This is a genomic window from Pseudoalteromonas rubra (genome assembly GCF_001482385.1).
Classification (GTDB): Bacteria; Pseudomonadota; Gammaproteobacteria; order Enterobacterales; family Alteromonadaceae; genus Pseudoalteromonas; species Pseudoalteromonas ardens.
In genome coordinates, this window is sequence record NZ_CP013611.1 from 1,325,304 (window position 1) to 1,555,989 (window position 230,686).

Annotated in this window: 202 protein-coding genes and 1 pseudogene (2 of these 203 only partly in view); 107 read left to right on the forward strand and 96 right to left on the reverse strand. The window is 48.1% G+C overall.

Going from position 1 to position 230,686, the window contains the following annotated elements:
• From AT705_RS05895 to AT705_RS05905, 3 genes are all read left to right on the forward strand, one after another.
• Positions 1-1,520 carry the 3' portion of a methyl-accepting chemotaxis protein gene (locus tag AT705_RS05895; RefSeq protein ID WP_058795878.1) on the forward strand. 388 nt of this gene lie to the left of the window's left edge, so only the last 1,520 of its 1,908 coding nucleotides appear in the window; its start codon lies off the left edge, out of view; it ends in the stop codon at positions 1,518-1,520.
• 204 nt (positions 1,521-1,724) lie between these two features.
• Entirely contained in the window at positions 1,725-2,930 is a 1,206-nt protein-coding gene (locus AT705_RS05900) for a tetratricopeptide repeat protein (RefSeq protein WP_058795879.1), read from the forward strand.
• The gene (locus AT705_RS05905) at positions 2,911-3,801 is read left to right on the forward strand and encodes a M20/M25/M40 family metallo-hydrolase (RefSeq protein WP_058795880.1); all 891 of its coding nucleotides are present in this window, start codon (positions 2,911-2,913) and stop codon (positions 3,799-3,801) included. Before AT705_RS05900 ends, AT705_RS05905 begins: the two co-directional genes overlap by 20 nt.
• On the opposite strand, the gene AT705_RS05910 is transcribed toward AT705_RS05905, so the two are convergent.
• The gene (locus AT705_RS05910) at positions 3,741-4,049 is read right to left on the reverse strand and encodes a GIY-YIG nuclease family protein (RefSeq protein ID WP_049864269.1); all 309 of its coding nucleotides are present in this window, start codon (positions 4,047-4,049) and stop codon (positions 3,741-3,743) included. The genes AT705_RS05905 and AT705_RS05910 overlap by 61 nt on opposite strands.
• 130 nt (positions 4,050-4,179) lie before the next feature.
• Here AT705_RS05910 and AT705_RS05915 point away from each other — a divergent pair, with 130 nt between their 5' ends.
• The gene (locus tag AT705_RS05915; protein WP_010382285.1) at positions 4,180-4,539 is read left to right on the forward strand and encodes an outer membrane protein assembly factor BamE; all 360 of its coding nucleotides are present in this window, start codon (positions 4,180-4,182) and stop codon (positions 4,537-4,539) included.
• A 53-nt stretch (positions 4,540-4,592) separates the two neighbouring features.
• On the opposite strand, the gene AT705_RS05920 is transcribed toward AT705_RS05915, so the two are convergent.
• Complete coding sequence (locus tag AT705_RS05920) at positions 4,593-5,954, reverse strand: ankyrin repeat domain-containing protein (protein WP_058795881.1); 1,362 nt, start codon at positions 5,952-5,954, stop codon at positions 4,593-4,595.
• Positions 5,955-6,338: 384 nt separating this feature from the next.
• Here AT705_RS05920 and AT705_RS24830 point away from each other — a divergent pair, with 384 nt between their 5' ends.
• On the forward strand, positions 6,339-6,515 hold the full coding sequence (locus AT705_RS24830; RefSeq protein WP_010382290.1) for a DUF2897 family protein: 177 nt from the start codon (positions 6,339-6,341) through the stop codon (positions 6,513-6,515).
• A 31-nt stretch (positions 6,516-6,546) separates the two neighbouring features.
• On the opposite strand, the gene AT705_RS05925 is transcribed toward AT705_RS24830, so the two are convergent.
• Positions 6,547-7,917 (reverse strand): YjiH family protein, encoded by a 1,371-nt coding sequence (locus AT705_RS05925; RefSeq protein WP_058797911.1) that lies wholly within the window; start codon positions 7,915-7,917, stop codon positions 6,547-6,549.
• Between the two features lie 98 nt (positions 7,918-8,015).
• Positions 8,016-9,083, reverse strand: coding sequence for an outer membrane protein assembly factor BamC (bamC, locus tag AT705_RS05930; RefSeq protein ID WP_058795882.1), 1,068 nt, complete (start codon positions 9,081-9,083; stop codon positions 8,016-8,018).
• Positions 9,084-9,417: 334 nt separating this feature from the next.
• On the opposite strand from bamC, the gene AT705_RS05935 reads away from it, so the two are divergent.
• A complete protein-coding gene (locus AT705_RS05935) occupies positions 9,418-9,951 on the forward strand; it encodes a glycine cleavage system protein R (RefSeq protein WP_010382295.1) in 534 nt (177 codons plus the stop codon).
• Between the two features lie 10 nt (positions 9,952-9,961).
• Positions 9,962-10,432, forward strand: a complete 471-nt coding sequence (bcp, locus tag AT705_RS05940; protein ID WP_058795883.1) for a thioredoxin-dependent thiol peroxidase — start codon at positions 9,962-9,964, stop codon at positions 10,430-10,432.
• Between the two features lie 212 nt (positions 10,433-10,644).
• Here bcp and pdxJ read toward each other — a convergent pair whose 3' ends face one another.
• The 10 genes from pdxJ to rpoE are packed head-to-tail and all read right to left on the reverse strand — an operon-like array spanning position 10,645 to position 19,043.
• The gene (gene pdxJ, locus AT705_RS05945) at positions 10,645-11,376 is read right to left on the reverse strand and encodes a pyridoxine 5'-phosphate synthase (RefSeq protein ID WP_058795884.1); all 732 of its coding nucleotides are present in this window, start codon (positions 11,374-11,376) and stop codon (positions 10,645-10,647) included.
• A 5-nt stretch (positions 11,377-11,381) separates the two neighbouring features.
• Entirely contained in the window at positions 11,382-12,089 is a 708-nt protein-coding gene (gene recO / locus AT705_RS05950) for a DNA repair protein RecO (protein WP_058795885.1), read from the reverse strand.
• Positions 12,090-12,992: a GTPase Era gene (gene era / locus AT705_RS05955; protein ID WP_049864276.1), complete on the reverse strand. Its 903-nt coding sequence runs from the start codon at positions 12,990-12,992 to the stop codon at positions 12,090-12,092.
• On the reverse strand, positions 12,982-13,659 hold the full coding sequence (rnc, locus tag AT705_RS05960; protein WP_049864277.1) for a ribonuclease III: 678 nt from the start codon (positions 13,657-13,659) through the stop codon (positions 12,982-12,984). The genes era and rnc overlap by 11 nt, the downstream gene beginning before the upstream one ends.
• 1 nt (position 13,660) lies before the next feature.
• Positions 13,661-14,596 carry a signal peptidase I gene (gene lepB, locus AT705_RS05965; RefSeq protein WP_058795886.1) on the reverse strand — a complete coding sequence of 312 codons (936 nt, stop codon included), beginning with the start codon at positions 14,594-14,596 and terminating at the stop codon, positions 13,661-13,663.
• Positions 14,597-14,607: 11 nt separating this feature from the next.
• Positions 14,608-16,395, reverse strand: coding sequence for a translation elongation factor 4 (lepA, locus tag AT705_RS05970; RefSeq protein ID WP_058795887.1), 1,788 nt, complete (start codon positions 16,393-16,395; stop codon positions 14,608-14,610).
• 58 nt (positions 16,396-16,453) lie between these two features.
• Complete coding sequence (locus tag AT705_RS05975; RefSeq protein ID WP_058795888.1) at positions 16,454-16,912, reverse strand: SoxR reducing system RseC family protein; 459 nt, start codon at positions 16,910-16,912, stop codon at positions 16,454-16,456.
• On the reverse strand, positions 16,909-17,862 hold the full coding sequence (locus AT705_RS05980; RefSeq protein WP_049864279.1) for a MucB/RseB C-terminal domain-containing protein: 954 nt from the start codon (positions 17,860-17,862) through the stop codon (positions 16,909-16,911). The genes AT705_RS05975 and AT705_RS05980 overlap by 4 nt, the downstream gene beginning before the upstream one ends.
• The gene (locus AT705_RS05985) at positions 17,863-18,462 is read right to left on the reverse strand and encodes a sigma-E factor negative regulatory protein (protein ID WP_058795889.1); all 600 of its coding nucleotides are present in this window, start codon (positions 18,460-18,462) and stop codon (positions 17,863-17,865) included.
• The gene (gene rpoE, locus AT705_RS05990; protein ID WP_046006775.1) at positions 18,459-19,043 is read right to left on the reverse strand and encodes an RNA polymerase sigma factor RpoE; all 585 of its coding nucleotides are present in this window, start codon (positions 19,041-19,043) and stop codon (positions 18,459-18,461) included. Before rpoE ends, AT705_RS05985 begins: the two co-directional genes overlap by 4 nt.
• A 258-nt stretch (positions 19,044-19,301) precedes the next feature.
• On the opposite strand from rpoE, the gene nadB reads away from it, so the two are divergent.
• Positions 19,302-20,930 carry an L-aspartate oxidase gene (nadB, locus tag AT705_RS05995; protein WP_058795890.1) on the forward strand — a complete coding sequence of 543 codons (1,629 nt, stop codon included), beginning with the start codon at positions 19,302-19,304 and terminating at the stop codon, positions 20,928-20,930.
• Between the two features lie 22 nt (positions 20,931-20,952).
• On the opposite strand, the gene AT705_RS25190 is transcribed toward nadB, so the two are convergent.
• Positions 20,953-21,282, reverse strand: a complete 330-nt coding sequence (locus tag AT705_RS25190; RefSeq protein ID WP_335339064.1) for a protein YgfX — start codon at positions 21,280-21,282, stop codon at positions 20,953-20,955.
• A gap of 61 nt (positions 21,283-21,343) precedes the next feature.
• The gene (locus tag AT705_RS06000) at positions 21,344-21,595 is read right to left on the reverse strand and encodes an FAD assembly factor SdhE (protein ID WP_010382320.1); all 252 of its coding nucleotides are present in this window, start codon (positions 21,593-21,595) and stop codon (positions 21,344-21,346) included.
• Between the two features lie 161 nt (positions 21,596-21,756).
• Here AT705_RS06000 and ygfZ point away from each other — a divergent pair, with 161 nt between their 5' ends.
• Entirely contained in the window at positions 21,757-22,674 is a 918-nt protein-coding gene (gene ygfZ, locus AT705_RS06005; RefSeq protein WP_058795891.1) for a CAF17-like 4Fe-4S cluster assembly/insertion protein YgfZ, read from the forward strand.
• A gap of 11 nt (positions 22,675-22,685) precedes the next feature.
• Positions 22,686-23,165 (forward strand): FKBP-type peptidyl-prolyl cis-trans isomerase, encoded by a 480-nt coding sequence (locus tag AT705_RS06010; protein WP_058795892.1) that lies wholly within the window; start codon positions 22,686-22,688, stop codon positions 23,163-23,165.
• Between the two features lie 31 nt (positions 23,166-23,196).
• Here AT705_RS06010 and AT705_RS06015 read toward each other — a convergent pair whose 3' ends face one another.
• Genes AT705_RS06015 through AT705_RS06025 form a run of 3 tightly spaced genes read right to left on the reverse strand, consistent with a single transcriptional unit; the run spans position 23,197 to position 24,809 of the window.
• Positions 23,197-23,637 (reverse strand): hypothetical protein, encoded by a 441-nt coding sequence (locus AT705_RS06015; RefSeq protein ID WP_058795893.1) that lies wholly within the window; start codon positions 23,635-23,637, stop codon positions 23,197-23,199.
• 12 nt (positions 23,638-23,649) lie between these two features.
• Positions 23,650-24,477, reverse strand: coding sequence for a DUF481 domain-containing protein (locus tag AT705_RS06020; RefSeq protein ID WP_058795894.1), 828 nt, complete (start codon positions 24,475-24,477; stop codon positions 23,650-23,652).
• Positions 24,478-24,491: 14 nt separating this feature from the next.
• Positions 24,492-24,809 (reverse strand): DUF440 family protein, encoded by a 318-nt coding sequence (locus tag AT705_RS06025; protein WP_058795895.1) that lies wholly within the window; start codon positions 24,807-24,809, stop codon positions 24,492-24,494.
• A 217-nt stretch (positions 24,810-25,026) separates the two neighbouring features.
• Here AT705_RS06025 and AT705_RS06030 point away from each other — a divergent pair, with 217 nt between their 5' ends.
• From AT705_RS06030 to AT705_RS06070, 9 genes are all read left to right on the forward strand, one after another.
• Positions 25,027-25,821 carry a crotonase/enoyl-CoA hydratase family protein gene (locus tag AT705_RS06030; protein WP_058795896.1) on the forward strand — a complete coding sequence of 265 codons (795 nt, stop codon included), beginning with the start codon at positions 25,027-25,029 and terminating at the stop codon, positions 25,819-25,821.
• Between the two features lie 70 nt (positions 25,822-25,891).
• Entirely contained in the window at positions 25,892-26,248 is a 357-nt protein-coding gene (locus AT705_RS06035) for a CidA/LrgA family protein (RefSeq protein ID WP_167551977.1), read from the forward strand.
• Positions 26,241-26,933, forward strand: a complete 693-nt coding sequence (locus AT705_RS06040; protein WP_058795898.1) for an LrgB family protein — start codon at positions 26,241-26,243, stop codon at positions 26,931-26,933. Before AT705_RS06035 ends, AT705_RS06040 begins: the two co-directional genes overlap by 8 nt.
• A 72-nt stretch (positions 26,934-27,005) precedes the next feature.
• Entirely contained in the window at positions 27,006-27,845 is an 840-nt protein-coding gene (locus tag AT705_RS06045) for a mechanosensitive ion channel family protein (RefSeq protein WP_058795899.1), read from the forward strand.
• 73 nt (positions 27,846-27,918) lie between these two features.
• Positions 27,919-30,483: an Ig-like domain-containing protein gene (locus AT705_RS06050; RefSeq protein WP_058795900.1), complete on the forward strand. Its 2,565-nt coding sequence runs from the start codon at positions 27,919-27,921 to the stop codon at positions 30,481-30,483.
• Positions 30,484-30,733: 250 nt separating this feature from the next.
• Positions 30,734-31,690: a hypothetical protein gene (locus AT705_RS06055; protein ID WP_058795901.1), complete on the forward strand. Its 957-nt coding sequence runs from the start codon at positions 30,734-30,736 to the stop codon at positions 31,688-31,690.
• Between the two features lie 153 nt (positions 31,691-31,843).
• Positions 31,844-32,704 carry a glutathione-dependent disulfide-bond oxidoreductase gene (yghU, locus tag AT705_RS06060; protein ID WP_058795902.1) on the forward strand — a complete coding sequence of 287 codons (861 nt, stop codon included), beginning with the start codon at positions 31,844-31,846 and terminating at the stop codon, positions 32,702-32,704.
• 214 nt (positions 32,705-32,918) lie between these two features.
• A complete protein-coding gene (locus AT705_RS06065; protein WP_058795903.1) occupies positions 32,919-33,422 on the forward strand; it encodes a hypothetical protein in 504 nt (167 codons plus the stop codon).
• Positions 33,423-33,438: 16 nt separating this feature from the next.
• A complete protein-coding gene (locus tag AT705_RS06070) occupies positions 33,439-34,050 on the forward strand; it encodes a superoxide dismutase (RefSeq protein WP_058795904.1) in 612 nt (203 codons plus the stop codon).
• 228 nt (positions 34,051-34,278) lie between these two features.
• Here AT705_RS06070 and aroC read toward each other — a convergent pair whose 3' ends face one another.
• Positions 34,279-35,379, reverse strand: a complete 1,101-nt coding sequence (gene aroC / locus AT705_RS06075) for a chorismate synthase (RefSeq protein WP_058795905.1) — start codon at positions 35,377-35,379, stop codon at positions 34,279-34,281.
• 56 nt (positions 35,380-35,435) lie between these two features.
• Positions 35,436-36,371, reverse strand: a complete 936-nt coding sequence (prmB, locus tag AT705_RS06080) for a 50S ribosomal protein L3 N(5)-glutamine methyltransferase (protein ID WP_010382353.1) — start codon at positions 36,369-36,371, stop codon at positions 35,436-35,438.
• 85 nt (positions 36,372-36,456) lie between these two features.
• Here prmB and smrB point away from each other — a divergent pair, with 85 nt between their 5' ends.
• From smrB to AT705_RS25945, 4 genes are all read left to right on the forward strand, one after another.
• Complete coding sequence (gene smrB, locus AT705_RS06085) at positions 36,457-37,011, forward strand: endonuclease SmrB (RefSeq protein ID WP_010382355.1); 555 nt, start codon at positions 36,457-36,459, stop codon at positions 37,009-37,011.
• Positions 37,012-37,226: 215 nt separating this feature from the next.
• A complete protein-coding gene (locus AT705_RS06090; protein WP_058795906.1) occupies positions 37,227-38,027 on the forward strand; it encodes a response regulator in 801 nt (266 codons plus the stop codon).
• A 193-nt stretch (positions 38,028-38,220) separates the two neighbouring features.
• Positions 38,221-38,532, forward strand: a complete 312-nt coding sequence (locus tag AT705_RS06095; RefSeq protein WP_010382360.1) for a hypothetical protein — start codon at positions 38,221-38,223, stop codon at positions 38,530-38,532.
• A 1-nt stretch (position 38,533) separates the two neighbouring features.
• Positions 38,534-38,659, forward strand: a complete 126-nt coding sequence (locus AT705_RS25945) for a hypothetical protein (RefSeq protein WP_257721229.1) — start codon at positions 38,534-38,536, stop codon at positions 38,657-38,659.
• 67 nt (positions 38,660-38,726) lie between these two features.
• Here the strand turns inward: AT705_RS25945 and AT705_RS06100 are convergent, their stop codons facing one another.
• The 3 genes from AT705_RS06100 to AT705_RS06110 form a co-directional block, all read right to left on the reverse strand.
• On the reverse strand, positions 38,727-39,332 hold the full coding sequence (locus tag AT705_RS06100; protein WP_010382361.1) for a peroxiredoxin C: 606 nt from the start codon (positions 39,330-39,332) through the stop codon (positions 38,727-38,729).
• A 313-nt stretch (positions 39,333-39,645) separates the two neighbouring features.
• Positions 39,646-40,359, reverse strand: a complete 714-nt coding sequence (gene fadR, locus AT705_RS06105) for a fatty acid metabolism transcriptional regulator FadR (RefSeq protein ID WP_058795907.1) — start codon at positions 40,357-40,359, stop codon at positions 39,646-39,648.
• A 222-nt stretch (positions 40,360-40,581) separates the two neighbouring features.
• The gene (locus tag AT705_RS06110) at positions 40,582-41,187 is read right to left on the reverse strand and encodes a class I SAM-dependent methyltransferase (protein ID WP_237113792.1); all 606 of its coding nucleotides are present in this window, start codon (positions 41,185-41,187) and stop codon (positions 40,582-40,584) included.
• Positions 41,188-41,294: 107 nt separating this feature from the next.
• Here AT705_RS06110 and AT705_RS06115 point away from each other — a divergent pair, with 107 nt between their 5' ends.
• Together AT705_RS06115 and AT705_RS06120 are read left to right on the forward strand one after the other, a co-directional pair.
• Positions 41,295-41,699, forward strand: a complete 405-nt coding sequence (locus tag AT705_RS06115; RefSeq protein WP_010382369.1) for a helix-turn-helix domain-containing protein — start codon at positions 41,295-41,297, stop codon at positions 41,697-41,699.
• 174 nt (positions 41,700-41,873) lie between these two features.
• Positions 41,874-43,046 carry a DUF418 domain-containing protein gene (locus AT705_RS06120; RefSeq protein WP_058795908.1) on the forward strand — a complete coding sequence of 391 codons (1,173 nt, stop codon included), beginning with the start codon at positions 41,874-41,876 and terminating at the stop codon, positions 43,044-43,046.
• Here AT705_RS06120 and AT705_RS06125 read toward each other — a convergent pair.
• Positions 42,995-44,101: a helix-turn-helix domain-containing protein gene (locus tag AT705_RS06125; RefSeq protein ID WP_058795909.1), complete on the reverse strand. Its 1,107-nt coding sequence runs from the start codon at positions 44,099-44,101 to the stop codon at positions 42,995-42,997. The genes AT705_RS06120 and AT705_RS06125 overlap by 52 nt on opposite strands.
• 15 nt (positions 44,102-44,116) lie before the next feature.
• The gene (locus AT705_RS06130; RefSeq protein WP_058795910.1) at positions 44,117-44,524 is read right to left on the reverse strand and encodes a nucleotide triphosphate diphosphatase NUDT15; all 408 of its coding nucleotides are present in this window, start codon (positions 44,522-44,524) and stop codon (positions 44,117-44,119) included.
• Positions 44,525-44,698: 174 nt separating this feature from the next.
• Here AT705_RS06130 and dsbB point away from each other — a divergent pair, with 174 nt between their 5' ends.
• Positions 44,699-45,211, forward strand: coding sequence for a disulfide bond formation protein DsbB (gene dsbB, locus AT705_RS06135; RefSeq protein ID WP_058795911.1), 513 nt, complete (start codon positions 44,699-44,701; stop codon positions 45,209-45,211).
• Positions 45,212-45,218: 7 nt separating this feature from the next.
• A complete protein-coding gene (locus tag AT705_RS06140) occupies positions 45,219-45,521 on the forward strand; it encodes a hypothetical protein (protein WP_058795912.1) in 303 nt (100 codons plus the stop codon).
• 45 nt (positions 45,522-45,566) lie between these two features.
• Here AT705_RS06140 and AT705_RS06145 read toward each other — a convergent pair whose 3' ends face one another.
• Positions 45,567-45,800, reverse strand: a complete 234-nt coding sequence (locus AT705_RS06145; protein WP_058795913.1) for a hypothetical protein — start codon at positions 45,798-45,800, stop codon at positions 45,567-45,569.
• Between the two features lie 194 nt (positions 45,801-45,994).
• On the opposite strand from AT705_RS06145, the gene AT705_RS06155 reads away from it, so the two are divergent.
• Together AT705_RS06155 and AT705_RS06160 are read left to right on the forward strand one after the other, a co-directional pair.
• A complete protein-coding gene (locus AT705_RS06155) occupies positions 45,995-48,346 on the forward strand; it encodes a TonB-dependent receptor (RefSeq protein ID WP_082668928.1) in 2,352 nt (783 codons plus the stop codon).
• An 11-nt stretch (positions 48,347-48,357) separates the two neighbouring features.
• Positions 48,358-49,257: a hypothetical protein gene (locus AT705_RS06160; protein ID WP_157576684.1), complete on the forward strand. Its 900-nt coding sequence runs from the start codon at positions 48,358-48,360 to the stop codon at positions 49,255-49,257.
• 55 nt (positions 49,258-49,312) lie between these two features.
• Here the strand turns inward: AT705_RS06160 and AT705_RS06165 are convergent, their stop codons facing one another.
• The gene (locus AT705_RS06165) at positions 49,313-49,606 is read right to left on the reverse strand and encodes a ComEA family DNA-binding protein (RefSeq protein WP_049865026.1); all 294 of its coding nucleotides are present in this window, start codon (positions 49,604-49,606) and stop codon (positions 49,313-49,315) included.
• Between the two features lie 372 nt (positions 49,607-49,978).
• Here AT705_RS06165 and AT705_RS06170 point away from each other — a divergent pair, with 372 nt between their 5' ends.
• On the forward strand, positions 49,979-50,290 hold the full coding sequence (locus AT705_RS06170) for a YebG family protein (RefSeq protein WP_049865025.1): 312 nt from the start codon (positions 49,979-49,981) through the stop codon (positions 50,288-50,290).
• A 150-nt stretch (positions 50,291-50,440) separates the two neighbouring features.
• On the opposite strand, the gene AT705_RS06175 is transcribed toward AT705_RS06170, so the two are convergent.
• The 4 genes from AT705_RS06175 to AT705_RS06190 form a co-directional block, all read right to left on the reverse strand.
• On the reverse strand, positions 50,441-51,634 hold the full coding sequence (locus AT705_RS06175) for an amino acid aminotransferase (RefSeq protein ID WP_058795917.1): 1,194 nt from the start codon (positions 51,632-51,634) through the stop codon (positions 50,441-50,443).
• A 105-nt stretch (positions 51,635-51,739) separates the two neighbouring features.
• Positions 51,740-52,399 carry a GAF domain-containing protein gene (locus AT705_RS06180; protein WP_058795918.1) on the reverse strand — a complete coding sequence of 220 codons (660 nt, stop codon included), beginning with the start codon at positions 52,397-52,399 and terminating at the stop codon, positions 51,740-51,742.
• A gap of 115 nt (positions 52,400-52,514) precedes the next feature.
• Positions 52,515-54,161, reverse strand: coding sequence for a fused response regulator/phosphatase (locus AT705_RS06185; protein WP_058795919.1), 1,647 nt, complete (start codon positions 54,159-54,161; stop codon positions 52,515-52,517).
• An 18-nt stretch (positions 54,162-54,179) separates the two neighbouring features.
• Complete coding sequence (locus AT705_RS06190; protein ID WP_010382395.1) at positions 54,180-54,485, reverse strand: STAS domain-containing protein; 306 nt, start codon at positions 54,483-54,485, stop codon at positions 54,180-54,182.
• A gap of 145 nt (positions 54,486-54,630) precedes the next feature.
• Here AT705_RS06190 and AT705_RS06195 point away from each other — a divergent pair, with 145 nt between their 5' ends.
• Entirely contained in the window at positions 54,631-54,960 is a 330-nt protein-coding gene (locus AT705_RS06195) for a translation initiation factor (RefSeq protein WP_010382397.1), read from the forward strand.
• Between the two features lie 47 nt (positions 54,961-55,007).
• On the opposite strand, the gene AT705_RS06200 is transcribed toward AT705_RS06195, so the two are convergent.
• Positions 55,008-58,001 carry a bifunctional diguanylate cyclase/phosphodiesterase gene (locus AT705_RS06200; protein ID WP_058795920.1) on the reverse strand — a complete coding sequence of 998 codons (2,994 nt, stop codon included), beginning with the start codon at positions 57,999-58,001 and terminating at the stop codon, positions 55,008-55,010.
• Between the two features lie 313 nt (positions 58,002-58,314).
• Between AT705_RS06200 and AT705_RS06205 the strand changes: the two genes are divergently transcribed.
• The gene (locus AT705_RS06205) at positions 58,315-59,469 is read left to right on the forward strand and encodes a chorismate mutase (protein WP_010382400.1); all 1,155 of its coding nucleotides are present in this window, start codon (positions 58,315-58,317) and stop codon (positions 59,467-59,469) included.
• Between the two features lie 205 nt (positions 59,470-59,674).
• Here the strand turns inward: AT705_RS06205 and tyrA are convergent, their stop codons facing one another.
• From tyrA to AT705_RS06235, 6 genes are all read right to left on the reverse strand, one after another.
• Entirely contained in the window at positions 59,675-60,808 is a 1,134-nt protein-coding gene (gene tyrA, locus AT705_RS06210) for a bifunctional chorismate mutase/prephenate dehydrogenase (protein WP_058795921.1), read from the reverse strand.
• A 161-nt stretch (positions 60,809-60,969) separates the two neighbouring features.
• Positions 60,970-61,329, reverse strand: coding sequence for a 50S ribosomal protein L19 (rplS, locus tag AT705_RS06215; RefSeq protein WP_058795922.1), 360 nt, complete (start codon positions 61,327-61,329; stop codon positions 60,970-60,972).
• 33 nt (positions 61,330-61,362) lie between these two features.
• Positions 61,363-62,127, reverse strand: coding sequence for a tRNA (guanosine(37)-N1)-methyltransferase TrmD (gene trmD / locus AT705_RS06220; protein WP_010382409.1), 765 nt, complete (start codon positions 62,125-62,127; stop codon positions 61,363-61,365).
• Complete coding sequence (rimM, locus tag AT705_RS06225) at positions 62,127-62,660, reverse strand: ribosome maturation factor RimM (RefSeq protein WP_058795923.1); 534 nt, start codon at positions 62,658-62,660, stop codon at positions 62,127-62,129. The genes trmD and rimM overlap by 1 nt, the downstream gene beginning before the upstream one ends.
• Positions 62,661-62,677: 17 nt before the next feature.
• Complete coding sequence (gene rpsP, locus AT705_RS06230; RefSeq protein WP_010382415.1) at positions 62,678-62,926, reverse strand: 30S ribosomal protein S16; 249 nt, start codon at positions 62,924-62,926, stop codon at positions 62,678-62,680.
• Between the two features lie 286 nt (positions 62,927-63,212).
• A complete protein-coding gene (locus AT705_RS06235; protein ID WP_058795924.1) occupies positions 63,213-65,315 on the reverse strand; it encodes a TonB-dependent hemoglobin/transferrin/lactoferrin family receptor in 2,103 nt (700 codons plus the stop codon).
• 240 nt (positions 65,316-65,555) lie between these two features.
• Here AT705_RS06235 and AT705_RS06240 point away from each other — a divergent pair, with 240 nt between their 5' ends.
• From AT705_RS06240 to AT705_RS06255, 4 genes are read left to right on the forward strand one after another with little or no spacing between them, the layout of a single operon-like run.
• A complete protein-coding gene (locus AT705_RS06240) occupies positions 65,556-66,374 on the forward strand; it encodes a heme/hemin ABC transporter substrate-binding protein (RefSeq protein WP_058795925.1) in 819 nt (272 codons plus the stop codon).
• Positions 66,371-67,417, forward strand: coding sequence for a FecCD family ABC transporter permease (locus AT705_RS06245; protein ID WP_058795926.1), 1,047 nt, complete (start codon positions 66,371-66,373; stop codon positions 67,415-67,417). Before AT705_RS06240 ends, AT705_RS06245 begins: the two co-directional genes overlap by 4 nt.
• Positions 67,410-68,207, forward strand: coding sequence for a heme ABC transporter ATP-binding protein (locus AT705_RS06250; protein WP_058795927.1), 798 nt, complete (start codon positions 67,410-67,412; stop codon positions 68,205-68,207). Before AT705_RS06245 ends, AT705_RS06250 begins: the two co-directional genes overlap by 8 nt.
• On the forward strand, positions 68,200-68,940 hold the full coding sequence (locus AT705_RS06255) for a HugZ family pyridoxamine 5'-phosphate oxidase (RefSeq protein WP_058795928.1): 741 nt from the start codon (positions 68,200-68,202) through the stop codon (positions 68,938-68,940). Before AT705_RS06250 ends, AT705_RS06255 begins: the two co-directional genes overlap by 8 nt.
• A gap of 59 nt (positions 68,941-68,999) precedes the next feature.
• Here the strand turns inward: AT705_RS06255 and ffh are convergent, their stop codons facing one another.
• Positions 69,000-70,379 (reverse strand): signal recognition particle protein, encoded by a 1,380-nt coding sequence (gene ffh, locus AT705_RS06260; RefSeq protein ID WP_058795929.1) that lies wholly within the window; start codon positions 70,377-70,379, stop codon positions 69,000-69,002.
• Between the two features lie 162 nt (positions 70,380-70,541).
• On the opposite strand from ffh, the gene AT705_RS06265 reads away from it, so the two are divergent.
• Together AT705_RS06265 and AT705_RS06270 are read left to right on the forward strand one after the other, a co-directional pair.
• A complete protein-coding gene (locus tag AT705_RS06265; protein ID WP_058795930.1) occupies positions 70,542-71,348 on the forward strand; it encodes a cytochrome C assembly family protein in 807 nt (268 codons plus the stop codon).
• 93 nt (positions 71,349-71,441) lie between these two features.
• Positions 71,442-72,725 carry an HlyC/CorC family transporter gene (locus tag AT705_RS06270; RefSeq protein ID WP_058795931.1) on the forward strand — a complete coding sequence of 428 codons (1,284 nt, stop codon included), beginning with the start codon at positions 71,442-71,444 and terminating at the stop codon, positions 72,723-72,725.
• 45 nt (positions 72,726-72,770) lie between these two features.
• Here AT705_RS06270 and AT705_RS06275 read toward each other — a convergent pair whose 3' ends face one another.
• The 6 genes from AT705_RS06275 to rluD all read right to left on the reverse strand — a co-directional run bounded on the left by AT705_RS06275 (position 72,771) and on the right by rluD (position 80,569).
• Positions 72,771-73,379 (reverse strand): transglycosylase SLT domain-containing protein, encoded by a 609-nt coding sequence (locus tag AT705_RS06275; RefSeq protein ID WP_058795932.1) that lies wholly within the window; start codon positions 73,377-73,379, stop codon positions 72,771-72,773.
• A 116-nt stretch (positions 73,380-73,495) separates the two neighbouring features.
• Positions 73,496-75,073: a glutamate--cysteine ligase gene (gene gshA, locus AT705_RS06280; protein WP_058795933.1), complete on the reverse strand. Its 1,578-nt coding sequence runs from the start codon at positions 75,071-75,073 to the stop codon at positions 73,496-73,498.
• Between the two features lie 72 nt (positions 75,074-75,145).
• Positions 75,146-76,081, reverse strand: coding sequence for an NADP-dependent oxidoreductase (locus AT705_RS06285; protein ID WP_058795934.1), 936 nt, complete (start codon positions 76,079-76,081; stop codon positions 75,146-75,148).
• Positions 76,082-76,200: 119 nt separating this feature from the next.
• Positions 76,201-78,774 (reverse strand): ATP-dependent chaperone ClpB, encoded by a 2,574-nt coding sequence (clpB, locus tag AT705_RS06290; RefSeq protein ID WP_058795935.1) that lies wholly within the window; start codon positions 78,772-78,774, stop codon positions 76,201-76,203.
• Positions 78,775-78,864: 90 nt separating this feature from the next.
• Complete coding sequence (pgeF, locus tag AT705_RS06295; RefSeq protein ID WP_058795936.1) at positions 78,865-79,590, reverse strand: peptidoglycan editing factor PgeF; 726 nt, start codon at positions 79,588-79,590, stop codon at positions 78,865-78,867.
• A gap of 1 nt (position 79,591) precedes the next feature.
• The gene (rluD, locus tag AT705_RS06300) at positions 79,592-80,569 is read right to left on the reverse strand and encodes a 23S rRNA pseudouridine(1911/1915/1917) synthase RluD (protein ID WP_058795937.1); all 978 of its coding nucleotides are present in this window, start codon (positions 80,567-80,569) and stop codon (positions 79,592-79,594) included.
• Between the two features lie 121 nt (positions 80,570-80,690).
• Here rluD and AT705_RS06305 point away from each other — a divergent pair, with 121 nt between their 5' ends.
• Positions 80,691-81,452 carry an outer membrane protein assembly factor BamD gene (locus AT705_RS06305; RefSeq protein WP_058795938.1) on the forward strand — a complete coding sequence of 254 codons (762 nt, stop codon included), beginning with the start codon at positions 80,691-80,693 and terminating at the stop codon, positions 81,450-81,452.
• Between the two features lie 85 nt (positions 81,453-81,537).
• On the opposite strand, the gene glnB is transcribed toward AT705_RS06305, so the two are convergent.
• Entirely contained in the window at positions 81,538-81,876 is a 339-nt protein-coding gene (glnB, locus tag AT705_RS06310) for a nitrogen regulatory protein P-II (RefSeq protein WP_010382451.1), read from the reverse strand.
• A gap of 135 nt (positions 81,877-82,011) precedes the next feature.
• On the opposite strand from glnB, the gene AT705_RS06315 reads away from it, so the two are divergent.
• The gene (locus tag AT705_RS06315; protein WP_058795939.1) at positions 82,012-82,551 is read left to right on the forward strand and encodes a GspH/FimT family pseudopilin; all 540 of its coding nucleotides are present in this window, start codon (positions 82,012-82,014) and stop codon (positions 82,549-82,551) included.
• Between the two features lie 198 nt (positions 82,552-82,749).
• Positions 82,750-83,265, forward strand: coding sequence for a GspH/FimT family protein (locus AT705_RS06320; protein WP_167551978.1), 516 nt, complete (start codon positions 82,750-82,752; stop codon positions 83,263-83,265).
• A 50-nt stretch (positions 83,266-83,315) separates the two neighbouring features.
• Here AT705_RS06320 and AT705_RS06325 read toward each other — a convergent pair whose 3' ends face one another.
• The 13 genes from AT705_RS06325 to murJ form a co-directional block, all read right to left on the reverse strand.
• Entirely contained in the window at positions 83,316-83,738 is a 423-nt protein-coding gene (locus tag AT705_RS06325; protein WP_058795941.1) for a type IV pilin protein, read from the reverse strand.
• Entirely contained in the window at positions 83,725-86,850 is a 3,126-nt protein-coding gene (locus tag AT705_RS06330) for a pilus assembly protein (RefSeq protein WP_058795942.1), read from the reverse strand. Before AT705_RS06330 ends, AT705_RS06325 begins: the two co-directional genes overlap by 14 nt.
• Positions 86,850-87,344 (reverse strand): pilus assembly PilX family protein, encoded by a 495-nt coding sequence (locus AT705_RS06335; protein ID WP_058795943.1) that lies wholly within the window; start codon positions 87,342-87,344, stop codon positions 86,850-86,852. Before AT705_RS06335 ends, AT705_RS06330 begins: the two co-directional genes overlap by 1 nt.
• Positions 87,338-88,315: a PilW family protein gene (locus AT705_RS06340; protein WP_058795944.1), complete on the reverse strand. Its 978-nt coding sequence runs from the start codon at positions 88,313-88,315 to the stop codon at positions 87,338-87,340. The genes AT705_RS06335 and AT705_RS06340 overlap by 7 nt, the downstream gene beginning before the upstream one ends.
• Before the next feature lies 1 nt (position 88,316).
• Positions 88,317-88,883 carry a type IV pilus modification protein PilV gene (pilV, locus tag AT705_RS06345; protein WP_058795945.1) on the reverse strand — a complete coding sequence of 189 codons (567 nt, stop codon included), beginning with the start codon at positions 88,881-88,883 and terminating at the stop codon, positions 88,317-88,319.
• A 95-nt stretch (positions 88,884-88,978) separates the two neighbouring features.
• On the reverse strand, positions 88,979-89,653 hold the full coding sequence (locus tag AT705_RS06350; RefSeq protein ID WP_058795946.1) for a LytR/AlgR family response regulator transcription factor: 675 nt from the start codon (positions 89,651-89,653) through the stop codon (positions 88,979-88,981).
• Positions 89,631-90,674 (reverse strand): sensor histidine kinase, encoded by a 1,044-nt coding sequence (locus tag AT705_RS06355; RefSeq protein ID WP_058795947.1) that lies wholly within the window; start codon positions 90,672-90,674, stop codon positions 89,631-89,633. The genes AT705_RS06350 and AT705_RS06355 overlap by 23 nt, the downstream gene beginning before the upstream one ends.
• Before the next feature lie 12 nt (positions 90,675-90,686).
• Positions 90,687-91,616: a 4-hydroxy-3-methylbut-2-enyl diphosphate reductase gene (ispH, locus tag AT705_RS06360; protein ID WP_058795948.1), complete on the reverse strand. Its 930-nt coding sequence runs from the start codon at positions 91,614-91,616 to the stop codon at positions 90,687-90,689.
• A complete protein-coding gene (fkpB, locus tag AT705_RS06365) occupies positions 91,616-92,056 on the reverse strand; it encodes an FKBP-type peptidyl-prolyl cis-trans isomerase (RefSeq protein WP_010382474.1) in 441 nt (146 codons plus the stop codon). The genes ispH and fkpB overlap by 1 nt, the downstream gene beginning before the upstream one ends.
• Complete coding sequence (lspA, locus tag AT705_RS06370; RefSeq protein WP_058795949.1) at positions 92,053-92,559, reverse strand: signal peptidase II; 507 nt, start codon at positions 92,557-92,559, stop codon at positions 92,053-92,055. Before lspA ends, fkpB begins: the two co-directional genes overlap by 4 nt.
• A gap of 14 nt (positions 92,560-92,573) precedes the next feature.
• The gene (ileS, locus tag AT705_RS06375; protein ID WP_058795950.1) at positions 92,574-95,402 is read right to left on the reverse strand and encodes an isoleucine--tRNA ligase; all 2,829 of its coding nucleotides are present in this window, start codon (positions 95,400-95,402) and stop codon (positions 92,574-92,576) included.
• A gap of 31 nt (positions 95,403-95,433) precedes the next feature.
• On the reverse strand, positions 95,434-96,354 hold the full coding sequence (gene ribF / locus AT705_RS06380; protein ID WP_058795951.1) for a bifunctional riboflavin kinase/FAD synthetase: 921 nt from the start codon (positions 96,352-96,354) through the stop codon (positions 95,434-95,436).
• Between the two features lie 76 nt (positions 96,355-96,430).
• On the reverse strand, positions 96,431-98,017 hold the full coding sequence (gene murJ, locus AT705_RS06385; protein WP_257721230.1) for a murein biosynthesis integral membrane protein MurJ: 1,587 nt from the start codon (positions 98,015-98,017) through the stop codon (positions 96,431-96,433).
• A 456-nt stretch (positions 98,018-98,473) separates the two neighbouring features.
• Here murJ and rpsT point away from each other — a divergent pair, with 456 nt between their 5' ends.
• Positions 98,474-98,734, forward strand: coding sequence for a 30S ribosomal protein S20 (rpsT, locus tag AT705_RS06390; RefSeq protein ID WP_010382487.1), 261 nt, complete (start codon positions 98,474-98,476; stop codon positions 98,732-98,734).
• A 154-nt stretch (positions 98,735-98,888) separates the two neighbouring features.
• On the opposite strand, the gene AT705_RS06395 is transcribed toward rpsT, so the two are convergent.
• Positions 98,889-99,272 carry a response regulator gene (locus AT705_RS06395; protein ID WP_049864014.1) on the reverse strand — a complete coding sequence of 128 codons (384 nt, stop codon included), beginning with the start codon at positions 99,270-99,272 and terminating at the stop codon, positions 98,889-98,891.
• 89 nt (positions 99,273-99,361) lie between these two features.
• Here AT705_RS06395 and AT705_RS06400 point away from each other — a divergent pair, with 89 nt between their 5' ends.
• From AT705_RS06400 to smrA, 3 genes are all read left to right on the forward strand, one after another.
• A complete protein-coding gene (locus AT705_RS06400; protein WP_058795952.1) occupies positions 99,362-99,829 on the forward strand; it encodes a hypothetical protein in 468 nt (155 codons plus the stop codon).
• Between the two features lie 102 nt (positions 99,830-99,931).
• Positions 99,932-100,171 carry a hypothetical protein gene (locus AT705_RS06405; RefSeq protein WP_010382493.1) on the forward strand — a complete coding sequence of 80 codons (240 nt, stop codon included), beginning with the start codon at positions 99,932-99,934 and terminating at the stop codon, positions 100,169-100,171.
• 126 nt (positions 100,172-100,297) lie between these two features.
• Positions 100,298-100,879 carry a DNA endonuclease SmrA gene (gene smrA, locus AT705_RS06410; protein WP_058795953.1) on the forward strand — a complete coding sequence of 194 codons (582 nt, stop codon included), beginning with the start codon at positions 100,298-100,300 and terminating at the stop codon, positions 100,877-100,879.
• Positions 100,880-100,904: 25 nt separating this feature from the next.
• Here the strand turns inward: smrA and AT705_RS06415 are convergent, their stop codons facing one another.
• Together AT705_RS06415 and AT705_RS06420 are read right to left on the reverse strand one after the other, a co-directional pair.
• On the reverse strand, positions 100,905-101,090 hold the full coding sequence (locus tag AT705_RS06415) for a hypothetical protein (protein ID WP_058795954.1): 186 nt from the start codon (positions 101,088-101,090) through the stop codon (positions 100,905-100,907).
• A 184-nt stretch (positions 101,091-101,274) separates the two neighbouring features.
• A complete protein-coding gene (locus AT705_RS06420; RefSeq protein ID WP_058795955.1) occupies positions 101,275-102,195 on the reverse strand; it encodes a 2-hydroxyacid dehydrogenase in 921 nt (306 codons plus the stop codon).
• 163 nt (positions 102,196-102,358) lie between these two features.
• On the opposite strand from AT705_RS06420, the gene AT705_RS06425 reads away from it, so the two are divergent.
• From AT705_RS06425 to AT705_RS06450, 6 genes are all read left to right on the forward strand, one after another.
• Positions 102,359-104,080 carry a GNAT family N-acyltransferase gene (locus tag AT705_RS06425; protein ID WP_058795956.1) on the forward strand — a complete coding sequence of 574 codons (1,722 nt, stop codon included), beginning with the start codon at positions 102,359-102,361 and terminating at the stop codon, positions 104,078-104,080.
• A gap of 61 nt (positions 104,081-104,141) precedes the next feature.
• Entirely contained in the window at positions 104,142-104,627 is a 486-nt protein-coding gene (locus tag AT705_RS06430; RefSeq protein ID WP_058795957.1) for a TlpA family protein disulfide reductase, read from the forward strand.
• 140 nt (positions 104,628-104,767) lie between these two features.
• Complete coding sequence (locus AT705_RS06435) at positions 104,768-106,837, forward strand: TonB-dependent receptor plug domain-containing protein (RefSeq protein ID WP_058795958.1); 2,070 nt, start codon at positions 104,768-104,770, stop codon at positions 106,835-106,837.
• Positions 106,838-106,936: 99 nt separating this feature from the next.
• Positions 106,937-107,215 (forward strand): peptidylprolyl isomerase, encoded by a 279-nt coding sequence (locus AT705_RS06440; RefSeq protein WP_010382504.1) that lies wholly within the window; start codon positions 106,937-106,939, stop codon positions 107,213-107,215.
• A gap of 102 nt (positions 107,216-107,317) precedes the next feature.
• On the forward strand, positions 107,318-107,581 hold the full coding sequence (locus AT705_RS06445) for a GrxA family glutaredoxin (RefSeq protein WP_049866370.1): 264 nt from the start codon (positions 107,318-107,320) through the stop codon (positions 107,579-107,581).
• Positions 107,582-107,803: 222 nt separating this feature from the next.
• Positions 107,804-109,639: a DEAD/DEAH box helicase gene (locus tag AT705_RS06450; RefSeq protein ID WP_058795959.1), complete on the forward strand. Its 1,836-nt coding sequence runs from the start codon at positions 107,804-107,806 to the stop codon at positions 109,637-109,639.
• A gap of 85 nt (positions 109,640-109,724) precedes the next feature.
• Here the strand turns inward: AT705_RS06450 and AT705_RS06455 are convergent, their stop codons facing one another.
• Positions 109,725-110,552, reverse strand: a complete 828-nt coding sequence (locus AT705_RS06455) for a M90 family metallopeptidase (protein WP_049866368.1) — start codon at positions 110,550-110,552, stop codon at positions 109,725-109,727.
• 114 nt (positions 110,553-110,666) lie between these two features.
• Between AT705_RS06455 and AT705_RS06460 the strand changes: the two genes are divergently transcribed.
• Positions 110,667-112,997: a DEAD/DEAH box helicase gene (locus AT705_RS06460; protein WP_058795960.1), complete on the forward strand. Its 2,331-nt coding sequence runs from the start codon at positions 110,667-110,669 to the stop codon at positions 112,995-112,997.
• A 121-nt stretch (positions 112,998-113,118) separates the two neighbouring features.
• On the opposite strand, the gene AT705_RS25195 is transcribed toward AT705_RS06460, so the two are convergent.
• The 5 genes from AT705_RS25195 to AT705_RS06480 all read right to left on the reverse strand — a co-directional run bounded on the left by AT705_RS25195 (position 113,119) and on the right by AT705_RS06480 (position 126,009).
• The gene (locus AT705_RS25195) at positions 113,119-113,367 is read right to left on the reverse strand and encodes a hypothetical protein (RefSeq protein ID WP_156202311.1); all 249 of its coding nucleotides are present in this window, start codon (positions 113,365-113,367) and stop codon (positions 113,119-113,121) included.
• Positions 113,368-113,870: 503 nt separating this feature from the next.
• Positions 113,871-116,741: a TonB-dependent receptor gene (locus AT705_RS06465; protein WP_058795961.1), complete on the reverse strand. Its 2,871-nt coding sequence runs from the start codon at positions 116,739-116,741 to the stop codon at positions 113,871-113,873.
• A gap of 482 nt (positions 116,742-117,223) precedes the next feature.
• On the reverse strand, positions 117,224-120,037 hold the full coding sequence (locus AT705_RS06470; protein WP_058795962.1) for a TonB-dependent receptor: 2,814 nt from the start codon (positions 120,035-120,037) through the stop codon (positions 117,224-117,226).
• A gap of 479 nt (positions 120,038-120,516) precedes the next feature.
• A complete protein-coding gene (locus AT705_RS06475) occupies positions 120,517-123,150 on the reverse strand; it encodes a TonB-dependent receptor plug domain-containing protein (protein ID WP_058795963.1) in 2,634 nt (877 codons plus the stop codon).
• A 516-nt stretch (positions 123,151-123,666) separates the two neighbouring features.
• Positions 123,667-126,009, reverse strand: coding sequence for a DNA polymerase II (locus AT705_RS06480; protein WP_058795964.1), 2,343 nt, complete (start codon positions 126,007-126,009; stop codon positions 123,667-123,669).
• Positions 126,010-126,076: 67 nt separating this feature from the next.
• On the opposite strand from AT705_RS06480, the gene dinG reads away from it, so the two are divergent.
• From dinG to AT705_RS06510, 7 genes are all read left to right on the forward strand, one after another.
• Positions 126,077-128,146, forward strand: a complete 2,070-nt coding sequence (dinG, locus tag AT705_RS06485; RefSeq protein ID WP_058795965.1) for an ATP-dependent DNA helicase DinG — start codon at positions 126,077-126,079, stop codon at positions 128,144-128,146.
• 3 nt (positions 128,147-128,149) lie between these two features.
• Positions 128,150-128,929 carry a TSUP family transporter gene (locus tag AT705_RS06490; protein WP_058795966.1) on the forward strand — a complete coding sequence of 260 codons (780 nt, stop codon included), beginning with the start codon at positions 128,150-128,152 and terminating at the stop codon, positions 128,927-128,929.
• Positions 128,926-129,525: a primosomal replication protein gene (locus AT705_RS06495; RefSeq protein WP_058795967.1), complete on the forward strand. Its 600-nt coding sequence runs from the start codon at positions 128,926-128,928 to the stop codon at positions 129,523-129,525. Before AT705_RS06490 ends, AT705_RS06495 begins: the two co-directional genes overlap by 4 nt.
• Before the next feature lie 19 nt (positions 129,526-129,544).
• Positions 129,545-130,471, forward strand: coding sequence for a histone deacetylase family protein (locus tag AT705_RS06500; RefSeq protein ID WP_058795968.1), 927 nt, complete (start codon positions 129,545-129,547; stop codon positions 130,469-130,471).
• A gap of 104 nt (positions 130,472-130,575) precedes the next feature.
• Positions 130,576-130,848: a late competence development ComFB family protein gene (locus tag AT705_RS06505; RefSeq protein WP_010382527.1), complete on the forward strand. Its 273-nt coding sequence runs from the start codon at positions 130,576-130,578 to the stop codon at positions 130,846-130,848.
• The gene (locus AT705_RS24835; RefSeq protein WP_082668929.1) at positions 130,845-131,009 is read left to right on the forward strand and encodes a YbaM family protein; all 165 of its coding nucleotides are present in this window, start codon (positions 130,845-130,847) and stop codon (positions 131,007-131,009) included. Before AT705_RS06505 ends, AT705_RS24835 begins: the two co-directional genes overlap by 4 nt.
• An 85-nt stretch (positions 131,010-131,094) precedes the next feature.
• Positions 131,095-131,889, forward strand: coding sequence for an NPP1 family protein (locus AT705_RS06510; protein WP_058795969.1), 795 nt, complete (start codon positions 131,095-131,097; stop codon positions 131,887-131,889).
• A 38-nt stretch (positions 131,890-131,927) separates the two neighbouring features.
• On the opposite strand, the gene AT705_RS06515 is transcribed toward AT705_RS06510, so the two are convergent.
• The gene (locus tag AT705_RS06515; protein WP_058795970.1) at positions 131,928-132,386 is read right to left on the reverse strand and encodes a hypothetical protein; all 459 of its coding nucleotides are present in this window, start codon (positions 132,384-132,386) and stop codon (positions 131,928-131,930) included.
• A gap of 432 nt (positions 132,387-132,818) precedes the next feature.
• Here AT705_RS06515 and AT705_RS06520 point away from each other — a divergent pair, with 432 nt between their 5' ends.
• The 3 genes from AT705_RS06520 (at position 132,819) to AT705_RS06530 (ending at position 138,144) form a co-directional block, all read left to right on the forward strand.
• On the forward strand, positions 132,819-135,941 hold the full coding sequence (locus tag AT705_RS06520) for an efflux RND transporter permease subunit (RefSeq protein ID WP_058797914.1): 3,123 nt from the start codon (positions 132,819-132,821) through the stop codon (positions 135,939-135,941).
• 9 nt (positions 135,942-135,950) lie between these two features.
• A complete protein-coding gene (locus tag AT705_RS06525; protein ID WP_058795971.1) occupies positions 135,951-137,039 on the forward strand; it encodes an efflux RND transporter periplasmic adaptor subunit in 1,089 nt (362 codons plus the stop codon).
• Between the two features lie 187 nt (positions 137,040-137,226).
• Positions 137,227-138,144: a glycoside hydrolase family 16 protein gene (locus AT705_RS06530; RefSeq protein ID WP_058795972.1), complete on the forward strand. Its 918-nt coding sequence runs from the start codon at positions 137,227-137,229 to the stop codon at positions 138,142-138,144.
• 18 nt (positions 138,145-138,162) lie between these two features.
• On the opposite strand, the gene AT705_RS06535 is transcribed toward AT705_RS06530, so the two are convergent.
• Entirely contained in the window at positions 138,163-139,794 is a 1,632-nt protein-coding gene (locus AT705_RS06535) for a helix-turn-helix domain-containing protein (protein WP_058795973.1), read from the reverse strand.
• Positions 139,795-140,200: 406 nt separating this feature from the next.
• Between AT705_RS06535 and AT705_RS06540 the strand changes: the two genes are divergently transcribed.
• The 3 genes from AT705_RS06540 (at position 140,201) to AT705_RS06550 (ending at position 146,395) form a co-directional block, all read left to right on the forward strand.
• Complete coding sequence (locus AT705_RS06540) at positions 140,201-142,162, forward strand: FAD-dependent L-amino acid oxidase (RefSeq protein WP_058795974.1); 1,962 nt, start codon at positions 140,201-140,203, stop codon at positions 142,160-142,162.
• Between the two features lie 81 nt (positions 142,163-142,243).
• A complete protein-coding gene (locus tag AT705_RS06545) occupies positions 142,244-144,034 on the forward strand; it encodes an alpha-keto acid decarboxylase family protein (protein ID WP_058795975.1) in 1,791 nt (596 codons plus the stop codon).
• Positions 144,035-144,235: 201 nt separating this feature from the next.
• Positions 144,236-146,395 carry a sensor histidine kinase gene (locus tag AT705_RS06550; RefSeq protein ID WP_058795976.1) on the forward strand — a complete coding sequence of 720 codons (2,160 nt, stop codon included), beginning with the start codon at positions 144,236-144,238 and terminating at the stop codon, positions 146,393-146,395.
• Positions 146,396-146,421: 26 nt separating this feature from the next.
• Here the strand turns inward: AT705_RS06550 and AT705_RS06555 are convergent, their stop codons facing one another.
• Positions 146,422-147,795: an MATE family efflux transporter gene (locus tag AT705_RS06555; RefSeq protein ID WP_082668931.1), complete on the reverse strand. Its 1,374-nt coding sequence runs from the start codon at positions 147,793-147,795 to the stop codon at positions 146,422-146,424.
• Positions 147,796-147,975: 180 nt separating this feature from the next.
• Here AT705_RS06555 and AT705_RS06560 point away from each other — a divergent pair, with 180 nt between their 5' ends.
• Positions 147,976-148,698, forward strand: coding sequence for a hypothetical protein (locus tag AT705_RS06560; RefSeq protein WP_058795977.1), 723 nt, complete (start codon positions 147,976-147,978; stop codon positions 148,696-148,698).
• Here the strand turns inward: AT705_RS06560 and AT705_RS06565 are convergent.
• The 3 genes from AT705_RS06565 to AT705_RS06575 form a co-directional block, all read right to left on the reverse strand.
• Positions 148,673-149,152 (reverse strand): hypothetical protein, encoded by a 480-nt coding sequence (locus tag AT705_RS06565; protein WP_058795978.1) that lies wholly within the window; start codon positions 149,150-149,152, stop codon positions 148,673-148,675. The two genes, AT705_RS06560 and AT705_RS06565, sit on opposite strands and share 26 nt — an antisense overlap.
• A gap of 325 nt (positions 149,153-149,477) precedes the next feature.
• Positions 149,478-149,945, reverse strand: a complete 468-nt coding sequence (locus AT705_RS06570) for a winged helix-turn-helix domain-containing protein (RefSeq protein WP_058795979.1) — start codon at positions 149,943-149,945, stop codon at positions 149,478-149,480.
• Positions 149,946-150,082: 137 nt separating this feature from the next.
• Positions 150,083-150,988: a DMT family transporter gene (locus AT705_RS06575; protein WP_058795980.1), complete on the reverse strand. Its 906-nt coding sequence runs from the start codon at positions 150,986-150,988 to the stop codon at positions 150,083-150,085.
• 653 nt (positions 150,989-151,641) lie between these two features.
• On the opposite strand from AT705_RS06575, the gene AT705_RS06580 reads away from it, so the two are divergent.
• The 18 genes and pseudogenes from AT705_RS06580 (at position 151,642) to AT705_RS06665 (ending at position 176,912) form a co-directional block, all read left to right on the forward strand.
• The gene (locus AT705_RS06580) at positions 151,642-152,796 is read left to right on the forward strand and encodes an acyl-CoA dehydrogenase family protein (protein ID WP_058795981.1); all 1,155 of its coding nucleotides are present in this window, start codon (positions 151,642-151,644) and stop codon (positions 152,794-152,796) included.
• Positions 152,797-152,798: 2 nt separating this feature from the next.
• Positions 152,799-154,826: a DUF6041 domain-containing protein gene (locus AT705_RS06585; protein WP_058795982.1), complete on the forward strand. Its 2,028-nt coding sequence runs from the start codon at positions 152,799-152,801 to the stop codon at positions 154,824-154,826.
• Complete coding sequence (locus tag AT705_RS06590) at positions 154,823-157,471, forward strand: PEP/pyruvate-binding domain-containing protein (RefSeq protein WP_058795983.1); 2,649 nt, start codon at positions 154,823-154,825, stop codon at positions 157,469-157,471. The genes AT705_RS06585 and AT705_RS06590 overlap by 4 nt, the downstream gene beginning before the upstream one ends.
• Positions 157,472-157,614: 143 nt before the next feature.
• Positions 157,615-160,167 (forward strand): hypothetical protein, encoded by a 2,553-nt coding sequence (locus AT705_RS06595; RefSeq protein WP_058795984.1) that lies wholly within the window; start codon positions 157,615-157,617, stop codon positions 160,165-160,167.
• Positions 160,164-162,716 (forward strand): aminotransferase class III-fold pyridoxal phosphate-dependent enzyme, encoded by a 2,553-nt coding sequence (locus tag AT705_RS06600; protein ID WP_058795985.1) that lies wholly within the window; start codon positions 160,164-160,166, stop codon positions 162,714-162,716. Before AT705_RS06595 ends, AT705_RS06600 begins: the two co-directional genes overlap by 4 nt.
• A 67-nt stretch (positions 162,717-162,783) precedes the next feature.
• On the forward strand, positions 162,784-163,803 hold the full coding sequence (locus AT705_RS06605; protein WP_058795986.1) for a methyltransferase: 1,020 nt from the start codon (positions 162,784-162,786) through the stop codon (positions 163,801-163,803).
• Positions 163,804-163,830: 27 nt separating this feature from the next.
• Positions 163,831-164,079, forward strand: a complete 249-nt coding sequence (locus AT705_RS06610; protein WP_058795987.1) for a hypothetical protein — start codon at positions 163,831-163,833, stop codon at positions 164,077-164,079.
• A gap of 11 nt (positions 164,080-164,090) precedes the next feature.
• Complete coding sequence (locus AT705_RS06615; RefSeq protein ID WP_058795988.1) at positions 164,091-166,037, forward strand: aminotransferase class I/II-fold pyridoxal phosphate-dependent enzyme; 1,947 nt, start codon at positions 164,091-164,093, stop codon at positions 166,035-166,037.
• Between the two features lie 2 nt (positions 166,038-166,039).
• On the forward strand, positions 166,040-167,536 hold the full coding sequence (locus AT705_RS06620; RefSeq protein WP_058795989.1) for a D-alanine--poly(phosphoribitol) ligase: 1,497 nt from the start codon (positions 166,040-166,042) through the stop codon (positions 167,534-167,536).
• Between the two features lie 16 nt (positions 167,537-167,552).
• Complete coding sequence (locus AT705_RS06625; RefSeq protein ID WP_058795990.1) at positions 167,553-169,844, forward strand: polyketide synthase; 2,292 nt, start codon at positions 167,553-167,555, stop codon at positions 169,842-169,844.
• Entirely contained in the window at positions 169,841-170,155 is a 315-nt protein-coding gene (locus tag AT705_RS06630; RefSeq protein ID WP_010382568.1) for a RedY, read from the forward strand. The genes AT705_RS06625 and AT705_RS06630 overlap by 4 nt, the downstream gene beginning before the upstream one ends.
• Positions 170,152-170,811 (forward strand): 4'-phosphopantetheinyl transferase family protein, encoded by a 660-nt coding sequence (locus tag AT705_RS06635; protein ID WP_058795991.1) that lies wholly within the window; start codon positions 170,152-170,154, stop codon positions 170,809-170,811. Before AT705_RS06630 ends, AT705_RS06635 begins: the two co-directional genes overlap by 4 nt.
• A complete protein-coding gene (locus AT705_RS06640) occupies positions 170,808-171,893 on the forward strand; it encodes a hypothetical protein (RefSeq protein ID WP_058795992.1) in 1,086 nt (361 codons plus the stop codon). The genes AT705_RS06635 and AT705_RS06640 overlap by 4 nt, the downstream gene beginning before the upstream one ends.
• 99 nt (positions 171,894-171,992) lie before the next feature.
• Positions 171,993-172,193 carry a hypothetical protein gene (locus AT705_RS06645; protein ID WP_010382574.1) on the forward strand — a complete coding sequence of 67 codons (201 nt, stop codon included), beginning with the start codon at positions 171,993-171,995 and terminating at the stop codon, positions 172,191-172,193.
• Positions 172,194-172,340: 147 nt separating this feature from the next.
• Positions 172,341-173,519: a multidrug effflux MFS transporter gene (locus tag AT705_RS06650; RefSeq protein ID WP_058795993.1), complete on the forward strand. Its 1,179-nt coding sequence runs from the start codon at positions 172,341-172,343 to the stop codon at positions 173,517-173,519.
• A gap of 277 nt (positions 173,520-173,796) precedes the next feature.
• Positions 173,797-175,615, forward strand: a pseudogene (locus AT705_RS06655) (S8 family serine peptidase).
• A 192-nt stretch (positions 175,616-175,807) separates the two neighbouring features.
• Positions 175,808-176,443 carry a LysE family translocator gene (locus AT705_RS06660; RefSeq protein WP_058795994.1) on the forward strand — a complete coding sequence of 212 codons (636 nt, stop codon included), beginning with the start codon at positions 175,808-175,810 and terminating at the stop codon, positions 176,441-176,443.
• A gap of 7 nt (positions 176,444-176,450) precedes the next feature.
• A complete protein-coding gene (locus AT705_RS06665) occupies positions 176,451-176,912 on the forward strand; it encodes a methylglyoxal synthase (protein ID WP_058795995.1) in 462 nt (153 codons plus the stop codon).
• Positions 176,913-176,923: 11 nt separating this feature from the next.
• Here AT705_RS06665 and yegD read toward each other — a convergent pair whose 3' ends face one another.
• The 6 genes from yegD to sixA form a co-directional block, all read right to left on the reverse strand.
• Positions 176,924-178,288, reverse strand: a complete 1,365-nt coding sequence (gene yegD, locus AT705_RS06670) for a molecular chaperone (RefSeq protein ID WP_058795996.1) — start codon at positions 178,286-178,288, stop codon at positions 176,924-176,926.
• Positions 178,289-178,376: 88 nt separating this feature from the next.
• Positions 178,377-179,216 (reverse strand): DNA ligase, encoded by an 840-nt coding sequence (locus AT705_RS06675; protein ID WP_058795997.1) that lies wholly within the window; start codon positions 179,214-179,216, stop codon positions 178,377-178,379.
• Between the two features lie 84 nt (positions 179,217-179,300).
• On the reverse strand, positions 179,301-179,966 hold the full coding sequence (locus AT705_RS06680; protein ID WP_237113793.1) for an HAD family hydrolase: 666 nt from the start codon (positions 179,964-179,966) through the stop codon (positions 179,301-179,303).
• 27 nt (positions 179,967-179,993) lie between these two features.
• Positions 179,994-180,287, reverse strand: a complete 294-nt coding sequence (locus tag AT705_RS06685; protein WP_010382584.1) for a hypothetical protein — start codon at positions 180,285-180,287, stop codon at positions 179,994-179,996.
• A 132-nt stretch (positions 180,288-180,419) separates the two neighbouring features.
• On the reverse strand, positions 180,420-182,723 hold the full coding sequence (locus tag AT705_RS06690) for a TonB-dependent receptor (protein WP_058795999.1): 2,304 nt from the start codon (positions 182,721-182,723) through the stop codon (positions 180,420-180,422).
• Positions 182,724-183,358: 635 nt separating this feature from the next.
• Entirely contained in the window at positions 183,359-183,826 is a 468-nt protein-coding gene (sixA, locus tag AT705_RS06695) for a phosphohistidine phosphatase SixA (protein WP_058796000.1), read from the reverse strand.
• Positions 183,827-184,037: 211 nt separating this feature from the next.
• Between sixA and AT705_RS06700 the strand changes: the two genes are divergently transcribed.
• The gene (locus tag AT705_RS06700) at positions 184,038-186,725 is read left to right on the forward strand and encodes an insulinase family protein (RefSeq protein WP_058796001.1); all 2,688 of its coding nucleotides are present in this window, start codon (positions 184,038-184,040) and stop codon (positions 186,723-186,725) included.
• A gap of 238 nt (positions 186,726-186,963) precedes the next feature.
• Positions 186,964-189,204: a sensor domain-containing protein gene (locus AT705_RS06705; RefSeq protein WP_058796002.1), complete on the forward strand. Its 2,241-nt coding sequence runs from the start codon at positions 186,964-186,966 to the stop codon at positions 189,202-189,204.
• A 181-nt stretch (positions 189,205-189,385) separates the two neighbouring features.
• Here AT705_RS06705 and AT705_RS25200 read toward each other — a convergent pair whose 3' ends face one another.
• Positions 189,386-189,586, reverse strand: coding sequence for a hypothetical protein (locus AT705_RS25200; protein WP_157576686.1), 201 nt, complete (start codon positions 189,584-189,586; stop codon positions 189,386-189,388).
• 789 nt (positions 189,587-190,375) lie between these two features.
• On the opposite strand from AT705_RS25200, the gene AT705_RS06710 reads away from it, so the two are divergent.
• The 3 genes from AT705_RS06710 (at position 190,376) to AT705_RS06720 (ending at position 193,837) form a co-directional block, all read left to right on the forward strand.
• Entirely contained in the window at positions 190,376-190,768 is a 393-nt protein-coding gene (locus AT705_RS06710) for an MmcQ/YjbR family DNA-binding protein (RefSeq protein WP_049865405.1), read from the forward strand.
• 142 nt (positions 190,769-190,910) lie between these two features.
• Positions 190,911-192,746, forward strand: coding sequence for a choice-of-anchor I family protein (locus AT705_RS06715; RefSeq protein WP_058796003.1), 1,836 nt, complete (start codon positions 190,911-190,913; stop codon positions 192,744-192,746).
• A gap of 80 nt (positions 192,747-192,826) precedes the next feature.
• Entirely contained in the window at positions 192,827-193,837 is a 1,011-nt protein-coding gene (locus AT705_RS06720) for an ATP-dependent 6-phosphofructokinase (protein WP_058796004.1), read from the forward strand.
• On the opposite strand, the gene nhaD is transcribed toward AT705_RS06720, so the two are convergent.
• Positions 193,817-195,274, reverse strand: coding sequence for a sodium:proton antiporter NhaD (gene nhaD / locus AT705_RS06725; RefSeq protein ID WP_208856764.1), 1,458 nt, complete (start codon positions 195,272-195,274; stop codon positions 193,817-193,819). The two genes, AT705_RS06720 and nhaD, sit on opposite strands and share 21 nt — an antisense overlap.
• Positions 195,275-195,496: 222 nt before the next feature.
• Positions 195,497-196,450 carry a DUF368 domain-containing protein gene (locus AT705_RS06730; protein ID WP_058796006.1) on the reverse strand — a complete coding sequence of 318 codons (954 nt, stop codon included), beginning with the start codon at positions 196,448-196,450 and terminating at the stop codon, positions 195,497-195,499.
• Positions 196,451-196,572: 122 nt separating this feature from the next.
• Between AT705_RS06730 and AT705_RS06735 the strand changes: the two genes are divergently transcribed.
• Complete coding sequence (locus tag AT705_RS06735) at positions 196,573-197,433, forward strand: DUF3530 family protein (protein WP_058796007.1); 861 nt, start codon at positions 196,573-196,575, stop codon at positions 197,431-197,433.
• Between the two features lie 18 nt (positions 197,434-197,451).
• Here AT705_RS06735 and djlA read toward each other — a convergent pair whose 3' ends face one another.
• The 3 genes from djlA to AT705_RS06750 are packed head-to-tail and all read right to left on the reverse strand — an operon-like array spanning position 197,452 to position 200,016.
• Positions 197,452-198,321 (reverse strand): co-chaperone DjlA, encoded by an 870-nt coding sequence (djlA, locus tag AT705_RS06740; protein ID WP_058796008.1) that lies wholly within the window; start codon positions 198,319-198,321, stop codon positions 197,452-197,454.
• On the reverse strand, positions 198,311-198,988 hold the full coding sequence (murU, locus tag AT705_RS06745) for an N-acetylmuramate alpha-1-phosphate uridylyltransferase MurU (RefSeq protein WP_058796009.1): 678 nt from the start codon (positions 198,986-198,988) through the stop codon (positions 198,311-198,313). Before murU ends, djlA begins: the two co-directional genes overlap by 11 nt.
• On the reverse strand, positions 198,985-200,016 hold the full coding sequence (locus tag AT705_RS06750; RefSeq protein ID WP_058796010.1) for an aminoglycoside phosphotransferase family protein: 1,032 nt from the start codon (positions 200,014-200,016) through the stop codon (positions 198,985-198,987). The genes murU and AT705_RS06750 overlap by 4 nt, the downstream gene beginning before the upstream one ends.
• A 97-nt stretch (positions 200,017-200,113) precedes the next feature.
• On the opposite strand from AT705_RS06750, the gene lptD reads away from it, so the two are divergent.
• The 8 genes from lptD (at position 200,114) to AT705_RS06790 (ending at position 209,550) form a co-directional block, all read left to right on the forward strand.
• Positions 200,114-202,396 carry an LPS assembly protein LptD gene (lptD, locus tag AT705_RS06755; RefSeq protein WP_058796011.1) on the forward strand — a complete coding sequence of 761 codons (2,283 nt, stop codon included), beginning with the start codon at positions 200,114-200,116 and terminating at the stop codon, positions 202,394-202,396.
• A 14-nt stretch (positions 202,397-202,410) separates the two neighbouring features.
• Positions 202,411-203,697 carry a peptidylprolyl isomerase SurA gene (surA, locus tag AT705_RS06760; RefSeq protein ID WP_058796012.1) on the forward strand — a complete coding sequence of 429 codons (1,287 nt, stop codon included), beginning with the start codon at positions 202,411-202,413 and terminating at the stop codon, positions 203,695-203,697.
• 13 nt (positions 203,698-203,710) lie between these two features.
• On the forward strand, positions 203,711-204,703 hold the full coding sequence (gene pdxA, locus AT705_RS06765) for a 4-hydroxythreonine-4-phosphate dehydrogenase PdxA (protein WP_058796013.1): 993 nt from the start codon (positions 203,711-203,713) through the stop codon (positions 204,701-204,703).
• Complete coding sequence (rsmA, locus tag AT705_RS06770; protein ID WP_058796014.1) at positions 204,700-205,506, forward strand: 16S rRNA (adenine(1518)-N(6)/adenine(1519)-N(6))-dimethyltransferase RsmA; 807 nt, start codon at positions 204,700-204,702, stop codon at positions 205,504-205,506. Before pdxA ends, rsmA begins: the two co-directional genes overlap by 4 nt.
• Entirely contained in the window at positions 205,490-205,879 is a 390-nt protein-coding gene (gene apaG / locus AT705_RS06775) for a Co2+/Mg2+ efflux protein ApaG (RefSeq protein ID WP_010382612.1), read from the forward strand. Before rsmA ends, apaG begins: the two co-directional genes overlap by 17 nt.
• Positions 205,879-206,676, forward strand: a complete 798-nt coding sequence (locus tag AT705_RS06780; protein ID WP_058796015.1) for a symmetrical bis(5'-nucleosyl)-tetraphosphatase — start codon at positions 205,879-205,881, stop codon at positions 206,674-206,676. The genes apaG and AT705_RS06780 overlap by 1 nt, the downstream gene beginning before the upstream one ends.
• 113 nt (positions 206,677-206,789) lie before the next feature.
• Positions 206,790-208,805, forward strand: coding sequence for a methyl-accepting chemotaxis protein (locus AT705_RS06785; RefSeq protein ID WP_058796016.1), 2,016 nt, complete (start codon positions 206,790-206,792; stop codon positions 208,803-208,805).
• 205 nt (positions 208,806-209,010) lie between these two features.
• Positions 209,011-209,550 carry a hypothetical protein gene (locus AT705_RS06790; RefSeq protein ID WP_058796017.1) on the forward strand — a complete coding sequence of 180 codons (540 nt, stop codon included), beginning with the start codon at positions 209,011-209,013 and terminating at the stop codon, positions 209,548-209,550.
• Between the two features lie 525 nt (positions 209,551-210,075).
• Here AT705_RS06790 and AT705_RS06800 read toward each other — a convergent pair.
• Complete coding sequence (locus AT705_RS06800; RefSeq protein WP_058796019.1) at positions 210,076-212,322, reverse strand: zinc dependent phospholipase C family protein; 2,247 nt, start codon at positions 212,320-212,322, stop codon at positions 210,076-210,078.
• 947 nt (positions 212,323-213,269) lie between these two features.
• Entirely contained in the window at positions 213,270-215,264 is a 1,995-nt protein-coding gene (tkt, locus tag AT705_RS06805; RefSeq protein ID WP_058796020.1) for a transketolase, read from the reverse strand.
• 361 nt (positions 215,265-215,625) lie between these two features.
• Here tkt and metK point away from each other — a divergent pair, with 361 nt between their 5' ends.
• Positions 215,626-216,777 carry a methionine adenosyltransferase gene (metK, locus tag AT705_RS06810; RefSeq protein WP_010382626.1) on the forward strand — a complete coding sequence of 384 codons (1,152 nt, stop codon included), beginning with the start codon at positions 215,626-215,628 and terminating at the stop codon, positions 216,775-216,777.
• Between the two features lie 63 nt (positions 216,778-216,840).
• On the opposite strand, the gene AT705_RS06815 is transcribed toward metK, so the two are convergent.
• The 3 genes from AT705_RS06815 to AT705_RS06825 are packed head-to-tail and all read right to left on the reverse strand — an operon-like array spanning position 216,841 to position 219,936.
• Positions 216,841-217,692, reverse strand: coding sequence for an HDOD domain-containing protein (locus tag AT705_RS06815; protein WP_058796021.1), 852 nt, complete (start codon positions 217,690-217,692; stop codon positions 216,841-216,843).
• 56 nt (positions 217,693-217,748) lie between these two features.
• Positions 217,749-218,435: an START domain-containing protein gene (locus tag AT705_RS06820; RefSeq protein WP_157576688.1), complete on the reverse strand. Its 687-nt coding sequence runs from the start codon at positions 218,433-218,435 to the stop codon at positions 217,749-217,751.
• Entirely contained in the window at positions 218,419-219,936 is a 1,518-nt protein-coding gene (locus AT705_RS06825) for a CYTH and CHAD domain-containing protein (protein ID WP_058796023.1), read from the reverse strand. The genes AT705_RS06820 and AT705_RS06825 overlap by 17 nt, the downstream gene beginning before the upstream one ends.
• A gap of 287 nt (positions 219,937-220,223) precedes the next feature.
• On the opposite strand from AT705_RS06825, the gene AT705_RS06830 reads away from it, so the two are divergent.
• The gene (locus AT705_RS06830; protein WP_049864979.1) at positions 220,224-220,847 is read left to right on the forward strand and encodes a TIGR04211 family SH3 domain-containing protein; all 624 of its coding nucleotides are present in this window, start codon (positions 220,224-220,226) and stop codon (positions 220,845-220,847) included.
• 42 nt (positions 220,848-220,889) lie between these two features.
• On the opposite strand, the gene AT705_RS06835 is transcribed toward AT705_RS06830, so the two are convergent.
• From AT705_RS06835 to AT705_RS06850, 4 genes are read right to left on the reverse strand one after another with little or no spacing between them, the layout of a single operon-like run.
• A complete protein-coding gene (locus AT705_RS06835) occupies positions 220,890-221,249 on the reverse strand; it encodes a hypothetical protein (RefSeq protein ID WP_058796024.1) in 360 nt (119 codons plus the stop codon).
• 46 nt (positions 221,250-221,295) lie between these two features.
• On the reverse strand, positions 221,296-221,775 hold the full coding sequence (locus tag AT705_RS06840) for an FKBP-type peptidyl-prolyl cis-trans isomerase (protein ID WP_058796025.1): 480 nt from the start codon (positions 221,773-221,775) through the stop codon (positions 221,296-221,298).
• Between the two features lie 14 nt (positions 221,776-221,789).
• Positions 221,790-224,222, reverse strand: coding sequence for a Lon protease family protein (locus AT705_RS06845; RefSeq protein ID WP_058796026.1), 2,433 nt, complete (start codon positions 224,220-224,222; stop codon positions 221,790-221,792).
• A 53-nt stretch (positions 224,223-224,275) separates the two neighbouring features.
• Positions 224,276-224,734, reverse strand: coding sequence for a zinc ribbon-containing protein (locus AT705_RS06850; RefSeq protein WP_010382634.1), 459 nt, complete (start codon positions 224,732-224,734; stop codon positions 224,276-224,278).
• 209 nt (positions 224,735-224,943) lie between these two features.
• Here AT705_RS06850 and leuS point away from each other — a divergent pair, with 209 nt between their 5' ends.
• The 7 genes from leuS to mrdA form a co-directional block, all read left to right on the forward strand.
• Positions 224,944-227,532, forward strand: a complete 2,589-nt coding sequence (gene leuS / locus AT705_RS06855) for a leucine--tRNA ligase (protein ID WP_058796027.1) — start codon at positions 224,944-224,946, stop codon at positions 227,530-227,532.
• 32 nt (positions 227,533-227,564) lie between these two features.
• A complete protein-coding gene (locus tag AT705_RS06860; protein WP_058797916.1) occupies positions 227,565-228,065 on the forward strand; it encodes an LPS-assembly lipoprotein LptE in 501 nt (166 codons plus the stop codon).
• On the forward strand, positions 228,065-229,102 hold the full coding sequence (holA, locus tag AT705_RS06865; RefSeq protein ID WP_058796028.1) for a DNA polymerase III subunit delta: 1,038 nt from the start codon (positions 228,065-228,067) through the stop codon (positions 229,100-229,102). Before AT705_RS06860 ends, holA begins: the two co-directional genes overlap by 1 nt.
• Positions 229,099-229,743, forward strand: coding sequence for a nicotinate-nucleotide adenylyltransferase (gene nadD, locus AT705_RS06870; RefSeq protein ID WP_058796029.1), 645 nt, complete (start codon positions 229,099-229,101; stop codon positions 229,741-229,743). Before holA ends, nadD begins: the two co-directional genes overlap by 4 nt.
• Before the next feature lie 99 nt (positions 229,744-229,842).
• Positions 229,843-230,160, forward strand: coding sequence for a ribosome silencing factor (rsfS, locus tag AT705_RS06875; protein ID WP_010382639.1), 318 nt, complete (start codon positions 229,843-229,845; stop codon positions 230,158-230,160).
• Position 230,161: 1 nt separating this feature from the next.
• Positions 230,162-230,632 (forward strand): 23S rRNA (pseudouridine(1915)-N(3))-methyltransferase RlmH, encoded by a 471-nt coding sequence (gene rlmH, locus AT705_RS06880; protein WP_049864985.1) that lies wholly within the window; start codon positions 230,162-230,164, stop codon positions 230,630-230,632.
• Positions 230,633-230,640: 8 nt separating this feature from the next.
• Positions 230,641-230,686, forward strand: partial view of a penicillin-binding protein 2 gene (gene mrdA, locus AT705_RS06885; protein WP_058796030.1) — the 5' end (the start) only. Its footprint extends 1,826 nt past the window's final position; only the first 46 of its 1,872 coding nucleotides appear in the window; the start codon lies at positions 230,641-230,643; its stop codon lies off the right edge, out of view.

Genomic DNA, 230,686 nt, shown 5'->3' on the forward strand with positions numbered 1-230,686 from the left:
ACCAGCAACAAGACGGTTGGTTTTTCCATTTCACGCAAAGTGCTGAGGAGTACTCCATCAGCATTTACCAGGAAGCACCTGGTGATGTGAAAATGTTCGTTAACCATCAGCAAACCAATGGTATTGGTCTGGCTGGCCTTGCCAAAAGTATCGATGCCATGCAAACCATGCTGGCTAATATGACCATTGAGCAAAGTGGGTTTGTCTTTGTCGTAGAAAAATCACAGGGCGTTGTGCAGCTTCACCCTGATGCGAGTAAAGTAGCCAAAACCAAGTTAGCCGACTTGTATGGTGCACAAGCTGCAGGCCAATTGCGCAATAGTCGCGACTTTGTTGTACTTGACCTGGAAGCCAATGGCACGCCGTCTTTGGTTGCTGCCAGCCCAATAGCAGGTACCGATCTACTTGTAATTGCACAAGTGCCTAAATCAGAAGTATTTGCACAAGTCTCTTCTTTACAGTGGCAAATTGTGATCTGGTCACTGGTCGTCGTGGTTGTGGTCTGTATTGCGAGTATGCTGATGGCACGCAACCTCAGTGCACCGTTACTAAAAATGGCTGACGTGTTCCGTCAGCTTGGTAGCGGTGATGCCAAGCTGAATTACCGGGTGCCTAACGCGGAGCAGCCTGAACTACAGGCTCTTGGTCAGGGGTTTAACCAGTTCATTGAAAAAATTGAAGCCGCGATCTGTAACGTTGCAAAAGAAAGCAGCGATATACGCATTGCCAGTGAGCATGTTTTTACCCAGGCAAAGAAAAACTCATCGTCATTGGATGAGCAAAAATCTCAAACACTCTCTGTTGCAGCGGCGATAAACCAGATGGCCGCAACGGTGCAGGAAATAGCAGGCAGTGCCAACAATACTGCCAAGCTCACCGATGAGAGCCGTGAGCACACCAAACACAGCCACAGCTGTGTGCAACAAAGTCAGTCTACCTTGCATCAGTTAGCGCTGGATATACAACAAATGGCAGATCAGGTCGCAACGTTGGCGAGTAAAACGCAATCCATCGCCAGTATTTTAGATGTTATCAGAGGGATTTCGGAGCAAACCAACCTGCTCGCACTCAACGCAGCGATAGAGTCTGCCAGAGCTGGTGAACACGGTCGTGGGTTTGCTGTTGTTGCAGACGAAGTCAGGGCACTGGCAAGCAGAACTTCTCAGTCAACAGACGAAATTCAGGCGACAATCCAGGAGCTGACCGCAGCATCGGACTCTATTGTGACACAAATCGCACAATCCTCTGATCAGGCGCAGCAAAGCGTCAACAACATGCAAACGTCTGTAGAGTTGATGAACACCATTAGTGAAACAGCCGATCAGATCAACGATATGACCACTTTAATCGCGACAGCCACCGAGCAACAGAGTAACGTGGTCGCAGATGTAGGACGCAGCATTGAGCAGATCAGTGTGATCAGCGACGCTGTAATGAGTGAGCAACTCGACACTGAGCAGGCAATCCAGCAGCTGGCTAATTCGGCCAAAGCACTCGATAAACTGGTTGCCAGCTTCTAGCATTAGCTATCAAGCGGTCACCGGTATGTGGCCGCTTACTTTTGCCAAAAAATCCTGCTTTTTCGTTTCTTTCGAAACCTTTCCCAAAAGCGCATTTCTCCGATAAAACGTGCATTTACTGCAACGGATTGTAACAATTTTTGCTTCCTTAAACGGCCAAAATAGCTACACTGAAAGTAAGCTGTAGAATTTAGGAACGTCTTTATGTTGTCGTATACTCGGTTTGCCCGTCGCTATCTCTGCCCTTTGTTGGCCGCCTCAACTTTGTTACTCAGTGGATGTGAAACAACTAAGGTCGAGCCAGAAATCAACATGCTACTGCTCGATAATGCCCCCTTCCGACAATATGAAGTAGAAACACAAAGCAGTATCTTTGCATTAGACACCAATATTCGGGCCACGTTAGACCGATACCTGGATCGCAACAATGGCTCTAATATCAAAGTGGCAGAGCAGTTACTGCAGTTTTTAGTCGAAAATGGCGATTCAAGCCTCGCATATATGCGCGGTGCCAACCTCAGTGCCTCAGATGCCTTTTACAATCTCAACGCCAACTGCCTGTCACTGTCGATCCTGGCTTATAGCTTGTCTGATTACCTGGGGTTTAAGGGCCAGTTTCAGCGCGTGCATATTCCTGAGTACTGGGCACAAACCAAAGGCTACAGCCTGTTGACCGGGCACGTCAATTTGGTGGTGACCCAGACCAATTCCGGCGCCCGAAAAAACAGCGATAATCGCGAGGTGTTATATACGCGCCCGGCGCGTGTTGTGATTGACTTTGACCCCAACAGCCGACAACAAAAATTCACTACATCTAAAATCAGTAAAGAGCGCATCACCGCTATGTTCTATAGCAACAGAGGCGCTATGCACATGATCAATAAAGAGATGGATCAGGCATACAGCTACTTCCGTGCTGCCATAGACATAGATCCACTCTACTCCGCAGCCTGGGGGAATTTGGCCGTGCTCTATCGCATTAATGACCACAACGCACAAGCCGAGTCTCTGTATCAACAAGCACTGCTCATCAATGACGAAAACAAAACTGCGCTGGGTAATTTAGCACTGCTATACGAACTGACTGACAGACCACACAAAGCGCAAGAGATCAGAACACAGCTACATGCCCTGCGTAAAGATAACCCCTATTATCTAATCGCACTCGGTGATGAAGCCTTTGCCGCTGAAAACTACGATCAGGCACTAAAGCATTATCGCGCCGCAAACAAATTGTCGGCGTCTATCCACGAGGGCTATTTTGGCCTGGCAAAAGTCTACTATGTACAGGGTGAGCTTGAGCTGAGCAGAACATTTCTAAATCGGGCTTTGAACCACGCCAGTTTCAACCATGACAAGAAACGGTATCAGAACAAGCTGGAGTGGCTCAGTGCAACAGCTAAAAATTAGTGCCCTATGGCTTTGTTGTATTACCGCTACAGCGCATGCAAATACGCAGCTGGAAACAGACCTAAAGGTACTGACCAGCCCGGAACACGCGGGTCGGGATTCGGGCAGCATCGCCATCAGTGAAAGTGCCCGCTATATTCACACACGCTTCGCGGAGGCGGGGTTAGATACCTATTATCAGTCTTTTCGCTTTCGTCAGGGGCTCGGTAAACTAGGACACGGTCACAATGTGGTTGCCACCCTGCCCTGCAACGCGCTTGTGTGTCACAAAGCATTAGTGATCAGTGCCCATTACGATCATTTAGGCAGCAGGGGCTCTCGTTATTATCCCGGCGCCAATGACAATGCCTCTGGCGTGGTGGTAATGCTGGACATTGCGCAGCGCCTGGCCTCACAGCTTAGGCACCGGGAAATCACATTTGTAGCCACCGATGCCGAAGAAAAAGGCCTCTACGGAGCACATTTTTTCGCAGCCACGCTGACTCCCAGCCAGGTTGCCCTGAATATCAATCTGGATATGCTCGCTGTGAGCGGAAAAAATCGTTTGTATGTCCTTGCCTCAAAACAGGCAAGTGAGTTTATCGATGCCATTGGGCCTGCATTTGACAGCCAGATCCGTGCTTTGGTCTATACATCTGCGACCAGTATGGCACGTCGTTTAGATACCCCCCGGGTAGACTGGCTCCGAGCCAGCGACCACTATGCCTTTCATAAAGTCGGAATACCTTTCGCGTATTTTGGTGTGGGCATTGACCCCAATCACCACACCCCAAAAGACCAGTTTGATAAAGTAAATTTACCTAAACTCAATCAGGTGTCGGAACATATCAGTGCTTTTATATCAGCGTTATCGGTGTCAGCCGCGCCCTGAACGAGCGCAACCTTGCGTGACTTAGACAGCCGCTTAAACCGCCACTCAAGCCGGGCGGCAGTGCGCTTGTCTTCAACCGCCAGACTGTAGACAAGCTTAAGCGGACCTTTGCCACGCAAATTCTTAGCACCTTTGCCTGCATCATGCTCGGCAAAACGCCGAGAGACATCGTTGGTGATCCCGGTATACCAGTGGCCAAACCGATTTTCAATTATGTACAGATACCAGGGCTGCTGGGGTTTACTCATGGCTTTGACAACTCAATAAAGTTAATGGAACTATTTTAACGGTGAACAGTCGAAACTTACCAATAATTCTACTTTACCTTCTTTATCCATTCTGTATCATTCATACAACCAAAAATAAGGATACACATACATGCAGTTAAAAAAGCGCCTTTTTGTTTGGCTTAGTATTATTCTTGCGACGACATTGCTGTCTGCCTGTTCCAGCTGGGTATACCGGATAAACGTGCCTCAGGGTAACTTCCTGGAGCAATCCGATGTCGATAAGCTCAGAATTGCTATGACAAAAGAGCAAGTTTTATATGTATTGGGCACGCCAGTGGCTAAAGACGCGTTTAACAGCGAAATCTGGCATTACTCTTATGTCTTCAACCTGGGTCGAGACTCAGAGCAACGCAAAGAGCTGGTGGTTTATTTCAACGGTGATGCATTGAATGATATTTCAGGGGATTTTGATAAACCGGCGGATTTCAATACGCCGCTTACAGAGTGATTTGATTCACTCGCCACTCTCTCCCCATTAAAAGCAGAGCTTGTGCTCTGCTTTTAGCTGCCCATCACCGCAATCAACACCACAACACTAAATAAAAATTGCAGTGACATACTCAGCCAGGCCAACACATTCACACCGATCAGACTCCAGGGTGATGCATCCTGAGGGTAAAGTGGGCTGCGCTTTTGCCAACGAGCTAGCGCGAAAAACAGCAGTGTCAGACTCGATATCATGATGGTCGCTGACAGCTTGTCACCGTGTGACTCATTAAAAAAGAAATTCAACTGCACCGGCATCAGAATTGCCACCAACGCATACAAGCTGTAAACCCGTGCTACTTTCTCGTATTTAGCTGCAAAAGATAGCTCTATGATGTCCCGAGCTTCGAGAAACTTCTTTGCGGCGACCGCTTGCGCCTGATTTGCCAGACGATATGGTGTCATACCCGTGACATCTGCCAGTCTCGGGTCGACCCCCATAGACTCAACCAATTCAAGCATGGCGGTTGAATTAGAGAGCACCGCATAGTGCATCAGATTGCGACCTAGATCATCCAGGGATTGAGGACAATACTGCTCTTTGAGCGCCTCGGCAGCGCTCACGAAGCCCTGCTCTACGAGCCACATCATGGCCGATTTACCGGACTGATCTTTGCTTTGTCCGCTGGCCCCTTTTTCTATGAGTTTGAGGGCTATAGATTGCTTTGCCTGTTTAGACACCACATGAGCCAGCAGTGCCTGATCCAGCAAGCGTTCGACTTCGTCACCATCACACAGATGTTGCAACAGTTCAACATAGGCTTCATCGTTTTGCAGGCACTCAACAGCTAACTGTAAGGTCGCTACGGTGTCTTGCAACACCGAGTTAAGCATATCACTGAGCTGCTGTCGCATTGCTTCATCAGCAATACGCCATAGCTCGCAGGCTTCTTGTGCTGTTAGCGTTAAACCATGGTGCAGAAGTAGCAACAAAGCACGGGTGTAAGTTTTATTTAGCAGCAGTGTCGCAGGCGATACTTCAGTATGATAAGCAAGCTGCGCCTTAATGTCCGCATACTGAGCAAACACGCCCAGCAATTTGGCAATCAACTCATCCTGGCTAACGCCTGCATCGGCAATATGTGCCAATAAGTCATCACAATAAGTCTGGTGCGCTTCGTCGTAGTCATCAATATGCTGATAATGACAAGACTCGAATGGCTCTAATGGTTTAAGCCACAAGATATACATCAACGGAGGTAAAACCGATGAGCGTACGCCTTGTTGGTCTGTCAGTGTTTCACACTCAGGCCAGGCCTCGAGTGCATCCAGAATAAACGCCCCATTATTTTCAACCAGGCCTTTGAGTAGCAAAGGAAACTGAGCCGGCCAAATTAAAACATGCTCCATTAAAGAATTAACCACCTTATTAGTCATATCACACGCTTATTGCCATCAATATTGTCGCAGTGCTGTTAGCGGAATGATACCAATTGCATCTTAAAAAAGCTGCTGCTGATCTCAAGAATTTCGCCAACTTCCCTAATATAAGGACATCCAAACATTCAATATGTACCTTATATGATTACATGCTGCCCTATGCACTCCTGTACTAAATGCCGTACGAACTTTCTAGCGCATCGAAATAGCTCACTACCACATTGTTATAATGGAAAATACCTGATTATTTGATGCACCGACGCGATGAGTAGTGGCGGTGTTTTGTAAGTAACTTAGGTCTGTGCTTGAGGTATTGTGCGCTTAAGATATACAATGGAGGTGAACATCCAATGAAGGCCCTGTGATAGGGAGCAAGTCAAGATGGAAAATACCTTACCAACCTGGCACGTGATACTGATCATTGTCATGGTCCTTGGGTTCATCATCAGTAATATTATGTTATTGAAATATATGACCCGCTTTGATGTGAAAGGCAAGCTCGATAAGCAAACCAAACCAGAGCCAGAGACCAAGCCCGAGGAAAAGGAAGATAAGTAGGGCCGCTCTGCGCCAGCCCTACTTCCATTGCTTAACCTACCAGCCAGTGCGCCATCAGCGCAATCACCGGTAATGTCACCAACGTACGCAAAATAAAGATGCAGAATAGCTCAAACAGATTAACCGGGATCTTACTGCCCAGCAGCAACGCGCCGACTTCAGACATATAGATCAACTGAGTAACACTCAGTGCCGCAACAATAAAGCGTGTCACGTCACTTTCTATGTTTGATGCAGCCAAAATAGACGGAATGAACATGTCGGCAAAGCCAACGACTATGGTTTCAGCAGCTTTGGCAGCTTCTGGTACCTGAAGCAACTCAAGGTAAGGGATAAACGGTTTACCCAGGATCTGAAAAACAGGTGTGTGCTCAGCGATGATCAATGCGAACGTACCAACCGCCATCACCACAGGCAAAACAGCAAACACCATATCCAGTGCATTATGCACGCCTTCTTTTAGCGTCCCTTTTACCCCAGGGGCTTTTTCTGCTTTTGTCAGTGCCACGTCCAGCGCATGACCAAACAAAGTTTTACCCTCAGGTACCAGCTCTGCACCCGGGTTTGCATCACTGCCATCAACATAACAGTCTTTTTTCCATCGCAATGGTGGTAAGCGGGGAACAATAATCGCGGCGGTAATACCAGCGGCACATACAGTCAGATAAAAGGGGGCAAATAAATGCTCCAGTTTAACCTGACCAATGACCACCAGGCAGAAGGTAATAGACACTGCAGAGAAAGTCGTGCCAATGATGGCAGCCTCTCTTTGCGTATAGTGCTTGTCTTCATACTGACGAGAGGTCATCAAAATACCCACGCTGCCGTCACCAAGCCAGGAGGCCACACAATTCACCGCACTGCGTCCGGGTACCCCAAACAAAGGCCGCATCACTTTCGTCAGTAAAGTACCAACCAGTTCCAGTAAACCAAAGTTCAGTAACAAAGGCAGCAAAAGACCCGCTAACACAAACACAGAGAACAACACAGGCAAAAGCTCATGCAGAACCAGTGTACCGGTACCTGACGAGTAAATGGCTTCAGGGCCCACTTTGAAATAGGTCATTAGAATGAACAGCATACCCGCCAGTCGGGTTACTAACCAAATTGGACTGACAGCAAATAAGTGCCGGAACAAGTGATTCTTTAGCAATTGCCTGGGTTTGACGAGAGCAACAAAAGCACTCATTACCCCGGTGATGCATACTATGGTCACTATCATGGCCTGTGCAAAGGGGGCTATCCAGCCTTGCAGAGTCTTCGCCATCACAGCAATAGGAATGGTCATGGCTTCGCCTATTGCAACAGGTGTCATAAATAAAAACACCCCAATCAGGGAAGGCACGATAAACGCAAATAGCGTGCGCCAGTTTGGCGACGCTGAACCCGTAGATTCTGACATCATATGATTACCCACTAAAAAGAAAAAGAGCATAAGGCTCTTTTTCGTATTACTTCAACTCATTGTTTTTATTTTAATATTTTGATTTATATAAAATATTATAGTTGCAGACCTCGACTGCGTAACACCTCTAACAGAGATTGTAACAACAGCTCCATAGTCGGTGCATCCAGCACTTGCTCCTCGCTATCCAACCAGGTCAACGCCGTTTGACCATCATCCGTTGTAGATACTTTCACGACATAATCGCCGTCCGCCAGTGGTAAGACCATCGCTTCCTCGCCCCAGATAGAATCCCAGACGCTCTGCTCAGGTGCTTCATAACGCACTTTCACCAGATCATTGTCTCTGTCGAGGCGAATAACCGTAAAGTTAACACGCTCTAGGAAGTTCGACAGGCGATCCATCACCGCACTTTTGTCGACCAGCGTCAGCATGGCTGCATTGCCATCCTGATCAAACCCGCCTTCCAGAGATAACAAACCCTGTTGTTTGCGTAGTTCAACTGCCAATAGTCGATAGCGGTAGTCAAATTCTGCTATCACTTCATTTAGTGCACGCACTTCTAACTGCTGTTTAAGCATATCAGTGAGTGGCTGCTCTTCACTTTGATAATCAAGCAGCTTAGCACTCAAAGAAGCGGTGCGCTGGTGTTCTTTTTGTTCAACCGTAAAAGCGAAACGCTGACGCGATACTTCAACAATGTCTTCCCACAACCAACCTTCGTCTTTTTTAATCAATGCATACCAGTCAGTCTCGACTGTGCCTGTCTGGCGGGCATCCTTCGCAATCTGGGTATTGTGGTTCGCTAAAACGCCATCCAGCGACTGCCAGATAAAACCTGCCAAATCGTCAATGCCATCGTTTTTATCAAAATACACTCTGGCGACTTTATCTTTGCTCTCTGCCCAGCTGCCCTGCGCCAGCGTCAGCACTTGCTGAGGGGGTCGATACAGCTTATTTTCGCCATCCGCGTCGTTGTCATAAACAGCAACGGCCATCTTATACTGCGGATCCTGATATGGCTGTTCCAGCCCTTCAGGGACGCTAATGGCTTCACTAACGCGGTAGTTTTTGCTGTCATGTGCATCATTTGGAAATACACTACATCCCGTTAAACCAAGTAAAACACCTAAAGTCAGTGCTTTTGGAACCCAATACTGCACGAATAAAACTCCTTAGCAAACCCTGTTATATTTATTTACGGTAAACGAATATCGTCTTTATATGAGTGGGGATTGCCGATTTGGTTCACTGCCGGAACAATTTTTTATATCCGTCCGGCGAGCCTAAACAACTTGCAAAATTTGCCCTATGTTACTTGCCTCGCCCTGTAAACACAAGATGTGAGCCAGCCCGACCCATTATCTGGCACAGCTAAACCGTAAAGCCTGTCGCTGCCGGTATCCCAAGTAACCAAATTATGTTAGTATTTACGGCTATACATCTAAAAACTGCCGTTAGGCATTACCATATTCTCAGCGTATAGGGTGCTCTTAAATGACCACATTTACCAACCAACAACTGGTTTTGACCGCAATCGGCGAAGATCGCTCGGGGATTGTCAGTGAACTGACTATGCTGGTCAGTGAATGTAATTGCAACATCATCGATAGCCGTATCGCGATACTGGGTAACGAATTTACGTTCATTATGCTGTTATCGGGCGACATGGCGGCAATCAGCCGGGTTGAGCATACCCTGCCGACAAAAGGGATGGAGCTTGGCTTACTGACCATGATGAAGCGCACCGCCAGCCATCAGCAAAACGAGTTCAGTGCCGGTTACACCCTGGAATATAAAGGGCTCGACGCCCCCGGCACGCTAAGCAAGGTGACGCGCTTTTTTGCAGAGCAAAACATCAGTATTTGCTCTTTGAAGTCTGATACATACGAAGAAAGTGACGCATTGCATATGCGCTGTGAAATCGAAGTCAACATTCCCATTGAGGTCGATGCCGACGCATTTAAAATACAGTTCGAGCATCTCTCAAACTCACTAGATCTGGATTATATTTTTCGACGCATTCGTTAAGGAGCATCCTATGAATACGCTACAAGCAGGCGCTCAGGCCCCACAATTTACGTTACAAAATCAAGATGGTGACAGTATCGTACTCAGCACACTTCTGGAGTCAAACCAGGTGCTGGTGTACTTCTATCCAAAGGCACTGACACCAGGCTGCACCGTTCAGGCTGAACAACTCAGAGATCACAAAGCTCAGCTAGCGCAGTATAATACGATTGCAGTTGGGATCAGCCCAGATCCGGTTAAGAAATTAAAAAATTTCGAAACCAAAAAAGAGCTGAATTTTGACTTATTGTCAGACGAAGATCATGCCATCGCTGATGCATTCGGCGTTTGGGGACTGAAAAAGTTCATGGGCAAAGAATACGACGGTATCCATCGCATCAGCTTCCTGATCGGGCAAGATGGCACCGTTAAACACGTGTTCAACAAATTTAAGACCAAAGAGCATCACCAGGTCGTCATTGACTATCTGGCAGCACAGTAAAGAAAAAGGGGCTGAATTCAGCCCCTTTTTAGATCCTTTCGCATCATATTATACCAATTTGCTTAATTCAGTGCTCCATTTTGAGGCGAGAAAATAGGGTCGATAACAAGGCAAAAATTTTGCTATTTAGTTATTCTAAATAAGAAATTTTTAACGCCGTTAGCGTCCTATTTGCTCCTTCATATTGAATAAGGTATTAAGTGAAATTGGTATTAGCTGCGTGCATCCAGCATCAAGCGCTTCATATCTCTGACGGCTTTTTCTAATCCATCAATGGCTGCTCTGGCAATAATCGCATGACCAATGTTGAGCTCATAGATTTCCGGCATTTCGGCAATGGGCTTCACATTGTGATAGTGCAGACCATGACCCGCGTTAACAACAATGCCCAGGCCATGCGCATATTTTACGCCGGTGCGGATCCGTTCCAGCTCAGCCTGCATTTCAGCGTCTGACTCAGCGTCAGCATAAGCGCCAGTGTGAATTTCAATATAAGGCGCCCCCGTCTCTTTGGCTGCATCAATTTGCTGAGGATCAGCATCAATAAACAAAGACACCTTGATACCCGCATCAGCAAGGCGCTCAACGGCCTGAGCCACTTTTTCTTTATTGGCTATCACATCTAGACCACCCTCAGTGGTCAACTCTTCACGCTTTTCCGGCACCAGACAAACATAAGCAGGCTTGACCTCACAGGCGATATCCAGCATTTCATCTGTCACTGCAATTTCCAGATTCATACGTGTCTGAATGGTCTTCGCCATCACGTACACATCTCTATCCTGAATATGACGACGATCCTCACGTAAATGGATGGTGATCCCATCTGCACCGGCATGTTCAGCCACTGCCGCAGCGTGAGCCGGATCTGGATAGCTCGTGCCTCTCGCCTGGCGCAATGTGGCAATATGGTCGACGTTTACACCCAATAATATCTCTTTCATTGTTATTACCTTGGTTGAAATAACTCTCTGCTTTTCAGCGGTTTATGGCCAAGTAATGGCCTGAGTAAATATCTGCTTAAGCCCTTAGCCTGACGCCTGACCTGATCATCAGTAAAGTCATGCTGAGCAATCTGTTGCAACACCCGACCCAAAAAGCCGATGTGCCTGTCATCTGTTCTGATAAACCCCAGCTCTCGGGTATATTGATAGTAGGCAGTCTCAACAATAGCCTCGCCATCAGCATCACAGTCAAATTCAACACCGAACCCCAGTTGCTCGAGTAACTGAAACTCAAAGCTACGCAATGTCAGTTCAAACTGGTGCTTACTTGCACTTTCAACGAGACTATGAAGCTGTAATAAATGCTGATGGTAGAGTGAGAATATCGACTCCAGTGGTTCATTAACCGGAATTACCCGTGCACTGAGTTCGTTGAGGTAGAAACCACAATACAGTACCTGCCCTTTTAAAGCCAAAGGCTGAGTATGTAGCTCAATGTCGTTAAGGTATTTTAAATCGTGACGGCCACTGTAGCGAACCAGCAGCAGGCTGAAGGGTTGTAGATGTGCATTCTGTCTGAGCGCCTGACGCCCTTTAATACGGGCCAGCATCATCAGCTGGCCCACCCCTTCGACCAGCATATTGAGCATCACCTGAGAGTCGCTATGCGGTCGGCGATGCAGCAAATAAGCCTGTCGAAAGTCATTGTTCAATTAGTCTTCCCCGTAGCCAAGACTACGCAGTGCCCTCTCATCATCTGCCCAGCCAGACTTCACTTTTACCCAGCACTCGAGGAATACTTTGTTATCCAGCATTTCTTCCAGGTCACGGCGCGCTTCACGGCCAATGACTTTGAGCTTCTCACCCTTGTTGCCAATCACCATGCGCTTTTGCGACTCACGCTCCACCAAAATAAGCGCGTTGATCTGCCATACGCCATTATCAAGCCATTTAAACTGCTCAATCTCAACCGTGACCGAATACGGCAGTTCATCACCCATAAAGCGCATTAGTTTCTCACGCACAATTTCAGCGGCCAAAAATCGCATTGAGCGATCCGTAACATAATCATCCGGGAAGAAAAACTCGCATGCAGGCAGGTGCTTATGTACTTCCGCTTTAACCATATCGACATTGCGATTTTGCTTAGCCGAAATTGGAATAATGCCCACGAAGTCACCTTGTTCAGATAACCACTGCAGGTGTGGCATCAAAGCTTCACTTTTATCTTTAACCTGATCGCTTTTATTGATCACCACCAAAACCGGTCGGCCGCTGGCTTTAACTTTGCTCAGCACCATTTCATCGTCTTTGGTCCACAAAGTGCCTTCAACAACGAAAATTACGAGTTCAACGTCGCCAATCGAGCTCGACGCCGCTCGGTTCATCAAGCGGTTAATGGCACGCTTTTCTTCGCTATGCAAGCCAGGAGTATCAACATACACCGCCTGATAGTTATCCTCGGTATGGATCCCCATGATGCGATGTCGGGTGGTTTGCGGTTTACGCGAAGTGATACTGACTTTTTGTTCAACCAGCTTGTTTAATAACGTTGATTTACCAACGTTGGGTCGCCCGACAATCGCGACCATGCCACAATGGGTATTAGGAGTCATTCTTTAAAATCTTTAGTGCTTTTTCAGCGGCTTTTTGTTCAGCCTTACGACGAGAGCTGCCTACTGAGATAATACTTTCCATCCCTTCCACAATACATTCAACCGTAAAGGTTTGATTGTGCGCTTGTCCCTTAGTGTCAATTACAGTATAACCGGGTAGCGGTAACTTGCGTGCTTGCAGGTATTCCTGCAACAAAGTTTTCGGATCTTTCTGGTTATGTCCTGGAGAGATTGCCGCCAAACGCGAGTCATACCACTTTAATACCAACGTCTTACAGGTCTCGATGTCTGAATCTAAAAACACCGCGCCAATAATCGCTTCAACTGCATCTGCCAGGGTTGATTCTCGACGATAACCGCCGCTTTTCAACTCACCCGGACCCAATCTGAGGTAATCGCCCAACCCAAACTCAACACCAAACTCTGCCAGCGTCTGACCTCGTACAAGCGTTGAACGCATCCGGCTAAGATCGCCCTCTCGCGCTTTAGGAAACTGCTTATACAGCGCATCTGCAATAACAAAGCTTAAAATCGAATCGCCCAAAAATTCCAGACGTTCGTTATGTTGACCCTTATGGCTACGATGTGTCATAGCCTGCTCAAGCAGGCTTTGATCTGTGAATTCGTAACCGATTTTCTTGTATAATTCTGTGACGTTTTTTTTCATGCTACTGAATATTACCTAGGCGTTCAAACCGAACTCCTGTTGGAACCCAGGAAGGCAAAACACTGTCCTGGCCATTTTCAAAATCAAAACTCATCCAAATAAATACCGCTTTACCAACCAGGTTTTCCTTTGGTACAAATCCCCACATACGGCTGTCCTGACTGTTATTACGGTTATCACCCATCGCAAAATAGCTCCCCTCAGGAACTACCCACTCGTCGCGGCGCGTGCCAGGCTGCTGATAATAGCGCTCGGTTAGCTCTGGCAATTGCGGCGTTACCAATACATCGTGCATCACGTTAGGCAAACTTTCGGTCAAGCGAACCATTTGCATCGCGCCTTGTTTAAACTCGTCGCGATTAACAATGTCCAGATTGATCTTGTTAAACTCACCACACGCTAAGCCATCCCTCTGCTGTTCACCATCATTACACTGAGGCTTAATATATAACTGACGATCACGGTACACGATGCGATCTCCCGGCAAGCCAATGATGCGCTTAATGAAGTCGATGCGCTCATCCAGTGGGAACTTAAATACCGCAATGTCACCTCGCTGAGGATCATCCACATCAACCAATTGACTACGCCAGACCGGATCTTTAATGCCATATGCGTACTTTTGCACCAGGATAAAATCACCATCCAGCAACGTAGGCATCATAGAACCAGACGGGATCTGGAAGGGTTCAAAAATGAACGAGCGAAACACTGTTATCGCCGCAATCATAGGGAAAATAGATTTTGCGCTTTCAGTGATGGCAGGCACTGGTGCTATCTGCTCAATTATTTCTTCATCGAGCGGCTGCTCAGACGCGCCTTGTGCTAATGCGATACGCTCTTTACGCTTTGGCGCATACAACAAGTGATCGATTAGCCAAATCAAGCCCGAACCGAGCGTCAATAACACCAAAAATACTGAAAAATAACCTGCCATAATAATTCCTGTTACTTACCTACTTTAAGAATCGCCAGGAAAGCATCCTGTGGCACTTCAACGTTGCCCAGCTGCTTCATGCGTTTCTTACCTTCTTTTTGCTTTTGCAGTAGTTTCTTCTTACGACTGACATCACCACCGTAACACTTCGCGATGACGTTTTTACGTAACTGTTTCACAGTGGTTCGTGCAATCACATGGTTACCGATTGCAGCCTGAATAGCAATATCAAACATCTGACGCGGGATCAGCTCACGCAGTGCGTCTGCCAACTGGCGTCCACGACCTTGAGAATTCTCGCGGTGTGCAATAATCGCCAGGGCATCAACCCGATCACCGTTGATCAGAATGTCCACACGGACCATGTCCGACGCCTGGAAACGCTTAAAGTTGTAGTCCAGAGAAGCAAACCCTCGGCTAGTCGACTTAAGCTTATCAAAGAAGTCCATGACGACTTCGGCCATTGGCAATTCATAGGTCACTGCAACTTGCTTACCGTGGTAGCTCATTTTTGTCTGTACGCCACGCTTTTCAACACACAGAGTAATAACATTGCCCAGGTATTCCTGCGGTACCAGAATATTCGCTTCTACAATCGGCTCGCGGATTTCGATGATGTCGTTCACCGGCGGTAAGTCTGATGGGTTATCAATCTGGATCACCCCATCTTTTGTTTCTACTTCATATACAACCGTGGGTGCCGTCGTGATGAGGTCCATGTCATATTCACGTTCAAGACGCTCCTGAATGATTTCCATGTGAAGCATGCCAAGGAAGCCACAACGGAAACCAAAGCCCAGTGCTGTTGAGTTTTCAGGCTCGAAGAACAAAGACGCATCATTCAGACTCAGCTTATTCAAAGCATCACGGAAATTTTCATAGTCATCAGACGAAATAGGGAACATACCCGCATAGACCTGAGGTTTAACCCGCTTAAAACCAGGTAAACGTTCCTCCGCTGGTTCCTTAGTCAGGGTAATTGTATCCCCCACCGGAGCACCATGAATGTCTTTAATACCGGCAATCACGAAGCCTACTTCACCCGTTTTCAGGACACCCGTTTCTGTTTGTTTGGGTGTGAAAATACCGACTTTATCAGCAATGTGCGTCTGATCTGTCGACATAATCTTAATCTTGTCACCACGGCGTAACTCACCGTGCTTAATACGTACCAATGACACAACACCCTGGTAAGAGTCAAACCAGGAGTCGATGATCAATGCCTGTAAAGGTTGCTCTGGTTCACCCTCAGGTGGCGGCACGTCGCGCACGATCATTTCCAGTACCTCATCGATACCTATACCGGTTTTCGCACTACACTGCACCGCTTCTAGCGCTTCAATACCGACGATTTCTTCAATCTCTTCAGCAACACGCAATGGATCAGCCTGCGGCAAGTCGATTTTATTCAACACTGGCAGTACTTCTAGGTCCATTTCAATCGCGGTATAACAGTTAGCCAGAGTCTGAGCTTCAACACCCTGACCGGCATCAACAACCAACAAGGCGCCTTCACAGGCAGCCAGCGAACGAGATACTTCGTAACTGAAGTCTACGTGTCCCGGTGTATCGATAAAGTTGAGCTGATACGTCTCGCCGTCATTGGCCTTATAATTTAGCGTTACGCTCTGCGCTTTAATGGTGATCCCACGCTCTCGCTCAAGGTCCATCGAATCCAGCACCTGCTGCTGCATCTCGCGATCTGTTAAGCCGCCGCATACCTGGATTAAGCGGTCCGAAAGGGTCGATTTCCCGTGATCGATGTGGGCAATAATTGAAAAGTTACGGATGTGCTTCATATACTGGATTCTAAACTTCTGTTTTTCACAAATAGAGATTAAACGCCGATTTTACAATTTATTTGGCGCAATCACCATCTATTTGCGTTAGGGGAAGGCTAATTGGATAAATTTTTATCACTTTGATGTCGTGACGCAGTGCTTTTGTGCGCTGTTTTGCGATTTGGAAGCCAACCAGACCGCCCAATACGGCGGCCAGTATTTGCCAGGGCTCAGCCGCCTGCAAAAAAAGATGTGTAATAAACATCGCAGCAAACGCCATTGCCAACGGTAGCAGGTAAACCCATAAAGCATTTTCGACCACTTTGCTGTCATCCAGCCTCAGGGTCATCTTTTGCCCAACCTGAACTGGCTCCTCACAGGCAATGGGTAAAGCTTTCTTGTGACTGCCAAACAGCTTACTAAAAATCTGCGAGCCACATTTACCGTTGCAACCCGCACACGCCGGCTTTTCTTCAGCAACAAGCCAAACGGTACGAGGCTCGACGCGTGACACTGTGAGTGTTTGTTCAATCATAATGGTCGCGTTACCGACTCTGCAATTGCTTTGGCCGTCATAGTAGGGATCTTACCAACCACAGACACATCAAATGCACCTGAGTTGTGAACATAAACCGTGGTTGCGCCAGAACTGAGCGCACCGCTGGCTCTTTGCCCCGATAAAGGTCTTTGTACAAACACAGAAAACTCAACAAGCCCGTCAGAAAACAAAAAGTAATCCGCCAGTTCATTATTTAAATCCAGCTTATGCCGGTCTGATTTGAGCAGTTTAAAACCCTCTGGTAACCAGCCAATACGCCAGTTATTTTGTAGCTTTTGGGTGTTTTCTGTCTCTGCCAGAGAAGCCAGAGGCATTGGGAAATCTTTGCTGCTTAACTCTATCAAAGGCTGTGCAGGTTGCTCCGTCACACTGATGTGAGTAAGTTGTAATTGCTCCAGCACTTCACCTTGCTGTGTAACATACGCAGCTTTAAGCAATAACGCAGACTGAATGTCGATCCACAACCAATAATTGTATTTGTGTTCATCTTTAGAAACCAGACGAACGAGCTGCGCAGCCCGATCGGCGATACGCTCTTTACCACCGAGCACAAAATCGTAGCTATTGGACAGGTTGCCTATCTCGCCAAACAAAATCTCGGGAATAGGACCCGCAATGGCGTCCGTTTCTATAGAATAAGGTTGAGTTTGTGGTTCAAAGTAAGTGACTTTGTTGTCGACCCGCACTACTTCCAGACCAGCACCATTTTGTCGGCTGAGAATTTCCAGTTCGCTGTCATCCACTTTACCATGGAGCCAGCGATAGGGTTCCATACCTTTACCTTTTACCACCACAAATGATGCATCAAAGTTACGCTCCTGAATGGCAGAAGACATATCTGTGAGCAGCTGTTTTGCATTAATGATATCGCTGGCAACAACCTGGGCACTCAGGCCCACTCCCAGTAGTAACGCAAGCCACTTCATCTACTTTTTTTGTTCCTCTTGTTCTTCCTGTGCTTGTTGAGTCAACGCATGTGCCATTCTGGACTGGCGTTGATGCTCCAATACCAGTGCACCAATACGTTGCTGTTGCAACTCTCTTAAACCTTTTTCTGCACTTTCTAGTGCAGGTTCCGACGAGAGGCTCACTGGCGACACAGACCCGGTAACTGGGGTCGATTGTAACACAGGAAAATCACCATTGGCTTGTTCCTGTGGTGCATAATTACTAACACCCAACACAGCGACCAAAGAGACACTTGCAGCGATCGCTACTTGTGCCAGAGGCTTACGCCAATTTGACAACGCAACGACATTGTCTTCCTGACGTACTTTTTGCGGCTCTTGTTGTGGAGCCTGTTCGCCATAAGTAACTTCATCTGCTAGCGCATCAGCCATTCTGGCTGTGATATCTATACAAGGTGCCTGATTTTGCTGGCTACGCATTGCATCACCTATCAGCGCGTAACGGGCAAACTTATCTGCATCGAACTGTGCCTGACTGGCATTATCCAGTGCCTGTTCGGCATCAAAAATACTGGATGTTACTTGCCCGTCTTTGACATTAAAGTTTGATTGCGTCATCTACTATTACCTATGAGTGGGTTAATATTATTGTCAATGGCCTCACGTGCCCGAAAAATCCTCGACCTGACAGTGCCTACCGGACAATCCATCACAACAGCGATTTCTTCATAGCTCATGCCCTCGATCTCGCGTAACGTGATCGCGGTTTTAAGATCATCGGGTAAGGATTCAATGGTTCTGAAAATTACCGCTTTGATCTCATCGCTTAGCAATAAGCTCTCCGGCGATGCATTTGACCGCAATTGCTCTGCACCGTCATAAAACTCTGCTTCCTCAGCATCAACATCATTGGCAGGTGGCTTACGCCCCTGTGCCACCAGATAGTTCTTCGAGCAGTTAACCGCTATTCGGTACAGCCAGGTGTAAAATGCACTGTCGCCCCGAAAATTGGGTAAAGCCCGATATGCCTTAATGAAGGCCTCTTGTGCTACATCGGCCACGTCGCCCGAATTGGATACGTAGCGCGAGATCAATGCTGCAACTTTGTTCTGATATTTGGCAACCAACAAATTGAACGCATTTTTATCTCCTTGCTGAACACGCCGAACTATCTCTAAATCTAAATCCTGCTCGCTCATTCGAGCCGGTACTCCTCTTTGTTATTACTTGTTTTTCACACACATTGTCGCGCATTGTTGCCATCTTTTACAGCTACTCTGACTAAGTGCTGAATAAAAAGTTCTGTTTTTTTGATATTTTTTTTAAAATACCCCGTATTGTCACGTCATAAACGTATTCGGTGTTGGATATGTCAGCTAGCCGCCTTACTGGACTAAGCATAGCAGAATTATCAAAACACGCAGAATAACAGGTTTAATTAGCTAAGACCCACTAACATGAAAGAACAAGTTCAACACCAAACAGATGTCATTATCGTCGGCAGCGGCGCAGCTGGATTAAGTCTGGCCTTATCGCTTGCAAACACATGCCGCGTCACTGTGCTCAGTAAAGGCGAGCTGCGCGAAGGCTCAACTCTATACGCACAAGGTGGCATAGCTGCGGTGTTTGATAAAAAGAATGACAGCATAGAATCACACGTTGATGACACCCTGGCCGCCGGTGCCGGCCTCTGTGACAGAGAAGCGGTGCACTACACAGCCACCAATGCCAAGCAATGCCTCAAGTGGTTGATTGAGCAAGGCGTACCATTTGATATGGAGTTTGACAGTAAAGGGCGGGAACGTTTTCACCTTACCCGAGAAGGGGGGCACAGTCATCGCCGTATACTGCACGCCGCCGATGCCACTGGCAAAGCAGTGCAATCAACTTTGATTGAGCGTGTCCAGGAGCATCCTAATATTCTGCTACTGGAACAATACAACGCCATCGACTTAATCACCCAGGGCACCTCAGGCCACAAGGTCGTTCATGGCTTGTACGTCTATAACCGTCGTGCTAACCGGGTCGAAACGGTCACTGCCAAATTTGTTGCCCTGGCAACAGGTGGCGCGAGTAAAGTGTATCTTTATACCTCTAACCCGGATGTGTCCAGTGGGGATGGTATCGCTATGGCGTGGCGTGCCGGCTGTCGTGTAGCAAACATGGAATTCAATCAGTTTCACCCAACCAGCTTGTACCATCCTGAGCTTCAGAATTTTCTGATCACCGAAGCCATGCGTGGCGAAGGCGCTTTGCTGAGACGCCCGGATGGGACCCGCTTTATGCCCGATTTTGATGATCGGGAAGAGTTAGCACCCCGCGATGTTGTCGCCCGTGCTATCGACTACGAGATGAAACGTCTGGGCGCCAATTGTGTCTATCTGGATATTTCTCATAAAGACAAAGACTTCATCATCGAACATTTCCCGACTATCTATGCCAAATGTCTGAGTGTCGGCCTGGATATCACCAAAGAGCCGATCCCGGTCGTCCCGGCGGCACATTATACCTGTGGTGGCGTCATGACAGACTTTAACGGTCTGACCGACATCAGTAATTTATACGCCATAGGCGAAGTGGCCTATACCGGACTTCACGGTGCCAACCGCATGGCAAGTAATTCGCTGCTTGAGTGTATTGTATTTGCCCATGCCGCGGCTAAGGACATCCTCGCTAAGATAGACACTCAGCCGCTCCCGCCGGAGTTACCTGAATGGGACGAAAGCCAGGTCAATGATTCCGACGAAGAAGTCGTGATCACCCACAACTGGCATGAGCTCAGATTATTTATGTGGGACTATGTCGGCATTGTACGCTCAACCAAGCGACTGGAGCGGGCACTTCGTCGGGTTGAATTATTGCAACAGGAAATTCAGGAATACTACTCTCACTTCAGGGTAAGTAATAACCTGCTCGAGCTGCGCAACCTGGTACAGGTGGCTGAGCTGATCATTCGCAGTGCGCTGGCCAGAAAAGAGAGCCGAGGATTGCACTATACGCTGGACTTTCCGAACAGTGCTGAAACTACAGAGCCGACAGTGCTCAGCTCAGACGCGCCAAAATGCCAGTCTGACGGCACTTTATAACGGTAGATAGCCTGGAAAACCCTTATACCATCAAAAATACCTGGCGGCATAATTGTCGCCAGTATTCTTCTTGCATAGCGTGACGCATGATCCCGATATGTCGGGTTCCTTTGTCTGTCTGAACAGTCAGCAACAGCGAACAATGGAAGTATAGACGTACAGACTTGAGTTGCCCCTGCCAACGATGCTGCCCGGCAGACACAATGAGTGTGCCTTGCTCTGGTAACACCCCCAATTGCCCCGACAGTATGAAATAGTGTTTCATCTTATGTCTGGCAAAGTAGTATCCCAAAAAACACGTTGCCAGGTGCCACCACCAAAGTGTTGGCGTCACGATGAACAACGCTGACATCAGGCAACAAAAAAAGACCACAATAATTTTGTGGTCAGGTGTATTTTGCTGGAAATAAAAACTAAGCGCGGACCCGGTCAAGAACAAACTTTACCATAGTATCCAGCTCAGGATATGGACAAGCTTCATGGCCCATAAACCAGGCAAATAAATCGGGGTCTTCTACTTCCAGTAAACGTTGAAACACCAACTTATCTTGCTCAGATAACTGGTCGTACGCTTCATCAACGAAAGGCTCCAGCAAAATATCCAACTCCAGCATGCCACGGCGACATGCCCATTTTGTACGAGCCTTTGAATACAACTCAGCCATAATTTCCACATACCCTTAAATTTTATTGTGTCACCATGATTATAACGTATCCTGCGGTGCGCGTTAACTGTGTGAAGAAACAATAATCGCGCCCTTCGCGCCTATCTCAGGCGCAAGATTTGCGGTAATATTAGGTAAATTCTTTAACAAGGATCAATAAGATGGCACAAGCAAATGCATATCCTCTTAGTTTACAATTGATCTCTGTAAGCGGCGCCGATAAGTTAAGTTACCTGCATGGCCAGGTCACCCAGGATCTTAATCTGCTAACGGATGATAACTTCCTTTGGGCCGGGCATTGCAGCCCGAAAGGTAAATTGTGGGCGACCCTCAGGCTCAGTAAATTAAACGATGCCTATCTGCTGCTCGGGTCTCAGGCCGAGACCGACGCTTCCTGTCGGGAGCTCAAAAAATATGGTGTATTCGCCAAGGTTGAGATTGAAATAACGCATCATCAGGTGCTTGGCATACTGACAGATGATCTGGCCCAAACGTGCGACCTGTTAGGGCTTAGCTTTTCTCGAGATGCCAACGCCTGTACATTTGGTGATAATAACAAAGCACTGAAATTAGATGCCCAGCGCCTTTTACTCATTGTCGAGCATGGCTACACACTACCGCAAAATGTTGCGCTTCACACTGACCCAACATCGTTTGACAGGGCCACAATCCTGGCTGGAGAGCCACAACTTGGTGAAGCCAGTGTCGATGAATACGTGCCTCAAATGGTAAACCTACAGGCGCTGGGTGCGATCAGCTTCAAGAAAGGCTGCTATACTGGTCAGGAGACGGTGGCCCGGATGCGTTATTTGGGTAAAAATAAACGTGCGCTGTATATCTTAAAAGGCCAGGCCAGCACGCATCCTCAGGAGTCTGAGCTTGAAGTCCAACTGGAAGGCGACAACTGGCGCCGGGCAGGTAAAGTGATCCACCAGGCCTACGACAGCGCCAATCAGAACTATTATGCACTGGCCGTGATGGCCAACGATTTGACTGACTCAGCAGTTTTGCGTTGCAAAACGCACCCGGAAGTTGAGCTGACAATTCAGCCACTCCCCTACTCTTTAGAAGACAATTAAGCGGAAAGATTATGAAGATTGCCCCGAATACCGTTGTAAAAATGCACTACGCTGTGTTGGACAATGATGACAACAGCATAGACAACACCTTTGATGATGAACCGCTTGAGTTTATCGTGGGTACGGGTTATTTAATTTCAGGCCTGGAAGAGGCGCTGATGAGCAAGCAGGCCGGAGACAAGCTCAGTGTGTCTGTTGAGCCACAAAATGGCTATGGCGAGCGCCACGATAACTTAATGCAGGCTGTGCCTAAAAGCATGTTTGAGGACATGGAAGTAGAGGTTGGTATGCAGTTTCGTGCTACCACAGACGAAGGTGAACAAACGGTGATAGTAATTGGCATAGAAGGCGACGAAGTCATTGTTGATGGCAACCATCCACTTGCCGGTATCACATTAAACTTTGATGTGGAGATACTGGATGTGCGCGAAGCAACAGCGGAAGAACTAGCGCATGGTCACGTCCACAGCGAAGGCGGGTGTGCTCACTAGCTCTCACCTACCCATATACTTAAAAAAGCGCCTATTTGGCGCTTTTTTTGATCTCCTCAAGCGCTGCAAGCACGCCTTCCTGGTCGTTAGTACCAATGCGGTACTGTGAGCCATCCTCAAGCACAAACTCAATGGCTTTAAAGCCATGTGCCGCATATACCCAGCCATCATGAGTGATCTTGACACCAATGCCATGGCGAAACGAGTTTGTCACGGCTGAGAACGACTGTAACTCTGTTATCTTAACCGATTTCTTCAGTATGCCTGGGCCAAACCACCAGCTCACTGTTTGCTGGGCTTTATCTACCTGCACAGTGAGTCCGTAGAACAAGTAACCTATCAGCACCAAAATACCAATGAAACCATACAGTAGTGCATTATGACCTAATAAATAAATTGCCATGGCAACAAAAGTGGCAAACCAGCCTAAAAACGCCCAAATTATCCAAGACCACTGCGTCTTTTTATACATGCACTTACTACCTTAATTAAAACTATAAACGAGCGTCACACCTATTTCGCTATCTACTTTTTCTTTGCCTTCTTCAGGCTGGGAGTGATAACGATAGGTATAGGCCACTTTCATAGAAACACCGCCCATGACCTGACTGATCAAAGCTGTTTCTGAAAAAATACGTGCCCCCAGACCCGACACGGATCTTTCATAACTGATATCCTGATTAAAACGCGTGCGCTTAGAAACGGTGCGCTCCCACTGTAATGCAGCACGCAACAGGTGACCACGCTCAACCCTTTCCTGCTCAGGCTCTAACTCGGTCTCATCGTCTCGCCTGTACATAGACAAACCCGGACCAATATCTAAATCAACGGTATTTTTGCGCCCTTCAAAGACACGCTTACCATAACCAATAACAAAAGTGGTGGTGTATTCACGCCCATTAAACTTATCCAGCTCATAGTCGCCATACAGAAACAAGGACGTATTCTTCTGCCCTATTTTATAGTTACCTTGGGCTGAAATGAAGTAACGGGACGCGGTTTCGTCTTCAATGTTTGTGTCCGGGTCAACCTCGCGACGATACGCCCCATCAAACTTAAACTGGTTACGCCAGTATTTAAAATCCTGATAGAGATTACTCTTGAGCTTAAACGCGGTATTACTGGTATTACCCCGATTGAGCAAAGCACCAAATTCAACGTCGCCGTATAAAAACTCTCCTTCATGAAGCGCATGGATCTCTTCTTCCGATAACTCTCCATACTCATGGAAATCTTCAAACGGATCAACGGCCAAAGCCTGCGTACTGACTAGCACCCCTGCGCAGGCAAGGAAAAAAGTGGCGTATTTCACAGCGCTGATTTCTCTTACTGCTTCCAAACAATGTGGCAAAAAGGCGCATCCAGGTCGCGACTGATCAGAATTTTGGCATAAATGACATCGCCTTGGGCTACCTCCAGGCCAACACTCACCTGAATGAAGTGCTCAGCTTCAGCTTCCTGATCATAGGCAACCAACGTATGCCAGCTGTCGTCAGGGACACTGTCTTCAATAAAGCCAAACTCTTCACTCTGGCTGTCGAACAACTCAACGTCTTCAGCTGTCAGGTTATCACCAGCCAGCTCAAGGAAAATATCATAGGCTTGTTGCGTTGCTTCTTCGATAGAACTTAAACGTGCAGACATTACATCACCTCGTCTGTCAAAATTGAGGGGTATAGTAGCAAATTGCAAATTTACAAGGCTACGGCTTTTAGTTAGTTTTAACAAAAATGTCGCTCAAATGCATGAAAACAGTAAATTGACCTACTCACGGTACCACCCTCAACGGTGGCATATTTAAAGTAAATACTCTATGCTGGCTCGACAAGAATAATGAAGATGAACAGCAAAAGGGCAAGATATGGTCCAGTTAGAGACAATTGATGACATCGCCTGGGTGACCCTCTCCCGGCCTGAAAAGCAAAATGCGTTATCCTTTGAGATGTTCAGGCAGCTGGATAACATTATTCACACGCTCAAACGTAACCATCAGTTACGCGCTGTTGTGATCCAGGGTCAGGGCGCGCATTTTTGCGCTGGTCTGGATGTCGGTGCGGTCATGAAAAAACCCCGCAATATCTTCTCACTGCTGGGGAAGTGGCTGCCAGGTAATGCAAACCTGGTACAGCGCGTTGCGCTGGGCTGGCGTGCTCTGCCCGTGCCTGTTTTCGCATTAGTCCGTGGTAATTGCCTGGGTGGGGGTTTACACATCGCACTGGGGGCAGACTATCGCATTGTATCACCCGATGCTCAATTCGCCATTATGGAAGCGCGCTGGGGACTGTGTCCGGATATGAGTACCAGCATCATGTTGCCAGGTATTGTGCGTCATGATCAAGCGCTCTGGCTGGCCTCCAATCCACAACGTATCGATGCCCATAAAGCCTGTGAGCTGGGACTCATTACGCAAATCAGCGACGATCCGCTGGACACGATAAAACAACGGCTCGCTCAACTCGCACACATCTCGCCCGATGCGCTGGCTGCTATTAAACATCTTTACAATCGCGCTTATCATCCGCCTCGACGTAAGCTATTGTGGCAGGAAACCTGGTACCAGATTAAGTTATTACTGTCGAAGAATACCCGCATTGCGATGCACAATGGCCGTCAAACGGAACAAGCCAAGCCCTATCGCCCAAGAGGCAAATGGTAATAAGGTCGCATTGTGCGCCACGCAGATTGTATCCAGAATAACCCAAGGCTTAATCACGAACGTGTCTATTATGATGACTGCTCTTAGATTTATTGCATCCCTGGCTATTCTGATTGGGTGCCTCTGGGCTGCCAAACTCATCACAGCAACCTTTGCTCTGAACTTGCCTGCACCTTTGCTGGGGCTGTTAATCCTATTTGGGCTGTTGCAATCAGGCTTATTAAAGAGTAAATACTTACTCCCCGCCTGCAACCCTATTTTAAAATATATGGCACTGTTTTTTATACCAGCAGGCGTTGGCTTGATAAACTACATGGCAATATTTAGCCAATATGCCTGGCTGCTGGCAAGCGTGCTCATCCTGGTACCCGCACTAGGCCTATTTCTAACGGGTAAACTGGCAAGTCAGGGCAGGTTCCATGATTAATATACTAGTGGGCTGCGCATTCACGCTGGTCTTATTTGCCATCATGCGACGCATCAATCATCGCTGGCGCTCCCCTATACTCAACCCCGTGTTGCTCTGCATTGTGCTGGTCAGTGCCATTCTGCTGTTCGGTGACATTGATTATATTGACTACCGCAATGCGACTACACCAATCAGTTTCTTTCTTGAAATAGCCGTGGTTGCCCTCGCTTTGCCGTTATATCAACAACTCCATGCGATACGACCTTATTTGATGCTTATTGGCCTCAGCAGCTTCTTGGGGATCTCCTGTGCAACAATCACGGCCTTTATGCTCTGTCATTGGTTTAGTGCACCTGAGCCCCTCATGGCGTCGTTAATGGCTTTGTCAGTCACCACACCTATTACCTTGATCGTGACAGACACACTAAGCGGTCTGCCTGGTATTGCCGCCATTATGGTGATCCTGATTGGTGTGCTGGGCGGCGTGTTTGGCTTATCACTGCTCACTTTAGCTGGCGTGACACAACCTCAGGCCAAAGGCATCGCACTGGGTGTGGCCTGCCACGCAATCGGCACAGCCGCAGCGATGGAACATCACCCTGCCGCCGGTGCGTTTGCCTCCGCAGCAATGATAGTCAGCGCCGTGCTCACAGCGAGCTGGGTGCCAGTGCTTTTTACACTGTTACAGGGCATAATCAGCTAAACTAAAAGAAACCCCAATGTGATCAACCGATAAGCATTCACAAATATCATAACGGCAAGGCAGGAGCACAGCATGATAGAACAAGAAATTGCACAAATTGAACACTACTACGTGCTGATCCGGGACTACCTGGTTACCTACAGTATGAAATTAATTGGTGCCCTGGTGATCCTACTGCTCGGGCTATGGCTGGCTAAGAAGCTGGCTAAAGCCACCGAGCGCCTGATGCTCAGACACAACATTGATGTGACACTGACAAACTTCATCAGCAATGTAGTCAAAGTGCTGCTCATTATTATGTTCACTATCATTGCGCTGGGCAAAATAGGGATCAGTGTGACTCCGTTTGTAGCCGCCATAGGTGCGGCCTCACTGGGGGCTGGCCTGGCAGTTCAGGGCATGTTATCTAATTACGGCTCTGGATTAGCCATCATTGCGACCCGACCGTTTGTGGTGGGCGATACAATCGCTGTTAAAGGCGTGTGTGGTCAGGTAAAAAGCATTGAGCTGGGTCATACCATTTTGGTCAATGAGGAAAAAGTCGAAATCACGATCCCCAATAAGCATATCATTGGTGAAATTATGCAAAACTCCTTCGCTCACTCGCTGGTGAAAGGAGAAATTGGCATCGCTTACAGCGCCAACGCCGAGCAAGCAATTGCGATTATAGATGGTATTTTGGCGGACCATGAAGCGGTCGCAGACACCCCGCAAGCTCAGGTTGGCATTGAAGCATTTGGCGACAGTGCCGTACTAATAAGCTACCGTTTCTGGGTGCCGACTACTCAAATCATCGAACATAAACTGGCTATCAACGGAGCCATATATTCCGCAATCCAGACCGCCAACATAGAAATCCCATTTCCACAGCGAGTTGTCACAATCAAAGAGAAGCCTACGTCCGCAGATTGATCCTGGTTGTTTTTCACTCTATGCTGTCAATGTTTTGTCTACAAAACATACAACATGTAAAACGGAGTGATCTATGAACACAAGAAAGTTAATGAAGATATGCTGTGCCGCAGGCCTGCAAATGATTGCAGTACACAGCTGGGCCCAGGGCGATACAACCAACTATGACTGTAGTGCCCTCGCCGAATGGTCCAGTTCAACGGTGTACCGCAAAGGGGATCAAGTGCGTGCTCAGGCTCAAGCTTATGAAGCAAAATGGTTCAATCAAAATGAACTGCCTGCGAATAATTCAGATACCTTTGACGTATGGCGACAACTTGGCCAGTGCATAAGCGGCAACGCCCCGGTGGTTACCTTGGTAAGTCCTTCAGATGGTGCTGTGCTGAACAAAAATGACAGCGCTGTTTTTGCTGCAAATGCCAGTGATCAGGATGGCGATCTCGCCCAGGTTGAGTTTTTTGTCAACGACATCAGCATTGGTATACTCAGCCAGCCTCCTTATCAGCTTACCTGGTCTGCACAGCTGGGCATGCACACAGTGAGCGCAGTGGCAGTAGACGCCAAAGGAAATCTCAGTACACCTGCAACAGCTGGTATTACGGTGCGAGATGACAACGGCAATGTCCCACCTGCTCTCACCATTGACACACCGACAAACAACCAAGCATTTAAAGTTGGCGATACCGTTAGCCTTGCTGTGCAGGCCACTGACACCGATGGCCAGGTTGTGCAGGTCGAAATGTGGCGAGATGCTCAGCGTCTTACAACGCTCAGTACCCCGCCTTTTCGCCATGATTTTGTGACCGTGAGCCCCGGCAACAAACAGCTCAGAGTCATTGCACAAGACGATAAAGGCGCCACCGCTGAAGCCAGTGTGACCATTCAGGTGAGTGCAGCAAGCTCAGGTGGCTGCGCAGGTCTAAGCACTTATCGAGCTGGTCAAAGCTATCAAAGTGGTGAGCTGGTGGCACACAATAATCGCAAATACCGCTGCGACATCGCTGGCTGGTGTAGTTCCAGTGCTGCGTGGGCCTATGAGCCCGGCACAGGTCAACACTGGCAGGACGCCTGGAGCGATTTGGGGATCTGTGCAATCGCGCCCGAAATTAGCTTTACTCAGCCTAATGATAATGCCAGTTTACTACGCAACCAGCCGACCCAGATAGCCGTCAGTGCCTCAGATACAGACGGGACCATCTCGCAGTTAGAGTTATTTGCTGATCAAACCTTACTTGGCAGTACCGCACAAAATACACTGACTGTTGAGTGGACTCCAACCAACACCGGGCCGGTTATACTCAGTGCCGTTGCAACCGATAACGAGAGCAACCAGAGCCAACAAACTATCCAGGTTACGGTTACAGCTCAGTCACTGGTCGTTGATTTAACCTCCCCGACTTCGGGTACTAAATATGTATTGGGTAATACGATTTCTATCAAAGCCAATGCTCAGGCGCTCGGCGGTCAAATCTCGATGGTCGATTTTTATGCCAATGGGGTAAAAGTTGGCAGCGATACTCAGGCTCCCTATGAGTTTAGCTATGCGCCAGCGACAGTTGGCCAACACAGTATCTATGCAACCGCGACCAGCACGTCGGGAGATACGGCGAGCAGCCCGGCCGCTACAGTCACAGTCATTGCGCCGCCGGTTGGCAAAACCCATAAACTCATAGGCTACTGGCATAACTTTGTTAATCCGGCTGGCTGCCCTATTCCATTGGATCAGATCTCCGATGCCTGGGACATCATTGACATTGCCTTTGCAGAAAACGACCGTTCCTCTAATGGTACGGTTCATTTCAAGCCTTTTGAAAAGGACATCCGCTCTAACTGCCCACCCATTGACCCCGCTAAATTCAAAACCGATATGCAGGCATTACAGGCCCAGGGCAAAATTTTTGTGCTCAGCCTGGGTGGCGCTGAAGGCACCATTACGCTAAACACAGATGCTGACGAAGCGAATTTTGTCAGTAGCCTCACTGCCATTATTCAGGAGTGGGGATTTGATGGCCTGGATATTGACCTTGAAAGTGGCTCAAACCTGTTACACGGATCCCAGATACAAGCTCGTTTACCCAGGGCAATTAAACAGATAGAGCAGAATATGGGCGGAAACATGGTCTTAACTATGGCACCTGAGCACCCTTATGTACATGGAGGTATGATTGCCTACTCAGGCATCTGGGGCGCATACATTCCATTGATCAACGAACTCAGAGACACGCTGGATTTACTGCATGTGCAGCTCTACAACAATGGTGGACTGCCCAATCCATACGAGCCAGGCAGTGCCCCTGAGGGTTCAGTTAACATGATGGTCGCCCACGCAAAAATGCTAATTGAGGGCTTTGATCTTGCCGATGGCAGTCGCTTTATGCCACTGAGAGATGATCAGGTTGCCATTGGGCTACCCTCAGGTCCGCAATCGGCCAACTCAGGCCAGGCACCTATTGCCAATATCATTGCGGCACTGGACTGTCTAACCAAAGGGACGCAATGCGGCACGATTACGCCCAGCCAGCCTTATCCCGCTTTTGGCGGTGTTATGACGTGGTCAATTAACTGGGACAAGTTTGATGGTTACAACTTCTCTGTGCCTGTAGGCAATAAGCTCACAGAAATGAATCAGGGACTTTAACGCTTCCTCAACAAGATAAAGGGGAAAAATCACCCCTTTATCTTGTCACGCAAAAGCACCAGAAACTTAATGATAATGACAATTGATATCACTTGCATGTTAGTGTTAGATTATTGTTTACTAATTAGATACGTATTAGTAAAACTCTCGACGTTATTTAAACCTCAGAAGGACTATAAAGTCGAAGTCAGTCTAATAGCATTTCCTAATTAGTTATTTAACAGCCGTAAACTTTTTACAAGGAATATCAATGAAAACTAAAATTTCAGCTTTGGTCTTATCTGGCGCACTGTTGTTATCGCTGGCTCCGCTTTCACAAGCTAAAGTGGTTGATGTCGCTGATTGCGACTTTTATGCAGACACTTGGTCATGGCTTGGCTCGGGCCTCTATGACTACGCTGAACGCGATACAGTCAGAGTTAAATACAAAAACGACTTAGAAATCTGTAAAGCAGTACCATTAGGAAATACACGCTCGGTACTCAACAAAGTTTATGAAAGAAAGGATGCTCTTATTAATGACGCAAAACAAGCGGCTTTTGATTCAATCAGAGCAGGAATCAAAAGTAGTTACAAAGTAGGTAAGCTAGACGCAGACATCACCGGAGATCTGCGTGTTAAAATATCTCCCTCAAGCAATGGCAGAGTAACTGCATATGCAGGGGGCTTCGGACTAAACAGCTCAGGGGAAGTCAGAGTGAAAGGCATCCCAGGCTGGATAGTCAAAGGTAAGCTCAGACTAACCATAGGCCGAATTGATGCAACCGCTGACTATAACCTAGCCACTGGCAGAGCAGATAACTTAAATGTCTCCCCTCAAAATATTCACATTGATGCCAAACTGAGCTTTCTTGGGCTTAGTATTCCGGTTCTTAGTAATTACGTAGAAAACAAGGTTGAGAGCAAACTGCGCGCCTCTATCGACAACCTGATTGAAACCAAAGCAGACACCTTTGATAAACAATTTTTCTCATTAGATGAGGCTATTCCCAATGGAGAATTTGTTTATCAAGGAAGAGATTTGGGTCAGGAAGCAAAAGATCAACTCTTCGACTTATTATCTGGCCAGTCTATTGAAGTTGTGATCGGCGGAGGGCCCCAGCAGCAACCGGGAATTCACAGAATTAAAGCTGTACAAGCGAAGTTTGCCGACCGATTGTCTTTCGAAATAGTACATGAAAGCGTTGATTTTCCGTTCCTGCGTTAACCCCGCTCTATCTAAAACTTTTTTGGCAGGTCTTTACGACTTGCCTCTCACATTCTCTGCGTGCAACCACCCCAAACACACACTGGCAATAACACTTGATTAACGTTAAGGTGGTATCCGTATATGTATTTAACCCTATTCAAAGGAGATGCTATGAGTAACAACACGTATACCCCACCCAAAGTGTGGACACACCAGCCCAACAGCGACAACAAATGGGCCAATATCAATAGCCCGGAATCCGGTGCCCGCCATGAACAAGCACTGCCCGTGGGCGCACACCCACTGCAACTCTATTCAATGGGCACACCCAATGGACAAAAGGTCACCATTATGCTGGAAGAGCTGCTGGCGCTTGGGATCAGTGAGGCAGAATATGATGCACACATGATCCACATTGGTGAGGGTATGCAGTTTTCTTCAGGCTTTGTAGGCGTCAACCCAAACTCGAAAATTCCTGCTTTGGTTGATAAAAGCTGCGAAAATGATATCAATGTATTTGAATCTGCTTCCATCCTCGTTTACCTGGCTGAGAAATTTGAACAGCTATTGCCCGCATCAGGCACAGACAGAATAAACACCTTTAACTGGCTGTTCTGGGCACAAGGCTCAGCGCCCTTTGTTGGTGGCGGGTTTGGCCACTTCTATGCCTATGCAGATGAAAAGCAAGAATATCCCATCAACCGCTTTGCCATGGAAGCAAAACGTCAGCTTGATGTACTGGATAAACACCTGGCAAATAATACCTATGTTGCCGGTGAGCAATACACCATTGCCGACATTGCCATCTGGCCCTGGTATGGCAGCCTTGCACTGGGCAGAATGTACGACGCCGGTGAGTTTTTACAAGTTCACCAATATGAGCATGTTGTACGCTGGGCAAAACAACTGGATGCACGTCCTGCCGTTCAACGAGGCAGAATCGTCAACCGTACCTTCGGTGAGCCATGGGAGCAATTGAGAGAGCGCCACAATGCTGCCGATATTGATGCTGTACTGGCATTAAAAGCTTAATGAGTAAGCGCGTGTCTTCCACGCGCTAATTTTCCGTTCTGTCACCGCCATAGCCCCTCATTTCTTACCTCGCACGCTTTCTGATACCCAATAATATGCAGTACACATTCATTTAATACCAAATATAAATGACAATCATTTCTATTTATGTTTTCATATTGAAACTGTAACAATTGAGTGGTTCAAATCCGGTAACCCTTGACGAGGAGTCCTTATGCTGCAAACTAATTCAACGTCGAATAGCGCGGCAGAGCCGTTAGAGCATGCGCTAGCCCCCTGGCAAAAAGCCATCACCGCTGGGAACGGTGCTTTTGAAAATCAATCATTCTATAGCGCAAGAGACCACTACCAGAGCGCACTGTATCTGGTGAGCAATTTAATTGCCCACTTTACTCATCAGTATGATCCGCAGCTCCAGGAAGATGCACTGATGCATTGTTGCCCGGCGCTAATTGTCGCCTCACATAACCTGGCTGATTGCTACCAGGCGCTGGGTTTACCGCACAAAGCGTGTGAGCAGCTCATTGACGTCCATCAAAGTATGATCCGGCTATGCGACCATGCCAACCCACAAGTTAGCTTGATTGCCATGCGCCATTGTATGCGAACACGAACTGAGTTAATGCACTTTATTACCGCCCATAAAGCCCATGAAAATCTAGTCAGTTGGGCCACTCAGGCACTCAATACTCCCCAATCAGCACACCATTATCATTAATTTAAAGGAGAGAAGTATGGCATTTACACTGCCCGCGTTACCTTATGCTTATGATGCGTTAGAGCCGCATATTGACAGCAAAACCATGGAGATCCATCACACCCTGCATCACCAGACTTATGTCAACAAAGCCAATGCTGCGCTTGAAGGCAGCGAGTTTGAAGGTCAATCCACCATAGAGTTGCTAAACAATATCCATGATCTCCCTGAGGCATTGCGTGGTGCTGTGCGCGATCACGTCGGTGGCCACAACAATCACTCTTTATTCTGGGAAGTCATGTCGCCACAAGGCGGGCAACTGCATCAGGGAGAACTTTCCGCAGCCATTGATAAGCACTTTGGCGATTACGACACATTTAAAACGCAATTTACCCAGGCTGCGGTAAGTCGTTTTGGAAGCGGCTGGGCCTGGCTGGTCGTGGATGATCAAAAGCGTCTGCAGGTCACCAGCTCACTCAATCAGGACAGTCCATTTATGGACGGCCTGACCCCTGTGTTAGGGCTCGATGTGTGGGAGCACGCATACTACCTCAAGTATCAAAACCGCAGACCTGAGTATATAGAGGCATTTTACAAAGTGGTTAACTGGCAAGAAGTAGAACGCCGTTTTCTTGAAGCGGTAAGCTAGAACCAATTTCACTTAATACCTGTTCAATTTGAAGGAGCAAATATGACGCTAACGACGTTAAAAGTTTCTCATTTAGAACCTTATACCTTAGACATAGGTTCACAATTTTTTGCCTAGTCTTCGAGCATGTTTTCTCGCCTCAAAATAGAACACTTAATTAAGCAAATCGGTATAACTCACAAAAAAGCCAGCGACACAGCGCTGGCTTTTTTTTTCTCCTAGCCGCCGTTAAGTGCGTTGCGCAGGAATAGGACCGTGGGATAACTCAACATGTGGATTCTGACCACGTTGTCTGAGCAAATGGTCCATCAAGGTGATTGCCATCATCGCTTCTGCAATCGGTATAGCCCGGATCCCGACACACGGATCATGACGCCCTTTGGTGATCATCTCTACCGACTCATTTTGCGTATTGATACTCTGACCCGGGATAGTAATACTGGAAGTCGGTTTAAGTGCGATGGAAGCAATGATATCCTGGCCTGTCGAAATACCTGCCAGTACGCCACCAGCATGATTACTGGTAAACCCGTCTGGTGTTAGCTCGTCGCGGTGCTCTGAACCTTTTTGCTCAACCACCTCAAAACCGTCACCAATCTCAACGCCTTTTACGGCATTGATACTCATCAGAGAGTGCGCCAGTTCAGCATCCAATCTGTCGAATACCGGCTCGCCTAAGCCAACCGGAACCCCTTTTGCCACCACTTTGACTTTGGCGCCAACCGAATCACCTTGCTTTTTCAGATCCCGCATATATTCGTCCAGTGCGTCCAGTTTGGCTACATCGGGAAAGAAAAAGGGGTTCTGCTCAACCTGTTGCCAGTCAAACTGCTCAGCTTTAATAGGCCCAAGTTGAGACAGACAGGCATGGATCTCAACACCATGCACCTGCTTAAGGTATTTTTTAGCAATGCCACCAGCCGCAACACGAATGGCCGTTTCTCTGGCTGACGAGCGTCCGCCACCGCGATAGTCGCGGTGTCCGTATTTGTGCCAATAACTGTAATCACCGTGACCTGGGCGGAAAACATCTTTGATTTTGCTGTAGTCTTTGGAACGCTGATCGGTATTCTCGATTAACAAACCAATACTGGTGCCAGTCGTTTTCCCCTCGAACACCCCAGAGAGGATTTTAATTTCATCCCCCTCGCGGCGCTGAGTCGTATAGCGGCTTTGTCCGGGTTTGCGCCTGTCCAGATCAACCTGAAGATCCGCTTCGTCCAATTCAAGCCCCGCCGGGACGCCATCTACCACACCGCCCAGTGCGAGACCATGGCTTTCACCAAAAGTCGTTACCTTAAATAGTTGGCCTATGCTGTTGCCTGCCATTGATTTTCCTCATTCCAAAAAAACACCATCGCGCTTCCCTGCCTGCAGGAAAACGCTTAGTCGTTAAAGTAATCCAGTAACTGTTTTTTACTGATCACAAACACGCCCAGTCCGCCGCGTTCAAATTCCAGCCAGGTAAATGGCGCGCCTGGATAAAGCGCTTCCATATGTACCATAGAATTACCCACCTCGACAAATAACAAGCCCTCATCTGTAAGGTGTCCGGCAGCCTCTTGCAATAAAGTCCGGGTAACATCCAGACCATCTTCACCTGAGGCCAGGCCGAGTTCTGGTTCATGGTGGAACTCCTCCGGGAGATCCGCCATATCTTCCGCATCAACATAAGGTGGGTTTGCGACGATCAAATCATATTGCTGCCCAGGTACACCGCTGAACACATCGGACTGAATCGCAAACACCTGCTCCTGTGCCTGATGGTCATGAATGTTCATTTCGGCCACCGCCAGGGCATCGAAAGAAATATCAACCGCATCCACCTGAGCCTGTTCAAAAGCTTTGGCCAGTGCGATTGCAATACACCCCGAGCCCGTACACATGTCTAATATACGCGTTACTTTTTCCGGTGACTTTAACCAGGGCGTGAACTGCGTTTCGATCAGCTCAGCAAAAGGCGAACGGGGCACTAACACACGCTCATCCACATAAAACGGCAGCCCCGCAAACCAGGCCTGATTAGTCAGGTAAGCAACCGGAATACGCTCATCGATGCGCAATCTAAGGTACTCTACCAGCCGGACTTTCTCGCTGTGTGTCAGACGCGCACTGATTAACTCTTTCGGCGCATCAACGGGCAAGTTAAGCAATGGCAGAACCAGGCTGACCGCCTCATCCCATGGGTTATCGGTGCCATGACCAAAAAATACACCATTGCCCGCAAACTGACTCGCAGTCCAGCGTAACCAATCCTGTATGGTGACTAAATCCTGATAGGCTTCTTCAGCCATCGCCTGAGAAATAACAGAGTCGCTCATGAGTTGCTCTCACTACTAAATGCATGGCGGCATTGTAACGGTTTTTACGCTAGGTTTTTACGCTTTTTTTCTTTAAAATGGCGCTATGAACACAGATAAACCAAACTCACAACTGCCAGCTGATGATTTCGCCTTGTTCCGCGAGGCAATATCGGGCACCAGTCAGTTCAAACAAGATACCGTGCAACAAGCCAGACGTCAGACGCGCTTTAAGGGTGAAGTGATCGCCGAACAAAAAAAGCAGCATCAGGCAGAGTTCTATTTTTCAGACGAATATGTTCCGGATATAGACACTCATGGCACCGTCAATTATGTTCGCCCGGGTGCGGACAAGTATCTCGCCAAGCAACTGCGCCGCGGTGATTACGCGCCTGAGCTGATCCTCGATATGCATGGTATGAACAAAGAAACGGCCAAAGATGAGCTGGCTGCGTTGATCCACGCCTGCAAAAAACAGCATGTCGCTTGTGCCTGCGTTGTACATGGCATTGGTGAGCGCGTGTTAAAGCACAAAGTGCCGCAATATTTAGTGCAACACCCAGATATATTAGCAATCCACCAGGCCCCATTAGAATATGGTGGCAAAGGAGCCGTCCTGATCCTGGTCGATTTGCCACAAAATATGGAATTTCGCCGCTAATGATAAGCCGGGCGTGTGCAGTCAAAGTCGCATCGCCCTGTCGCGCCATCCTGATTTACCCAATAGACAAACACCCGACTTTGCCTATCGCCTCTCCCATCCTATTTTCGTGTAAGACCTTTTAACACTCTGCTCACCAAGCTAGCGACACGGTTGCAAATACGTTATATTGCTAGGTAATCTGACTATTTATTTTCAACATTTTCTGTCATACCATGAATGAACTTTTAAGCTCAGATCTGAGCATCCTACTTCTGGAGCCGTCCCAGACACAAAGACGGATCATCAGCAACGAACTTCAGGAAGAAGGGATCCGCAATATCGAGAGCGTGGACACACTTGCTGCTGCCATCGAGAGCCTGAATAACAGCAAGCCTGATCTGGTGATCAGTGCACTGTATCTGCCTGACGGTGAAGCACTCACCTTATTGCAGCACATCCATACCGAGCTGGCTGATCACCAGCTGCCTTTTATGCTGGTATCCAGTGAGACACGCAGAGTACAGCTGGAAGCGTTCAAGCAATCTGGTGTGGTTGCCATTCTGCCGAAACCTTTCAACAAAACGCACCTGGGCAAAGCCATCAACGCGACACTGGATATACTCTCTCCGGAAGAGCTTGAGCTGGACTTGTATGATATCCAGGAGCTGCGGATCCTGGTCGTAGACGATTCACGCCTGGCACGCAATCACATCCGCCGGGTGCTGAACAACCTGGGCGCAACTCGGATCAGTGAAGCGGAGCATGGGGCTGAAGCGCTCACAATCTTAGAAGAGCACATGTTTGATTTGATCATTACCGACTTCAATATGCCTGAAGTAAACGGCCAGGAGCTGGCTGAAGCCATTCGAAACTCCAATGAGCATAATCACGTGCCAATCCTCATGGTGTCCTCTGAGGCCAATGAAACGCATCTGGCTAATATTGCGCAATCTGGCGTGAACGCTTTATGTGATAAGCCATTCGAACCTCAGGTAGTGAAACAATTGATCTATCAGCTACTTGAGCAAAGTTAACCATTTATTGGTTAAAACCACCATCCAGACTGGTCAAAAGACTCAACCTAGATTTTGACCAGCGATATCACAAACTTAAAAATCAATACAATTCATATACTTATAAATTTTCTTTAAACTGGCACAACCTTTGTAATAGTTAGAACGACTAACACAATAAAGTCATCGAAACTAACGCAAAAGGAACCAGACAATGAAAACTGCAACCCAACTTAGCATCCTTATCCTGACATTTGGTCTGAGCACCAGCGCTATCGCAGCGGGCAATACCAGCGTGACAGCCAGCGTCAATGCCACAACCGTTGCCAGCGTCAGCGCAATGTCAGCTATCAATAGCGGGACTACTTCTGCAACTCAGGAAATACTCACTGAAATGAAGTCTCACATCAGCCAGACCATCAAAGCAAATCTGGTAGAACTGAAAGAAAGCACCAAAGCTGCATTGATTAAGTCATTCACGCCAGAGCAAGAAGAAGCACAACAAACATCAGGCAAGGAACAGTAAGATGCTGAATGAAATGACACTTTTTAGCCTGCTGGTCACGCCAGTTATCAGTTTAATGCTGGCGTATGGTTCGGTAGAGTTAATCAAACGTCTCAATCATAAGTGGTCGATAGGGCGTGCATCATGACAAGGCAAAATCGGGGTATAAAAAAACCCGCACAAAGCGGGTTTTTCTCAGAACAACAAAGTCGAGCTTACAGGTCGCCTTCGTTTTCAGATAGGAACTTAGCAACACCTTCAGGGCTTGCATCCATACCTTTTTTGCCTTCAGTCCAGCCAGCTGGACATACTTCACCGTGCTCTTCGTGGAACGCCAGCGCGTCAACCATGCGCAGCATTTCGTCGATGTTACGGCCCAGAGGCAGATCGTTTACTACCTGGTGACGTACATTACCTTCTGAGTCGATCAGGAATGAACCACGGAAAGCAACGCCAGCTTCTGGGTGCTCAACGTCATATGCCTGACAGATTTCGTGCTTCACGTCAGCAACCAGGTCATACTTAACCGGACCAATACCGCCTTCGTTTACTGGGGTGTTACGCCATGCGTTGTGAGAGAACTGAGAATCGATAGATACACCGATCACTTCAACACCACGCTTTTGGAATTCTTCGTAACGCTTGTCAAATGCGATTAGCTCTGAAGGACAAACGAAAGTGAAGTCTAGTGGGTAAAAGAAAATAACCGCTTTTTTACCTTTAATACGCTCATGTAGATTGTAACCATCTACGATTTCACCGTTACCTAAAACTGCTGCTGCTGTAAAGTCAGGTGCCTTGCGGCCTACTAATACACCCATTGTTATCTCCAAATAGTTAGTTTGAGTTCCAAAGTTCCACACTCACACAGAGTGACACGGCCAATAAGGCAATGTGTTTCTGTATCACTGTGAATTGTCACTTATTATTGAGGCGTTTTATAAAAAAACAACCCTTATACCAATTGGTATTATTTGGCGCTCAGTTTATGCTGTTCCTTCTAAAGGATACAATCGAATTATCCGATAGCAGTCATCTAATAAATTGATGGCACAGTGATTAACCACCCTCACAACAATTTTCGGGTACAAAAAAAGCACCCTGAGGTGCTTTTTCATGCGGGTCGGTTAACCCTTAATCCATGATGTCGTCAGGCATATCACCACGTAGCTGCTGCCAAATCTCACCGGAGCGGTGACCGTATTTACGCATCAGTGCAATGGCACCGTCGTGCTCACCTTTTTCTGCCAGCGCTGTCAAATCAGCATAAAACTCGCGAGCAAGTTCGCGGGTACGCGGATCTGAGAAGTAATGACAGCCAATTTTTGAATAGAGCCCTTTGAATCCGTTAAGGATTAGCACATAAATTTTATTGTTGCCGGCACTGGCCAGCTGATGATGAACTCGGTAGTCGTACTCAGCAAACGCTTCTGCCGTATCTGCAACTTCCGCATGCTTAGACAAAATGTCGACCACAGATTGAGGATTGAACTTAATCGCTGCACGCGTATAGATAGCGCTAATATTGGTGCGAGCAGACAGCAGCTGATCAGTCAGTTCAGGGACTTTGTCCTCGTCCAGCCGTGCCAGCGTCTCGAGAATATTCAGACCTGACGTTTCCCAGAAATTGTTTACCCGCGTTGGCTTACCATGTTGAATAGTCAGCCAGCCATCACGCGCCAAGCGCTGTAATACTTCACGCAAGGTGGTGCGAGTAACACCAATAAGCTCCGACAGCTCACGCTCGGCTGGTAAAATGGAGCCGGGAGGAAATTCGCCATTCCAAATTGACTCGACAATATACTCCTCAGCAAAACCTGCTGGGCTCTTGGCTTTAAAGATTCTCATTTAACACCACTTTTGACAACATAAAGTACGTCGACAAGCCTGTGCTTCTGTACGTAGCACACCGACAGGCTTCTGCAACTCAATAATCCACTGATTGTACCAGATGATTTAGAACTAACAAGGCATATCTGTGCCACTGTGCGAGCTCAGATAACATCATGAAGGAAAAGCACGAATAAAGGAACACACCAGGCCAAGTCGCCATACTTTTTTACCGGAACATTAAGGTTTAACGCCGATCCCCTGAACCACAGCAGCCAGCCCTGTATGGTATTGACCCTCTACAACCGGGCGTTCCAATTGTTCAAGGTGTGTCCAGTCCAGCCCCGGTAATTCTTCAGCCAACTGGGTTGCACTCAACATGGTTTCCACATCACTTCCACCTCCCGTCCCTAACAGGATCTGTTCAGGTGAATAGGCCTCTGTTAAAAACACCCCATTGGGTTTAAGCGCCTTTACCACTCGCTGGTGTAATTGCGCACGCACAGGCTTTGCAAACGGTGCAAATATCGACACAATACTATCCCATTGCTCTATGCCCAGTTCAAACTCAGCCAAATCAGCTTGAATAAACCTGACCCGCACATTCATCGCCTCGGCCAACAGCCGTGCTTTCTCTATCCCTTTAATGGAGGCATCGACAGCCGTTACCTCAAAACCCTGCTTAGCCAGATACACCGCGTTACGTCCTTCTCCTTCCGCCAGACTCAATACACGTTTGCCTTTAAGCTGCTTTACTTTTGCCTTTAAAAAATCATTCGGCTCTGTGCCATAAGCATAATCGGATGCAGCAAAACGAACATCCCACATAGGATCAAAATTCATCATAGTCTCCTCTCGTCAAGTGATATAAACCATGCTACAACTTAAAGTCGACTTTAGGTCAAGCACTGATAGGCACACTTTGCCTGCGATTTCATATCAAAGAGGAACACATGGATATTGCTGATGTCGCCAAAGCCTCCGGGCTGAAACCTTCCACACTCAGGTATTACGAACAAAAAGGCCTGATCCACAGCGCTGGTCGACACGGGCTACGTCGCTATTACGACGCCACCGTGCTGGAGAAGCTCGCACTCATAAACCTGGGCCGTTTTGTCGGTTTATCTCTGGATGAAATCGGCCAGATGCTGCTGCCCAAGGGGGTAGACATAGACCGCGCCCTGCTGCGCCAAAAAACCGCGGAACTGGATAAGCAAATAGCCTCTATGCAAGCCATTCGAGACGGCCTCCATCATGCGGCACATTGCCCGGCGCCTAATCATCTGGCCTGTCCGACTTTTCAGCGACTCATGAAACTGGCCGGAAAGCGCCTAAAGCCACAAAAAAGTAAACTTTAACCACTTTTTTAAATACTGTGTCCAATCAGGTTTTATAAATAACAATATCAGACAGTTAAATGTTTCACTCGCATATTTTCAGTGTGCATTGATGTCAATTCCGGCCAGATTTAGCAAGCCGACGATCTGAACATGTTAGCGTTCGGCATGATTTAAATTTAGCTGAGCATTACAATGAACCAACCCAGACAAACTTTACTCGACGTTATCAGAGGCACCGCCGTCCTCGGTATTCTGTTAATGAATATTCGTCTTTTCTCTGAGCCCTATGCCGCCTATTTCTCTCCCCTGGCACACACAGACCAATCTATCAGTGGGCATCTGTGGTGGCAGATACAGTATCTTTTCGCTGATCAAAAATTTATGGCTATCTTTTCCATGCTGTTTGGGGCCAGTACAGCCCTTATTTGCGATAAACAACTGACTATGGGCAAGTCGCCCTATGGCTATTACCTGAGACGGTTAGCCATTCTGCTGCTCATTGGTCTGATCCATGCCTACCTGATCTGGCATGGTGACATTCTGGTCTATTATGCTCTGTGTGGTCTGCTTCCCTTATTATTTATCCGTGTGCCTGCTTTGTTCACGCTGCTCTTTGGATTGCTGATACTGGCTGCTGGCAGCACCAACAGCCTGATGACTTTCAATGCACTCAAACACCTGCCAGACCCGGTTTTGTCCGAAGTCGTTGCACAACACTTTGCCCATTCCGTACTCGTCAATCAGGCCGAACTGGACGCTTTCACTTCCGGTTGGTTAGAGCAAGTCAGCATGCGTACGCACCTGGCCGCCGAGTTTCATCTCTCAACTTTTCCTGCGTGGGGAGTCTTTCGGGTATCGGGTTTGATGCTAATTGGCCTTGCGCTCTATCGATTCAGGTTTATATCGGGTCACTTGTCTTGTCGCAGCTATCGCAATGTGGCGCTGCTTGCGACCCCTGCTGGCATGATTTTATCTTTCACCGGGCTGTGGCTTAACCAGCACCAACACTGGCAATTCCCGGAGTACTTTTTCAAAAATACACTCTGGAACTACTGGGGTTCTGTACTTACTGCATGCGGCTATATGGCTCTACTGGCCTATATCAGTAAGCGAGCATGGCTGAAGCACTGCCGGGATTATTTGGGTCTGGTTGGCCGCATGGCACTGAGCAATTATTTACTACAAAGCCTGCTCTGTACGTTCTGGTTTTATCGACTCGGTTTCTATGCCAATACCCAGGTATCGGGTGCTATCATCACTATCATGGTCGTCTGGGCTATCCAGTTATATGGCTCAAAACGATGGCTAGAACGCTATTCTTCTGGACCCGTTGAATTACTCTGGCGTAACCTGTCAGGTCGTTGAGACTGAGTACGCCACTGTGCAGGAGTAAGCTGACGGTGCTTTTTGAATGCTGCATAAAATGAAGCGCGGGTACCAAACCCCGCGCGAAAAGCAATCTCTTCCACCGAATAATCTGTGGTTGTGAGCAGTTCAGCCGCCTGTCGGACACGGAAGCCATTGACATAGTCATGGTAGCCAGTACCAACATGTTCATTTAATAGCTGCGATAAATTATGTGGATTAAGCCCGACTCGCTCTGCCAATGTGCCTAAGGTAAGTTCACTGTCCAGAAACAGTTGCTCATCATTCATCAGGGTATCCAGTTTGCGCCCATAATAGGCTGACAGCGCAGGCGTCAAACCCGACTTTTGGTACTTTTTGCGCACTGCCAGACATTGCTGCTCGGTATAGATCACCTCAGGTGAACGGATCACCTGCCAGGCTATCAGCAGTAAAAACAACTGCAACGCTATATTGATGAACATTCTGCTATGCGCCACTGATAACGCTCCGGCTGAATGTGAAATATGATAAATAATTTCAAACACCAAGATCAGCATATTGAGATAACACAACGAGTGAAGCCAGCGCAGTTTGACTGGCTCAGAGGCGCCTGATGTCTCGCTGAGCAAATGAGATGTTTGTTTTAACCTGAGACAGGCGGCAATGACATAGACTAGCTCAGCTGGTGCCAGTAACATAAGGGCTGTTTTATGCGCCATTAACGGCACTGTGAGCACTGACGTCTTGACCAGCACAATGTGCAACAAAAACAAGCCTGTTGGCAAGAATAGTAAACACCGCTGTCGCTGACTGACAGTCTGATGAAGGGTCTGAGATCCCACGTATAAATAAAAAAACGGACCCAGCATCAGTGCCATTGGCACGATAAAAAGGTGTAAGGTGTCACTGGTATCGCTGGCAATATCCAGCAGCTGAACCAGCCCAATTAACGCAAAATAGCTCAGCAGATAACGGCTTTTTTTACGTAGTTTGTGATCCAAAGACAGCAATAAAAACGCAAATAACAAGCAGGTTGTCGCGCTACTTGCCAAAATGAGATCTTGAAATGACACCTACACCTCAGCGTGTTAACTCAGCCCAGTGGGGTTTTGAGCCAATAAATTTTGCAAAGATAAAAACAAAGGTTGTGGCAAAGCATCGGATGAGAACCAGCGCCACTGCAGACATTTATCAGGCTCCAGCAACTGGGCTTCACCCTCTAAGCACTCTCCCAGCACAAATAAGGTGATGTAGTGCTTACCTTCGGATTCAAAAACATCATTGGTATAATCCAATTGTGTGATCCGGGTCAGTTCAAGGCCGGTCTCTTCCAGGACTTCACGTCGCGCACACTGCTCTATCGTCTCTCCAACTTCAAGGTGACCGCCTGGCGTCGCCCAGGTATGGGCACCATGCGCACCAATGCGTTCACCCAGTAAGATTTGTCCTCGGCGTTTAATCACCACGGCCACACCAACTCGTACAACAGACTGCATTGCTCATTTTTCCTTTACTATTTAATGGCACAGAAGATACCACATTTAGCCTTTGAAACACCTCTGTCCCTGAAACTATTATTACATTCAGCAGTCAAACTGCACGACTAGTCTGAAACCAGTTGCCCGGATGCAGTGACAAAGCCATAATAATGGGCAAAAAAAGGAACACTTATGTTAAACAAACTTGCTGAATTTTCTCGCACCCGACTTGCCTGGGGCCTATTGTTTTTTTCTGCTTTTGTACTAGAAGCAATCGCCCTGTATTTCCAGTATGGTATGGGTCTTGAGCCCTGCATCATGTGTATTTATCAGCGCACAGCCACATTGGGTATTGTCGCTGCAGGCTTGATAGGACTGGCTTCACCAGCGAACCTGCCTGTAAGACTTATTGCCATGAGCTGTTGGGGCGTATCGGCCATTTGGGGCTGGTTACTGGCAAAAGAGCACATTAGTATGCAAACCACCACAGATCCTTTTGCTTTTACCTGTGACTTTGTGCCTAATTTTCCAAGCTTTATGCCGCTGCATGAATGGCTCCCGGCCTTCTTCGCGGCAACTGGCGATTGTGGTAATATAGATTGGTTTTTCGCAGGCCTGTCGATGCCTGGCTGGATGGAAGTCATATTCGCACTTTACAGCCTCTGTTTTATCGCCTTCGCCGCTGTATTTATTGCTAAAAGATGAGAAGTAAATGATTTTCAGACTCAGTAAACTTGCCGAATTAGATGACTTTGCACTGCGCGATAAACAACGTATCAAAGCACTGGCTCTGGCCCAGCTGTCGGCATCGCACAAGATTTTGCTTAATATAGCCAAACTTTTGCTACTGACGCCACTGTTTATGGCGCTGGCGTTTATAGAGGGCTGGCTTTTGCTACCTGTGCTACTTGTGTGTGGATTGGCATACCCTTTGCTAACCGTACCACTAGAAATACAGTTCGCCCGGCCTCATATGCACCACGCGATCTCAGAATTTCGTAAAAAACACTCCTAAAGAAGTGGTGCACCGCACCACTTAACTACTCGTCAGTTTTCAGCGCTAAGCACGGCAATCAGGTCCTTTGCTCAACTCTTCACACCAGACCGTCCAGGGCTTAGTCGTGTATCCACCTCCCACCTGAGGTGTATTAGCCTGGTCCAATTGTTTATGTTGTTCATTCAGACGCTTAGCTTGCTGGTTTTTGACTGTAGTTTCATAGTTTAGCTTCCTTCTGAGTTGTTGTTTCGTGACCATCAAAGCACAAAAAACATACAGATGTGCAAAATAATGCATTCGACACACCCCATCACATTATTGAGATTTGCTGAGCACCCTGCTGGTGTTCTTCTGCGTAGTTGGGTTTGTGCAGCAGTCCTGCGAGGCGCAATTTAGCTGCTATACTCAATGGCAACGATCCGATAAATGGGGTCATTGGAGCCGCATTATTCTCCAGGGAGTAGGAATAATTGTCATCAATAAGGTACTGAATGAACAATAGACTCCCCTGCATCACGCGCTTATGCGCAGGTTGCGTGCTATTTAGCTCAATTTCCTGGGCCGACACACAGCCCGACAATGACAATGATGTATTTGCTTTGTCGATTGATGAGCTGATGGAAGTCACCGTTGAAGCACGTAAAATCAAAGAGGATGCATTGGCTATCCCCGTCTCTATTTCTGTTATGCGTGAACAATTTCTGCGCGAACGCAACGTCAATACCTTGCTGGAAGCCGCGTACTTTATTCCCAATATAGATATCACCACAGTTGGCGAAAATTCTGGCTGTACACACTGCGCCAACATCACCATTCGCGGCATTGGTCAGGTGGACCCGCTGCCCACAGTCGACCCCAGTGTGGGGCTCTACCTTGATGGGGTCTACTATGCCCGTTCCCCTGGAGGAATTTTTGACCTGTATGATGTGCGTCAGATAGAAGTGCTGAGAGGCCCACAGGGCGCTATTTTCGGTAAAAACACCATCGGCGGCGCTGTCACAATCTACACGCACGACCCCGTCGCAGATACATTTGCAGATGGCGAAATCACGCTGGGCGCTTTTGAACGCCGAGATGTTCGTATGCGCACTAACCTTGGGCTTAGCGACTCACTCAGTAGCCGCCTGACATTCACTCACCTCAACCGGGATGGTTTTGTCAGGCGTGATAATGGTGAGTTTGAGGGCGGGCAAGATGAATGGGCGATCACCGCCAAATTTCGTTATCAGATGACATCAAATTTAACGGCACAGTTGTCTCTGGATCAACGCAGGATCAATTCAGGATCCGCGCCTTCTATCCTTGCGGCTAAGAACGATCAGGCCGACTTGCTGGTGCTGTACAACAACTTAGTCACACAAAGTGGCGTTGCTGACCCTTATCCGCCATTGCAGATCTTCGGCTCATCACACCAGAGTGCTTCGCTCGGCACGAACTTTAACACACTGGATCAATCCGGGGCTTTACTCTCTGTCGCATGGCAAACCCCACAACAGTGGCAAGTAAAGTCATTGACGGCTTATCGGGAGTTTTACGCAACCTATGGCCGTGATTTTGATAATAACCCCGCGATCATTGGTGATACGCAGGATTTTCAGCGGCAGTTTCAGTTCAGTCAGGAGCTTAATATCAGCGGCAGTGCGCTGGACGAGCAACTCAGTTGGTTAGTCGGCTTATTCCACTTTGATGAACACATCAATCACCTCACCGATCTGGTCTTTATTGGTGGGCTATATCAGGCATTGGAAAATGTACCAGGCCCGTTAGATGGCTCACCACTGAATAACCCCACCAGCATAGGTGGCCCTGGTAACCCGCTCAATATTGGTCTGGATATAGACAGTGGTTTTGATAATGAAGTGGATATTAAAAGTACCGCAATATATACCCATGCCAAATACGCACTAACACGTCACTGGGCTTTTCACCTTGGTGGACGGCTCACATTTGAAGATAAGATGCAACAGGTTCAGAGTGACACTGACAATGCCGGGGTCATTTTAATTGACAGGACGCTGCAAACTCAGGGGCAAAAAAACGGCGGTCCCATTGAACGAAGCTGGCGAGTGTTTTCTCCGCAAGGCGGGTTGGAGTATCACTTCAGCGACAAACACTTCGTCTATCTGAGCGCATCACGGGGCTTTAAATCAGGTGGTTTCAACGGCATTCCGAATTCACCTACCTCAGCCCTGCCATTTGACCCCGAATACCTGACAGCTTATGAGCTGGGCTATAAAACTAAATTGCTGTCAGATACCCTTCAGCTCAGCGTTGCGGCTTTTGATATGCAACACAAAGCCATGCAGCTGCGGGGCGGTCAATCGACAGAAGCCGGCCTTGAGATCTTTATCGACAATGTCGGGGAAACCAGTATTCGGGGTATTGAAGCCAGTTTTGAGGCCATACCTGCACACGACTGGCACCTTTCCGGTAACCTGTCGTATACAGATGCACAGTTTGATTCAGTCGGTACAGCCACGCAGGTAACAACAGACAGTACAGTAATGCGTTCCCCGCGCTGGACCGCAGCATTTGGATTACGTTACCACTGGCCGATTGCACAGCGGCCCCCGCTAAAAGTGTCACTCAACTGGGGCTTTCGCAGCAAAACGTATAACGATGTTTATAATACAGAACTTGGGGCGCAAGGCAGTTTTGCTCTGTTAAATGCACGTATCATTCACGCCATCACAGCCCAAATGGAAGTTGCACTCTTTGTTCGCAACCTCACAGATAAACGAGTGTTAATTGGCGGCAATGACTTTACCGAAGTATTTGGGGTTGCGGAGCATTACCTGGCCCCACCCAGAGAGTGGGGTGTCTCCCTGTCTTACCAATTTTAAAGATGTACGCTATGATGACAATCACGCAGTCTGTTTTACTCATAAGCATTGTGGTTTTACATACTTGGATTGCATTTTCAGCAAGTGCTCAGGTCCAGCTACTTAGCGATGACCCACTAGACATCGAGATGGTGTTTTCACAACAGCCTCTGGATATTTCAACAGACTCAAATAACCTGGTGCTGAATTACATCTTAAAAACAGCCCCTTCTTTTTCCCCCCCGCCTTTGCTGCTTGCTCCGGGCACACGCATCGATCAGCTGCTCCAAAGCAACCTGCCCTTTTGCGCCCTAAACCGGATAAAAACACGCCAGCGAGCAAAGCAGTATTTATTCAGCTTGCCTGTGCACCTTTACCCCAGCCACAGGCTGTACTTTTTGCCATTGAACATTAAACTTGCCCCTTTTCTTAATGAACAGGGACAATTGACCGATCTCATTGCCCTACTCCAGGCACACCCCAGAACCACCTTACTCACGGAGGCACAACGCTCATACGGCGATTACCTGGACGCACAACTGGCCAGGGTTGATAAAATTCAGTTAATCAGACGCCCTGGTGGTGACAGCTATAAAGCAACCATCACCATGTTCGAGCGAGGCCGGGTGAGCTTTATTTTGACTTACCCGACAACGATTCAACGCTATGCAAGCAAGCTGACACTTTCGCAGGTACATAGCATCGAAATAGCAAACAATCCGCCTTTTATTCTTGGCCACATTGCCTGCTCTGATACCCCCGAAACCCGGCAATTTCTTAAAGTTGTCAACGCCGCACTGCTGCACTTGTACCAAACAGCGCGCTTTTATGAGCTGCATCTGCGCTACCTCCCTGAGTCAGAGCGAGATTATTTCAAATTACAACTCGAACAACAAATCACCAAGGCGCAATTAAATAATCAGGAAAGATAAGAAAAAGAGCAGCCTAAGCTGCTCCTGGAGATGACCAGACTCAACTGGAACAACGCTAAAATGTTACTTTGCCTTTAAGTTTGGCAAGGATGTTCACACCTATTCCGTTTACCCTCAGTAAAGCATCCATATCCTGAAAGTCTCCCGCTTCTTCGCGAGAGCGAACAATCGCTTGCGCTTTTTTCATGCCAATACCAGGTAAACGGGTTAACTCTTCTGCGCTGGCATGGTTTACATTCACCACAGCATCAGCAACTTGCTGGGTTGTAGCAGGCGCTTGCTCTGGTTGAGCCATAATTGGCAGCGCGGCGGACAGCGCCAATGTCGCTAAAAGTGTTTTGATATTCATCGTGAGATCCCTCAATTAAAGTGTCCATGTTTTAAAGTATGCATTGCAATGTGCATGCACAGTTAAAATAAAGTAAACACGGAGAAATATGTCAAAATTATGTCTATATTTCCTGTTGCTAATTTTTCATCTCACTCTGTTATGCTAATTTTTATAAACTATGCTATTGGCAACCTGACACTATCTACGGAGAGCATACAGACTATCAATATCAATTTGTTTTTATTGATAAAGTTAACATTGGATAGGTGCTCAATGTGTTTATTAATTGCACCAGGATCCTCTGTATCGGTACATTACAGCACTTTATCAGTTGTAATTCTTGACAAGACAAGTTACTGTACAAAAAAACAGTGTTCGTGGAGAGTGATCATGGCGGTTATCGTTAAGTATGTGGTAGAAAGAAATGGAGTAGAGCGTATGACATTTACCAGCAAAAAAGAGGCTGATGCTTATGATAAAATGCTGGATGTTGCAGAAGCGCTTGAAGGCATGTTAGAAAAAGTGGATGTTCCACTCAGTGAGCAACAAGTTGAGTCGCTCGCACTGGAAATTGCCAAACAAAAAGACGATTTTATGGCCATCCTGAAAGGCGGAAAAGTGTCAACAAAGAAAGACACTGAGGAAAAACCCGCTAACAAGAAAGGGGATGACGATAAAGTAACGGCCATTAAACAGGCCTAATGTCTCTGACCATACCTACAAAAAAGCCAGCTCTTTCGAAAGAGCTGGCTTTTTTAGTATAAGCGAGCTTATACCAACCTGCATTAATACATAACCAACTGGAGAGGTTTACTCACCTCTAGATTGGCTACTTAATTATGCGAACTGGTATTATTTCAGAACAGTCGCAACTGCATCGGCAAAGTAGTCGATGTTGTCTTTGCTCACACCTGCCACGTTTACACGGCTGGAACCCACAATATAGATTGAGTATTCCTCACGTAATCTGTCGATTTGGGCCTTATTTATACCCAGGAATGAGAACATCCCATTCTGACTTTCAATGAAAGAGAAGTCCTGTCCCGCACCTCTGGCGTTCAGATTGTCTTTAAGTAAGCTACGCAGGCCATTAATGCGGTCACGCATTTCAGCCAGCTCTTGGTGCCACTCCTGAGTCAGCTCCTCGCTACCCAGAATCGTGTTCACAATGTCCGCACCGTGTGCAGGTGGCATTGAGTAGATGCCACGTACAACGCTGAGTAACACTGAGTTAGCAACATCAGCCACTGCAGCATCCTTAGCAATGAATGTGCACGCGCCGATGCGTTCACGGTAAAGTCCAAAGTTTTTAGAGCATGAAGAACAGATCAGCATTTCGTCGACTGTTGAAGCCAGCAAGCGCATGCCTTGAGCGTCTTCTTCCAGGCCGCTGCCAAAACCCTGATAAGCGATGTCAACAAGTGGTGTAAAGCCCACATCTTTCGCTAACTCAGCAACGATTTGCCATTGCTCTGCGTTTAAATCCATACCGCTTGGATTATGACAACATGCGTGAAGTAGCACGATGTCGCCTTTTGGTACTTGCTTCAGCGTTTCGATCATTTCATCGAACAGCAGGCCTTTATTCTCATAATCATAATACGGGTATTCTTTGACTTTCAGACCAGCTGCTTCAAATAAGCTGATGTGGTTCGCCCAAGTTGGTGTAGTAACCCATACAGTAGCATCTGTGTTACAAAGCTTAATAAATTCCGCTGCAACACGTAAAGCACCTGTACCACCTGGCGCCTGAGCTGTTCTGGTGCGGTTAGCCAGTAAGGCCGGGTGTTCATTGCCCAGCAGCAGCTTTTCCATCTTGTCGCAGTAATCCAGGTTACCCGCTAAACCGATGTAAGATTTAGTTGTTTCATTTTCCAGACGAAACGCTTCAGCCTTTTTTACCGCCTTCAGAACCGGGGTATGACCCTGCTCGTCTTTATACACCCCAACCCCTAGGTCAATCTTATTTGGGTTAGTATCTTTTTTATAGGCGGCCATTAGGCCCAGGATTGGATCCATCGGAAGTGGTTTTAGTTCTGAAAACATGGTTCTCTCTTTTCCTAATTAACGTAAACGAGGTTTTCTAACTCGTTTGTCATGGGGTTAACTCTGAGCTCATATTAACATAAGTTGCCGCGAAGACGAGCCCGCTTAACTTGGAAGATACTCAATCGCACGAATACAAGCGGCAACTAAAACTGCCAGCTTGTATTCATCAAAGCACTCCTGCTCAAAAGCTTCTGCATCAATAATCCCCAGGCATTCACCCTGTTGATTTAACAATGGCAAACACACCTCAGCTTGTACTTTAGGATCACAGGTATAATATTCGCCCCCCTGAGCCACATAATCAGGGATGTTATTGATCACACGTGCCTGCTCAGACAAATACGTTTGAATATTGTTTGATGTAGCGGCAAACGCCTCGGTAATCGGAAATAGAGGACGACTAGGCGCACCATAATAAGCCAGCTTCAGCAACTGCTGTATACCTTCGGCCGGACGCGCCTGGTAAATACCAAACCAGTCAATCTTCGTGGCAGTTTTGACATATTCAGCAATTGTTTGTAAACGCGACAACTGCTGCTCACTCTCACTGTTACAAGTAACAAAGTCCGTCAGTAAGAAAGGCGCTTCCTGTAGATTGCCGAACAGACTGCAACTGCCCCCCTCACCCAGCTCTGGAATTTGGTATGACCATGTGGCACTGAGGCTATGGGTATCAAGATACGCATCCAACTCAGCGAGCTGACCCGCCACTACGGCTTCGCTAATAGATAAATTACAATGAGAAAGATAGGTAGAAATCATTTGGCCATCCAAACATCTAAATATCCATCAAATTTAACATGGACGAATTAGGTATGCCAGCGTGATATTATAATTTTTTATTTTCAGCAAGAGTGGCAACAGAAACAAAGTCGTGTTATCGAAGCGAATATACCAGCTCAACCTCGTTACCCACCTGATTGTACGTCACGCTTTTTGCAATTTCAGAGAGTAACTCAACGCCCCTGCCATGTTCCTGCTGTGATTGATGTAGTGCGGTTGAACTGTGATCAAAGCCATTTCCCGAATCACAGATATTAAAAACAAGACAGAACTCATCCGGGCAAAAACGCACATTGATGATGATCAGCGCATCCTTGAGGCTTTCCAACGCACGTGCCCTTTGCTGATAATATTCAATAAAACCATCGTCCTGACTTTTTAAATCCGACTGCAACCCCAACACACCATGGTCCAGCGAATTATTGTATGCCTCAGAAAGTAATAAGAAAACATTTGACCTGTGCGCGTGTAAACCTTCGACCTGCGACAAGATATCAACCAGCTCCAGCACCGGATCGGTATATCGCATCTGTTGCGCATTCAGTGAAATGCTAATGTTAAATGGCAAAGTTGAATACTCGGGAGGCAAGGTTTCAGTGGAAGTATCAGGCAGACAGTTGATAATTGCGATGCTCAAATCATCCTGCTGCTCTTTGTGTCCGCTGTATTCGCGCACTTGCTGGATAATATCCTTCGTCGAGACATCTACTGTGCAACTCAATACATCGATCAGGCGCTGCTCACCAAACAATTCACCGTCAGGGGCTTCACTTTCAATAATACCATCCGTTGCCATCACAATACGGGTGCCCACATCCACTTCAAAGTGCAGCGTGTTGCGCTCGAATTCATCCTCATCGAGGATCCCAAGGGACATGTGCTGAGACTCAATGGTTTTAAGTATTTGCCCCTGCCCATCTATCAAATAGATATCGGGGAATCCACCTAACCAGGCAGACAGGTTTCTCCCGGAACTGCTAATCTCTATAATGGCTGCAGCGCAAAACATATGTCCGGGCAGCAGTGTATTCAGTGAGCTATTGAGCTCTGCTGCAATGTCATTCACCGCCATCCCTTTTTGCACCATAGTGTAAAAAATTTTAGATGCAGGCAACGCCCCCACTGCGGCAGCCAAACCGTGCCCGGTAAAATCACCTAACAAGCAGTAAAAGCCACCAATCGGGCTTTTTGCCATCAGGAACATATCTCCGTTAAACATTGAGGCAGGTGACAGGTGATAGTCACATAAATCCGCAAAATCTTGCTGCCCAGATAAAGCATTACGGAAAATATGCTCGACAATTTCGTGTTCTCGTTCGATTTGGTTATAGTGGTACTCTAGCTGCTTTTTTTGCTCGTTGGCTTCTTTGCTGAGCTTTCTCGTTCTGGCATGTGCGCGGATTTTTGCTGACAGCACAATCCTGTCGAAAGGTTTATGTATGAAGTCATCTCCTCCAACGTGGAGGCACTTCTCAAAGCTGGCGTGATCTTCCAGCGCGGTGATGAAAATCACAGGCAAGTATACGTCACCCGCATGTTCCTTAATCCTGGGCGCAGTTTCGAAGCCGTCCATTACTGGCATCATTACGTCCAACAAAACGATATCCACATCATGCTCATAGAGCAAGTCCAACGCTTCCTGACCATTATTTGCCACCAGCACATCGTAATGTTGGTGCTCAAGCATGGTTTGCAGCAATCGACAATTGAGTGGCTGGTCATCCACAACCAAAATTAACATACACGAATCCCTCGTGAATCAGTCAATATCGAATTTTTTATCGAAGCGTGAAATTTGTAAGATCTTCTTCAGCTGAGGTCTGCAATTACTGATCTGTATACTAGATACCGAATCACCCAGGGTCTTCTTCATGTTGAGCAACATACCTAATGCGGAGCTATCCATGTAGTCAGTGTCGCGAAGATCAACAACCACTTTCTCCGTTTGGTTACCTACGTCGGCATAGGCCTGACGAAAAGACTGGACCAAGTTGAAATCAAATTTCCCTTTGATCTGAATCGTTAGAGTTTTTCCGTCCGCTGAAGCATTTTTGCTCAGGCTCATCGCAAGCTCCTACTTTGGTTAAATTTTAGTATCCATGATGTTGTTTTAAATATAAACCGATAAGTGAAATTAGCCAAAAAATTATCTCGCTTCAAACCGCTTTTTGTTACCATAAGGGTATTAAGATTTATACAGGAGAGGCAAAATGTCAGAAAGTCGTTTGGTGTACTCCACCGAGTCTGGCCGGATCAAACATACCGAAAGCCAGCCAGAACCAGAAGTGAAATTATTTAAAGATGGCGCTGTACGAATAGAGCGACAGACAAAAGGCCGCAAAGGAAAAGGCGTCATGCTGGTCGTGGGTATCGACCCGACAGAACATGATCTGAAGAAACTGGCAAAAACCCTGAAAAGTAAAATGGGCCAGGGCGGCGCACTCAAAGACAACATCATTGAGATCCAGGGCGATGATCGCAACAAGCTGAAAGCCTTGCTGGAAGCACAGGGCTTTAAGGTTAAAATAGCTGGCGGCTAGCCTGTATATCGTGCGAAGTCTGACACGGGCTGGCTTCGCACGCCAGACTAATGCGCCTGTTTTCCCTGGCCAATATCCGGGTGCTGACTTTGCATCAAAATTTCATGCTCAGTCAAAGGCGCGCTGTAATAGTAGCCTTGTACAATAAAACAGTTATTTCTTTGTAAGAAGGCCACTTGTTCCTGAGTCTCTACTCCTTCTGCAATCACCTTCATACTGAGTTTTTGTGCCATCGCGATGATAGCCGCGGTGATTTCCATATCATTAGAATCCTCAGGGATGTCCTTAACGAAAGACCGATCTACTTTGAGTACATCGACCGGAAAGCGTTTCAAATAACTCAGTGACGAATAGCCCGTGCCAAAATCATCAATGGACAAAGACACACCGAGCTTTTTCATTTCCAACAATTGCTCAATGGCGGCTTCAACATCTCCCATTAACATACTCTCTGTCAGCTCCAAATGTAGCATTTGAGGTGATAGCCCTGTCTCTTTTAATGTCATTGCAATATTGTCAATCAGCTCAGCATCTTTAAACTGACGAGCTGACAGGTTGATTGAAATATCTGCGGTACGCCCACTGCGGCGTAGTCTGGCTGAAAACTGGCAAGCTTCACGCAATACCCAGGCACCAAGCTCTACAATCATGCCGGTTGCTTCAGCAATAGGTATGAACTTTGTCGGTGCAATAAACCCTTTTTCAGGATGATACCAGCGCACCAGGGCTTCGTAGCCGACCACTTGCTCCGTAATGCTGTCAATCTGAGGTTGGTAGCGCAGACTGAACTGTCCTTCCTTGATGGCCTGGCGCAGCTCGTTTTCAATGTACAAACGCTCGTTGGCCGCTGCATCCAGTTCCTGTGAGTAAAAATGAAAGGTATTGCGCCCTTTCGCTTTGGCCTCATACATTGCCAAATCTGCGTGTTTCAGCAGCTGTTCTTCTTCTTTACTATCAAAAGGAGCCAGTGTAATGCCGATACTGGCGCTGACAATCACTTCATTGTTACCAAGCCGGATTGGTTTGGCCAATGTTCGCTGAATGGTATGTGCGACATCCATCGCATTTTCGCGGCTCTCAATCCCGCTGAGCAAAACAGCGAATTCATCACCGCCCAGGCGTGCAATCGTGTCTTCTGCGCGCAGCCTTTGTTTTAACCTGTCCGCCACTTCGACCAGCAAACGGTCTCCGGCATCGTGGCCCAGTGTGTCATTGATGCGTTTAAATTCGTCAAGATCAAAATAAAACAGTGCAAAGGCATAATGCCCGCGCTCTGCCAGTGCCATCGACTTACGCAGCTGCATGCGGAAAAAAGTGCGATTTGCCAGCCCGGTCAGAGTATCAAAATAAGCCAACTCTTCCATTTTTCGCTGGCTCTCTTTTACAAAGGAAATATCCTGAGCCGACGCCACATAGCTGGAAATTCTCCCATTCTCCTCTCTGATTGGGGAAATACTCAAACTCACCCAGATCGGCTCATCAGAGATGCCTTGCAGCAGTGTATCACCACGCCAGTAATTACGACTGCGCAGATCAAAGTCTATGTCATCGATAATGATCGCCATCTCTTTCGAGACAATACCGAGCAAGGGCGCACCGGTGAAATGCGCTTCGTTAAAACCGGTCATTTCCAACATTTTGGGATTGACATATTCAATCTTGAATCTGTCATTGGTGATCAGCACGCCGGTGCCAGAGAATTCCACAGCCTTACCTAACCGATTTGCTTGTTTTTGCGCAGACTCCCTTTCTGACACCCGGGTATTTAGCCCATGGATCAATTTACGGGTTTCATCGCTCATATCATTGATCGAAGCGTTCAACATTCCCAGCTCATCATTAGCATCTGGCAGTTCAGGATAGTCCAGCTGACCCTTACCAAACGACACCAACGCATCCACAGATTGATTAATGCGCCTGAGGATCAAGTGATAGATCACCTGATGCAGTAACAGAGAAACAAACAGCCCATAAATGATAAACAAGCCTGAGAACTTCCACTTCAAGTCATGCAATGCAAACAAAGCCGAATCTCGTTTCTTGTAATAGCCGATATACCAATCCAGCTCGGTAAGGTGCACAACGTTCGCCAGATAAGACTCCTGCTGATATCCGAATTCACTTTGCAAACTAGGTAAGTTAACGCGCAACGTATTGTCTATCATTTCCTGAAAGGCAGCGGGCAAGGAACCTTTATCTGCCAGTTGATTATTATGCGCAATAATCCCCATATTGGGTGCAGATAACACACGTCCCTGCTTATCAAAAACAATGTATGCTGATTCTTCGGTGGATTTCGGTAGCCGTCTAAGCAACACATCGAGCTCCAGATCACTGCCCGTAAACCCCTGATAAACATCGTCAACATACAATGGCACGAGTACACTAACGACCCATTTGCTCCAGACTGCATCATAATGAATCCCAGACCACAATGCCTGGCGAGTGGGGTTAAGCTCTTCGCGCAACAATGGCAACCCATGAATACTGAAATGACTACTCCCTTTGCCGTCCACCAGCAACGAGTTTGGCGGTGAAATACGCACAAAGTCATCTGTGGTATGGAGATAAAAATTAAAAAAGTCCTGCAATAACAAAGGGGACAAAGAATTCCAGACGAATTCTGATTCGGTAAGTAATGCCTGAGTCTGTTCGTTCAGGTTTTTTACTGGCAAGTAGGCCGCTGAAATACCATTTGCGGCGATACTATTAATACGCTCATCGTTTCGATTAATTTGTACCTGCTGTTCAGATGAGGTTTGTCCGGGTTGCTCCGAAAACAAAGACCTGCTCACCACCATGTTGGCTTGCTGCGCCAACTTTTTCTTTAGTGTGAGAAACTCAGAGAAGTGCATCTGGGTTTGTTCGCTTTGCACCCTCAACTCATGAAATTCTTCGTAGACAAGCTGCTTTTCTTCGGTTTTCAACATTAAAGCAGCAGCAATTGCCCCGGCAATCAAACAAACAGCGGCAGTTAACACCGGAAGTTTGACACTAAGCGAGTTAAAACCAAAGCGAGACACAGGTCGTCGATAGCCCACGATAAACCTTTTAGCTATTTATAGTTTTTTCAGGATAAGTGCGCAGAATATACCAGATCATGGGGAGCCTCGCCAAACACTTTGCCAAATATGTCTCAATTCGGACTTGTATAGTTAAAATGATCTGTGCTAATAATAGCGTTAATTAAATTAAGCACCAAAATTTAGACAGATTTATGACTATAACACGCGACTATTTTTTCTTTTTTAGCTTCTTTAGGTGAAGAGGCTTAACTGTTTGCGTGTAAAAGTTCAGATAGCTAAGCCTCCCACACTGGGAGGCTTTTTTTTGGCACAATGGGAGTGAGGACCTATGACACAAGATACTTTGGATGCTCTGCGTAAAGACATCAACGAAATTGACTCTGAGCTGCTTATCCTGCTGGCAAAACGCCGCAGACTAAGCCACAGCGTATTGGAATATAAGATCACCAATAACAAACCAATCCGAGACGAAGCTCGCGAGCTCGCGCTACTGGAAAAGCTCATCAACTATGGTAAATCACTGGGCCTGGACCCTTTTTATATCAATAATGTTTTTCAGGTTATCCTGGAAGATTCAGTATTGAATCAACAAGCGATGTTACAAAAAAGCCTGAACCCGGAGTCGTTAAGCGATACGCATAAAGTGGCTTATCTTGGCGGACAGGGATCATACAGCCAGCTTGCCTGCCACAAATATTTTAGCCGCCGCCCGGGTACCCTGGTTGAACTGGGATGCCAGACATTTTTAGATATCACCCAGTCTGTCGAAAAAGGTCAGGCTGATTACGGTATTTTACCCATTGAAAACACCAGCTCTGGCAGTATCAATGAAGTCTTTGATTTACTCCAGCACGCTCAGGTCTCGATTATTGGCGAGGTGACGCACAGCGTAGAACATTGTTTGTTGGCGCAAGAAGGCACAACCCTCAAAGACATCAACAAAATTTTTGCACATCACCAACCTTTCGCACAATGCAGTCGCTTCCTGGAAGGCCTCGGCGACCTGACGCAAGAAGCCTGTGACTCCACCTCCAGTGCGCTTAAACTGGCAGCCGATACCCCGAATAGTGCAGCTATTGGTTCAGCACAAGCCGGGAAAGGATTCGGCCTTGAAGTGCTGAAAACGGGTCTCGCGAACCAGGCTGAGAATCACAGCCGCTTTATTGTCGTTGCACGTCAGCCACTGCAAGTATCGACACAGATCCCGACCAAAACCAGCCTGATCATGGCAACCAAACAAAAAGTCGGCTCCCTAGCCGATGCCCTGATGGTTTTCAAAGAGCACAACATTAACATGACTAAGCTGGAATCACGTCCGGTACCAGGTAACCCTTGGGAAGAAGTCTTTTATGTTGACCTGCAGGCCAATGTCGCCGACAAACTGGTGCAAAGCGCCCTTGAATCGCTAAAAGAGCATACTCAGTTTGTGCGCATTCTGGGCTGCTATCAAAGCGAATCTTTGCAGGCAGTCGAAGTTGTATAATGCCAATTTGCTTAATTAAGTGCTCTATTTTGAGGCGAGAAAATAGGGTCGATAACAAGGCGAAAATTTTGCGATTTAGTTATTCTAAATAAGAAATTTTTAACGCCGTTAGCGTCATATTTGCTCCTTCAAATTGAGCAAGGTATTAAGTGAAATTGGTATTAATTATTCTGAGCGAGGCCTGCCTCGCTCTGATATGAAGCAATTATGAAATGACCTTAGCGTCGTTAGCCTTGTTCAGCAAACCACGGCTTTGGCGCAAAAAGGTTTGGGCACTGTCCGAAAAATATCCCTTCGCTTCTTCAAACGCGGCCATTAAGGCAGCTTTATCCCCGGCCTGTAATCTGCTCAGGGTCTGCTCAAACGTATCCTGATAGCTCGCGAGTAACCCTTCTACTTCGTCAAATTGAGCTAACATAATGTCGGTATAGAGCTCTCCCGATTGCGCGAACAAACGACCGACCATCATAAGTTCTAACTGATAAATTGGCGATGAGCAGCTTCTTAGCTCTTCCAGTGTATGACATTGCCGGGCCAAAAACTGGCCATATACAAAGGTTGTCAGGTGGCGCATAACCTGAATGATCTGCATTGCCTGATCGTGCTTTTTAGCCGCCATGTTCGCCAAGTGACAGCCCCAGATCTGTAATTGGTCAAGCAGTCCCTGATAAACTTCACCACCACGCCCGTCGCACACTACGACTGTTTGTTTAACCCAGTGTGAAATATCCGGTCCAAACATAGGGTGTAGCCCGACCACAGGTCCCGGATGCTTTTTCATCATCGCCTGTAACGGGGCTTGTTTAACCGATGTAATGTCAGCGAGTATGCACTCATCGGGCAATGGTGGCAGGTCCTGGATAACCTGCTCTAAAGCATTGATAGGGACACTCAACAATACCAGCCTGGCGTCTGCAAGAATGCTAGCCTGATCGGCCTGCTGTGCCTTGTCGAGCACCCGTACTTCATATCCAGAGCGTTGCAACTGGCGAGCAAAAAGCTGGCCCATAGCCCCCGCGCCACCGACAATCACCACAGGGGATAATTGCGGCGCTGCACATGCCAATTCACTTTGCTGATTTTCATAAGCCTCGCGCATCATACGGCGCAAAATGTCTTCAACCAGATCCGGGTTTACCCCTTTGCGCTCGGCCTGTGCTCGCCGGGCCTCAATCAGGCTGGCTTCCCGTTGCGGCACATGCAGTGGTGCCCCGGAGGCTTGTTTTATTTTCCCCACCTGCTCAGTGAGCTCACGCCGCTGCGCGAGCAGGTCAACTAACGCACTGTCACACGCGTCAATTTTGTCCCTGAGCAAGGATAGTTCAGATGTTTGACTCATTCCCATACCGTAAACTATTATTTACTTCAGTAAACTAAAAGATACAACCAGTCTAACAGGAAGAAATAGGATTAGGAAGCGGATTGATATTATAGGATACAGAAACCAAAACGGGCCACTCAAAGAGTGGCCCGTTTTTAAGCATTGGTAAATGCGACGTATTAATTAAGTTTTTCTTTAATACGTGCAGACTTACCAGAACGCTCACGCAGATAGTAAAGTTTCGCGCGGCGAACTGCACCACGACGCTTCACTGCAATGCTGCTGATAAGAGGGCTGTGCGTTTGGAATACACGCTCTACACCTTCACCGTTCGAGATTTTACGAACTGTGAATGCAGAGTGAAGACCACGATTACGCTTAGCGATTACAACACCTTCAAAGGCCTGTAGACGCTCTTTGTCACCTTCTTTAACGCGAACCTGAACAACAACTGTGTCACCAGCGCCGAACGCAGGTACGTCTTTTTTAAGCTGCTCTTCTTCAAGCGCTTTAATAATATTTTGGTTTACTTTTGCCATTTTATTTCTCACATTCCTAGGAGTAACTGTCTTCTAGCCACAAGCTTCATGTTCTTGCTGAAATTCAGCAAGCAAACGTACTTGCTCCTCAGTCAGAGCTAGGTTACGCAACAAGTCTGGACGGCGTAACCAAGTTCTACCCAGTGACTGCTTTAAGCGCCACTCGGCTATCGCTTGGTGGTTTCCACTGAGTAATACAGCAGGCACCTGTTTTCCATCCAACGTTTCTGGCCGAGTATAGTGTGGACAATCTAATAAGCCGTCTGAAAACGAATCTTGTTCAGCAGACTGGTTGTGTCCCAGCACACCAGGCACCAATCGAGCGACTGCGTCGATCAATGTCATGGCAGGCAGTTCACCCCCACTTAAAATAAAATCCCCGATGGACCATTCTTCGTCGACATACGACTCGATGATCCGCTCGTCTATACCTTCGTAGCGACCAGCGACTAAAATCAACTTTTCGGATTGAGCCAGTTCGGCCGCACCTTGTTGATCTAACTTCCGCCCTTGTGGAGACATATAAATTACTTTAGCGCCCTCACCTGCCGCCTGTTTGGCGTCAAGGATAGCTTGCTTGAGAGGCTCGACCATCATCAACATCCCCGGACCACCACCATAAGGCCGATCATCAACGGTTCTGTGTTTATCTAGCGCATAGTCTCTCGGGTTCCAGCAGTGAAAGTCGATCAGCCCGTTTTTTACGGCCCGACCGGTTACACCTTGCTGAGTTACCGCGTCAAACATTTCAGGAAAGAGCGAAATCACCCCAACCCATAGTTTTTGCTGTTCACTCATTAAAATGCCGGATCCCAGTCTACAGTAATTTCTCTATCTTCGTGTTTAACCTCAATCACGACAGAATCTGTCAGGAATGGAATTAAACGCTCAGACTGACCAAATGCATCTTTTTTGTTTGCTTTCACAACCAAAACGTCATTTGACCCAGTCTCCATCAAGTCATCAACATGACCCAGGTTATACCCTTTTGTCGTAACGACTGTCATACCGATGAGATCTCGCCAATAAAACTCCCCTTCTGGTAATTCGGGAAGCTGCTCTACATCTACTGAGATTTCTGCATTGGTCAGTGCCATTGCTTCGTCTCTGTCGTTGATGTTCGCAAACTTAGCGATAAAGCCCTTGCTGTGTCGACGCCAGTCGCTCACCTCAAGGGTTTGCCATTTACCTTGTTGACCTATCAACCATGGGCTGAAATCGAAGATCCCTTGGGGATCATCAGTAAATGAATGCACCTTAAGCCAACCTTTGATGCCATAAGGAGCACCAAGTTTACCAACAACGATTGTCGAGGCTTTTTCTTGACTCATGGTTACACTTACGCCTATTAAGCCGCTTTACGAGCGTCTTTAACCAGTTTAGCTACGCGATCAGAAAGACCAGCGCCTTGACCTACCCAGTGATCAACACGGGCAAGGTCCAGACGAAGCTTTTCTTCTTGACCAGCAGCGATTGGGTTAAAGAAACCTACTTTCTCGATGAAACGACCGTCACGCGAGAAACGGCTATCCGCAACCACGATTTGATAGAATGGACGCTTTTTAGCGCCGCCACGTTGCAAACGAATAGTTACCATACCGTCCTCTACATAGATTGACTGTTTTCATTAATAAGATTTGCTTCCCACTTTGGGAAGCTGGGGAATTGTACGTCTTTTTTCACGCATTGCAAGTGTGAAATCCATTTTATTACCAAATGATGAAGACGCAGTACCATTGGCAGGGAGTAACGCGTTGGTGGGTATGTCTTTGCAGCACTGTCTCCATGAACTTAGACCAACATAGTACGACGAGTCTGAGATTAGAAGGGCCTTAAACGCAAAGACCCTTCTATATATAGGTAAGGTGCCAGAGGTGGGCTAATTAGAAAGTCACTTTTACCTTAGCTGCCAGATATCGCCCAGGCATGGTGTACTGAGACAAGTCCGTGTCTGAGGCACTGCCCGCGACACGCTCGTACTGCACATATTCTTTGTCCAGCAAGTTAAACACGCCCATATTCACTTTCCAGTTGTGCCATTGATAGTCAGCAAACACATCTACAGTCGCCCAACCTGATGTTTTAATGTTTGCATCGGAAGGCACTTTGTCCATGTTGCTGGCAGCACGCAACGCAGTGGTTATCGACCAGTTATCAGAGTCGTACCGCGCTTTAACAAACCCGTTGAGCGGGCTCAAAGACTCTATATATTCATCGGTTTGTGCGTTTTTCCCATGCAGATAAGTCAGACCACTGTCTAAGGCAATCTGATCATCCAGCCACAGAGTCATGCTGGCTTCAATCCCTTTGATTTTAACTTCCTCGATATTTTGATACTGGAATACCTGCTTACTGACGTTTGGAATAAAGGTGGGCTCAGTGCGGATCAGCTGATTGGCAATAAAATCATCGAAAGTCGAGTGAAATACCGCCACTGAAAACTGGCTGTTATCAAAGTGCCCCTTTAAGCCAAGTTCAAGGCTGTCACTGGATTCCGGATCCAGGTCTGAATTAGGCATGATCTGGTAAAATGGCTCAACGCCATGGTTCTGGTAAGCCTGGTCATGTGGCGGGATCTTAAAGCCCCTTGCATATTGGCCAATCAGATTCAGATGCTTCGTGATGCTGTACACAGCCCCCAGCTTAGGCGACAACGCGGTTTCATTGATTTTTTCAAATGCGCCTTCTGTGTAAAGTGCATTGTCTTTTGGTGTCATCCGGTAGCTGTCGAGACGCAGCCCGGCATTCACCGTCAGTGTATCAGGGATCAATGCCATATTATCCTGCACAAATACCCCCAGCAGCGTTGTATCAGCACCTGGAAAAGCCTTTTGTGCTTCGCGGTCCTTCACCAGAGTGCCTTGCAGCGTACGCCGTGATTTATAGCGAGGCCGTTGTGTTTCATAACGATCAACATCGAATCCGTACACTAGCTGATGCTGAACATTGCTCAGGTTAAGCTGCTTGTCGAGTACCAGGCGGGTGCCAATAATCGTTTGCTCAAAACGGTAGTCATTGTTATCCACATACGGCCCGGTGCGATCTGCGCCAGTACGGACTTGATCACTTGTTTGTTCATAATCACTGAAGTAACCCTTCGCTTCAAGGTTGTCAAACAGCTTCGTTGCTGCACTGCTTTTATACTGCGCCGACACCGCCAGACTATCATTAACCTCGGCCGTTTCATTGCGTTGTACTGTCAGCACCTGATCAGTTTCCTGTTGATAGTAGTCCAGCGTGACCAATAAACTAGATTGTGTATCCAGTGCGAGCTCACCTTTAAGCACCGCAGCAGTCGCACTGTAGTCATAGTTTGGAAGAGATTCGTCATAGTTTTGTGTCTGCTCGCCCTCACGGCGGGTTAATTGGGCTGAAATTGCATGTTCACCCAGACGCGTTGCGAATACACCGCTGAAACTCTGCTCGTCACTGGCACCATGATAGCCAGCGCTCAAGTGCGCATAACGGGTGCTGCCAGCCAGGTAGTCAGTGGGCGACTTAGTGGATACGACAACAATGCCACCCAGTGCGTCGGAGCCATATAATGAAGAGGCAGCCCCTTTAGCGATTTCAATTTGTCTGACACCTTCTACATCCAGATAACCACGCCCAATCAACAGCCCCTGCCCCCCTTGGTATGCATCATTGAGACGACGACCATCTTTAATATATACGATCCGATTACCGCCAACCCCGCGCACAGTGATTGCCTGAGCACTACCTGCACTGCCTTGCGTGGTCATGCCGGTCTGATAACGAAGCGCCGTTGCTAGGTCAATACTGACTTCCTGATCCAGAGTCTGCTCTGTCACCACGCTAACGCTGCCAGTCACATCCGATAGCTTTTGCGCGATTCGCGAACCACTAACGACAATAACCTCAGCGGACTTTTCAAATTCATCGGCCTTTACATCGGCCTTTACATCGGTTGTACCAAGAAGCGCCGACACTATACCAAGCGCAATACTGCTGTGCTTTAGAGTCATAGAAACCTCATTCAGTGAATTGAACAGAACTATTTTGCTGTGCACTATAATGTCCCGACAAACCAATTGCAAATGATAATGGTTTGCATTTTTATATTTATGTAGATTTAACCATCCCCATCCAGTAGAATCAAACCCTCGCGGGGGAGGTACCTCTTTAGCAGCGGTTGCCCTTGCATTAATAAAGTGTGACTCAGGCGACACTTTCGCTTAAAACTATTGATCTTAACGGGATAAACAATGCGTAAATGTGTATTTTTAATCTTGGTACTGACAATCAGTCAGCCACTGCTTGCCGCGCAACGGATCGTTGTCGCTGGCGGCTCATTAACGGACATCGTATTTGCTCTGGGGGCCGGAGAGAAGGTCGTGGCTGTTGACACCTCCAGCACATCACCAGTTGATGCAACTAAACTACCTAAAGTTGGTTATTACCGGGATCTTGCCGCTGAAGGCGTACTGTCACAGCATCCGGAACTGATCCTGGCATTGGCAGGCAGTGGCCGACCCGAAGTATTAAAGCAGTTACGTAGCACTGGGGTACCACTAAACCTGTATGACAAACCAAAAAATATCGGTGAACTGTTCAACCTGATAGGTCATCTTGGCCGAGATCTGAACCGTCAAAGTCAGGCACAACAGCTGATCACCAGACTCAAGCAAACCATACCAGCCAAAGCCCCCCCGTCATCACACAGCGCCCTGTTTATTCTGTCTGCCGGCGATCGCGGTGTGACCGTAGCAGGCCCTGAAACAGTACCCGATCTCTTATTTGGCTATACGGGTATACGTAACCTGGCAACAGCGCCCGGATATAAACCCTTTAATCGCGAAGCGATGCTGGTCAGCGCCCCTGATTTTCTGGTTGCACCCAGTCATGTTGTCTACAGCCTTGGTGGACCCGAGCAGTTTTGCCAGCAAAGTGCGCTGGCCTTATTACCAGCCGCACAGCAATGCAAACTGCTGGTAATGGACTCTCTGATGTCGATGGGAATGACCACTCGCCTGCCTGAAGCGATTGCACAGCTTGCGGCATACCGTGAAAACTCAGTGCTATGAGTCAAAGTTATGCGATTTTAACCGCGCGTCATCACACTGTCTGGCTGTGGTTTTGCGGTGCTGCGCTCACTGCACTGGCCTGGCTGTCTCTAAGTAGTGGGCCAGTTGGCTGGGACTGGCGCATCCCGCTGGCGGTCCTCCTCCCGGACTCGGCTATACAAGGGATCAGTGAATTACATATGACCGTCGTTACCCAAATCCGCCTGCCCAGGCTACTGCTGGCGCTACTGGTAGGGTGCGTCCTGGCCTGTAGTGGTGCCGCCAGTCAGGCTCTGTGCCGTAACCCCCTGGCAGATCCGAGCCTGATGGGAGTTACCGGTGGTGCAGCCGTCGCTGCCATAGCAGTCATTGCACTGTCGCCCAAGGTGCCTTTTATCAACGAAGCCATGGTCGCACCGGCTGCCTTTCTGGGCGCTCTGACTATCACTTCTTTGTTGTATCGTATTGCCAGTCATAATGGTCAGATCCAGATCACGGTATTATTGCTTGCCGGGGTAGCAATCAATGCCGTGGCCATGGCACTGATAGGGTTGTTCAGCTTTTTTGCTGATGACACCTCTTTGCGTCTGATGACATACTGGCAGATGGGTGCTCTGGCGGGTGCCAGCTGGCCTGCCATGCAATACGGTGCGCCTCTCATTCTCATTTGTGTCGTGATGCTATTCATGCGACGCAAGCAGATCAATGCCCTGATGCTGGGAGAGCGCGATGCAAGACACCTTGGCGTTAATGTCCGTCAGTTAAAAAACGAAGTGATTTTTCTGGTTGCACTGGGCGTTGGTGGCGCCGTTGCCATGTCCGGCATGATTGGCTTCATTGGTTTGCTGGTACCTCACCTGGCACGCCTGCTGGTCGGTCCGGATCTGCGGCGTATGCTGCCTTTGAGCATGTTACTGGGCTGCGTAGTATTACTCATCGCAGACTGGCTGGCACGCCTGGTTGTTGCACCTTCAGAGCTGCCAATTGGTGTGATCACCGCCCTGTTCGGCAGTCCATTTTTTGTGTATTTATTGATACAACAAAAGCGAGGAGCCCATGCTTGAATGTCGTAACCTGACTGTTACCCGTGGCGGCAAGCCGGTATTAACTGACTTGTCACTGACGCTTGAAACAGGCCAGCTCATTGTGCTGCTGGGAGAAAATGGCGCCGGAAAATCGACTTTGCTCAGTGCAATTTGTGATGATATTTCTTACCAGGGCACGATCTTATGGCACGGCGAGCCGCTCAACAGGCGTGATGCACTCACACTGGCCACTGAGCGCGCAGTATTGTTGCAGCATAACCGGGTCAATTTTGCTTTTAACACCGCCGAGCTTATCGCCATGGGCCGCTACCCTTATCAGGAAAGCGCTGCTGAACAGGCTCGCGTCGTTGATGAACTCATCACACAACTGGCACTGGAAAAGCTCGCCAAGCGTGAAGTTACGCAACTGTCCGGTGGCGAATTTCAGCGCGCTCAGTTTGCCCGCTGCCTGGCCCAGTTGAATGCGCACAACCCGGCCACCCGAAATAAGCTGATGCTACTGGATGAACCCACATCAGCACTCGATTTGCATCATCAACATCGGGTGCTGAGTACCGCACAACGCTTTGCCCACCAGGGTAACACCGTGATCGCGGTATTGCATGATTTAAATCTGGCTTCGTTGTATGCTGACCGGATACTCTTGTTAGATCAAGGCCAGATCCGCAGTGATGGCACACCACAAGACGTACTCAGGCTGGATGTATTGCAACCCATTTACCAAACAGGCATGCAGATTAACCTGCATCCTGGATATAATATACCTATGATATTCTCAGAACCGCTAACAGGAGCTCCCAATGCGTGAACAAGCCGTTTTTGAAGCGCGCCAGCTACTCAGACAATCTGCCGTCTGTGTCATGTCAACACTATCTAAAAACCTGGCGGGCTACCCTTTTGGCTCGGTCACGCCATTTATGAGTGACGATCTGGGTAGGCTGATTTTTTACATCGCAGGCATTGCACAGCACTCGCGCAATCTGACAGAAGACAGCAGAGTGTGCGCGACAATTTTTGATGCAGCACAAAGTGGCGATCAAAATGAACATGCCCGTGTCACTATCGTCGGCGACGCAGCTCCGGTACCGGATGAGGAAGCAGCCGAGCTACTGCTACGCTATGAACGTCACTTTCCGGAAGCCATTAGCTACCGGCAAGCCCATGACTTTAAATTGTGGCGCATGGAAATTAAACGCGTGCGTTATATCGCTGGCTTTGGGCAGATTTTCTGGTTAGAGGCGGAAGAATGGGCACAGCCTGCTGCGAATTGGGATCTGGCCACTGAAGCACACATGGTCAAGCACATGAATGACGACCATCAGGATGCCAATCAGTTGATCCTCAAGCTGGTGCATAATGTTGCTGCCGCAGAGGTGACTATGACGACAATCCTCAATGAAGGATGCTATTTCAGAGCAAATGACAAGTCTTATTACGTCCCCTTCGAAGCGCGCTGTGAAGACGCTATGGCTGTGCGTAAAGCGCTGGTAAGCCTTACCAAAGCCGCCCGCGCACAATTTGATGAAGCCGTAGAAAGCTGAACATTAAAAAGGACAGAGTGATGTGAATCAGTCTGTCCTTTTCTCAGTTTGGGTCTGAATTAAAACTTCGGACCACCACCACCGAACATGCCTGGTGGCATCATACCTTTCATGTTCTTCATCATTTTCATCATGCCGCCTTTACCCTTCATTTTTTTCATCATTTTCTGCATCTGGGTAAACTGCTTAAGCAATTTGTTGATATCCTGAACCTGAGTACCGGAACCGGCCGCAATCCGCTTCTTACGCGAGCCTTTAATCACTTCAGGGCGCGCGCGCTCATGTGGTGTCATAGAGTTAATGATGGCTTCCATCTGATTAAAGGTCTTGTCATTCACCTGACCTTTCACGGCATCCGGTAAGTTAGACATGCCAGGGAGCTTATCCAGCATCGACATCATGCCGCCCATGTTTTTCATCTGGCGCAGCTGCTCAGCAAAGTCTTCGAGCGTGAAGCCATCGCCTTTAAAGACTTTCTCAGCGACTTTAGCCGCTTTGTCTTTATCAACCTTAGACTCAACTTCTTCAATCAATGACAGCACGTCGCCCATGCCAAGAATACGTGACGCAACACGATCCGGGTGGAAGGGTTCCAGTGCATCCGTACGCTCACCAACACCGATGAACTTAATAGGTTTGCCCGTGATATGACGAATAGATAAAGCCGCACCACCACGCGCATCACCATCGGTCTTGGTCAGGATCACACCTGTCAGTGGCAAAGCTTCGTCAAAGGCCTTTGCAGTATTTGCGGCATCCTGACCGGTCATGGAGTCCACAACGAACAGGGTTTCAATCGGAGAGATAGCTGCGTGCAGATCTTTGATCTCGCCCATCATCTCATTATCGACGTGCAAACGACCGGCAGTATCCACCAGCACCACGTCAATGAATTTTTTCTTCGCATGCGCAATTGCATTCGTCGCGATGTCCACCGGCTTTTGCGAAATATCACTGGGGAAAAATTCAACGTCCACTTCCTGGGCCAGCGTTTCAAGCTGTTTGATTGCCGCAGGACGGTATACGTCAGCACTGACTACCAGCACAGATTTTTTCTTACGCTCTTTTAAAAACTTAGCCAGTTTACCCACACTGGTGGTTTTACCCGCACCTTGCAGGCCGGCCATCATAACGACCGCAGGTGGCTGCGCTGCCAGGTTCAGCTCCTCGTTGGCCTCCCCCATAGCTTTTTCGAGCTCTTCACGAACGATCTTGATGAAAACCTGGCCCGGGCTAAGGCTCTTAGTCACTTCAACACCAACCGCACGCTCTTTGACCTGCTTCACAAAGTCTCTGACCACAGGCAAAGCTACGTCTGCTTCAAGCAGCGCCATACGCACTTCACGGAGCGTTTCTTTAATATTGTCTTCGGTTAGTCGGCCACGGCCGCTGATGTTTTTAAGCGTTTTTCCTAAGCGTTCTTGGAGGTTCTCAAACATTTATCGCTTCCAGTATGTCGTAATTGCCCGGTATTATACTGATATGCGCGTCACTAATACAGTATTCAAGTCAGTTAAGAAACTTTTTCCCTGCCTCTATGCAAGAACCCGAGCTTAAAATACAATAGCCTACAAAAGGAGCATGTAAGTAGAAAGCCATTCATGTTGATCATCAGTTTATCGTTGTTTGCCAGTCTGTTTTATGTACTTGCCACAGGGCATGTATTGTCGCGCCTATTCCATAAGGAAGGCCCTAGCCAAAAGCTGACCATTATCTTCAGCACAGTGGCGATCCTCAGCCACATGCTGGTGCTGGTAAACTCCGTGTTTACGCAAGATGGACAAGACCTCAGTACCATCAACGTTGCCCTGCTCACCTGCTGGGTCATTGTGGTATCGGTAACGACTGTCTCCTTGAAGTTCCCAGCTACCTTATTGCTACCCGTTGTCTATGGGTTCGCCGCGATACTCCTCGTTGCCAGCTTGTTTGTACCCCACCACATAGTGATGAAGTCACTGGAAGTCGACATTGGCCTGGTGGTTCATATTTCTCTGTCGTTACTGGCATATTGTGTACTCATCATCGCCACGCTATACGCCGTACAGTTTTATTTCATTGACCGTCGCCTGAAAGAAAAAGATCTAGCTATTATGCATAGCCACTTGCCACCCTTAATGCAGGTTGAATCGCAGCTTTATCAGCTGCTTACTGTAGGCACAGCACTGTTGACCCTGGCACTGTTGTCTGGCTTTGTGTTCCTTGAAGGCATGTTTGCCAAAGAGTTTTTGCACAAAACCGTACTGTCACTCATTGCCTGGTGTATGTTCAGTGCAGTCACCGTTGGCCACCATCAGTTTGGCTGGCGGGGTAAATCCGTCGTATTCGCTGTATTAGGGGCCTCAGGCATCGTTACGTTAGCCTATTTCGGCAGTCGATTTGTTCAAGAAGTGATCTTAGGTAAGTTTTAATCTAAGTTTTAACTTAAGTTCATGCTTTTTGACTTGACTCTGAATTCTGGCTAACGCTTAATACTCCTTCGTAAGCAAAAAAGGGATCCTCTGTTGGACGACATATCAACCAGCGCCTTGTTTATTATTCTTGGCGTGCTTGTTCTGCTCTCGGGTTATTTTTCCAGTTCGGAAACCGGGATCATGTCTATTAACCGCTACCGACTACGCCATTTGGTAAAAGAAAAACACAAATCGGCACGGCGCGTAGACGAACTTCTGAAGCGACCAGACCGCTTGATCGGTCTGATCCTTATCGGTAATAACCTGGTTAACATCGCCGCTTCTGCGGTTGCCACTGTGTTAGGTATGCGCCTGCTGGGTGATGCAGGTATTGTCGTCGCCACCTTTGTACTGACCCTAGTTATCCTGATCTTCGCCGAAGTCACGCCTAAAACGCTGGCAGCGCTGTATCCAGAGAAAATCGCATTCCCAAGCTCTGTGATCCTGAAAATACTTCTAAAAATACTCTTTCCTGTGGTTGTGACGGTCAACTGGATCACCAATGGCATGTTAAAACTCATTGGCGTATCACCGGAGCAGATAGAAGAACACAGTCTGAGTAAAGAGGAGCTCAAAACGGTATTAAATGAGTCTGGTGCCATGTTGCCCACCAATCACCAGGACATGATGACCTCTATTCTGGACTTAGATCACGTTACGGTTGAAGACATTATGATCCCACGCAGTGAGATCAATGCCATCGACATCAATGACGACTGGAAAGACATTTCTAAACAGCTGACCAATGCGCAACACACTCGGGTTCTGCTATATCGGGATCAAATTGATGATGCCGTTGGTTTTATTCACTCACGCGATGCATTGCGTCTGTTGACCAAAGAGCAGTTTGATAAACCATCACTGTTGCGTGCTGTGCGAGAGATCTACTACATCCCGGAAAGTACCTCACTGAACACTCAACTTTTGAAGTTCCAGCAAAATAAAGAGCGTATCGGTCTGGTGGTTGACGAGTACGGAGATATCCAGGGTCTGGTGACACTGGAAGACATCCTCGAAGAGGTTGTGGGTGACTTTACCACGACTAAAACACCTGCCCCCAGCGATGAGGTCGATGTGCAGAACGATGGCTCGGTTGTGGTCGACGGTGGTGCCAACGTACGTGACCTTAATAAAGAAATGCACTGGCATCTGCCAACAGAAGGGCCTAAAACACTCAGCGGCCTGATTGTTGAGCACCTGGAGGATATTCCTCAAACTCAGCTTGGTCTGAAAATCGCGGGCTACCCCATGGAAGTGGTCGAGGTGAAGGAAAACATGATTAAGGTGGTTAAGGTTTACCCACACAAGAAAAGTAAATCTGCCAACGCTGAATAAAAAAAAGCCGCAATCGCGGCTTTTTTATGTCCTACTGTTTAGTTACTAAGAAAACAAACGCTCAAACCAGTTCTTGTCTAAGTCTGCCTCGCAGCGCTTGAGCTGAGCACCATAACGCGCAGCCCGATGTTTTACTTTATTCGCTACTTGCATCAGCCACTTTTTCTTTTTATACGTACCACGGCGGTAACCGCCCCACCCTTCATGGTAGTTGAGATACTGTGCATAAGCATCCCACTTCGAAACGCCATTAATTTTATGCGTTTTATAAACAAACCAGCCCATGAAGTCGATAGCGTCTTCGAAGTCATCACGATCTGCGCCTGAGTTGCCGGTTTCACGAATATAGTCACTCCAGGTGAGTGTTTTTGCCTGAGAGTAGCCATAAGCACTGCTGGCTCGACCAATAGGGATGACCCATAAAAAATACTCCATCGGCGGAGCAGCATCATGTCTGAAAGAACTTTCCTGATACATCATACTCATCAACACATGTTTGGGCGAACCCCACTTTTCTTGTGCGTCTTTTGCATCAAAATACCAGTCGTCTTTTTCCTCAAAAATCTTACAAATATCATTCGGCTGCTTCGGAGGTGCCGTCGCACAGCCGGTTAGTGCAGCCAACAAAGGTAATAAAATTATTTTTTTTCTCATTTTTTTATAAACTCGTTGAACTTTTCTAAATTGTGCCGGTCTTACTCTCTGAATGCAGCAGTTTAGCATTGTTTCATCCCTGAAATTTATTTGCGCAGCCTCTCGGCTGCGTTTTTTTATGCCCGGGAAAAATAATCCCGCAGAAACGCATTAAACGACACGCTATCGGCAGCGACTACGTCTTTTTCATCCAAAAACGACTGCGCACTCATAGCATCCAGCTTTTCAGAATCAAAGGTCTGGTAATCATCCGCTGCCTGATTGTGCTTGTAACGCTCTGCCAGCAACAACGCGAGTTCTCCACTGTCCTGATCTTGCTCTACCAGACTCGCGATGATACGCCCTGACAAGGTCAACTCTGGCTGGGTAACCCAGCTATGTAACTTAGCAATAACCGGGGCGTAGCGTTGTGAACCATGCGCTTCATCCATCAAAGCAGCCACTGCACTTAATTGCGCAAAAATGTCCTCGCCCCATTGTTGTAGTGAGCGTGCCTCACCATTTTGCTGTAACTTAACCTGCGGATTTCGCCCTTCATTAATTACTTGTTGTAAGTTTGCGTCACAGGCTTGCTGTTCATCCCAACTCAACTCAGGTGAATCTTTGAGTAAGCAGTAGCTGAGGAAGACATCCAGGAATAAAATTTGGTCAAGGTCTATGCCTGTTTCACTGAATGGGTTCACATCCAGCGCTCGGATCTCAACGTATTCAATACCCCCGCGGCTTAATGCCTGAGTTGGCGTTTCACCGGAGCGCCCATTACGCTTTGGTCTGATAGGAGAATAGAACTCGTTCTCAATCTGCAGAATATTCTTGTTGAGCTGCTTAGGAGCCTCATGCTGATAATCCGGAATATGGTCATATAAATCTGAGCGACAACGGATTGCTTTTTGTAGGCCAATAATATATTCATCCAGGCTATTATAAGTAACACGCAGCGAGGACTGAGCACTATTGGTATAATCCAAATCGCCGAGTCTCAACGCAGTGCCATGCTCCAGATACAGTGTACCTTGCCCCAACTCCTTGAAGGGTAACTGACTGTTTTTACCTTGTAAAAACGAACTGCATAAGGCTGGAGACGCGCCAAACAAATAGCTGATAAGCCATAGTTCACGCTTGAAGTTGCGGATCAGGCCAAGGTATTGGGCCGAAACGAAGTCCTGCAAAGGACGTGTATCATGCTCCAACTGCTGCAAACTCTGCCATAAGCTATCCGGGAAAGAAATATTGAAATGCACACCGGCAATGGCTTGCATCATACTTCCGTAACGGTTTTTAAGGCCTTCACGGTATAAGGTTTTCATTCGGCCAATATTAGACTGACCAAACTGAGCCAATACGATGTCGTCTTCTTGTTTGATGTAGCATGGCATGCTCATTGGCCATAATAACTCATCGCCCATATGACTCAGAGTATACTTTTGCAGATCTTTTAACTGAGCGAGTGTTTCTTCAGGAGATTCACTCACCGGGGTAATAAATTCTAATAAAGACTCAGAAAAATCAGTTGTGATCGCACCATGAGTCAAAGCGTGACCCGCTCCCTTTGGATGGGGCGTTTTTGCAATCTCTCCGGATGGCTTAATTCTCAGCGCTTCCCGTTCAATCCCGCGCTTAATACCACGCAAAGAGTTCAGATGTGCCGGTGTCGCAAGCGCTTTTAACTTGCCTTGTAAATTTAATTTGTTCAAAAACTAATACCTCGAAGCCCAGGTGCCCAGTAATACACAATGCTACTGTCAATTGGGGCAAATTACGAATACTCAAGCGGTGATGATCACTTTGCCACAATGAATACCCTGTTCAACGTACTCATGTGCATGCTGAATGTCATGTAATTCAAAGCTCTGATCAACCATAACCTTTATGTGGCCAGCTTGCTCTGCATTATACAACTGGGTCAGGTGCGCCTGATTTGCCTCAACCAGTAATCCGCGCCCTGAAACCTCTTGTACCCGAGCAACCTCTAATACCTGATCTTTGGTAACCGTTGGCACTGTGACTAATTCAGAGCCTACCTTCAGGTTTTTAGTCATACTTTGGCCGAACTCCCCCCCTACCAAATCTATCAGGATCCCTTCACGGGGCTGTGCCAAATAATCTGTGGGTGTGATGGCATGTATATCCAACTCAGCAAACAGTGCATGATCAATACGTCGGCTCACCGCAATAACTTCAAAGCCGCGTAATCGTGCCACTTGCAGCACAAGGTGACCAACACCACCCGTTGCAGCATTGACATACACAGGCCGATTGTCGGGTTCGAAATCAGCCAGCGCCTGCCATGCAGTCAGCCCTGCCAAACATAGACCGGCTAAACTCGCATCCGCTTTCTCGTTGACCTTAATTAACTCATCAGCTTTGGCATAGGTATACGTTGCATAGCAACCTGGGTGTGCAGCGAAACCAACCATACCTATTACCCTATCACCTGGGTGTAATCCGGTCACATTATCGCCAACTTGCACAACTTCACCCAGCACATCGTAGCCTAAGGGTAAAAATGCGTCAGCAGGCTTTCCGTCTGCAACATAGCCCAGACCACTTCGGGTTTTGATATCGATAGGATTAACAGACGTTGAAATAACTTTGAGTAGTACCTGCTGATAATCAGGTGATGTCAGCGGCAACTCCTGAGCACATAGTTCAGTGCTGCCACCAAATTGAAAGATGCCATACTGGCGAAAGTACTTTTCCATGGAAAATGCAGGTTTAGGTGATGGTAAGACACTCTAACATATCACAGGAAAACCCCCAACCTCAGCAAGTTGAAATTAGGAAGCGGACGTTCAGCCGACCGCAGCCCGTAGCATCTTCCTTAACGCGCAAACACGATGTCCTCTGCGTTTACGTCCACTTTAATCACATCGCCTGCCTCAAAGTCCCCTTGTAATAACTGCTGTGCAAGCGGATTCTCAATATAGTGCTGCACTGCCCGCTTAAGAGGGCGCGCACCATATACTGGATCAAAACCACTAGCTGCTATTTTATCCAGCGCGGCGTCGGTCAGTTCAAACCCAAACCCTTTTTCATGCAAACGTTGGCGTAATTTCGCCAGCTGAATATCAGCAATTTGCTTGATATGCTCATTGATCAATGGATGGAACACCACCGTTTCATCAATCCGGTTTATAAACTCAGGCCTGAACTGAGTAACCAGCACATCCATCACGCGTTGTTTCAGCGTTGCATAATCATTGCTGCCAGCCTGCTCCTGGATCACATCTGAGCCCAGATTAGAGGTCATAATGATCACCGCATTTTTAAAATCAACGGTGCGACCCTGGCCATCCGTCAAACGCCCATCGTCCAGCACCTGAAGCAAAATGTTAAAGACATCCGGGTGCGCCTTTTCCACTTCATCCAGCAAAATCACGGAGTAAGGGCGACGGCGAACCGCTTCGGTCAGATAGCCCCCCTCTTCATACCCGACATATCCCGGGGGTGCCCCCACCAGCCTTGCTACAGAATGTTTTTCCATAAACTCAGACATATCAATGCGCACCATGGCATCTTCTGTATCGAACATAAAGCCTGCCAGCGCTTTGGTCAGCTCGGTCTTACCTACCCCGGTTGGGCCTAGGAATAAGAATGACCCTATCGGTCGATTCGGATCGGCCAGCCCCGCACGAGAACGGCGAATGGCATTAGCCACTGCGCTCACGGCTTCATCCTGGCCAATAACCTTTTTATGCAGCTCATCTTCCATCTGTAGCAGTTTATCACGCTCTCCCTGAAGCATTTTAGCAACAGGAATGCCTGTCCAGCGCGATAAAATTTCGGCAATTTCATCTTCTCCGACTTGATTTTTCAGCAGGCTCATTTCCTGCATTTCGGCCTGAGATGCCAGATCAAGTTTACGTTCTAATTCAGGAATACGACCATATTGGAGCTCTGACATACGTTGTAAATCACTGGCACGACGTGCGACCTCCAGGTCAAGCCGTGCCTGCTCGAGCTCGGCTTTAATCACTTGTGTGCCCTGCAATGATGCTTTTTCCGCGTTCCAGACTTCATCCAGCTCACGGTACTCCGTTTCGAGCTGCTGGATCAGCGCCTGCATCTCACTGCGGCGTTTCTGACTGGCTTCGTCTTTTTCTTTTGCCAGCGCATTATCCTCAAGCTTGAGCTGGATAATACGACGTTCCAGTTTATCCAATTGCTCTGGTTTTGAATCAATCTGCAAGCGAATTGACGAGCCGGCTTCATCAATCAAGTCAATAGCTTTATCTGGCAATTGTCTGTCACTGATGTAACGGTGCGACAACTGCGCAGCGGCCACAATCGCCGGATCGGTAATATCCACAGAGTGATGCAGTTCATAGCGCTCTTTTAAGCCACGCAAAATGGCAATGGTGTCTTCCACGCTGGGCTCTGCGACAAACACTTTCTGGAAACGTCGCTCTAACGCCGCGTCTTTTTCAATATACTGTCGATACTCGTCCAGCGTTGTGGCACCGACACAATGCAACTCACCCCGAGCCAGTGCAGGTTTAAGCATATTCCCCGCATCCATGGCGCCATCCGTTTTACCAGCTCCCACCATAGTGTGGATTTCATCGATAAACAGGATCACCCGGCCTTCTTCTTTGCCCAGCTCATTAAGGACCGACTTAAGGCGCTCTTCAAATTCGCCACGGTACTTAGCGCCGGCAACCAGTGCACCCAGATCCAGAGATAAGACACGCTTATCTTTGAGCCCCTCTGGCACCTCGCCATTGATAATGCGTTGGGCCAAGCCTTCAACGATTGCGGTTTTGCCAACACCAGGCTCCCCGATCAACACAGGGTTATTTTTTGTGCGGCGCTGTAATACCTGTACCGTGCGACGGATCTCATCATCACGACCAATCACAGGATCAAGCTTCCCCTGCTCCGCACGTTCAGTCAAATCTATGGTGTACTTTTCCAAAGCCTGACGGGTATCTTCTGCATTGGGATCATCGACTTTCTGCCCGCCACGAATGGCCTTGATGGCCTTTTCGATTTTTTCCTGGGTGATGTTCAGTGAACGAAAGATCTCACCCAATGGCCCTTTGTCTTCGCATGCAGCAAACACAAACAACTCACTGGAGATGTACTTGTCCTTGCGCTTTTGGGCATATTTATCACATAGATTGATTAATGAGATAAGGTTATTCGACAGCTGTACATCACCACCGACCCCCTCTACCTTGAACAATTTCTCAATAGCCTGAGAGAGTTTAGTATTGAGTTCATCAGCGCTCACGCCGGCCTGCGCAAACAGGGCCCGGACACTGGAGCCAGTTTGTTGCAATAAAGCGTACATTAAGTGTACGGGTTCAATAAACTGATGATCACGACCTAATGCGAGAGACTGCGCATCAGACAGCGCCGCTTGAAATTTACTGGTAAATCTATCAATTCGCATACACGAAATAACCTTATAAATAACTTAGTTATCTATAAAATGGGTATCAGAGGGGGTTTGATCAAGGTGCAGATGACAAAAGAGCGTGATTTATTTGCGCCAAATCAAACTGGCCATACGACCACACTGGCCATCGCGCCGATAAGAGAAGAAGTGCGTAGGGTTGGACACTGTACATTGCGTATGTACAGATACAGATTGCACGCCAAGCTGCGTCAACTGCTGTGTTGCCAGGGTATAAATATTAGCCAGGTAGCGACTGTTTACTTGTGCTTTAAAGGCATTCAGATGCGCCTGATGTCGGGCGACAAACTGCTCACGTACTTCTTCGCCCACTTCAAAAGCCTGAGGGCCAATTGCCGGACCCAGCCAGGCATGTATTCTGGGCCTAGGAGCGCTGAAAAGTGCTATTGTCTTGGCAAGAATACCTGCCGCCAAAGGGCGCCAGCCGCAATGAACCGCGGCGACCTCCTGACCATCGTCGCTGGCCAGCAGCACAGGCAGACAGTCGGCTGTCATAATTGCTAAAGCAATTTGACCAGAGCGGGTAAAGATTGCATCTGCCTGCGGCGTATGAGTGATATCGTACTGCTCTCCTGCCTGGATCACGGTATTTCCGTGTACCTGTTCAAGCCATACGATAGGCACCGGGACCTGAGCCTGCAACTGTGCTCTGTTGTGTGCAACAGCTTGCGGATCGTCTCCAACATGACAAGCCAGATTGAAACCATCAAAAGGGGCCGCTGAAACGCCCCCCTCACGAGTTGTCGACAAGGCACCGACAACCTCTTTTAATGGCCAATCCGGGCGCAGCATATTAGTAATCTATCTGTGGATTAAGCTTAAAGTCTTCACGCAATGCGGCTGTCAGTTGCTGCATATCTTCAGGGATAGGTGCTTCCCAGGTCATGATTTCGCCGCTTACCGGGTGCGCTATGCGCAGCTTGACGGCGTGAAGTGCCTGACGTTTAAAGCCACGCAAGGTGTCGAGGAACTCTGGCGAAGCATTGCGCGGTGGGCAAGGACGTCCGCCATAGAGCTGATCACCAATCAGCGGGTGCTTCAGGTACGCCATGTGAACACGGATCTGGTGCGTACGACCCGTTTCAAGGCGTAAACGCAATCGGGTGTGCGCGCGGAACTTTTCGGCCACGCGATAATGTGTTATTGCAGGCTTGCCCATTTCATGGATAGCCATGTGCGTACGCTTTGTCGCATGACGACCAATGGGCTTCTCAATCATACCACCGGCAGTCATGGTACCGTTACAAATGGCTTCATATTCACGGGTAAAGTTTTCACGTGCCTGCAGGTTTTTCACCAAATGGGTTTGTGCCACAATCGTTTTGGCCACCACCATTAACCCAGTGGTGTCTTTATCAAGACGGTGGACGATACCCGCGCGCGGGACATTAATGATCTCCGGGTGGTGATGTAACAACGCATTCAGCACAGTACCATTTGGATTACCCGCTCCGGGGTGCACCACCAGACCCATAGGCTTATTAATCACCAGGATGTCATCATCCTCATAAACGATATCCAACGCGATGTCCTGCGCTTCGTATTCCCGCTCCGCCTCAATTTGTGTTTCCACCGCAACGACTTCACCGCCCAGCAATTTTTCCTTCGGGATCGACAGTACGTCGCCATTGACGGTGACTTTTTCATCCAGGATCCAGGTTTTTATTCGAGAACGTGAAAAATCGGGGAACAATTGCGCCAAAATCTGGTCTAGACGTTTACCGCCCAGTTCCACTGGCACATCGGCTTGTAGAGAAATTTGCTCAGACATGTGTAACTTTACCTAAAATACCAGTGCAAGCCATGCTCGACTGGGTTAGAATCGCATAAATGCATAGTTTACTCGGTTTTGCCGACTTGGCCTAGCCTGATAACGAAGGTAGTAAAATAAAATGATAAAGACGTTGGGAAAACGCGCTTTTGCAATCGTATTGAGCGCATCTGTATTAGGATTAACCGCTTGCTCATCCGCCCCAGAACAAGAAGAAATAGAACGCGTACCAAATAAATCTGTGCAAGCATTGTACGAAGACGCCAAGCAAACACTCGATTCAGGCCTGTACGCACGTGCCATCGAGCTCTTAAGCGCTATTAACTCCCGTTACCCATTTGGCCCATACTCTCACCAGGTACAAATGGACCTGGTCTATGCTTTTTATCAAACTAGCAACACCGAGCAGGCACTCGCGACAGTTGACCGCTTTTTACGCCTGAACCCCAATCATAAGAACCTCGATTACATGTATTACATGCGGGGCTTAATTAATATTAAAGCGGATGAGAACGGCTTTCAGGAATATTTCGGCATCGATCGCGCAGACCGCGATCCAAACCGTACACGTGTTGCTTTTCAGGACTTATCAACCCTGGTTAAAAACTACCCGAAAAGCGCCTATGTGCCGGAAGCTAAGAAGCGTCTGGCCTGGTTGCTCAACAAAATGGCTCGTTACGAGCTGAAAGTGGCCAACTATTACTTTGAACGTGAAGCCTACCTGGCCGCAGCCAACCGGGGTAAATATGTGGTTGAACATTTCTCACAAAGCAGCTACCTGGTGCCAGCACTTGAAATGATGGAAAAAAGCTACGCTATGTTGGGGCTTGATGAACTGAGCAACAACGCGCGCAAAGCAAAAGAGTTAAATCAACAGCGCTAACTGCGAAACATCAGCACTGAATACAATAACGCCGGATTGCAACAAGCATCCGGCGTTTTTTGTTCTGCGACTAAGCGTGGGAAGATTAAATTGCTTCTTCGTCTTCTTCTCCGGTGCGAATACGGACAACCCGCTCCACTTCAGTGACAAAGATTTTACCGTCACCAATCTTACCGGTTTGCGCCGTTTTTAAAATAACGTCGATAGCCCGATCTACGTCTTCTTCAGCAAGCACAATATCCAGCTTCACTTTTGGCAAAAAGTCGACCATATACTCTGCGCCACGATACAGCTCAGTGTGCCCTTTTTGTCGGCCAAACCCCTTAACTTCGCACACGGTCATGCCGGTAATACCTATGTCGGACAACGCCTCGCGAACGTCATCCAGTTTAAATGGTTTAATGATGGCTTCTATCTTTTTCATGGTTGATTGTTATCCCTTTGGTAATGCGTCGATTTTAGACAATCACACAAAACAAGGCAAACAAAGCGATTGAATAAATAAACAAAAAGACGCACTATATTAGGTAGTAGTTATTCCTGTCTTTGGCTGTATACCATGAAAAAAAATACAGGCTTTACACTGTTTGAGTTAGTCATCACTATTGCTATTTTAGGTGTACTGGCCACGCTGGCCTTTTCGTTCAGCGGCAGCCTGACTACCTCAACCCGCGCTGAGTCCTACCTGAGAGAATTAAAACGCACTGTAACCTTTGCCCGAGCGCAAGCAACGGCGACGGATGAGATCATCATTCTGTGCCCTGCCACCGCAACCCTGGTTGAAACTAACAGTAGCTTTGTCTGTCAGGACAATTGGCAGGCTAACCGCGTTACCGTTTTCCTCGATAGAAACAATAACGGCACCTACAATACAGGTGTCGATGACTTGCTGCGTGTCATGGAGCAAGTTCCCAGCAATGATGGCCTGACCTTCCCTGCAGCCAGCTTACGCTTTGACTCCAGTGGCCGTACAGCCATGCTCCAGGCCAGCAGCTTTATTTATTGCCCTGCCGCAACGGACTTCCCTAATCAACAACTCGAGGTGAGCGTTGTTGGTTCTGCACTATATCGGGGTGATACAACCCTGACTTGCAACTAAAGCGTGTTTTACACCCGAAAGTCGCTCTGGCCTGCCCACTATTGCATCAATTGCGCCCGATAATTAAATCTATAGAACCAAAAATGAGTGAGCCTGTGTAAACAGACAGGCTAATTGAGGTGATATTTATTCATATACCTTGCTCTCCATACTACGGCAGCTAGGCTAACACTATGACTCATGCACGGATGCATACTCATGACAATAAGGAAGCTACAAGGGTTTAACCTGTTTGAATTACTCGTTTGCATGGCGCTTCTTAGCGTGCTTTTACTACTGGCCGCTCCGGCAGTACACTCTATTACCGAAATGGACAGAGCCAAACAAGCACTGGTTGCGCTCGACAGGCATCTGACCTTAACACGGCTGCACGCAGTAACTCATCAGACGCCAGTCACCATTTGCCCCCTGGTCAGTAACCGATGTACGCACCTTTGGCATCAAGAGTTAACCGTTTTCACAGACCGTGATGAGCGCGCGGCCTTGGATAAAAAAGATGTGAAACTTATGGTGCTCTCAGGGATCCGTAACAGCGATACCCTGGACTATCCCAGATCGGCTATCACCTTTAAGCACACTGGTACCTTGAAAGGGTTTGGTAACGGGACTTTTGTGTATTGTACACAACGACTCTCTGGTGCGCCTATCGGGCTGGCATTGTCAGTCAGTGTGGTCGGCAGAAGCCGGCTCAGAGAGACCAAAAAATGTGTCTGAACGACTTAGCTCACAAAGGACGCAGTGATACGCCCTAAACGCGCTGGGATCTAACGGCCCCAGCAACGATCGACAGCAAAGCTCCCTGTACTACCCCGGATATTGAGGTTATTAATGGTCAATGTAGTGCACTCAGTGTCATCCTCTAACGGTCCACCAGAAGCTGACGCTCTGATAACAAAGGTATTTAAATCATTGCCTAGCTCAATTTCCAGCGAAAAGTAGTCATTTTCCGTAGTTGTTGGTAATCCGAGCGCAGCCAGAGAACTGGCATACTCCCGGTTATCGACAAAATATTGCTCTTGCTTATTGGCAGCATCCAGCAAGGTTGCCGCGGCCTCCGCTCTGGCCGCTCGCCTCACATATTCCGAGTAACTGGGATAAGCGATGCTTGCCAGGATCCCCAGGATCGCTATGGTGATCATCATCTCAACCAAGGTGAACCCCATCACAGTGTTACTAGTTCTTTTCATCATGCTCTTCTTTTTTGTATATGTACAACAACCGCGTTTGCATTTTGATTTCTACTTCGTTCTCAGCTTTTACGCCCCCGGTAGAGCCATCTGCCTTCTCGTAAGGCGCTGCAGCAGGTGGTTCTTTTAATATCACTTGACCATCAACCACGTCTCCACCAGAACCTCCATCAATAACAATAGGGCTGATCAGCTGCGCTTTAATCGTGGTGCTACCATCTTCATTGGTGTGTTCACTGTAATGAACTCTTGGTGTATCCGGCACTTCAGCGGTGGTTTGATAGCTGCGCTGATCTAACATCTGCATACCATAATTTAAGTGCAAGACGTACAGCCTACCCTTACCGGCAGTGATTGAACACTCGTTCACCTCCACACTCGCCGGTGTAAAGGTCGTGTAATAGGCTACACCCGCAACAACTGTCGCAGCAGCCATCGACTTCTCTCCACTACCCAGCTTTAACTTCCAGCCTTTCGCCGCGCCAAGCTCGACCTCTTTTTCGACAAAGCGATCAAAGTCATTTAGGCGAGAATAAAATGGATCGTTTGTGACATTCAGTAGAGCTGACGAGCGAATAACTGCCGGTGCCGTCTCACTATCAAAAGAACGGGTTTTGGTGTTCTCATCCCGAACCATATACAGAAAATCCTGCACAGACGTTGATGTAGGCTTAGCCCGGTTGCCACTGCCAATTAACAGGCCCTCGTAGGGAATATCCCGACGTATAGTGATGGTCTGCCCATTCACCGTTTTGGTTGATACCTTAGAAAAATAGGTACGCGCTACCACGGGCGGATAGAAAAACCGCCTTTTGTTGTTATCCGTGCCGCCACTCAGGTTAGCCAGCTGGAAATGCGTCCAGGGATTCTCTCTGTCATTCGGGTTGGTACCTGGCAGGTCAAACCGCCACACACCGCCTCCAGTATCGGTGGCATAAATACGATCCACATACCCATCATAGTCAGAATCAACCGTGCTCAGATCGGAGGCGATACTGTGTTTACCCTTAAAGCCATTCTCTGCTGTTAAACTCCAAAACGGCTTTCCGGTTTCAATGTCAACGATGTATATGCCACGACCTATATTGTCGTTTGAAAATAACGCATTATCTTTATTGGTGTCATAACCGGCACCGAATACCAAAACTGGCATATCAGGCTTGGCCTTAATAAAGGTGACCTGAGGCTTAGACCAGCTCTGTGCTAATTGCTCATAAGGTGCCACACCACCGCGAATAGGGCCGCCCCATAGCAGCTGGGGGCTATCCGGCGAGGTAATATCGAAACCGTAATACTCGTTGCCGCCACGGCGCAAACCCACAATCAGCCAAACGCGCTCTCCACTGCCAACCTTACCGTCATCATCTTTATCCCAAAAATAAACGGTAATGGGGCCATCGACGCCGTAGAGCTTAGTGTCATCCAGTCGATCCATTTGCGGTTTAAGGATATCCAATAAGGACCCGGGCACAAATGCCCAGCTTTCACTCACTGTGTCGCCATGGTCTTTAAACATGTGTAAAAAGCCAGCGTTGGTCCCCACAATCACACGAAGGTCGCCATTGCCATAATCTAGGGTTACTGGTCTGGAGTGCAACGGATCGCCGAAAATGGTTTCACGTCTATCCAACGTTGAATTGTTGTTATTTTCATCATTAACATCAATCCCCCTGGCCCAGCTAATTACATTGGGTAATACATCCGCATTATCCACAGAAAACAAGGTGCTGAGTTTCGACAAATCCCCGCCCGCAGCGATTAGTGCAGTGGAATAGTCAAACGACATTAGGGTGCCTTTGCCATAATCTGAGTAGATTTTGCGGCTTGTCTGTCTGGAGAGCTGATAATTAACACCGCCAACACCAACCTTAGAGCCGTCTTTTGAGCCAGGCTGAGACCAGTATGTCGTCACATTGTCAGCGATGGTGCCTTCTTCATTGATAGCATGACCACTACTGCCCATGCCATGGATCACGGACCCCTTAACTTTGAGCTTTTTCAGATTGCCGCGCCAACGGGTATGGGTTTCCGGGTAAAACATCGTGTAATAGATAGAATCACCACTGCGGCTTAGATCTGAGCTACTGGTCGACACGGACGGCGACGAAAAGCTATCGCTTTTCTCGCGGATATTGGTGATCGTGGCTTTCAGCGCCTCTGACAATTCAGAAGCGGTATTTGCATGCTTGTATTCCCCCCCACCATCCAGTGCGGTTTGCTCCAGTAAGGCTTTACCCGCATTCGACATCCCGGTGCCAAACCCGATGGTATAGGTACGGGCAAAATCTTGTTCCTGGGGCGTGTCGGGATACAGGTCAACCTGAGTTTCAGGCGTGCCTCTCATCACCTTAGCCAGTGAGTTCAGGTAATTATTAGATACCCGGCTGGGTGCAGAGCCGAATGTAGACACATATTTATTATAGATATCTGTGTTACGTGCAGAGTCACTCGTGGGGTCCCCATCCGTCATTAAGATAATATTAGTGGAGGTATCACAGCGTTTAGGGGCTAGTGGGTCTGGCTTAAACGGCGAAATATACACCCCACCGCTTTCAATGCTAGTATCGCGGTCCCACTTATCCCGCCCATAATAGACATTCTTTCCGGTCAAATAAAGATATGCCTCCCAAAGGGTTTCGGACAGAGGCGTATTACCGCTTGCTGGCAGGTTAGCAATTTTGTTTTTTAAGGTTGTTTGATCAGCCCCCAACCCATTCAGCACATATCCACCAGAGCTTGAATAGAGCCGCATCAGGCCGATATCAAAGTCAGGATTATCATCCACCAATGTGGTAATCGCATCCTGTGCAACCTTTAAACGGCTGTCACCACAATTGCTCTCTCTATACCAACCATTTATCACCTTATAACACCGCTTACTCGTCTGCGAAGAGTCAAAGCAATTAATACTACGAAACCGGCCACTACGATACTCGTAGCATCGCTGGCCATCTTTAACATCCCACGCCATGCTGCCAGAGGTATCAAAAACCACCAGAACCCGGGATTTTTCTGAATTCGAAATATCGTGCTTTACAAATAGCTCTATGTCTTCGGCCTGTGTGCTGAATACCAGTAAACTACTCAGGGCCAGTATGATTCTGTACCACATTATTGATTCCCCAGGTTACCAATGACTTCCTGCGCAACACCAATCACCACAGTCACCTGATGCCGAGACTGGTCGCCATACTGGATACTGCTTTCCACTTCGGTGATGACACAGCTGAGCCCCTCGGTAAAATTAAAAACACGGGGACATTCAAGTAATAACTGACCACTGTTAAGATTTGCCTGCATACTCTCAAGCTCAAGCTCTTCATCAATATGGATGGTCCTTCGCACCAACTCACCCTCATCGTTTGTGAACTCACCATTGCGTGACTGAAATACACTTTCATTTACGCGCGCTTTCTCCTGAGAGATGATCCGCTGCACCTCCCCCATGAGTAATGCCTCCGCCGCTTCTCGCTCCTGCGCCGCGTTAGTCACTTTTATATCTATGGTGCTGCTGCTCATTAGTGTCACGGCAACGCTCATTACTGCCACGATCAGTACCATAGAGACGATCAACACCATGCCGCGCTGTTTGTGTGCCATTACCATGTCGAGATCCCCATGTTGTAAAGCTGAATGGTGGTCGAAAACACCGTGCGCCGATAGTTATCATTAAAGGTCAGAGTACGCCTGTCCGGGTCGTTACCAAGGGTATAAGTTTGATTCTTTAACTCCAGACCCGCATCGGCTTCCAGTACCCGAACCAGTGCAATGATTTGCACCGTCAATATCCCTCCTGAGCGTTCCCAATCACCTGCTGTCATATCCTGCGTACTTCGATAAGTATCCACGCGACTGTCACCATTTGTATCTAACCCAAACAGATAGCGAATATCTTCAACCCCTTCTATTACTGCCTCGGTCGTCATGCCACCACCCACAGTCAACCGCCTGCGCATTAAAATTGGGGTAGTAATGGTTTGGCTATTAATTCTGATTGGTTGCTCTTCGATGTAATAAGCATGGTGACTATAAGGCCACAGAGTCGAGTTATTAGTCGGCTGCCCGCCATAACTGCTTCCCGCCACAAAAGTCCCCTGCTCCTGCTGAGCGATAAAGTAGTAACGATTATTTTCTACGTCGTTATCGTCCGTGATCTGCCGCCCTTCAAGAAACTTAAGCTGTAATACTTCTGTGTTGTTTTTAGCACCTGAGATGCAACTCAAAGCGGCGCCACTGGTCTTTTCGGCGTAAATAGAACGGAAATTGGTTTGCACCGCATTCGGGAAGCTACCATTATTCAGACCACCAAAGCAGTCATTGCTTGGGTTTGCTGGGCTAACTGAGTTCCTGGCCGTCAGACCTTTGTCGTAAAATGTGCCCCAAAACCCCACCTGCTCAAGATCGCGCCGCAGTAAAGTTAGTGTTAACCGCCCAACTTCCTGAAGCTCGCCGATGGCCATAGTATCTCGGGTGGTGACTTTCATGCTAACGTACGCCGTAACAACACCGCCGAGCAACAGCGCGCCAATAAACATGGAGATCAGTAACTCGACTAAGGTGAAACCAGAGCGCATCATTTCAATCCCTCACCAGAATATAGCTATTGATACTAACAACACGCCGATAATCGTTATTCTCACCACAATTGATGGCCTGATTCGTTGCATTCATTTCAAAAGCCTGGCGACCAGCCCATGCCACACTCACAGTCACATTAAATCCTCGGCCCTGAGTACCTGCAACCGAAGCCGTGGTAATGCACACTGTTGTGTCATCGAGCGAGCCGGTATTTTCTTTGGCCTGGATGGCCATGACCCATTGCTCCAGATCCATAGCCGCAATGTCTGCATTGCTACATATATTACTAAAACAGCTGTTATTACCGTTCACTGTAGCTGTGCTGCTAAACACTTGTTGGTACTGATCATCAAGATTCAGGGTATCATTACTGCGGATCCGCTGCATGATATCGCCAGCCAGGGCGACTGCTGCTGCGCGTTGCATAGAATCGAAACTGGCTTGCTTGGCTTTTGCCTGAAGTGCCACTGCACCGAGCAGGCCAAAGCTCAGCACCATAAACGCGATGAGCGATTCTAAAAGGGTAAATCCACGATTGGTGTTAATACACACAGTGTTTGCCATCATTTTTCAAAGTCAGTTTGCTCCACTACATAATATAATGAATCACTTCGTCATGAACCCGGTCGTGGGCTCAACGGTCAATCAGTCGGGTTTAATGGTCAGAACAGTGATTTGAAGTTAGCTGCAGCGCGGCGGCTCACAGTAATGGGCTCAGCAAAGCCATCCAGCCTGACCCTGTGGGCTCCTTCGACAGACTCCAGGCTACGTACAGCCTGTTTCTTTACCAGAGTGTTTCTGTGCACCTGCACAAAATGCCGCGGATAAGTGGCCATGAGCTTCTTCAATGGAATATCGATCAGCGCTTCACCATCCTTAAAATAAATGTGTGTGTAGCGGTCGTCACTCCTGGCAACCAAAATATCAGATACGGCTACCCAACGAGTGTCATGACCAACCTGATATTGCAAACGCTGCATCTGTTCGCCGTATATATGCTCCAGTAAGGCGACCAAACGTTCTTTGTCTATGGGTTTAACCAGGTAACCTTCGGCCAGCAAATCAAATGCCTGCAAAGCGTGTTCTGCAAAGGCAGTCACAAACACAATCTTGCATTCAGGCATTTGCTGCCTCAGCACACCAGCAACCTCAAGCCCATCGATACCAGGCATCGCAATATCTAAAAACACCAATTCTGGTGCAGTGCGTTCGCATAGCTCAATTGCCTGTGTACCGTCAGCGGCTTCCGCCACGCAATTGAAATGATCAAACTCCGACATCAAGCGCCGTAATCGCCGTCTGGCGATCGGCTCATCATCCAAAATCAGATAATTCATAAGCTCCGGTGTCAGGTAAAAGGATGGTTGCTACGAATTTATCATTATCTCGCGCAATCCTCAAACTAGCCCGGCGCTGATAATACAGAGAGAGTCGTTTATCTATGTTTTTAGTTGCAATCCCATTGCCGTTAGATTGATGTGTAGACAGAGACAAAGGATTGGTGACACATAATGAAATGGTATCGCCGGTCTGTTCAATTTGGATAGTAATAGTCCCACCCTGGACGCGTTTTTCTATACCATGCAATACCGCATTTTCGACCAGTGGCTGAAGCGTTAATGTTGGGATCGGCACGGTCAGTAAAGCATCGTCAATTATCCATTGTGCCTGTAATCTTTGTTCAAAACGAAAGTGCTCCAGGTTCAGATAATCTTTTGTCAAAGCCACTTCATCCGCAATGGTGTGCCACTTTTTCTCGGCCAGCGACACGCGCATCAGACGTGCCAACAACAATGCTGCCTGCTCCGCGTCTTGTGGATTCTCGTGTGTCAACTCGGCGAGGGTGTTGAGTGTGTTGTGCAAAAAGTGTGGCCGGATCCTGGCGTGTAATGCGTCGATTTCTGCTCGCGCGGCCAGTTCAAGTGCATTCACATTATCAATATAGATAGACATAAAATACAGCAGAATAACCACAACAAAGCAACAAATTGCGCTATGACTAAACACCGGCCCCCAGTCTACCGGGACGTGAGAAGTGAGAGGAGTAAACTGGATCCCAATACTCAAGCCTATACATACGCTAAGGAATACCACAAAGACAATGCTCAACTCAAGCACCCCATTGTGCTGCGGTTTAGACACGTTTAACACACTGATAAGGGAGATGATAGCCAAAGACAATAACGCATTGCTGTGGGTAAATAAACTCACCAGACCCAGGGTAAGCCAGAAGTCATCATAATCAGCGAGTGTATAAATAAAAGAAAGGGACTGCGAGGCGATCAGCATGGCCAATACACCTCGCTCAGACACCATGGCTTTTAACAGTCCCAGGCCTATTGCCTCTGACTTATCCATGGTGAGGAAGTACTACCTAAGCTCAACAGGAACAGCGAATACCACGTTTTCTTCCTGACCTGGGTTTTCTACAACGGTTTCCCCACCCAATGCTTTAAGACGATCGATCACTTGCTGCACCAGCACTTCAGGCGCTGATGCGCCAGCAGTCACACCTACTTTACCAACCTCTTCAAACCAACTTGCTTCCAGACACTGGTCATCGTCAATCAAAAAGGCGCGAGTACCCATTTTGTCTGCAAGCTCTCGCAAGCGATTTGAATTGGAGCTGTTCTTTGCCCCGACAACAAGCAGCAAATCGACCTTGTTAGCCAAATCTCTGACTGCATCCTGACGATTTTGCGTAGCATAGCAAATATCATCTTTACGGGGGCCGTGGATCTGAGGGAATTTCTCACGCAATGCTTCAATCACGTCAGAGGTATCATCCACTGACAGTGTCGTCTGACTGCAGTAAAACAGGTTACTGGGATCTTTTACTTCAAGCGTTTCGACGTCTTCCGGTGTTTCAACCAGATAAATTCCGCCCGCCGAATTATTGTACTGACCCATAGTGCCTTCAACTTCCGGGTGGCCATGATGTCCGATAAGGATACACTCAGTGCCTTTGCGGCTCGCACGTGTCACTTCCATATGTACCTTGGTCACCAAAGGACACGTGGCATCAAACACTTTCAACTCACGACGCTTGGCTTCCTGACGCACTTGTTGTGACACGCCATGCGCACTAAAGATCACGATACTATCATCAGGCACCTGATCCAGCTCTTCGACAAATACCGCCCCACGAGCGCGCAATCCGTCAACCACATATTTGTTGTGTACAACTTCATGACGAACATAAATCGGTTTTTCAAAGATATCGAGTGCGCGCTCAACGATACTAATAGCGCGATCAACCCCGGCGCAAAAGCCACGTGGATTGGCGAGTAAGATCTCCATTAGTTTTTCACCTCTAAAATATCGACTTCAAAGGTTACTTTTTGCCCGGCCAATGGGTGGTTGAAGTCAACGGTCACTGAATCACCGGCGACTTCACGTACCAGGCCTGGAAGCTCAGTGCCATCAGGCTGAGTAAACGCGATAATACTGCCCACTTCAGCTGGTGTATCGGCGCCAAACTTACTGCGATCAACATAATAAATATTGTCCGGGTTTGGCATCCCAAAGGCATCTTGTGGCTCAAGTTCGAATGATTTGCTGTCACCCGCTTGCAGCCCTAATAAACACTTTTCAAAGTTCTCAGTCAGGCTACCGTCGCCCATAAAGAGCTTTGCGGGCTTGTCGTGCACTTTCGTTGAGTCCGCTGCGGATCCGTCAGCCAGTTTTATCGAAAAATGAAATAAAACTTCAGATTGTGGGCCTATTAGCTGCTCACTCATGCCTTTTTCTCCTGCGTATCCACGTTGTCACCAAAAATGGCGTCAAATAACAATAAACCAGCACCACCTACAATGGCCATGTCTGCGACATTAAATGCCGGGTAATGCCAGTCCTGATAGTAAAAGTGTAAGAAATCCACCACATAGCCTAGTGTAACCCGATCATACAGGTTCCCTAAGGCACCAGACAGGACAAGCGCATACGCACTACACAACAACCAATTTTTAGCAGGTAACTTCTTCAACCAGTAAACTAGTAAGCCACTGATAGCAACGGCAATGGTACTCAAAAACCAACGTTGCCAACCGCCCGCTTCACTTAAAAAGCTAAACGCCGCGCCATAGTTGTGCATATAGGTAAAATTAAAAAATGGCAGTAACTCAATAGACTCATAGAGCCGCATGTTTTCGACTACCAGTGCTTTCGTGCCGAAGTCTACTGCAAAAAGCAGTAGACTCAGCCACAACCACACCAGACCACTTCGCTCGGTCGATTTGGTCATGTAATACTCCTAGATTAAGCGAACTGACGCTGTTCACCAGCGCCATCGACATTGGTCACACAACGGCCGCACAACTCAGGATGCGCATCATGCTGACCTACATCTTCACAATGGTGCCAACAGCGCTCACACTTAGGTGCCTGTGTTGCTTTCACTGAGATAAATAAGCCGTCAATCTCCGTAGAAACAGCGCCTTCTGGCTTAGCGTTCACCACTTCCACCTGAGCTTTAGATGTCAATAATACAAACCGCAGCTCATCTTTCAGGGTTTGAAGTTTCTCTGCCAGGTCGCCGCCTGTGTACAGCGTCACTTCCGCCTGTAAAGTTGCACCAATGATCTCTTCTTTACGCGCACTTTCCAGCACTTTGTTCACTTCGTCGCGCACGGCTAACAGCTCTTGCCAGAAATCATTACTCAACTGGCCTTCGCTCACCTGTGTCAGTCCATCGTACCAGACATCTGTAAAGACAAACTCACCACGCTCACCTGGTAATACTTCCCAAATTTCTTGCGCAGTAAAGCTCATGATAGGTGCCATCCAGCGTGTCATCGCTTCTGCAATATGATACAGCGCACTTTGACATGAACGACGCGCATGGCTGTCACTCTTAGCGGTGTACTGACGGTCTTTAATAACGTCAAGATAAAACGAGCCGAGTTCACCGGTGCAGAAATTCATGAGTTTCTGTGTCACAACCAGCATTTGGTAGTTATCGTACGCTTCTACAATCTCTTGTTGTAATTGCGCTGCACGGCTGACAATCCAGCGGTCCAGTTCAATCATGTCTTCAACAGCAACCAGATCCGTCGCCGGGTTAAAGCCACTGAGGTTCGACAACAGGTAACGGCTGGTATTACGGATACGACGATAACGATCTGCGGCACGTTTGAAAATCTGATCTGAGACGGTCATCTCAGCCGTATAATCAGTTGAAGCGACCCACAGACGAAGAATATCGGCACCCAGCTTATTCATGATGTCCTGAGGTGAGATCACGTTACCCAGCGACTTTGACATTTTGTGGCCTTTTTCATCCACCGTGAAGCCATGTGTCAGAACCTGACGGTAAGGTGCATGGCCGTTGATGGCTACTGATGTCATCATCGATGACATAAACCAACCACGGTGCTGATCCGAGCCTTCCAGATAAAGGTCAGCAGGACCGCTCAGCTCTTCGCGCGCGTCAACAACACAGGCGTGTGTTACGCCTGAGTCGAACCATACGTCCAGCGTATCTTGTACTTTGACATACTGTTGCGCATCAGCCTCATTCAGCAAAGTCGCAGGATCGAGATCATACCAGGCTTGAATGCCTTTTTGCTCAACCAGCTTAGCGACTTCTTCAATCAAAGTCTCAGTTTGCGGATGCAATGCACCTGTATCTTTGTCAACGAACAATGCGATTGGAACACCCCAGGTACGCTGACGCGAGATACACCAGTCCGGGCGCCCTTCAACCATGTTTGCAATACGGTTTTCACCCCACTCAGGGATCCACTGAGTTTTACCAATTTCTGCCATAGAATCCTGACGCAGATTCGCCTGATCCATACTCACGAACCATTGTGGTGTCGCGCGGAAGATAATCGGTGTTTTGTGACGCCAGCAGTGTGGGTAGCTGTGAGTCATCGCATGATGATGAACCAATGCGCCCTTTTCTTTTAAGTGTTCAATGATCGCATCATTTGCCTTAAATACATGCTGACCTGCGAACACAGGCGTATCTGGCAGGAATACACCATTTGCACCGACCGGATTTGCCACTTCCAGATCATAAGCTTGACCTGCAGCGAAATCCTCCGGGCCGTGGCCAGGTGCTGTGTGAACAATACCTGTACCTGAATCAGTTGTGACATGCTCACCCAGGATCACTGGTACATCAAAGTCATAGAAAGGATGCGCAACACGCAAGTTTTCCAGTACCGCGCCTTTGGCATAACCCAGCACGTGATAACGATTAAAACCAAACCGATCCATCGCATCTTTGACCAGCTCAGAGCCCAATACCATACGTTGCTCATGGCCTTCATCTTCGATTTGTACCAGCGCGTACTCCAGCCCACCATGGACAGCAACCGCGCGGTTGGCAGGCAGGGTCCAAGGCGTCGTTGTCCAGATCACAGTGCTGACAGCGCCGCTACCCTGATGTTCATCAGCCAATGCAAACGCGCTTACCAACGCCTGTTCATCAACAAAGTCGAACTTAACATCAATCGCAGGAGATTGTTTGTCCTGATACTCTACTTCCGCTTCCGCCAAAGCCGAGCCACAGTCTGTACACCAATGGACTGGCTTAGCCCCTTTATGGAGGTGACCATTTTTAATGATGCGACCCAATACACGTAGTGCATTGGCTTCAAAGTCGAAGTTCATTGTCAGATAAGGGCGATCCCAGTCACCCAAAACGCCCAGACGTTTAAAGTCTGTTTTCTGACCGTCAACCTGTTTGCGCGCGTAGTCACGACACTTTTCACGAAATTCAGCAACAGATACTTTTTTACCTGGCTTGCCAACTTTCTTCTCAACCTGAAGCTCAATCGGCAATCCATGACAATCCCAGCCTGGCACGTACGGTGCATCGAAGTCGGAAAGTGTCTTTGACTTAATAATAATATCTTTAAGAATTTTATTTACGGAGTGACCTAAGTGAATATTACCGTTGGCATAGGGAGGACCATCGTGCAAAATAAATGGCTTTTTACCTTTTTTGGCATTGCGGATCTGACCATACAGATCTTGTTCGTACCATTTTTTAAGCATTTTGGGCTCGCGTTGTGCCAAATTGCCACGCATTGGAAACTCAGTTTCCGGTAGATTTAACGTATGCTTGTAGTCGCTCATTTACTTTACTTTCCGTATCGGCTACTTAAAATTATTGAAAAAAGTGTTTTGCAGCAATGACGTCCTGAGCAATTTGCTCAGTTAACTGCTGCAATGACTCAAATTTTTGTTCATCACGGAGCTTATGAAGCAGCTCCACTTTTATAAATTGACCATAGATTTCCTGGTCAAAATCGAAAATATGTACCTCTAGTAAGGCTCGCTTACCATTCAAGGTGGGCTTTGTACCAACGTTTGCAACACCGCAATAGTCAGTGTCCTGTACCCTGGCACGCACTGCAAATACGCCCTGAACGGGGCTGACCTGACGTTTAAGCGCAACATTGGCAGTTTTAAACCCCAACTCACGACCTTTTTTCCAACCATGGATCACCCGTCCTGAAATCGCATAGGTGTGGCCAAGCATTTCATGAGCCAGCCCAACATCGCCTTCGGCCAGTGCAGCACGGATCAATGTACTACTGACCCGGCTATTCCGTTGTCTGAAGCTTTGCGTATCCGTCACTTTCATGTTCAACTCGCGCCCCAGTCGTTGCAACATCGAAAAGTCCCCGACCCGGCCTTTACCAAAGCGAAAATCATCACCAACGGTCAGGGCTCTGGTACCCAGTTTTGCACTCAGTACTTCACGAACAAAGTCTTCGGCCTGAAAGTTGGCAAATCGCGCGTTAAAACTGACACAGATCACACGCTCAATACCAATATCAGCCAATAGCGCGAGTTTATCTCGAAGTCGGGTCAATCGAGCTGGCGCTTGTTGTTTGGCAAAAAACTCTTGTGGTTGTGGCTCAAACAACATAACCGTACTTGGCAAGTTATGCACCCGAGCATCTTCCACTAAGCCCTTCAGTACTTCGGTGTGCCCCAGATGTACGCCATCAAAGTTCCCTATCGTCAACACACAGCCATAGTGGTGGGGTCGAATATTATGGATCCCTCTGATCAATTGCATACAACTAACACCTGTGATTACTAAAGCAGTATAAAAGCCCGATTATACCCAAGTTCCCGGCAAATGCGAATAATGCCTATGCAGTGCTTGCAGGAACCGCTGAACTGTCCCTAATCGTACTCAGTCTAACCCCTGTAAGGTACATCACAACGAAGTACGTCAGTATTGCAGCCACCAATTGCAGACCCAATATGCCGACTTGCTCCAGAAACGCTAGCCCCTGCCAAGGCAACATCCGATCAAGCCACATCAGCACGCCCGACATCACCAGACTAGCAAGCAAACATTTGGCAGCAAATGTCAGGGTAAAGCCCGACACGCGATATACACCTGCCTGATTGAGGTACCGGTATAATAAGGCAGCATTGCAGGTGGCTGATAATGCCGTTGCCAGTGCTAGCCCAAGATAGCCAATAAACGGTGCAAGCATCAGGTTAAACAGCATGTTAAGCGACATCGCAATAATACCGATTTTAACCGGGGTTTTGGTGTCCTGGCGGGCAAAAAAGCCGGGGGCCAATACTTTTATTAGCATGAAGCTGACCAGACCGACTGAATAGGCCGTAACGGCGCCACTTACAGCACCAACGTTGTCCTGCTCGCTCTCAACAAAGGCACCATGACCAAACAAGACAGAAATAATAATCGGGCTGATGAGTATCAATCCGGCCATTGCGGGGATCCCCAAAAAGAGCACAAACCGGACCCCCCAATCTAGCGTTTGCTGAAACTCCTGAATACTATCTTTTGCGTGGAGCTTAGACAATGCGGGTAAAATCACTGTGGCAATGCCAATGCCAAACAACCCGAGTGGAAACTCAATTAGTCTGTCTGCATAATACAACCAGGCAATAGAGCCGGTTGCCAATGCCGCAGCAATAATAGTGTCAAGCAATAAATTGATCTGACTGACCGATACCCCAAACATTGCCGGGAGCATCAGTTTACGAACTTTCACTACCTCGGGTGCATGCCAGGCAAATGTAGGCCTCGACAACATACCGAGCCGAGCCAGGAAAGGCAGTTGAAATAAAAACTGTATCAGTCCACCCAGAAATACCCCGATGGCCAAAGCATATGCGCCCTGTTCAAACTGGTCGTGGAGCAACAGTGCACTGGCAATGATAGAGATATTCAATAACACAGGTGTAAATGCTGCCACAGAAAAGCGATTATACACATTCAGTACAGCGCCACTCAGTGCAACCAAAGAAATAAAGAACAAATATGGAAAGGTCAGCTTTAACAGTGCGCTGGCTAATACAAACTTCTCTGCATTCTCGCCACCCTGCCACCAGTCAATAAACCAGCTCGTGCCAAACAGCCCTGCTATTACAGGAGAGCCAATGACGCCAATTAAGGTCACCAGCATAAGAATGGTACCCAAAGTACCTGCGGCTTGCGCAACAAACAACCGTACCTTGTCATCTCCATGCTGCTCTTTTATCTCGGCGAGCACAGGCACAAATGCCTGAGCAAAAGCGCCTTCGGCAAAAAGGCGACGCATAAAATTCGGAATACGATTAGCAAATAAAAACACATCGGCAGCAAGCCCAGCCCCCAACAAATTTGCTACTACAGCGTCTCTGACCAGTCCCATCACCCGGGATATCATGGTCATGGCACTCACGATCATGCCCGATTTAAACAACCCCTTCGCCACTCAATTTCCTCACAGTATTATTTGCGCGGAATTATGCCATAAGCCAGTCCAGATAAATACTCATACACCTGTTAGACATAGCTCACGTTAATGCTTGATGATGAGCACAGATATAGGTCTAAAGAGATACCATCAAAGTAAGCCTGTCTGAAGGAACAACACAAACACTCTAGTAGAGCGGTAGGGGATTTGCTACAATAACTGCAGTGTGCCAAGTGGTGTGCTCTAACAGAGCGCTAACTTGGTATAAGATCTGAGATTGCGGTTGCCCCAATCATTTCAGACTCGCTGTCGTGCAACCCAACTAGCCGCTTATGGCTGCGAGGGGCTAGGGACAAGCACGATATGCAAACAAATTGACCAGCCGAGGGGAATTTTTATTGACTTTAAAGAATAAAAAGGGCATATTCCTCGGCCTTTAAACTAAGCTTATTTTAAGATTGTTAGGAGCATACCTTGGCTAACATCAAGTCTGCAAAAAAACGCGCTATCACTAGCGAAAAACGTCGTCAGCACAACGCAAGCCGTCGTTCAATGATGCGTACTTACTTCAAAAAAGTAATCGCTGCAATTGAAGCTGGTGACAAAGAAGCTGCACAGCAAGCTTTCGCTGTTGCTACACCTATCCTGGACCGTTACGCAACTAAAGGTCTTATCCACAAAAACAAAGCTGCTCGTCATAAGAGCCGCCTAGCTGCTAAAATCAAAGCACTATAATTGTGGTATTGGATATGAAAAAGCCGACGTAAGTCGGTTTTTTTATGCCTGCGTATTAACGCTAAAGTGTAAAATGCACAAACCCCCCTGTAGAAATTGCCTATCGGCAGCGTCACAGGGTGAATGATATACACCACCCTGTTATCAACATAGATTAAGCTAATTCAAGTTTGGGATAGAACTTTTTCAACATTGCGGCAATTTTCTTGGGTGAAAATGGTTTAACCACAAATCCTTTAGCTCCGCGCTCTATCGCATCTTTCACGTTATCGACCGTTGAGTGTGCCGACACCATAACCACATTAATATCCGGGTTAATTTCAGCCAGTTCTGCGATCAGCTCTTTACCATCTCCATCAGGAAGTTCGATATCCAAAAACACGATATCGAAGTGCTGCTCTTCACATGCAGCAATACATTGTTTTGCCGTTGACGCTTCTTTTACGTTATCGATGCCCAAGTGCATCAGAGTCTGATGCAAGAAACTGCGAACAGTGCCTACGTCATCAACAATTAATATAGAGATTTGTTGTTCCATATCCTTTCCCGTGGGCTAGTCAATTGAAATGCGCTATTATTAGCATAGAACTATTATAGAGTCCTGCAAACAAAAGGCTATAGCAAAGCATGGCACAAAGACCAAAAAAACAGGCATTGCTCAATCAGGTAGATGCCAGGTCCAAGAACAAGCGACCGAAACAAAAAAAACGCTTATCACCTCAACAACAAAGAGCATTACAACAACAGCAACTTCAACAACAAGCACAACTCGCCGCAGCACAACAAGAAGAGGCCAAACCAAATAAAACCCGCTGGATTATCACCGCTGTGGTTTTACTCCTAATGATTGTTTTCCCCAAGCCTAAACTTATTACCTATGAAAAGCTCGGACTGGTCGCGCAAAGTGTCTATTGGCCCGGCTTACCGGGGGTAGACCCTGTTTTGTTTGACTCAAACCTACATATCCGACCGGCCCTGGAACAAAACACACTTTATCTGTGTCAGGATGAGCGCGACCCGGATTCTTGTCAGAAATACCAAATCATCGAACAACAAGGTTTTATCTCTGCCTTCATGAAGATGCTTTTCGATTAGAAAAACTAATCCGAAAAATATAAAAATACTCGTTTGAAGAGACTGAGGTTGGGGCGCATAATGGCGCCCCTTTATTGAACAACCTGGAGTACTTTGACGATCATGCCGAACGAATTTGACTGGCTACTTAATTTATTACTGCTAGTGCTAGGATTTGGTGCCTTTTTTATTAACCATAAAACCTTGCTGCGTGGTGCAGCATTGGCGACCTGCAGCATCCTGTTTATTTTGTTCAGCCTCGATCTGATGAACACGTCAGTGATCTCCAACTTGGGCTTGATTCTAATTAACTCATTTTATCTGTTTAAGCTCTTTACTCACGAGCAGTATAATACGCCCTAGTATGGGCAGTCCTGTCACACCACTTTAGTGACAGGACGTAAACTGCGCAACGAGACTTAAAGATATTTTCTAATTTCTGAGCCTGCGCTACAATCTGGCCACACCCATTGGTTTTGGAGACGCAGTATGGCCATGACAGATGAAGAACTTTTTCTCGCCTCAATGGGGGACGTGGTCCCCTTAGCACAAGACAAAAAAGCTGAGCTCAGGCGTCAACAAAACGAGCCTACACTGGCACAGCTTGCACGTCGGGAAGCCGCTGAGCAGGAACAAGACTTCGATCCAAATTTTCTCTCCACCGAATATGTAGACTTGCTCGACCCACACGACCTGCTTAGTTACAAGAAAGATGGCGTGCAACAAGGGGTATTTAAAAACCTCAGGCTCGGCAAGTATCAAATTGACGCAACCCTGGATTTGCATGGTAAGCCTTTCCGTGAAGCCAGAAAGTCTCTCTTTGATTTCATCATCGACTGTCACCAACGCAGTATTCGAGTCTTATTGATACGTCATGGCATTGGTCTGAAGAGCAAACCCTTTCCAGCTATACTGAAAAGCTACTGCAATAAATGGCTACAGGAAATGCCGCAAACACTCGCCTTTCATTCGGCGCTGAGTTGTCATGGTGGAAACGGTGCGACCTATGTGCTGCTGAAAAAAAGTGATGAGAAGAAAGTGGAAAACCGAGAACGCCATGCAAAACGATGATAGCAGCCAGCGCTGCTATCCTATGTTAGCTTTCTGAGGACGTGATTACTGCTTCTTCATTATTTTGGTGAGTCGCCTCAGGAGACTCTGCATTGGCCTGATTAAACCACGCCATTACACCTAATATAATAACCGTAAACAGAACAACGGAAAGCTTAACGCCACCTTGATTACCATTCATGAAAAGCGACTCTTTATTATTTTTTTTCATAACTTACTGAATGTAATCAGATGTCACAAGATGTTTTTTTATACAGTATTTTGTATCACGCCAATCCAGCACTCAATGACCCGGAAAATGAAGCGCATCATGCTCCGGGTGACATAAAATTGATGCCACACGATGGGCCTCAAAGTTGCACTCACTTGCATTTGTGAGTATTAACAAGTGTAAATCAATAACCCAGGCTAATATCCACACAATGCGACAAAGGCTCACCCTTTTGCATCGCTTGCATGTTCGACACTATTTGGGCCATAGCCGTTCTCAGGCTTGTCAGCGCAGCCACATGGGGTGTCATCGTAATTTTTGGATGCAGCCAAAACGCATGCTCGGGTTCGACCGGCTCTGATGTAAAAACATCTAGCGTAGCCGCTGCAATTTGCTCAGTATCCAGCGCATGGAGCAGATCGGTTTCATTAAGATGCGCGCCTCTGGCCACATTTATCAGCACCCCATGCGTTGGCATCGCCTCAAACAACGAACCATCTAAAATGCCACGAGTTTGAGCCGTCAGGGGTAACAAACAGATGAGGTAGTCACATTGCGAGGCAAATCGAGTCAGCTGCGCCTGCCCCCAAAACGTGTTGATACCCGGTATCTTTTTTTCACTCCTTGACCAACCCAGTACCTCAAAGCCATTTTGCCTCAGCTTTGTGGCAGCCACTTGTCCAAGCTGCCCAAGCCCCAATATACCCACACGACGACCACTGCAGGCCCGCTTAGGACGCCAGACCTGATGCTGCTGTTGCTGATAATACAAACTCAAACGTAGCTTATGCGCGAGCACATGCCCCAATACATACTCAGCCATATCATCCGCAAGCGCAGGGTCCACAATTCGGCATACCTGGACGCCTGATGGCAACGCAGCTAAAGGTATGCCATCTACACCCGCACCAAACGATTGAACCACTTTCAGATTGGGCAGTTGTTGCCATAAAGACTCAGGCGCATTCCAAGCCAACACAAACTCAATCTCAGCCAGGTCACCCGTATGTGGCCACTCTCTGATATCTGTATCAGGCAGGCTCTCTCGTAATCCAGCAATCAGTTTACTGTTGTCTCTGCCCGTTACACAGACTAATAATGCCATGCGATCCCCTTTGTTCTGTTTTTATCTGACGCCACTGTATCAAAATTCTCGCCTATAGGTGTACTTACGCGATGGCCATCAAACTGACATACAGTTGCAACTTGCTTGTCATAGAGAGTTTTTAATCTTGACGGAAGCGGTTATAGAACTTGAGAATGAATATATGATCAGTGTTGATAAGGTCATTGAAGCAAACCTGCCTCAATTAGAGAACTCACCTAAAGTAAAAGGCCTGGTAAAGAAAGGCCTGGGCTACCTGCTCCATGAACAAGAATTTGTGGCATTTGCTGATACATACCCACACCTGCAAGGGATTGAATTTGTCGAGCAGGTGCTGGAAGAGCTGGATTTCGATGCCCGTTTTAAGCCCAAACAAATAGAGCATATCCCCAGCGAAGGCAGTGTGGTGATAGTCGCCAATCACCCCATCGGCTCATTGGATGCACTTGCACTGATTAAGGTACTGGCTCAGGTACGCCCTGATCTCAAAGTCGTCGCCAACAGAATGTTGATGTCCCTCACGCCCATGCACTCCTTGCTGTTGCCGGTAGACAACCTGTCTGGCGCGAGTCGTAAACAGGAGCTGGCCAATATTCATCATCACCTCAAACAAGAGGGTGCGTTGCTGATCTTTCCTGCCGGAGAGGTGTCCAGACTTGGCCCAACCGGTATCAAAGATTGTAAGTGGAATTCAGGCTTTTTGCGCATGGCCAAAAAAGCGAATTGCCCTATTCTGCCTATTTTCATTAAAGCGAAAAACAGTCCGCTATTTTACGGTACGTCAATGATCTACAAACCCTTAGCCAGTCTGTTGCTGGTCAAGGAGATGTTTAAACAACGTCAAAAATCGCTGGAATTTGAGATTGGCGCCAGTATTCCACCGGCCTCCTATTTGCTGGAAAACCTCAAAGATAAAGAAATCGTCGCGCTGATCCGAAAACAGCTTTATCGGCTGGCTTCGAAAAAGTCTTTACCACTGAAAACCCAGTCTCCCATTGCCGTGCCTGAATGTAAAAAAGAGCTGAAACAAGCGATTGAAACGTGCGAGCGACTCGGCGAAACTCAGGATGGTATGCAAATTTACCTCTATCAATATCAGGGCAGTTCACCTATTTTTCGCGAGCTAGGTCGGCTTAGAGAGATTGCCTTTCGCGCTGTAGGGGAAGGCAGCGGCAAGCGCCGTGATATCGACAAGTACGACATGTACTACCAACATCTGGTGCTGTGGGATGCAAAACACCTTGAGCTGGTCGGTGCTTACCGACTGGCCAGTGCGCAATCAGTTATTAACGAACAGGGTAAAGACGGTTTATACACCACCAGTTTGTTCAATTATGCTGAGCACATGCAACCCTACTTCGAGCATGGCCTTGAGCTGGGCCGAAGCTTTGTACAGCCAAAATACTGGGGACGCAAGAGCCTGGATTACCTCTGGTATGGGATTGGTGCTTTTGTGAAACGCTACCCACAGCATCGCTACCTTTTTGGTGCTGTCAGTTTATCTAATGCGTTGCCAGATAAAGCCAAAGCCATGCTGATTTACCACTATCAGCATTACTTCTCAAACCTGGCATCTCTGGCAACTCCAAAAAACGAATTTAAATTTACGCCATCGCAGCAACAGGACTTTGCCCAGCTATTTTGTGGCAATGATATTAAAGAAGACTTTGCGGAGCTCAAGCATATCATGGCCAATATGGGTGCCCAGGTCCCAACTTTGTTTAAACAATATACTGAATTATGCGAACCTGATGGGGTTAACTTCCTGAGTTTCAGCATCGATCCGGACTTCAACAACTGTATCGATGGTTTGGTACTGGTTGATCTGACCCGGATCAAGCCACAAAAAGCCAAACGATATCTGGGAGAGAATATCTACGACTGATTGTGTTGTTGCCATTTTTTTATTTATACTCGCGCTCGGAGATCAAAATTTGCGAGCGCGCATGATAAAAACAATTCTACAACTCATTATTTTTGCCATCGTTTTTTTGGCTATCACTGCCTACCAGGAACTGGGCATGCTGGCTGACGATGGCAAAGCCCCTGCTCCCTACTTCTCTTTACCTCTACTGGAGCAACCCACACAGCGAGTGACCATCAAGTCTCTGCAAGGGCAGCAATCTGTGGTGTATTTTTTCGCCCCCTGGTGCAGTATTTGCCGCTACAGTATGCCTAACCTCAACAAATTACATGAGCAAGGCAAAGTCAACGCCGTCGCCATTGCGCTGGATTTTGACAGTACAGATGCGGTCAGCACCTTTGTTGGCGATTTGTCACTGAGCATGCCTGTTCTGCTCGGCAACAGCCATACCGCTTCCGATTATAAGGTTAAGGCTTACCCCACCTATTATGTGTTATCCGATGACCTGAAAGTAGTCGAGCGCTCTGTCGGTTACTCCAGTGAGCTGGGAATACGCGCCAGACTTTGACATCTTCAAACTACGAAGCTAAGTGTAAGAAAATGTAGGGGTAATCGACAATTTCTTACCCTTAGATAAAACAAAGGTACGATTTATTCTCATACACTAGTCCCCATTCTTATTCAGCTTAGATTCAATAAGGGACTACCATGACGCGCTCGTCATTCAACAAATCGTTTGCACTGTCGCCTATCATGCTTTGCATCGCACTGCAGGCACAAGCAAACACCAGCACAGACATGGAACACATCGAAGTGCATTATAAACGCAGCTCAATCACCTCTGAGATCACAGAAGACACAGAAAAGCTCATCGAAATGCCAGGTGCTATGGGCGACCCGCTGCGGGCTGTGTATGCACTACCGGGGGTGGTTGCGGCTGGTGGCTCAATGAGTGAGCCGGCCGTACGTGGCTCAAGCCCCAGTGATAATATGTTCGAAGTGGACTTCATGCCTGCGGGCTATATTTTCCATGATTTTGGCAGCTCGATATTTAACCGCTATATCATTCAGGATTTCCAGCTTTACTCTGCGGGCTACGGCAGCAGCTACAGTAATGCAACGGGCGCAGTCTTTGACGTAACGCTGCGTAACCCCAAATATCAGCCAATCACCACTACGCTGGACCTGACCATGTTCAACGCAGGCGTGTTTGTGGAAGGCCAGCTCAGCGACAGTACGGCTTTCTATATATCGGGCAGAAAAAGTACCCTGCCCTTGTTCTTTGAAGAGGGAGAAGAGCTCGAAGATGATGATGGCGAACCAACCGGCGTCACCATCAATGATGCCCCGGATGACCATGATTATCAGGGTAAATTTCTTTGGGACATCAATGCCAACAATACATTAACCTTTAACTTTACTGGTGCCGAAGACTCGGCTGCCGCAGGCTTCAATGAGCGTTCTGAATTAGCGCAAAAAACACCAGAGTTCCAGGGCGATGCACGCTTTATCAGGGAGTTCAATAGCCAGAACGTATTGTGGGACCATTACAATGACAAGTTTCATCTACGTGTTGGTGTTGGCGCGCTCGATCATTCAGGTCGGCTAGAGTATGGTCGCCGTGCAACCATTTCCAACGGGTATTTTGAAGAAGAATCTGAAAAACAGTACACCTACAAGGCTCGCCTGAGCTATCGTATTAACCCGGCCCACCAACTGGTTGTGGATGCGGCCTATTTTGACAACGAAACGCAATACAGTTACGACACCTTCCAATATTTATGTACTGAGCTGGACCCCGATTGCGATCTCAAAAAAGGTGAACGGATCAGCGGCAAACGGACGATTGATATCGACAGCGGCTTTGTCGGCCTGGCACATATCTGGCAACTGGGCAGTGACTGGCAAACAGAGCTGGGCGTGCAGAGCCAACACAACAAATACACGGATGAAACCTTCACCTCGCCTCGTCTGGCGGTGAGCTACTTTGTGACTGAAAACAGTATCATTTCAGCCAAGGCAGGACGCTACAATCGCATGCAAAACGTAGAATATATCCTGCCAGAAATAGGTAATCCTAAACTAAAATCTCAGGTTGCGGATCACTTTACACTTGGTTTTAGTCAGGAGCTGGACAACGAATGGAGCTGGTCAGTCGAAGGCTATTACAAAACCATGGACGACCTTCCTCTGGCCATAGATGACGGACCTAATGCGGAAGATTTGTATAACAATGACGTTGAAGGGCGAGCCTACGGCGTGGATCTGCTGATCAACAAGAATAAGACCGATAACTGGTATGGCTGGGTAGCATTAAGTTATGCCAAAAGTGAGCGTACCGATCTCAGTCGAAATATCACCCGGGATTATTACGCTGATACGCCTTTGGTGTTTAATGCCGTATTCCACTACGAAATCAATGAAAAATGGCAAGGTGGCTTTAACTTTACAGCGCGCAGTGGTCAGGCCTACACCCCGATTGTCGGGGTCAGAGAAAACCCCGACCACGATGGTCGTTTCTTACCTGTGTATGGCGAACCTTTCTCAGAGCGGTTCAAGGTCTACCACCGCCTGGATATTCGTTTCGAGCGAAAAACCAAGATATTTGGCAACGATGGCCAGCTAATTTTTGAATTGATGAATGCCTATGGCCAGGAGAACATTGCCTATATCGACCTGGATTACGACAGAGTCAAATCCGTTAACGACCTATATATAGAAGAAGAGGAAGACGATTTCTCTATCCGCCCTTCTATTGGTTTTAGCGTGACTTTCTAAACGATTCCTCTGAAAAGGCCGGGCGCAGACAAATGAGGCTTGCGTTTTCGGCCTTCTCCTTGCATGATCTGCGCCTTTGATTGTCCGGAGATACTGTCCATGCCAAAAGCCTGCGCTTACCACATTTTAGTTAAAACCGAAAAAGAGTGTCTGGCTATTAAAGCCAAACTTGCCAAAGGCGGCGATTTTAACAAGCTGGCCAAACAACACTCATTATGTCCATCGAAAAAACGTGGCGGAGATTTAGGCGAGTTCAATAAAGGCGACATGGTGAAAGCATTCGATGACGTGGTCTTTAAAAAACCACTGTATGAGGTGCATGGTCCGGTCAAAACCAAGTTTGGTTATCACCTAATTAAAACCGTGTATCGCTCCTGAGGCATCATCGGTTTTCTCAATCACAACCATCGGTTTTTGGCGGTTTCATTTTGTACACAGGCCGATATACTGATTATCAAACAAAATGATTTGGAGAAACCGATGTTTACTGTAATTTTTGGCCGTGAAGGCTGCCCATACTGTGTCCGTGCTAAAGACTTGGCCGAACGTCTGACGAATGAGCGTGACGATTTTAAGTTTCGCTATATTGACATCATTAAAGAAGGCGTAAGCAAGGCCGATCTGGAAAAGTCCGCAGGCAAGCCTTGCCCGACGGTACCACAAATCTTTGTTGACCAAAGCCATATTGGTGGATTTACCGAGTTTGAAGCATATGCCAAAGAAAACCTGGGTCTGTACCAGTAACACAGCCCCCTTTTCCTGTGCCTGAATCACCTTTAAGTCGCCATTCAGGCATGATTCCCTCCTAAAAATAGCCACTTATCAGCCAATTTAACGAGCAAAAAAATAAATAAGTTTATTTTTTGACCAATATCAAACACCTACAAAATTAGTGCCAATTTATGCAAGCAATTGTTTTTTCTTTGCTGTACAATGCCGCCTCTTTTAACTTGTTGAGGCGCATTAATGTCAGAACCAGTCACGTTTGAATCTTTAGATCTTTCTCCTGCAATTTTGAAGGCAGTCGAAGAGCTGGGATATCAATCACCTTCTGAGATCCAGGCTCAATGTATACCGTTATTGCTAGAAAGAAAGGACGTGCTGGGACTAGCGCAGACGGGTACGGGCAAAACGGCGGCGTTCGCGTTGCCGCTATTAAACAATGTTGACGCATCCGTTAAGCAACCACAGATATTAGTATTGACTCCAACACGCGAACTGGCTTTACAGGTCGCGGAAGCCTTCAACCAATACGCTAAATACACCAAAGGTGTTGAAGTATTGGCTCTGTATGGCGGACAAAGCTATGGCGTGCAGCTAAGCGCACTGCGTCGTGGCGCACAAATCATTGTGGCAACACCTGGTCGTTTGATTGACCATATTAACCGTAAGACCATTGATTTGTCGGATCTGAAAGCCTTAGTGCTGGACGAAGCCGATGAGATGCTACGCATGGGCTTTATCGATGATGTTGAAAGCATCATGGAAAAAACACCAGTAGAGAAACAAACCTGTTTGTTCTCAGCAACCATGCCAAAGCAGATCCAATCTATTTGTTCTAAGTATTTAGATAACGCAGAGCAAGTAAAAATCACACCACGTAACTCAACGGTAGACACCATTGAGCAAGTTTACTGGCGTGCAACGACACATAAAAACAAAGCCATCGTACGTTTCTTAGAAGCGGAAGATTACGATGCGTCTATCGTGTTTGTTCGTACTCGTAACGATACTGTTCAGCTGGCTGAGCTACTCGAGCGCGAAGGTTTCTCTGCAGCACCACTTAATGGTGACATGAACCAGCAAGCCCGTGAGCGCACGGTAGAGCGTCTGAAAAGCGGTCTGTTAGACATCGTTATCGCAACTGACGTTGCGGCACGTGGTCTGGACGTAGATCGTCTGAGCTTGGTTATCAACTATGATATCCCACAAGACAGCGAAGCCTATGTTCACCGCATCGGTCGTACAGGTCGTGCTGGTCGTAAAGGTAAAGCTATCCTGTTTGTTAAAGGTAATGAGCGTTACCTGCTACGTAACATCATGCGTCATACTCGCTCTGATATCGAGCAGGTTGAACTGCCTAACGCGAAAGTTGTTGAGCAAAAGCGCATTGAAGCACTACAAGGCAAGCTAAGCCTGGCGCTGGATCACAAAGACATTGAGTTCTTCAGTGAAGTGGCACAAGGCATGGCTGAAAAGCTAGAGCTGACTCAAACAGAACTGTCCGCTGCACTACTGTGCCTGGCACAGCAGCAGTCTCCGCTGAAAGTGCAAGAGATCCAGGTACAACGCGAGCGTCGCGAGCGCGATGGTAATCGTGACGGTAACCGCGAACGTCGCGGTGAGCGTGGCGAACGTAAAGGCAATGCACGTCGCAACACCGGTCCTATGGATACCTATCGTATCGAAGTAGGTCGTGAGCACGGCGTACAGGTCAAGAACATCGTTGGTGCGATTGCGAACGAAGCGGATATCTCAAGCAAGTTTATCGGTGAAATCCGTTTGTTTGATGAGCACAGCACAGTGCAGCTGCCTCAGGATATGCCTGCAGATACTCTGTCACACTTCCAGAGCGTTTACATTTGTCAGCGCCCAATGAAGATGACCAAGAGCACACACCCAGCCGATCAAGGCAATGGTGGTGAGCGTCGCGGTGGCGAACGTCGTTCGGGCGGTCGTGATGAGCGTCGCTTTGAAGGCCGCAACGAAGGCCGTGGCGATCGCAAGCGCAGCTTCAAAGACCCGCGTGGTGACAAGCGTGATAACAGACGCAAAGAGCGTGGTGAGATTAGCTTTTCCTAATCTGATTTAGATGAAAAACCGCTTCATTTGAAGCGGTTTTTTTATGCCTGAGCTTTGGCGCATTTCAGCCAGATGACACACACCACTATTTGATCCAATCACGCGGGTCAAAGCGGTAGTAATCGCTTAGCAAATAGAATAACTCCGGATTTTCCTGCTTAAGTTGCAATGGCTTCTCAATAAACGTCTCAGTTATCACCGCAAAGAACTCAGCTTCATTAGTTGCTCCATATTCGTGTACGACATGTGGCATGTGATAAGCCAATTGCGTTTTTAACTGCTGATACGCCCGCGATAATACCTCTCCCCACTTTTTGTAACTCATTCCTTTTGGTAACCGGGGTGTGCCATTTGTTTGGCCTGTCTGTTGATCGAGTTGATGCGCAAATTCATGAAATACCAGATTATGACCATCTTCAGGTAATCGGTTACCCTCAAGGACATCATGCCAGCTCAAGACCAGTGTGCCACCAGGCCAGGACTCGCCCTGACGCACCACAGTATGAAAACTCACCAGCCCCGCACTATCACGATTATTCTGTCCGGCATAATAACTGCTGGGGTACAACAAGATCTCTTTGACATTGGGATACAGCGGCCAGCGTTGATTAAGCACCAGCAGGCACGCATCTGCCGCGATGATCAGCGCCATAGCCCGGTTGGTTTTCAATCCATCACGACCGAGCAGTCGCTTTTCACCTAAAAACCACACGATGTGCCGCTCCAGACGAGCCCGATCATCATCGGTCATATTGCGATAAATCGGCATATATCGCAGCAGCACCTGCCTGTCCAGCTCATTCAAAGTTTGCGTGCTATATTTACGCTGCCAGTAAGCGCGCCTGATATCGTCGAGTCGCCAGTAAATGATACAAAATACCACCAAAGCGACGAGTAAACTGATTTCTGTCATTGATTATTACGCGTTGATATTTTATTCAGAGATGCGCACCACAGGCAGTCTTTTCAAGCAAGATTTGTTAAAATCCTCAACACTTTAAAAAATATCTAACAGTATCAAGCCCGTATGTCCTTGCCCATCGAACAGATTAAAACCCAATTTTGTGATCATTTAGCCGCTGGCAACGTGATTGTTGCTGCTGCCACCGGCTCGGGAAAATCAACCCAGCTTCCCGTCTGGGCCGCTCAGCAAGGTCGGGTCCTGGTGATCCAACCGCGACGTATTGCCTGCACGTCACTGGCCGAATACGTCGCCCGGCAACAAGGCTGTAAACTCGGTGAGCAAGTTGGATATGCCATTCGTTTCGAAGGCGTGTTTAGTGATAACTCGCAAATCGTATTTGCCACACCCGGTGTGGCGTTACGCTGGTACTTCGAAAATAAGTTAACCGACTTTGACACGGTCATGCTGGATGAATTCCATGAGCGACGCTGGGATATGGACCTGCTACTTGCCATGTTGAAACAACAAGAGACGCATCGCCTGATTGTGACCTCTGCCACTTTGTCAACGCAGCGGCTGGTTCGCTACCTGGATGCCCCCTTGCTGACTTCCAAAGGCAAGATGTTCGACGTGCAAGAGCAGTTTCTTGCCAAAGATATGCGCACTATGCCAAGTAAAGACAATCTCAGTGAAAGAGTTACGGCTGCATGCGATTATGCCCTGCAACATACCAGTGGCGACATCCTGGTGTTCTTGCCCGGCAAAGGTGAGATAATACAGTGTGCTGCGCAGTGTAAGTCGCTTGATGCGCTGATAGTCCCGTTATTTAGTGGCTGTGCGCCGGACGATCAGCAACGCGCTTTGCAACAACAACCCCGGCAAAGGATCATTCTGGCAACCAATGTGGCAGAAACTTCACTGACCATACCTAATATTACCTGCGTGATTGACTCGGGCCTGGAACGACGCACCCACTTAAGAAATGGCAAAACAGTACTCGGCCTGGATGCTATCGGTAAAGATTCGGCTAAACAACGCCTGGGTCGGGCCGGACGCACTCAGGAAGGCCTCTGCCTGCGCCTGTATGGGCAATATGCGCCACTAATAGACAGTACCCCACCAGAAATACACAGAGAAGCCCTCACAGAGCTGGTATTGGCAGCAGGCTGTGCCACCAAGGGGATAGACACACTCAGTTTTATCGACCCCCTGCCTGCCACCTCCGGGCAACGTGCGCTCGACCTGCTCAGAAAAATAGGTGCTCTTGACGCACACAGCCGTGCAACCGACCTGGGCAGACAACTTTACCCCCTACCCATCGATGTCGAGCTGGGCCACCTCATAACCTGTATGCCGGATAACCGTCTGCGCCAGGCGATGATCGATGCTGTGGCCGTTATGTCGGTGCCGGCGCGCGTATATCGGTTGCCGGGGTCAACGGAGCAACTTGAGGCACTCAGTAAAGCACTGCCCCACAACTGCGACCTGGAGCTGGTCATTGCATTACTGCGCGGAAAAGCCCCTGGCGTGCCGACTGAAGACGAAGCCATTCGTGAAGCCAGACAATTCAGTCAGCAACTCAGAGAAGCCTTTGCGTTACCACCACTGGATAAAGCCGCCAGTTATGACCGGGATGCGTTACTTAGCGCCATTGCATCTGTGCGCCCGGACTGGTTGTTCATTAAAAAGGACAACCGTCGCGGTGGCTTTGGTAATGGTCACAGTGAAGTGGTACCTGCAAAAGAATCCCGCATTTGTGACACAAGTGACGCCATCCTGGTGCTAGATACCTATGCACTGGCCGGCAAAGGCGTTAAACAGGCAACCACCTTGGCCACGTTAGCCGCCCCCGTCACGCGCTCGTTGCTGATACAGCATGCGCAAACAGACACCACGCTGGAGCGGGCTTACCTGGAAGAAAACACCATCTGGGTTGAGCTTATCCGTCACTATGCTGGCGTTGTTTTAGAGCGACAAAATCACATCGCATCAGGCCCCCAGCTGATCCCGGCTTGTGTCAAGTTAATTGAACAAAACCAACTGTTTGATGGTCTCTGGCAGCAGAACAATCGCATGCTGGAATATCAAAAGCTATATCATCAACACGAGCAAAGTGAAATGCCAGCAGTGCTGAGTGCAGCTCAGTGGTTAGCACATGCGCTCGAGGATTTAGGTGTTGAAGCACAGGAAGATCTGATGCTGATAGAGGCACAGGATCTTTTTTATCTACCCATAGAGGACTGGGTGATCGCCCCCTTTATAGAAAAGTTTCCACTTGAGATTGTCTTACCTGAATTAACCATGAGTGTGGCTTATAGCTTTACCGCCAAACGCATTACCCTAGAATATTTACAAGGTAATCGCAAAGATGCGCCAAAACGCTGGGAACTCCCTGCCTGGGGTGGATTTAAAATACGCTATAAAAAGGCCAGTAAAGTGGTAGATGTTAAATAGCTGGGACAAGCCGTACAAGGTGCCTATGCCAATTAAAATACGATATGGCAGCGAGTTGCATTGTGCCTCAAAATTATATAGGCAGGTCAATACCTGCCTATATATGGGAAGTGTTTAATTATCAACGGTCGTTATTTGTTAGACCCCGTTGATTCTCTCGCAATGCATCTTGCGCATTTTTACGGGCTTCTTTTCTTTGCTTTGACGTAGAGCAACTTGTTTTGGGAATATTTGACCCAAGAGAACGAACTTGCTTACAACGATACCCGTTATTTGCTTGGCTACCATCGTCTTTCGAACTGCTGGTGCTATTACATCCAGTCAAAAGTAAACCCAATGTAGAAACGAGAATTAGTGCTTTAGTTTTCATGACTTCTCCTTGCTTTAAGCAATCTTTTATAATTTCATAACAAGGTATATAACAAGTACCCAAAAAAGTCAAACCGTATAAAGGTTATTAATATATTAATGTTTTTTGATGACTTTCATTACATGATAAGTGATTTTTTCGCAACCCCCCATATGTATAACATTAAACCAAGCATTAACTCTCGGCATTGAGGGTTTTAAAAAATAGAATTTATAATATTTAATATCATTATAAATATAATAATTTTATAGGATTAAAAAGCCATAAAATGGCCAAAGCCAAGTTATAAAAACCAGGAAAACAAAAATAAAACATTAAAAATAGTCTAAATATTAGAAGCGTTAAAAGCTAGAAATGTTTCCTTCTTATTAGAGATAAAAGCTATCAAACATAAGTACGTTCAAAGAAATAACCCGGTAAATGGTCACTATCCTCGCAAGCAGAGGATAAGAACTAGCAATAAAAAAGGCCGCAAAAGCGGCCTTTTTTAATCTCTATGCTACTTAGAAGCTGTAATCTACACTCAGGTAGTATGTACGTAGTAGCTGGTCATAGTAGCGGCCTTCGTAGCCAACTAAGTGACCTTCTGGATCACCCAGTGAGAAAGGCGGCTCTTTGTCGAACAGGTTGTTGATACCGAATGTGATGACAGTATTCTCGAAACCAAAGTAATCAACTTTGTAGTCCGTCTTAACATATGAAGGGATCTTCAACTGAACGTGCTCTGTAACAAATGCCTGTGAGGCTTGACCTTCATCGTTGTACACAGTTTCCATAACTGGATTAGCAATCGTGCCACGAACTACTTCTACACGGTCATCCGAGTAGCTAGACTTGTAGCTGAAACGAAGTGTGTGCGAGAAGTCACCATGCGTCAGAGTGTTCTGGATTTGGGCAACATTACGGAATACAACTTCTTCGTCAGTACCGAACTTACCTAGGCTAGATTCCCACTCAAATGGTACAACACCCGGCGCAGTATACTGCGAGTCAATGATATGGGTACCCTGAAGTGTTGTCTTCAACTGACCGAAGCTCAGCTCATTATTGAAAGAGAATTTCCAGTCAATACCTGATGTTTCGGTTTTACCCAAGTTCATGTACTCACGCTCAACAGACAGAAGTCTCTGAGTGTCATCCGCACGACTTGTGTGGACCTGGAAGCTGTCATTGAACAGGTTGACATTGTCGAACATGTAGTCATAGTCTGGTGCTTCTACTTTACCTTCGATTTCAATGCTCCAGTAGTCAAGTTGAATCGTTGTATCTGTTGTAGGTGAGTAAACAAAACCTGCTGACATTTGCTCTGATTCTTCCGGTGCCAGCGTTGGGCTACCTTTCAGGAACGCCTGGTACTGAATGCTACCCGGAGGACAGAATGCTTCACGATTTGCATCGCCCAAATCTGGACAAGTGTAGGCAGAACCAGTTACACCGTTATTAGCCAATGGCTGAGCGTAGCTACGTAGAGAAGCAACTTTGAAGCCCGTTCCGTATGAAGCACGCAGAACCAGGTTGTCTGTCGCGTTATAACGTAAGCTCAGCTTGTAAGTGGTATCGCTGTTTGACTCATAGTTTTGAGTATCAGAAGGATCGCTGTTTTTAACTTTACCGATGTTATCGTAACGTAACGCCAGGTTTGCACTCAGATCTTCCAGAATTGGCACCTGGAATTCAGTAAACACACCGTATTGACTACGTTCAAGGTCATACCCAGTATCGTTAGCTGGCGCATTTGCTTCACGATTTTTCTGTGCGTCAGTCAGGATAAGTGCGTAGCTGTTCTCACGGTAATCAACACCGTAACCTACGTATACTTCACCCGCTGGTAATTCAAACAGAGGCTGAGACGCGCGGATATCAAAAGACAACATTTCTGTTTCTACTGTATCCCAAAGGCCACGCCATTGTACACTTTCAATTGCATCTTGTGACGCTTGGTCACCAGCAAACTCGTCTGCCGTAGCAAAAACGTCGATTGCGCCCGATGCAATGGTTGGTGCGAAAGTAGCACGGTTGTAGTAACCATTTTTGATGTTGTCTTTACGCTCATTCTTTGAGTAAACAACAGCGGTGTTGAAATCGATATCGTTCAATACCGTACCTTCAAGACCTAAAATAACGTTAATAGCGGTGTTGTCATACTGGTTAGTACGGTTACCACCAGGTAGTGCACGCCATGCAGCACGGAACTCTGTTGCATTAGCTTTCTCTTCTTCTGTCAGGTGTTGCTCAACGTACTTAGTATAAAGAACACTGTTTGCAGAATCACCGTTAACCGCACCCAGGTTCAACTGACCAGTTGGGTTTGGAGCAATACGAGAAGTCAAAGTGAAATCGGTATATGACAGCGTTGAGAATGCTTGAATATCGTCAGTGATTGCAAAATCACCCTGAAGAAGAAGTGCTGTTCGTTCATTTTCAGGATAAATTTCTAGTGTACTGGTGAAGTCAAATACACAGTCCTCACCACCGGCGTTAGCAAATGGAGATACCGCAGTATTTGGTGCACAAGAACCGTTTTGTGCATAGTATGGGCTGAAGCTCTTCGTGTAAGCACCTTCGAGTGGACGACCTTCTTCATCACGCTCACCAATGAATACGTGTGCAATTGCAGGAATTGCGTTACCTGAACCATTTAACTGAAAGTAAGAGTTACCATCAACTTCAAACTCAAGGAAACCTGTTTTTGCAAAATCGCGATTTTTCGAACGAAGTGTTTCAGTTTTTTCATGGCTAAGAGATGCAACAATGCTAAAGCCGTCTCGGTCGAAGTCGCCGAAACCAGTTGTAATTCCAAGGCTGTAAGACTCAGCACCGTCTTTCGGGCGGTCCATACGTGCAGACACAGTAGTCTCATCAGCTTGGTCTTTCAGGATGAAGTTGATTACACCAGCGATCGCGTCAGAACCGTAAAGCGCTGATGCACCATCAGTTAGTACTTCAACACGCTCGATTGCAGCAAGCGGGATAGAGTTTAGGTCAACCGCGTTACCTGAGTCAAGAGGCGCAAGACGACGACCATTTAATAGTACCAGTGTATAGGCTTCACCGATACCACGAAGTGATGCAGTCGCCTGACCAGTACCGCCGCCACCGACAGAAGATACAGGTGTTGTGAAACCCTGCATCGAAGGAATTTGAGCTACCAGATCACCAACGTTGGTAACACCAGTATTTTTGATATCTTCTGCTGAGATAATGTTCACAGGAAGTGCACCCGCAAGGTCTGTACCTTTGATGCTTGAACCTGTTACTTCAATTTTTTCGATATTCTCTTCTGATTCTTCTGCGTTTACTGCAAAAGCTGTAGCAGACACTGCACCATACATCAGTGCTAAGCGGACCGCTTTCGAGATCTTGCTATTTAACATTTGTTTTCTCCCTGGCTTTAAATAAATCTTTTAAAGCATTGTTTTTATGTATTTTCTTGATTTTATATGGGTAACAAGTGCGTGCACTTTTAGCCATATTGGTGAAACATACTAATCGCATGAAAAACAAAAGGTCAACAACCTTTTTTAAAACAGAAACAAAAAACCCAAAAAAGAAACAAAAAAACACCTTAAAAACAATAGGTTACAACAATTAAATTATCTGACTCATATGTGTAGCCGTTTCAGGGCCTTTTTTTACGTAAATTTGATGGATATTTAATCACTTTGATAACATCAAGGTGACCTACTCAGAGAGTGAATAACAATATTTGAATATGGTGGGATTTAGACGAATATAAGCATTTTGTAAAAAAACAACTAATGCATAAAGCGCAACAAAAAGATTGTGACTATTTGCAACAAAAAAGCCCCTGCTTGTTGCAGGGGCTCGTTAGAAGATTCTACTTAGTCAGGCAGAATTAGAATGTGTAATCTGCTTGTAGGTAGAAAGTACGACCATACGGGTCAGCGTAACGCGGGTCGTAACCAACCTGGTGACCAGCTGCTGCGTTCAGAGTGAACGGAGGCTCTTTGTCGAACAAGTTCTTAATACCGAATGCAAAGTTTGCATTGTCGCCCCAAGCGTAAGCAAGACGATAGTCGAACGTCATGTAAACAGGGATGTGCTTCTGGATAACACTACCGTCTACTGCTGAATCCCAATCGTCTGCCTGAGCAACATAGAAGCTAACGTCTGCGCTTGCATCTGTGTAACCGCTACGCGCCTTAAGGTTCAGGCTGTGCGTGAAGTCACCATGTGTGAATGTGTTGTTGAAGTTAATGATGTTGCGGAAAGCAACTTCTTCATCCGTACCTACTTTACCAAGGCTAGTATCCCAAGTATCTGTAGTACCTACACGCAGACTCTCATCTTCGATAAGGTATGTACCCATCAGGCTAGACTTCAGTTCACCAAATGAGAAGTTAGTTGTGAAATCAACATGCCAGTCGATACCTGAAGTGCGAGACTCACCAACGTTACGCGCAGGCTGGATGATAGCAAGTACTGTATCGCCTGTACCTCTGTCAACTTTAGTAGTGAACAGATCATCATAAGTTACCGGGTCACCGAAGATTTGGTTCTGAGTCAGACGGCGAACTTCGTTCTCCATCTTGATGTTCCAGTAGTCGATTCCAAAGCTTGTACCTGTATCACCAGCCCATACGAAACCGAAGGTGTACTGCTTAGATGTTTCAGGTTGAAGATCTTTTTCACCTTCACGGTATACATCATATTGCAGTTTATCCTGGTGACAGTATTGTGCCTTTTCAGGAGCTAAGCCAGCAGGACAATCATATGGAGATGAAGTTACACCAAACTCAAGACGAGGTGCCGCGATTTGACGCATGGTCGCAGCCTTAAAGCCTGTACCGTAGCTTGCACGTAGCAACAATTCGTCAGTAGGACGGTATGAAAGGCTGATCTTGTAAGTCGTATCGTCAACGCTGTCGTTAACAGTCTGGTTACCAGTACGTTTTGAATCAGTGATTTCACCGATTTCGTCGTAACGTAGTGAACCGGTTACTTCCAAGTTTTCCAATACTGGCACGATAACTTCTGCAAACGCACCGTAGCTGTCACGCTCGAGGTCGAACTCAGTACCAGCAGATTCAAACAGAACGATCTCTGCATTTTGACCCGCACCATTGGTCAGTGAGTAGCTTGACTGGCGATAGTCGAAACCAACACCCAAGTATACAGTACCTGCATCCAGTTCAGCGATTGCGCCTGAAGTCTTACCTTCAATAGCAAGCAAATCAGTGTCTGTGGTGTCCCAAAGGCCGTTAAACATAGTGTTTGCAACCATTTGGTTTTGCTCGTCAGACAGGTTTTCTGGTGCGTCGAAGATGTTAACCTGACCAGAAGTTACCAGTTCCATGAACTCTTTCTCTAACGGGTAACCAGTAAGACGAACTTGTTCACGCTCTGCACCTGAACTGGTGATGGCGAAGTCATAAGACCACTCGTTCAATTCACCACGCAGACCAGCAACGATGTGAGACGTAGTTGCAGTCCACTCATCAGTACGGTTACCACCTGGAAGTACACGCCAGCGTGCTGACACACCACCTTCAACCATATCAGCTTTAACAGCATCAGGTAGGTGCGTAATTACGTTGTCTTGTACAAACTGGCTGTTTTCGTCCAGAGAGAAACCACCAGTTGGGTACGGAGCGATACGCGTAATCATTTCAAACTTAGACGCAGACGCAGTTACATATGCTTCCATGTCGTCACTAATTGCGGCAGTCGCTTGCAGGAACAAGTTGTCACGCGTACTTTCTGGTTGAATTTCTAGCGTGCTAGTGTAGTCAAATTGACACGCATTACCAGAAGGCGCACTTGTTGTGTGACATGCACCGTTTACTTCTTTGTAAGGGTTTAGAGAGTACGTTGATGTTTTACGCTTGCCGTTGTCATCCAGTACAAACTCACCAGCATCATCGCGCTGGTAGTATTTAACATATGCGTTACCAGGGATTGCGTTTGAAGAACCCGCGATTGCAACCAGATTTTGGCCTGCGTGCTCAAACTCAACGAAACCAGTCTTTGCAAAATCACGGTCAATTGAGCGCAGGTTATCCTGCTCATCACGGCTATAGCTCACCATGACATTGAAGCCATCACTGTCCAGGTCACCGAAACCTGTTGTGATAGAGAAGTTTGAGCTAGATGTATCTGAAGGCTTATCGTAACGTGCACTTACAGTTGTAGATTGAACGTCATCTTTCAGAATGAAGTTAACAACACCCGCGATAGCGTCTGAACCGTACAATGCAGATGCACCATCTTTCAGAATTTCTACGCGCTTAATCGCAGATAGAGGAATTGAGTTAATGTCGATGCTCGAACCTGAATCCGAAGAAGCCATACGACGACCGTTAACCAGAACCAGCGTGTATTCGGCGCCAAGGTTACGAAGTGACGCAGTTTGAATACCTGCACCGCCACCACCTACTGACTCACCAGCAGCAGTGAAACCCTGCATCGCAGGTAGGTTAGCAATTAGGTCTGGTACACTAGTCACACCAGATTTTGCGATATCAGAAGCGTCGATCACATCGATAGGCAAAGCACCTTCCAGGTCTGTACGCTTAATAGCAGAACCGGTAACTTCAATCTTCTCGATTTTCTCTTCGCCTTGTTCAGCATTGGCTGCGAACGCAGTTGCTGACACAGCACCAAACGCGATCGCTAAGCGAACCGCTTTTGTTACTTTATTATTTAACATTGGATTCTCCCTGGACCATACAAGATGGTTATATTTATTTTTTGCGTTAACAAACGCTTTGTATTTTTACCAAAACGGTAACTTAGTGATGCATCTTAAACAACAACTAGACACTAGGTCAACATAGTCTGATGTGTTTTTTGCAATTACCTTTATTGGGGACTTATATTATTAACAGTTTTTATATCATTTAGTGATCTTTAGCACATAGACAACCACATATTAAACATAAGGTTGTGAACGAAATGTTTAATATGGGTACAATTTTTCCAACCCATCACACTGTGCTTGGAAACGATAGATTTCAGGGGAACAATGGGGCTTGCTGACCGATCAGAGGTCACTTTACAATCAAAAAAGATACGAACGAGAAATATTCAAAGAAGGTAAGGCTAGAATATCAGACCCGCAGTGGACTCAGGAATAAGGCAAAAAAAAGCCCCTGACGGGGCTTTTTATTGAATTAGTTCATCTGCAAATTAGAAGCTGATGCGGTATCCACCGAAGATTTCACGACCAATGTGACCTGCATTATACAGAGGGTAATCTACGTAGAAACCATTGTTATTGTACACTACACCTTTATCGAACAGGTTACGTGCACCCAGTGTGAATGTACCGTAACCATCGCTGAAGTACTTGATGTTCAGGTTATGTGTTACATAAGTAGGCAAAGTTCCTGAGTATTCTACTACGTGTTGACCAGAATCAAGACGTTGCTTAGTCTCAGTTTGATACGTGTTGTCGATCAGATCTGTCGTCCAGTTAACAGAGTAGTTATCAACAGCATAGTTCACAGTGAACTGAGAACGAAGCTCTGGCTGCTCTGGTGCCTTCTTCGCATTGATTGTTGGACCACTGAAGTAAATGTCTTCACCAACTTCTGTCAGAAGTGTTGTTACATTTCTGAATTTGAAGTCACCATATGCGGTCTCTAGCTTGTAAGATACATCAATATCGAAACCTTTACGCGACATGAATGCACCGTTTGAATACTGTGTGTAACCTTTATCGATTGAACCGTCTGAATTGCGAACCAGTTTAACTGCTGGTCTTTCAGCAACCAGTGCGTCATATGCACCTGCAGACTGCAGGTCAACTAAGTCCTGAACCTCAATAAGGCTAATCAAGTTTTCTACTTCAAGCTCGAAGTAATCTACTTTAATAGAAACATTTTCAAAGCCAGAGTAAACAACACCCAGGTTCATGTAGCTTGATTCTTCTGGACCCAACTCTTTATTGCCCTGACGTAGCTCTTCATAGCTTGCTTCAGTACAATCAGATGCAGCAATACCTTGCTGTTCACAGAATACATAGTCAGTAGCTTTCGGGAAGCCTGTTGAATCAGCTGCATTTAGCTCTTTAAGAGATGGTGCACGGAAACCTTCAGAGTAAGAAGCACGAAGTAGCAAATCGTCAATTGGACGATAGTCAAGCTTCACGCTTGGGTTACCTTCACCACCAAAGTCACTGTAGTCATCATAACGGTATGCTGCGCTCAGTGTCAGATTATCAAGGATAGGGAAAGCCACTTCATAGAACACGGCTGTTACATCACGCTCACCCGCACCTGAACTACCAGCGCTACCACCAATCAAGCCAGCTTCGTTTTGTGCATCATAACGAGAGTTCAGTGTCATATCGAAATATTCACCACCCACATAGTGGGCAATAGCACCGCCTTCCAGCTCACCAAACTCAAAACCAACACCAGCAAACACATGATCTAGTTCACTTTGGTTTTCTGTGTAAGTTGTGGCACGCATGTTAGCGATACCTTGCTCTGAATCAAGCGCAATATCATTTAGTGTATTGTGAGACAGACCCGCTTTGCTCAGATAAAAACGGCCAACATCGCGATAGTCCAGACGTGCTTTGTGGTAAGAAACCTCCCATTCAGCCGTATCACCGAAGGCACCTTTCAGACCTAAAGTGTAATCTTGCTGGTAATCCGTTACTTCACCGTCACGGTTACCCAGTTGATACCAACGGAAATAGCCTTTCGTTACTTCGCCAGTAGGGTTATGTTCATTGTCTGCTGCCATATCATTCCAGTTTGCAGCTGCTGGTGCATAACGACCAAAAGAATCGTTACGGCTGAACATTGCACGACCGAAAAGCTCCAGGTCATCAGTGAGTTCATAGGTAATGCTCGCCATCGCCGAGTCACGTTTAGTCGACGCCATGTTGGCAGAAACGTCAGCATATGCATAACCACAAACCTGACCACCGCCAACACCGCCTAATGCACTACCTTGATCAAGTACGCCTACGAAGCCGTCTACATTCTTGGTCAGCTCGTCACACTTTGGAGATGCAAGCATGCCGTTAGGACCTTTAACAGTCGCGCCAGAGTAGCTGATGCCGACAGTTTCATCATAAATAGAGATCAGGCCATCTTTGTTTTTATCTTCCATTGACGCGGCAGTATAGCTGCGATCACGGTCAAAAATAGGGTTGCGCTGTTGATGGTCGTAAACAAAAGTAATATTACCTTTATCAGAGCTTACACCAAATGCCATTGACATTTGCTTAGAGTCAGCACCTTCTGCTTCAGGACGTCCTACCTGAATATCAAAAGACACCCCTTCGAAGTCTTTTTTCAGGATAACGTTGATAACACCCGCAATGGCGTCAGAACCATAGATAGCTGAAGCGCCATCTTTTAGAATTTCTATACGCTCTACCGCTGCCATCGGGATTGAGCTCAAGTTGGCACCACCACCGTTCAGTGAAGGTGAGCTACCCATACGCTTACCGTCGATCAGTACCAGAGTACGACCTGCACCAGCACCCAGCAGGCTCACAGTTGATTGTGACTGTGCACTGTTACCTGAGCTTGGGATAATAGAGCCAAAGCTATTAGAAGTAACGCTTTGAAGTGCTTCGGCAACAGAGACACGGCCCTGGCCTTCGAATTCAGCGGTAGAGATTACTTCAACCGGGCTTGCACCTTCCATGTCGACACGCTTGATACGCGAGCCTGTGATTTCAATGCGTTCTACTTTTTCGGCACCTTCCTGAGCTGTTGCTGACTGTGCGATCACAGCCGTAGACGCAGCACCAAATGCCAGTGCTAAACGCACGGCCTTAGTTACTTTAGTGTTCAACATGTGTTTTCTCCCTGGGCTTACGCGTAGCGGTAAGCATGAGTATTGTTGGTATTTATAACGAGCTTGCCGAGTAAATTTCAGCAGTCTCTGAATTTTCGCGACGGATACTAATCGCGACCTGTGTTAAGCGTCAAACCACCCCCACTTAACAGATAGGCACACCAATAAAACAACGAAAACCCAAGCTTTTAACAGGGTTTTAAAGTTAATTACCACTCACTTCAAAATAAATGTATTTTTTAATTGAATTCACATAGAGACTGTACACAAAGGACACAGGGACCAATATCAGGAAAGAAATGCAAGTCGCATTTTAGTTAAAAAAAATATTTTTAAATTTGGTTTGTTTGCTGCTTTTTTATGCAAAAAATAGTACCCAAACAAACCATTACCAATTTTGTTAGTATGTATTTACATTCAAATAAAGCTTTGTTTCACTTGATTTTCTGTGATGAGCGTCAAATAAACGGAAAATAAATTTTGCTTACAAGCAGCTAAAAAACCGCTTGCACGCTATTACAAATCTGAGGACCAATCCAGCGTTCGTTGACCATTTAAGGTAATGGCATCCAGGTCAACATCCGGTAGCATCTGGTAAATAGGTAAAATCTGTTTTTCTATATAGTGGCTGTAATCTGGGCTGGATAACACGCCCTGAACCAGCCTAGGACCTGTTGTACTTATATAGTAGGCAACCTGGCTCCCCTTACCCAGGTTTCTCGCAGACCCACGACTATGTGCTTCTTTCGCAGCCCTGACATGAGGCGGGATATTTTTAACATAGGCATTCAGCGGTTTGCCCAGGCGTTTTTTATAGACCAACTTATTATCAACCTGACCGCTGTTGATCAATGCGATGTATTGCTCCGTTACCGCAACCACATCTTCATTATCAAATAAGGCCCGGATCACCGCCTGCTGATACTCTTTGGCAATCTCAGTCCAGTCACTGCGCACCGTCTCCAACCCTTTGAACACCAACTCAGCCCCCGCCTCGGTTTGGATCTGACCGACATAACGCTTTTTAGATCCCGTTTCCTGACCCCGGATGGTCGGCATAAAGAACGGGCTATAGTGGGTTTCAAACTCAATTTCCAGATAACTGGGTAAACTAAACTGGCTGTCAACCTGCTGCGTCCAGCGTTGATTAATTTCTTTCATCAGGCGCTCACCAAGCTGCTGGCACTGCACCGGAGCCAAAGACTCTGGCACACATACAAAGGTTGAATCTGTATCACCATAGATCACCTCATAGCCCATTTCTTCAATCCAGCGACGTGTGGTCTGCATAATTTCGTGACCACGCAGGGTAATGGAGCTAGACAAACGCGGGTCATAAAATCGGCACCCCCGAGACCCCAGCACCCCGTACAGGCTATTCATAATGATCTTGATGGCCTGCTGCAGCATTTTTTCGCCCCGATCTTTGGCTTCCTGTCTGGCTTGTGCCAACTGGGCTACCAGCTTAGGTAAATGATGATAGGTTCTGGAAAAAGCGCCTTCATTGAATCCGCTAATTGCATTGTCAGGGGCGATAAGCCCTTCGATGAGTCCCATAGGATCGATGTGGAAAGTACGTATAATAGAGGGATAAAGGCTTTTGAAGTCCAGCACCAGCACATTTTGATATAACCCTGGCCGCGAGTCCATCACATACCCTCCAGGACTGTCGAATGTCAGGCCATGTTCCCCCAAGTTCGGCGCGATATAACCGCTGCGATGCAACAACGGCAGATACAAGTTTGTAAATGCAGCCACTGAGCCACCCATACGCTCGAGCTCAAGACCGGTTAACTGAGTTCGGGCAATAGCGAACTCAAGCAAAGATAACTGAGTAAAGATATCCCAGACTAATACGCAATCTTGCAGGTTATAGGCTGCAAGCGCAGGCTTATCATGGTGGAAAAGGCGGATGATCTCCTCCAGCCTGTCATCCTGAGTAAGTAATTTGCTTTCCCCCAGCACCTGCTGGGCCACATAGCTAAGCTTAAAAGTTTCAAAATGGTAGGTGGCATTCTTCATCGTATCTATGCCATCCAGCACCACCCGACCAGCTACCAACACTCGGGTAAAATTTCCTTTGGATACCTGTATTGGGGTGCCATCCCGGCCAATACTCAATGAGACGCCTAATGCTTCTGAACGCTCATGAAGCACAACACAATCGAACTCAATCACGTTCCAGCCTATGATCACGTCTGGATCAAGGTGGTTAACTTCCTCGACTAATACCTGCAACAGAGCCAATTCATCATCAACCCAGCGAACATCCACATCACTTGCCTGAGGGTCTCCAATCATGATGACGCGCCGCTGTGTTTGCGTCACCAGCCCAACTGAAAACAACACCCCTTCTCCACTACATTCTATATCCAGCGACAACATAGACAACTCAGGGACATAATGCGGTGCCGGTTTCAGCCGTGCTTGCTGGATCTCAATATAGCCGGCTTTTTTCACTGCATGACCGGATACCCAGGCACCACCACGTATAAAGCGCTCCATCAGATAACGATCCGCATGACGAATGTCAGCTTCATATAAGGTAACCTGAGAGCCCAGGTGCTCTTTGCACTGGTAGTAGCTACTTAATGTACGACAATAAAGGCCCGTCACAGCGGATTGATCAAAGTGTTTAAGTGCAAGGGGTCGGAGCTCCACCCCCTTGACTTGTCCCGCCAAGAGAGTATGCGCTTTTTCAGCCTCCTCAGTGCGAGTAAACAGCACCGCTTGTTGTGCCTCGGTGATCACCTTTAACAAGCCTTCGGCAGATTTCAACCAGTAACAGAGGTGCAACTGGTTGTTAAGGTGGATTTGCTGCCGTGAAAGGATAAAGCCCTGATATACCGCTTGTGCCAAAGGGGATCCCCGCCTAGAATAGAATACCTGTAATTATATCCATACTTTTTTGCTTAAGCGATCCTACATGCTGTCAGATTCTTTAAAAAAAACCATCCGCCAGGCGCACACCAATATTGCTGAACAACTGGAAGGCTATCGCCCTCGCGCCGGGCAAAATTATCTGGTCGCAGAAATCGCTAAAACGCTGGGAGGCGACTATCACAAGTCTCAGCGTGTTTGCGTCATTGAAGCTGGAACCGGCACTGGTAAATCGCTGGCTTACTGTCTGGGCGCACTTCCCATGGCGTTGGCAAAAAAGAAAAAGCTGATCATCTCCACTGCCACGGTGGCTCTGCAGGAACAGTTGCTGAATAAAGAGCTGCCCTTTTTTAGAGAGCACTCCGGGCTCGACTTCAAATTTGACCTGGTTAAAGGGCGTCAGCGCTACATCTGCGTACAAAAACTGCTGGCTGCCGTGAGCGGCGAAGAGACACAAATGTCCCTGATGCCCACCACCAGTGCGCCTTTATCTGCCATGGAGCAGCGCTGTTTACAGGAACTGGCGAAAGCCTATCAGGATAAACGCTGGCAGGGTGACAGAGATAGTTGGGCAGACACCATTCCCGACAAAGTCTGGAATCTCATTGCCTGTGATAAGCATGCCTGCCAACGACAACTGAAATCTCATAATCTGTGCCCTTTTCATCTCGCAAGACAAAAAATTGCCCAAATGGATGTATTGGTGATCAATCACGCCTTGTTACTGGCTGATCTGGAACTTGGGGGCGGGACGATTTTAAGCGATCCCGAAGATACCTTTTACGTCATCGATGAAGCTCACCATTTACCACATATTACCCGCGACTTTTCTTCGGCTGCCGCAACCATTAAAGGCACCATAGAGTGGCTCGATAAGCTACTCAAATTCAGCGGTAAAATGGCCAATGTCGTGGTCTCTCAAAAAGCCATCGGACAGAACTTTAAACTTAACGATGCCGCCAATGACGCCAACAAGGTATTACGCCAGGTCAGAGACATGCTGGATCAATCTGACTACAGCTATAATGATGATGACACGCACCGCTTTTTACATGGTGAAGTGCCAGAGCAACTGAAAGAACGGGCCAAAGACATTGCCGATGCGACTCAGGATGCACTTCGGGCACTGAGCAAGATGCATGATGCGCTTACACTGGACGTGAATGACGGTGACGTGCAAGGGTTTATTGCCGATCCCATTTTGGCCGAAAGCGGCCAGTATATTAATCGTCTGGAGCAGCTCAATAAACTGTGGTTCAGCTATGCAACAAAGGGCGAAGGCACACCTCATGCTCGCTGGATCAAACGTCTCGATTACAAACATCACCATGACTATTTGTTGTGCGACTGCCCGATAGAAGTTGGCTTTTACCTCAAAGATCACCTCTGGCGTGAGTGCGCCGGTGCCGTGCTGTGTTCTGCTACTCTCAGTGCCATGGGCAACTTTGATCACTTCGCGCGCGAAAGTGGGCTCAGTAATGAACCCGGCGTCAAATACATTAAAGCCGACTCGCCATTTGATTATGCTAAACAGGCGCAGCTGCATATTCCCCAAACAAAAACCGATCCCACAGATAAAGCGTTTAGCGACTATCTGGCCGAGGCTTTGCCTGGTTTTCTGGACAAGAAAAAGGCCAACCTGGTGCTGTTTGCCTCCTACTGGCAGATGGATCACGTTGTAGCTAAGCTACGAAAACAAAACTGGCAGATCCTGGTACAAGGCGAACTATCACGTGAAGAGCTATTGAAACGCCACCAGGCGGCCATCGACCTGGGCGCGGGCAGTATTTTATTCGGCACTCAGAGCCTGTCAGAAGGACTCGATTTGCCAGGCAAATATCTCGAAAACCTGGTGATCACTAAAATCCCCTTCGCCGTGCCGACCTCTCCGGTAGAAGAAGCACAAGCTGAATTTATTCAGTCAAAAGGTGGCAACCCGTTTTTATCTATCACTGTACCGGATGCTGCCAAGAAATTAGTGCAAAGCTGTGGTAGACTGCTGCGCAAAGAAACGGATTCTGGCCGCATCACCATACTTGACAGACGCCTGGTTACTAAGCGATACGGCAAGGCGATGCTGGATACGCTGCCACCCTTTGCAAAACAAATAGACTAATCCATGCTCGAATTTGCTTTAGACCCAGCTACCTGGGCTTTACTATGTACAGTTGCACTAGCCGCTGGTTTTATTGATGCGATTGCCGGCGGTGGCGGCATGCTCACTGTACCCGCCTTACTCACCGCAGGGCTACCACCTCATGTGGCACTGGGCACCAACAAATTGGCAGCCAGCTTCGGATCGTTAACCGCCAGCTTCACCTATTATAAACAAAACCTCTTTAACCCAAGGTTTTGGGCCGCCTCAGTTCTGGCCACGGCCATTGGTGCTGCACTGGGCACTTTGCTGGTTGATTCACTGAGTATTGAATTTCTCAATAAGCTCATTCCGATCATCATTTTGTTGGTTGCTTTGTATAGCCTGTTTGGCAAAATGAGTCACAGCGACTCCATCGACTTACCGAAAAAGACAGGCGTGCTGAAAGCTAAACAGTGGCTACAAGGGCTGTCCCTGGGCTTTTTTGATGGTCTGGCTGGTCCCGGTACAGGCACTTTTTGGACAGCATCTAATGACATGCTATACAAAATGAGTCTATTACTTAATTGTGGTCTGGCGCGTTCAATGAACTTTGTCTCGAACTTCATTTCCCTGATCACGTTTGTCGCATTAGGTCATGTCAACTTTATGCTAGGGCTGACCATGGGTGCATTTCTGATGCTGGGCGCCTGGCTTGGTGCGCATTCAGCAATCAAATTTGGCAGCCGACTGATTAAACCCTTGTTTAATGCCGTGGTGATCGTGTTGACCGCTAAATTAATAGTTGAGGCCTACATGGTATGAGTCAGCCACTGGAAAAACTCAGACAACGCGTTGACGAGTTGCAACATCATGCTGAGCAATTTGATAAAGCAAAATGGTTTGATAAAAACCGCTATATTCAGTCACAACCCAGCCTGTTTGACAGCCATGTGTTTCGTAGCAAAAGCCTGAAGCTCAGTGACTATGTGGATGAAGTGAAAGAAGCAGTCGCAAACTTGCCCCCACAGTCGCAGCGTCATGCTTTGCAATATGCAGTGGAACACATTGGCGAACAAATTGAAGCCATTATTAAGGTGCTTAAATCAACCGGGGTCTGGGCCAAGGAAAACCGCTTTCAGCCACATAGAAAGGCAAAAGTGTACCGTCAGGCCGTGAAAAAGATCATGCAACCGTCTCATGAACTCTATCAGGAGTTATCTCAAAATCACGAATTCGAGCGGCGACTGCAAGAAATGATCTCGCTACGTCAGAACCAACTGATCAAAGCATCACCCGAGCAGGCAAGCCAGCTAAACAAAGAGATCCTTGCCCTGCACGGTCGACTTGGGCGGTGCAGAAAGGCCATCAGTGCAACCGAGGATAAGATTCAGCAGCAAGAAAAGCAGCGTCGATCCTGAACAAAGTAATAGTAACGTTATGTTGTTTTATCATCCCAGCTACAGTGCGCTATCTTTGCCCCCTAAGCACAGGTTTCCCATTGAGAAATATCGCCTGCTCTATCAACAACTGTTACAGACCCCGTGTGCCAGCGGGCTGATCCAACCTAATTTAGTCGCCTCACCGGCACAAATCACGCTATGTCATGATCCCGAGTATGTCTCTGCGTTTCTTAATGGCACATTGCCCGACGGCGCAATCAAACGAATGGGGTTTCCCTGGTCAGAGCAATTAGTAGAACGTACGTTACATTCTGTGGGGGCAACATTAGAAGCTGCTCAACAGGCACTCAGCGATGGCTTTGCTGCCAACCTGAGTGGTGGTTATCATCATGCTTTTAGCGACCGGGCTGCCGGCTTTTGTATCTTCAACGATTTGGCCATTGCTGCCAGACACCTTATTCAAACCGGTCAGGCCGATTCGGTATTACTACTAGACTGTGATGTACACCAGGGTGACGGTAGTGCAGAAATCCTGGCTGACGATACGCAAATAATCACTTGCTCGCTGCATTGTGAGCAGAATTTTCCCAAACTGAAACGTCAATCCGATTACGACTTCGCCTTACCGGTCGATTGCTCAGATGCTACGTATCTGGCAACACTCAACGACGCCCTGTCTTTGTGCACCCGTCTCCATCAACCAGACATCATCCTTTACAATGCCGGGGCAGATATATATCGCCTTGATGAACTCGGGCATTTAGCGGTTAGCCTGGAAGGTGTACTGGCAAGGGATACACAGGTATTAGGCCATGCCAGGCAGCAGGGTATTCCTTTGATGGCAGCGCTTGGCGGCGGTTATCAGCGTACGGTTAGCCGTTTGGTCAACGTGCATATGCAGCTTTTTATCGCATTGCAGCAGGTCTGGCCGGAACGCTTCACTGTCTCAAAGTCCCTTAAATAACAACACATTTACCCACACACCCGTCGTTAAAAATTGCCACTGGCATTAACCACTGAGGTGGTTTATGTTGTACAATTACAATAACTTCAAAATGGAGCATGACGATGAAACTTCATGATGATTTGCACAATTATTACGAAAAGATTGTGCTCGAAAATATTGAGGAACGCGGCCTTGACCACAAGTATGATGAAGATGTCATGGCCGACCTGTGTTGTACCGCACTGAACCGGTTACCTGCTCGCTATATTCGCTTCGATGTCGATATGGAGTTTTATCTGCCGACAGACGAGAGAACCGAGATGGAAGCACGGGTCAAGGAAGCCGTTGATTATGCACTTTCACAAATTTCGAAAAAGAAACAATTTCAGCCATGACCCAAAATACCTTAGAACACGCACCTGAGCACATTAAACTGGCCGTCGATCTGATCATGTTGCTGGAAGAAAATAATGTACCGGCAGAGCAGGTGCTCGCCGCACTTGAAATCGTTCAGGCAGATTTTGCCAAAAAGCTGGATACAGAAAGCTCACTCTAAAACAACAAAAAAATTCACAATTAATTTACCCTTATATCATATTCCCATCTCACAATGACGACAATTTATGATGTAAGGAACAAACATGACAACACTAAACCTACGTGCACTCACTCTGATCACATCCAGCCTCCTTAGCGGCGGGGCACTGGCAAATGATTTTGCGGCACTCGATCAAGCCTTACCTTCTGGCTATGCAATCAATGGGACCGAACCCGTATTCGATTTTGATGGGGACGGATGCCTGCCCAGTGCAGGGATCAGCCGCAGTGGGCAGCAAAATGCAGGATTAAAAACCTCAGGCAGTCTGGGTGGCAATTGCCGTGACAACCAATTCTTAAACACGTCAAACACTGTACATCGCCATGCCTGTAAAGAAACCGAACAGGGTCGTTTCTGTGGTCACTTCTATGCAATGTATTTTAAGAAGGATCAGGTATTTCCATACTTTGGAGGCGGCCATCGCCATGACTGGGAGTATGCAGCGGTATGGACCAAAGATGGCCAGGTGACACATGGCAGTTACAGCGCTCACGGAGACCTTTACACAAAACCAGCCAATGAGTTACCTTTTGAAAACGGCCATCTAAAAATTGTCTATCACAAAGACGGCATTCTGACTCATGCATTTCGATTCGCCAAATCCAATGAAGTGGCTGAAAATGGTTACAACCGCTTTGTGACGCCAAATATTATCAGCTGGTATACTATGTCAGGAGATGGCATAGACAATCAGGGGTTGCGTAACAAGCTAAACCTATATGACTACGGCTCGGCAACTTTACCAGTAAAAGACAGCCGTTTCCTGACTAACCTCAATCGATTCAAGCCTTCAGGCTATCCAACTTATAGCACGGCTGACGTATTAGCGGCTCAGTAATCTAAGCACCTGGCCCACGGCAAAAGTGGGCCACATCGCTACGCGGTTTTCGCGAGTGCCTCAGCAGAAGTTTGCAATTTATACTGGGCGAAAAAGCGACTATCTGCTTCTGAGTCACTAGGGCAGGCAAAATACGCGACATCATCGCGCACCGGCTCCGGCTGGGCGTGCTTACCATCTTCCCAATACAATACAGCATGTTTGACCAGCTCTTCCAGGTAAGTGTGATCCCAGCTGTAGTGGCAGTAACCGTGATGGTCAGACAGATAAGGCGCGTAGTCGCCACTGGTTTCAATATTGGTGACGCCATTTTTATAATCGGCGAACGCTTTTGCGTCTTCCTCGGCAGTGGCAGGGTCGACAAAATAGGCGACATCACGGCGCGGTGGCAAGGCCTGAGGCAAGCCAAACTTCTCTCTTACGGCCGAACATTCAACGACAATCCAGGAAACAAAATGGGCCCCTATCTGGTGATCCCACTTTAACGCAACAAACATCTCAACTCTCCTTCTAAGCTCAATTCATCTTGGTCCGTTCGGCCAATCCCATACTAAATTGGGATTGTACCTAGGAATGCGCGCGAAGCTTACCGGAAATTATTGTCAAAAAGTAGTCAATTCACCGTTTTTTTCATGACATTTTCTGATCTGGATTAGGAAATCAATGACTCACTCAGTACATTTTCACCCTCACTGAGCCAAGCGTACTTGATCTGGCATTCGTTTAAAAAGCACTCAAAAAGTGCCGGGCTGTGGCAGTCTGAAATGTGTCTAATTTGATGAAATCGTTACAAGGTATTACAGCTTGGTCAATCACCGCTAATATGTCGCTATTTGTCGTGAAATTTAAAAATGCGGGCTTACCTGATGCTAGCAGTTTTTTGTCATTTCATTAAACTGCACAGTGAAGCTCAACACTTGGACGTTGTTATGAACCTGACACGCAATTCACTAAAAAACCCTGCCGCTGTCATCGTGATCCTGGTGCTGCTAATACTGTTTGGCATTCTCAGTATTTTTAAGTTACCGATCCAACTTACGCCGGATATAGAACAACCACAAATAACCATATTTTCTGGCTGGCGGGAAGCGGCTCCCGAAGAAATCGAATCCGTTATCATAGAACCTCTGGAAAACGCGGTTAAAAATACGCCAGGCGCGCTGGAGGTAAACACCACCATCAACCGTGGCAACGGCTTTATCTCCTTAACTTTTGCCGTCGGTACTGACATGCAGCAAGCAATGCTGGATGTCCTGACTAACCTAAATCAGGCACCGCCACTGCCATTGGACGCCATTGACCCGGTGGTCAGTGCTGGTGGCAATGGTGGTCCCGCCGGACCAAACGCGGCCTCTTTGCTCGTCACCCCGCTACACTACCAAGGTGATGGTTTAGACCTGGATATGGCACAGTACCAAAAAACCATTGAAGAACTCATTGAGCCACGCCTTGCAAGCATTCCGGGCGTTGCCCGGGTCAACCTTGCCAGTGAGCGACCTAAAGAGCTTCGCATCACCTTTGATCCTCACAAAGCAGCCGCTCTGGGGCTCACTTTAGGGCAGATCAGACAAACTCTGGCCAGCTCCAGAGATACCTCAGGGGGCCTGGCCGATGTAGGGCGACGTCAATATACTGTGCGCTTTACCGGTCAATACGATCTTCAAGATATGCTGCAAATGCGCATTGCCTATTCTCAGGATCGCCCCATCTACCTCGGTGATGTCGCTACCGTTGCCGAAACTTACTCCGACCGACGAGCGATGAGTGGCCGTAACGGAAAGCCGGCCTATTATATCACCGTCTCCCGGGCTAATGGTGCCAACACAGTGGCCCTGCTTGATGGCATCAACAAGGCGATAGCCGAACTGAATGCAGGTCCTCTGCCTGAAGCAGGCATTGCGATTGAACTCAGCTACGATGCTTCGATCCATATTCGAAATGCGTTATTATTAGTAAAGAGCAATCTCGGACTGGGCGTATTATTGTCCCTTGCCATTCTCTGGCTATTCTTTAGAGGGATAAAAACCACGCTGATCATCGCAGCGACGATCCCGGTCTCTCTGATGGTTGCTTTTTTAGCCCTCAATGCGTTCGAGCGTAGCCTGAACGTGATTTCTCTGGCAGGTCTGGCCTTCGCTGTCGGCCTCGTGCTGGATGCGGCCATCATAGTGCAGGAAAATATCGCTCGCCTGAAGTCTAACGGGTTCGACAACTATAAGGCGGCTTTACGCGGTGCGGGACAGGTTGCCGGTGCCCTGTTTGCCTCTACAGCCACCAGCGTCGCCATCTTTCTGCCCATCTTATTCATGGCAGGTATTGAAGGGCAACTATTTTCCGACCTGGCATTGACCCTCTCCATCGCTGTGGTCGCTTCCTTATTATGTGCCCTGACCATTATTCCGGTCGCCAACCGCTATTTGCCTGATAGCAAAACGCAAACCGACCCCTACAAACACTATTGGCACAAACTGACCGCTCTCATCATGCGTCTGACCAACAGCAAGTTTAAGCAACTCAGCTGGGTTTGTGCCTTACTCGGCGGCTCTGCACTCGTCACCCTGACCATGTTGCCAAAAACTGATTTCATGCCACGCGCCCCGACAGATGGCTTTTTCTTCAATTTGATCACGCCGCCCGGTGGTAATATGGCCTATATGGAAGAGGAGCTGCTAAAACGCGTCAGAGCGCGGCTGATGCCTTATTATCACGGCGACAAGCAACCTGGTATCAAAGACTTCAACTTTTACATTTTTGGCGCCAATGCCGGCGGATTTATTTACTCCGCAGATCCGCAGCGAGTTGAGGAGCTAATGCAAGTGGCCCGGGAAGAAATTTTTGTCGATCTGCCAGATACTCAGGTGTTCTTTTTCCGGGGATCGATGATCAACATTGCCAACGGCGGTGACGGTCGCGATATCAATATCGAACTCACCGGGCCAAATATGGACGACCTGGTTGCCGGGGCAGAAGTTGCCCTGCAAGCGGTCCAAATCGCAATGCCCGACGCCACTGCGCGCCCACAGCCACGCCTGGATATGGCAGAGCCAGAGCTCAGGTTGCATCCCAATGACCGCCGTATTACTCAGGCCGGGCTGACTCGTCAGGATGTCTCGCAGGCAGTACAAGCGTTTACCGGCGGGCTATTTATCAATGAGTACTTTAACGGCAACGAGCGAATGAACGTTATTTTACGCGGTCAGACGTGGCAAACACCGGAAGAGCTCAAAGCTTTGCCTTTGTTCACGCCGGATGCCGGGATCCAGACACTGGGCGAGCTTGCCCAGGTCACCCGTACCGTGGGGCCCAGCCAGCTCCAAAGGATCAATGGCCGCCGTACAGTCAGCATCATAGTTACACCGCCAGCAGAGATGAGCTTGCAACAAGCACAGGCAATCCTGACCGAGCAAGTAATGCCTAAGATCAAAGCACAATTACCAGAAACAGCCGGTGTGATCCTCGGCGGAAATGCGCAAAAAATGAACAGCGCGATAGAAGAAATGACCCTCAACTTCTTCCTCGCTCTGTTTATTTTATTTTTACTGATGACCGCATTATTTAAATCAGTCCGCGACAGCGCCTTGGTGCTGCTCGTTATGCCACTGGCCATTGCCGGTGGTGTTGTCGCACTCTATGTGCTCAACCTGTTTGCCTTCCAGTCTTTAGACCTGCTCACCATGATCGGCTTTATCATCTTGCTGGGCTTGGTAGTCAACAACGCGATTTTGCTGGTTGATCAGACCCGCCACGCGCAAGCGCAGGGCATGAGCCGTCGTGATGCCGTCGAGCAGGCCGTCTTAATGCGCGCCCGACCAGTCTATCTCAGTACGCTGACCAGCCTGTTTGGTATGCTACCGCTGATGCTGATGCCCGGCGTTGGATCAGAGATTTATCGTGGCCTGGCCACGGTTATCGTCGGCGGCATGGCCATTAGTGCCCTGTTTACGCTGGTCCTGATGCCCAGTCTGTTACAACTTGGTAGGGATAAACAACCAACCTCGAAGGTCAATAACGATAACAACAAACCTCAGTTAAATCTGGTCTCGAATCAGTAGGAGTCCACAATGTTTGCAAGTCAATATAAACACGCTCTGGTCACCGTCCTTTTGACCAGTGCCGTCAGCTTCAGTCAGCTGGTGAACGCAGCCCAGCCTGTGACAGTTGAGCCTATATCTCAGGGCCAGCTGACCAGTCAGCTGGCCGTTAATGGGACCTTACATGGTAAGCGTGATATGGTCATCACGGCCGGTGTGTCTGGTCGATTACACTACGTTGCAGAGCCCGGTTTGGAAGTTGATAAAGGTGATGTGCTGGTGCGAATGGATACCCTGCCGCTTGAGCTGGAAAAAGCACGCCAGCTGGAGATGCTCAAACGCGCCCGGGTAAACTTACGATTTCAGAAACAAGAACTCGCACGCCTGACTGAACTGGCTAAAACCAGCAGTGCCGCCGCCAGTCAGGTAGACAAAGTGCAAAATGCCCATGATTTGGTGCTCTCAGATATCGCACTGGCGCAGGTTGAACTCAGAGTAATAGAAGATCAACTCAACCGTGCAACGGTCACAGCGCCATTCTCAGGCATCATTAGCAAACGTTACCATCGCGCCGGTCGAGACGTCAGCCGGGCTGATGAATTACTGAACCTGGTGGACATCCACCAGCTTGAGGCTCGCCTGTATGTACCCGTGAAATACCTGAGCTATGTACACACTGGCCAATCCTTACCTATTAGTGCCGGAAATCTGGATGCCCCGCAAACCACAACCGCACAGGTCAGTGCCGTGATCCCAGCTACCGATCCACGCTCGCAAACCTTTGAAGTGCGCGCGATGCTCGACCAGCCGGAAGAGTCAGATAACCAACAGCACTGGGCAGTGGGACAACTGGTAGATGTGTCCGTGCCACTGGCAGCCAGCGACCGGGCATTATTAGTTAATCGCGATGCACTGATATTGCGTAAACAAGGTATTCACGTGGTAAAAATCGATGCCAGTAACACTGCAACACAAATTCCCGTGACAGTAGGCCAGGGTCAGGGCCAGCAAGTAGCCATTACCCCTAAGCCAAGCTATCAGCTTATCGCAGGAGACAGAGTTGCAGTACGCGGCGCAGAGCGACTGACCGATGGTCAGGAAGTTGAGGTACAAAATTAACACAGCTTACTAGCCCAATGAGCCTGCTTAAGGAAGAGCTAAGGCTCATTTTTTAATTCAATCTAATAGAATCAAACATTTAATATTTTTTAATAAGCGCACTTTTATCAATTTAAGCGTTTTTAACTGGTATATCCTGCTGTTTCGGTCAACGCTGTTGCTGTCCAATAACAACAAGGAATACGCGATGAAAAACCCCGTCTTTTTTTCTTTTTCGGTCTTAAGTGCCAGTATGCTGATTGCCTGTACCAGCCAACCTCTGGGTGCTCAGCCAGTCCAAATCATGTTTGACGATTTCACTTATACGCGTTTTGAGCAAGCACAAGATAATGGCTGGCAACTACGCTCAGATGTCGGCCATCCCGGCATAAAGAATGCGATCTGGTGGCATGAAGGCGTGAGCTTCCATGCTGATCCACATAACCCGGATAACCGGGTCATGCGGTTAACCTCAAAAACCGATGGCAGTGCCGAAAATACCCGCCATGTACAGGTATGCCATAAACGGAAATACCTTGAAGGAACTTATGCCGCGCGGGTCTTTTTTACCGATAAACCCCAATATGGACCGGATGGTGACGGGGTGATCCAGACTTTTTATGCGATCAGCCCACTGGCCGCCCCTATGGATAAGAACTACAGTGAAATGGATTTTGAGTACCTGCCAAATGGAGGATGGGGCACCGACCGGCATGCCTTGTTCGCAACCTCCTGGGAAACTTTTCAGCTCACGCCCTGGACTAAAGTTAACGCCTATGACTACGACATCAACCCTCTAGAAGGCTGGAACACGCTGGTGTTGCAAGTTGGCAATAGCACGCTGAAATACTACATTAACGGCAAACTGTACGCGGAGCATGGCAGCAACGTATACCCGGAAGTGGCAATGTCGATAAACTTTAACCAGTGGTTTGACCCCAACAAAATCATCAATTCCAACGAAATGCGCCAGTACTATCAAGATGTTGACTGGGTTTACTTCGTCAAAGATAAGATTGTCGCAGTCAATGAGGTCGGCAAGCAGGTTGAACAATTACGCAAACAGAATGTGCGCCACAAAGATACCGTGCCATCCTCTGGGTATGATGACTATTGCAGCCTGTAAAAGCGCGGTACTGTGCCTTCAGTTGACCGTGTAAATGGGGGCTTTGGCAAACCAGGCCTCAACACGTTCAATCAACACCGGATCATCTGCACTTTTGGCCAGGGCTTTGGCACGTAATGCGAGCTGATTTGCCTGCTCAACCTGACGAGCCTGGCGCAGTAAATCAGCCTGCGCCAGCCAGATCCAAATCTGGTTAGGGACCGCGTTACTGGCCTCTGCCACCTGGTGTGCTTGTGCAAATAAACGCGTTGCTTCCTGATGCTCTCCCTGCTCAGTTGCAATTCGGGCCAGCTCAATCAATGCATTGGTCTGGCCATAAATCGCGTCAAAGCGTTGATGATAGCTCAGCGCTGAATGCAATAAACGAGAAGCCTCGCTATAGCGACCCTGAATGCGTTTTATCTTACCCAGCTCTTCCAGCGCGTAAGCAATAAATAAATGATCCGAATTATCACTGGCCTGCTCACGCGCAGTCGCTATGTACTTTTCTGCCCTACTCAGCTCGAGCTCACGATCTGTTTGCTGAGGCCAGTTAATGAGCAAATAACCCATCATCAGATTGGCACGCATACGCTCACGCCGAATCACGACGTCATCCCCGGTTGCCACAATATTTTGCTGCAACAGAGACAACGCTGCCGCTACGTCGCCATTATTTGCCAGACTTGCCGCAAGGTAACGCCTGACCGTCAAGGGATCGGCTGCGTGACGCAAGGCAGAGCGCAACAAAGCAATCGCTTCCTGATAGTTACGCGATAAATACATCTGCAAACCCCGGGCAAAGGCCTCATTGCTGAAATCCAGATTGCTTTGTATGTCTAATCTCTGGTCATGTTCGCCGTATCGCGTCACGAGCCGCGCTATCAATGCCTGATAGGCCAACTCAGGACCTGACGCAAAGACCACCCCTTGTTCAGCCCCGCGATTAAAGTGCAGCGTGTATTGCAACTGCATATCTTGTGGAAAGCCACTGAGGCGAGTTTCGACCAGTAAATCCGCCCCCAATCGCTCCTGGAGTTGCAACACATCCTGGCGTCGGGACAACCGGATCTGCGCTGTATCGTTGGAATACCAGGGACTGTGAGACAAAGTTGTTAACACATGCTCTGCCGCGACGACGGGCAACCCCCCTTCTGCCTGAGTGTGCTCACTTAAATAGGCAAGGCCATGTAAAGGCACAGCAGCATGCACATCATCGAGCATGGCATTCTCTATCGGCAGAAACGCAATGGTTGGATATCGCGTCTCAGGCTGATTGACTGCGCGCATCCCATTTAGCCACAACCCACTGATGATAAGCATAAGCACGACTGACACCACAGCAAAACGCCACTTGTCGGTCACTTTAGATCCCTGAATGGGAATTGGCGTCACAGCCAGTTGATAACCAATTCTGGGATGTGTTTTGATGCAATCTGCGCCCAGAATTTCACGCAGTTCGCGGATAGACTGAACCAACACTTGTTCCTGGACCACCACGCCCTGCCAGACAGTTTCCAGCAGCTGTGTTTTGGTCACCACCTTATCTGAATGTTGGATCAATATTTTCAGCACTGCCAACGTTTTAGCACGAATATCCTGCGATGCTTCGTGTGTGGTTGCGGTGCCTTTAAGTAAGTCTATTTCAACCTGGTTGAGCAGATAACGCATCGTTCCTTCTCTTGCAAAAACAGTTCTGGCAGCGGATAGCACGGTGTTCCCGTCATGAGTGTGCAATATTTCTTTTACGGGCTCAAGTCCCCTAAAGGCAGACATGGTGGATAGGATTAGTGAAGTGACAAATTTAACTGTTTTATATTCAGCGACCTAGTGTAATTACTGTGATTTTTTGGACACAAACCATATAAAAATTAACCCCTGTGCTACATTTTATGTGGATTATGTCTTTTTGGTGTCAGCATTGTAATAAGGCTGCTCTCTATTTTTGGCTCATGCCTGTCAGGCCTTCACCAAAAGACAGCGATAACAAGCCCACACAACTGAACAGAAGTCGTCGTAAAGATTGTTGCCGTCGTTTGTGACAAAAAAACGGTAAATAACGAATTAAGGAACTACTATGACGCATTATTCTTTTGGCAATGAGATCAGCGACAAAAGCCTCCCTAAGCATCTGAAAGTGGCCATTGTAGGGGCTGGTATGGCCGGATTATACAGTGCATGGCGGCTGCAAAATGAATCGGGCTGTGACAACCTGGCAATCTTTGAGCGATCTAATCGCACCGGCGGTCGACTAGATTCAGATTTAATTCAATTCAAAAATCAACGCAGTGATACGCCCCCACCGATTACAGTTAAAGAAGAACAAGGTGGCATGCGGTTTTTATTCGATGGCATGGATGACTTGATGGCGCTGTTCCTTAACCTTGACCTCCAGGACCAGATAGTGCCCTTTCCCATGAACAGCGGCGGTGATAACCGATTATTTTTCCGCGGTAAAAGCTTCAGCGTTAACACCGCAGCGCAAGATAACTATCAGATTTGGTCTGAGCTTTATAATCTGGCGCCGTCTGAGCAGGGCGTTAATCCTAAGGACATTGTGAATGTGGTCTTCAACCGAATTCTTCAGGCTAACCCTCAGTTTAAGGCCCGACCTGAAGTTAGGGGTCCGGAATTCTGGCAGGCATTCAGACTGGAATGCCAATGGCAAGGCAAAACGCTCAATGAGTGGACGTTATGGGACCTTTACACGGCAATGGGTTACTCTCAGGAATGCATAAACATGCTGTACCGTGTACTTGGCTTCAATGGCACCTTCCTATCACAGATGAATGCCGGAGTAGCTTATCAGTTGCTCGAGGACTTTCCGGCTGGAGTGCAATTTAAAACCTTTAAAGACGGATTCAGCACACTGCCAAATTCACTAGTCGATAAAATAGGCACTGACAACATCCACTTGCAAACCAGTATTGAAGAGATCTCTTTTGTAGAAGAGAGCAACCACTATGAACTGCACTACCTCCACACAGACGACAACGGACGCAGCCACAAAGGTAAAGTCACCGCCGAAAAAGTCATTCTTGCTCTGCCCAGATTAGCACTGGAGAAACTTTTTGTTCGCTCTAACGCTTTTAACACGCTGGATAAAGAACGCTCAGAACAACTGTGGAACACTTTGCAATCCACCTCAAACCAGCCACTGTTGAAGATTAACCTTTATTACGACACTGCCTGGTGGGGACGCGGCACCACCGGACGGCCTGCCGTCGAGTTTGGACCCAACTTTGCCGATCTGCCGACCGGTTCGGTATACCCATTTTATGCGGTAAACGAAGAGTTGGTTGCGGCCCTGATGTATCAGGAGCGTAAAACCGAACCTTCACAAAGCACTCAGGCAAAACTGGACCATATCAGCAGTGAAAAATACGAGCGCCCCGCTGCATTGACGATATATTGTGACTACCTGAACATTAATTTCTGGAGCGCGCTGCAGAACATTGGAGAGACCTATCACCACCCACATCAAGACGACTATGTCACGGATATCCCGGGTGATATCTATCCAGCGTCTAACGCGGTGGTAGAGCAAGCCACTCGATTCTTCAAAGACATTTTCAATACACACTACGTCCCTGAGCCAATCCTGACCAGTGCACGGATCTGGCAAGGTAGTGTCCGTTTTGATGTGCCGCCAAGCCAACAATTTGGCTTTGGTGTACACCAATGGGCGGTGGGTGCTGATGATAAGCAGGTGATGGCTGAACTCACAGAGCCCCTGCCGAACCTGTTTACTTGTGGTGAAGCCTTTTCTGATTATCAGGGGTGGGTAGAAGGTGCATTACGCTCTACGGATCTCGCACTCAAACAAGGGTTCGGACTCCAGCCGCTGAGCGAAGTGTATGAGCAGACGACACACATCAGCTCATCTGAAGCCATTAAAGTTGCCTATGAAGAAAACGCCAGCAAGCTTATCAATCACTATATTGAGCCAAACTTCTCAGCGGGTAGCGCCCCGATTGAAAAGCCATCAGAGGTTGAAAACGTGCTGGGTGTGAACCTCAGCTACTTCGACCTTAAGTGATCCTGCTTTGGGCACCTGTTTTAGGTGCCCTCACTGCCTACAGGCAGAAGACACCTGCCCAGCTTGCTCAGGAGAGAATCAATGACTCAAATAACACACCATTTTACAGTCGCGGACTATTTCAAAGCACGACTTGAGGAAATTGGCGTCGACCAAATGTTTGGTGTCGCCGGCAACTATACCGCGGCTTTACTAGACACCATACTGGCTGACAGCCACTCACCGATTAGAATTAACGGCAATGCCAATGAAATTTGTGCCGGGTTTGCAGCAGATGCATATGCCCGATTAAAAGGCCCAAGTGCTCTGTACGTTACCTACAGTGTAGGTGCATTCAGCCTGCTTAACACCATTGCCGGATCGTTCGTTGAGCAGGTCCCAGTGATCTTGATCAACGGCGCCCCCACCAACAAAGAAGATCAGATCTCAAAGAATGCCGGACTGCTCTACTCACACACGACCGGCTATGAATTTGTCGATATTCACATGTTCAGACCAGTCACCGTCGCTGCTGAACGTATCACCAATGCCAATCAGGCGCCTTATCAGATTGATTCAGCCCTGGCGGCTCTGCTGTCAGAGCGCCGACCCGTGTATTTCGAAGTCAGTGAGGATGTCTGGCGGGCAGACTGCACCAAACCTGCTCAGCCTCTGGCACTGAATAATCCAGCCAGCGTCACCGTCAGCGAAGCACAGCAGGCAGCTAAAGCAACAGTAGAGCTGATGCTAAGCCAGCCAAAAAGTATTTTTTGGGCAGGCGTAGAGCTACAACGTTTTGCCCTGCAAAATACCTTCTTGGAATTGCTTGAAGTGATCAATCGCAGTCATACGGTGCCCGAAGGACATATTCACTTTGTCACCTCAGCCTTAAGCAAATCGGTTATTGCTGAAACTCATCCCTGGTTTGAAGGCTGTGTCACCATGAGCCCCTCCGAAGTAGATTCCCTGATTGGAGACGACGGGGTTTTAGTTGGTGTTGGAGCCTGGACGACCGGCAAAGATACTGGCAACCAGGATATTCGCAGCAGCCGCACTGTGCTCGCTGCGCAGGGAGGAGTATATGTTGGTGCCAACTACTATGCCTCTGCGACCCTTGAAGATTACTTACAGTGTCTGATTGAGGAGTTTACTGCACTGGCAAAGCAACAACCCGCCAGTTTAAAAGGATTGCGTATGCAAAAACCGCTGATGAAGCACGCTACAGCAGATGCCCAGCTAGGCTATGACAGCTTCTTTGCTACCCTCAGTCAATGGATTGATGAAGATGATGTTCTGGTCGTCGATGCCGGCTTCCCGCTGATTGGCGCACAGAGTGTAAAAATACCAGCACAAGATGGCTTTGTTGCTCAGGCTGCCTGGCTGTCCATCGGCTACTCTGTACCTGCCGGCACGGGAATTAAATGTGCCTTCCCGGATAAACGTGCGGTTGTTGTCGTTGGTGATGGTGCTTTTCATGAAACTTGCCAGGCCGTTGCTGACCAACATGCCTATAGACAAAACACCGTCGTGTTTGTATTGGCAAACGGTATTTATGGTATCGAGCAATACCTAGTCAACCCCAACCCTTTCAGAACACCGCCGGTTGATTATCAGGACAAGCTACTCGACACTGTCTACAGCTACAATGATTTACCAGCCTGGAAAATTGCCAACATTACCCAGGCATTTGGTGGTGAAGGGCGGCGAGTGAATAACCTGAGTGAGTTAATGGCTGTGATGGAGGAGATCAGAACCGATACACACAACAATTATGTTGTAGAAGTATCCATTCCTAAAACAGATACACCTCACTCTATCAGCCTTGAAGCTAACAGCGCCGTCGGGGAAGACGAAATCGCGAACTCACAGTGGCCACCTGCCAGCAAGTTCTAAGTTATGTAAACATTGGCCTCCGGATGCGGGGGCCAATATCAGGCCACAGACATCAAAAAGTCCACTCCCTATGCGGCACTTTATTCACATGGCTTCTGCGAGATCGCCGAACACGCACACTAACACTTAGACACATTATCTGAGTCATTTTTCCCCAATCGTCGCAAATTGGACAATAATAAAGTTAGGCAGGGAAAAGACATGGATATCCAGAGGTTGGATCTCGCGATACTTACCGTAAACAGCCAATGGCAAGTCATTGATTTCAACCAGGCTACGGAGACACTCCTGCAATTGGGCAATCACAAAGCGCGACCTGTTTGCTTTTTTGATCTGTGCCAAATTGCAGAACCCGACGAAGCGGACAGTGACTTTCTCAGCCAGGTAGCGGGCAGCTCTGCGCTCGCCATCTTACCCTCAGGCATGCGACTCAATATTATTGTCAGTAACCACCTCAGCGCTGATACCTGCCTGATCATTAATCCAATTAGCCATCACCACCTGCCACATCTCGGTGAGCTGGCTGAGCTGGCACTACAATGTGGTGATATTGGTGTGTGGCAGGTTGATACCACCTTCGTGCGTCCTTACTTTTCCCAGACTTTTTGCGCACTCCTACAATGCGCATCCTTAACCGAGTGGCATGATTTTACCAATTTGATTTATGAAGATGACCGTCCACTGGCACTGAGCTTCATTGAAGAGCATATTCAGTCTAACGTCCGGCTAAAATTTGATTTTCGAGTATTAATTGACGCTGTGCCACACTGGTTTGAACTTAGTGGCGACCAGCGCCACGGCTGCGGCGCTCAGCTGAGCTCATTTGGTACCTTGCGTGAATGCACCCAGGAAAAACAAATGCTCATCCACCTCAACAGTGCCCATGAAAGTCGTCGTATAGCCCTGGAAGCTGGCAAAGTCGGCACCAGGAGTGTGATCAGGAAAAACGCTCCGTGGTATTGGGACTGGGACCCGCAAACCAGTTCCATCTTTGATTTGGCAGCACAAGATACCGGACGCTATGAAAAGTGGCTTGAACGCATTCACCCGCAAGACCGTGAACGTGTCTCCAATGGGCTCAAAGAAGCCCTTGAAAGCGGCAATGATTTTGAACAGGTCTTTCGGGCTACCCTGCCTAGTAACGAGGAGCTGCACATATTCGCCAAAGGTGTGGTTGCTCAGGATGATTATGGTAACAACTTTCGCCTTGATGGCGTCTGTGTCGATCAATCCGAAGTGTATCGTGCCAACATGGAGCTGTCCAAATTAAATGCCGAGCTGGAAACACGTGTCAGAGCCCGCACAGCAGACCTAAAATGTGCTGTCACCAAAGCCGAGCGCGCAAGCCGGGCAAAGTCTGACTTTTTAGCGATGATGAGCCATGAGCTGAGAACACCGATGAATGCCATCATAGGCTCACTAGAGCTACTCTCTCTGCAAAAGCATGATCCTGAAGAAATGGAGCTGCTCGAAACCGCGTCCGTTTCAGCTAAGAATCTGGTCGACATTCTGAACGATATTCTGGATATCAACAAGATAGAAGCAGGCAAGTTAGAGTTAGAATTTAGGGAATTTGATATTTCAAAAACGCTGCATAATGTACTGCTGACCTTTGCCTCGAATGCCGAAAAACGCCATGTCAGCCTCAAAGTCGTTGAGTCACAGCAGCTGCCGACTATGCTTTACTGCGACGAAAACCGGATCCGCCAGGTGCTCTTTAACCTGCTCAGCAATGCTATTAAGTTCAGTGGTCCCCCAGCCAAAGGCAGTGGTAATGTCGTCATTGAATTGGATTGGCAGATGCAAAGTCACAGTCAGGGCGAGCTCTGTATTTTAGTGAAAGACAATGGTATCGGTATTGATGAAAAGACCCAGAGAAAGCTCTTTCACCCTTTTACCCAGGCCGATAAATCAACCACCCGGGTGTATGGTGGAACGGGCCTGGGGCTGGCCATTTCGCGGCAAATCATCAACCTGATGGGCGGACGCATAGGACTAAAAAGTAAAGTGGATCGCGGCAGTATTTTCAGAGTCAGTATTCCGATCCACCGCTTCTCACATCACTGCGACACCGCTTTATTCCAGGACATTTATATCACGCCCGCTCACCTTAATCCGCCAGAGTCATATCCATACTTTATACTGGAAGGGTTAGCGGTACACCTGCACCAGGTGGACTTAGAACAACTTCCACCTGCTGATTCAGACAAGGCATTAATATGCTGCTTTATTCTTTCAAAGCAGGACCTTGCGCAATTAGTTGGCTATCAGGAAACACTTAAAACACAGCGGGTATTAATCTGCCACCAAAGTGGTTTTACTGAACAACTGAAAAACTTGCTAAGGATAGTCCAAGCATAGGTGTTTATACTAATGCCTCTGCACGGTTAACTACGTATAGCTGGTGGCATTATTTCGGCTTCGCTCAGCACCAATTTTTTATGCATTTCTCGACGCAGCAACAAATAGCTAATCACGGCCTGACAATACACGGTCGAAACAGAGAATATCCAGACCTGCTCGATTTCAAAGTCTTGCTGCCCTGCCAGCCAGACAACTGGCGCCGCAAACAACACAAATCGACTGGCGGTGCTGTATAACGCGGGCCAGGTATTACCCAACGCCTGAAACATACCCGAGGCCGTAAAGGTGTAACCCGCAGGAACAAAATTCAAACAGACATATCCCAAAAACGTCGCAGCAACCAAAATGACCTGAGGCTCATCGCTGAATGGAGCAAAAAACCAGCTTGCATTAATCAAACATGCCAGGGTAAGCATAGCCATCAGCGCACAGGTCAATAAACTGGTATAACGGTAGGTTTGCTGTACCCGGTCATATTTACCGGCAGCATAGTTTTGAGCAGCGATTGCAGGGGCAGCAAATGCAACAGCCATAACGGGCAAGAAAAGCACTTGCATGATCCGGACACCCAATCCAAACCCAGCCTGAGCACTTGCGGCAAACTGACTGAGGGCCCAGTAAATCACTGACATGTACATGAAAGTCAGTAAAAACTCGCCGCCTGACGGTAACCCCAGATTAATAACCTGGAGGATCCGCTTGCGATCAGGGCGCAGCGCCTTATTCGGCAAAGACAGATAATCAACTTTTTTGACGAAGTACCACAGTGTCATCACCATAGCGCCGAATGCAGACAGAGAACTGGCCAACCCTGCTCCTGTCACTCCCAGAGCATTGCCTGTACCCCAGCCGGATATCAAAATGGGCGACAAAATAATATTCAGGGCCACCGCCAACATCGAAATCAACATAACGGGCTTAACAACACCCGCTCCGCGCAGTGCAGCCGCCATGACGGTAAGCCCAAACTGTAGTAATAAAGCGGGCAGAAACCAGTAAAAATAGTCTGTTGCTGCTTGGTGAGTTGCGGCATCAGGTGCCATAAACTCAAAAAACAAATGCCCAAATACATAGCCAAGTACGCCAAACGCCACCGTGCAAAACACCGCAATCAACATACTTTGATGGAATAAAGCGTTGGCCTCAGCGCGATCCTTTCTGCCAACCGCATGGGCCACTAAAGTACCACACCCAATATTTAAAACCTGAGTCAGGGCCATAATAAAAAAGAACACACTGCCCGCATTACTCACGCCTGCCAGCGCCGTTGCCCCCAGCGCACCAACAAAATACAGGTCAACCAGAAAATACAACGTCTGGATAAACATGCCAATCGCCATCGGAACGGCCATAGTAATAAGATGTGTAACGATTTTCCCCTGAGTCAGATCCTTCATTAAAGTCATTCCTGTATGATTAATTTATTCATTGTACCGTTTATTTTTAACTCGTCATCGACTATTTTGTGTTTCACTTGGCACAGCAAAAGACGTAACAGGCAAACAATATCACTGTCATATCTATACACTCGATGAGTATGTGGCATACTGAAAGCTCTGTTAATAAAGGTAATATTTATGGCAACGCACACGAGCAAAGGGCACACACCTCCAGATATCACTGTTGCAGTAACAGACATGATCCAGGCGATACGTAGCCATAATCTGGAGCGCATTAAACAATGCTATGAGCAAGCCACTGACACACAACGCACAGCGCAGCTCAGACACTGCTTTGAAGCAGCCAGTAGCCACACGTCAAACTACGAACATTACCAAAATATCGCAGCCCACTGTATCAGTCAGAATGGCCTGCCTGCGGGTGTGATTGCGGGGATCAATACCACAGAGCGGGTCGACTTTTTTATGCCTGCACTGCAGGCTGCGAGTGCATTTAACGTAACTAACCATCAGGGCAATACATTTTTGCACTGCCTGTTTGCCAATCCCGCTAACCCGCTGCCGCCTTTTAATTACATTCGCTCTTTGCTCTTATTTGAGCGCAATGAGCCTTTGGCCGAAGCATTAGTCATACGCAATCATCAGGGATTCAATGCACTAGAAGTCTATTTGAGTTTCAACCCACATCACAACGCGCTCCCCCAGCATGAACTAACAGCCTGGCTGGCATTATGTGAGGCCTTGCGCACATTAAACGGAGTAAACAATGATAATCTGACTAAAGTGATGGCTCACCTGAATAGCCCAAACATGGCAGGACTGACAGGCAATCAACATCGCCTCACGCTCATCGCCAGTTACTACCAGGTGTCAGTTAGTTCATTATCAACGATGAATTAGACTTGATTGGCGTACGCAGCCAAAGAGCTCGTTCATCATGGCGGTAAGTCATGACCGTGCCCCCACTGGACTTGTCCCGCAGGCAGGCATACTCCACGGCCTCAAATGCCGAACGGCCAAAGTCCATGGCGGCGATAGCCCAGTTGGCGCCACTGCCAATTGCCCAGTTTAACGACAAAGGCTCCAGAAAACGGCGACCATGGCGGATCTCACCAAAAAACACGGCACCTTCATCATCAACGAACAAGAAGGTACAGGTAACTTTATCAAATTGATTATCATGCCAGTGAGTCAACAAATGTTCAATTTCGGCACAATTGCCCGATGCAAACACAAAACCGTCTTCTACGCGTTGGCACTTACGTGTTGCCCAGGACACAATAGTTTGGCTGGTCGAAGTGAGACTGTCTGTGCAGATAGTTTTTGAGTCATGATGGTAAGCGATGGTTGTCAAAAGCACTCCTTAGTGATGTTCCTTCAATTCAAAATAACCCAAACTTATTGTCAAGACAGGGCCTTTTTGACCTGATAATCACAATAAATTGCTGAACATCCGGTTTAAACATCAATATAAAGAGCAAAAAGTTAATACAACATTAACAACCAATGAATGCTTCATCGAATATGAGCCGCCAGCAACCAACTTCACCAGCAGCGAGCGAAGGTGCAGTCTTATCAATCGGGCAACAGCACACTTTCAGGCTTTAATAAACAAGCCCCACCAGCATGAAACGTCGCCATGCAGCGCTTATTATCGAAGGTAACAGCGTAAATCTGGCTTAAACCATCAAGGCAAGGACACCGGCACCGATGATCAAAGCAGCCAAAGGCGCTAACCATTTCCAGGGCAAGCTCTGCGCTTCTTCTGATACCGGTTCGGTGCTTGTCGCACTCGGGGCTGCAACAGGTTGAGCTTGCTTTTGCTCTGCCTCGAGTTGGGCTTCAGCAGGCTCGGATGGCTGCACTGGCAGTTGCCACTGATAACCTTTCTTGGAGAAAGTCTTAATCGCGTCATCACCAAACAAGGCCCGCAAGTGGCCAATATTCTGGAATACCACTTGCTCAGTGACTGTTCTGCCTGGCCATACATGCTCAAGGATCTCAGCTTTACTATAGATCTTCTGTGGATCAGACAAAAACAACCCCAGCAACATGGCTGGCTTTTCTTTAATGCTTATTTTTCGACCTTGTTTTGACAATGCCAGATTCTGGCAGTCAAACTCGAAATCTTGGAATGTTAACTTCATCGTCCTTCAGCTTTATAATTATAATAATTGTCACATTACAGGGAGCACATGACCGTCAGATCAGCGACATGTTCCCGGTGTTAGTTCAACAAGCTTAACATGTTCCCAACCTCGGATCAGTACTCCAATGTAACGATTTATAACAATTGCCTTCTTAGCTTATTCGTCAGGCTTGTCCAGCCGCTTTCACCGAACTGAAACACAGCCAAGCTTACCATGATCACGAATGCCCCAACCAATAAAGTCAACGTGATCTGCTCATTGTTGATCCAGGCACCTAACAGCATGGCAAACCCCGGTGTGATCAAAGTGGTTAACGCAACCGTACTGGCTTTGAGTTTCTGCAACACATGAAAATAAGCGATAAACCCAACCAAAGAACCAAAAACACTCAGGTAGACAGTGGCCAACACGGCGCTAACTTGCCAGCTTTGCGAATTCAATTGACCGTCACTGAACCACCACACCAAACCGAACATAGGTGTAACCAGTAACAATGCACCAAAGGTAGAAGCCAGCGGATGGATCGCCAATTGCACGCGTTTTATCATCACACCACTGAGACTAAAACAGCTCACGGCCCCAAACACATATATCAAACCTTGGGGTGCCAGGGCCAACTCATTGAGTTGTGACATGCAGACAAGATACAAACCAGCCAAGGACAAAGCTAGCCCAAGCCACTTAATAATGCTAAAACGGGCCTCTCTCAGTAGTCGCTGTGCCAGCAAGCCGGATAGCACAGGCGCAAGGCCAAATATCAGGGAGATCACACCCGATGGCACAGTTTGTGCTGCGAGGTAACTCAATAACATACCGCCAAAAATACCCAAGCTTGAGTAGCTATATAATGCCCAGGCCTGCCTGGATACTGGAACCCGGTAACGACCAATCAACACGATGATAAAACACAGCACCAGGGCGATGGCCATACGCAAGAAAACGCTCAGCGTTGGTGACATACCCGCGCTGCTGATCACAATGCCCAACGGCGTCGTGGACCAGATGATGATAACCAGAATGTAAGATGCCTGAACTGGCATAGTGAACTCCCCAATTCGGGGCAGTATAAGAGGTTGGAAATACACAATGAAGACTAACCGCTGATACTGCCGCGGTTAGTAAATGACCCCTACAAACCGCAGACAACACGCCACACACAGGCCAAATTATTCAGCCAGTTAGTGAGCGATGTAGACACGATCATCAGAGTCATGAATTTCTTCTTATGTGTTAGTGAACAACCTTTTTATCATGCTAGATACCAAAGTCAATGGCTGGCACCCGAAAATTATTGTCTGCCGACTCTTTTGCCAATTACAGTAACAAAAATTCAGCCTCCCACCTTTGTACCACACTCAAAACCCAGAATAGTCCTGCTGAGCAATTTTCACTCGTTTTACTATTCGCCACGCAGTTAAAAAAGCACAAACCAAACAACAATTTAACAATAAAAATTTACAAACCAGGTCCGTACCCTTTATAAAAACAGAGATGAGATTTATAAAATACCTTTAAAAAACATATTGTTGAACCATTTACCATAAAACCATGTAGAAAATGTGAACCACAGATTTAAAACTTAAATAAAACATTTAAAAAACACAAGTTAACAGGATTGACAGGTACATTAACAAGTCTACATAATAGCGTTTAATGCAAAAGCAGTATTTCAACCAACTCAAAGTGCAATACTATGGATTTTAAGCTTTCCGACTATCAAACCGAGTTATACGATTCCGCGCTTCGCTTTGCTTCTGAGGTGCTCGACAAGGATGCGCACCAGCGTCAGCGCAATCATCACTTCGCTCCTGAGCTTTGGCAGCAGGCAGCTCAATTTGGCTTCACAGGCCTGGCAGTAGACGAAGCCTATGGCGGTGCAGATCTGGGGGCACTCAACACCATGCTAATGGTAGAGGCACTGGGCAAAGGCAGCCGCGATCTCGGCTTGTCATTCTCGCTGTGTGCTCATCTGTTTGCCTGCGTGATGCCCCTCGCACGTTTCGCAAGTGACCAATTAAAGAGGGACTTTCTTGAACCACTGGTTGCGGGAAAATTAATTGCAGCCAATGCGGCTACCGAGCCTGGTGCAGGTTCAGATATCTACAGTATGAAAACGACCGCCATCAAAGAAGCGGGTGGTTATCGGCTGAATGGTCAGAAAACCTACATCACCAATGCGCCCGTTGCCGACGTATTCGTGGCCTATGCACGAACCAATCCCGACCACGGCTTTATGGGGGTTTCCGCTTTCATCATTCCCAAAGACACGCCAGGGCTATCAACCGGTGCCAGCCAATCCAAAGACTGTCTCGCCAGCTGCCCGATGGGTGACGTGTTTTTTGACAATGTGTTCGTCAGCGAATCACAGCGCATCGGCTTTGAAGGGGCCGGCGGCGCTATCTTTCATGACTCTATGATCTGGGAAAAAGGCTGTCTGTTTGCCCTGTTTGTCGGTGCTCTGGACAGGTTGCTTGAGAGCACACTGAGCTATGCCACTGAGCGCAAACAATTTGGTAAAAAAATCGGTCATTTTCAGTCCGTATCTAACCGTATTATTGACATCAAACTGCGCCTTGAGCAGTGTCGCCTGATGCTCTATCGCGCCGGCTGGAAATACGACCAGGGACAAGATGCTGAGATTGACATTGCTATGAGCAAGCTGTTGATTTCGGACTACGCCGTCCAGTCTTCACTAGATGCCATTGCCACTTTTGGTGGCGCTGCAATCGATGCAGATATGGGCATTGTCCAGGTGCTCCTGGATACGTTGCCCAGCCGTATTTTCTCCGGCACCAATGATATTCAACGCGAGATCATCGCCCGAAAACTTGGCTTAAGAGGAGCCTGAACATGCTAGTTCAACGGATCTTTGCAGTACTCTATATGCTGGCCGGACTGGCCAAAGCATTTCCACAATTAGAAAATGTCCCCGACATTCTGCGTCAGGCAGCCGCAGCTAACCAGGGCACCTGGTACGCAGGACTCAGCAATCTGCTCGCGCAGCATGGCGAAATCACCAATGTCGTTGTTGCAGTCGTATTATTTGGTTCAGGTCTGGTGTTATGGCTCAACCCTCGATGGACGCGCTTTGTGATCTACGGCCAGCTTGCCATGATGGCAGTCTTCATCACTATACTGCACCGCTCTCAGCCACAAGTGATCCCGCTGGATGCCATTTTTATTATTGCCGCACTGGCGATGTTACGTCAGCAATTTCGCCGTACGGGTTCTAAACGTGTATTTGCCAGCCAGGATTTTGCCAAACCCAAAGCGCAAGCAAAGTCACCCGACAAACCTAAGCTGGCAGATGAGTATGACGTGATCATCATAGGTGCAGGTGTCTCAGGCCTGACCGCTGCCAGCGAATTTACCACGGAGCGTGTACTGGTACTGGAAAAAAGCCCCACCTTCGGTGGCAATGCACGCTGCAACAGTCATCGCTCACTATCGCACCCCATTGCCGGAGTGTGTTTTCAACAGCCCGTACCTGGCTCAGATATGGATCAATTACTGACTAAACTGGGCCTGCAAAATAAATTTAAAACCAATGCCGAAGATACCTTGGTTTTCTTCGATACTATTTTACTGCTCAAGTGTCTCAATGAGATCACTTTAGGCTTTATAAAATTTCCCAGTTACCTGCTCAAGCCATCCGTGTGGGGATTAACAGGCCAGCTACTGCTGAACGCCTTAATTGGTAAGCCTTATGTTGTCGCCGCCAAGCAGCTGGGCGATCCTATCTTCGCAGATCTGTACCAATTTCTTGACGGGTTTTCCGCCACAACAGAGCGCTTCCCACACGTGCCCTGGCATGAACAAAGTGGCTGGAAAAAAGAAGAAATGGTGCAGCTGGACAGCCTTTCTTTATACAGTTATCTGTTCGAGCCAAAAAAAACCGCGTCATTCCCAGCGCATTTGCAACCGCCTCGCAAACTCGGCAAGCTAGTTGAGAATGCGGTAACCACCACGCTCAGAGTGGAGTGCCTGGATATCCATGAAGTTTCGGCCTACGTAGGCCTGCACTTTCTTGTAGGTTACCTGCGCGGCAATTTAGTTACCCTGCCTGGCGGTAATGGTCATATCAGCGAAGCATTAGTTGCCCACCTGAGCAAACAAGCCAATATCACACTGCTTAGCGATGTGGTGCTAACCAACCTGGACAATACCGAAGCGAGCGTACAACTGACCGCGAAGGTACAACACCATAATATTTCGGTCAAAGCCAAAAAGCTGATTTGGGCCGCGCCTAAGCATCATGTGACAGACTGGCTGCCAACACTACCGGAAACCCAGGTCAAGGCCATCAAAGCCATCCGTCACGAAGATTACTATCTCGCCAATGCACTGTTATCGCGCCCGGTACTCAGCCATTCCTTTGGCGGTTATCTAATTGAACCTGAGCGCCCGGAGCAACCGTACGCCTGGTGCAAAACAGGCACTTGTCTGGTCGCGAACTGGATGGATAGCGATAACCACAGTGAAGGCGGTGTCCTGACCTTACTCAAACCAACGACACGTGAGCAACGTCAAGGGCGTACGGCAGAAAACGACTTTACAGGATTGCAGCAGCAGACATACCGTGAAGTCTCACTGATGTTAAACAATATTGGCATTGATCCTCGCATCGTCGAAGACATTCAGATCTGGTACTGGCCTGACGCCTTGATCACTTCGGTCATTGGACAACAGGCCAGCGGCTTATTTCAAAGTGCCTCACAACCACATTTTAGCGTGCACTTTGCCAACCAGGACAGCGTTGGGATTGGTAACCTTGAAAGTGCCATCTTTGCCGGCAAACAGGCTGCGACACAAATTAAACGCGCATTACAACATACGGAAGCAACCGCCATTTCGCGTAATAAGGAGACGGTATCATGAGCCAATCACTCGTCGTTGCCCTCAGTGGCAACGAACAACTGGAATTAGGTCACTTAGGCGGCAAAGGCCACTCACTGAATCACTTGATCCGTGCTGGCCTGCCCGTACCACCCGCTTTTTGTATTACTGCAGAGGCCTATCAGACCTTTGTTAATACCGCATTGCCGGATGACTTGCTCAGTGCACCTGAGCTAGATAAAGTGCGAGATACTATCCTCAGTGCCGATATTCCTGAGCAGCTACGTACCGCGATTGCATCAGCCTATCAGGGGCTGGGTGACAATGCCCAGATAGCCGTTCGTTCGTCCGCACTGGACGAAGATGGCCAGAGCCAGAGTTTTGCTGGTCAGTACGAAACCTATCTGCATGTGCAGGGCAATGACAGTGTAATGGACAAAGTGCGCGCATGCTGGGCTTCCTTGTGGGCAGAACGTGCAGCCGGATATCGCAACAGCAGTGCGGCGGATACCGCCATTGCCGTGGTGCTGCAAACCATGGTGGATGCCGATGCAGCCGGCGTGATGTTCACTCAGGACCCGCTCAGTGGCGACACCAATAAAGTGGTCATAGATAGCTGCTGGGGTCTGGGCGAAGGTGTGGTATCCGGGCAAGTGAGCACCGACAGCTTTATCCTCGACAAAAACAGCGGTGAGCTGCTGCAAAAGGAGATCCGCGTTAAGCCCCAGTATTGTCAGCGCAACGCACAAGGTCAGGTTACCTTGCTGAATACCCCACAGGCGCAACAACAGTCAGCCAGTCTGAACGAAGCTCAGCTCGCACAGTTGCTCACTTTGGCTAAGCAGGCACAGGCACTCTATCAGACCGAACTGGACATTGAGTGGGCCCTGAAGGACAACAAGATCTGGCTACTCCAGGCGCGCCCGGTTACCACTCAGGCGAGTAAAGCAGAACCTATTTATGCGAACCCCTGGGAACAGGACCAGCGTATTAAAGACGGTGCATTCTTTTCTCGTATGGACACCGGTGAAATCGTCACCGGACTCATGACCCCACTCGGCCTGTCATTTTGTGAGTTCTATCAAAAGCACATTCATGGTCCGGCCATCAAAACTATGGGCCTGGCTGACATCAGCGACTGGCAAGTTTACATGGGCTACATTCAGGGTCAGGTATACCTGAATATCTCCGGCTCCGCGCACATGCTGCGCCAGTGTCCACCCACCCGGGATGAGATGAAATTTACTATCCGCTATGCCACGTCAGATATCGATTTCAGCAACTACCATAACCCTTATGGGCCAGGAGTTGAGGGCTGGGATTATGCAAAAAGTGCCTGGCATTGGTTAAAACAGCAAGTTCACAATATGCGCAATGCCGGTAAAATTGTGGATGAGATGATTGCGCTGCGCGAAAGCGAAACGAAGCGCTTTTTGGCCCTGGATCTGCCCAGTATGTCACTCAATGAGCTGGACCAGGAGCTGACCCGTATCGACAACTACTTTTTAGACTCCTGTGCCGCCTACATGCCTTTCTTTTTACAGTCATTTGCGCTGTACGATGCACTGGCCGAAACCTGTGAAGAACACTTCAAAGATCAGGGCGAAGGGCTTCAGAATCGCATCAAAGCCTCGATGAACAATCTGCGGACCATAGAAGTAACACGGGGGATCCTGGATCTCGTCGAACAAGTTCAAGGTAACCCTGAACTAAAAGCCGTATTTGAGCGATTTGAGGCAGAAGAACTGGTAAGCATCCTCCCCGCACACCCGCTGGGACAACCATTCTGGCAGGGGCCCTTTGAAGCCTTTTTGCTCGAATTTGGCGCCCGTGGCCGTCAGGAGTTTGAATTAAGTATTCCACGCTGGCGCGACGACCCCAGTTATTTGTTACAGGTCATGAAAATGTATCTGAAACACCCGGTCGATCTGGAGAAAAAACTCAAAGAGACCGAAAGTTTGCGCGAAGCCGACAGCGAGCAACTCTTTAAAGCTTTACCCGCCGGCGCGCGTTTTAAACTCAAGACCATTATCAAACTGTATGGGGTGATGGCAGAACGCCGTGAAGCGACTCGCCCTACCTTTATTACAGAGACCTGGTTCTATCGCTGCATCATTCTTGAAGTGCTGTCGCGCCTGGAACGAGACAATCTGGCGAAAGTAGCCGACTTACCCTATATCGATTTCAATCGCCTGCGTGATTATGTTGCCGGACGCATGGGAGCGGCTGAAGCGTTCAGCGAATCCCTACTCAATGCCAACCGCCACAGTCATTTATTCAACTTACATGCTGAAGAGCCCCCCATGGCAATCATTGGCCCATACACACCAAAAATGAAGGCCACGGCACAAACACACAGCGATTCAATGAGTGGCCTAGCCGCCAGTCCCGGAAAAATAGTCGCTAAGGCACGGGTGATCACCGATCTGCAAGCACAGGCTGGTGACCTGGAGCCTGGAGAAATTTTGGTCGCACGCTTTACCGATGCCAGCTGGACGCCTTTATTTGCACTCGCCAGCGGGGTTGTCACGGACATCGGCTCCACGCTATCGCATAGCTGTATTGTGGCGCGTGAATTTGGTATTCCGGCTGTCGTGAACTTACACAGTGCAACCCAGGCGATTAAAAGTGGCGACACGCTGATACTCGACGGAGACCAGGGCACAGTGATCATTCAGCGGGAATAATCTAATCCATCGCGGGCCACAGGCCCGCATCCAAAAATTCAACTTAACAATACAACGGCAAGTAGCGTGCTGCCGCCGTTGCGGGTCGTTGCGTGCAGTTTTCAGGCGAACCGAGTTTTATTAGGCAGCAGAAGGAATAAATTATGACAAGCATTACAGGATTAAGCACTCAGTCGAGCGCATCCGGCTTTGAGCATATTTGGCAAGCCGAGACGCAACGCAGTGGTGCAAAGCAGGATACCATCACAGTGGGTGTGATTGTCGTAACCCGAGATGAGCAATTTTTCCATACCGGGTTAAGTGTACTCAGCGACATTCGGGAGTACGTATTTAACCGGGTGCATATTCAGTCAGAGCTTGCGTTGAAAAACCCGTCTTTGGTGCCTTGCTCACTGTATAGCGAAGTGAGAAACAAAGCCATCCACTTTTTAAAGGGGCAAAAGAAAGCCATCAATATCCAGGTGATCCAATGTGCCAGCCTGGCAGAGGCCACCGGTAAGGTTATTCACAGCAACGCGCTCAATGAGCAGCCCGATTTTCAGGTCGGTATGCTGTTTTATGATCAAACCTCAATGGGGTTTCAGGACGACAGCATAGATCAGATCGATCGGGACCTGGATGCCTTTTACCGGGCGATGCAGAAAATCGGCATTCCCGCTTTTTACACCAGCTTCTCGACCGTGACCTTTATTCGCGCACTACGCACGCCCTACAGCTATCTCCCACAGCAATATCGAGAGATAGTGCGCAGTACCGACCCGGCGACATTCCAGACCGAACTATTGCGTCTGTGGATGGATTTTTTCGAAATGAACTATGCCAATCGGCGGGTCAAACCTGTCGGCTCGCTGGCGCTACACAATACCCTGGGCCACCAGCTTATCAACTTCTTTGCCCGTACAGCGCCAGAACACTGGCTGATCTCTTATTATACCGGCTCCGTCGTATCTAATTTGATCGGTCACCTGGACCGCCACGCCGAACAACAAGGCGCACTGGTACTACGTGGCCCAAATGAACATGCGATTGCCTGTGGTGCCATGGCGAACTGGCAACTCTACCGCATGCCATTCTTGGCAGTCGTCACCTCAGGCATGATGGACGAATTCAAAGGCACGCTGGCGAATCTGAAAGAAACCGCCGCGCAGGGGATCATCGTCGTTGCAGAAAATCGCCTGAGTCAATGGTATAGCTTTCAGGGCACCATCACGGCCAGCGAAGATATGCGCGACGTATTGGCTGCTAAACGCATCCCGTACGTATACATGGATGAAATCGAGCAGATCGGTGAAAACCTCGCTGAGGTATATCGTCTCTATCATCAGGGTCAGGGACCGGTGGTGATACTGGCAACGCAAAATGTGCTGGAATCTTCGATAGAGCTCGACCTGCCAGCACTTGAAGCCTTGCCAGCCAGCCCAAGCGATGAGCCCGTTGAAATCATGACAGAGGAACTCCGTCAAGCCATCGATCTCATCAATCACGGGCCTGAAAAATTGGTCTGGCAACTCGGTCCCGTCAGCGATGACGAGTATGCCCTGATCCATGAAATTGCCCAGCAGGCAGGTATTGCCCTGGTAGACAGTCTCGCTCACCCAGGCACAGCCCCTAAATACTATCAGGGCAAGCGCAACGACAATTATCTCGGCACCCTGGCGATTTATGGTTATACCCCCAGGGTTTACAACTATTTTCATACCAATGACAAGCTTAACAGCACCGATGAACAGTGTTTGTTTATGCTCAAAAGCCGTGTCGCACAGATTGCCACACCATTTTCCGATGGTCGCCTGGAGCGTAAGGTTCATCTGGTGCAGCTGACCCAGGAGCAAAACCACCTGTCACCCTTTGCCGACCTGCATTTACACATGCGCTGTCGCGATTTTCTGCAGGCGGTCAAAAAGCACCTGAATGTCAGTGAGTCATTACGCGCCAGACGTATGGCCAAGATCATGGCTTACCCGGATACGCAATCTGATGTGCTCAGTAAACTGCCCAGCCTACCCATGTCGCCTAACTATTTCTTCTGTCAGCTTAACCGCGTGATAGAAGACTTAATAGAGCATGAGGACTATGACTACACCGGGGTGTACGATGTCGGCCGCTGTGGCATTTCTGCGGTGCGCAATGTAGCAAAAACACGTCGCGGCTTTTCCGGCTGGTATGGCCGAGCATTGATGGGCGATGCCCTGCTCGCCAGCGGTTATCTGGCATACACCAGCCCAACCAATGTCATTGCCTTTATCGGCGACGGGGCCAAAGGCATAGTACCGGATATTCTCCCGGCGTTTATCGACAATATTCTGACCCACCCGCAGCTACTCGATAAGAGTATCAGTGTGTTTTATTTCTGTAATGGTGGGCTGTCGGTCATTAACACCTATCAGGAGCGGATCCTGTTTAATCGCACCTCGCGCCAGATGCGCTTGGTCAACCTGGCGCAGTCACAATTTGAACAACAAATTGGCGACTTTGATATTTCTGCGCAAACCCTGACCCAGTTTGATGAAACCTCAGTTCGTACAGCGCTCACGGCACAAAAACGCCTGACCCTGTTCTCTGTGGTCCTCGGCCACAACAATGAAGGGGATGGCATTTCTCTGGCCACAGCCAAAGGCTGGCAACGCGACAGTGCCGATCCCGTTAAGCACAACACAGACTCAGATATGCCACCAGCACAGGAAGTTAACTCATGAAGTTTGGATTTATCGCCCACCCGACCTCAGTCGGCCTGAAACGTTACGTGAAAATGCTCGATCTACTACAACGTAACACCCAAGATCAGCATACCGGCTATAACCGTGAACTGTGGGGCAAAGCAAACCTGGTGCCCTTTATGAACTTTGCCAAAATCACGTCCGCCAGCGGCGCAACCTGTGAAGGCATGATCAAATATATGCCACTGATCGCCGAGGAAATGATTGCCGATCCCAGAGCAATTGCTGAACGTGTTGTTGCGGGCGTAGAAGAGTTTGTCGCCGACGGTGCAGAGTTAGTTGGCCTGGGAGGATTTACCTCCATAGTTGGTCGTCGTGGTGAAGCCACGGCCGCCAAATCCCCCATTCCCATTACCTCAGGGAACTCACTGACCACCTATGCCGGCTACAAAGCCCTGATGCAAATTAAAGAATGGCTGGACATTAATCCGGAAAAAGAAACCGTCGCCATTGTGGGTTATCCAGGTTCCATTTGCCTGGCACTCAGCCGATTACTGCTCGCCGAGGGCTTTAACTTGAAACTGCTGCACCGCGCCGGTCACAAAGACAAAGCGGAAATGCTCAGTCACCTGCCCGAGCAGTATCACCAGCGGGTTTCCCTGACTGGCAACCCGGACGACCTGTACGACGAGTGCAAACTATTTGCCGGTGCCACCTCAGCCGGAGGCGTGATTGATGTGGCCAAGCTACAACCTGGCTCCATTTTCATCGATGTGGCACTGCCACGCGACGTCAATGTGGATGCCCGCCCTGCCCGTGACGACATTTTGATCATCGACGGTGGCTGTGTCACAGCCACCGATGCGGTCAAATTGGGAGGAGAGTCACTGAATGTCACCATTAAACAGCAGCTCAACGGGTGTATGGCAGAGACCATTGTCCTGGCCCTGGAGCAGCGCCGGGAGAATTACTCTCTGGGCCGTTACCTGGAACCGGTCAAAGTGCTTGAAATTGGTGAACTGGCTGAGAAACATGGCTTTTATGCCTATCCGCTTGCCTCTTTTGGTGAACGCATTGACCGCCAGCACGTCACCAACCTGAAGCGCTATTATCATCAGGACATCTATGCCATCGACAAGGGCGACACCAGTCAGCGCCTGACCTTTATCGACAACATCATTGCCCAGGATCCGGCCAAAGAAGACACGCTGGACCGCCATCACCAGTTTATTAACCCAATGATGGTGGAGTTTTTAAAACAACAACGCTGCGACAATGTGTTCCGCAAGGCACAAGGCACCATGCTGTACGATAACGACGGCACAGGCTATCTCGATATGGTCGCGGGCTATGGCTGCCTTAATCTGGGTCACAACCCCAGCGCCGTCAGCCAGGCAGTCAAAACCTTCCTGGATGAGCAAGGTCCCAACTTCATTCAATATATTTCCGTGCCGGAACACACCGCCAAACTGGCTGAAGTCCTCTGCCACCTGGCACCTGGCAATATGGGCCGCGTGTTTTTCAGTAACTCAGGAACAGAAGCCGTAGAAGCCGCCATTAAACTGGCCAAAGCCGCCACCGGTAAGCCAGGCATTGCTTATCTGAAAAACAGCTACCATGGTAAAACGCTCGGCGCCTTGTCTATCACAGGACGGGAAAAACACCGTAAATACTTTCAGCCACTGATCCAGACCATGGTCGAAGTGCCCTTTGCCGACCTCGACGCTTTACGCGAAGCCCTGCAAAGAGACGATGTGGGTGCACTCATGCTGGAGCCCATCCAGGGGGAAGGCGGTGTCCACGTGCCACCAGCCGGATACCTGAGCGCGGTGCAACAGATCTGTCGCGATACCGGCACTTTGCTGATGGTCGATGAGATACAGACTGGCCTGGCCCGCACCGGCAAACTCTTTGCCTGTGAGTGGGAAGGCATTGAGCCTGACGTGCTGATGCTGTCCAAGTCACTGTCCGGTGGTTTATTGCCCATTGGCGCCACTTTGTGCCGCAGCGATGTCTGGCAGCGAGCTTACGGCACCTCTGATCGCTTCTTAGTACACACCTCCACCTTTGGCGGCGGTAACCTGGCTTCTGTCGCCGCACTCACGGCACTGCGAGAAATTGTCGCACAAGATTTAGCAGCCCGTGCTGATGAGCTGGGCAGCTATTTTAAATCTGAGCTACAAGCCATCGCCGGCCAGTACCCCTTTATCGCCGAAATTCGGGGCCAGGGCCTGATGCTGGGGATCCAGTTTGAACAGACCTTTGACGGCGCAGTTGCCGCTTCTGCCAGAGAGTTTGCTACCCGTCTGCCGGGTGACTGGCATAGCACCTGGAAATTCTTACCCGATCCGGTGCGCGAACATCTGCAAGCCGCTATGACACGCATGGAGCAAACGCTGGGAGAAATGTTCTGCCTGAAGTTTGTCACTAAGTTCTGCCTGGATCATCAAATCCTCACCTTTGTTACTGCCAACAGTTCAACGGTGATCCGGATCCAGCCGCCATTGGTGATCAGCAAACCCGAGATTGACCGCTTTGTCAGCGCTTTTGCCAGTGTCTGCGAAGAGCTTTCGACCTTTTTAGACTAAGGAAAACGGGTCGCGCAGCCGAGCAGGCCCGACCCTAAACGTACTACATGATTGATAAGGATTACTTATGACTCTCAACAAACAAGATGTCGTTAACCATATGATGGGCTTCTTTCAGGCCAAAGCGGTAACCGCTGCATTATCACTAAAACTGTTTGACCATTTTCGCGACACTGACCTGAGCGCTGCGCAACTGGCCGACAAAATCAACGCGCCACTGCGCTCAACAGAGCAAATGCTGATTGCGCTGCATGCCATGGGGTATCTCACCAAACAAGATGACCTGTATCAATTACCGGCGGAGCACCATACCTTTTTATTAAGTGATGAACCCATGTGGCTGGGCTGGTTGGGTCGTCATATCGACACCTTTCTCTATCCGCTGTGGGGCGAACTAAGCAGCGCTGTGAAGAGTGACACCAATCAGCGTGAAGCCGTCTTTGGTGACAACCGCAGCTGGTTCGACATCTTGTATCAAAACCCGGATGACGTCGCTGATTTTCAGGAGTTTTTGGGTAAATTTGCTGCGCCGTTCATCGAAGGCTTCGTTAAAGACTATGATTTCTCGCAGCATCACTCCTTTTTAGATATTGGCAGTGGGATTGGCACCTTACCCATTGCCGTAGCCGATGCACACCCGGGCGTGTCGCTGGCGATCTGTGAATTACCGCAGGCGTCGGCATTTTTGCGAGATAAGCTGGGTGAGCAAGGCTACGGCGACCGCATTGAGGTGGTTGAAGGCGACGTGATCGCCGGCAACCTGCCAATTGGCAACTATGATCTCATCCACCTTGGCTGGATGTTGCATGACTATGCGCCAGAAACCCAGGTCACCATCCTTAAAAATATCTATAACGCCATGCCTACCGGTGGCCGCTTTATTGCGTCAGAAACCCCGTTGAATGATGACAAATCAGGCCCTGAGTTTACCGCTCTGCTGTCACTGAACATGCTGGTATCCACAGATGGCGGCATTGAAAGCAGCAGTGAAGAATATCTGGCGCGTTTCCATGAAGCCGGATTCAGTAATGCCCGTATTCTTGAGATCCCCGGGCCACGGACCCTGATTGTCGGCGAAAAAGCCTGATCAGACACGAACAGAAGGAGTAGCAGGATGTTAGTCACTAAATTACTAAAGCATATCGCCGAACAGTTTCTCGACGGCGAGCAAGACGGCCTTGAGTCGCAGACCCCCTTGTTTGAGCTGAATATCGTTGATTCGGCGGCCATTTTTGACCTAGTCGATTACCTCAAACAAGAAACCCAGTTAAACATAGGTATGCAGGAGATCCATCCAGGCAACTTTGCATCGGTTGATGCCATGGTCACCCTGGTTGAACGCCTTCAGACAGAGCAAGCATAAGGAGGCTAGATATGAGTGCCACAAACCCAAAAGTAAACCCAGATATTATGGAAACTCTGCAACAGGAAGTTCTGAAGACCTTTACTGAACTGACTGAGTACCCTGCTAATACTCTGGATCTGACGAGCCACCTGGAGAACGACTTCGGGATAGATTCTATTGCGCTGGCCGAAGTCACCGCGGCATTGACCAAGCAGTTGCAACTCAAAAATCCCCTGTCTATTCAGAACATTCACTGTATCGCTGACGCGGTGAAGCAAATCGCTGCACAGGAATTTCACCTCAGTGAAGCCAAAACAACAGGAAGCAGTGATGGTAAGCAAAATGCACACAGCTGGTTGCGCGAGCAAGTGATTGCTGTGTTTGCCAGCTTCAGTGGCTACAATGCCGCAGAGCTGAGTATGGATGCCGAGATTGAAAGTGACCTAGGGATAGATTCAGTCACCGTGGTTTCAGCACAAGGCGAGCTGCTAAAAGCGCTGGGACTAAGAGACAACCTGAGCATCCCCAGTTGCAAAACCCTGACGGAACTGGAACAGGCTTTTGCTAAGCTACTGGTTGAAGAAAAAGGCGCACAATGGGCCGATGAGCTGGTCACCAAAAACCTCTTGATTGACGAACTGCTCAACCCTGCGACCCGCGGCGACGACGTGCAACACCAAATCGACAGTGATGATGGCGATAACCGCACCATGCGTGACTTTGTCGGGATCCAGCACGGCGATCTGTTTCACAAGGCCCGTGAGTTCAAACCCTTCTACGACAAGAAAAAAGCGCAGCAATTATACTGGTACGGTATGCCACTGGAAACGCCCTGTAAAAATCGCGCCGTGATGTTCGATGAAGTCACTGGCACCAGTCGCGAGTTTCTGATGTTTGGCTCCAACAGTTATCTGGGCCTATCGAATCATCCGGAAGTGATCCAGGCAATTCAAGACGCCGCTGGCCAATATGGCGCAACCAATACCGGTTGTCGGATCATTGCAGGCAGTAACGTTCTGCACCTGGAGCTAGAGCGTAAGCTGGCCAAACTAAAAGGCCGTGAAGCCTGTATAGTTTATCCCTCAGGCTACTCAGCTAACCTGGGCTGTATTTCTGCACTGACCTCTAAACATGACCTGGTCTTTACCGATGCCATTAACCATATGAGTATCACCGACGGCTGTAAACTGGCTGGCGCCCAGCGTAAGATTTACAATCACTCACTGAACAGCCTGGAAAAATCGCTGGCCAAGTATGCCGACCATCCCGGTGGTAAGCTGATCGTCACCGATGGCGTCTTCAGTATGCACGGAGATATTGTCGATTTACCGCGTCTGAATAAGCTTGCTAAACGTTATGGTGCGCGCGTGCTGGTTGATGATGCTCACTCCACTGGTGTACTGGGTAAGACTGGTTCTGGTACCACGGAGCATTTCAATATGAAAGGCGAAGTCGATCTGGAGTTAGGTACCATGAGTAAGGCATTGTCCGGTTTAGGCGGATTTGTCTGTGGCGATGGTGATGTGGTGGAATTCCTGCGCTTCTTTTCTAACTCTTATGTCTTTGCCGCAACCATTCCAGCCCATGTTGCAGCCGGTGTGATTGCCTCTATCGACGTGATGTTGCGCGAGCCGGAGCGGTTAACCAAGCTGTGGGACAATATCTATTACTTCCGCAATCTGTTATTGCAGGCAGGCTTTGATCTGGAAAACTCCGATTCTGCCATTGTGCCCGTGGTTGTCGGTGATGATGCCAAAACCCTGGCGCTTGGCCGCGCAGTGCGTGCTCGTGGCCTGTACTGTCAGACCGTGGTCTTCCCGGGCGTGGCAGTTGGCGATGCCCGCTTGCGCCTGAGCATCACCAGCGAACACACTCAGGCCGACCTGGATGAGGCCTATCGTATTTTGGTTGAAGGCGCGCTGGAAGTCGGTGTCCCGCTCAATCAGGATGTTAAAGCAGGACTGGCGGAGGCCTGAGTATGACGAAAATTCCGTCATCAGCCCGTTTTGCACTGAACCTGCTGAGCCATGCTCAGCAGACCCCGCATAAAACGGCGCTGATCTGTGCCGATCAGCAATGGGATTATGCCCGGCTCGCTGCACGCGCCTGCCAGATAGCCAATGCATTGTGCGCACTGGGACTGGATCAGGCACCGGTGCTGTTAAACCTGCCAAAACATCCTGACACCGTTGCCGCCATTTACGCCTGCTGGCTCACTGGTAACCATTATATTCCCATTGACTACAGCCAGCCTGAAGCCCGGGTTGAACGTATTATCTCTGCAGCAAAACCTGCATTGGTACTCGACCAGGATTGGCTGAATACACTCGATAGCCTGAGCCACAGCAGCGACTACGAGCAAGACCTGAGTGCTTACATGTCGCGATTACGTCAATACCGGGAAAACACGCTTGCCGCGATCCTGTATACCTCAGGTTCAACCGGCACGCCCAAAGGGGTGCAGATAAGCCACGACATGTTGGACTTTTTCATTGACTGGGCGGTGCACACGACTTGCATTGACAGCGAAGACACCCTGGCCAACCATGCCAGTTTTGCCTTTGACTTGAGTACTTTCGACCTCTTTGCCGCCGTGCGCACCGGTGCCTGTGTGTGGTTGATCACCGAGCAGGAACAAAAAGATCCCCTGGCCCTGATCAGAGGGATCAAGAAGCACCAGGTAAGTATCTGGTACAGCGTGCCTTCAATCCTGTCTATGATGGTGCGAAGTGGAGAGCTTAACAGTCATAGCACCGCTCCCCTGAAGCAGGTCATTTTTGCCGGTGAACCATTTGCCGTGGCGGCATTACAACGCTTGATCACTTGCCTGCCCGCCAATACCGCGCTGCATAACTGGTACGGCCCGACCGAAACCAATGTGTGCGTAGCCTGGCAAGTTGACCGCCCCCAGCTGAACGGGCTGCGTCACCTGCCTATCGGATCCTTACTACCCGAATTACAAGGCTGGTTGGAAGATGATACAGGAAAGCGAACACCACTGTCTGAAAGCCAGGGTCAATGTGGCGAGCTGATTATTGGCGGGCGCTGTGTTACACCCGGTTATGCCAATGTAGACCTGCCCAGGGCCACAGCACTGCACCAACAAAACTGTCATGCAACAGGCGACCTGGTTGAGCTGACCGAGATGGGGCTCATCTATCGGGGCCGTATCGACGATATGGTTAAGCTGAACGGTTATCGGGTTGAGCTGGGGGAAATTGAGTCCCTGCTGCATCAACACCCAGCCATAGAGCAGTCTGCATTACATCTCTCGCTGGGCGAACAGCAGCACCAGCTTATTGCCGTGATCGTTCTTAAAGACGGTGCAGAAAAACCATCGCTACTGGCATTAAAGCAATTTTTAAAACAGCAACTGCCAGCCTATATGTTGCCACATAAAGTGATAGTCACTGCACAGCTACCACTCAATGCCAATGGCAAAGTTGACCGTAAACAACTGGCAGAGCTGATGTAATTATGAGAGGCGTATTATGAGCAGACCCCCAACTTCCCCTTTAGCCATAGTCGGGATCGGCTGTGCCTTGCCCAACGGCATGAACTTTGCCGACCTGGCAAAACAGGGGACACTCAACCCGAGTCAGTTTACCCACCCATTTGGCTGGTCGGTCGCTGCTGAGCCACTCAGAGGTGGGCAAGTGCACACCGATGACTTTGATTACAAAAAGTTCTCTATTCCTCCTTTGTTTCGCAAGGCGGTCAGTCGCGAAACCCGAATGGCGCTACTGGCTGCTGAAGAAGCACTCAGCCAGCTGAACCTCAGTGAAACTCAGCGCGACCATTGCGACCAACTCTGTGCAACACATATGGCCAGTGACGCGGCGTATCGAAATGCCACCAAAGTGACTGCGTTACGGACCCTGGGTGAACAATTGGCTGGTACTGACAGTGCGCAAATACGCATCGATGAATACAAGCAGGCACTGGCAGGTACCTTTGGAGCCACCTCTCACGATCGGGTTGGAGAAATGGCCTCGACCATACCCGCCCGGATCGCACATTTTGCCCACACCCGGGGGAAATGTCAGACCCTGGATGGCGGCGACCTTGGCGGTTTGCGTCTGTTACAGGCAGCGCAGGACAACTTTCGCTATGCAGACAGCCAGCTTGCTGTCCTCACCAGTATTCAGTGCTTTCACCACCAGCCACAAACTGAAATCCTGCATCATCAGGGTATTTCAACTCAGCAACCCTGGCTCGAAGGCGCCATCTCTCTGGTGGTCTGCCCTGTGACCACGGCCGAACAACAAGATTGGCCGATGCTGATGCAGTTAGGGACTATCACCACCACAGCCACAGAGCAGGAAACCGCGCGCTATTTCGCCGGTGCAAGCCAAGTCTTTTATCAGTTACTTGAAATGCACCTGGACCAAGCAACTCGCTGTGCTGGCGCCGCAACTTTTGGGCCACACTGGCAGATAAGCCAAGCAGTATCAGACGATAACACCAACGCAAGTGACGACCAGGTGGCCATTACTCAGTATTGCCCCATCACTGCACTGGGTGATGACAAAACCCATTTCTGGCAAACACTGGCCAATGGTGACGACCTGTTGCGATCGCAATCGGCACAGCAACTCAATGCACCGACATTTGTTAGGGCAACCCCCCAGAAACTAAGCACCTACATAACTCAAGCAATGAGCTTTGACAGCCATGATCCGTGCGACCAGGTCCTGAATAAGCCTATGATGCCGGCCAAAAAAGCGCGCCTGGATGTGTCCCAGCTGCGGCTGCTGAACGCCACAGACTCTGTCGAGATTGGAGAATTCAAACGCCCGGCAGTGATCCTGGCATGTAACCTGTCTCTGAATGCCGATCGTCAGTTAGGCGCGTGTGCACTGTGGGATCAATTACCAGCAGCTCCGACACATTTACCTCAGCCTACACCACCGCCAATCAATCGCTGGAGCTGGTATGGTGCAACGGGGTTAGGTGGTGCCCGGTTGTTAGCGGAACACCTGAAGATCCCACATGCCGACTGTATCGCCATTGAGGCAGCCTGTGCCAGTTCCATGGCCGCACTGCACAATGCTGTCAGAGGGCTGCAATCCGGACGTTATGACGGCATTGTGCTGGCAGGAATTGAAACCGCAACGTTAGAGCGAGATCTGGTGCTGTGTGGCGCACAAATGATGTTGTCAGCTACCCGCATTCGGCCTTTTGCTAAGGGGGCTGATGGCTTTACCCCTGGGGATGGCGGTGGTTTGTTTGTCCTGCAATCAAAATCAGACGCAACCCATGCCATTGCCCATGTTGATGCCATTTCAGGCTCCTGCGACAGTCGCTCTATGACCGCGCCCGACCCACTGGGGCAGGCACTGGCCATGTACAAAACCTTACAGCTAGCATCAGTCAACCCAGAGCAAGTGCAATATATTGAAACCCACGGCACTGGCACCACCCTCGGCGATCAGGCTGAGCTGGAATCTCTTTGCGCTGCCTATCGTCGTGAACACACACAACCCCTTTACCTGGGATCTGGAAAATATAACTTTGGTCACTGCTTTGCAGGCGCCGGCGCCATTAGCCTGGCAAAAATGCTCGCGGCGCTGGAACATGGCAGCATGCCACCGACCCCAATCCTAGGGGAGCTCAATGATGCACTGCCATTCGAAGACATTCCGGCTGAGGTACCACAACAGGCACAACCCTGGCCATTGCTAGACACCCAACAGCGCATTGGTGCCATCAATGCCTTTGGGACCGGCGGCATCAATTATCACCTGACTTTAATACACGCTCATTCACAGGAATCATTATGAAACTTATCGTACACAAAATTCGCCTTAAGCACATTCAACACCTGGGCGCCTTTCGCGACTGGGTCGAAACCACGGACTACAAGGCCTGCGAACAGCTTGATTCAGTCAAAGCCTTTGCAGTGTTTGAAGCGTCTGCCGAGGCTGATGCCCCGTTCCACTTTGTAGAAACCATCTACTTAGAGTCTGAGCAGGCGTTTGAGCAGGATATGACCACCCCGCTGTTCCAAAGTCTGGTTAGTCGCTTTGATGAGATGGCTGAAGTCGTCGAGGAGTTTAAAGGCGAGCGTATCGCACAGGGTTATCAACAGTGATCACTGAGCACGGTATGACGTCTGAGGGAGAGACGGTTGTCTCGCCCATTTTGTACATCAGGCAGTATACTGACGCTTTATTACCCGCCCGCGCTCGTTTGAACCAGGGACTTGCCGTCAAGCAGCAGTGCCGGGCACTGGCCAATTTCGCACTACAAAGGGCCTGCGCCAATCCCTCAGTCAGGCTCAATCATACCAGGTACGGGCAGCCGTTTGGCGATCAGGGCCAGGGGAAGCCTGCTCAGCCTGTGTCCACCAGCCACAGCCAGAACTGGTATGCTGTTGCCACAGCACCGGCTCCCCTTGGCATCGACATTCAGGTCTACCGCCGCTTTTCTGTCTCCAACCAGCAGCGTTTGTTTGATCATAACGCGGTGTCGGCTGACATAATCACCCAGACCACGCAATGGTCTTTGTGCGAGGCCTATCTCAAATCCCATGGCCGGGGCTTACCATTTGATTTACGTACTATCCGCATCCAGCAACATGCAAGCCTGGGTGCCACCTCATGCGGACGCATAACAAGCAAAAATAACACGCTGACACCTGCCAACTATTGGCTCTGGCAAACACTCTATTTTTGCTGTGCCGTCTGCATTACCGGTCACCAGGAGATAGTCCCCACACTCTCTATACACAATGGAAAACAATCATGACACACACTGCATTTGAACAAACACTGGCAGAGGCTGTCGCACTGGCACGGCTTGCGCCGTCTTCACACAACTGTCAGCCCTGGGCCGTTCACTTCGATCCCGTGATCCACTGTGGCTACCTGGCCATAGACAACCGCCGTAAACTGACCGGCCTGCCGTCATTAGAACGGGAAATGCTGCTCAGCTGTGGTATTTTCTTCCACTTTCTTGAGCAACTAATATACCTGCGCGGGTATCAGCTGCACTGGCGCTGGTGCGATGAGCAAGAGCAACAAGTATTGGCCGGCGAAGACCGAGCACTTATCCGTTTTATGCCGGGACCGGAGCAGGCGCACCAGGCAACCGCATTTGCGACTTTGTCTGAGCAGCTCCAACAACGCCATACGGTACGTTCAGCGTACCGTAGCACACTGCTCAGTGAGCAACAGCGTAACGAGCTGAGCACGGTGCTCAAACCTTACCCGGTGACGCTTGGGATATATTACCAGCAGACGCATGGCAAAGCGCTGGCTCACCTGACACAAACTTATGCCGGCCTGGATTTTGCCAACAAAGCCGCATGGCGCGAAACCTATAGCTATATTCGCTTTGATGAACGGCGCCAGTACGAAGATGGGTTTTACCTTCACAACCTATTTGGCCCGGTTTCTGGCGGTTTCAAAACCTTTTTTAAAGTCGCCTTTCATCCTCACCTGAGTGGTCTGAATAAATTGCTCAGATTGCCAACCAAAATGGCCCAGGGCCTTGCTGAGCTGGTTGAAACCGGGCCGCACTACCTGGCGCTGAATGTCAGTAAAGAAGGCGATGAAGCCCTTTTTCGTGCTGGCTTAGGGCTAGGTGCTTTATGGCTCAAACTACAGCAGTGGGGATGGGCAATGCACCCAATCAGTGTACTTGTGCAACACGATTCTGCCAGAGAGGCCTTAGCAACCAGCCTCAGTCAGTCTGAGTTACCCATTTTTTTCGCCCGATTCGGCGAACCCGAGCAATCCGGTAGCCCGGCACCAAGGCGGCACTGGCAGAGCATTCTGGTCTCAGACACCCACAGTCTGACTAAGTCCACGCCGACTCAACGTGAGTAACAACAAAAAAGAATAAAAAATAAACCATTGCGTAGTTGTAAATTATGAGATAAAACAAATAGGTAATAAAAAAACAACTAACACGATAAGGAAAATAAAATGAAGCTCATCAAAAAACAAATCAAAATGCTTTCTAAGGACACCACGCGCCTGCCTGTACTTATGACTGCCAATATCGCGGGTGGCAGACGTACCCGTGGCAACGAGATTGAAAACACAGAAGAAAGCATTTGCACCGCGAATGCCCTTGCTTCAGCAAACGAAATCAAAAACTCTGCCCACAGCATTTGTACGGCCTAAATCTCATTACCCTGATATTGGTCTCCAAATATGCCGACTTTAGAGTCGGCTTTTTAATGTCTCCTAACAATAAAAAATTCTAATCCCGGCGCTTTGTCCTGTCTTTTTTTCTTAGGATCCCTACAATACCCGCCATAAGGAGACAGCATGCAGCAAAAAACCAGCAAACTATTGATTTTTATACTCGCTCTGCTAGTGGTGTTTTGTCCACTGGGGATCGATCTGTACTTACCCGCATTCGTTAATATGCAACAAGACCTGGCCGTCAGTGAAGCGCACATTCAGCAAACGGTCGGCATTTATATGTTGGCTGTAGGCCTTGGACAACTGCTTGCCGGCCCGCTTGCCGACAAGTATGGCAGACGCCCGGTTGCTTTGTTCGGCATACTGTTATTTGGCGTAGGGGCACTGCTGGCCACCTTGCTGGATGAATGGCACTGGATCATGCTTGCACGTGTATTGCAAGGCTTGGGAGCTTGTGCCACCTTTGTCAGCGCCTTCGCAATTGTACGGGATAGTTTCGGTCACAAAGGCAGTGGTCAGATGATCACCTACCTTAACGGCATTGTCTGCTTTATTCCGGCACTGGCCCCTATTCTGGGAGCCTGGCTGACCATAGAGTTTGGCTGGCGCAGTAACTTTACCTTTCTGACAGGCTTTGCCGTTGTTGGCCTGGTATTGGTGCTGGCACTGTACCGGGAAACGAAACCCGACACCACAGTTTACTCTGGCCATTTACTTGATTTTCGCCGCTTCCGCCCCATGCTGAGTAGCCCTCAGTTTATGTTCAACGCCAGTATTACAATGGTGTGTATGGCGGCTATGTTGGTATTTGTCGTCGGCGCTCCGGGCTGGATCATGACCGGGCTTAATCGTCCCGTTGAGGAATTTACCATGTGGTTTACCATCAACGCCGCGATTAGTATTGCTGCCAGTTTTACTGCGCCCCACTTCATTAAACGTAACTCGCAGCAAGCACTGAGGTTTGGCCTAAGTTTATTTTCCCTCGGTGGGATCTTGTTGTTAATCACACCGCAAACTCACCCGCTGGCGTATCTGTTACCTATGTACATTGCCTCTATCGGTTTTGCCTTTACGCTTGGGGCTGCCGCGGGCAATGCACTGGCTCCTTTTGCCAATCAGGCCGGGACAGCTTCCGCCCTGATCGGAGTTATGCAAATGAGTGGCGCCGGGCTATTAGCGATGACCAGCCAGCCACTGGCGTTACCTGCTCCGGAGCAGTTGGCCATGCATATGCTCATCGGGCTGCCTTTCTTATGTTTACTATTCAGTCGTTGCAAAGATAATTTGCATACTTCCACCTGATCAACAACCCGTCAACCTGGTATCATTATCTTCATATTCGGCACAAAATGGATAATGATACCAATTTTCATTATTATATAAGAATAAAAATTCTACATATCCAGACTTCCACTAATATTATTTAATTATAAACAAAGAATAATTCATTCCCATAAATTCCAACAATGTGGATAATTTCTCTTTACGTTAGCGTAATATTACGTCTATCTTAATAGTCATTAACCAATAGTTAGCAATGTAACCAAGTTAAAATAATTAAAACCAAGAGATAATAATAATGAAATTCAACAAGTCTACGATGTCACTCCTGCTTGCAGGTTTATGTGCCACAGCAACAGCTCAGACAACCGATGACAGATTCATCATCCAGGTTGATAACAATAAAAAAGGCATAGTCAAAGCACTGGCACAGACAATGGGTGCACAGCTGCACATAGACGGTGATGGCTTCCTTGCCGCCACATTTAGCGGCAAAGAGCTCAGTGAGGTTAAGGGATTGCTTAACAACCCGCATATCAAGTTGATAGAAGTGGACCAAAAGCGTCAACTGATGGGTTTATATAATGATGATGCCGGCGACCCTATGCAGCAACAGGTTGCCCCATACGCGTATTATCAAGTCGCAGGCAAACCAGGTGACCTTTGATGCTAATGCCGGCATGAAAGTCTGCGTCATCGACTCAGGCCTGGATATGTCCAACCCGGATTTCATCTGGGGCAACATCACAGGAGATAATGACTCGGGTACTGGCAACTGGTATGAGCATGGGGGTCCTCATGGCACCCATGTGGCAGGGACCGTAGGCGCTGCGGACAATAACATCGGTGTGATCGGCATGGCACCGGGTGTGGACATGCACATTATCAAAGTGTTCAATGCGGAAGGCTGGGGTTACTCCTCTGATCTGGCACACGCAGCAAACTTGTGTAGTCAGGCGGGTGCCAATATCATCAGCATGAGCCTGGGTGGCGGCGGTGCAAACAGCACTGAGGAAAATGCTTTCGAAAGCTTTAACAATGCTGGCGGCTTGGTCGTTGCGGCAGCTGGTAACGATGGTAACAACGTCCGCTCTTACCCTGCTGGCTACCCGTCAGTCATGATGGTAGGTGCAAATGACGCTGATAATAACATTGCTGATTTTTCTCAGCTCCCAAGCTGTCAAAGCGGCAAAGGTAAAAATGTCAGTGAAGATGAAACCATCTGCGTTGAAGTCACCGCTGGTGGCGTTGACACTCTGTCTACCTACCCTGCTGGTCTTGCAACATCGTCCAGCCTGAGCGTTGATGGTGTAGCGTTTGCTTCATCTGCGATGGAAAACAGTGGCAGCGTTTCTTCGTCAGTATATTTCATGGGCACAGCAGAAGCGACCGACAGCTCGGCAAGTGGCAAAGTGTGCCTAATCGATCGGGGCAATATTTCTTTCCATGACAAAGTCGCCAACTGTGAAAATTCAGGTGGTGTCGGTGCCATTATCATCAATAATGAAGCGGGTATGCTCTACGGTACGCTGGGCGACACCAATACCACCAGCATCCCGGCAATAGGTGCAGCACTGGAGGACCGTACAGCTCTATTAGCCGCCACTAACGCAAACATTGTGATTGGTACTTCAGATTATGGCCTGATGAGCGGCACTTCAATGGCAACCCCGGCCGTGTCAGGTATCGCCGCCTTGGTTTGGTCAAACCACCCTGACTGTACTGGCCAGGAAATTCGTGCAGCGCTCAAAGCAACAGCACAAGATAGTGGTGCGGCTGGTAAAGACGTGTACTTTGGCTACGGCATCGTTAAAGCGGCTGACGCAGATGCTTACCTGACTGCCAATGGCTGTGCCGGTGGCGGTAATGGCGGCGACCTGCAGCTCAGCGCCTCAGGATACAAATCAAAAGGCAATAAATACGTTGACCTGAACTGGCAAGGCGCTTCTACCTCTCAGGTCGATATTTTCCGAAACGGTAGCAAGATTGTCACAACCAGCAACAATAATAGCTACACAGATAGCATCAGTGGTAAAGGTGGCGGTAGCTACACTTATCAGGTTTGCGAGCAAGGCAGCACATCTGCTTGCTCTTCAACTCAGACTGTTGTGTTCTGATACTGACCTGCTGGTGTTATGACGAGACGCACAGGCACCGTGCGTGTCCATCTATCTCGCTGCACTGAGCCTGGTTGGTATCCCCCAACCAATTAATAACCAGTTTTTATGCGGGCGTATGCCCGCATTTTTTATAGGTTTTTTTATTTAAGCTGGTTACACTAAGTGCAATTATGTTGAACAGAGCCCGTCATGCTAAACCCGGAATTACTCGCCTCTTTTTTATTTGCCAGCTTTATTATTGCCATTGCCCCAGGCCCTTCCAATGCCTTTTTAATGGCTCAGACCTTTACCAACGGCCGCACAGCCGGAATGCAAAGTGCTTTTGGCTTTGCGCTGGGAGGAGTGGTCCATACACTGTTTGCAGTGATTGGTTTGTCAGCTATCCTTAAAGCCTCAGAAACCGCCTATACCACAGTACAATACCTGGGTGCGACCTACCTTGCCTACCTGGGGGTACGCACTTTCAAAGACACTCTGTCTCGGCCTGAGAACAACGACGAAGAAAAGCCCCATGTCAGCAATAAGAAGCAACAAAATGTCATGTTTCAGGCTATGATGACAGAAGTGCTCAACCCCAAGGTTGCGTTATTCTTTATCGCCTTCATTCCTCAGTTTGTTGATCAAAGCCTGACAACGTCTACCACAGTGCAACTTGCCATGTTCGGGTTGCTCTATCCAATTCTGGCCTTTCCTATTGATTGTGTGTATGTTTACAGCGGCGATAAAATCGCCGGCTATTTTCGCGCTCATCCCAGTGCACCGATTTGGATAGACAGGATCTCTGCTTTTATCTTCGTCGCACTGGCAATTAACTTATTATTATGAGGTAAGTATGGATACCAAGTCGCAGGTCATTCCGGCTAAAAAACGCATCGCACTGGTCGCGCATGATGGCAAAAAACAGGCTATGGTCAGTTGGTGTCAGGGGCACCTGGATAAGCTCGCTATGCACAAACTCTATGCCACGGGAACAACCGGTCATCTCATTGAAAAGACCTCAGGTTTGGAAGTCACTAAGTTACTCAGCGGCCCGATGGGAGGCGACCAGCAACTCGGCGCTAAAATCGCCGAGAACGAAATTCACATGTTAATTTTCTTCTGGGATCCGCTTGCATCACAGCCGCATGATCCGGATGTCAAAGCGTTGTTGAGGCTTGCGGCTGTGTGGAATATCCCGGTAGCCTGTAATGAAACCACCGCAGATATGTTGCTGTCATCCATGATGATGACCACTCCGATTGAGCGCCAGCTCCCCGATTATGAGCAGTACCTGGCACATCGTGTGGCGCTATAGCGCCCCATATACTAGCGGTATAATTGACTCGCCCACTTGGTCAGACCGGCGGTAACACTACCAAAATTATCGCCATTAACCATAGGGATATCGCCCAGGCGTTGCTGTAGTGCCAATTTTAACAGCGGAGACTGAGCACTCCCGCCTGTCAGATAAATCACATCGGGACGCGTGCCTGCCTCAGCGATTGCCTGCTCAGCCAGCACCGCGGCTTGCTCTAGACAGCTTGCCACCGACTCAGCCATAGTCTGCGCACCAATATCGACACTCAGCTCGCTATCCAGAAAGTCCAGTATTGCCGTATGTGAATCCTGATCAGACAGAGCAATTTTTGCCAGCTCGCCCTGACGTACGAATTGATGTGTCATCTTGCTGCGCTGGATCTTTAACAATCGCTTAAGTTTTTCCGGCTCACAGACATCTCTCAACATACCGGTCAGCTCGCGCGCCATTTGCGCACTGTAGAAGTCACTTTGCATCTGAATGTCATTAATTTTACATGCCTGCCAGAACAAAGGGTTGGGCAAGGGCAAACCAGATGTAAACTGGCTGCCCAGCCCACATACTGGCATCAAGGTGTGAAATGCCAGTGCGATATCGAGATCATTCCCGCCTATTCGCTTACCGGTGTGGGCCAGAAAGTCATCACTGCGATCCGCCTTAGCACGAAACCCCGGTCCCATCTGCACAAAAGAGCAGTCACTGGTACCACCACCAATATCCACCACCAGCACTTTCTGGTCCTGGGTCAAACGGGACTCATAATCAATACCCGCAGCCAGAGGCTCATACAAAAAAGAAACGTCTTTAAACCCGGCGCGCTTCGCGGCGGTCGTCAAAATATCTATCGCCTGGCGGTTGCTGTCCTCACCCCCAATGGCCTGGAAGTTGACCGGCCGACCAATGACCGTTTGACTGAGCGGCTGCTCCAGGTGACGCTCAGCACGGCTTTTTAGCTCCATGATCATGGTTGTTGCAATGTCTTCGAAAAATGCCAGCTGAGCCGGTTTCAGGCCGACGGCACCAAAAAAAGACTTGGGCGACTTCACGAAGTACCCTTCTTCCGGAAACGCGATGTATTCTTCTATGGCTTGCTGGCCAACAAACACCCCTTGCTCGTCAGGCGCCAGGTCAAGCTCACGCCGTGCCATAGCTGCACTGCCTAACAAAGGCTTACGCACTGCCTGATAGTCCGCTGCAAATGCTGAGCCCGCCAGATTGTGTGCGACATACTCACTCACCAGGCTGTTGTGTAACGCGTATAGTGTCGACGGCAGGTAAGGTTTGCCCTGTTCCAGAGGCACCAGTGTTACATCGCCTTGGTGCATCACACCGATTGCGCAATTAGAACTACCGTAATCAAATCCTGCTATCATTTGTCACCTCACAACCATAAAAAGGTCGCGCACTGTATCACAGCAAAGTGGCAAGTAAAAGCCTCAGTATACGTCTACCACACAATCCTTAAAGAGGTTGCCTGACACGTAAAAAGCGGGCAAATCGCGGTTTACCAAATTTTGTGACGCCCTGATATCGGTAGGTCACCTGACTGCCAATTGGGGGAGGCTCACGACGCTGCTCTTCCGTGAACCCCGAACCAATTTTAAAGACAATGCCCTGTGGCGTTTTAACCCGGATTGCACCCATCATGCCCTGATATTTACCTTTGCCGGGCAAATGTTCTAAGACCTCAGCTTCGGCGTCGAAATAAGGTTTGTACTTTAGAATGGCCGAACTGCGACCAGCCAGATGCTGTGCCTGATGTTCATGCAGCATAACCCCTTCACCACCGCGTGCCAGTACTTGCTCAAAAAACTCATCCAGCTCAGCCTTGGTTGTAAACCGATACTGAGGTATCGCGCGAACATGAAGCTGTGCCAGCTGATTGATAAGCTGAGAATAGAGGTCATACCGCTGTGCAAAGGGCATGGCCACGCTGGGCGCATCAAAAATCAGATAATGTATTTGCCGCCAGTCCTGCTCGGATGCCTGATGACGCCGCACCACAGCACTGACAAACTCAAAGTTGTGATAGCCAGCCCACAGCTCTCCGTCCAGTAGCATATCTGGCAATTCAGAGGTAAACCAGGCGGGTGCATGGATCACCTGACCCGTTCGGGTAAGCAGCTGCTTACCATTCCACACTGCTCTGACGCCATCAAATTTTTCGCTTACCAGATAATGAGAGACCGGCTGCTGTGCCTGATACACTTTGGCCAATTGCACACCGGGGGCTGAACTTGCACAGGCCATTTGCAGATAACACAGGCAGGCCAACAGCCAACCTGTCAGTTGAATGTTCATCGCTACGCTCCTTGTAGGCAGAGTTAAGATATCCTCCCTCAGAGCTTAGCGCGGCGTCAGGAAATCGCCAGTCGCAATTTGGTACTAACCTTGTGCGAGCAGCTCGTCAATTACAGTCTGCGCCGAGCGCAGCGATTGCACTTGCCAGGCAGCCTGAGAAAAGTCCTGTTTTGCTGAATGCTCGTTGGGGATCACCAGTACCTTCAAACCTGCGGCACTACCTGAGCTCAGCCCGGTTGTACTGTCTTCCAGCGCAATGGCGTTTTCTGGCTCAACCTGCAATGCGGACAGTGCCTGTTGATATGGCTCAGGATGGGGTTTTGGCTGAACCACATCATCTTTAGTGACAATACAATCGAAGAAATGCTGCAACCCGTAGTGATTCAACACCGGGATCGCTTCGGCGCGGGTACTCCCCGTCACCAGTGCTAACTTACAGTGCGCTGACGCATAATTTAAGATCTCACATGCATAAGGCATAAGCCTTGGCTGCATCGTCGCTGCGGTGTCAACAAAAAACCGGTTTTTATCGTCACATAACGCCTGCGCTGTGCTGGACAGTTTGTGACGTTCAAGGAGTATCTCAGCAGTTTTTAGCGTGGGTACGCCAGAAAACTCATCACAAAAAGCCAGCTCGCTATACTCAACACCAAACGGTGCCAGCACACGCAGCCAGCTGTGAAAATGGAGCGCTTCAGAATCCACCAGCGTCCCATCAAAATCAAACAAGATTGCCTTTAAACCCATCATCGCTCCTTCTTTATAAATAAAATGTTATCAGGCTTTGGCAGGTGGCTCTGCGTGTGCAGGTTCACCGCTGTCTTTTTCTACCAGTTCATAGCCACGCGGTTTACGTACCACTTTCAAAACAGGCTTATCAAATGCCGTCTGTAAACGGGTAAAATCGGCTTTAAGATCATCAATGCTCTGACCATAAGGTGACTCACCCGTTTCAGACCAGTTAACCGCTTTGCCATTCTCATTATACTCAACCGCATGTACCTGATACTGCTCTGGCGCATCTTTATTTGCTTCACAATAGATAACGCGATAATTCCAAAATGCGGACATAGTTTCTTCCTCTAAAATTCTGTATTTACCCTGGTACTCTACCAGTACTGGGGTCTGCTTGCATGACAGTATTAATAAAAAAACCCGTGGATAGTGACCATCCACGGGTTTTTACTTTAATTTAAGGTGAAATTAAAAGAATTTCACTTTGAACTCAGCACCCACAAAGCGCTCTTCGTTCAGCATGCCTGTGTTGTTGTTGAAGTCTACACCACCGATAACCACCTGCTCATCAAACAGGTTACGTACGAAGGCAGAAACTTCATAGTCGTTGTCGCCCGAGTTCCACGCGTAACCCGCACGCACACCGGCTTCAAATAGTGCTTCACCAGTGAACTCTACTGACTCATACAGGAAGAAGTCGATTTCGCTGCGGTATGACAAATCGGTGTATACAAAGAACTCACCGTTTTCCAGTTCTGTGGTGTAACGCAATGTCGCGTTGGAGATCCACTCTGGCGCGTGCGGCAGGCTGTTGCCATCCAAAATTGCGCGCGCTTCAGGGCCATTTGGCCCGTCAACCATGTAGGTTGGATCAGTCACTGTACACTGCGCACACACTGCAACTGCAAGCGTATCGTCGTCTAGTTCGGTTTTGTTATAACTCAGGTTAAACGTCGCATTCAACTCATCCGTCAGTACCCACTCAGTATCTAACTCAAAGCCATAGCCGGTAGTTTTATCAGCGTTGATAAGACGGTTAAAGTTAGAGCCACCACCTACAGCAGTCAGCTGTTGGTCATCCATCTGGAAGTAAAACACGGTTGCGTTAACACGACCCTGGCCATCCAGAACGTCTGACTTGACACCGAATTCAATTGAGTTCGTGGTTTCTGACTCAGCAACTGTTACAACGTCACCGAACAAAATACGACCCTGAACACTCGGTGCACGGAAACCATTAGCCAAACGACCAAACAGGTTAACGTCATCAGTCAGTTTATAAGTTGCACTCAGGTCCCAGCTCACGTGGCTGTCACTTGGGTTCGCACGACCTTCCAGGAAGTCAGGCGAGCCGTTCCAAGGTGTTGGGTTGTCTGTTCTTTTTGCGTAAAAATCTTTTTCGTCGTCTGAGTAACGTAAGCCCAGAGTCACGTCCAGCTGCTCTGACACACTGTAATCGAAAGAACCGAACACAGCCCATGCAGACGTCTCCTGCTCCTGCACAGCGTAACCATTTTGCAGGCCATAGCTACCAGCTGCTTCGTCGTATACACCAGTGTCAAAGCTGAAGCTCTCGATAGTCAGATCTTCTTCAAACAGGAACAAACCAACCTGATAGTTGAAGTCACCAGAGAAGTTGCTTGAAAGGCGAAGCTCTTGCGTATACTGGTCATGCTCCGGAATGGCATCAGCCGTTTCAGAAGAGAATGGAATGAAACCAGGACCCATGGTCGGTGCAAAGTTATTACCGTATCCACCATCAACGTCTGCACGCGAGTAAATCTCAGCGCTTTCCCAGCCGGTGATTGAAGTAATGGTGTGCTCTTTGAGGTCCCATTCCAGCTTCAGGCTCAGACCCTGCGTGTCTACTTGTTGAGTAGCACGAGACGCGGCATCTTGATAAACCACATCGTTATCGTACAACGGGTTAATGTTGTTCGAACCTTTTTCAATCAGGTTCGCACGGAACGGGATCGGACGACCTTCCAAATCACGTACGTGGTAATTCAGCAAACCGGTGAAGTCATCACCTTCATATAAGAACTGTACACGTGCCGCTTTTTCATTGTAGCCACCCAGTGAGTCTTCTTTCTCGAACCCTGGTGCTTTTACATCAATGTAGTCTGGCTTATCTTGTACTAACAGAGATACACGTGTTGAAAGTTTGTCGGTAATACCTGTACCGGCCGCACCTTCAAAGTCAATTGAGCTGTTGCTGCCGTAAGAAACCGCGGCATACCCGTCGAATTCCTGGCTTGGCTTAACGCTGTCGAACTTAACCAGACCCGCAGGGGTGTTACGACCGAACAGGGTTCCCTGAGGACCACGCAATACTTCGATGCGCTCGATATCAAATACAGGGAAGCCTTTAAGAATAGGGTTTTCCTGAACAACTTCGTCAACAACCAGAGACACCGGCTGAGACGCGTTCAGATCGAAGTCGGTGTTACCCAGACCACGAACATAAAAGCGTGGAAATGTACGTCCGAATGAAGATTCAACCGAAAGGCTCGGGATCTTCGCATTCATAAAGCGGATATCCATACCAGCTGAGCTGTATGCGTCCAAGTTATCGCCCTGCAAAGCAGACACAGAAACTGGCACTTCTTGTGCGTTCTCAACACGCTTACGCGCGGTGATTTGGATCACTTCCAGTTGATTACTTTTGGCTTGCGCTTCTTCTGCAAGCGTAGTGAATGAAGTACCTGCTACAGCAGAGAACAACGTCGCATTGATTAAAGTTGCTAACGTAGATCTTTTCATTGCTTTCATGTTTGGATTTAACCTTTTGTATGCACTCTTAAGTTCAACGGTTTTAATTTGGGCGCCGTATCACAATGGCTGGTTCGCTCAATTTTACGCGCAAATGACAAGCAGCGCGGACCTCACTAGCGAGAGTGCAAAACGACTGTATGAGGCTGAACGAGACGGCCGTAATTATAGCAGCAAATTTTCAAATTGCTGCAATTATGCATATAAATTTTCCACATTTTTGTAAATATCGTGAAAGTTAGCTAAGAGTTAACAACTTTTCGCAACAAAAAGCCTCAATATAAGGACAATTGTCCTTACCAAACTCTTGCCTATATGATGGCAGGAAAAGGATTTACCGAATTGAAACACAGGTGTCATTATCTCGCTCTTATCAACAGTCTGTTCTTCATACCGCTAATAAATACACTTTAATCACGAGATCTGCACACAAGCACATTGTTTTTGGAGTGCATAGCAAAACCAACCACATGCGGTGCCGTACATTTTATGACAAACATAAGGTAGAACCGAAAACCATCCGCCCATTGATGGTAACCGGTGTCATGAAAGCGATGCTATTGTATTAAAGCATCGTAGTGAAAAGGAGGACATTAGACCGCACCGGGCCAACTTATCCTAAAATTGTTCTCAATTCAGGTCGCTGGTGTGGCGAGCTTAACCAGTTCGCTTTTCAGCGTTTCGGGGTCATACTGGATCACCGCAACGGCAGCCGTTGCAAATATCGGCATGTCACCCGGCACCAATTGGTCAACCAAATAACTGACTATCGGCATATGCGCAACAACCAGCCAGGTGTCTATGGTGTCATGCATACTGATTAAGGTTTCAAGGTAATCGATAGCGACAGCAGCATTACCACTGGGCACAATATCCTGGCATGTCTCTTCAAATGATACAGGGTTGCTTTGCAGGACCGCCTGGGCTGTCTGTTGCGCTCTGATATAGGGACTCACTAGTACAGCCTGTGGCGGATAATGTTCAGCTAACCATTGACCCATTTCAGCAGCCTGAGCGTGCCCGCGTGAAGTCAGTATTCTGGCCGCATCGTTGGCCTGCATAGGACCCGCTTCGCCATGGCGCATGATAAGAATTGTTTTCATAGCACTCCGAAAGTTGGCAAGAAAATTAGGAGCAAGTAGTAGCTATTGCCCCAAATTGTCCGCTATATTAAAACAAAAGCACCTAAACCTTAAGTTTAAATACAGGCTAATTCAGAGGTGACCGGCTATCACAACCGTCCTGATGGACGCTTGCCAGTAGTAGCCCGGAAACAGCAGCCACGTCTCTAACTAATATATCGGCGGCACACAATTGAAACTGAGCAATAATGATAAAAGAAATTATCGTCACCTGACACTGGACAATGGTCTAAAAGTGCTTCTTGTCGAAGATACATCAAGTAATAAGGCAGCAGCCTCGCTCGCAATTAACGTCGGCCATTTTGACGATCCGCAAAGCCGTCAGGGCATGGCACACTTTGTTGAACATATGTTGTTTCTCGGTACTCAGGGCTTTCCTGTACGCAGTGAATTTTCTCAGTTTGTCAGTCACGCCGGTGGACAAAGTAATGCCTGGACAGGCACCGAACACAGTTGCTACTTTTTTGATTGCCGTGCAGCACTGTTTGCTGAGGCTTTGCAACGATTCAGCGAGTTCTTTTACGCGCCGCTGTTTAGTGAAGAGGCATTACAGGACGAACGCAACGCCATTGACTCAGAATTTAATCTGAAGGTCAAAGATGATAACCGCAGAATCATTCAGGTACACAAAGAAACCGTTAATCCGGCCCACCCTTTTGCCAAGTTTTCAGTCGGAAATCACAACACCCTGGCAGATCACAGCGGTGATTTTAAACAAGAAATTGAAGCGTTTTTTGCCGCTCATTATCAGGCACAGTGGATGACACTCGTGCTGGCTGGGCCGCACCCTTTAGATGAGCTGGCTGAGCTGGCACGTCGCAACTTTGCGCCAGTAACCGGTCACAATATTCCCAAACCGGCTATTCAGGTTCCTTTATACCGCCAGCAGGACCTGGGATTGTTGCTCCACATTGAACCGCGCAAGCACATGCAAAAGCTGATTGTCAGCTTTGCTATGCCCGATGTAGAGCGACTTTATAAATTCAAAAGCCTGAGCTTTCTGGCACACCTGCTGGGCTATGAGGGCGACGGCTCGCTCTATGCAATCTTAAAGAAAAATGGTTGGATCAACGCCCTGTCTGCAGGCGGTGGCGCAGACGGCAGTAATTTTAAAGACTTTAATATCAGTTTCGCGCTGACTGACGAGGGCATTGAATACTACGAGGATATCGTAGAAATGCTGTTCGAGTACATCAGCCTGATCCGTGAACAAATTGCTGCTTTACCTGCACTCTATGAAGATAAAAAGCGCCTGCTTGAACTGGCATTCGAAAATCAGGAGCCCAGCAAACTACTCGACTGGGTTAGCGCGCTGAGTATCAATATGCACCATTACGACGACGAAGACACACTCTATGGTGACTATTGCATGAGTGCCTTCAATCATGCACTGCATGAAGAACTGATGGAGCTGCTATCGCCGCACAACATGCGCCTGATCCTGATCCACCCCAATATTACGTGCGAGAGCGATGCCACCCGCAAGGTGGCGCAATGGTACAATACACCCTACCAGGTAGAGCGTATCAATACGGAGTGGTTACAAACGCTCGAACACATAACAACGCCCCTGCCCGAAATGCGCTTGCCTGCTGCGAACCCTTACCTGGCGTTCGAAAACCGCCTGTATGACATAGAGCCTGGGCGTAAAACGCCCACCCTGCTCACAGACAGACCTGGGTTTGCCTTTTGGTTCAAACAGGATACCCGCTTTCGGGTTACCAAAGGTCACTTTTATTTAGAGATAGACTCTCTTTGTTCGGTCGAGAACCACAAGAGTATGGCCATGACCCGGCTGTTCGCTGATTTGTTTATGGACAGCGTTGCTGAGCAATTTTACGCAGCGGAGCTGGCCGGATTGAGCTATCACCTCAGCTCCCATCAGGGCGGCTTAACTTTACAAACCGCAGGTCTGTCTGCCAGCCAGCTCAAACTGGTGCTGCAACTCGTCGAAGCGCTGCTTAAACAACCGATCAGCGCCACCCGCTTTGCGGAATACAAAAAACAACTGATCCGACACTGGAAAAACCACAACAAAAGTAAACCGGTCAGCGAGTTGTTCAGTTTATTGGGAGCCCATCTGATGCCCTGGAACCCAACACCAGAACAACTGGCCAAAGCGCTCAAAAATATCAGCTTCAATGAGTTTTGCCTGTTTCGGGACAACTTCTTCAAGGAAATCCACATTAAGGCCTTTATGCACGGCAACTGGCAGCTGGATCATGCGCTCGATATGCAAAAACAACTGCATGCCTTATTTGCCTACAGCGAAATTCTGGACGACCTGAAAAAGCCACTCAACCTGGTCACGTCAAATCAACACGTGCAAATCGAAAAATCCGGTGCGGAACATGCTTTTGTTGAATACATTCAAGCACCGACAAGCAGCGTGGATGACAAAGTCAAAGTCATGGCCTTTAACCAGTTAGTCAGTCAGGATTACTTTGAGTCTTTGCGCACACAGCAACAGCTTGGCTATCTGGTTGGTGCAGGCTATGCGCCCTTTAATACCCGCGCCGGTATCGCGTTTTATGTACAGTCGTCCGGTTATGACAGCGCCACTTTACTGCAACGTCATCACCAATATCTGGCGGACTTAATTGTCCAGCTGGATAGCTATGAGGCCACCCAATGGGCACAAGTAAAAGCGGCATTGCACGCCCAAATTGCAGAAAAGGACAAGAACCTGAGGTTGCGCTCTCAACGTTTGTGGATAGCCATTGGCACTGACGATCACGCCTTTTCAATGCAGGAAAAACTCATTGCAGCACTTGAGGCGCTCACGTTTGATGACCTGAAACAGTATATCGTTAAGCTGATTTGTGAAGACTTTGCGAAAATTACGCTCAGGTGTAATTAACCCCCCGATATATCAGTGGCGCACCTTTGCCAATACGCGCCACTGAACAAGACTTTCGTAGCTGTGTAGTGATCACCCAGCCAATCTTACATTTTCATGTCGCACTTGCCGCCTCAATGTGCAAAATACGCGCAGATACACGTATCAGGTCCGAAATTAGGGATTTTTTCTGACTTTCTTTTTGACTCTGCCTGGGGCATAGATTAGATTATCAAATGTAATTGAATCTTTAAGCCTTATGACGAAAACAACAATTATAAAAACAATTACATCTGTTTTGTTGCTTCTGGCCTGGCCGACAATGAGTGCGCCCCTGCCAGCAGGCATTATGCAAAATCATTCTTCGACACTGCTCGTTTTGGTGGGCTTTGTCACAGCCGCCACTTTGCTCTACCTGGTCATCTTAAATCGCCGAACCAAACTCTCACTGAGGGCACTCAAGCATTCAGAGCAACGCCTCAAAAGCACCGTAGAAGGCAGCGGAGACACACTTTGGGACTGGAATATCCGCAGTGGTGAGATCACTCGTATTAACGATAAGTTTATGTTGGATACAACACCAGGCACCCACCTGATCCCCAACGCCAGCCAGATACACCCTCAGGATCTCCCCCTGGTAGAAAAACAACTGAAACTTCACTTTGCAGAGAAAACCGCTTTTTTTGAAGCCACTTATCGGGTCAAAAACAGCCTGGAACAGTATCACTGGGTGCTGGACAAAGGCAAAATCATAGAAAAAGATGACAATCTCAATCCACTGAGGATGACAGGCACTATTCGCGATATTAACCACCTAAAGAGTACCGAAGAGCGCCTGAACCTGTTTGCTAAATGTGTCGAGTCTCTGACCGATGCCATTGCTATCTACGATCATACCTTCCGTCTGGTTGACCTGAATCCGAGCTATATTCGAATCTTTGGAGGTGTGCGTGAACAGTATATCAATACCGAGTTTAAGCTCCCCGGATATGATGGCCAGTTCATCAATCAAATCAAAGCCGCTTTAAGAAAAAGCGAGCACTGGCAGGAAGAGCTGAAACTCTATGACCAGACTGGCACTATGCTGCCAATCGAAATTTCTATTGATGAAATTAAAAATAACCATGGCCATATTACCAATTACGTAGTGGTATTCTCTGATCTGACCGAACGCAAAAAAGCAGAATCACAACTACACAACTTGTCGAATCGAGACCGCACTACGGGCCTGCCCAACCGAAATCTCTTCTTTACCAATCTGAAGAAGCTCGTCGACCAAAAACGCGATCACGCTTTGCTGGTCTTTGACCTCGATAACTTTAAGAAGATTAATGACTCTCTTGGCCATCAACTGGGAGACAGCCTGCTTGCTAAGCTCGCCATGCGCCTCAATAAACTGTGTCGTCAGCAAGATACATTTTACCGCCTGGGTGGCGATGAGTTTGCACTGGTGATGTCGGGTACAAACGACATTCACACCATCAGTAAAGCCGCAAAACAGTTTCTGGCGGTTATTGCCACCCCCTTTAAAATGGCCAACCACGAACTGGTGATCACCTCATCCGTAGGCATTGTGCTATTCCCGGAAGATGGCAGCACACCGGAGATTTTGCTGAAAAATGCAGACACGGCCATGTATCATGCTAAGCAAAAAGGCAACCACTACCTGTTCTTCAATGACTCGATGAATGAACAAGCGGTTAAGCGTCTGCAAATTGAAAACCTGATGCGGTTCGGTTTAAAAGAAGATCACTTTGTCGTTTACTATCAACCCAAAATGGACATTGCCAGTGGCGCATTGGTTGGTATGGAAGCCCTTGTCCGCTTCATCACACCGAAAAAAGGCGTGATCAGCCCGGGCTTGTTTATTCCCATCGCAGAAGAGACAGGTCAGATTGTCGAGATCGGTGAAGTGGTGCTGGACAAGGCCTGTAAAGACGTTAAACGCTGGGTTGATATGGGGCTATTTAACGGCCGGGTTGCCGTTAACCTGTCAGCCCGACAGTTTAGCTTACCCGACCTCACCGCCCGGATAGATCTCATCTTGCAAAAGAATCAACTTCCTTCTTATTTTCTCGAACTAGAAATTACTGAAGGCACTGTTATGGATGATCCACAAGAAGCAATTTCAATTATGCGCTCTTTAAGTTCTCGCGGGATCCATCTGGCCATGGATGATTTTGGTACCGGCTACTCCTCACTCGCTTACCTGAAACAGTTTCCACTGAATACCCTCAAGGTAGACAAAGCATTTGTGGACGATATGAATACAGAACGTGGCTGTAATATGGTGGACTCCATTGTCACGATCGCACATAACCTGGGTCTGCACGTTGTCGCTGAAGGCGTTGAGCAGGAGCAGCAGCTGCATCAGTTACAACGCCTGAACTGCCAGACCATTCAGGGCTATTACTACGCTAAACCGCTCTCGGCTGAAGAGTTCGAGCAATTCCTGCGTGCACAGCAGTCTGACAAGCCCACACTGCAGCTGGTAAACTGACAGCCTCAACGGCCCTAAACAGCCAAGCATGCCTATCTGGGCCCGTTGGCCCACTCCTGACTCACGAACACATTTTTCTCCCAAACTGATGGTTTGAGAGGCGAGCAGCTATTTTGCCCTTACATCACGCACTTTGCGCTTCCACAGCAGGCTAAGGACATAGCGCATAGAAGCGGTTTATTCACGCACGCAAGACACAATACTGCTGCCCCATCTGTTTGAGCCAGGCAAGCCGATAGTGCGCACGAAACAGGATCCACACCACAGGTCCAGCAAACGCAGCCAACAACACCCAGGAGCGTCGTGTGACGCCTGTACAGCGCAATTCATTAAGCATCAGCAATCCACCCAGGCACATTAAAACAGCATACAACACCAACACATCACCTCCGTATTCGAGATCCAAACGTGAACGCAAGGTCAAACTGGGCGACACGTTAAGTAAATGGGTAACTTTTTTCCCGTGCAGTGTACATTAAGTCTAAAAAGCACGCAAAAACACTTAAATTGTTGCAAAATATTGCATTATTTAATTTAATACGTCCCCAGAAACGATTGGTTTCTCACTCAGGTACCCGTGACATCGGGGCACCTGAAATCGCAAATAACTACTAACTTATTATTTTAACTAGGTATTATTTGCACTGACTTAGAAATAAGCGCAGCAAAGTGCACCGTCAGATCATGGGCTGGTCTGAACACAACTCACTTTCGCTGGCGATCCTGTTTGATTTTCCTACACTTAGGTTAAGCCGAACGGGATTGAAAGCTTATGCGTGCCAATTTGATTGCACTTTCACCGCATCTGGAGAGGTTCCTGTCTCACCCAGAAGCACGTGAATGTTTAATGAAGTGGGCATTTGTCATTTGGTCATGGTGTGGTTAGCAGTCAAAGAGCGGGAGGTGACTCCTCCTTGAGCAGATTTGAAATTGGAACTGTAAAGATAAATGGACTGGTTAACCTCTGTGCGTTTTAATACGTATTTTTCTCAGTAGGGTGAAATATACTTATATTGTTGCGCAGCTTAGATAAGGTTATTCAGTTATATTCTTATTTGGTCTTAACTGACTGATAATTTTTACTTATTCCCAATTACAGAATTCTCACAAAAGCTGCTAAAATCAGCCCCATGTTGTTTTAATTTAATTTGTTATTTCAAGGACACGGGCGATGGATCAGAAATTCGTACATGAGTATTTACAGGCTAAGCCTGGGACCTTTATCACAAAACCGTTTGCACAGGACGTGGACGTTTACAAGGTGCAGCACAAGATGTTTGCCACCTTATATGAAGGGAAAGAGGGTCAATTGGGTGAAAATGGTGAGCCAGTTTGGTGGCTTAACCTAAAATGTGATCCAGATGAAGCACTTTTGTTACGCGACAAGTACGCTGCAATTGTGCCTGGTTACCACATGAATAAACGATTATGGAACACCATCGTACTTGATGGCAGCATCCCGGAAGAAGAAATCAAACGCATGATTGATGATTCGTATCAGATTGTGGTTGATAACTTACCCAGCGCGCAACGCGCAGAGCTTGATCGCCTCACTCAGTCATAGAGTGACCATCATCATTGGCTTCCCTCGCACCAAGTGCGAGGGCCATTTCCTTTTTCCTTTTCTCAAAACCCCTCCTTTGTCATTCTGATGTCAATTATCCCTGTTTTAATGACAGTGATTTTCTCAACTTAGAATAAAGACAATGAAAAAAACACTGATCTCTTTAACGCTACTAGGCTTACTCAGTGGCTGCAGCCTGGATGGCGACGATGGACAAGCAGGTAAGCAAGGCCTGCAAGGTGAAACAGGCCAGGCGGGCACGGCGGGTGAAAAAGGCGATAAAGGAGACGCTGGCGCACAAGGTGAAACAGGCGCACAAGGCGAAACAGGCGCTCGCATGACAGGTGATCTGTCTGCACAACTGGTAGGCCGTGCCGTATTAAACGTAGCAAGCCCGGAAGGCGCTGCTGAAATCGTCGCTTATCACTCGACCAGTCAGCGTATCTTTGCGCTGGACAGCTCCGGAGACAGACCACAAGTCGCCGTGATTTCAGCCGCACAACTTGATGCCGATAAGCTCAACAAAGACAATCAAGGTGTGATCACTAACACCAACCTCACCGTTACAGAAACGATCGCTGTCAGCGATGTGGTTGCCGCTGATGCAAACAGCCTGACAATTCATGGCGACCTGCTCGCCGTTGCAATGGCGCGCGGAACTGGTGAAACCGGATTTGTGCTGGTCTATGATATTGCAGCACAAACGCCTCAACTGCTGAAATCAGTCGAAGTAGGTTACCTGCCTGATATGGTGACATTTAATCAAGATGGCAGCAAAATTTTGGTGGCCAATGAAGGTGAACCAGCGGACGACTATAGCGTTGACCCGCAAGGCAGTATTGCCATTATAGAGGTCAATAACGGTCAGGTTGCCGATCAGGCTACCCTGTTAGGATTTGAAGCCTTTAATGATCAACAATCCGAGTTACAGGCCCAGGGCGTCGTGTTTGCCAACCCGACCGGGCGCACCATCAAGGGGCAAGCCATCAATACCAGTGTTGCGATGGACCTTGAACCTGAATACGTTACTGTCAGTAAAGACAACCGCTATGCCTATGTCTCATTACAAGAGAACAATGCATTGGCAATCGTTGATTTAAGTGATAACTCACTAACAATAAAGGGCTTGGGTTATAAAGACTGGGGAAAGTGGACTTTGGATGCATCCGACAAAGATGGCGGCATCAATCTGCGTAGCTATCCCGGCTTGTATGGCATGTACCAACCAGACACCATCGCCAGCTATCAGTGGCAAGGCGCGAACTTCATCGTCACAGCTAACGAAGGAGACGGTCGGGAGTATTTCTTCCCTGCTGCCGACGAAGCCGAGTGTACCGCGAATGGCGGACTAGAGTTCGATGAGGACGATGGTTGTCTGGCATATACTGACGAAATCCGTGCTAAAAACCTGACTCTGGCAGATAACTTTGCTTATATCAACAATGACAACGACGACCTGGGTCGTCTAAAAGTGTCCACTGTGATTGGCGATCAGGACAATGATGGCCAGTATGAAAAACTCTACACTTATGGTGCACGCTCATTCTCGATCTGGGATCAACGTGGTGCCCAGGTGTTTGACTCTGGAGACGAGATCGTACGTATCACCACCGCGCTACACGGTGAGCAGTTTAATAATGATGAAGACGCCAATGAAGGCGATACGCGCTCAGACGCCAAAGGCGCTGAGCCAGAAGCGCTGACATTGGGCCAGATAGGTGAACGTACCTACGCCTTTGTCGGATTGGAGCGCATGGGCAGCATTTTAATCTATGATGTCACCAACCCATTCAATGTCACCTTTACCACTTACCTCATCAACCGTGGTCTGGAAGAAGGGGCTGACATTTCGGGAGATCTGGCACCTGAAGGGATGACCTTTGTAAGTGCTGAGCATAGCCCAACCAACACGCCATTGCTGATTGTGGGCAATGAAATTTCCGGCAGCATTGCCGTCTGGTCGCTGACTCAGAAGTAACATGACCTGTCTTGTACTGTGGCTGCTCTGTGCTGTACATTAATCTAGATGTATAGCTCAGCCACAGTACAGGGAATTGAATGACCAAAATTGCAATACTCACCAGCGGGGGCGATGCGCCCGGGATGAATGCCGCTATCCGTGCAATCGTGCACAGCGCTCAGCACAACCAGTATGATTGCATCGGTTTTTTCCATGGCTATAACGGCCTGTTAAACGATGAATGGCAAACTCTGACACATCGGGATGTAGCCAATGTCCTGCAATTTGGCGGCACTATTTTAAAAAGTGCCCGCTGCCGCGCAATGTGCGAACCACAAGGTCCAAAGCAAGCCGTCAATACACTCAGAAAGCACCAGGTTGATGCTTTAATTGTAATTGGAGGAGATGGCTCGTTTAGAGGACTTGAAGCGATACAAGCCCACTGGGAAGGTCAGGTTATTGGCCTGCCCGGGACCATAGACAATGACCTGGCTGGCACAGACAACACCATAGGTTTTGCCACCGCGGTCACGACTGGCACCCATGCCATAGATAAGATCCGCGACACCGCAAACGCCTTTGAGCGCGTGTTTATTGTCGAAGTTATGGGCAGACACAGCGGCCATATTGCCTTTCATGTCGGACTGGCGACCGGCGCGGAGGCCATTCTGTCATTCGAAAATTGTGATTCTGCTGATACCAAACAACAATTGGATCGGCTGATAAACCAGATCCAGGTGCAACAGCAATACAACCACGACAGCTTTGTGATTGTGTTAGCTGAAAACTTCTGGCCCGGCGGGCCTCAGGCCCTCAAAGCACAATTGGCTGAGCAGGCCGATATAGAAAGCGCAGTGTGTGTGCTTGGCCATATCCAGCGTGGTGGCAGCCCGGCACCAGAAGATCGGCTACTGGCCACAGAGTTGGGACTGGAAGCTGTCAATGCGGTAACGGACAACCGAACAGGAATTATGATAGGCAAACAGGGCACTGCATTACACGATGTGCCTCTGTCACATGCGATCAGCGCCGCCAAGCCGGTCGACGCTCGCTGGATTAAGGCACAACATGACGTACTCACCGAGTACTTAATCAAACACCGTAAATAACTCGGCGTTTAACCATAAATGCACCAGGATACTGGCGGCGTAGCCCAATGCTATCACAGGCGTCCATTTCAGGTGACCAAAAAAGGTATAATAGCCTCTGGCCTGCCCCATTAATGCCACGCCCGCCGCCGAGCCAATGGAAAGCAAACTGCCGCCAACCCCGGCAGTCAGCGTGATCAATAACCACTGGCCATGGGACATCTCGGGCTGCATTGACAGTACGGCAAACATCACCGGAATGTTATCGACCACGGCCGAAACCACACCCAAGAACACATTAGCAGCCGTCGCGGACCAGTCACCATACAACACTTCTGACATCAGGCTCAGATATCCCAGAAAACCTAGCCCGCCGACACACATCACGATGCCGTAGAAAAACAGCAAGGTATCCCACTCAGCGCGTGACACTTTCGCAAACACATCAAAAGGCACTACATTGCCCAGCGCCTTCAGACGCTCTTGATCGCCCGCCCGCTCTGCCTCTGCGCGCTTTCTGTCTAATGAATTGGGTAAAGTGGTACGTAGAAAATAGCCAAAAAACTGCAAATACCCCAGCCCCATCATCATACCCAGAACGGGTGGCAGGTGTAACAAACTATGGCAAGAAACCGCCGTGGCAATGGTCACTAAAAACAACACCATGATGCGCCGCGCACCGCGCTTAAGCTCAATGTGCTCATCACTGGCCGCAGGCTTCTTATTCTTTACGAACAAGCTCATGATCACAGCGGGCACCAGGTAATTAGCCAGTGCCGGGAAAAACAAAGAGAAAAACTCGGCAAAATGCACGATACCGGCCTGCCACACCATCAGCGTGGTAATATCACCGAATGGGCTGAATGCCCCACCCGCGTTCGCCGCCACAACAATATTAATGCAGCTGAGGTTAATAAATTCTTTGTCACCCTGACCTACTTTCATGGCGACCGCACACATTAACAAGGCCGTCGTCAGATTATCCGCTATCGGCGAGATGACGAACGCCAGAAAGCCGCTGAGCCAAAACAAAGTTCTGAAGTTAAACCCACGACGTACCATCCATACCCGTAAAGCATCAAATAAGCGCCGCTCTTCCATGGCATTGATATAAGTCATCGCCACCAGCAAAAATAACATCAGCTCTGAAAACTCGAGTAAATTATGCCGAAAAGCATGCTCAGTCAGCTCAGGGATATCATGCATCACATAGTAGCCGCCGATCAGCATCCAGATCAGTCCGGCCGCCACCAGCACAGGTTTGGATTTACGCATGTGAAGCTTCTCTTCTAACATGACCAGAATATAAGCCAGTACAAAGATAGCGATACAGATCCAGCCAAGGGCGGCCGAGGTGAGATCGATGGGTGTTGCAACGTGGTTGGCCGCAGCCGATATCGCTATCGGGTGCCAAAGCATAAAGATTAAGGCGAGCAAAACGTAAAGCGAGTTTTTCATGTGTTATCAGGTCCGAAACAGGGTTAAAACGTGGTTAACTTGAGCGCGGCTACTTGATAGCACACTTTTCGCTCCGTCTGCATTCGACACAAGTCTAAGCCCACCGCCTTACTTAGAGTTGCTCTCCCCCGCCAGACAACAAAAAACGGGTGTGTGAACACTGTCACACACCCGTATGATAAGATGATGAAATTTTATCAGTTGACCACAGTTCAGTGCCAACTAAGCATCTTTACGGCTGATCCGCTCAATCATCAGGATCAGGGCTAAGCCCGCCAAAGCTAATAAAACGCAACTCATTACGTAAGGTTCCTGGCCGGATAAGCGAGCAAACTCTCCCGGCAACACATTTGCTTGCGTTAACGGCTTCTCTATCCCCTTGGAGTTAGTGTAAGTGGTTAACACTTGCTTCCAGGGCCACAATAAGTTCAGTGAACCCAGCAAGAATCCACACAGCAAAGCAAAGGTGACCTGCTCAAAGCGACTAAGTAACCATGACAACAGACGTGAAAATGCCATCAGGCCGACCACACATCCCCCCAAGAACAAAGCGATCAACATCACCTGCATCTCATTGACCGCACTGAGTACATGGCCATACATTCCCAGTAATAATAAGATAAAGCTACCGGAAATGCCGGGTAAAATCATGGCACAAATTGCGATTGCACCAGCGGCAAAATAATACCAGGTCTGGGGCACCGCTTCGGCAGGCGCCAAAGAGGTGATCATATAAGCAATGGCCGCACCTGCCAAGCACGCACTTATGGTTGGCAGGCCCCAGCGAGAGACTTGCTTGCCGACATGAATAAACGAGGCGATGATCAGGCCAAAAAAGAACGACCAAACAAACAGCTGATGATGCTCAAGTAAGTAAGTAATAAGTTTCGCCAAAGAAGCGGCACTGGTCAGCAAACCTGCAAATAACACCACCAAAAAAGTGCCGTCTATATGTTGCCACGCTGCCTTTAATCCATTGCTTCGGAGTGTTTTAATGGCGTCCAGATTGACACTTTTAATTGCCCCAAGCAGACGGGCATAAATACCGGTAATAAACGCAATGGTGCCACCGGACACACCCGGTACTACGTCGGCGGCGCCCATACCTGCCCCTTTAAAAAACAACCAGATAAAATCACGTTTGGTGTCAGTTTTATTGCTCAAAGCACTCTCCATCGATTTCTTCGGCACGAGTTTACCGAAATTTTGTGGCGCTGCACATAGTGGCAACCAGAATGTCCTCAAGCTTTGAGGTAATTTGCCGATACAAGGGCATTAGCAAGATAAGGTGCGCAAACATGCTTAATTATTCCCGGTTTTTTCTGACAGTCAGTCTGATGATAAACCTGGTCGTGATAACACCGACTCAGGCCGCCGAGCACCAGAGTCCGCCGAGTAAGTCCTCACAATTTGACAGCGATCTACGCTACTGGCTGAGCAGCGAAAAGCTACTAACGATTAAAGATGAAGAGCAGGAAATCTCAGTTTTATTCTCAGAATATATGGCCGCACCAAAACGTGGCATCATTGTTTTGTTGCCAGGGCTGGAGCAAAGCCAGCTCTACAACAATGGCTTAAGTTACTTACATCAGGCGCTAACAGATGATGGCTACGACACATATACTTTGCCGGTACCCGATCTCACAAGTAACGATGACCTTGCTACGGGTATCATTGACGGCCAGTCCAACGAAGTAAAAAGTTCGGCAATCCCAGTGCTCAGTGAACTGGCCCTGGACAATTATAAGGCCGCTTTGATTACAAGGTTTGAAGCCCTCTACAAAACGCTGGCGCTTCGTCAGCAGGAGCACATTGCCATAGTGGCATTTGGCAACAGTGCAGGTCTGTTTGCGGAGTATCTGGCCACTTTGCCCAGCGTTCGAGTCGATGCGCTGATCACCGTGAGCGCTCAGCTGGCCAATGCACAACGAAACAGCCATTTGCCAGCCAGTTTGTCACTGGTCGCGCCAGCCCTGCTGGATGTCTTTTACACGTTCGACAGCCCCCTGGTTCTGGAAACCATAGACGATCGTCGCCGCTGGGCCAGACGCAACAGCAAGCTCGATTATCGCCAAAGAGAGCTTTTTGGAGAGCAGCATCAGCCTTTACAACATCAACGACTACGTAAAGAATTAACCGGGTTTTTGCGCCGGCTTTAGTCTGAATTAGAGGCTGGCTTAACTGCTGCGTTTTTGTTTTAGCAGTTCATACGCGGACTGAATACTCTGGCTTTTTCGCTTGGCAATTTCCATCATGTGCTCGGGCAGGCCCTGAGATACCAACTTGTCAGGGTGATGCTGTGCCATCAGTTTGCGATATGCGCGTTTGATGTCCTTGTCCGATGCACCATCACTGAGACCCAATACCGCAAGCGCTTCGCTCCGCGATACGGCTGATGATTGAGGTTCACGTGCCGAATCACGCTGTTGTCTTTGCTGACTCCCACTCTGGCGTTGCTGTGATTGCCATTGAGCACGCTGCTGACGAAAACGGAACTCAGCCTGATAGCGCCGCAGCAAGAAATTAAATTGAGTCTGAGAAATCCCCAGATACTTGCTCACTTCGCGCAGCAGTGTCTGCTCCTGCTGTGATACATGGCCATCCGAAAACGCCATCTGAATTTGAATTTCCAGAAACAACTGCAATAAGTCATAACGCCTGGCAAAGGCTTCTCTGACTTCCCGTACCGCTTCTTTCACCGAAAAATCCGCTTCTTTGCCCGCTCTGAAGGCATGTTGTGCTTCGCGTCGATCATCACCTGCCAATGCCATTTCATCCATAAAAGCCGTTGCCGCGCGAATATGCACCTCGCTGACTCTGCCATTTGACTTTGCGATATGGCCCATTACAGAAAAGCAGCTGGAGAAAAACAGCGCCTGGCGTTCACTGAGGTCGTCACCATTTAAAAAGCCCTGGAATCCGCCCACTTTGTCAAAATCCTGTTTCAGGCTTTTGTCGAACAAATGACCCAGATAAAAGCCGAGAATAGCCCCCAGCCATTTGCCAAACATAAAACCAAAGCCAGCACCCAGTAATTTACCCCACATGTGTCTGCTCCACTGCACTGTTGATCTCAACTAACCGCTCAGGCGTGCCAATATCGTGCCATTGCCCCAAATACAGCTCCGTTGAAATCCCCCCTTGCGCCAGACCGGCTCTGAGCATAGGACCCAAAGCAACAAATTGTTCCTTCACTTGGTTAAAAAAGTTTTTGTGATACAAACCAATACCTGCAAACGTATAAGCCTGAGTAGAGGCACTCTGATGTGCCAGTGGGAAATCTCCGTCCGGGTTATGAGGTGGGTTTTCTACCAATACCAGGTGTGCTTCACCAGGTAACAGGTGCAAACGAGACAAGTCATGCACAGCATAATCCGTATAAATGTCGCCGTTGATCACAATAAAGGTGTCTGCATCATCACACAATAAAGGCAAAGCCCGGACGATACCACCTGCTGTTTCCAGCCCCCCTTCAGGTTCATCACTGTATTGAATAGACACACCAAACGCACTGCCATCAGCGAAGTAATCACGTATTTTTTCACCTTGCCAAGCCAGGTTAATGACGATGTCGGTGATGCCTGCATCTGCCAACCGTTTTATGTGGTATTCCAGTAAGGGCTTACCTGCAACCTCAAGCAAGGGCTTTGGCATAGTCGCCGTCAGCGGCATCATCCGCTTGCCTCGCCCTGCGGCCAAAATCATTGCTTTCATTTTTGTTGTTCCAGCTTAGCCTGTACCAAGGGTATTATCTCGGATTGCAAACTAGTTGCAAGCCATTGAAATGCCTCAACACACTTTGCTGTCTCATAAATGTACTGCAAAGTTGGCAGAATGTTATGTAAATAACCAGGCTTGCCATCTCGTAAATATAAACGCGCAAAGATCCCAGCCGCCTTGAGGTGGCGCTGTAACCCAGTCAGTGCCAGTTGCTCCTGGTATTTAGCAAAGTGACTATGCGGTGGCAGCAGCCCGGCTTCACGCAATACCTCAAAACTGTAACGTTGCAAATGGGCCAACTGCGCCTCAGGCAATCTGTAATAACAATCTTTAAGCAAGGATACCACGTCATACGTTACCGGACCCTGTACCGCATCCTGATAATCTATCACTACCCACTGGTGGTTGTGCCACATGAGGTTGCGACTGTGAAAATCCCGGTGCATAGTCACCTGCGTCTGTGCCAGCATATTACCGATCAGCGCCTGCTTCAGCTCGGTCCATTGTTGGCACCAGATCTTCACTGGTTCAAAACCCAACCAATTAGTGAGTAGCCACTCACTGAATATATCCAATTCCATTTCAATAAAAGCCGCATCATAGGGCTTCATATGTGGGCTAGCTGGCAGGCGGGCAATGTCAGGCAACATATCAATCAAGGATTCATAGTACCCCTGCACCTCAGACGCTGTAGTAAGCCGGTCGGCCAGATGCTCAGAGCCCAAATCTTCTAACAACACAAACCCAAGCGCACAATCTGCCGCAATAATATGTGGCACCCTAATTTTGCCCTGACTAAACATCGTGTTCAGCTCAACAAATGCCGTGACGTCTCCTACCTCAGGGGCCACATCAAGCAAAATAAACGACTGACTCTGGTGCGTAACACGAAAATAGCGACGAAAACTGGCGTCTCCGTCAAGGGCAGTTACCTGTTCCGGTAACGCATGATAATGATTGTGCAAAAAGGCCGCGCGGGCCTGCGCTCTTAGCGCAACCTCTGGTGACTGGCTTGGGGTCATTTTTCTTACTATTTCCTATTCTTAACTACTGTAATTAACACGCTTTTCATTTATCATGTCTGGCTTGAAAATGAATTTCGGCAAACAAGGTTGATAAATGAGCAAAGCTTGGGGCCTCTTCGTGCTTCCCCTAATCAGTACAGCGACTTTTGCTAATTCGAACATTGATGGCCTTCAGTGTAAAGACTACTTTCAGCCTAAAAACTGGCAACCCATCGCTGATTTGCCCAATGGCGCTATCGATATTCAGTCAGATAATGTTGAATTGCAGGGCGTCGACAGTGCTGAATTCAGTGGCAATGTCGTAATAAGCTCCAATATAATGAGCTTATCAGCTCAAGCTGCACTGATAGACAAACAGCAAGGGCTACTCAACGCCACTGGCCCACTCGTTTTTCAGGATAGATACACCCTGGTTAACAGTACCGGTATGTTTGCTAATCTCAAAGAGTACGAATTCAGCCTGCTCGGTGCAGATTATTGGCTGACTCAACAAAATGGCCATGGTAGCGCCGAAAAACTGCATGCCACCGCCAATCAGGTTGATTTGCTCAACTCCAGCTTTACCACATGTCCCGGAGAAACCCCATTCTGGTCAATTGAGGCCAGCAATATCGTCATGAATCGTGACAGTGGCTGGGGAGAAACGCACCATACTCTCCTTAAAATATTAGATACACCGGTTATCTATGTGCCCTATTTTACATTTCCCATTGATAATCGCCGTAAATCCGGCGTGCTCACGCCGACGATTAGCAGCTCCAGTCGTCGAGGGTTAGGGATTGCAGTGCCATACTATTTAAATCTGGCACCGAATTATGACGCAACTATCACACCGCGCTATATGTCTAAAAAAGGCACTCAGCTGATTTCGGAATTTCGTTACCTGACCAAACATCATCAGGGCCAGCTGGCCGTAGAGTTTCTGGAACAGGACGATTCTGCCAAACAACTTGATGAGCGGTATTTGGTCAACTGGACACAAAACAGCTATTTTGACGAAAACTGGCGCGCCAGTGTTGACATCACCAATGTCAGTGACGATGCCTATATTTCAGATTTAGACTCCCAATACGCCAATGAAACAGACACTCAGCTTTACCGTACCGGCCAGCTCAGCTATCTGGGAGAGGAATGGGCCGTTGACCTGAAGATCCAAAACTTCGAAGTTTTGGGTAACCATACAGAGTCCTATGCGGTATTGCCCCAACTCACTGTTAATCACGTGACACAAAACTATCAAGGGTTTAATTGGGGGCTCACGGGCCAAATCAGCCACTTTACAAACGATGAACTAACCGTTACAGACGCAACCCGAATTCACCTCGAGCCGAGTATGTCTTATGACTACAACGCCTATGCCTGGTCATTTGCATCTAACCTGAGCCTGATGCATACCTATTATGAGCAGGACGGAGATGAGGCGTTCTCACAATCTCAATATAAAAAGTCAGTTTCCCGTACGCTCCCTAAACTGCGCTTGCATGGTCAGCTAAACCTGGAACGACCAACTAACTTTATTTTGCAACAAGGTACGCAAACGCTGGAACCACAGATCCAGTATTTGTATACACCCAAAAAAGACCAATCCGGTATCGCATTGTATGACACCATCAAAATGCAGGACGACTTTTTTGGTCTGTTCCGCGAACAGCGCTTTTCTGGCGTTGACTTTATCGCACAGGCAAACCAATTTACACTGGGCGCAACGACCCGAATGTTCGACAGTAACAACAGCGAACGCTTTAACTTCAGCATGGGTCAGATCCTCTACCTGAGTGACTCAGCCAAGCCCACAGAACAATCTCTGGAAACCAATTTACTGACACAGGACAATCAGGAATTTGGCAGTAAAAACTACAATGCCTTGTTTGCAGCCGAAAGTATGCTGCACTGGCACCGTCGTTGGTACTTCTCAGCCGGTTTACAGTATGATGCCGATGAGAAAGAGCTGATCCAGTCTCACATGACACTCGATTATCGAGGCAGTAATAAAAAGCTCGTTCAATTGAACCATCACTACGCCAGTGATGTCTCAGGATACGAAATTGATCAAATCGGTCTGTTCAGTAGTTTACCCATTAACGAGAACTGGCAGCTGGTTGCCAGCTATCATCGTGATATGACGGCAAACCGCAGCGTTGAAGTATTTGCAGGTCTGCAATACGAATCATGCTGCTGGGCGGTGCGCATAACAGGTAAACGTCAAATACAAACTGACCTTAACCAAACGATTTCGCGTGATGACGCAATTTTTGACACAAGCTTTGGTATCAATTTTGTGTTAAAAGGGTTAGGCAGCAAATCAAGATATGATGCTAGCCAGTTACTACGTTCGGGTATCTTTGGTTACCGCAGACCGTTCTTTTTAAATAATTAACAACAAAGACTCTTATGAATTTAAAAAAGCTATTATTAGTTCCAATTTTAAGTATGACGCTGGCACAACCCGTTTGGGCTGAGCGTGTCCAGCTGGACAAAGTAGTCGCAACGGTTAACGACGGTGTGGTACTGAAAAGTGAAGTGGACAAGATCCTTAATCGCGTAAAAGAACAAGCTGAGCAGCAAAACACTGAGCTGCCGTCAGATAAGGTACTGCGCATCCAGGCTATTGAAAAACTCATTGACCAGGTGCTGATGGAACAAATGGCTGCGCGCATGGGCATGGAAATTTCAGATGCTCAGCTTGATCAGACACTGGCCAGTATGGCAAAAGATCAAGGTGGCAACATTGCAGATTTACGTAATTCGATTGAAGCCACAGGCGAGAGTTTCCAGGCATATCGAGAAGAAATTCGTACTGAAATCATGGTTTCACAAGTACAGCGCGCTGCGGTGGATCGCCGTATCTATATCAGCCCGCAGGAAATTGCCAATTTACAACAAATTTTGGCACAACAAACTGGCCAGTCGGAAGAATATGATATCGGCCACATCCTGATCAAAGTTGAGAGCAAAGCGAATCCGGAAGACATCGAAGATGCCCGTGAACGTGCTGAAAAAGTCATCGAATTTCTTAATGAGGGCCGCGAATTCAAGCGTATCGCCATCGCCTCATCGAGTGGTGCTAAAGCACTGGATGGCGGTCAGCTAGGCTGGATGGGCATCAATGAAATGCCAACACTGTTTGCAGAAGCGGTAAAAGGCAAGAAAAAAGATGACATCATCGGCCCACTGCGCTCTGGTGCCGGTTTCCATATTCTGAAAGTACAAGACATTCGCGGACGCCAGGTGGTTGAGCGGGTGGAAATGCGCTCTCGTCATATCCTGGTGAAGCCGTCTATCATCCTCAGCGAAGAAAAAGCACGAGATATGTTAGCAGGCTTTGTGACAGATCTGCGTAATGGCAATGCAGACTTTGCTGAGCTGGCTAAAGCGCATTCTGAAGATCCAGGTTCGGCGTTAAAAGGCGGTGAATATGACTGGACAGACCCGACGACTTACGTACCCGCATTTCGTGATGCCTTAATGTCACTGGAACAAAACGAAATCAGTGAGCCATTCAGAAGCACCTTCGGCTGGCACATCGTTCAGTTGCTTGATAAGCGCGTTGCTGATAAAACAGAACAAGCAAAAGCAAACCGTGCCCACCAACTTCTGTTTCGTCGTAAGTTTAAAGAAGAAAGCTTTAAGTGGATGCGTGAAATGCGCGAACAGGCGCACATAGAAGTAATCGACTAATAGAAGAACTAAGATGAGTTTAAGAATCGCAATCACCCCCGGCGAACCGGCAGGGATAGGGCCTGATTTGGTCATCAAACTTGCACAACACGACTGGCCAGCACAGCTGGTCGCGGTTGTGGATAAAGACATCATGCTACAGCGTGCCAGGGAGCTGAATACATCTATTAAGCTCATCCCATTTGACCCTGATGCACCCGCTGCGGCTGCACCACCTGGCAGTATTTATTACCTTCAGGTAGAGCGCGGTTGTGACGTCAAAGCAGGTGAGCTGGACGAGCGCAACGGTCAGTACGTCTTAGATACCTTACGTATCGCCTCTGAAAAAAATATGGACGGCACATTCGACGCCGTCGTGACAGGGCCCGTGCACAAAGGGATTATTAACCGTGCTGGTATTTCCTTCAGTGGTCACACTGAATATTTTGCGCAGCAGTCCAACACCCCCGATGTGGTGATGATGCTGGCCACCGAAGGGCTCCGTGTGGCGCTGGTCACAACACATATTCCGTTGGCTTACGTGTCTAAAGCCATTACCCACGAGCGGCTCACGAAAGTAGCACATATTCTTTATCAAGACTTGCAAACCAAGTTTGGTATAGAGCAGCCAAATGTCCTGGTATGCGGGCTAAATCCACATGCTGGTGAAGGTGGTCATCTGGGCAATGAAGAAATTGATACCATAGAGCCGGTGTTGGCCGAGCTCAATGCACAGGGCATGCATTTTGTTGGCCCACTCCCCGCCGACACTCTATTTCAGGCGAAATATCTCGAAAATACCGATGCCGTATTGGCAATGTATCACGATCAGGGTTTACCTGTGTTAAAATACAAAGGATTTGGCAATTCGGTAAATATTACACTCGGATTGCCCTTCATCCGCACTTCTGTTGACCATGGCACGGCACTCGATCTCGCCGCCAGTGGCAACGCAGAAGTCGGTAGTTTCGAATTAGCGATCCGCGAAGCAATTAAGCTCGCCACCGAGAAAACACAGAGTTCATGACAGATAAAGTACATTTGGGCCACCGAGCCCGTAAACGCTTCGGCCAAAACTTCCTTAACGACAGCAACATCATCGATAAGATTGTGACGGCTATCGATCCCAAGCCCGGAGACAATCTGGTAGAGATAGGTCCAGGTTTAGGTGCCATCACTGAGCCCGTGGTAGAGCTGAGTGACCAGCTAACTGTTGTGGAACTGGATCGCGATCTGGCAGAACGCCTGATCCACCACCCTTTTATGGGACCAAAGCTCACGGTACATCAGGGCGACGCTATGAAGTTTGACTTTTCTACGCTCCTGAAAGGCGACGAAAAGCTCAAGATTTTTGGTAACCTGCCCTATAACGTCTCTACGCCCCTGCTGTTTCATTTATTTGAATTTGCAGATCAGGTTGAGCACATGCATTTCATGCTGCAAAAAGAGGTGGTAAACCGTATGGTCGCGGGACCAGGCAGTAAAGCCTACGGCCGCTTAAGTGTCATGACACAATACTATTGCCATGCCATTCCAGTGATCCAGGTTCCTCCTACGTGCTTTAAGCCAGCACCCAAAGTTGACTCTGCGGTTGTGAGATTGATCCCCAAAGATGCGCAACAGCGCAGTGCTAAGAGCACCAAAGTGCTTAATACTGTGTGTCTTGAGGCTTTTAACCAAAGACGTAAAACATTGCGCAACAGTTTGTCGAACCTGATGACTGCCGAGCAACTGAGTAACCTTGGGATCGACCCGGGTTTACGTGCTGAAAATATTTCCCTTTCGCAATTTATTGAGATAGCAAACTGGATCTATGACAACAAAGAGTGAGATCGGCTCACCGATCAAAGTATCTGTAGAAGCCTTCTATGTTGAAGGCCAATCTCAGCCAGAAAAAGACAAATATGTCTTTGCCTATACCATCACCATTAAAAATCACAGCTTGTGTAATGCCAAGCTGGAAAGCCGCTATTGGCTGATAACCGACGCCAACGGTAAAGAAACCGAAGTCGAAGGTGATGGCGTCGTTGGTGAGCAGCCGACTATTCGTCCGGGAGAAAGCTACCAATACACCAGCGGTGCAGTATTAGATACGCCAGTTGGCACAATGGAAGGCTACTATGTGATGCGTAATGAATTTGGCACTGAATTTCGCGCTCCAATCCAGGTCTTCAGACTGAGCCGTCCGGATATCCTGCACTAATGGCCAACTATGTGGTCGGCGATCTGCAAGGCTGCTTTACACCGTTAAAGCAGCTGTTGCAGGAAGTTGCCTTCACCCCAGCCCGTGACCACCTTTATCTGGTAGGCGATATTGTAGCCCGGGGTCCAGATTCACTCGGCTGTCTCGACTTTGTGTTTCGCCATCAGGATTGCGTCACTATCACCCTCGGCAATCACGACTTGCACCTTATCTGCAATGTATTGCTTGGCAAAACGCCCAACCCTAAGGACAAACTCGACGCCCTATACCAGCACCCGCAATTACCAGATTACCTGACCTTTTTGCGCCGTCAGCCATTGTGTGTGTATCTTGATAACTATCGCACTTTTATTTCTCATGCCGGTATTCACCCTGATTGGGAGATAGAACAAGCCCTGTCTTTGGGCCGCTGGGCTCAACAAAAATACCAAGGCGATGAGGCTAGCCAGTTTCTACCCGCGATGTACGGTAAAGAGCCTCGTCTGCTACTTGATACTGATGAACAAAGCCGCTTTAATACCATAGTCAATGTATTTACCCGGATGCGCTTCCTGACTACGCAGTGGCATCTCGATTTTGACAATAAAGGCACACTCGATGATGCCGGCGAATTACGTCCCTGGTTTACTCATCCGCGCTTCCAAAATGACACCAATCGTTACCTTTTTGGGCACTGGGCTGCCTTGCAAGGGATCACAAAAGTCCCCAATGTCACTGCTTTAGATACAGGATGTGTGTGGGGAGGACCGATGACCCTGCTTGATTTAGACGCAAATGAGCAAATTTCGAGCAATTAACTGTTTCTCAGCCGATTTTACTGAATTTTGAATTCACATCTGCTATAAAATACTTAACTATCGCGCAATAAATCCGATAAGCATTCATTCAGCTTTAATTTGATGGTACCCGTATGAATTTGACTGTAAGCCAACGTATCTGGGGTGGTTTTATCATAATCACTCTACTCCTGTTGATGATCGGAGGAAACTCGCTGCTAAGGATCGCCAATATAGATAATTCCACAAGACTGGTTAATTCGCTTTCATTGCCCGCTCTGGACAGCAGTGCTGCGTTACAAATTGAGTTCACTCAGATGAGTAAGCTCGCCCAGGGGAGTTACTTCACGCAATCACCAGACGAACTGAACTCACTCAAGGCAAAATTCAATGGCCGTCAGCAGGCGTTCAATAAAACCTTTTCTGAGTTAGGTGCTGTGGTTGATCAAGACCCTGGTCTGGCACAAAGCAAACGCCAGGTCGAATCAAGCTTCAACCAATTTTCGACCTCTGTGCAGGACTTGTTGAGTAACAAGGCCCGCGAACTGATGTTGGTAAAGACACTTAAACAACAACTTGAAGACACAGAAATGGCCGCTGAGGATGCCACGACAGTGGTGCTGGATATCCTTGATTTAGACGGCTTACAGGATAGTGACAATCGCGCCTATCAGGCAGCAACAAAATTAGAAAACCTGTTTAGTTCTGCTGTGACAACCAGTACAGATATGATGACTATCAAAGAGCGCAACACGCTGGACATCGTTGAAAAGGAACAGGCCTATGTTTTGGAAGAGCTGGAACGCAATATGTCTTTAATGACAGCTACAGTGGCGCAGCTAGACAGCACATTGGTAGACGACTTACAACAATACTATGATGACCTGTTAACTCAGCTAAAGGGTTCTAATAGCATTTCCAGCAATGTGGGTCAGCTAATCGCGGCACGACAAACAACTCGTACAGAGTTAGACACCGCAGAAGCGACCACCAATACCGCCCTGAAACAGCTTGGTGAACTGGTCGCACAGTCAAAACAACTGGCGTTTGATATTCAGGATGAAGTACGCGCAGACGTTACCTCTGCAAATATGTGGACCTGGGTAGGTATGATCATGGCTGCCTTGTTGGCAATTGTCATCGCATACCTGACTGTCAGTCGTATTACTAAGCCATTGTCTGAAGTTAATCGCGTCTTAAATATCGTCGCTCGTGGCGACATGACCCAGACACTGGATGACTCAGCAAAAGATGAGTTTGGTGAGCTGGCGCGCAGCTGTAACAGCCTCATAGCCAGCTTACGAGAGTTGATCACCGGTATCGTGTCACGCTCAACTCAGCTTGCTGCTGCCTCTGAAGAGACCTCAGCCATTACCATTGAGTCCAGCCAGGCAATTAAGAGCCAGCAGTCTCAGGTTGAACAGGCCGCGACGGCAACCACTGAGATGAGCAGTACAGCCCATGGCGTGAGCAACAGTGCCCATCAGGCATTGCAGGAAATCAAAAATGCCGATAAAGAGGCCGAGCGCGTTAAGGGCATTTCTCAGGATAACAAGCACACCATTGAACAGCTGGCTCATGAAGTCGAAGCGGTGTCTGAAGTAATCAACAAGCTACATCAGGACAGTTCAGCGATTGGTGGCATCCTGGATGTGATCCGCGGTATTGCAGAACAAACTAACCTTCTTGCCCTGAATGCCGCCATAGAAGCAGCTCGTGCTGGTGAACAGGGTCGTGGATTTGCGGTTGTTGCCGACGAAGTGCGCTCCCTGGCCAGCAAAACACAGGAGTCGACTCAAGAGATCCAGGCGATGATCGAGTCGCTGCAAAGTGGTGCAGAAGAGGCCGTCAGCGCGATGTCGAAAGGCCAGCAGCAAGCTGAGTCTTGTGTCCATCAAAGCGATGTGGCCAATGAGGCACTGAATTCAATCACGGACGCCGTGTCTCGTGCACATGACGTGAGTGAAGAAATTGCCAACGCGGCCAATGAACAGCAACAAGTCTCTCAGGAGATCAGTGAACGTCTTGAATCCATTGTGACCATCGCCGAACAAACGGCTGAAGGCGCGAACCAGACATCGATTTCGAGCTCAGAAGTGGCTAAGCTAGCCGAAGAGCTGAGACTGTCTGTTGACCAGTTCAGAGTCTGATATCTGTTAATGAGTAATGTCAAAGGCCCGCTCAGTGAGCGGGCCTTTCTGTTGCAATCTAGACAACATTTATACCAATTTTTTACTTAAGATAAATAGTGCTTTTCTGATCAGGACATACAGGCCCATCGTAACCACTCCGTCAACAGTTTTAATTTAGGGGACAATCCTGCACACTTACGCGGTTTTTAACGGAGTAAAAATAATGAAAAAAACACTGTCTCTAATTGCACTTTCTACTTTACTGGGTGGCTGCTACTCCAGCCCTGAATCTGTCAATAGCACAGCGCGTTTTGCAAGCCCGGAGGTAAATAAATCCCCTTTTCACCTCAGTCTGTCTTTGAGCACAGATACCCTTAATGTCATCCCGCTGAACACCACCGAATACGTGACTGATGATTCGCATTTACGCGCTGCAGCAGAGCTGTCTTTGGGCAACGGTTTCGAATTAGGCTGGGCAGCCGGAGGAGAAGGAAAATACAGTCTGAAATACCAGTTTTACGGCAAAAGCAGAGAAGAGGCCAGCAGCGGCGATGTCTCCCATGCCGTGAGTATCAGCTATGTCAGTGGTGATGACTCTGGAGTTGAAGCAGGCAATTATATCGGCGGTACCGCGTATAATAACGCTCACTGGGAATTTGATAAAAACGCCATCGATGTGGCGTTGATTAGTGGCTATCGCCTGACCCCGGAGCTTTTGCTATATGGTAGCGTGTTCTATCAGGACGGCGACATTGGACATTGACGGTCGTTATTACATCCCAAACTCCAGCACTTGCAAAACAAAATGTAAAACGGACCCCATCAACAGTGATGGTAAAAACTACGGTGTCAGTCTAGCGCTTGAGTATACTTTCACACGCAACCTATTTGGTACGCTTGAGGTCACTCAACATCACGCCGATTGGTTTAACAGAAGCCAGTCAAAGTCTACTGCAAACTTTAATTTAGGCTATCGGTTTTAACAACAAAATGCCTGGTATATGGCAGTCTATCTTATCAACCTGGCGATAAGATATGTCTAGATGCTCCATGCAGTCATTGCCAGCCCAAATGCCTCTGCGATTCCTGTAAGCACAAAGAGGCGACAACTTGCAAGGCAGTCTGATTACACTAATTCAGCCACCTCACTAATTTCGTGACTCCGAATTACACCACCTGCATGTAGACAGTATCATTGAGGTGAAAGCGAGGTGAAGCCCAGCAATAGACCCAGTCAGGTTAAGCATAGCCATCACTAACTGGATCTATATCCTCACTTTTACTTTGGTTAGTTTATTACAGAAAGTATTGGTATTAACCAGGCTGCAATGGGTAAACATCGCTCAAAGTGTGTCTGGTCCAACTGAAATGCGCTTTCATGGCAATTTCTTATTTTATAGTAATCAGGCAGGATATTGCTCTCACCAATTGTATCTGCCGCAACTAAACCAGGCGCCAACGGACCCTTAAATATTCTTAAGAAAATTTGATCTCTGGCCGCTTCCGCACCCCAAAAATAGAATGGCCTCACGCTATACTGACGTTCATAGTCTCGCTTTTGATCCTCATGACCATGCTGTCTAGGCAACTTCGGCGATCTTTCCATCCAAGCATGATTACCGTCTAAAGACGCTATCCAACCAAGCATAATATTACTATTTGGAACATGGCGAATATCAACCCCAGCTTTACGGGCGAGACGATTAAGCTCACTTTTACCTAACAGTGCTAACTTAGAGAGCTGAATTGCGTTGTAAACAGGCGCAAACTCTTGAGGACTGAATTTCCCATTTTTTAAATGCATGTCCCCTTTTATTCTTTCAGAAACATCTGGAATTAGAAGTAGCTTCTTATTTAATCCATCCATTTTGAAAGCATTATTAATCACATCATCGGAAGGCGGATTGCTAATCCAGCGAAGCATTTTTTCCTGATCGTCATTGAGAATTTCTTTAACGACATGCTTACCAATCCTTTCAGATAACGCGTTAATATCCTTTTTTATCTGATTATACTGAGAGTAAATACTTGCCAAACCATTATGGTCTTTAGCTAGGTCTTTTAGAGATTCTGATAATTGGCTCTGTAAATTTTTAAGCTTCTTAGCCGCATCACACATGTGAGGAGTAACAGTTCCTATTGGATCGCCCGTATAAATAGGACCGTAACAAGCCAGCCATTCTGTAATTGGCTTAGCACTAACTGTATAATTTTTACCATCCGCGATTAGTTTTGCCGTACTGATATTAGCGCTAATGTATGCCTCACCTGCTTTTTCTACTGAATACTTAAAAAACTGTGAATAGGCGGCATCCAACGCAATTGCTTTTACATCTAACTCATAGCCAAGGGCTAATGCGGTCGTAACCAAAGCAAGTGCCTGTACAGCTTCATTCTTTGACAGTTCTTTGATACCCAGCGCCTTAGCTGTTTTTTTAAGCTCAGGATTACTGTCCCAGATAGATTTAAGTTCAGATTTTAATCGTGCTAATTCGTCCTCTTTCTTTTTTAATTCATCAACTATACGTCTTGCATGATCGTCACTCCACAAACACAACCCTTTCCTTTCCTGCTCTTTACGATATTCATCAGCATCCTTACAATTCCTAAATGGGTCATCGAAAGAAGGACAAAAAGCAGATGGAGAGAATGGTAAGAGTTCACATACCACATAGTTACCTATGTTCCCCCGGTTAAGTTCTTTTATTTCTTCTTCAAGTCTTGAGATATTTCTTTGCTGCTCTTCGCGCTCGGCGCCCCCCTTTTCATACGCGGCAATCAGATCATTGTAATATTTTTGCCGCTGCTTCGAGATATTGATCCAACTCTCTAGTGTCCGTTTTAAAATACCAAGAGGCTTAGCTTGCTCAGCCGCTTCATCTTCAAATGCTTTCATACTTTGAAGGTGTTTTGAAAACGTTGACTTTTTATATTGAGCTGACACACCATCGTTATCCAGCAATTTCTCTTTAATTGCCTTTATTTGATTGGACGACACATTAAGCACACTGCTTGCCTGTAAGCTGTAAGGTTGATACTTAGAAATATACATTTCTAGTAATTTATGTCTTATCTCTACAGCAAATGCATCAGAGTCACCCAGATCAAACGCATCACCCGCGTAAGAGTTAACATAAGTATGGGCAAACACATCGCTGGCGGCATGGCTTAAATACCCTGAATAAAACGCGCTCCATTCGGAGGAAGATATGCCATCTGGCTTTGTCGACAAATAGGTTAACCACTGGTTACTATTCCAACCGGTGCCTGCATGAACAGTGACTTGTCCGCCAATAAAGTCAGGTAAAACATCGGGACCATTTGTACCCAGTAAGTACAAGTTTTGATTTGCCAGAATAGCACTTGCTAAATCTTTATTTACAGCAAAGTCACCATAAGGGGGGATTGATACTTTATGGTCACGTAAGTCATTGATGACCTCTTTACCAACATACATGTGCGTTTTTAGTTCGAAGGCAGCAACCATGTTGCTAACTAACGCAGACAGAAAAAATAAAAATTTAAAAAACTTCATAATTATTTTATATAATTACTTCTTAATAATGAGAAGCAACTCCTTTTTCGTTAAATTCGAGCGCATTATCCATTTATCGCGCGAGTTCTCAATTACTATTTCCACATTTAATAATTTAACAAAGTTAAAGGCAGGAATTATTAACAGAAAATCACAATCAAAATAAAAACAGAAAAAAATTAAAAATATATCTTTTATTTATAATTTAAATATAACAAAGGTAAGACCACTGTTTCACTCTCCCAATGGGCACTACCTACAAGATTAAATTGCTCACAGCATATCTATCGACATAAGTAAATGTGTTACTCAGAAATATACCTGGAAGTAACTGGTTCTTCAGCACTGAATATAAGTCCCAAGCCTGCGAGGCCTGTCGTGAGCGTAGTTTGAATAATGGATTAGCGGTTATCTGTGGCTCAGACACCTACATAGATTAACGAGGAGCACTCCGGAAATGACAGTATCAGTTAACCAGTATGACTAAACTACAGCAGCCTAATTATCGCCCTTTTGTACCAATGGTTTGGTTACACTCTCGCGCTGACTTCATCTCTCACCACAGGTCTTTGTCCAGTGCTGTACAGCCAGCCCAGCGTAAACTCTCCACCCTAAGCGCAAGATTGAAAACGCTCGATTACCTTCATTGTAAGTTGATCCATAGCCATGGCTTTTCTCATAACTGTGAATGGCCGCCTTGACTACGAGCACAGGCATGAGAGGTGCCAAAAATATTCCCAATACCCGTGTAAATTTTTTCAGCAAAATGACTCTTAGATTGTTTAGCACCTCCCAGGATGGGTACTGTCACATATCCTGACACGCAATCACTCTAGATGATAAAAAGACTGTCAGCCATCATGTGAACCGTTATCCAGATCTTTCACCAGGCACAAAAAAGCCGCTTAAGTTTCCTTAAACGGCTTTTTCAATATTAGCGTTTGAGCTTAATTGAACAAGGCATTCGCCTTAGCAACCACATTCTCAACCGTAAAGCCAAAGTGCTTGAACAGCTCAGCCGCAGGCGCTGACTCACCAAAAGTGCTCATGCCTACTACTGCGCCATTCAGGCCTACATACTTATACCAGTAGTCTTCTATACCTGCTTCAATCGCAACACGACGTGTCACGGCAGCTGGCAATACTGACTCTTTGTACTCAGCAGATTGTGCATCGAACGCATCGGTAGATGGCATAGATACAACACGTACACGCTTACCACTGTCGCGAAGCTGTGCAGCCGCTTCTACAGCCAGCTGAACTTCTGAACCAGTTGCAATCAGAATAAGCTCTGGCTCACCATCACAACTCAGTACATAGCCACCTTGCTTAATGGCTGCTACCTGCTCGTCGCTACGCGCCTGTTGCTCAAGCCCCTGACGGGTAAATACCAGTGACGTAGGACCATCCTTACGTTCAATAGCTTGCTGCCAGGCAACCGCAGATTCAACCTGGTCACACGGACGCCAGTTAATCAGGTTTGGAGTCATACGCATGCTCGCAAGCTGCTCGACCGGCTGGTGTGTAGGGCCATCTTCGCCAAGACCGATTGAATCATGGGTGTAAACGAAAATGCTCGGTTGTTTCATCAATGCAGCCATACGAACTGCGTTACGCGCATATTCCATAAACATCAGGAAGGTCGCACCATAAGGAATGAAGCCTTTGTGCAGTGCAATACCATTCATGATGGCTGACATGCCGAATTCACGTACACCATAGAAGATGTAGTTGCCTGACGCATCGTCAGCGGTTAGACCTTTAGAGCCTTCCCATAACGTCAGGTTTGAACCCGCCAGGTCCGCAGAACCACCCATAAATTCAGGTAGCAATGGACCAAACGCATTCAATGCATTTTGTGACGCTTTACGAGTTGCCGGATTGGCTGGATTAGCCTGTAACTGTGCAATGTACTCTGCACTTTTCTGTGCCCAGTCTACAGGTAACTCACCTTTGGTGCGACGTTCAAACTCTGCCGCCAGCTCAGGGTAATGCATCTGGTACTCAGTGAATTTAACCAGCCATTCGCTCTGAATTTGTTGACCGTGCGCCGCAGCATCCCACTTTGCGTAAACAGACTCAGGAATGTCAAACGCTTCGTGCTCCCAGCCCAGGAATTCGCGAGCCGCTTTAATCTCGTCATCCCCCAGAGGTGCACCGTGACAATCATGGCTACCCGACTTGTTTGGTGAGCCGTAACCAATGACTGTCTTGCAGCAGATCAGGGTTGGCTTATCTGATTCAGCGCGCGCCGCTTCAATAGCAGCCGTGATCGCCTCACTGTCATGACCGTCTACATCTGCAATCACATGCCAGCCATATGCTTCGAAACGCTTTGGTGTATCGTCGCTAAACCAGCCTTCCACTTCACCGTCAATAGAGATGCCGTTGTCATCCCAAAATGCGATGAGCTTGCCCAGGCCCAGAGTACCAGCCAAAGAACACGCCTCGTGCGAAATACCTTCCATCAAACAGCCATCGCCCAAAAAGGCATACGTGTAGTGATTCACGATGTCGTATTCATCACGGTTAAACTGTGCTGCCAGTGCTTTTTCGGCAATCGCCATACCTACCGCATTGGTGATACCCTGGCCCAGTGGTCCAGTCGTGGTTTCGATACCTGGAGCATAACCATACTCAGGGTGGCCTGGAGTTTTGGAATGCATTTGGCGGAAGTTTTTCAGTTCATCGATCGACAGATCATAACCAGACAAATGCAACAGAGAATAAATGAGCATGGAGCCATGGCCATTTGATAATACAAAGCGGTCACGATCGACCCAATCTGGGTTATTTGGGTTGTGCTTTAAATAATCGCGCCACAATACCTCTGCGATATCGGCCATACCCATAGGGGCACCCGGGTGACCGGATTTGGCCTTTTGAACTGCGTCCATGGACAGAACGCGTATGGCATTTGCAAGTTCTTTGCGAGATGGCATGAAGTCTCCTACTTTTTTTGTCATTTGAGTGGCAAATCTGTACCTAATATACCCGTGTGGCGACGTTGTCACGTTTACCTTAATATGTGGCAATTCAATGCATGACACGCCGAAATGCAGGTAACTCGATTAGAAAATTGGTCCCCATTCTTACCTATTAGGGTAACCACTGCAATTAAAAATCAATGAAATCTTAGCGTCATTGGGGACTTTTTTACTGCGTTTTTCGCAAAGGTTTAAAATTAGACGTCTAGGCGTAAAAAAGCTATGCAGCCGAGCGGGTTTTCGATAATATGTCGCTCTGATTTTTTCGCGCTATTCCTGTTGTTTGTGAAGCGCAATATTTGTGAGCATAAATACAATGGCAAAACATTTATTTACTTCTGAATCTGTTTCTGAGGGTCATCCGGATAAAATCGCCGATCAGATCTCTGATGCGGTACTAGATGCTATCCTTGAGCAAGATCCAAAAGCACGTGTTGCGTGTGAAACTTACGTAAAAACCGGCATGGTGATGGTCGGTGGTGAAATCACCACTAGCGCCTGGGTTGATATTGAAGAATTAACGCGTAAAACGGTACGCGAAATTGGCTACACTCATTCAGATATGGGTTTTGACGCCGACTCGTGTGCAATTCTGAACACCATTGGTAAACAATCACCAGACATCAACCAGGGTGTTGACCGTACTCGTCCTGAAGAGCAAGGTGCGGGTGACCAGGGTCTAATGTTTGGTTATGCCTGTAACGAAACTGACGTATTAATGCCGGCACCAATCACTTACTCACACCGTCTGGTTCAACGTCAGGCACAGGTGCGTAAAGATGGTACTCTGCCTTGGTTGCGTCCAGACGCTAAATCACAGGTAACATTTGCCTATGAAAACGGCAAAGCAGTGGGCATTGACGCGGTTGTTCTGTCAACGCAGCACTGTGATTCAGTTTCTCAGGATGATCTGGTTGAAGCGGTGATGGAAACCATCATCAAGCCAGTACTACCCGCTGAGCTTATCACTGAAGCAACTAAGTTCTTCATCAACCCAACTGGCCGTTTCGTTATCGGTGGTCCAATGGGTGACTGTGGTCTGACTGGTCGTAAAATCATCGTAGATACATACGGTGGTATGGCACGTCACGGTGGTGGTGCATTCTCAGGTAAAGATCCATCAAAAGTTGACCGTTCAGCCGCTTACGCAGCACGTTATGTTGCTAAGAACATTGTCGCAGCAGGCCTTGCGGACAAATGTGAAATCCAGGTGTCTTACGCAATTGGTGTTGCTGAGCCAACGTCTATCAGTGTTGAAACCTTCGGCACAGGTAAACTAGAAGAAGCACGTCTGATCGAATTGATCCGCGATCACTTCGACCTGCGCCCTTATGGCCTGATCACTATGCTGGACCTTGAACGTCCAATCTATCAGCCAACTGCGGCATACGGTCACTTCGGCCGTAATGAATTCCCGTGGGAAGCAACAGACAAAGCAGAAGCGCTTAAAGCAGCTGCTGGTCTATAATTGTAAACTCAGATTTACAGATAAGGCGCCTTAGGGCGCCTTTTGTTTTGCAATTCGAAATAATTAATTCCCAGAAATCAGAAACTCTTCAATATCTTCTTTAATATCCACATAATCATCATCATGAATATTTAAGACAATCATTATTTTATCTTTAAATGCATGCCAGTCGGCACAATTGCGAAAATACTTACCTTCGAACGCGAGGTTTTCTGCCAGTTTAAGAATAGCAAAGGCCTGTTGTTCGCTCTCATCACGCGCTTCTTCCAGGTACTGCGGATCATGATGGCGTAAGATAATCTGACACATGGATTTGGGAATATTCCAGGAGCTCGCAAGATAGTAACCCACCACTGCGTGATTGGTCGGATACAGCTCCTCCTCATAGTGCGCCAGAGTATATTCGGGCCGCTGAATGGCGCGTGTCATAACCTCTTTGTAGTTGTCATAACGCATCGCCATGGCCGGTATTCCGGCATCATGAAACAAACCTAGCAACTGCAAGTTCTCAATAGGGACGTTCGCGCGCACCCGTTTACCAATTAGCATGGCTATCTGAGAAATATCAATGGCATTGTCCCAGAAGCGCTCTAAGGAAATACAGCAAAGACTCTGATCGAACGCTTCTTTCAATAAGTACCCGGTAACAATCTGTGTGATGCTATTGAGCCCCAGAAACATCACCGCCTGTTTAATGTCAGACACCGTCCTGGACATCCCATAGGCCGGAGAATTAATCACTTTTAGCACCGCGGCCGATGTTGCGACATCTTGTGAAATGATGTCCGCAACGCGATTTAACTCAGGCTCTTCACTATTGAGTTCATTCTGAATGTGTTCCAGAACCTCAGGCTTTGCAGGCAGATTAAAACCGGAGCGTAACTCCGCCAGCGTTTTTTCATCGATATTAAGCATAACAGCAAACAAGTCAGGCTAGTTTGATTTTAGTGTAGACGATGATTGAGTGATGATCATTCGAACGGGCAGGTATTTGCAGGCGTAATGGCCCAGCTCTCTGCGTTGTGTATCGGCCCCGGTAACAAAGCATGCAGTGCGTTAAACGACATGCGTGTATTGCGCAGCGCCACTTTGTCGACAAACCACTGCGGCGCATCGCCCTGAATATCTGCCGAGATCTGGTAGTCTATCGCAACGGCATTGTCTCGTTCCGTCAGAACCCATTGCACTATGACAGGTTCAATGCGGGTCACTCCCGGCTCAGGCGGGTACTCATCGACTGAACGTATCTTGAGCACATAACTGGCAGAGGACTTTTGCAATAAACAAGCATGCGTCACCATATCCCGCTTGCGCAGTGGCCAGGGCAAATCAAAGTGGGTCAAAACCAGCGTCTGATTTGGCGCAGGACGAGACAAAATTGTGACCGCGCTGACGTACTTAACCCATTCAGAAACGCGGGTGGTATCGTGGAGCAGGTTGATCACCGATTTTGCACTGACGCCCGACCATTTTCCGGTGACACGGATCCTCAAAGGGTGATCGGGTGGCTTCTGATAGTTGATAGAAAACAAAGAGGAGTGATACCAGGGTTGCCAGTGTGCCTGGCGCTGTGCACTGTGGCCAGAAGCCGCAAAGCAGACCAGCCACAGCAGCATGCCGTGACATGCCAGGCGAAGTGTATTACCAGTAGGGTTCACTGTTTAATGAAGCCTGACGGCTTTGCTCCATCGCACTGACCAGAAAATCGGCCTTTTGTTGCAGCCACACCAGAATATCCTGCAATGCCTCATTGGGCTGGCCTTCACACAACTTGCGAAGATAAAACAGCGTTTCTAACTCATAAATACCATAGACAATATCAACCCACGGGGCTCTGAACGCCTGACGGGTTTCTTTGTCGTATAATTTCCCCAGGCAGTGACCACTTAACAGCATGTTTTCCAGCGGCTGACGGCATTCCAGGTACTCTTTCACTGTCATTGTCCGATCAGCCGGATAAAGCGTCGTTAACTTGTTCCAGTCATGGTCGTAGGCGCGCTTGGCCAATGTCTCGACCGGACTTTGCGCAGCCGTGATAGCGTTCTGGTCCCAGTTTTTACGCCACGATTTATCCAGCAACCAGCGAGTCAGTGCCAGGATCAAACGATTGTACCGGGAACAGTGGAACAGATCTTCTATGTCTGTTACGGTTGGCTGTACATCTTTCATATCGGCAATGACCTGAGCCAACTCAGGGGCATTGGAGATCCGCTTGTAATAGGCATGTCGCTTTGAAGTATAAGTTTTAAGGTGAATGGCATTTTCCACCCAACCGAGCTCTGACAATAGCCACTTCAGTTCTTTGCGCAACGATTCTGTTGATGACTTATCAACAAATTCCTCAAACAACCAGAATGCATGGCGGATCAGACTGACGCCATCAATGACACGCTTCAGCGTTTTGAGACTCGGCGCATCCAGATAGCACTGCTCGTGCTTCTGAACAAACTGAATACCATGGTTTAGGGTTGCGACCAGCGCTTGCTCTTGTGAGCAGCCTCGAGGCAGCTTAATCACCCCCAGGGTTTTATTTGCCTTGAGCGGTTTATCATCGGCGATACGGTAGCCTCTTGCCGCCTTGGAGTATAATCCGAGTCTGAGCCCAATATGCTGTAACAAATGATCGGCCAGCAGAAATAAATCATCTCTGTCGCCGTCAATCAATTCAATTTCGAGCTCAGAGATAGGCTCAACAGCGCCCTGTGCACTGATCTCGCCTTTGTCCAGTACCACCTCAATCTCACTACCAGCTTCAGTTTCAATCAGCCAGGTACGGCGAATAAAGTTGGTACTAAAGATCGGAAACAAATTGCTGGCGATTGACTCCAGCTGCACACCCATAGGCCAAATGTTGCTGTCAAAAGCATGAATATCAGGTCGACTGCCCTGAATGGGTAGATTGTATTCTGGACGCTGATGCAACCCACCAACCACTTCTCCCGCAAGCTTAATCGTCTGCTCGCAGTCGTCATCGTTGCAGCGAGTGCGTAAACCTATGTCTAATGCACGTAACTCCCGGCTGGGGGTATCGAAGTAGGCATTTTTCAGATTTTTAGCGGGCTTGTTGCTGACTTTTTTAGCAAACTGGGTAATAAGGGCTGGGATCAGCGGAACTTCATTGTCTGAAACCAAAAATTTCAGTTCTATCTCAGTGTCCATCAGGGGTGTGATTTACCTATGTAATATTCGAACCTTCAAAATATACAAAGGGTCCGCACTTTGCAAACCTTTTAGTAATTATTAGCGCATTATCACCACCAATCCCAACCGGTTTCGTCAATTACAGGTGTAAACCTGTACATCTATCTTCACCGTAAACACCCTCATAAGGGACCTAAAAACCAACGGCTCACTATTTTCCTGCAATACCTGCCCCTTGCCTTTGCGCCGGGAAATCCCTACTATTTTGTTAACTTTATAACGATATCAATATTTAAGGCCTGCAAATGCTGAAAAATATCGCTTTGCCGCTGCTGCTGTCTGTGCTCTCATTGAGCGCAATGGCGGAGCAAACCGAGCTGCAAAATGACCCCACAGAGGCGCAGTCAGCAACTGACAATAATGGCTATATTGTCGACGATTTATACTTATTCATGCACACCGGACCGGGCAAGAATTATCGCATTTTGGGCTCTGTTGAAGCGGGAAGCCCAATCACCATCCTCAATGCAGAGCAAGACAACTTCATTCAGATCAGGGATGACAAAGCACGCGAAGGGTGGGTAGAAAGCCAATTCGTTACATCCGAGCCGGGGTTGCGCCAACGACTCGACAGTGCCAACCTGGCACTCAGCGATAGCAGCAATGAACTCAATACATTACAAAGCCAAATCCCACAACTGGAGCAAGCTAATCTGCAGCTACAACAAGATAATGAGGCGCTGAAAAACAACATCGCTGAATTAGAGCAGGCACTTGAAGCTCAGGTAGAGGCAAGTAAAAACAAAGCACAAACAGAACAACATATGCTATTGAGCTATGGTGGCGGTATTGCCATTGCGGGCATTCTGATTGGCGTGATATTAACCCTGGTATTGTCGCGACGTAAGCGCTACGACGGCTGGGCGTAATACTGTAAAAAATGCGTGAGCCGCTGCGGCCCACGCATTTTTTTATTTATGAATTTTAATGGCACCTAGTACACATGCCCACCCACCATTATTCACATAAACGCGTACTGGTTTATTGGCAGCTAACGCTGTCAGGGACAGTGATAACAGAGAGCTGACTCCCAGCTCACTCGCTGATTTACCGTTTATTTTGGTTTGCGCAGATATACTAGCCACTTTTCGAGCCCTTCCATCATCTGTGGAGGTACACAAGTTAGCCGGTGTTTCAATATAAAAGCCTCCATCATACGTTGAAGTAACCTTCGATATTGTGGTGTCTATGGTACTGTCCCATGCCATCGCTGCCGGTTGGCTCAAAAGTCCGCTAAATAATGCGAATGTGCACACTTTCAATGCTTTCATCTTAAAGTCCCTATTTACTTATGGTATTGGATAAAGGGACATTTTATTATTCAATAGCAAGCAACTCAACTTCAAAAATCAGCAGTGACCCCGGTGCTATTTTCCCGGCAGCTCTGTCACCATAACCAAGATCAGGTCCGATGAAGAAACGGTACTTATCACCCACAGTCATTAACTGAACGCCCTCTGTCCAGCCCGCTATCACCTGATTCAGACCAAAGCTAATTGACTCTCCGCGCACCACTGAGCTGTCAAACACGGAACCATCCAGCAAAGTACCATGATAATGCACGGTCACTTTATCTGCCGGGCCAGGGTGAACATTCCCGTCCCCTTTGCTCATTACTTCATATTGCAGGCCTGATTGAGTGGTCGTGACCCCCGGCTTTTGGCCGTTTTGCGCCAAAAACTCAGCGGCTTCAATACGATTACCTGCTGCCGCCTGTTTTTGCTGTTTACCGTTTTTAAAAATGAGCCATCCCAGCACGACGATGACCAGGACGAGAACAATATTGGTTGTTGACATAGTGACTACCTAAATTATGAATGATCTTTTTCTTGTTCGGTTGACGGGTCGCTCTCTGCGTCTTTATCATCGCCATTCACCACGTCGGCAATTTGCGCAAGGCGGGCCAGTGCCAATGCATTGATACTTTGTTCCGGATACTGGCCATTCACCAACACTCCCGCTTCACGTTGCATCAGCAAAGACAGTGCCTCGTCGACTGTCGCGACCGCGAAAATATGGAACCGGCCTTGCTGCGCTGCAGTCAGCACTTCGTCATCCAGTACCAGGTTGATCAGGTTGGAACGAGGAATGATCACGCCCTGACGCCCGGTCAGACCACGCATTTTACACAGCTTAAAGAAGCCTTCGATCTTTTCATTTACCCCGCCAACGGCTTGCACCTCACCATGCTGGTTAATCGACCCCGTCAGAGCCAGAGACTGATCAATTGGCAGCTGAGTAATGGCAGACAGTAAGCCACATAGCTCGGCCAGAGACGCACTGTCGCCGTCAATAAAGCCATAACTTTGTTCAATGGCAATATTAGCACTGAGTGTCAGGCTAAAGCTCTGCGCGTACTTGTTACCCAGGTAACCGGTCAGCAACATTACCCCTTTAGAGTGGATTGACTTGCCCAGCTCCGCTTCACGCTCAACGTCTATCACCCCATCAGCACCTGCATACACAGTTGCGGTAATACGTGCTGGTGTACCAAAAGCCGTATCGCCAATGTGCAGCACCGTCAGGCCGTTCACTTTACCCACGGCCTCACCATCTGTGGCGATGAGCGTATGACCCTCTTCAATGTCGCTGAGCATATTCTCACTCAACTGACCGGTGCGATACTGTTTGCCGACAATAGCTTCATCGATATGTGGCGCATCGATTTCGCTAAGCCCGTCCTGTTTGGCGTAGTAGCTTGCCTCTGCCACCAGCTCCAGCACGTCCGCAAACCGCGCCGACAGCTTGTTCTGATGCTCAGCCTGACGATAACTAAACTTCAATAAACGCGCCAGCGCCTCACCGGTTAACGCGCACTTCAGAGTCTGTTCACAGTACTCCTGCACCTTAGTGACAAACTGATACTGAAGTCGGTCACTATCCGGCAGATAGTAGTCAAAATCGGCCAGTACCCGAAACAATTCACCAAATTCTTCATCGTACTCACCAATGGTGTAATACAAATCACGCGAGCCCAGCAGGATGATCTTCACATCCAGCGGGATCAACTGAGGTTTCAGGGTAAAGCTGCTCCCCACCGAGCTGTCCTGATAGGGCAAATCATTTTTAATCTGGTGCGTTTTTAAAGACAGTTTAAGTCCATCCCAGACCTGCGCATTGGCCAGCACTTTGTCAGCGTCCATGATCAGGTAACCGCCGTTGGCGCGGTGCAACGCACCCGGCTGAATAGAGCGATAACTGGTGATCAAAGTACCATGGGCGTTGGCATACTCAATTTTGCCAAAAATGTTGCCAAAGGTCGGGTTGGGCTCATATACCACAGGCGCGGCCTGCCCTTCTTTAAACTCCACCAGAATATTAGGTGCGAAGAAGTCGCTCAACATGCCCTTGGCGTCAAAATCGTCTTTACTCTCTTCTGACGAACTGTCGTCATCGAGCCAGTCGAGCACGGCATCGACAATTTCTACCCGCAAGTCTTTAAGGTAGCGGATCACGCCAATGTGGCTGGCATACTTGTGCTCCAGCGCCTTCAGCAGAGGTTTGGTCGCCAGCTCAATGGTGGTTTTCTTTAGCTCTCGGAGCTTTTCAGACGATTCCCGCTTCCAGCGCGGTAGCTCAATCAAAGCCTCAATCAGGCAATCTTCGAGCTTTTCAATGGCATCGAAAAAGTGTTCCTGAACCGCCTCTTCCAGTGCCATAAATTCGGCATCATCAAGCGCTTTACCATCTACCACAGGGGCAAAACTCACCACCCCTTTTTCTTCCATCATCGCGACGCTTTTCTTTGCGGCCAGTTCTTCTACCGCACTCAGGGCCGCGTTATATTTGTTGTCAAAGTCCCTGTCGAGCGACTTTTTCTTGCGCTGATAACCTGGGTTATCAAATGCTGCCGGAAACGTATCCACAACTTCATCAAGGAAAGAATCAATGTCGTCAGCCAGTACCTTGCTTTCACCTGCCTGCATAAACAAGGCAATGGGCTCTCTGTGGTCGTCGTAATTATTGACATACAACCACTCTTTGGGGGTCGGGCGAGTTTTACAATGTGCTTCGAGTTTATCCTTCACCATAGTGAATCGACCCGTCGCCGCTTCGCCCATGACAAACACGTTGTAGCCGGGCAGCTCCATACCCAGGGCAAAATCCAGCGCACTTTGCGCCCGATTCTGACCGATAAAAGGTAAAGGATCCGGATAGGGGTTTTGCATGCACGTGGAGATGTGTGGCAAAGACACACTGGGAGCCAGCTGTTCGCTGCTCAAAGGCTTAATGGTTTTCGTCATTCCTAACTTCTTTCTCTTGGCCGGCCGCACGACATCCGCGTGCGGGGCTGTGATTAAGGGGTAAGTGCCTTACGAGCAAACTCACCGTGCCCACATTCGCTGCACGACGGAATTTCCAACGCATAATAGACATTCGTTTTATGGCCGCAATTTTTACACACTAATTGCCCCAATGCTATCCATTCCCCTTGTTTGTAAATGCCATCGTGTTGAAAGTCCTGCACTAATGCCTGCCATTCGAGCTGAGTTCGATCTTCCAATTGGGCCAATTCATACATTACGCTGGCTTTAAGCTCTTCCCAGGCCACATCATCGTAATGGTCTTTGTGTTCGCTCAGATGCGCCAGGTCACGCTTGAGAAAATAACGATAATCCGCCAGCTTGTCTTTTGACAGCTGCTTAACCGCCTCCTGGGCATCCATAAACTCCCTGAGCAATTTTTTTAGCTCGTGCTCTTTAACGTCTTTCAGCCATAATGAAAAGTCATCCAGCCAGCGCTTGTAATCCGCCATGTTTGCCTCCCGACTCACGCTATTTCGCAGCCTATTTTCAGTGTCTACTAGTCAGTATAGTTCAGCTAACGTCACAGTCCTGAAACAAATCACCATCACTGCACTAATTTGCGCTCATAATTCCGCTTTGAAGCGCTGTGATCAGCGCGTTTTTTCGGGTATGCTATCGGCAATTTTCTAATTAGTTTGCAAGAAGTCTGGAAACGTCAATGCAAGAGCAATACAACCCGCAAGAAATCGAACCTAAAGTTCAGTCCCATTGGGAACAAAATAACAGCTTCAAAGTTGTTGAAGACGAATCAAAAGAAAAATACTACTGTCTGTCCATGTTCCCTTACCCAAGTGGTCGTCTCCACATGGGTCACGTTCGTAACTACACCATCGGTGATGTGGTCTCGCGTTTCCAACGACTCCAGGGCAAAAATGTGATGCAACCTATGGGTTGGGACGCATTCGGCCTGCCTGCGGAAAATGCCGCCATCAAGAACAACACGGCACCAGCTAAGTGGACTTACGAGAACATTGATTACATGCGTAATCAATTAAAGTTGCTTGGCTTCGGTTATGACTGGGATCGTGAAATCGCTACCTGTCACCCGGACTACTACAAGTGGGAACAATGGTTCTTCACAAAACTGTACGAAAAAGGCTTAGTTTACAAAAAAATGTCAACGGTAAACTGGGACCCGGTTGACCAGACAGTACTGGCCAACGAGCAGGTTATCGATGGTCGCGGCTGGCGTTCAGGTGCCATCGTTGAGCAAAAAGAAATTCCACAGTGGTTTATTAAAATCACCGACTATGCGCAGGAACTACTGGACGATCTTGACCAGCTTGAACACTGGCCTGAGCAAGTAAAAACCATGCAGCGCAACTGGATCGGTCGCTCTGAAGGTCTGGAAATTGACTTTAAACGCGCCGACAACAATGAGCAGTTCACCGTTTACACCACACGCCCAGATACCTTTATGGGCGTGACATACGTTGCTGTGGCTGCCGGACACCCGATTGCCCAGGAAGCAGCGCAAAACAACGCTGATATCGCCGCGTTTGTTGAAGAATGCAAAAATACCAAAGTTGCTGAAGCCGACATGGCCACCATGGATAAAAAAGGCATCGCGACCGGTTTCTACGCTATCCACCCGCTCACCGGTAAGCAAGTCCCTATCTGGGTTGCTAACTTTGTTCTGATGGATTACGGCTCAGGTGCCGTAATGGCCGTACCAGGTCACGATCAGCGCGACTACGAATTTGCCAGCGCCTACGGCCTGGAAATCAAACAAGTAATTGCCCCGGCTGCCGACAGCGACCTGCAAGCGGAATTAAGTGAAGCCGCGTTTACCGAAAAAGGCGTGTTGATCAACTCTGGCGAGTTCGATGGTCTGAGCTTTGAAGAAGCCTTCAATGCCATCGCTGAAAAGCTGGAAGGTATGAATGCAGGTAAGCGCAAAGTGAACTTCCGTCTGCGTGACTGGGGTGTGAGCCGTCAGCGTTACTGGGGTTCACCAATCCCAATGCTGAATAAAGCTGATGGCAGCGAACTGGCTGCCAGTGAAGACATGCTGCCAGTGCGTCTGCCAGAAGACGTAGTGATGGACGGTGTGACTTCACCGATTAAATCAGACCCTGAGTGGGCCAAGGCAACCGTTAATGGTGAGCAGGTATTCCACGAAACGGATACCTTTGACACCTTTATGGAGTCATCCTGGTACTACGCGCGCTACTGTAGCCCACGTTACGACGAAGGCATGTTGGAGCCCGGCGCAGCTAACTACTGGCTGCCCGTAAACCAATACATTGGCGGTATTGAGCACGCGATCCTGCACCTGTTATATGCGCGCTTCTTCCACAAACTATTGCGTGATTTTGGTCTGGTAAATTCAAGTGAGCCATTCGAGCGTCTGCTGTGTCAGGGCATGGTATTGGCTGAAACTTACTACCGCAAAGATGAAAAAGGCGGTGACATCTGGATTTCTCCAACCGACGTAGAAACCGAGACCGACGACAAAGGCCGCATCACTAAAGCCTGGCATAAAGACGATGGTGAGCCGGTATTCTCTGCGGGCATGAGCAAGATGTCCAAGTCAAAGAACAATGGTATCGACCCGCAAATCGTTATCAAGCAATACGGTGCCGATACCGTGCGCTTGTTTATGATGTTCACGGCACCACCAGAGCAGACGCTGGAATGGTCTGACTCAGGTGTAGAAGGTGCACATCGCTTCTTGCGCCGGGTCTGGAAATTTGCCGTAGACGTTAAAGCCGCAGGCACAGCTGAGCTGGATCTGAACGCACTGAGCAGTGCGCAAAAGACATTGCGTCGTGAGATCCACAAAGCAATTGCTAAAGTTACGGATGATGTTGAGCGCCGTCAGACTTTCAACACCGCCATTGCTGCCATCATGGAGCTGTCAAATAAGTTGGCCAAAGCACCACTAAAAGACGCCCAGGACATTGCACTGGCCAACGAAGCACTCGAAGCCATGATCATCATGCTGGCCCCTATCACACCTCACCTGTCACACGAGCTGTGGGAACAACTTGGTAAGCAAGGCGACATTCTGGATGCACGCTGGCCTCAGGTTGACGCCGCAGCCCTGGTAGAAGACGAGAAACTGATCGTGGTACAGGTCAACGGTAAACTGCGTACTAAGCTGACTGTGGCGGCAGACGCAACCCAGGAGCAAATTGAAGCACTGGCATTTGCCGACGAAAACGTGCTGAAGTTTACCGAGGGTAAAACCATACGTAAGAAAATCTACGTACCAGGTAAACTGTTCAATGTGGTAGCCAACTAATGGCTGCCCTGCTGAATACCCCTTTATTCAGTATGACAAGGCGCTGGCAGGGTTTCATGCTGGCGTTGTTTGCCTGTGTGGCGCTGTCAGGATGTGGCTTTGCGCTTAAGAAAGCCTCCTACCTGCCTGATGACCTCAGGGTGCTGTACCTGAGCGGCGCCGATAGTAAGTCTGCGCTATACTCAAACCTGAAACAGGCACTGAGACGCGCCCAGGTTGAGCTGTTGCCCTCCCCTAAGCTGGGTAATGGCGAGGATGCCGTGGAACTACACTTGTATCGTGACTCGCTTGAACGCCAGACACTGAGCCTGTTCAAAAACGGTCAGGTGGCGCAATATGAGCTGGCCTACAGCGTTCGCTATCGCCTCACGCGCCCTGGGTTCGAACCTGTCGAACAGGAATTTGAACTGTACCGCAACTATCAGGATGATCCTGACAATGCCCTGGGTAAAGCACAGGAGCGTGATATCATCCTCAGCGAGTTACGTGAACTTGCCAGTCGTCGTATTATTCGCGAATTATCTCAACTCTGATGCGTTGTTATGCCAATCAATTAGCAGGCCAGCTTAAACAGGGCCTGCATCCGTTTTATCTGATCTTTGGTGAAGAACCTTTCCAGGAAGCCCAGTGCGTTACCTCCGTACGCCAGGTCGCTAAACGCCAGGGGTTTGATGAAGTGATAAAATTCAGCCTGCTGCCCGGCTTTGACTGGCAGGAGCTGGTCAATCAGTACAACAGTATGTCGCTGTTCAGCGCCCAGACACTGATTGAATTCGATCTTAATCAGCAGAAACCACCCACCCAGGCCGTGGCCATCTTAAAAGAGCTGGCAGCAAACCCGAATCCGGATGTGATTTTAATCCTCAAAGGAGCTAAGGCCTCGCAGGATATTCAGCGTAGCGCCTGGTTTAAAGCGCTGGATAAGCAAGGTTTGTTTGTCCCCTGTTATGCCCTCACCGGCTACCATTTGCAACGCTGGCTCGACGATGAGTGCAAACGGCTCAAGCTGAACCTCAACAATGATGCCAAACGCAGCCTGCTGCAGGCGACTGAAGGCAACCTGCTGGCAACCCATCAGGAGCTTGAAAAGCTATCTCTGCTGTATAAAAATGCGCCCATCGATCAGGAAAAGCTGCTTAGCGGCCTGCTCAATCAGGCTAAGTTTGACATCTTTGACTTAAACGAAGGGCTATTGCGTGGCAACCCACGTACTTTAATTAAAGTGTTAAATAAACTGGCCCATGATAATGTTGAGCCTGCCAGCATTGCCTGGACGCTACACAACCAGGCCCAGCTATTGCTCAACCTTAAACACTTAATACAAGCGGGCACACCGACACCGGATGCGTTCAAAAAACACAATGTGTGGAAAAATCAACAGCAAAGTACCCAGCAAGCGCTTGATCGACTGAACACCGCGCAGCTGGAACAATTACTCGTACTGCTGGCCGAATTCGATTCCGCTTATAAACGTAACATTCTGGTTGCGCCATATCAGGCATTAGCACACATTGCCCTGAGCTTTTGCCAGTCTCTGCCTTTTTCTCTGCCCTACGAGGAGCTGGCATGATAGCAGTGTTCGGCGGCACCTTTGATCCTGTGCACCTGGGTCATATAAATATGGCCACACAATGCATGACTGCGCTCGAACTTTCCGAGCTGCGTATAATCCCCAATGCTGTACCGGTGCACAAACAGGGCCCAACCATCAGTACCGAAGACAGGTTGGCCATGTTACATCTGGCCACCGCGCACGACCCCAGATTCACCATCGACCAAAGAGAACTCGAACGGGATACCCCCTCGTATTCATTGCTCACACTGGAAGAACTCAAAGCTGAGTATCCCGAGCAGGCCCTGGTGTTTTTAATGGGCATGGACTCGTTTAACAGCCTGGACAAATGGTATCGCTGGCAGGATATCGTGTCGTTATGTCATATTGTGGTGTATCAGCGCCCAGGCGATGCCTTCGCCCCATCAGCGGCATTACAGACTTACCTAAAACAAGCACGCTGTAGCGAACCCGAGCAACTCAACACACAGCCCGCTGGCCTGTGTTATTTTTTGCCCGGTCAACCATTTGAGGCTGCGTCCAGTACCATCAGAAATGCGATAAAACAGCGTCAAGCTGTTGAACCTTGGCTGAATAATGCAGTCCTAGAGTATATTCAGGCACATCAATTGTACCTAAGCAGTAGCGACAACGCGTAACCCGAACGGCGATAGATAGGCAACCTCAGTCACAGACTTGAGTTCCCCCCTGCTAACCGTGTTACAATTGCCGCTTATTTGTAGCAAAGAGACAGAGATTTGGATTCAAAACAATTACTAGATTTTGCATTAGACAAAGTCGATGACATGAAAGCCCGCGATATCGTTCACCTCGATGTAAGAAATACCTCTTCCGTCACCGATTACATGGTTATTTGCTCTGGTAACTCCAAGCGCCATGTGCAGTCGATTGCCGACCATGTGGCCAAAGAAGCCCGCCATGCAGGCGAAACCCCGTTAGGCCATGAAGGTCAAGATACAGGTGAATGGGTACTGGTTGATTTGGGCGATGTAATTGTTCACGTCATGCAAGACCAGACACGTGACTTCTATGACCTAGAGAAGCTCTGGGGTTAATGTGAAGATCCAGCTAATCGCAGTCGGTACAAAAATGCCTGGTTGGGTAGAGACTGGCTTCAAAGAATACCAACGGCGTTTCCCCAAGGATATGCCGCTGGAGCTTATCGAAATTTCTGCGGGAAAACGCGGCAAAAACGCCGACATCAAGCGTATTTTGCAACAAGAAGGTGAAAAAACCTTAGCAGCCATTCCCAAAGGGAATCGTATCGTGACGCTGGAAGTAACGGGTAAGCCCTGGGACACACACCAGCTCGCCAGCAATATGGAAAAGTGGCAACTTGATGGCCGCGATGTCAGTTTGTTAATTGGCGGACCAGAAGGCTTAGCGCCGGAATGTATCGCCGCCGCAGAGCAAAAATGGTCGCTGTCCAACCTGACACTACCTCACCCACTGGTGCGCATTGTGGTAGCAGAAAGCCTCTATCGAGGCTGGAGTTTGAATAACAACCATCCTTACCACAGGGAATAATCGCCATTATGCTCAATCACAGGCCGACGATCCGCGATCACAGCGCAGAAGCAA

What these genes read in the sequence shown, in the direction of transcription:
- AT705_RS05900 (WP_058795879.1), top strand. Translation starts at nt 1,725, where the DNA reads ATGTTGTCGTATACTCGGTTTGCCCGTCGCTATCTCTGCCCTTTGTTG.
- AT705_RS05910 (WP_049864269.1), bottom strand. Translation starts at nt 4,049, where the DNA reads ATGAGTAAACCCCAGCAGCCCTGGTATCTGTACATAATTGAAAATCGG.
- AT705_RS05915 (WP_010382285.1), top strand. Translation starts at nt 4,180, where the DNA reads ATGCAGTTAAAAAAGCGCCTTTTTGTTTGGCTTAGTATTATTCTTGCG.
- AT705_RS05920 (WP_058795881.1), bottom strand. Translation starts at nt 5,954, where the DNA reads ATGACTAATAAGGTGGTTAATTCTTTAATGGAGCATGTTTTAATTTGG.
- AT705_RS24830 (WP_010382290.1), top strand. Translation starts at nt 6,339, where the DNA reads ATGGAAAATACCTTACCAACCTGGCACGTGATACTGATCATTGTCATG.
- AT705_RS05925 (WP_058797911.1), bottom strand. Translation starts at nt 7,917, where the DNA reads ATGTCAGAATCTACGGGTTCAGCGTCGCCAAACTGGCGCACGCTATTT.
- AT705_RS05935 (WP_010382295.1), top strand. Translation starts at nt 9,418, where the DNA reads ATGACCACATTTACCAACCAACAACTGGTTTTGACCGCAATCGGCGAA.
- bcp (WP_058795883.1), top strand. Translation starts at nt 9,962, where the DNA reads ATGAATACGCTACAAGCAGGCGCTCAGGCCCCACAATTTACGTTACAA.
- pdxJ (WP_058795884.1), bottom strand. Translation starts at nt 11,376, where the DNA reads ATGAAAGAGATATTATTGGGTGTAAACGTCGACCATATTGCCACATTG.
- era (WP_049864276.1), bottom strand. Translation starts at nt 12,992, where the DNA reads ATGACTCCTAATACCCATTGTGGCATGGTCGCGATTGTCGGGCGACCC.
- rnc (WP_049864277.1), bottom strand. Translation starts at nt 13,659, where the DNA reads ATGAAAAAAAACGTCACAGAATTATACAAGAAAATCGGTTACGAATTC.
- lepB (WP_058795886.1), bottom strand. Translation starts at nt 14,596, where the DNA reads ATGGCAGGTTATTTTTCAGTATTTTTGGTGTTATTGACGCTCGGTTCG.
- lepA (WP_058795887.1), bottom strand. Translation starts at nt 16,395, where the DNA reads ATGAAGCACATCCGTAACTTTTCAATTATTGCCCACATCGATCACGGG.
- AT705_RS05975 (WP_058795888.1), bottom strand. Translation starts at nt 16,912, where the DNA reads ATGATTGAACAAACACTCACAGTGTCACGCGTCGAGCCTCGTACCGTT.
- AT705_RS05980 (WP_049864279.1), bottom strand. Translation starts at nt 17,862, where the DNA reads ATGAAGTGGCTTGCGTTACTACTGGGAGTGGGCCTGAGTGCCCAGGTT.
- AT705_RS05985 (WP_058795889.1), bottom strand. Translation starts at nt 18,462, where the DNA reads ATGACGCAATCAAACTTTAATGTCAAAGACGGGCAAGTAACATCCAGT.
- rpoE (WP_046006775.1), bottom strand. Translation starts at nt 19,043, where the DNA reads ATGAGCGAGCAGGATTTAGATTTAGAGATAGTTCGGCGTGTTCAGCAA.
- nadB (WP_058795890.1), top strand. Translation starts at nt 19,302, where the DNA reads ATGAAAGAACAAGTTCAACACCAAACAGATGTCATTATCGTCGGCAGC.
- AT705_RS25190 (WP_335339064.1), bottom strand. Translation starts at nt 21,282, where the DNA reads ATGTCAGCGTTGTTCATCGTGACGCCAACACTTTGGTGGTGGCACCTG.
- AT705_RS06000 (WP_010382320.1), bottom strand. Translation starts at nt 21,595, where the DNA reads ATGGCTGAGTTGTATTCAAAGGCTCGTACAAAATGGGCATGTCGCCGT.
- ygfZ (WP_058795891.1), top strand. Translation starts at nt 21,757, where the DNA reads ATGGCACAAGCAAATGCATATCCTCTTAGTTTACAATTGATCTCTGTA.
- AT705_RS06010 (WP_058795892.1), top strand. Translation starts at nt 22,686, where the DNA reads ATGAAGATTGCCCCGAATACCGTTGTAAAAATGCACTACGCTGTGTTG.
- AT705_RS06015 (WP_058795893.1), bottom strand. Translation starts at nt 23,637, where the DNA reads ATGTATAAAAAGACGCAGTGGTCTTGGATAATTTGGGCGTTTTTAGGC.
- AT705_RS06025 (WP_058795895.1), bottom strand. Translation starts at nt 24,809, where the DNA reads ATGTCTGCACGTTTAAGTTCTATCGAAGAAGCAACGCAACAAGCCTAT.
- AT705_RS06030 (WP_058795896.1), top strand. Translation starts at nt 25,027, where the DNA reads ATGGTCCAGTTAGAGACAATTGATGACATCGCCTGGGTGACCCTCTCC.
- AT705_RS06035 (WP_167551977.1), top strand. Translation starts at nt 25,892, where the DNA reads ATGATGACTGCTCTTAGATTTATTGCATCCCTGGCTATTCTGATTGGG.
- AT705_RS06040 (WP_058795898.1), top strand. Translation starts at nt 26,241, where the DNA reads ATGATTAATATACTAGTGGGCTGCGCATTCACGCTGGTCTTATTTGCC.
- AT705_RS06045 (WP_058795899.1), top strand. Translation starts at nt 27,006, where the DNA reads ATGATAGAACAAGAAATTGCACAAATTGAACACTACTACGTGCTGATC.
- AT705_RS06050 (WP_058795900.1), top strand. Translation starts at nt 27,919, where the DNA reads ATGAACACAAGAAAGTTAATGAAGATATGCTGTGCCGCAGGCCTGCAA.
- AT705_RS06055 (WP_058795901.1), top strand. Translation starts at nt 30,734, where the DNA reads ATGAAAACTAAAATTTCAGCTTTGGTCTTATCTGGCGCACTGTTGTTA.
- yghU (WP_058795902.1), top strand. Translation starts at nt 31,844, where the DNA reads ATGAGTAACAACACGTATACCCCACCCAAAGTGTGGACACACCAGCCC.
- AT705_RS06065 (WP_058795903.1), top strand. Translation starts at nt 32,919, where the DNA reads ATGCTGCAAACTAATTCAACGTCGAATAGCGCGGCAGAGCCGTTAGAG.
- AT705_RS06070 (WP_058795904.1), top strand. Translation starts at nt 33,439, where the DNA reads ATGGCATTTACACTGCCCGCGTTACCTTATGCTTATGATGCGTTAGAG.
- aroC (WP_058795905.1), bottom strand. Translation starts at nt 35,379, where the DNA reads ATGGCAGGCAACAGCATAGGCCAACTATTTAAGGTAACGACTTTTGGT.
- prmB (WP_010382353.1), bottom strand. Translation starts at nt 36,371, where the DNA reads ATGAGCGACTCTGTTATTTCTCAGGCGATGGCTGAAGAAGCCTATCAG.
- smrB (WP_010382355.1), top strand. Translation starts at nt 36,457, where the DNA reads ATGAACACAGATAAACCAAACTCACAACTGCCAGCTGATGATTTCGCC.
- AT705_RS06090 (WP_058795906.1), top strand. Translation starts at nt 37,227, where the DNA reads ATGAATGAACTTTTAAGCTCAGATCTGAGCATCCTACTTCTGGAGCCG.
- AT705_RS06095 (WP_010382360.1), top strand. Translation starts at nt 38,221, where the DNA reads ATGAAAACTGCAACCCAACTTAGCATCCTTATCCTGACATTTGGTCTG.
- AT705_RS25945 (WP_257721229.1), top strand. Translation starts at nt 38,534, where the DNA reads ATGCTGAATGAAATGACACTTTTTAGCCTGCTGGTCACGCCAGTTATC.
- AT705_RS06100 (WP_010382361.1), bottom strand. Translation starts at nt 39,332, where the DNA reads ATGGGTGTATTAGTAGGCCGCAAGGCACCTGACTTTACAGCAGCAGCA.
- fadR (WP_058795907.1), bottom strand. Translation starts at nt 40,359, where the DNA reads ATGAGAATCTTTAAAGCCAAGAGCCCAGCAGGTTTTGCTGAGGAGTAT.
- AT705_RS06110 (WP_237113792.1), bottom strand. Translation starts at nt 41,187, where the DNA reads ATGATGAATTTTGATCCTATGTGGGATGTTCGTTTTGCTGCATCCGAT.
- AT705_RS06115 (WP_010382369.1), top strand. Translation starts at nt 41,295, where the DNA reads ATGGATATTGCTGATGTCGCCAAAGCCTCCGGGCTGAAACCTTCCACA.
- AT705_RS06120 (WP_058795908.1), top strand. Translation starts at nt 41,874, where the DNA reads ATGAACCAACCCAGACAAACTTTACTCGACGTTATCAGAGGCACCGCC.
- AT705_RS06130 (WP_058795910.1), bottom strand. Translation starts at nt 44,524, where the DNA reads ATGCAGTCTGTTGTACGAGTTGGTGTGGCCGTGGTGATTAAACGCCGA.
- dsbB (WP_058795911.1), top strand. Translation starts at nt 44,699, where the DNA reads ATGTTAAACAAACTTGCTGAATTTTCTCGCACCCGACTTGCCTGGGGC.
- AT705_RS06140 (WP_058795912.1), top strand. Translation starts at nt 45,219, where the DNA reads ATGATTTTCAGACTCAGTAAACTTGCCGAATTAGATGACTTTGCACTG.
- AT705_RS06145 (WP_058795913.1), bottom strand. Translation starts at nt 45,800, where the DNA reads ATGCATTATTTTGCACATCTGTATGTTTTTTGTGCTTTGATGGTCACG.
- AT705_RS06155 (WP_082668928.1), top strand. Translation starts at nt 45,995, where the DNA reads ATGAACAATAGACTCCCCTGCATCACGCGCTTATGCGCAGGTTGCGTG.
- AT705_RS06160 (WP_157576684.1), top strand. Translation starts at nt 48,358, where the DNA reads ATGATGACAATCACGCAGTCTGTTTTACTCATAAGCATTGTGGTTTTA.
- AT705_RS06165 (WP_049865026.1), bottom strand. Translation starts at nt 49,606, where the DNA reads ATGAATATCAAAACACTTTTAGCGACATTGGCGCTGTCCGCCGCGCTG.
- AT705_RS06170 (WP_049865025.1), top strand. Translation starts at nt 49,979, where the DNA reads ATGGCGGTTATCGTTAAGTATGTGGTAGAAAGAAATGGAGTAGAGCGT.
- AT705_RS06175 (WP_058795917.1), bottom strand. Translation starts at nt 51,634, where the DNA reads ATGTTTTCAGAACTAAAACCACTTCCGATGGATCCAATCCTGGGCCTA.
- AT705_RS06180 (WP_058795918.1), bottom strand. Translation starts at nt 52,399, where the DNA reads ATGATTTCTACCTATCTTTCTCATTGTAATTTATCTATTAGCGAAGCC.
- AT705_RS06185 (WP_058795919.1), bottom strand. Translation starts at nt 54,161, where the DNA reads ATGTTAATTTTGGTTGTGGATGACCAGCCACTCAATTGTCGATTGCTG.
- AT705_RS06190 (WP_010382395.1), bottom strand. Translation starts at nt 54,485, where the DNA reads ATGAGCCTGAGCAAAAATGCTTCAGCGGACGGAAAAACTCTAACGATT.
- AT705_RS06195 (WP_010382397.1), top strand. Translation starts at nt 54,631, where the DNA reads ATGTCAGAAAGTCGTTTGGTGTACTCCACCGAGTCTGGCCGGATCAAA.
- AT705_RS06205 (WP_010382400.1), top strand. Translation starts at nt 58,315, where the DNA reads ATGACACAAGATACTTTGGATGCTCTGCGTAAAGACATCAACGAAATT.
- tyrA (WP_058795921.1), bottom strand. Translation starts at nt 60,808, where the DNA reads ATGAGTCAAACATCTGAACTATCCTTGCTCAGGGACAAAATTGACGCG.
- rplS (WP_058795922.1), bottom strand. Translation starts at nt 61,329, where the DNA reads ATGGCAAAAGTAAACCAAAATATTATTAAAGCGCTTGAAGAAGAGCAG.
- trmD (WP_010382409.1), bottom strand. Translation starts at nt 62,127, where the DNA reads ATGAGTGAACAGCAAAAACTATGGGTTGGGGTGATTTCGCTCTTTCCT.
- rimM (WP_058795923.1), bottom strand. Translation starts at nt 62,660, where the DNA reads ATGAGTCAAGAAAAAGCCTCGACAATCGTTGTTGGTAAACTTGGTGCT.
- rpsP (WP_010382415.1), bottom strand. Translation starts at nt 62,926, where the DNA reads ATGGTAACTATTCGTTTGCAACGTGGCGGCGCTAAAAAGCGTCCATTC.
- AT705_RS06235 (WP_058795924.1), bottom strand. Translation starts at nt 65,315, where the DNA reads ATGACTCTAAAGCACAGCAGTATTGCGCTTGGTATAGTGTCGGCGCTT.
- AT705_RS06240 (WP_058795925.1), top strand. Translation starts at nt 65,556, where the DNA reads ATGCGTAAATGTGTATTTTTAATCTTGGTACTGACAATCAGTCAGCCA.
- AT705_RS06245 (WP_058795926.1), top strand. Translation starts at nt 66,371, where the DNA reads ATGAGTCAAAGTTATGCGATTTTAACCGCGCGTCATCACACTGTCTGG.
- AT705_RS06250 (WP_058795927.1), top strand. Translation starts at nt 67,410, where the DNA reads ATGCTTGAATGTCGTAACCTGACTGTTACCCGTGGCGGCAAGCCGGTA.
- AT705_RS06255 (WP_058795928.1), top strand. Translation starts at nt 68,200, where the DNA reads ATGCGTGAACAAGCCGTTTTTGAAGCGCGCCAGCTACTCAGACAATCT.
- ffh (WP_058795929.1), bottom strand. Translation starts at nt 70,379, where the DNA reads ATGTTTGAGAACCTCCAAGAACGCTTAGGAAAAACGCTTAAAAACATC.
- AT705_RS06265 (WP_058795930.1), top strand. Translation starts at nt 70,542, where the DNA reads ATGTTGATCATCAGTTTATCGTTGTTTGCCAGTCTGTTTTATGTACTT.
- AT705_RS06275 (WP_058795932.1), bottom strand. Translation starts at nt 73,379, where the DNA reads ATGAGAAAAAAAATAATTTTATTACCTTTGTTGGCTGCACTAACCGGC.
- AT705_RS06285 (WP_058795934.1), bottom strand. Translation starts at nt 76,081, where the DNA reads ATGGAAAAGTACTTTCGCCAGTATGGCATCTTTCAATTTGGTGGCAGC.
- clpB (WP_058795935.1), bottom strand. Translation starts at nt 78,774, where the DNA reads ATGCGAATTGATAGATTTACCAGTAAATTTCAAGCGGCGCTGTCTGAT.
- pgeF (WP_058795936.1), bottom strand. Translation starts at nt 79,590, where the DNA reads ATGCTGCGCCCGGATTGGCCATTAAAAGAGGTTGTCGGTGCCTTGTCG.
- rluD (WP_058795937.1), bottom strand. Translation starts at nt 80,569, where the DNA reads ATGTCTGAGCAAATTTCTCTACAAGCCGATGTGCCAGTGGAACTGGGC.
- AT705_RS06305 (WP_058795938.1), top strand. Translation starts at nt 80,691, where the DNA reads ATGATAAAGACGTTGGGAAAACGCGCTTTTGCAATCGTATTGAGCGCA.
- glnB (WP_010382451.1), bottom strand. Translation starts at nt 81,876, where the DNA reads ATGAAAAAGATAGAAGCCATCATTAAACCATTTAAACTGGATGACGTT.
- AT705_RS06315 (WP_058795939.1), top strand. Translation starts at nt 82,012, where the DNA reads ATGAAAAAAAATACAGGCTTTACACTGTTTGAGTTAGTCATCACTATT.
- AT705_RS06320 (WP_167551978.1), top strand. Translation starts at nt 82,750, where the DNA reads ATGACAATAAGGAAGCTACAAGGGTTTAACCTGTTTGAATTACTCGTT.
- AT705_RS06325 (WP_058795941.1), bottom strand. Translation starts at nt 83,738, where the DNA reads ATGAAAAGAACTAGTAACACTGTGATGGGGTTCACCTTGGTTGAGATG.
- AT705_RS06330 (WP_058795942.1), bottom strand. Translation starts at nt 86,850, where the DNA reads ATGTGGTACAGAATCATACTGGCCCTGAGTAGTTTACTGGTATTCAGC.
- AT705_RS06335 (WP_058795943.1), bottom strand. Translation starts at nt 87,344, where the DNA reads ATGGTAATGGCACACAAACAGCGCGGCATGGTGTTGATCGTCTCTATG.
- AT705_RS06340 (WP_058795944.1), bottom strand. Translation starts at nt 88,315, where the DNA reads ATGATGCGCTCTGGTTTCACCTTAGTCGAGTTACTGATCTCCATGTTT.
- pilV (WP_058795945.1), bottom strand. Translation starts at nt 88,883, where the DNA reads ATGATGGCAAACACTGTGTGTATTAACACCAATCGTGGATTTACCCTT.
- AT705_RS06350 (WP_058795946.1), bottom strand. Translation starts at nt 89,653, where the DNA reads ATGAATTATCTGATTTTGGATGATGAGCCGATCGCCAGACGGCGATTA.
- AT705_RS06355 (WP_058795947.1), bottom strand. Translation starts at nt 90,674, where the DNA reads ATGGATAAGTCAGAGGCAATAGGCCTGGGACTGTTAAAAGCCATGGTG.
- ispH (WP_058795948.1), bottom strand. Translation starts at nt 91,616, where the DNA reads ATGGAGATCTTACTCGCCAATCCACGTGGCTTTTGCGCCGGGGTTGAT.
- fkpB (WP_010382474.1), bottom strand. Translation starts at nt 92,056, where the DNA reads ATGAGTGAGCAGCTAATAGGCCCACAATCTGAAGTTTTATTTCATTTT.
- lspA (WP_058795949.1), bottom strand. Translation starts at nt 92,559, where the DNA reads ATGACCAAATCGACCGAGCGAAGTGGTCTGGTGTGGTTGTGGCTGAGT.
- ileS (WP_058795950.1), bottom strand. Translation starts at nt 95,402, where the DNA reads ATGAGCGACTACAAGCATACGTTAAATCTACCGGAAACTGAGTTTCCA.
- ribF (WP_058795951.1), bottom strand. Translation starts at nt 96,354, where the DNA reads ATGCAATTGATCAGAGGGATCCATAATATTCGACCCCACCACTATGGC.
- AT705_RS06395 (WP_049864014.1), bottom strand. Translation starts at nt 99,272, where the DNA reads ATGGAACAACAAATCTCTATATTAATTGTTGATGACGTAGGCACTGTT.
- AT705_RS06400 (WP_058795952.1), top strand. Translation starts at nt 99,362, where the DNA reads ATGGCACAAAGACCAAAAAAACAGGCATTGCTCAATCAGGTAGATGCC.
- AT705_RS06405 (WP_010382493.1), top strand. Translation starts at nt 99,932, where the DNA reads ATGCCGAACGAATTTGACTGGCTACTTAATTTATTACTGCTAGTGCTA.
- smrA (WP_058795953.1), top strand. Translation starts at nt 100,298, where the DNA reads ATGGCCATGACAGATGAAGAACTTTTTCTCGCCTCAATGGGGGACGTG.
- AT705_RS06415 (WP_058795954.1), bottom strand. Translation starts at nt 101,090, where the DNA reads ATGAAAAAAAATAATAAAGAGTCGCTTTTCATGAATGGTAATCAAGGT.
- AT705_RS06420 (WP_058795955.1), bottom strand. Translation starts at nt 102,195, where the DNA reads ATGGCATTATTAGTCTGTGTAACGGGCAGAGACAACAGTAAACTGATT.
- AT705_RS06425 (WP_058795956.1), top strand. Translation starts at nt 102,359, where the DNA reads ATGATCAGTGTTGATAAGGTCATTGAAGCAAACCTGCCTCAATTAGAG.
- AT705_RS06430 (WP_058795957.1), top strand. Translation starts at nt 104,142, where the DNA reads ATGATAAAAACAATTCTACAACTCATTATTTTTGCCATCGTTTTTTTG.
- AT705_RS06435 (WP_058795958.1), top strand. Translation starts at nt 104,768, where the DNA reads ATGACGCGCTCGTCATTCAACAAATCGTTTGCACTGTCGCCTATCATG.
- AT705_RS06440 (WP_010382504.1), top strand. Translation starts at nt 106,937, where the DNA reads ATGCCAAAAGCCTGCGCTTACCACATTTTAGTTAAAACCGAAAAAGAG.
- AT705_RS06445 (WP_049866370.1), top strand. Translation starts at nt 107,318, where the DNA reads ATGTTTACTGTAATTTTTGGCCGTGAAGGCTGCCCATACTGTGTCCGT.
- AT705_RS06450 (WP_058795959.1), top strand. Translation starts at nt 107,804, where the DNA reads ATGTCAGAACCAGTCACGTTTGAATCTTTAGATCTTTCTCCTGCAATT.
- AT705_RS06455 (WP_049866368.1), bottom strand. Translation starts at nt 110,552, where the DNA reads ATGACAGAAATCAGTTTACTCGTCGCTTTGGTGGTATTTTGTATCATT.
- AT705_RS06460 (WP_058795960.1), top strand. Translation starts at nt 110,667, where the DNA reads ATGTCCTTGCCCATCGAACAGATTAAAACCCAATTTTGTGATCATTTA.
- AT705_RS25195 (WP_156202311.1), bottom strand. Translation starts at nt 113,367, where the DNA reads ATGAAAACTAAAGCACTAATTCTCGTTTCTACATTGGGTTTACTTTTG.
- AT705_RS06465 (WP_058795961.1), bottom strand. Translation starts at nt 116,741, where the DNA reads ATGTTAAATAGCAAGATCTCGAAAGCGGTCCGCTTAGCACTGATGTAT.
- AT705_RS06470 (WP_058795962.1), bottom strand. Translation starts at nt 120,037, where the DNA reads ATGTTAAATAATAAAGTAACAAAAGCGGTTCGCTTAGCGATCGCGTTT.
- AT705_RS06475 (WP_058795963.1), bottom strand. Translation starts at nt 123,150, where the DNA reads ATGTTGAACACTAAAGTAACTAAGGCCGTGCGTTTAGCACTGGCATTT.
- dinG (WP_058795965.1), top strand. Translation starts at nt 126,077, where the DNA reads ATGCTGTCAGATTCTTTAAAAAAAACCATCCGCCAGGCGCACACCAAT.
- AT705_RS06490 (WP_058795966.1), top strand. Translation starts at nt 128,150, where the DNA reads ATGCTCGAATTTGCTTTAGACCCAGCTACCTGGGCTTTACTATGTACA.
- AT705_RS06495 (WP_058795967.1), top strand. Translation starts at nt 128,926, where the DNA reads ATGAGTCAGCCACTGGAAAAACTCAGACAACGCGTTGACGAGTTGCAA.
- AT705_RS06500 (WP_058795968.1), top strand. Translation starts at nt 129,545, where the DNA reads ATGTTGTTTTATCATCCCAGCTACAGTGCGCTATCTTTGCCCCCTAAG.
- AT705_RS06505 (WP_010382527.1), top strand. Translation starts at nt 130,576, where the DNA reads ATGAAACTTCATGATGATTTGCACAATTATTACGAAAAGATTGTGCTC.
- AT705_RS24835 (WP_082668929.1), top strand. Translation starts at nt 130,845, where the DNA reads ATGACCCAAAATACCTTAGAACACGCACCTGAGCACATTAAACTGGCC.
- AT705_RS06510 (WP_058795969.1), top strand. Translation starts at nt 131,095, where the DNA reads ATGACAACACTAAACCTACGTGCACTCACTCTGATCACATCCAGCCTC.
- AT705_RS06515 (WP_058795970.1), bottom strand. Translation starts at nt 132,386, where the DNA reads ATGTTTGTTGCGTTAAAGTGGGATCACCAGATAGGGGCCCATTTTGTT.
- AT705_RS06520 (WP_058797914.1), top strand. Translation starts at nt 132,819, where the DNA reads ATGAACCTGACACGCAATTCACTAAAAAACCCTGCCGCTGTCATCGTG.
- AT705_RS06525 (WP_058795971.1), top strand. Translation starts at nt 135,951, where the DNA reads ATGTTTGCAAGTCAATATAAACACGCTCTGGTCACCGTCCTTTTGACC.
- AT705_RS06530 (WP_058795972.1), top strand. Translation starts at nt 137,227, where the DNA reads ATGAAAAACCCCGTCTTTTTTTCTTTTTCGGTCTTAAGTGCCAGTATG.
- AT705_RS06535 (WP_058795973.1), bottom strand. Translation starts at nt 139,794, where the DNA reads ATGCGTTATCTGCTCAACCAGGTTGAAATAGACTTACTTAAAGGCACC.
- AT705_RS06540 (WP_058795974.1), top strand. Translation starts at nt 140,201, where the DNA reads ATGACGCATTATTCTTTTGGCAATGAGATCAGCGACAAAAGCCTCCCT.
- AT705_RS06545 (WP_058795975.1), top strand. Translation starts at nt 142,244, where the DNA reads ATGACTCAAATAACACACCATTTTACAGTCGCGGACTATTTCAAAGCA.
- AT705_RS06550 (WP_058795976.1), top strand. Translation starts at nt 144,236, where the DNA reads ATGGATATCCAGAGGTTGGATCTCGCGATACTTACCGTAAACAGCCAA.
- AT705_RS06555 (WP_082668931.1), bottom strand. Translation starts at nt 147,795, where the DNA reads ATGAAGGATCTGACTCAGGGGAAAATCGTTACACATCTTATTACTATG.
- AT705_RS06560 (WP_058795977.1), top strand. Translation starts at nt 147,976, where the DNA reads ATGGCAACGCACACGAGCAAAGGGCACACACCTCCAGATATCACTGTT.
- AT705_RS06570 (WP_058795979.1), bottom strand. Translation starts at nt 149,945, where the DNA reads ATGAAGTTAACATTCCAAGATTTCGAGTTTGACTGCCAGAATCTGGCA.
- AT705_RS06575 (WP_058795980.1), bottom strand. Translation starts at nt 150,988, where the DNA reads ATGCCAGTTCAGGCATCTTACATTCTGGTTATCATCATCTGGTCCACG.
- AT705_RS06580 (WP_058795981.1), top strand. Translation starts at nt 151,642, where the DNA reads ATGGATTTTAAGCTTTCCGACTATCAAACCGAGTTATACGATTCCGCG.
- AT705_RS06585 (WP_058795982.1), top strand. Translation starts at nt 152,799, where the DNA reads ATGCTAGTTCAACGGATCTTTGCAGTACTCTATATGCTGGCCGGACTG.
- AT705_RS06590 (WP_058795983.1), top strand. Translation starts at nt 154,823, where the DNA reads ATGAGCCAATCACTCGTCGTTGCCCTCAGTGGCAACGAACAACTGGAA.
- AT705_RS06595 (WP_058795984.1), top strand. Translation starts at nt 157,615, where the DNA reads ATGACAAGCATTACAGGATTAAGCACTCAGTCGAGCGCATCCGGCTTT.
- AT705_RS06600 (WP_058795985.1), top strand. Translation starts at nt 160,164, where the DNA reads ATGAAGTTTGGATTTATCGCCCACCCGACCTCAGTCGGCCTGAAACGT.
- AT705_RS06605 (WP_058795986.1), top strand. Translation starts at nt 162,784, where the DNA reads ATGACTCTCAACAAACAAGATGTCGTTAACCATATGATGGGCTTCTTT.
- AT705_RS06610 (WP_058795987.1), top strand. Translation starts at nt 163,831, where the DNA reads ATGTTAGTCACTAAATTACTAAAGCATATCGCCGAACAGTTTCTCGAC.
- AT705_RS06615 (WP_058795988.1), top strand. Translation starts at nt 164,091, where the DNA reads ATGAGTGCCACAAACCCAAAAGTAAACCCAGATATTATGGAAACTCTG.
- AT705_RS06620 (WP_058795989.1), top strand. Translation starts at nt 166,040, where the DNA reads ATGACGAAAATTCCGTCATCAGCCCGTTTTGCACTGAACCTGCTGAGC.
- AT705_RS06625 (WP_058795990.1), top strand. Translation starts at nt 167,553, where the DNA reads ATGAGCAGACCCCCAACTTCCCCTTTAGCCATAGTCGGGATCGGCTGT.
- AT705_RS06630 (WP_010382568.1), top strand. Translation starts at nt 169,841, where the DNA reads ATGAAACTTATCGTACACAAAATTCGCCTTAAGCACATTCAACACCTG.
- AT705_RS06640 (WP_058795992.1), top strand. Translation starts at nt 170,808, where the DNA reads ATGACACACACTGCATTTGAACAAACACTGGCAGAGGCTGTCGCACTG.
- AT705_RS06645 (WP_010382574.1), top strand. Translation starts at nt 171,993, where the DNA reads ATGAAGCTCATCAAAAAACAAATCAAAATGCTTTCTAAGGACACCACG.
- AT705_RS06650 (WP_058795993.1), top strand. Translation starts at nt 172,341, where the DNA reads ATGCAGCAAAAAACCAGCAAACTATTGATTTTTATACTCGCTCTGCTA.
- AT705_RS06660 (WP_058795994.1), top strand. Translation starts at nt 175,808, where the DNA reads ATGCTAAACCCGGAATTACTCGCCTCTTTTTTATTTGCCAGCTTTATT.
- AT705_RS06665 (WP_058795995.1), top strand. Translation starts at nt 176,451, where the DNA reads ATGGATACCAAGTCGCAGGTCATTCCGGCTAAAAAACGCATCGCACTG.
- yegD (WP_058795996.1), bottom strand. Translation starts at nt 178,288, where the DNA reads ATGATAGCAGGATTTGATTACGGTAGTTCTAATTGCGCAATCGGTGTG.
- AT705_RS06675 (WP_058795997.1), bottom strand. Translation starts at nt 179,216, where the DNA reads ATGAACATTCAACTGACAGGTTGGCTGTTGGCCTGCCTGTGTTATCTG.
- AT705_RS06680 (WP_237113793.1), bottom strand. Translation starts at nt 179,966, where the DNA reads ATGATGGGTTTAAAGGCAATCTTGTTTGATTTTGATGGGACGCTGGTG.
- AT705_RS06685 (WP_010382584.1), bottom strand. Translation starts at nt 180,287, where the DNA reads ATGTCCGCATTTTGGAATTATCGCGTTATCTATTGTGAAGCAAATAAA.
- AT705_RS06690 (WP_058795999.1), bottom strand. Translation starts at nt 182,723, where the DNA reads ATGAAAGCAATGAAAAGATCTACGTTAGCAACTTTAATCAATGCGACG.
- sixA (WP_058796000.1), bottom strand. Translation starts at nt 183,826, where the DNA reads ATGAAAACAATTCTTATCATGCGCCATGGCGAAGCGGGTCCTATGCAG.
- AT705_RS06705 (WP_058796002.1), top strand. Translation starts at nt 186,964, where the DNA reads ATGACGAAAACAACAATTATAAAAACAATTACATCTGTTTTGTTGCTT.
- AT705_RS06710 (WP_049865405.1), top strand. Translation starts at nt 190,376, where the DNA reads ATGGATCAGAAATTCGTACATGAGTATTTACAGGCTAAGCCTGGGACC.
- AT705_RS06715 (WP_058796003.1), top strand. Translation starts at nt 190,911, where the DNA reads ATGAAAAAAACACTGATCTCTTTAACGCTACTAGGCTTACTCAGTGGC.
- AT705_RS06720 (WP_058796004.1), top strand. Translation starts at nt 192,827, where the DNA reads ATGACCAAAATTGCAATACTCACCAGCGGGGGCGATGCGCCCGGGATG.
- nhaD (WP_208856764.1), bottom strand. Translation starts at nt 195,274, where the DNA reads ATGAAAAACTCGCTTTACGTTTTGCTCGCCTTAATCTTTATGCTTTGG.
- AT705_RS06730 (WP_058796006.1), bottom strand. Translation starts at nt 196,450, where the DNA reads ATGGAGAGTGCTTTGAGCAATAAAACTGACACCAAACGTGATTTTATC.
- AT705_RS06735 (WP_058796007.1), top strand. Translation starts at nt 196,573, where the DNA reads ATGCTTAATTATTCCCGGTTTTTTCTGACAGTCAGTCTGATGATAAAC.
- djlA (WP_058796008.1), bottom strand. Translation starts at nt 198,321, where the DNA reads ATGTGGGGTAAATTACTGGGTGCTGGCTTTGGTTTTATGTTTGGCAAA.
- murU (WP_058796009.1), bottom strand. Translation starts at nt 198,988, where the DNA reads ATGAAAGCAATGATTTTGGCCGCAGGGCGAGGCAAGCGGATGATGCCG.
- AT705_RS06750 (WP_058796010.1), bottom strand. Translation starts at nt 200,016, where the DNA reads ATGACCCCAAGCCAGTCACCAGAGGTTGCGCTAAGAGCGCAGGCCCGC.
- lptD (WP_058796011.1), top strand. Translation starts at nt 200,114, where the DNA reads ATGAGCAAAGCTTGGGGCCTCTTCGTGCTTCCCCTAATCAGTACAGCG.
- surA (WP_058796012.1), top strand. Translation starts at nt 202,411, where the DNA reads ATGAATTTAAAAAAGCTATTATTAGTTCCAATTTTAAGTATGACGCTG.
- pdxA (WP_058796013.1), top strand. Translation starts at nt 203,711, where the DNA reads ATGAGTTTAAGAATCGCAATCACCCCCGGCGAACCGGCAGGGATAGGG.
- rsmA (WP_058796014.1), top strand. Translation starts at nt 204,700, where the DNA reads ATGACAGATAAAGTACATTTGGGCCACCGAGCCCGTAAACGCTTCGGC.
- apaG (WP_010382612.1), top strand. Translation starts at nt 205,490, where the DNA reads ATGACAACAAAGAGTGAGATCGGCTCACCGATCAAAGTATCTGTAGAA.
- AT705_RS06780 (WP_058796015.1), top strand. Translation starts at nt 205,879, where the DNA reads ATGGCCAACTATGTGGTCGGCGATCTGCAAGGCTGCTTTACACCGTTA.
- AT705_RS06785 (WP_058796016.1), top strand. Translation starts at nt 206,790, where the DNA reads ATGAATTTGACTGTAAGCCAACGTATCTGGGGTGGTTTTATCATAATC.
- AT705_RS06790 (WP_058796017.1), top strand. Translation starts at nt 209,011, where the DNA reads ATGAAAAAAACACTGTCTCTAATTGCACTTTCTACTTTACTGGGTGGC.
- AT705_RS06800 (WP_058796019.1), bottom strand. Translation starts at nt 212,322, where the DNA reads ATGAAGTTTTTTAAATTTTTATTTTTTCTGTCTGCGTTAGTTAGCAAC.
- tkt (WP_058796020.1), bottom strand. Translation starts at nt 215,264, where the DNA reads ATGCCATCTCGCAAAGAACTTGCAAATGCCATACGCGTTCTGTCCATG.
- metK (WP_010382626.1), top strand. Translation starts at nt 215,626, where the DNA reads ATGGCAAAACATTTATTTACTTCTGAATCTGTTTCTGAGGGTCATCCG.
- AT705_RS06815 (WP_058796021.1), bottom strand. Translation starts at nt 217,692, where the DNA reads ATGCTTAATATCGATGAAAAAACGCTGGCGGAGTTACGCTCCGGTTTT.
- AT705_RS06825 (WP_058796023.1), bottom strand. Translation starts at nt 219,936, where the DNA reads ATGGACACTGAGATAGAACTGAAATTTTTGGTTTCAGACAATGAAGTT.
- AT705_RS06830 (WP_049864979.1), top strand. Translation starts at nt 220,224, where the DNA reads ATGCTGAAAAATATCGCTTTGCCGCTGCTGCTGTCTGTGCTCTCATTG.
- AT705_RS06835 (WP_058796024.1), bottom strand. Translation starts at nt 221,249, where the DNA reads ATGAAAGCATTGAAAGTGTGCACATTCGCATTATTTAGCGGACTTTTG.
- AT705_RS06840 (WP_058796025.1), bottom strand. Translation starts at nt 221,775, where the DNA reads ATGTCAACAACCAATATTGTTCTCGTCCTGGTCATCGTCGTGCTGGGA.
- AT705_RS06845 (WP_058796026.1), bottom strand. Translation starts at nt 224,222, where the DNA reads ATGACGAAAACCATTAAGCCTTTGAGCAGCGAACAGCTGGCTCCCAGT.
- AT705_RS06850 (WP_010382634.1), bottom strand. Translation starts at nt 224,734, where the DNA reads ATGGCGGATTACAAGCGCTGGCTGGATGACTTTTCATTATGGCTGAAA.
- leuS (WP_058796027.1), top strand. Translation starts at nt 224,944, where the DNA reads ATGCAAGAGCAATACAACCCGCAAGAAATCGAACCTAAAGTTCAGTCC.
- AT705_RS06860 (WP_058797916.1), top strand. Translation starts at nt 227,565, where the DNA reads ATGACAAGGCGCTGGCAGGGTTTCATGCTGGCGTTGTTTGCCTGTGTG.
- holA (WP_058796028.1), top strand. Translation starts at nt 228,065, where the DNA reads ATGCGTTGTTATGCCAATCAATTAGCAGGCCAGCTTAAACAGGGCCTG.
- nadD (WP_058796029.1), top strand. Translation starts at nt 229,099, where the DNA reads ATGATAGCAGTGTTCGGCGGCACCTTTGATCCTGTGCACCTGGGTCAT.